Consider the following 227,166-nt stretch of genomic DNA (forward strand, 5'->3'; position numbering starts at 1 on the left):
GCTCCCCGACCTGGGCTCGAACCAGGGACCTACGGATTAACAGTCCGGCGCTCTACCGACTGAGCTATCGGGGAATACAGCCCTCAAGTATAGCCCGAAACCTCGGGCCGCCTACGCTCCTAGAGGGTGACGTCCAGCGCGAGGCGCCAGGTGCGCGGGGCCAGCGGGTACAGGTAGGCATGGCCGAACTGGAACGGCGCCTCCTTCCAGGCCCGCGTGTCGGCCACGTTGTCGAGGCCGGCGCGCCACACCCAGCGTGTCTGGCCGCGCGTCGCCGCATAGCGCAGACCCAGGTCGAGCCGTGTCCAGCCGTCGGTGGCGATGCGGTTGTCGGCCAGCACCTGCCGCGGACCCTCGTGGCTGGCAAAGGCCAGCAGCGCCAGACCCGGCTGCGCGGCCAGGTTCCAGGCCGCCTGCAGCTTCAGGCTGCGCGCCGGCACGTTGGTGGGTTCCAGGCCGTTGCGCGTCGCATCCGCGCTGCCCTCGCGCCGCGCCTGCAGCGCCATCGCGCTGCCGCGCAGGCTGAGCGCACCGGCCCGCCACTCGGCCTCGAGTTCGACGCCACGGTGCCGCGCCGCCCCGTCGGCCCGCCGCGTGCAGGGCTGGGTGTCGCTGCAGTCGTCGGTGGGCAGCCCAGTGGCCGTGCGCACGTCGCTCCACACTGGGCGGCGGATGTCGAACAGGGCCAGCTGCCACTGCAGCGCCGCGCCGCGGTGCTTCAGGCCCGCCTCGATCTGCCGGCTCTTCAGCGCCAGCAGCGCCTGCCCGGCGTTGCTGTAGCGCGTGCGGTTCGGGGCCACCTCGCTCTCGATGCCCTGCCCGCTGCTCAGGTAGGCCATCAGTGCCGGCGTGGCCTGCCAGGCCAGCGCCAACCAGGGCGTGCTGAACGACTGCCCGTAGGCGGTGGCGCGGCTGCCGTCGGTGCGCACGCTCTTGCGCTCGATGCGCGAGTGGCGCAGGCCGGCCCACAGCTGCCACGCCTGGCCGAGCTCGACGCGATCCTGCAGCCGCCATTCCAGGCTGCGCTCGTCGCGCTGGGTGTTTTCGTCGGTCAGCGTGGGGTCGGGCGGAACCACCGCCGTGCCGTCGACGCGACCCATGCCGGCGTAGTTGAAGGCCTGGCGCTCAAAGCGCGCCTCGTGCCGCGTGGCCAGCACACCCGCGCTCCAGCGGTGGCGCAGGCCCAGCAGATGGTGGCGGCCGGCGAGCAGCAGGTCGGCGGCGGTGGTGGTGCGCCGCTCGCCCTCGCTGCGGAAGTCGTAGAGGTCGAACGTGCCGTCGCTGCAGTAGCGGTCGTACACGCCCTGGGCATCGCAGCCGTAGGGAAAGGCGATGCGGTCGTCGGTGCGCAGCTGCTGACGCATCGCGTGCGCCACCAGCTCGGTCTCGCGGCCCAGCGCCTGCGTGAGCCGCACCGAGCCCGTGCCACCCTCGAAGACCACCGGCAGCGTCCACGGCTGGTTGTTCAGGTTCAGGCGCGGGTCGATGGTCTCGGCATCCGGCAGGCGGCCCCCAAGCAGGCTGAAGCCCGGCGTGCTGGGCTGGCTCTGGCGGTTCTGCTCCACCTCCAGCTCGAGCCGCGTGCCTGCCGAGGCGGCCCACTCGCCGGCCAGTGCCAGCAGGTGGCTGCTGCCGCGGCTGTTGCGCGTGGCCGGATCGAGCCGAGTGCCCTGGGCGTTGAGCCGCCAGGCCAGCGCGCCTTCGCGCCGCGACACATCGGCCTCCAGCGCCAAGGTGCCCGGTTGCACCCACTCGATGCCGCCGCGCGTCAGCGCAGCGGCCGTCGGCCGCTTGACGACCAGGTTCAGCAGCCCGCCCGGCGCGCTGGTGCCCGCCTGGATGCCGCTGGTGCCCTTGAGCAGCTCCAGCGCCGACTTGTTGGCCGTGGGCAGCACTGTCTCGGCATTCACCGGCAGGCCGTCGCGGCGGAAGTTGTAGCGGTTGTCGAGCGTGAAGCCGCGGACCGCCACCTGGCCCCAGTAGCCCGGGGCGTTGTAGGCGTCGGTGATGCCGGCGTCCAGCCGCGTGATGTCGGCCAGGCTGGCGATGCCGGCGTCCTGCAGCTGCGTAGCGGTGATGACGGTGGCCGAGAACGGCGATCGCGCCAGCGGCACGTCGCCGAAGCCGGCGACGCCGGCACTGTTGGCGGCGGCGTTGCCGGTGATCGTGATCGTGGGGATGGGCTGCGCCAGCACGGGGCCGGCACACAGGGCCGCGGTGGCGGCGGCGAGTGCGGTGGTCTTGAAGATGCTCATCGTGTTTCCCGGCCTTGCTCGGATCGAGGCAGGTGGGCAAACACGGGTGGCCACGCATGCACGCGCGCCCATCGAGCCTGCTTCCCTGCGCGAGGATTACCTCAATCAGGTTCAAAGGGACTTTCTCAGTCGGCCCCGGCCGCTTGCACGGCCAGGGCCAACACCCCCAGCGGATGGCTGCATGCGCTGCAGCCGGGCGTCAGTCTATTCGAAGCGGGCCTCGTGGACCGCAGCAGCTTCAGTCGAACACGGGCGATTCCACGCCCAGCACCTTGTGCAGCTTCGGGCTGGTGGTGGTGTACTGCAGCAGGACGCGCTTCTCGGGGAAGACGATCGGGCTGGCGCCAAAGGCGGCCAGCGCGGCCTCGTGGAAGCCCGAGAGGATGAGCTTCTTCTTGCCCGGGTAGGTGTTGATGTCGCCCACGGCAAAGATGCCCGGCGTGCTCGTCTCGAACTTCTCGGTGTCGACCGTGATCTGCTTGCGCTCGAGATCCAGGCCCCACTCGGCGATGGGCCCCAGCTTCGGGCTCAGGCCGAAGAACACCAGCAGCAGGTCCAGCGGGATCGTCCGCGTGACGCCGTCGCCGCCCGTCACCTTGATCTGCGTGAGCCGGCCGTCGGCCTCTTCATAACCCGTGACCTGGCCGACGACGAACTGCATCTCGTAGGCCTCGCACAGCTCGCGCATCTTGGCCACGCTGGCCGGCGCGGCCCGGAAGCCGTCGCGGCGGTGGATCAGGATGACGCTCTCGGCCTTGTTCGGGCCTTCCTGCACGAAGTTCAGCGCCCAGTCGAGCGCGGAGTCGCCGCCGCCGACGATGACCAGGTTCTTGCCCGCGAACTGCGCCGGGTTGCGCACGCGGTAGTGCAGTTGCGTGCCGTCGAACTTTTCGAGGCCGTCGACCTTGAGCGTGCGCGGCTGGAAGCTGCCCACGCCACCGGCGATGAACACGGTCTTGGTGAGGAACTGCGTGCCCTTGCTCGTGGCGACGAAGAAGCGGCCGTCGGCTTGCTTCTCCACCTGCGTGACCTCCTGGCCCAGGTGGAAGGTCGCGCCGAAGGGCTCGATCTGCTTGAGCAGGTTGTCGGTGAGCTCCTTGCCGGTGCACACGGGCACGGCCGGGATGTCGTAGATGGGCTTGTCGGGGTAGAGCTCGATGCACTGGCCGCCGGGGTAGGCCAGGCTGTCGATGATGTGGGCCTTGATCTCCAGCAGGCCGAGCTCGAAAACCTGGAACAGGCCCACCGGGCCGGCGCCGACGATGACGGCGTCGGTCTGGATGGGTTCGGGTGTCATGCAGCGGGCGTCAGCGGGCGAGTTGGTCGAGCTTGTCCGTGCGGTCCTTCCACTCGTCGGCGTCGGGCAGCGGGGCCTTGCGCTTGGTGATGCTGGGCCACTTGCGCGACAGGTCGGCGTTGAGCTTGATGAAGGCGAGCTGGTCCGACGGCACGTCTTCCTCGGGCAGGATCGCGTTCACCGGGCATTCCGGGATGCACACCGCGCAGTCGATGCACTCGTCGGGGTCGATGACGAGCATGTTGGGCCCTTCGCGGAAGCAGTCCACGGGGCAGACATCGACGCAGTCGGTGTACTTGCAGCGGATGCACGATTCGAGGACGACGTGGGTCATGGAGCAGCTCGTTGTTGCACGGGCGCCGCGCAGGCCCGGCGCGGGGCCTGTGGGCGCGGCGAAGGTGGGGCGATTCTAGGCCGCCAGGGGCGCGGCCCCGGCTGGTGACGCATCCGCTTCGGCGGCGGGCCGACGTGCCCGCGCCACGACAGGGGCGCCATCCACGTTCGCCACGACAGGGGCGCCATCCACGTTCGCCACGACAGGGGCGCCATCGCCCGGCGCCACGGCCGTGGCGCCAACGCCCACCGTCACCACGGCCGGACGGCCGGCGTGCAGCACCGAGGCGGCGGCCAGCGTGTCGAGCCGGTGCTCGCTGGCGACGGCATCGGCGCAGCCGGCGCGCGACACCACCTGCACCGCGGTGCCCGCCGCCCAGCCGGCGGCCAGCAGCCGCCGCGCCAGCACGCCGAGCTGGCGGCCGGCCATGTAGAACACCTCGGTGTCGGCGTGCGCGGCGCCTGCGGCCAGGCCGGCGTCGGCCGTCATCGCCGTGGCCAGGCTGACGCTGCGGCCCCGGCCCCGGCGCGTGAGCGGGCGCTGCGTCTGAGCCGCCGCGGCCAGCGCGGCCGTGACGCCGGGCACCACTTCGCTCGGGATGCCGGCGGCGGCCAGCGCGGCGAGCTCCTCCTCAAGCCGGCCGAAAACGCTGGGGTCGCCGCCCTTGAGCCGCACGACCACGCGGTGGCGCCGAGCCAGCCGCACCAGCAACGCGTCGATCGCGGCCTGCCCGGTCGCACATCCGAACCCGCGCTTGCCGACGTCGATCCAGCGCGCCTGCGGCGCGTGGCTGCGCAGTGCGGGGTCGGTGAGGGCGTCGAAGAGCACCACCTCGGCCTCGGCCAGGCGGGCCGCGCCACGCAGCGTGATGAGATCGGCCGCGCCCGGGCCGGCGCCGATGAAGACCACCCGCCCCGCCATCACGCGCCCTCCGCGTACGCCTCGCGCACCAGCAGCGCGCCGCTGGTGCGATGGCTGGCGGGGTCGACGACGATCAGCGCGCCGCCCACGCGGCTGGCGGCATAGGGCAGCAGCGGCAGGGGCTGCTGCAGCTCGAACTCGACCTCGCCGATGTCGTTGACGGCCAGCGCGTCGGCGGGCTGCGCCGCCAGCGTGGCGATGTCGACGCGGTGCCGGACCGCGCTCAGCCGCGCGGGCACCCAGCGGTGGCCGTGGCGCAGCAGGTACTTGCGACCGGTTTGCGTGGGCTCGGTGTCGAGCCAGGCCAGCGTGGCGCGCAGGCGGCGCGCCGCGGGCACGCTGCCGGATGGGCCGCCGGGTGCGAGCAGCCAGTCGCCGCGCGAGACGTCGAGCATGCGGTCCAGCACCACGCCGGCCGAGCGGCCCGCGCCGACGTTGGCCCGCTCGCCGTCCAGCCCCAGCAAGGTCTGCACGCGCGCGCGCTCGCCGCCGGGGAACAGCTGCACGGTGTCGCCCACGGCCAGCGCGCCCCGCGCGACCCGGCCCCACAGCACGCGCGGCTGCTCGCCGACGCCTTCTCCGTGGCGGACCACGGCCTGCACCGGCAGCGCCAGCGGCGCCTGCTCCGGCTCGTGCGCACTGGGCAGGCCCTCGAGCAGCTCCAGCAGCGCCGGGCCGTCGTACCACGGCGCGGGTGTGCGCCGCGCGACGTTGTCACCGCGCAGGGCCGACACCGGCACGATGCCGGCCAGCGGCAGCGCCGCCGCCTGCGCGAACCGCCGCAGTGCCGCCGCCACGCGCCCGAAGGCGCGGCCGGCGTCAGGCACGGCGTCGATCTTGTTGACGGCGAACACCAGGTGCTCCACGCGCAGCAGCTGCGCCAGCAAGGCGTGGCGCCGCGTCTGCGGCAGCAGCGCCAGCTCGCCGGCACCCGTGGTGTCGAGCTTGGTCAGGTCCACCAGCACCACCACTGCGTCGCTGCCGGCCGCGGCCGTGACCATGTTGCGCGTGTACTGCTCGTGGCCCGGGGCGTCGGCGATGATGAACTTGCGTGCCGGCGTGGCGAAGTAGCGCCAGGCCACGTCGATGGTGATGCCCTGCTCGCGCTCGGCCTCCAGCCCGTCGGTGAGCAGACTCAGGTCGGGGGCGTCGGCACCCGCGGCGGCGGCGCGGGCCTGCAGCTCGCCGAGCTGGTCGGCCAGGATGGCGCGGCTGTCCAGCAGCAAGCGGCCGATCAGCGTGCTCTTGCCGTCGTCGACGCTGCCGGCCGTCAGGAAGCGCAGCGCCGCCTGCGGAGCCGGCAAGGGGCCCGCCAGGGCCTGGTGCTCGGGCTGCGTGATCGCGTTCATCAGAAGTAGCCTTCCTTCTTGCGCCGCTCCATCGCGGCGTCGTTGGCGCGGTCGTCCATGCGCGTGGCGCCGCGCTCGCTGAGCGTGACGGTCAGCGTCTCGGCCACCACGTCGGCGGCGTCGGCGGCGCGGCTTTCCACCGGGCAGGTGCAGGTCATGTCGCCCACGGTCCGAAAGCGCACGGCCAGCCGCTCGACCGCCTCGCCCGCGCCCGGCGGCGTGACGGGTGTCACCGGCACCAGCAGTCCCTTGCGGCGCACCACCGCGCGCTCGTGGCGGTAGTAGAGGGGCGGCAGCGCGATGCGCTCGCGGGCGATGTACTGCCAGACATCGAGCTCGGTCCAGTTGCTGATCGGGAACACGCGGAAGTGCTCGCCCGGGCGGTGCCGCGTGTTGAACAGCGTCCACAGTTCCGGGCGCTGCTCCTTGGGCTGCCATTGGCCGAAGGCGTCGCGGTGGCTGAAGATGCGCTCCTTGGCGCGCGCCTTTTCCTCGTCGCGCCGGGCGCCGCCGATCAGCGCGTCGAAGCGGTGCGCTTCGATGGCCTCGAGCAGCGTCACGCTCTGGTGGCCATTGCGGCTTTCGAGTGGGCTCGCCAGGCGCACGGTGCCGCGGGCGATGCTGTCGTCGAGGTGGGCCACGACGAGCCGGTCGCCGCCTTCGGCCACGAGCTCGTCGCGGAAGGCGATGACCTCGGGGAAGTTGTGGCCCGTGTCCACGTGCAGCAGCGGCAGCGGCAGCCGGCCTTCGAAGCCGCCGGCCGCGTTGCGCCGCTTGAAGGCCTTGAGCGCCAGGTGGCGCACGACGCAGCTGTCCTTGCCGGCCGAGAACAGCAGCGCCGGCCGCTCGAACGAGGCCACCACCTCGCGCAGGATGTAGACGGCCTCTTCTTCCAGCGCGTCGAGAGGCCCGTCGGCCCGTTGCGGGGCGTGCGTGGGCAGGGCCAGGCTCGTGTTCATGGCGTCGACTCGGTGATGGGGCTGGACAGGGGCAGGGCGCTCAAGGGCAGGGCGCTCACGTGCAGCCCGCACTCTTTGGCGGACGCCTGCTCCCACCACCAGCGGCCGGCGCGGACGTCTTCGCCCACGGCGACGGCCCGCGTGCAGGGCTCGCAGCCGATGCTGGGGAAAAAGCGGTCGTGCAGCGGGTTGTAGGGCACGCCGTGCTGCCCGACGTAGTGCCAGACGTCGGCCAGGGACCAGTCGGCCAGCGGGCTGAACTTGGCGCGGCCGGCGTCATCCGGCGCCTCGAACGGCACCTCGGCGCGGGCCTCGCTCTGCTCACGGCGCAGGCCCGTCACCCAGGCGCTGCGGCCCTGCAGCAGGCGGCCCAGCGGCTCGAGCTTGCGCAGCGCGCAGCAGGCACGGCGGCGTTCGACGCTCTCGCGCATGGCCAGCTCACCGTGCTCGCGCACGAAATGCAGCACGGCCTGGGCTGCGGGCCGGAAACGCTCGATGCGGATGCCGTAATGGCGCTCGGCCGCTTCGGCGGTGGCCAGCGTCTCGGCGTGCAGCGCGCCCGTGTCCAGGGTGGCCACGGCGATGGGCAAGCCGTGGCGGGCGATCAGGTCGGTGATGACCATGTCTTCCACGCCCAGGCTGCTGGCCTGCACGATGCGGCCGGCGTGCGCCGCGGCGGCATCGGCCAGGCGGCGCTGCGCGGCGGCCACGCGCCCGCTGAAGCCCGGGGTGGCGCGGGCGTGGCGCTCGACCGCCGCGTGGGCGGCGGCCTGGGTGGCGGTGCTCATCGGGCGGCTCCGGCCGGCGCACGCTCGGGCGGCGCGGTCTGGTAGTGCGTGCTGAAGTAGCCCAGGGCGCGCTCGGCGGTCTCCTGGCGCTGGTCGGCGCGCAGCTGCACGGCGTCAAAGCCGCAGCGGCGCAGCAGCGGCAGCATGTCGGCCAGCACCTCGCCGGTGGCGCGGATCTCGCCGGCAAAGCGCACGCGGGCGCGCAGCAGCACGGCCTGGCTGTAGGCGCGCCCGTCGGTCCATTTGGGAAAGTGCAGCGCCACGGCGGCGTGGCCGCGGATCTCGTCGGCGCGCGCCAGCACGTCGGCGTCGTTGGGCAGGGCCAGCGCGCCGGTGGCGGCGTCGGTGTCGGCGGGGATGAACTGCATGGGGGCTCCCAGGTGCGGCCTCAGGCCACGGCCGTGCTGCGGCGCACGGCGTCGGCGGCGGTGCGGAACGGCGCTGGGCCCAGCCGCGTGGCGGTGTCGACGAAGTGCTCGCCCCGGTGCCGATCGCGCAGGTAGGTCTCGATCACGGCTTCCACCGCGTCGGCCACCTCGTCGGCCGCGAAGCTCGGGCCGATCACCTTGCCCGCGCGCGGCGCGCCCGACAGCCGCGTGCCGTCGCTGCCGCCCACCGTGAGCTGGTACCACTCGCTGCCGTCCTTGTCGACGCCCAGGATGCCGATGTGGCCGCTGTGGTGGTGGCCGCAGCTGTTGATGCAGCCGCTGATGTGCAGGTCGATGTCGCCGATGTCGTGCAGGCGGTCGAGGTCGTCGAAGCGCTCGCTGATGGCCGCGGCCACCGGGATGGAGCGCGCGTTGGCCAGCGCGCACAGGTCGCCACCCGGGCAGGCGATGAGGTCGGTGAGCAGCCCGATGTTGGGCGTGGCAAAGCCGCCCTCGCGCGCCGCCACCCACAGCGCGCGCAGCGCGTGCGCCGGCACCCAGGGCAGCAGCAGGTTCTGGTCGTGCGTGAAACGCAGCTCACCCGCGCTGAAGCGCTCGGCCAGTGCGGCGGCGCCGTCCATCTGCTCGGCCGTCACGTCGCCCGGCGGCAGGCCCGCGCGCTTGAGCGACAGCGTGACGGCGCAAAAGCCCTCCAGCCGGTGTGCGTGCACGTTGCGCTGCAGCCAGCGGTCGAAGGCCGGCAGCGGGTCGTGCGGCGGCTCGGGCTGCGCATGGGGTTGGGGCACGGGCAGCGCCGGCACCGTGAAGCCGGCCGCCACGCGGTCGAGCTCGGCCTGCGCCAGCCGCGGCGTGGCCGGGTCGGCGGCCAGCGCGGCGTACTCGCGGTTGACCTCGTCCACGAAGCGCGGGCCTTCGGCGCGCACGAGGATCTTGATGCGCGCCTTGTACAGGTTGTCGCGCCGGCCGTGCAGGTTGTAGACGCGCACGATGGCCTCGAGGTAGACGAGGATGTCCTGCCAGGGCACGAAGGCGGCCAGCTCGGTGGCGATGACGGGCGTGCGCCCCATGCCGCCGCCCACCGCGACGCGGAAGCCCACCTCGCCCGCGGCGTTTTTCACCAGCGCCAGGCCGATGTCGTGCCAGGCGGTGGCGGCGCGGTCTTCCTGCGCGCCGTGGATGGCGATCTTGAACTTGCGCGGCAGAAAGGCGAACTCCGGGTGCAGCGTGCTCCACTGGCGCAGCAGCTCGGCATAGGGGCGCGGGTCCACCGCTTCGTCGGGTGCGATGCCGGCCAGCGCGTCGGTCGTGATGTTGCGGATGCAGTTGCCGCTGGTCTGGATGCCGTGCATGTCGACCTCGGCCAGCAGGTCCATCACCTCGGCGCTGCGTTCCAGCGGGATCCAGTTGAACTGCAGGTTCTGGCGCGTGGTGACGTGCCCGAAGCCGCCGCGCTGCGTGGGCAGGCCGCTTTCGTCCACGAATTCCTGCCGATCGAACTCGCGCGCAATGCGCGCCAGCTGCCGCAGCTGCCGCGCCGAGACCTCGCCGTAGGGCACGGCCACGCGCAGCATGGGTGCATGGCGCTGCACGTACCAGCCGTTTTGCAGCCGCAGCGGGCGGAACTCGTCGGCCGAGAGCTCGCCGGCCAGGTGGCGCTGGAGCTGGTCGCGGTACTGCGCGGCGCGGGCGCGCACGAACTGGCGGTCGAAGTCGGTGTAGCGGTACATGGGGGATGCCTGTCGCGGCGTCAGGCCGGGGTGGGCCGCCGGGGCGGCGTGACGCGACTCTAGGAAGTCGCCTTCATTTCTGGAAATACATCCTTGAAATCTTTTTATGTCTAAAGGAGCATAAAGAAGACGGGCAGGGCGGCTTCCTAGAATGGCGCCCATGCAGCGACGCGCACTCCTCGGCACCGCCTTGCTGGCGCTTGCCGGGTGCCAGACCGTGCCGGCACCGGCTCCGCCGGCCGCCCCGCCGGCCGCGCCTGCGCCAGTGCCCGGGCCGTTGCCCGCGCCGTTGCCCGGGCCCTTGCCCGCAGCGCCAGCGCCAGCGCCAGCGCCGCTGAGGCCTCCCCGCCTGGGCCTGGCGCTGGGCGGGGGTGCCGCGCGCGGGTTCGCGCACATCGGCGTCATCCAGGTGCTCGAGGAAGCCGGGATCCGCCCCGACCTCGTCGTCGGCACCTCGGCCGGCAGCCTGGTGGCGGCGCTGTACGCGCACGGCAAGACCGGCACCGAGCTGGCCGCCATGGCGCTGACCATGGACGAGGCGGCCATCACCGACTGGGGTTTCCCGAGCCGTGGGCTCATCCGCGGCGAGGCGCTGGCGCGCTACGTGCGAGAGCAGACCGGCGGCCTGCCGATCGAGCAGATGAAGCTGCCCCTGGGCATCGTCGCCACCGATCTGGACAGCGGCGCGGGCGTGCTGTTCCGCCGCGGCGACACCGGCACCGCGGTGCGTGCGTCCAGCTCGGTGCCGGCAGTCTTTCAGCCGGTGAAGATCGGCGAGCGCGAATACGTGGATGGCGGCCTGGTCTCGCCCGTGCCGGTGCGCTACGCCCGCGAGATGGGCGCCGAGATGGTGATCGGCGTCGACATCTCGACCCCGCCCGACGGCGCCGCCACCGACGGCACGATGCGGCTGCTGCTGCAGACCTTCGCCATCATGGGCAAGAGCATCAACCGCTACGAGCTGCGCGAGGCCGACGTCGTGCTGCGGCCGGCGCTGGTGGGCGTGGGCAGCGCCGACTTCACCGCCCGCGTGCGCGCCATCCGCGCCGGCCGCGAGACGGCGCAGGCGCAGCTCGGCGAGATCCGGCGCAAGCTGCAGCAACTGGCCCGGCCCGCGGCGGGCTGAGCGGTTCGACAACCCGGCGCGCGCCCTCGGGTGAGGGCGGGCGCAGGGCGGTGTCAAGCAGATTGGACATGGATTCACCCCGGACCGTGCAGAACGAGGTGCGCTCAGGATGGGCGATGAGGCAGTCCTCGACGTTGAGCACCTCGAACTCGTCGTGCTGCGCGACCTCTTGAGGGACGCCGGCACGAACTTGGCCCAGGAGCCGGTAGGAGAAGAACTTCTTGGTCGGCGCAATGCGGCCGTCCGTGCGCTCCAGGTAGCCCACGTCCGCGAGCTGGCCGACTAGGGCGAAGACGCCCGCTGCCGACTTCAGGCCGACGACCTCTGCGAGATTGGACAGTGCCGGGAACGCCTTGTTGCGGCGCCAGTGCGACCGCAGGGCGTTGAGGTAGCGAAGGTCGAGGGCAGCGGCTTCCATGAGGGGTGTCTAACGCGTGTTCGATGAAAAAACTGTAGGAATATCCTGTACGGCGCATAAGTGCATATGAGAGAACGGTTTCTCCTGGAGGCGTAATGCGCAAATAGACATGCGCAAACGGCGCTGAACCGGCCAAGCCTTGCGCTCGCTCGTTACCTTGTGTATCGTGGACCGCAATACAAAGCGGGTTTCGCCGATGTCTGTGACCAAAACCGTGTCGATGAGCTTTCGGTTCTCACCGAAGTTCAAGGCTCAGCTGGAAGCAGCGGCCCAGCGAGAGAACCGCAGTCTCACGAACACCCTTGAAGCCCTGTTGGACGCCTACTGCCGGCAGAACGGGCTGCAAGTGACCGTCAAACAGAACAACGAAGTCGCCCAGGGAGCCGCCGTTGCAGGAACCAAGTAGCCGCGTCATTGACCTGCTCACGTACATCGAGCAGGTCGAAAAGCTCAAGACCAAGCCAGCCTTCTCCATCCCGAGCGAGTACTTCGCAGCGCACCAGCATGAGATGCAGGGGCTGCCAGAGGTGCGATTCAACGTTCAAGCCGATGGGGACGACGTTTGGCTGCGAGTTCCTCGGCTTCAGGAGATTGCCCCGCCGCCGTTGGGCGACCGCTTGGCGCCGTGGGTCACCCTGCCCAAGAGTCCCGACAAGATGCCCGAGCTCAAGGGCGAGGTGGTGCTGTACGAGGGCAAGAAAGAGGTCGGCCGCGAACAACTGGCACAGCATCCTGAAATCAAGGAAATCTTCGAGTGGTACGTCGAGTTCCATTGGCAGCCCTGGGCGGCTGCTGAGCGGCCGCGCCGCAAAGCGATTGCTCGCTACAACCAGCTCTTCTCGCTGCAGCAGGCCATCGCTTCCGAGGGCGCGGAGACCCCGCTCGAACTGGTCTGGGGCATCGGCTACGCCACCTGGAAGAAGGAGGGGTTCGCTACCCCGCTGAAGCACCCGCTCCTTGTTCAGTCCTGCGAAATCACTCTGAACGAGAAGACGTTCGAGCTCGAAGTACGCCCTCGCGATGTCGAGCCGCGTCTTGAGGCAGACACCTATGCAGAGATGGAGCTCGCGGGCGTCCGCCAGCTCGAAGCGTTCTGGAAGAGTTCGCTGGCGACCGGCGCCCACCGCCTGAACCCGTTCGAGCCTGCCACCTTCGAGGGGGCTCTCAAGGCCGCTGTGGGGCACCTCGACCCGACCGGTGCCTATGAGGAGCGAACGGACGACTTCTCCCTTCCGAACCCCACCGACAAGCTGATGATTACCAGCACGTGGGTGCTGTTCGGACGCAAGCGGTCCGGCGACATCTTTCTGGAGGACATCCGTCGACTCAAGAAGACGGTTGAGGCCGCCGACGACCTCCCTGGGGTCATCCGCAGCTTTGTCGAGCATGGCGACTCCACGGTTCGGATTCGCCCGGAGCAACCGTTCCGAGGACTGTCCTCCAGTGACACCCCGAGCGGCGCGCATGAGCTGTACTTCCCGATGCCCTACAACGATGAGCAAGTCGCCATCGTTCAGAAACTGGCGAGCAACGATGGCGTCGTGGTCCAAGGGCCTCCGGGAACGGGCAAGACCCACACGATTGCGAACGTCATCTGCCACTACCTGGCGCAGGGAAAGCGCGTTCTGGTCACTGCCAAGGGAGAGTCTGCACTGGCGGTGCTCCAAGAAAAGCTTCCCGAGCGCATCCGTCCTCTGAGCGTCTCGCTGCTCTCTGACGAGCGAGACGGCATGAAGCAGTTTGAGCACGCCATTCAGACGATTGCAGCCAGCGTCGCGGGCATCAATCCCGTGCGCGCGGAATCCGCCATCGCCGCGGCAGAGGCGAAGCTCAGTCAGATGCACGCCAAGATTTCGCACGTGGACCGCAAGGTCGCCGACCACGCCGGCCGGCACATGCGGACCTACTCGTTCCAGGGCAAAGAGGTCAGTCCGGAGGACATGGCCAAGCTCGTACTGAGCCAAGCGGACGAGCACACGTGGTTCGACGATGAGCCTCCCGCCACCGCGGATGGCAGCCTGCCGTTCTCGGGCGATGACATCGAGTTGCTTCGGGCTGCTCGGCAGAAGGTCAAGGCTGACCTGCGTTACGTCGGCTGCACCCTGCCCGCGCCAGAGGCGCTACCGAGCTGGGAGAGCCTGTTGGCGCTCCATCGCGACATCGTTCGCGCCAAGGCCATTGACGCCAGCGTCGGGCTTGGAGATGTGTACTGCCTTGTCGACTCGCGGCTGGAGACGTTCGAGGCAGCGCAGCGCCTCGTGACCTTTCTGGACGAACGTGCGGAGTTGGCTGCCAAGCTGGGGGCTCAGCGCGGCCTCGATGCCTTGCGCGACCGGCTGACTGACATGCAGGCGCAAGACCCTCTTCTCTTGAGCCTCTTGGAGCTGTGCAAAGAGATTCAGGCGCTGGAGCTCAAGCGGAAGGAAGCCGTTCCTCGTGCCGTGGTTCTTCCGCCCGATGCCGAGCTGGATGAGGACTACCTGGAGGCCATAGCGCGGTTGGTTGAAGGAAAGAGTGCCTTCAAGCTGCCGTTTGGTAAGGGTGCTGCCCGCCAGCTTGTGGGTGCTACGACGGTCACAGGAGTGGCACCGGCTTCGACGGAGGCATGGGTCCATGTCCGCGAGGCCGTTGAATGGCGTCAGGCATCCCGCAAGGCCCTTGCGCGCTGGAGTGCAGTGGCCCAAGAGTTCGGCTTGAAGGCTGCCCGTGATGCGTCGGAGCAAAGCTTCCGCGTCACGAGTCAGTTCACAGGACTGGTGCAGGACGCGCATCGATTGGTATTCGAGTTCGACGCGGAATTGCATCCCCAGTGCGCGTCGGTCTTCGGCAAGGTAACCGCTGACCGGCTGTGGAATGACGGCGAAGCGTTCGTTGCCAACGCGTCGAAAAGCCTTCACGCCCACCTCGAGATGGGTCGACTGGGGTACGCACTGCGGCGTGTCCAGGATGTTTTTCAGGCCCTTGAAGGCCACAGCGGCGACATCGTGGAGGGCTTGCGCACCTTCCTGACCAAGTCGTTGGGACAGCGGGGCACAGATGAGGCGAAGCTGGAGGACGGGTGGCAGGCTCTCCGCGTTGAACTGACGCGGCTGAACGGACTGCTCCCTTCCCTCAAAGACATCGAGCACATCTGGTCTGTCATCAAGGATGCGGGGGCGCCGAAGTGGGCGCAGCGCATTCGCACCCAACCGGCCGGCGAAGACCTCGACGTCGTTTTGCCGAATGCTTGGCTGGAGGCATGGAACTGGCGTCAGGCCATGATGTTTCTGGACCGTATCGATGGCCACCACCACATGCGAGAGCTGTTCGAGGAGCGCCGGACGCTGACCAAGGCATTGGCGGCCACCTACCAAGATCTGGTCGCCGAGAAGACGTGGCTGGGTGTCTTCAAGAACTCACCGGACAGCGTTCGGCAGGCGCTTCAGGCCTACCTGAACGCGGTGCAGGCTATGGGCGCCGGCACTGGTGTACGCGCGGTTCGGCATCGCAAGACCGCCCGAGACGCCATGCAGCGCGCCTACCAGGCGGTGCCGTGCTGGGTGCTGCCGCAGTGGCGCGTGTCGGAAACGATTCCGCCCGAGGTCGGCCTGTTCGACCTCGTGGTCATCGACGAAGCCTCGCAATCGGACATCTGGGCCCTGCCGGCCTTGCTCCGAGGGAAGAAGCTCTTGGTGGTGGGCGACCACAAGCAGGTTTCTCCCTCGGCCGTTGGCACTGCAGAGGAACGCATTCGTGAACTGACGAACCGCTTCCTCCAGAACCAGCCGCACGGCTCGGAAATGACGCCGGACAAGTCCATCTACGACCTGGCGCGCGTTGTCTTTGCAGGGCACTCGGTGATGCTCAAGGAGCACTTCCGCTGCGTCCCGGCCATCATCGAGTTCTCGAATCGCGAGTTCTATGAGAACGACATTCGGCCGCTTCGTGTGCCCAAGGCCAATGAGCGCCTGGACCCGCCGTTGGTCGATGTTTACGTGAAGGGCGGCTACCGGAGGGGCGACGTCAACCCGGGCGAGGCGACGGCCATCGTGGATGAGATTGAGGCCATCCTTGAGGACCCGCAATTCGAGGGCCGCTCCATCGGGGTCGTTACCTTGCTTGGGACAACTCAGGCCGCTCACATCCACGAACTGGTCAACGAGCGCATTTCTCCGGCAGACCGCGTTGCTCGCAAGATTGCCATCGGTCCACCGCCGGTCTTCCAAGGGCGCGAACGCGACATCATGCTGGTGTCGATGGTCTTGGGGCCGGGCGACCGCGCGGCAGCCAATCGAGCCGACATGCACCAGCGGTTCAACGTGGCGCTGTCGCGAGCCAGGGACCGCATGTACCTGTTCCGCTCCGTCACCGAGGGAGAGTTCCGCGATGACTCATTGAACGGGCGACTCCTTCAGCACTTCAAGCAGCCATTCCGCCAAGACGTCAAGAAGGTCCAAGCGCTGCGTGAGCGTTGCCAATCCGGCTTCGAGCTGGAGGTGTTCGACGAGCTCACCAAGGCGGGCTTTCGCGTTGAGCCTCAAGTCGCCAGCGGCGGCTACTTCATTGACTTCGTCGTCGAGGGAAGCGATGGCAGGCGCTTGGCTATCGAGTGCGACGGCGACCGCTTCCACGGGCCGGGACAGTGGCAAGACGACATGGCCCGCCAGCGCGTACTGGAGCGCGCGGGCTGGACCTTCTGGCGCTGCTTTGCGTCTAGCTTTGTCCGCAGGCGCAAAGAGGTGCTGCAGGACTTGTTCGGAACCTTGGAGCGGCTGGGTATCGAGCCACTTGGCGCGGAGTCTGTCGACAACACCATGTGGGTCCACTACAAGGAAGTTGACCCCTTCAAGGTCGACGTTCAGTTGCAGTCGGAAGCGGCCTGACCATGACGCGCCCCCTGATGCAACGAGGCATCGACCAACTCGAAGCTCTGTTCAAGGTCTCCAAAGGGGACCTCGTTTGGCTGCGCCAGCTAGAGGATGAGCTGAAGCAGCGACAGGTGCCGCGGGCGGTGGCATTGCTTGAGAAGGTCCAGGCAGCAATGGCGACGCTCAATTCGCAAGCGCCGAAGGTAAGCAGCGCACCTCCCGCACCAAGGGAGACTGGTCCTGCTGCGCAGCCTGACCTGTGGGAGCGACCTGACGTGCCAGCGCCAGTTGTTCCGCTGGCAGTAGCTCCCAAACCTCCGCCTCCACCGGTGTCCGTGGCGCCACGGCCCGCGCCATCTCCGCCTGCAGCGGCGCCGCAACCTGCTCCGCAGCCGATGCCAGCAATGTCGATGGAGGAGGCCTGCAAGGTGTTGGCCGTGACGCTGGCGACACCGTGGCAGGAGGTTGAGAGCGCCCGCCGCAAGCTGGTGGACATCTCGCATCAAGAACGACTGGCAGCGGTGCCGTCAGAGCGTAAGGACCAGATGAGGTTTGTGGCCAAGCGGGCGAATGCTGCTTATCTGGTGCTGAGTGCGAGCAAGTTGCGCTAGCCAATCGGCTAAACCACCGCACTAGACCGCACTGAACCCGCCCGTAGAGACGGCCCTCAGGGCTTGCGGATGTAGACGATGATGATTTGGCAACGCTGTATCGGCCTGCTGGCCTGTGCCCTCGGGGTGCAGCTCTCGGCTTGGGCGCAATCGACACCCACGCTCGATGAAGGTCTGCACGAGCGCGTGGAAATGCTCCGGCTGCCTGGGCTGCTTCCGCTGTCGCTGGAAACCACATTCTTCGTCCCCGACGGGCCCGGACCCTTTCCCGTGGTGATCATCAACCATGGCAAGTCCCTGGGCGACCCACGCTTTCAGGCCCGCGCTCGGCCCATCCATGCGGTGCGGTACTTCATGCAGCGCGGCTATGCGGTGGTGGCGCCGATGCGCCGGGGCTTTTCCAAGTCGAGCGGCATGTACGTGGGCGCCGGTTGCAACATCGAGAGCAATGGCCGGGTGCAGGCTGACGATGTGCGCGCCGTGCTCGACCATGTGGTGCGCCAGCCCTGGGCCGACACCCAGCGCATCCTGATGGTCGGGCAGTCGCACGGCGGCTGGACCACCTTGGCCTTCGGCACGCAGCCTTATCCCGGTTTGCGTGGTCTGGTGAACTTTGCCGGTGGCCTGCGCCAGGAACAATGCCCGAACTGGGAGGCCGGATTGGCACAGGCGGCTGCTGCCTATGGCAAGGAGACCAAGCTGCCTTCTCTCTGGCTTTACGGCGACAACGACAGTTACTTCAGCCCCGCCGTGTTCCGGCCCATGCATGAACGTTATGTGCAGGCCGGTGGTCAGGCCACCCTGGCGGCCTACGGAGCATTCGGTGCCGATGCCCATGCCCTGTTTGCGTCGGCGGCCGGCGTGCGCATCTGGCATCCCTTGCTCAACGACTTCTTGCGCGGCCTGGGGCTGCCCAGCGAGCCCCAGCCCGGTTTTGAACGCTACGCACCGCCCGCGACCATGCCCTCACCGCCGCCTTCTGGGTATGCCGCGCTGGAAGACGCCTCGCGCTTGCCCCATGTTCGGGACACCGGTCGCGCGGGCTATCAGGCATTTCTGGCGTCCATCCTGCCCCGGGCCTACGCCGTCGCGCCCTCTGGCGCCTGGGGATGGGCTTCAGGCGGTGCGGATCCGCTGCGGCGCGCCCTGGACAACTGCAACAAGTCCGGTCAAGGTGCTTGCCGGCTCTATGCCGTTGACGAGGCGGTGGTCTGGCCCGCGCCGCAGTGAGGCCCCCGTGCGCCCACCTTGCATGACACCCCCGAGCACGCCCTCTTGAGCGAGCACATGGCCCGCTTCCTGGCCCGCGAGCTTGAAGAGCGACTCACCTCTGCGCAAGCAGCCTTTCTCGCAGCCAACTTCAGAGTACAAGACACTTACAACGCCACATTTGGCGGCTTCAATGCAGTCGTTTGGCAATTCAAGACGGGCTCTGAGCAGGCTCTGGCGGCGAACCCCGGCGATGCGGGCAAGGTGTCTGTCGCGATGCGCGGCACGCAATTGCCGGACCCTGTGACCAGCGTCCGGCCAAAGAAAAAGCCCCGCCTCGGCGGGGCTTGCGGCTCGAAAAGGACGCCGAAGGTGGGGATCAGGCGGCGCGGCGGGCCTTGGGCGTGGCGGCCTTCGTGGCCGTGACGGCGGTGGCCGTCATGGCGGTGAAGTTGGCCTCGGCCACTTCGGCGGCCTGCTTGGCGGCCTTGTGGGCGCTTTCGTAGGCGTTGTTGGCGGCGGCCACGGCCGACTTCACCAGCGCCACGGCGCTTTCGGTGCCGGCAGGCGCGTTCTTCACGGCGGTGTCGACCAGCGCCAGCATCTTCTTCTGGCTGTCGGCCATCTGGGCCTCGGCCGTCTTGGTGAACTCGGCGCCCGTGCCGGCCAGGATCTCGTAGAGGTGGCGGCTGTAGGCAGCGGCCTTTTCGGCGGCCGGTTGCATCAGGCCGGCCTGCAGCGCCAGCAGTTCCTGCGGGTCCTTCACCGACATTGCGGAGTAGGTGGTCTCGGCGGCTTCGGTCAGGCTGGTCTTGGCGACCTGCAGGTTCAGCTCGACGAGCTTCTCCATGCCTTCGAAGGCCTTGGTGGTGAGGCCGAACAGGGTTTCGACGGTGGCCTTCTGGGCGGCCAGCAACTGCTCGGGGGTGTAGGGCGTGGACATGGTTGATCTCCAGGAGGTCAGGGGTTGAACGAAGGTGGAGCCAGCTTGCCGCGTCGCCGGCGCCGGGGTCCCGGTGGGCCGATGCTGCGCTGCAACATGAAGCAGAGTATAGGGTTCTCCCGGGATCGATCAAGCGGTTTTTGTTGCGCCGCAACATTCTAGGGATGGCTTCCTAGAATCCGCCGCCGTGCGCGCCTTCCATTCCGACACCTTCGTGCTGCCCCTGCCGCCGGGGCACCCCTTCCCGATGACGAAGTACCGCCTGCTGCGCGACGCCGCGCAGGCCACGATGCCGGGCGTCCGCGTGGACGAGGCGCCGCCGGCCAGCGACGGCGAGCTGGCCCTGGCGCACGACCCGGCCTGGATCGACGCCGTCGTGCAGGGCACGACCTCGGCCGCGCAGCAGCGCGAGATCGGTTTTCCGTGGAGCGAGCGCATGGTCGAGCGCGCCCGGCGTTCGGTGGGGGCCAGCATCGCCGCCGCGCGCACGGCCCTTTTCGGCGACGCGGACGGCCCCGAGGGCGTGGCCGCCAACCTGGCCGGCGGCACGCACCACGCCTATGCGCACAAGGGCTCGGGCTACTGCGTGTTCAACGACGTGGCGGTGGCGGCGCGGCTGATGCAGGCCGAGTGGCACCGCGCGCAGCGCGCGCTGCTGCGCGTGATCGTGATTGATCTCGACGTGCACCAGGGCAACGGCACGGCCCACATCTTCCGCGACGACGACACCGTGTTCACGCTGTCGCTGCACGGCGCGAAGAACTTCCCCTTCCGCAAGGAGGCCGGCGACCTGGATGTCGATCTGCCCGATGGCTGCACCGACGAACCCTACCTGGCTGCGCTCGATGCCGCGCTGGCCACGGCCTTCGAGTGCACCGCGGCCGCGCCGCCCGGCCTGGCCTTCTATCTGGCCGGCGCCGACCCCCACGAGGACGACCGCCTGGGGCGCCTGAAGCTCAGCAGCGAGGGCCTGGCCGAGCGCGACCGGCGCGTGCTGCGGGCGTTGCGCGAGCGCGGCATCCCGGTGGCGCTGTCGATGGCCGGCGGCTACGGGCGCGAGCTGCTCACCACCGTGGCCGTGCAGCGCCGCACGCTGGAGCTGGCGCTGCAGTCCTGGCAGTCCTGGCAGGCCACGCGCCGGGCCGCGGCATGACGGGCGTCCGCCCCCAGCCGCAGGGCCGCGAGGCCTTCGCGCACTTCGCACCGATCGCCACCCGGTGGATGGACAACGACGTCTACGGCCACCTGAACAACGTCGTCCACTACAGCCTGTTCGACACCGCGGTGAACCGCCTGCTCATCGAGGCCGGCGCGCTGGACATCCAGGCTGGCGGCGTGATCGGCCTCGTGGTGCACACGCAGTGCCACTACTTCGAGAGCCTGGCCTTCCCGCAGGTGGTGACGGCCGGCATCCGCGTCGAGCAGCTCGGCCGCTCCAGCGTGCGTTACGGCCTGGGCCTGTTCGGCGACGCCGCGCCGCTGGCCGCCGCCATCGGGCAGTTCACCCACGTCTATGTCGACCGCGCCACGCGCCGGCCCGTGCCGCTGCCCGAGCGGCTGCGCGCGGTGCTCGAACCCCTCGTCCGTCCTGCGTCTTCCGACTGAAACCCGCCGCATGAAGCCCACGCCCGACACACTCGCCGCCGTCGACCACGCCATCACCAGCCGCCATTCGATCCGCGCCTTTCTGCCCACGCCGGTGCCGCGCGAGACGATCGAGCAGATCCTGGCCGTGGCCGCGCGCGCGCCCAGCGGCACCAACACCCAGCCCTGGCAGGTGCACGTGCTCATGGGCGAGGCCAAGGCCGCGCTGTCGCGCGACATCCGCGCCGCCTACGACGACCCGGCCGAGCGCGCCCGCCACACCGAGCCCTACGCCTACTACCCCACCGAGTGGGTCAGCCCCTACATCGACCGGCGGCGCAAGGTGGGCTGGGACCTCTACGGCCTGCTCGGCATCGCCAAGACCGACAAGGCGCGCATGCACGAGCAGCACGCGCGCAACTACGATTTCTTCGGCGCCCCGGTGGGCCTGATGTTCACGATCGACCGCGTGATGCAGCAGGGCTCATGGCTGGACTACGGCATGTTCCTGCAGAGCGTCATGGTGGCCGCCCGCGCCCGTGGCCTGGACACCTGCCCGCAGGCGGCGTTCACGCAGTTCCACCGCCTCATCGCGCGCCACCTGGGCCTGGCTGAGGGGCAAACCGTGGTGTGCGGCATGTCGCTGGGCTGGGCCGACGCGGCAGCGGTGGAGAACACGCTGGTCACCGAGCGCGAGCCGGTGGCCGGATTTGCCCGCTTCCTGGGCTGACGAGACACAAGGATCTTCCCGATGAACAAGCCCGCCGTGCTGGTGGCCCGCGCCGTGTTCCCCGAAACGCTGGCCCGCCTGGCGCAGCATTTCGAGGTCGAGGCCAACGAGGACGACACGGTCTACACGCGGGCGCAGCTCATCGGGCGGCTGCAGGGCAAGGCTGGCGCCTTCACCACCGGCAGCGAGCGCATCGATGCCGAGGTGCTGGCCGCCTGCCCGGGCCTGCGCGTGGTGGCCAACATGGCGGTGGGCTACAACAACTTCGACGTGCCGGCCTGCACGGCGGCCGGCGTGCTGTGCACCAACACGCCCGATGTGCTCACGGAGACCACGGCCGACTTCGGCTTTGCGCTGATGATGGCCGCGGCGCGCCGCATGGCCGAGGGCGAGCACTTCCTGCGCCGCGGCGAGTGGACGAAGTGGCGCTACGACATGTTCACCGGCTCCGACGTGCACGGCGCCACCCTGGGCATCCTGGGCATGGGCCGCATCGGGCAGGCCATCGCGCGGCGCGGCGCCCTGGGCTTCGGCATGCAGGTGATCTATCACAACCGCAGCCGGCTGAGCCCGGAGCAGGAGGCGCCGCTGGGCGCGCGCCACGTCGACAAGGCCACGCTGCTGCGCGAGGCCGACCACCTGGTGCTGGTGCTGCCGTACTCGCCGGCCGCGCACCACGCCATCGGCGCCGCCGAGCTGGCGCTGATGAAACCCTCCGCCACGCTCACCAACGTGGCGCGCGGCGGCATCGTCGACGACGCGGCGCTGGCCGTGGCGCTGCGCGAGCACCGCATCGCCGCCGCGGCGCTCGACGTGTTCGAGGGCGAGCCCGCCGTGCACCCCGAGCTGCTGAAGGTGCCGAACGTGGTGCTCACACCCCACATCGCCAGCGCCACCGTGGCCACGCGCCGCGCGATGGCCGAGCTGGCGGCCGACAACCTGATCGCGGCGCTCACGGGCGGCGCGGTGAAGACGCCGATCAACCCCGAGGTCCTGCCGCGTCGCTGAGCGCGGCGGGCTGAGACAATCGGCCCCATGCCCGAACCTCTGCTGTGGGCCGCGCTGGCCCTGCTGGCGCTGAACCTCGCCCTGCTGCTGGCGCTGCTGCTGCGCCGTCCGCCCGACAACGCCGGCCCGGAGCTCGCGCGGCTGGAGCGCGCGCTGCGCGACGAGCTCGGCCGCCAGGGGCAGGGCACCCGCGGCGATCTCGCCAGCTTCCAGCAGATGGTGCTGGCGGCCAGCGGCGACGCGCTGCGCACGCAGAACGAGCAGATCGACGGCTTCCGCGTGCAGCTGGGGCTGATGCAGCAGGCGCTGGAGGCCGCGCTGCGGCGCTTTGCCGATTCGCAGGCCGAACAGCTGCAGAAGCTCTCCGAGGCCAACGAGCGCCGCATTGCCGAGGTGCGCCACGCCGTGGAGCAGCGACTCCTGGCGCTGCAGGACGGCAACGAGAAGAAGCTCGACCAGATGCGCGCCACGGTCGACGAGAAGCTGCACGCCACGCTCGAGCAGCGTCTGGGCGAGAGCTTCAAGCAGGTGGCCGACCGCCTGGAGCAGGTGCACAAGGGCCTGGGCGAGATGCAGGGCCTGGCGCGCGATGTGGGTTCGCTCAGCCGCGTGCTCAGCAACGTCAAGACGCGCGGCATCTTCGGCGAGACCCAGCTGGCCGGGCTGCTGGAGCAGGTCTTCACGCCCGAGCAGTACGCCGCCAACGTGGCCACGGTGCCGGGCAGCAGCGAGCGTGTGGAGTTCGCGGTGCGGCTGCCGGGCCGCAGCCCGGCCGGCGGCGACGAGGCCCCGCTGTGGCTGCCCATCGACGCCAAGTTCCCGCGCGAAGACTACGAGCGGCTGCTCGACGCGCAGGAACGCGCCGATGCACCCGCCGCCGAGTCTGCCGCGCGCGCCATCGAGGCGCGGCTGCGCGCCGAGGCCCGCAGCATCCGCGAGAAGTACGTGGCGCCGCCGCACACCACCGACTTCGGCATCCTCTTCGTGCCCACCGAGGGCCTGTATGCCGAGGCGCTGCGCCGCCCGGGCCTGTTCGAGGCCCTGCAGCGCGAGCACAAGGTGGTGCTCACCGGGCCCACCACGCTGCTGGCCACCCTGACCAGCCTGCAGATGGGCTTTCGCACGCTGGCGCTGGAGAAGCGCTCGGCCGAGGTCTGGCAGGTGCTGGGCGCCGTCAAGACCGAGTTCGGCAAGTTCGGCGAGGTGCTGGCCAAGACGAAGAAGAAGCTCGACGAGGCCGCCAGCACCATCGACGCCGCCAGCGTGCGCACGCGGGCGATGGAGCGGCGGCTGCGCGGCGTGGAATCGCTGCCCGAGCCGCGCGTGGCCGAGCTGCTGCCCGGCCTCGAAGACGACGCGGCCGCCGAGCCGCGCCCCGATGCCTGAGCCCGCCACGGGCGTGCCGGCGCGCACGCTGCTGGCCTTGGTGGTGGGCCAGCTCGGCATTCACGCCGCGATGGCCGGGTTGCGTCTGGCAGCACCGCTGCAGGCGCTGCGAGAGGGCTACAGCGCCTGGGCCGTGGGCTTGCTGCTGGCGCTGTTCGCGGGTGCGGCCGTGCTCAGCGCCTTGCGCGCCGGGCGGCTGGCCGACCGCCACGGCTATCACCGGCCCATGAAGCTGGCCGTGGCCGTGACGGTGGCCGGCATGCTGTGTGCGCTGGGCTCCACCTGGGCGCCCGAGGGCTGGCGCTTTGCGCTGCTGTGCCTGGCCGCCGCCGGCACGGGCATGGGCACCAACACCGGCATGCTCACCATTCAGCGCACAGCCGGCCACACCGCGGGCTCGGCCACCGAGCGGGTGCGCATCTTCAGCTGGCTGGGCGTGGCGCCGTCGTTCAGCAACGTCGTCGGCCCGGTGGCGGCAGGGCTGATGATCGACTGGGGCGGGTTCGTTGCCGCCTACGCGCTGCTGCTGGCGCTGCCGGTCATCACACTGGTGTCGGCGCGGCTGGTGCCTCGGCAGGCCCCCTGGGGCGTGGCCGAGGCTGAGCAGCGCGCCGCCTGGGACCTGCTGCGGCTGCCGGCCTTCCGCCGCCTGCTGTGGGTGAACGGCCTGCTGGCCATGTGCTGGGACGTGCACACCTTCGCGGTGCCGGTGCTCGGGCACGAGCGGGGCTTCAGCGCCGGCACGATCGGCCTCATCCTGGGCGCCTTCACCTTGTCGGTGACGCTGGTGCGCCTGGCCATCCCGCTGCTTGCGCACCGCCTGCACGAGGCCACCGTGGTGCGCAGCGCCATGGTGGGCTGCGGCCTCGTCTTTGCGCTGTACCCGCTGGCGCCGTCACCGCTGTGGATGGGCGTGTGCGCCGTGCTGCTGGGGCTGGCGCTGGGCAGCGTGCAGCCGATGGTGATGTCGCTGCTTCACGACGTGACGCCGGGCGCGCGCCATGGCGAGGCGCTGGCCTTGCGGTCCATGGTGATCAACGCCTCAAGCACGGCGCTGCCTCTGTTGTTCGGAGCCAGCGGCGCGCTGGTGGGGGCTGCCGCGTTGTTCTGGGCCGCGGGCGGCGCGGTGGGAGCCGGCTCGTGGCTGGCGCGGCGGCTGCAGCCGGGTTAGGCGCGTGCGCGGCAGCAATCCAGCGCCACGCGCCTAGAAGCGCATGCCGGCCGGCGCGGGCTGCGCGCCTGCCGGCCGATCGTCGTGACACGGGCCTGGGCCGATGCGGGCGGCCGGTCGGTGTCGGTGACGCTGCCGTCGGGTGCGACGACCTTGCACTGAGCCTGCGCCTTGGCCACGACCAGCAGCAAGGCGGCCATCAGGGCTGCGTGACGGCGGGCGGGTCGGTTCATCGGCGCTCCATGCGACAGGGATGCGCAATCTAGCGCGTCCCGTGCGCAAGGCCGGAAGCAGCGTGTGTCCGGGCCCGGGCGCGTGACGAAGCGCACGCCCAGGGCGTGCTCAGGCGTCCGCCAACCCCTGGTGTCGCAGCATCGCGTCGATCTGCGGGTCGCGGCCGCGGAAAGCGCGGAAGCTCTCGATCGCGGGTCTGCTGCCACCGACCTCGAGGATGTGCTCGAGGAAGCGGCGCCCGGTGCCGGGGTCAAACACGCCGGCTTCCTCGAAGGCCGCGTAGGCATCCGACGACAGCAGTTCTGCCCAGGCGTAGCCGTAATAGCCGGCCGCATAGCCGCCGTCGAACAGGTGCGTGAAGGTGTGCGGGTAACGCACCCACTCGGGTGCGCGCACCGGTTGCACCTCGGCGTTGACCTCGGCGGCCACGCGCTGCGCCTGGCCGGCCACGGAGGGCTCGCTGTGCAGCCGCATGTCGAAGAGCCCGAATTCACACTGCCGCAGCAGCTGCAGCCCGCTCTGGAAGTGGCGCGCCGCCAGCATGCGCTCGTAAAGCACGCGCGGCAGCGGTTGGCCGGTGTCGACATGGGCCGTGAGCTTCTGCAGCACGTCCCACTCCCAGCAGAAGTTCTCCATGAACTGGCTGGGCAGCTCGACGGCGTCGTGCTCGACGCCGCTGATGCCGGCCACCGCGAGTTCATCGACCTGCGTGAGCATGTGGTGCAGGCCGTGGCCGAACTCGTGGAACAGGGTGACGACGTCGTCGTGGCTCAGCAGCGCGGGCTTGCCGCCCACCGGCGGCGCGAAGTTGCACACCAGGTGCGCCACCGGCAGCTGCATGGCGCCCTCGGGACGCCTCCAGCGGCCGCGGCAGTCGTTCATCCAGGCGCCCTGCTGCTTGCCGGCGCGGGCATGGAGGTCGAGGTAGAAGCCGGCGATCACCTGGCCACCGCGCTCCAGCGTGTGGTAGCGGGCGCTGTCGTGCCACACCGGCGCGTCGGCCTGGCGGATCCGCACGTCGAACAGGGTCTCGATCAGGCCGAACAAGCCCCTCAGCACCGTGGGTTCGGTGAAGAACTGCCGCACCTCCTCGGAACTGAAGGCGTAGCGCGCCTGCTTCAGCTGCTCGCTGGCGTAGGCGCGATCCCACGGCTCGAGCTGCGGCAGCCCGAGCGCGGCGCTGGCGAAGGTGCGCAGCTCTGCAAGCTCCTTCTCGGCGAACGGGCGCGCGCGGGAGGCCAGGTCACGCACGAAGCCCAGCACCTCGGCCGGCGAGCGCGCCATCCGGGTGACGAGCGCCGCCTCGGCGTAGGCCGGGTAGCCCAGCAGGGCCGCCTCCTCGTGCCGCAGCTGAAGCAGCTCGTGGATCAGCGCGGTGTTGTCGTGCGCCGGGTCGCCGAACTCGCTGGCCCTCGTCATGTAGGCGCGGTAGAGCGTCTCGCGAATGGGCCGGTGGCGCGCGTGCATCATCACCGGCAGGTAGCAGGGCAGCTTCAGCGTCAGGCGGCAGCCCTCGACGCCGGCCGCGGCGGCGGCTTCGCGGGCGGCCTGCGTCACGTCGGCCGGCACGCCGTCGAGCTGCGCCTCGGGCACGTCAAGGTGCCAGGCGTCGGTGGCGTCGAGCACGTGCTCGCCGAAGCGCTGCGACAACTCCCCGGTGCGGTCCTGGATGGCGGCATGGCGCTCGCGGGCCGCGCCCTGCAGCTCGGCGCCGCCCAGCACGAAGGCGCGCAGCGCGTCGTCCAGCGCTTTGCGCCGCGCCGGGCTCAGCTGCGCGTACTGCCCGGCCTTGACCGCCTTGTACTTGGCGTACAGCCGCGCGTCGGCGCCCAGCCGGGTGGAGAACTCGATCACCCTGGGCAGGTTCTCGGTGTGCGCGGCCCGCAGTTCGGGCGTGTCCACCACGCTCTGCAGGTGCGACACGTGGCCCCAGGCCACAGTGAGGCGCTCGACGTTGACGTCGAGCACGGCTGCCAGGGCATCCCAGTCGTCCGGCACCTCGGGGCCGACGGCCCGCTCGAGGGCTGCCTCGGCGTCGACCAGCAGGCGGTCGAGAGCCGGCGTCACGTGTTCGGGGCGCATGGCTGCGAAATCGGGCGCACCGTGCCGGGCCAGCAGCGGGTTGTTGACGGACTCCATCGTCGCTCCCTTCGGGGTATTCAGGCGGCCGCCTCGACGGCCTGCAAGGTGTTGGCCAGCAGCATCGTGATCGTCATCGGACCCACGCCGCCCGGCACCGGCGTGATGAAGCCGCCGGGGCCGAGCGCCTCGCGGACGGGACCGAAATCGACGTCGCCACAGAGCTTGCCGGCCCCGGGCTCGCCGTCGGGAATGCGGTTGATTCCGACGTCGATGACGGTGGCGCCCGGCTTGACCATGCCGGCCGTGAGCGTGTGGCGCCGCCCGGTGGCGACGACCACGACGTCGGCCAGGCGGGTGTGCAAGGCCAGGTCGGCCGTGCCGCTGTGGCAGACGGTGACGGTGGCCCCGGCCTGCAGCAGCAGCAGGGCCATCGGCTTGCCGACGGTGTTGCTGCGGCCGACGACCACCGCATGTCTGCCGCGCAAGGCCATCCCCGTGCTCTCGATGAGCTTCATGCAGCCCCAGGGCGTGGCCGGGCGCAGCCCGGGAAGCCCGGTCAGCAGCCGACCGGCAGCGTGCACCGAGAAGCCGTCGACATCCTTCGTGGGTTCGATGGCCTCAATGACCTGCAGCGCGTCGAGCGGCGGCGGCAGCGGCATCTGCACCAGGATGCCGTGTATCCGTGGGTCGGCGTTGAGCGCCGCGACGCGGGCCAGCAGAGCAGCCTGCGTCAGGCTGGCGGGGTACTGCTCGAGCACCGAGCGGAAGCCGGCGTCGGCGCAGGCCTGGACCTTGTTGCGCACGTAGATGGCGCTGGCGGCGTCGTCGCCCACCAGAATGACGGCGAGGCCGGGTTGGCGGCCTGCGGCCGTCAGCACGGCGGCTCGCGCGGCGATCTCGGCCCGCAGCCGGTCAGACAGGGCCTTGCCGTCGATCAGGGTGGCGGGCATGGTGCAGTCCCAAACAAAAAGGGCCGCTCAGCGCGGCCCCGGGGGCAGGCCGGGTGGTCAGGCTTTGCTCTGCGCGCCCAGCGCAATCTTCAACAGATCGGCCACGGTGTTGGCGTTGAGCTTTTCCATGATGTTGGCGCGGTGCGCCTCCACCGTCTTGATGCTGATGCCGAGGTCGTCGGCGATCTGCTTGTTCAGTCGTCCCGCGACGATGCGTTCGAGCACCTGGGCCTCGCGCGTGGTCAGGCGCGACAACAGGGCGTCGCGGCTGGCCTGCTCCTGGTGCTGGCTGAACGCGGTGCGCGCCTGCTCCAGCATGCGCTCCACCAGGCCGAGCAACTCGTCTTCCCTGAAGGGCTTTTCGATGAAGTCCATCGCCCCCTTCTTCATGGTTGTGACCGCCATGGGCACATCGCCATGGCCGGTGATGAACACGATGGGCAGCGGGCTTCGGCGCTCAATCAGGCGGTCCTGCAACTCCAGGCCGCTGGCGCCTTCCATGCGGATATCGGCGATCAGGCAGGCCACCTCGCGCGGGTCGAAGCGAGACAGGAAGGACTCGGCCGAGTCGAAGCACTTCACGCGGTAGTCCTTGCCCTCCAGCAACCACTGCAGGGAGTCGCGCACCGCCTCGTCATCGTCCACGACGTACACGGTGCCTTTCTTGGGGATCAGGCTCATGGGGGAAGGCTGGTCTTGGGAGTGGTGACGGGCGGCTCAGAGGCCAGTCGTCGCGGGAGTCTGGGCCCCCTGCAAGGTGTCGGGCCCGGCGCTGTGGGCGTCGCCTTTCGGGTGAAGCTCCACGGGCAGCGTGAACGAAAACCTACAGCCGACGATCTGAGGACCATTGTAGAGGTTCTGCGCCCGCATCCGTCCGCGGTGCGACTCGACGATGCTGCGGCAAAGGCTCAGGCCGATCCCCAGACCTTCCTTTTTGGTGGAGAAGAAGGCCTCGTACAGGCGGTCGATCACCACCTCCTGAATGCCGGGGCCCATGTCGGTGACGCTGAACTCGATGACGCCGCCTTCTTCAGCGTTGTGCTTGGGCACCACGCGCAACTCGATGTGCCGGCGGCTGCCGGGCAACTGCGCATTGTCGATGGCCTCGGCAGCGTTCTTCAGCAGGTTCATCAGCACCTGCTCGATGAGTATCGGGTCCACCAGGAGGTCGGGCAGGCGCTGCGCCACATAGGTATGGATGGCGACATTGCGGCGCTTGAGCTCGATGCCGGCGAGCTCGACCGCGTCTTCGACGATCTCACGCGCCTGCGCGGGCTGTCGCTGCGGTTCACTCTTCTTCACGAAGGCGCGGATGCGGTGGATGACCTGCCCGGCCCGCTCGGCCTGCCGTGCCGTCTTCTGCAGCGCTGCGATGAGGTCTTCCGGGCTGATGGATTCGGCCTTCACGCGCGAGACCATGCCGTTGCAGTAGTTGGTGATCGCGGTGAGCGGCTGGTTCAGTTCATGCGCTACAGAGCTGGCCATCTCACCCATGGTCATCAGCCGGCTCGTCACCTGGGCCTTCTCGGCCTGAGCGGCGGCTTGCTCCTCGGCGCGGCGGCGTGCCGTCACGTCGGTGGCGATCAGCATCTGCGCCAGGCGGCCGTCTGTCCATTGCAGGTAGCGGGCGCGTACGTCGAACCACTTGCCCACAGCGTCGACATACACCTCGCGCGGGCTGGCGCCGCCCGTGAGTTCCTGCGTCGGCAGGCCGGACAGGTTGTCCACCGGGTCGTCGCCGTCAGGCTGGAACCCGGCGTCGCCGGCGTTGCCGGCCATCGTCTGGTGGCCGCGCGCGTCGGCACCGAACCAGAGGCGGTAGCTGCGGTTGGTGAACAGCAGCTCGCCCTGCTGCACCGACAGCACGCTCACGCTGGCATCCAGGCCTTCGAGCACCGTGGTGAAGCGTTCGTGGCTGGCCGAGAGCTGGTCGCGGATCCGCTTGGCCTCGGTGATGTTGGTCATGCTGGTCATCCAGCCGGTCTGCTGACCCTTGGGGTCGATCAAGGGGCTCACGTACATGCGTGCGTCGAACACGCTGCCGTCCTTGCGCATGACCTTCAGTTCGATGCCGGCGCTGGGGCTGCGGCCCTGCAGCTCCAGCTGCAGGAGCCGCATGTGCTCGTCGTGCCGATCCGGCAGCCAGTAGGGGAAGGGCGGCAGCCGGCCCACCAGCTCGGCCGGCGAGAAGCCGGTCATCTGGCTGAAGGCGGCATTGACGTAGGTGATGCGGCCCTGCATGTCCATCGCGCGCATGCCGGTGGGCATGGAGTTCTCCATCGCGCGGCGGAAGTTCGTCTCCTGGACCAGCGCACCCTGGATCTGGCTGCGACGGCGCATGTGGCGCCAGGTGCCCAGCAGCATCCAAACCGTCAGCACCGACAGTGCCACCACCATCCAGAACAGCGTGTTGTGCACGAGACCGATGCTGGTGCGCCAGCCCTGGCCGCGCAGCACCAGGCCGTTGAAGGCCGGCGTCAACGGCGCCACGCTGACGATGGGCGCACGGGTACCTTCCTGCCCGGGCATGGGCGTGACGGTGGCGGCGAGTTGACGGTCTTGCTCGTTGACGATGGCGATCACGTGGCGCTGCGCGACGTCGGCCGGCACGAAGTGGCGCAGCAGCGCCTCCAGCGAGTACTCGGCCACCAGCACGCCCCCGAAGGGGCTTCGGTCCATCAGCGGCACGTGGAGCTGAAAGACCTGGAACCCCGAGACGTCGGCGAAGGCGCGCGAGTAGACCGGCACCCGCGTGTCGCGCGCGGCGAGGAAAGTGGTCTCCGCCTCGCTGAGGTCGCCGTCCTTCGGCAAGGCCGGCGCGGGCGCCTGGCCTCCCGGGCCGCTGGGGTAGTTGAATGCGAGGTGGCTGCTGCGCGGCACGCGGCGTGCGTCGACCCAGGTCAGGTGCGTGATCTCGGGCCGCTCGCGGGCGAACGCCTCCGCCATCGCCGCAAACTCCTCCGCCGCATGCGGTCGGCTCACCATGTCGCGCGCCATGCGGATCAAGGCTTCCTGGTTCTGGATGAGACGCAAGCCCATCTGCTGCTGCGTCAGCTCGGTGTCGCGCTTGACCGACTCGACCTCGCGATCGATCTCCTCGTTGCGCAGATACCAGAACGCGGAAATGATGGCCGCCAAGAACAGCAGCACCGACAGCAAGGGTCCGAGTGTGGCGTAACGGTCCTGGCGGGCTGGCGATTGTCGTCGCCACCACTGCCCGAACAGGCGCTTGGCCTGAGGAAGAGAGCTTGGCAGCGGCTCCGGGCGGACTTCGGACATTGGCCGATTATCCCGAGTGCCCGGTTCCGGCGAGGGTGGTTCGGCTGGCAGGATCTCCGGCTCGGGTCGCGTATTTCACATTACGGCATGCGGCGGCACTATTTGAAATCATGGGCCGCTATGACACACTTCCGACCGCCGTTCCGACACCCACGAAGCAGGAGACACGCATGTCCGCAATGCCGCAGTCCACGCCGGGCCTGGCTGCCAACGATACCGACGCCCAGGAAACCCGCGAGTGGCTCGACGCCCTGTCCGCAGTCATCCAGGCCGAAGGTCCCGAACGCGCCCACTTCCTCCTGGAGCAGCTGCTGGAGCAGTCGCGCCAGAGCGGCATCGACATGCCGTTTTCCGCCAACACCGGCTACGTCAACACCATCGAGCCGGCTGATGAGGAACACAGCCCCGGCAACCTGGAGCTCGAAGGCCGTCTGCGGGCCTACATGCGCTGGAACGCCATGGCCATGGTGGTCAAGGCCAACCGTCTGAACCCCGCCGACGGCGGCGACCTCGGCGGCCACATCAGCAGCTTCGCCAGCCTGGCTCACATGTTCGCGGCCGGTTTCAACCATTTCTGGCATGCCGACGACACCGACAGCGGCGGCACCCACGGTGGCGACCTTCTCTATATCCAGGGCCACAGTGCGCCGGGCATCTACGCCCGAGCCTTTCTGGAAGGCCGGCTGACCGAGGAGCAGCTGCTCCACTTCCGCCAGGAGGTGGGCGGCAAGGGCATCAGCAGCTACCCGCACCCCAAGCTGATGCCGGAGTTCTGGCAGTTCCCCACCGTGAGCATGGGCCTGGGGCCGCTGATGGCCATCTACCAGGCGCGATTTCTGAAGTACCTGCACGCGCGCGGCATCGCGGATACGAGCCAGCGCAAGGTGTGGGTGTTCTGCGGCGACGGCGAGATGGACGAGCCCGAGAGCCTGGGCGCCATCGGCCTGGCGGCGCGCGAAAAGCTCGACAACCTGGTCTTCGTCATCAACTGCAACCTGCAGCGGCTGGACGGGCCCGTGCGCGGCAACGGCAAGATCATCCAGGAGCTCGAAGGCGAGTTCCGCGGCTCGGGCTGGAACGTGCTCAAGCTGATCTGGGGCAGCAACTGGGATCCGCTGCTGGCGCGCGACAAGGACGGCGCGCTGCGCAAGATCATGCTCGACACGCTCGACGGCGACTACCAGGCCTTCAAGGCCAATGACGGTGCCTTCGTGCGCAAGAACTTCTTCGGCCGCGACCCGCGCACGCTGGAGATGGTGGCCAAGATGAGCGACGCCGACATCTGGAACCTGCGCCGCGGCGGGCATGACGCCGGCAAGGTGTACGCCGCCTTTCACCGCGCCCACCACAACCACACGGGCCAGCCGACGCTGCTGCTCATCAAGACCGTCAAGGGCTGGGGCATGGGCAAGGCCGGCGAGGGCAAGAACACCGCCCACCAGGCCAAGAAGCTGACCGACGAGGACATCAGGTACTTCCGCGACCGCTTCAACATCCCCGTCCCGGATGCCGAGCTGCCGAAGATCCCGTTCTACAAGCCGGCCGAGGACACGCCGGAGATGAGGTACCTGCACGAACGGCGCAAGGCCCTGGGCGGCTACCTGCCCAAGCGCCGGCCCAAGAGCACCGAGAGTTTCACGGTGCCCTCACTCGACACCTTCAAGAGCGTGCTCGAGCCGACGGCCGAGGGCCGCGAGATCAGCACCACGCAGGCCTACGTGCGCTTCCTCACCCAGCTGCTGCGCGACCAGGCCCTGGGCCCGCGTGTCGTGCCCATCCTGGTGGACGAGGCGCGCACCTTCGGCATGGAGGGCCTGTTCCGCCAGATCGGCATCTACAACCCCGAGGGGCAGAGGTACACGCCGGTCGACAAGGACCAGGTGATGTACTACCGCGAGGCAAAAAACGGGCAGATCCTGCAGGAGGGCATCAACGAGGCCGGCGGCATGAGCAGCTGGATCGCCGCGGCGACCAGCTACAGCACCAACAACCGCATCATGGTGCCGTTCTACATCTACTACTCGATGTTCGGCTTCCAGCGCATCGGCGACCTGGCCTGGGCGGCGGGCGACATGCAGGCGCGCGGTTTCCTGCTCGGCGGCACCAGCGGCCGCACCACGCTCAACGGCGAGGGCCTGCAGCACGAGGACGGCCACAGCCACATCCTGGCCGGCACCATCCCCAACTGCGTGAGCTACGACCCCACCTTCGCGCATGAGGTGGCCGTGATCCTGCACCACGGCTTGAAGCGCATGGTGGAGAAGCAGGACAACGTCTTCTTCTACCTGACGCTGCTCAACGAGAACTACCCCATGCCGGGCCTGGTGGCCGGCACCGAGGAGCAGATCCTCAAGGGCATGTACCTGCTGCAGGAGGGCGCGAAGAAGACACCGCGCGTCAACCTGCTGGGCAGCGGCACCATCCTGCGCGAGAGCATCGCCGCGAAGGCGCTGCTCGAGGCCGACTGGGGCGTGGCCGCCAACGTGTGGAGCTGCCCGAGTTTCAACGAGCTCACGCGCGACGGTCAGGACTGCGAGCGCTGGAACCTGCTGCACCCCACCGAGGAGACGCGCGTGCCTTTCGTGACGCAGCAGCTCGGCGGCCATGCCGGCCCAGTGGTCGCCAGCACCGACTACATGAAGGCCTACGCCGAGCAGATCCGCGCCTTCATCCCCAAGGGCCGCACCTACAAGGTGTTGGGCACCGATGGCTTCGGCCGCAGCGACTTCCGCAGCAAGCTGCGCGAGCACTTCGAGGTGAACCGCCACTACATCGTGGTGGCCGCGCTCAAGGCGCTGGCCGACGAGGGCACGGTGCCGGTCGCCAAGGTGGCCGAGGCCATCCGCAGGTACGGGATCGACGCCGACAAGGCGAACCCGCGGGTCGCCTGATCACAGCAACGAATCGGAGACGGAAAACATGGCGTCGATCGACGTGAAGGTGCCCGACATCGGTGATTTCGCCGAGGTTGCGGTGATCGAGGTGATGGTGAAGGTGGGCGACGCCGTGAAGGCCGAGCAGAGCCTGATCACGGTGGAGAGCGACAAGGCTTCGATGGAGATCCCGTCGTCGCATGCCGGCGTGGTGAAGTCGCTGAAGGTGGCGGTGGGCGACAAGGTGGCCATGGGCTCGGTGATCGTGGAGCTGGAGGTTGCCGCCTCCGGTCGGGCTGAGCCTGTGGAGGGCCCCCACTCCGTTCGGACTGAGCCTGTCGGAGCCCCTGCCTCCGTTCGGGCTGAGCTTGTCGAAGCCCCTGTCTCCGTTCGGGCTGAGCTTGTCGAAGCCCCCAAGAGCCCTTCGACAAGCTCAGGGCGAACGGAGGTGGCGAGCCCTTCGACAAGCTCAGGGCGAACGGAGGTGACCAGCCCTTCGACAAGCTCAGGGCGAACGGAGGTGGCGAGCCCTTCGACAAGCTCAGGGCGAACGGAGGCCCACGCCGTGCCGGCGCATCAGCCCAACACGGCCCCCAGCGCATCGCTGCCGCATGCCTCACCCAGCATCCGCCGGCTGGCCCGCGAACTCGGCGTGCCGTTGGCTGAAGTGAAGGGCAGCGGTCCCAAAGGCCGCATCACGCAGACCGACGTTCAGGGCTTCGTCAAGGCCGTGATGGCCGGCGACGCGCAGACTGCCGCGCAGAAGTCCAAGGCCCCGGCCGCCGCGCCGGCCGCGGCTGGCGGCGCCTTCCCGGGCCTGCTGCCCTGGCCCAACGTCGACTTCGCCAAGTTCGGCACCGTGGAGCGCAAGGAGCTCTCGCGCATCAAGAAGATCAGCGGCGCCAACCTGCATCGCAACTGGGTCGTCATTCCGCACGTCACGAACCACGACGACGCCGACATCACCGATCTCGAAGCCTTCCGCGTGCAGCTGAACAAGGAGAACGAGAAGTCGGGCGCGAAAGTCACCATGCTGGCCTTCCTGATCAAGGCCAGCGTGGCAGCGCTGAAGAAGTTCCCGGAGTTCAACGCCTCGCTCGACGGCGACACCCTGGTGCTGAAGAAGTACTTCCACATCGGCTTTGCCGCCGACACGCCCAACGGTCTGGTGGTGCCCGTGATCAAGGACGCTGACCAAAAGGGCATCCTGCAGATCAGCAGCGAGATGAGCGCCCTGGCCGGCAAGGCGCGCGAGGGCAAACTGAGCCCGGCCGACATGAGTGGTGGCTGCTTCAGCATCAGCAGCCTGGGCGGCATCGGCGGGCGCTACTTCACGCCCATCATCAACGCGCCCGAGGTCGCCATCCTGGGCGTGTGCCGCAGCACGACCGAGCCCCGCTGGGACGGCAAGGCCTTCCAGCCACGCCTGATCCTGCCGCTGAGCCTGAGCTGGGACCACCGCGTGATCGACGGCGCCGCCGCGGCGCGCTTCAACGCCTACCTGGGCGCCATCCTGGCGGACTTCCGCCGGGTGCTTGTTTAAGGAGCCCGCGATGCCCCTCATCGACATCGCCGTGCCCGACATCGGCGACTTCAAGGACCTCGCCGTCATCGAGCTGCTCGTCAAGCCCGGTGACGCCGTCAAGGCCGAGCAGAGCCTGCTGACCGTGGAAAGCGACAAGGCCTCGATGGAGATCCCCTCGTCGGCCGCGGGCGTGGTGAAGGAAATCAAGGTCGCCGTGGGGGACAAGGTCAACCAGGGGAGCGTGATCGTGGTGCTGGACGCGGCTCACCCCAACACCGTTCGCGCTGAGCCTGTCGAAGCGCCCACGGGGGCTTCGACAAGCTCAGCCCGAACGGAGCTTGGTGCCGGGGCTTCGACAAGCTCAGCCCGAACGGAGCTTGGTGCCGGTGCTTCGACAAGCTCAGCCCGAACGGAGCTTGGTGCCGGGGCTTCGACAAGCTCAGCCCGAACGGAGCTTGGTGCCCCAACGGACATGGCGGCCGACCTCGAGTGCGAGCTGCTCGTGCTCGGCGCCGGCCCCGGCGGCTATTCGGCGGCTTTTCGCGGCGCCGACCTTGGCCTCAAGACGGTGCTCGTCGAGCGCTTCCCTACGCTGGGCGGCGTGTGCCTGAACGTGGGCTGCATCCCCAGCAAGGCGCTGCTGCACGTGGCCGCGGTGATGGACGAGGTGAAGCACTTCGCCGACCTCGGCATCGCCTTCGAGCCGCCCAAGGTCGATCTCGGCAAGCTGCTCGCGCACAAGAACAAGGTCGTGGGCAAGCTCACCGGCGGCCTGGCGGCCATGGCCAAGATGCGCAAGGTGACGGTGCTGCAGGGCAGCGGCGAGTTCGCCGATGCGCACCACCTGAAGGTCAGCGCCGCCGACGGCAAGACGCAGATCATCCGTTTTGCCAAAGCCATCATCGCCGCCGGCTCCGAGGCGGTGAAGCTGCCCTTCCTGCCGGCCGACGAGCGCATCGTCACCAGCACCGGCGCGCTGCAGCTGCGCCAGCAGCCCAAGAGCATGCTCGTCATCGGCGGCGGCATCATCGGCCTGGAGATGGGCACCGTCTACAGCACGCTGGGCGCCCGGCTCGACGTGGTGGAGATGATGGACGGCCTGATGCAGGGCGCCGACCGCGATCTCGTGAAGGTCTGGCAGAAGATGAACGCGCACCGCTTCGAGCGGCTGATGCTGAAGACCAAGACCGTGGGCGCCGAGGCCAGGCCCGAGGGCATCCGCGTGATGTTCGAGGGCCTGGACGGCAGCAGGAGCGAAGGCCTGTACGACCTGGTCCTGCAGGCCGTGGGCCGCACGCCCAATGGCAAGAAGCTCGCGGCCGACAAGGCCGGGGTCATCGTCGGCGATCGCGGCTACATCCCGGTGGATGCGCAGATGCGCACCAACGTGCCGCACATCTTTGCCATCGGCGACATCGTCGGCCAGCCCATGCTGGCGCACAAGGCCGTTCACGAGGCCCATGTGGCCGCCGAGGTGGCCGCCGGGGACGAGAAGGCGCAGTTCGACGCCCGCGTCATCCCCAGCGTGGCCTACACCGACCCCGAGGTCGCCTGGGTGGGCCTGACGGAAGACGAAGCCAAGGCCCAGGGCATCAAGGTGAAAAAGGGCCTCTTCCCCTGGAGCGCCAGCGGCCGCGCCATCGCCAACGGCCGCGACGAGGGCTACACCAAGCTCTTGTTCGATGACTCGCCCGAGGCCCACAGCCACGGCCGCATCCTCGGCGGCGGCATCGTCGGCACGCATGCGGGCGACATGATCGGCGAGGTGGCCCTGGCCATCGAGATGGGCGCCGACATGGTGGACATCGGCAAGACCATCCATCCGCACCCCACTCTGGGCGAGAGCATCGGCATGGCCGCCGAGGTGGCGCACGGCAGCTGCACCGACCTGCCGCCTGTGCGACGCTGACCGGAGCGCTCAACGGCGCCGCGGCGCCGAGGAGCGCGCCCCGGCCAGGATCATCGGCTGGCGGGCCGAAAGCCGAGGATCACAGGCTCTCAGCGCCCGTAGAGCCTGCACATCTCGGCCAGCCGCCCCGCATGCCAAGGCTGCACCTGCTCCCACTGGAAACGCCAGCGCCACCAGCCGCTTTCCTGCCCGGGATAGTTCATGCGGCACTCGGTGGGCAGGGCCAGCACGTCCTGCATCGGATGCACGGCGGTGTCGGCCACGCTGGCCATGGCGGCGCGGATCAGCGTCCAGGGCATGTCGTGGCCGTCGGTGGCCAGGTACCCGCGCGCGTAGCGACGTTCGTGGTCTCTGGCGGTGGCCCACCAGCCGGCCACGGTGTCGTTGTCGTGCGTGCCGGTGTAGACCACGGTGTCCGGTTCGTGGTTGTGAGGCAGGAAACGGTCTGTCGCGTCACCACCGAAGGCGAACTGCAGGATGCGCATGCCCGGCAGGCCGAAGGTCTTGCGCAGCGCGTCCACCTCGGGCGTGATCACGCCCAGGTCCTCGGCGATGATCGGCATGGGGCCGAGTGCTTTGTTGATGGCCGCGAACAAGGCCTCGCCCGGCCCTGGCAGCCAGCGGCCGTTGACCGCCGTGCGCTCGTTCGCCGGGATCTCCCAATGGCCGGCAAAGCCGCGGAAGTGGTCGATGCGGACGATGTCCACCAGTTCGAAGCTGCGGCGGATGCGCTCCACCCACCATGAGTAACCGTCCTTGGCGTGCTCGCTCCAGCGGTACAGCGGGTTGCCCCAGCGCTGGCCCGTGGCGCTGAAGAAGTCCGGCGGCACGCCAGCCACCACCGTGGGCCGCCTGGCGGCATCGAGCTCGAACAGATGCGGGTTCGCCCACACCTCGGCCGAAAGATGGGCGATGAAGATGGGCGTATCGCCGATGATTCGCACCCCCCGATCATTGGCATAGGCGCGCAGCTTCATCCACTGGCGGAAAAAGCGCCACTGCGCGAATTCCCAGAAGTGGATGCGCTCGGCACACGCCACGCGAGCCGCGGCCAGTGCGGCGGGTTCGCGATCGCGCAGCGGGGCGTCCCAGGTGTGCCAGTCGGTCCAGGCCAGGCGCTCGCACAGGCTCATGAACAGGCTGAAGTCAGGCAGCCAGCTCGCCTGCTCGGTGCGGAAGCGCTCGAAGTCCTCGCGCTGCGCCGCGGTGCCGGCGGCGGCGCAACGCAACGCCGCCTTGTGCAGGCGCTCCATCCGGAAGGGGTGGACATGCGCGTAATCCACCGCATCGGCGGCCAGGCCAGGCCCGGGTTGCAGGTCGGCGGTGTCGAGCCAGCCTTGCTGATGCAACTCGGCCAGGTCGACCAGCAGCACATTGCCGGCAAAGGCCGAGTTGCTCATGTAGGGCGAGTTGCCCGGGCCGATGCCGGCCAGCGGCAGCAGCTGCCAAAGCTTCTGGCCGCCGGTCACCAGCCAATCGACGAAGTGGCGGGCCTCGGGGCCGAAATCGCCGCTGCCGTGCGGCCCGGGCAGGGAGGTGGGGTGCAGCAGAACACCGCTGGCGCGGGGGAATCTCATGGAGGCAGTCTCCGTCGGGTCAAGGCGCCGAGTCACGCAGCAGCACCACGCTGCGGGCGGGCAATTCGCAGTCCTGCCCGCCCGCCCGCACCCAGCCGCTGCGGCCGTCAGTCATCGTGCTGTCGAGCTCGCAGGCCCAATGGCCCGGGGGCAGCCGAAAACTGGCGTCCGTGTCGCGGCCGTTGATGAGCAGCAAGAGCGGTGCGGCACCGCGCCCGGGCGCGCCGATCCAGGCGCCCAGGATGCGCGACATGCGGTTGTTCCAGTGCTCTGGCGTCATGGGCTCGCCGGTCCGTCGCAGCCAGGCCAGGTCGGTCCGGCCCTTGGCATCGGGCAGGCCGGTATACCAGCGCGGCGCCATCGGCAACAAGCGCTTGCGCAACGAGATGACGTGGGCCGTGTAGGCCAGCAGATCCCCGTCGGCCGAGGCCCAGGCGATCCAGGTGCTGGGGTTGTCCTGGCAGTAGGGGTTGTTGTTGCCACCCTGGCTGTGACCGAGTTCGTCGCCCGCAGCCAGCATGGGCGTGCCCTGGCTCAACAGCAGGCTGGCCAGCAGCGCGCGCTGCAGCCGCGCGCGGCGGGCCAGCACCTCGGGGTCGGACGTGGGGCCCTCGGACCCGCAGTTCCAGCTGAGGTTGTGTCCGTGGCCGTCCCGGTTGCCCTCGCCGTTGGCCTCGTTGTGGCGCAGGTCGTAGCTCACCAGGTCGGCCAGGGTGAAGCCGTCGTGGCTGACGATGTAGTTCACGCTCTCCAGCGGCGGGCGCTGGCGCGGCTGGAACACGTCGGAGCTGCCGGCCAGGCGCAGGGCGAACTCGCCCCGCGTGCAGTCACCGCCCAGCCAGAAGGCCCGCGCGGTGTCGCGGAAGCGGTCGTTCCACTCCTGCCAGCCGCGTGGGAACTGGCCCATCTGATAGCCGCCCGGGCCCAGGTCCCAGGGCTCGGCAATCAGGCGCAGGCCTTGCAGCACGGGGTCCTGCAGCACGGCCTTGAAGAACGGGCCTTCGCGCTCGAAGCCGTGGTCGCCACGGCCCAGCACCGGGGCCAGGTCGAAACGGAAGCCGTCGACGCCGTAGTGCTGCACCCAGTGGCGCAGGCTGTCCATGACCATCTGCAGCATGCGCGGGTGGCGGATGTCCAGCGTGTTGCCGCAACCCGTCCAGTTCTCGTGGTGCTGCCTCGCGTGCCCCTGCAGGCGATAGCAGCTGGCGTTGTCCAGACCGCGCCAGGCCAGCGTCGGACCGCGCTCGTCGCCCTCGGGGGTGTGGTTGTAGACCACGTCGAGCAGCACCTCGATGCCAGCCTCGTGCAGCCGCCGCACCATCGTGCGGAACTCCTCGCGCACACCGGCGCCGCTGCTCGCCGCGGCGTAGCGCGGCTCGGGGCAGAAAAAGCCCAGGGTGTTGTAGCCCCAGTAGTTGACGAGCCCGCGCGCGGCCAGATGGGCTTCGTCCAGGTGCTGTTGCACCGGGAGCAGGCACACGGTGGTCACGCCCAGGCGCTGCAGGTGGGCGATGGCAGCGTCGTGCGCCAGGCCGGCGTAGGTGCCTCGCAGCGCCTCGGGCACGCCGGGCAGCTGTTTGGTGAAGCCGCGCACATGCAGCTCATAGATCAGCGTGTCGACGCCGGGCGGCCTGCGCAGCCGTGCCACGCCGGGCTCGGGCGCCACGACGCGGGCCTTGAAGGCCATGGGGCCGTTGTCGCGCGTGTCCGGGTGCTGCGGGTAGGCACTGTCGGCGCCGAAGTGCGGGCCCGCCCAGTCGAAGCCGCCGGGCGGGGCCACGATCTCACGCGCCCAGGGATCGAGCAGCAGCTTGTTGGGGTTGAATCGGTGGCCGCGGTCGGGCCGCCAGGGCCCGTGCGCGCGCAGGCCGTAGACGAGCCCGGCACCGGCCCCGGCCAGGTGGACGTGAAAGACATCGCCGCTGCGACCGGGCAGCGGCAGGCGCTGCAACTCGGTGCGGCCCGCGGCGTCGTACAGGCACAGCTCCACACGGGCCCCGTGCTGCGAGAACACGGCGAAATTCACGCCCTCTTCGTCGACGGAGGCGCCCAGCGGCCAGGCGCGGCCCGGTTGCAGTGCCGTCCCGGCGTTGGCGTCGCGGTGCGCCAAGTCCATGTCAGCGCACGAGCTCCATGAACACCGTTGCCAGCGGCGGCAGGTTCAGCACCACGCTGTGCGCCTGGCCGTGGCTGGGCACCGGCTCGGAGGTGCACTCGCCCAGCGGCGTGCCGACGTCGCTGCCGCCGTAGTGTCGGCTGTCGGTGTTGAGCCGCTCGACCCAGCGGCCGACCGCGGGCACGCCGCAGCGCAGGGCGTGGTGCACCACCGGCGCGAAGTTGCACACCACCAGCATCTGCTCGCCGCCCCGACCATGCCGCACGAAGGCCAGCAGGCTGCGGCGCGCCTCGTCGTGGGCCACCCACTCAAAGCCCGCAGGGCCGAAGTCCTGCGTGTACAGCGCAGGGCTGCTGCGGTAGAGGTGGTTGAGGTCGCGCACCAGGCGTTGCACCCCGGCGTGACGATCGTCCTGAAGCTGGTGCCAGTCCAGACTGGCGTCGTGGTTCCACTCGCGGCCCTGGGCGAACTCGCCGCCCATGAACAGCAGCTTCTTGCCCGGGTGCCCCCACAGGAAGCCGTAGTAGGCGCGCAGGTTGGCGAACTGCTGCCAGGCGTCGCCCGGCATGCGCGCCAGCAGGCTGCCCTTGCCGTGGACCACCTCGTCGTGGCTGAGCGGCAGCACGAAGTTCTCGGTGAAGGCATACACCAGGCCGAAGGTCATCTCGCCATGGTGGTAGGGCCGGTGGATGGGATCGCGGCCCATGTACTGCAGCGTGTCGTGCATCCAGCCCATGTTCCACTTGTAGTGGAAGCCCAGGCCGCCGGCATAGGTGGGGCGGCTCACGCCGGGGAAGGCGGTGCTCTCCTCGGCCAGGGTCACGGCCTGCGGGCACTCGCTGCCGATGACCTCGTTCACGCGCTGGAGCAGCGCGATCGCCTCGAGGTTCTCGCGCCCGCCGTGGACGTTGGGCACCCACTCGCCGGCCTTGCGGCTGTAGTCGCGGTACAGCATGGAGGCCACGGCGTCCACGCGCAGGCCGTCCACGCCGAAGCGCTCGACCCAGTACAGCGCATTGCCGACCAGGAAGTTGCGCACCTCCGAGCGGCCGAAGTTGTAGATGAGGGTGTTCCAGTCGTTGTGGAAGCCCTCGCGGGGGTCGGCGTACTCGAACAGGGCCGTGCCGTCGAAGCGGCTCAACCCATGCGTGTCGGTCGGGAAGTGCGCCGGCACCCAGTCGAGGATCACACCCAGGCCCGCCGCATGCGCGCGCTCGATGAAGCGCTGCAGCCCCTGCGGCGGGCCGAAGCGCGCCGTGGGCGCGTACAGGCCCAGCGTCTGGTAGCCCCAGCTGCCATCGAAGGGGTGCTCGCTGATGGGCAGCAGTTCCAGGTGCGTGAAGCCCATGTCCTGCGTGTAGGGCAGCAGCTCGTCCGCGAGCTCGTCCCAGCTGAGCCATCGGTTGCCTTCCTCGGGCTTGCGGCGCCAGGAGCCCAGGTGCACTTCGTAGATGCTGACCGGCGCGTCCAGCGCGTTGGCGGCCTGGCGCCCCGGCGCGGGCGGCAACACCGGCGGCAGCGGCGCCACGATGCTGGCGGTGGCGGGGCGCATCTCGGCGGCGCGTGCGTAGGGGTCGGCTTTCTGGGGCAGCAGCTGGCCATCGCGGTCGAGCAGCTCGAACTTGTAGGCCGCGCCCAGGCCCACGCCCGGCAGGAACAGCTCCCAGACACCACACTCGCGGCGCAGGCGCATGGGGTGGCGGCGGCCATCCCAGTGGTTGAAGTCGCCGACCACGCTCACGCGGATGGCGTTGGGCGCCCACACGGCAAAGGCCGTGCCGGGCACGCCGTCCATGCTGCGCGGATACGCGCCCAGCACCTCGAAGGGGCGCCGGTGCGTGCCTTCGCCCAACAGCCAGACGTCCATCTCGCCCAGCACGGTGCCGAAGCGGTAGGGGTCTTCGATCACGGTCTCCCCGCCACCGTCCCAGCGCAGCCGCAGCTGGTAGGGGCCGCGCGCGGCGGTCTCGCCCTCGAAGAGATCGTGCAGGCCCTCGGCGTCGCGCCGCTGCAGCGGCCAGGCGTGGGGGCCAGCGACGACCGTCACCGCCACCGCATGAGGCGCAAACACACGCACCCAGATGGCGCCATCGCCGCGCGGGTGCGGGCCCAGCACCGCAAACGGGTCGCCGTGGCGGCCCTCGCAGACGGCGCGCGCCTCGGCCTTGTCGAGCTTCATCGGGTGCGTGGTGTGGTCAACCCTTGGCCGGGATGCCCCAGACCTCGCGAGCGTACTCGCGGATGGTGCGGTCCGACGAGAAGAAGCCCATGCCGGCCACGTTGCGGATGGCCTTGCGCGCCCAGGCCTCGGGCTGCTCGTAGAGCGTGTCGACGCGCGCCTGCGCGGCCACGTAGCTGTCGAAGTCGGCCAGCAGCATGTAGGGGTCGCCGCCCCAGAGCAGCGAATCCACCAGGCCGCGGTAGCGACCCGGTTCGTCTTCGCTGAAGGCGCCCGCGGCGATGGCGTCGAGCACCGCCTTCAGGCGCGGGTTGGCCTCGTAGACGCGGAAGGGCTGCCAGCCTTGGGACTTGTGCTGCGCCACCTCGGCCGTGGACAGGCCGAAGATGAAGATGTTGTCGTCGCCCACCTGCTGGCGGATCTCGATGTTGGCGCCATCGTCGGTGCCGATGGTGAGCGCACCGTTGAGCGCCAGCTTCATGTTGCCCGTGCCCGAGGCCTCGGTGCCGGCGGTGGAGATCTGCTCCGACAAATCGGCCGCGGGCATGATGAGCTCGGCCACCGAGACGCCATAGTTGGGCACGAACACCAGCTTCAGCCGGCCGGCCACCACCGGGTCGTCGTTGACCACGCCGCCCACGTCGTGGATGAGCCGGATGATGCTCTTGGCCGCGTGGTAGGCGCTCGCGGCCTTGCCGGCGAAGATCACCGTGCGCGGCGTCCAGTGGGTCGTGGGGTCGGCCAGCATGGCCTGGTAGCGCGCCACCACCTGCAGCACGTTCAGAAGCTGGCGCTTGTACTCGTGGATGCGCTTGACCTGCACGTCGAACAGGCTGGCGGGGTCCACCACGATGCCGGTGCTGGTGCGGATGTGCTCGGCCAGCCGCCGCTTGTTGGCTTGTTTGACGGCCATGAAGGCCTGGCGGAAGTCGGCGCGCCCGGCGTGCGGCTCCAGGCGCTTGAGCTGGTCGAGATCGAGCCGCCAGCCGTGGCCGATGGTGCTGTCCACCAGCGAGGCCAGGCCGCCGTTGGCCTGGGCCAGCCAGCGGCGGGGGGTCACGCCGTTGGTCATGTTGGTGAAGCGCTCGGGCCACATGGCCGCGAAGCCCGAGAAGATGGTCTTCACCAGCAGATCGGAGTGCAGCGCCGAGACGCCGTTGGTCTTGTGGCTGCCCACCACCGCGAGATGCGCCATCCGCACGCGGCGCTCGCCGCGCTCGTCGATGAGCGAGAGCTCGCGCAGGAACCCGTTGTCGCCCGGGCGGTGCGCGGCGGCCTCGGCCAGGAACTCGGCGTTGATGCGGAAGATGATCTCCAGGTGCCGCGGCAGCACCTGCTGCATCAGCGCCACGGGCCACGTTTCCAGCGCCTCGGGCATCAGCGTGTGGTTGGTGTAGCTGAACACCTTGCGCGTGATGGCCCAGGCGGCGATCCAGCCAAAACCGTGTTCGTCGACCAGCAGGCGCATCAGCTCCGCAACCCCGATGGCCGGGTGGGTGTCGTTCAGGTGGATGGCGACCTTGTCCGACAGGTTGGTGAGCCGCCCGTGCTCCGCCAGATGCCGCGCCAGGATGTCCTGGATGCTGGCGCTGGTGAAGAAGTACTCCTGACGCAAGCGCAACTCGCGGCCGGCGGGCGTGCTGTCGTTGGGGTAGAGCACCCAGGAGATGTTCTCGTAGGCGTTCTTGAACTCGGCCGCGCGGGCGTAATCGCCGCTGTTGAAGGCGTGCAGGTCGATCTGGCTGGGTGCCACGGCCTTCCAGAGGCGCAGCGTGCTCACGCGCTCGGTGCCGTGGCCGGGCACGACCATGTCGTAGGCCTTGGCGTTGACCTCGCCGGCATGCCGCCAGGTCGGCACGAGGCTGGGGTCGGCCGCCGGCTCCACCCAGCCGCCGAAACGCACCCGGTAGGCGACGTTGCCGCGCGGGAACTCCCAGGGCGTGCCGTCTTCGAGCCAGGGGTCGGGTGATTCGATCTGGCGCCCGCCCTGGATGTGCTGCTTGAACATGCCGAACTCGTAGCGGATGCCGTAGCCGATGCTCGGCAGCTCCACGGTGGCCATGCTGTCCAGGAAGCAGGCGGCCAGCCGGCCCAGGCCACCGTTGCCCAGGGCGGCATCGGCTTCGGTGCTGGCCAGGTCTTCAAGGCTGGCGGCGTGGGCGCGGGCGGCGCCGCCCATCTCGCCCTTCAGATCAAGCGCGGCCAGCGCGTTGCTGAGCGTGCGGCCGATCAGGAACTCCATCGACAGGTAGTACACGCGGCGTGCCTTGGCCGCGCGGTCGGCGGATTCAGCGGCCACCCAACGTCGGGACAACTGCTCTCGCGCCACCTGCGCCACGGCGTGCATGATCTCGCTCGGGCTGGCCTGGCCGGGCAGGGTGCCCACGGTGTGCAGCAAATGGCGCTCGACGGCTGCGGCGCTGTGGTCGACGGCGGCCAGGGCCGAAGGGCTGGCGGCCGCGGTCGAGGTGGTCTTGGGGTCGGACATCGTCGGGGCGGCGCAAGGTTTGCTTGCGTCGTGCTGGGGCGGGTTGTCGGTGCAGGGAGTGTCCCGAACGGGGCGGCCAGCGTCAACCCAAACCGAGGCCGTGCTTTGTAGTCTGGCTACATGTTCACGCCTTTGTCTTGGGCGCTGCTCTGCGGGTGAATTGCACAAAGTTGTCTGTTGACAAGTATCTAGACCACATTTTTCGTAAACTGATTCAATGAACCAAGCGATCTGCGCCTGTCGATTCGGTGCTGCTTGCCCGGTTTGGGGCTTGTAGTTTTGCTGCATCGTGTGCGCGCCGGGTTGCACCAGGAGACAGCATGAAACCGATCGATGTGGCGGCGAGCTTCGACCTGCCGCGCCGGGCCGTGGCCCTGGTGCTGGCCGGTGGGCGCGGCAGCCGGCTGAAGAACCTGACCGATTCGCGGGCCAAGCCGGCGGTGTACTTCGGCGGCAAGTTCCGCATCGTCGACTTCGCGCTCAGCAACTGCATGAACAGCGGCATCCGCCGCATCGGCGTGATCACGCAGTACAAGTCGCACAGCCTGCTGCGCCACCTGCAGCGCGGCTGGGCCTTCTTGAAGAGCGAGATGAACGAGTTCGTCGACCTGCTGCCCGCGCAGCAGCGCGTCGACGAAGAAAGCTGGTACCGCGGCACGGCCGACGCCGTCTACCAGAACCAGGACATCCTGGCCGCCTACCGCGCCGAGTACGTGGTGGTGCTGGCCGGCGACCACATCTACAAGCAGAACTACGCGCTGATGCTGGCCGACCACGTGGCGCTGCACCGCGAACTCGGCAGCGAGTGCACCGTGGCCTGCGTGGAGGTGAGCCGCGACGAGGCCCGTGCCTTCGGCGTGATGGCCGTCGACAAGAGCCGCCGCATCACCGACTTCGTCGAGAAGCCGCCCGAGCCGCCCGAGCTGCCCGGCAAACCCGGCCGCAGCCTGGCCAGCATGGGCATCTACATCTTCAACGCGCGCTTTCTGTACCGCGAGCTCGAGCGCGACATGGCCGACCCGAACTCCAGCCACGACTTCGGCAAGGACATCATCCCGCGTGCGGTCAAGGCGGGCGTGGCGGCGGCGCATCCTTTCGATCTGTCCTGCGTGGGCCGCCGCACCGGCTTCGAGCCCTACTGGCGCGATGTCGGCACCATCGACGCCTACTGGGACGCCAACATCGACCTCACCGCCACCGACCCGCTGCTCAACCTCTACGACACGCACTGGCCGATCTGGACCTACCAGCCGCAGCTGCCGCCGGCCAAGTTCGTGCACAACCAGGACGACCGCCGCGGGATGGCCATCGAGAGCCTGGTGTCGGGCGGCTGCATCGTCAGCGGCAGCGTGTTGCGCTCGGTGCTGTTTTCCGACGTGCGCGTGCATTCGCACGCGCTGGTCAGCTGGAGCGTGCTGCTCCCGGGCGTGGAGGTGGGCCGCCAAGCCCGCCTGAAGCGCTGCGTCATCGACCGCGACTGTGTCATCCCCGACGGCCTGGTGATCGGCGAGGACGCCGAGGCCGACGCCCAGCGCTTCTACCGCACCGACAGCGGCATCACGCTCGTGACGCGCGAGATGCTGCGCGCGCTCGGATGACGGCGGGCGCGGAGCCGGCGGCGGCGCCGCTGCGCGTGCTGCACGTGGCGGCCGAGCTTTTCCCGCTCGTCAAGACGGGTGGCCTGGCCGACGTGGTGGCGGCGCTGCCGGTGGCGCAGGCCCAGCAGGGCGCCGACGTGCGGCTGCTCCTGCCCGGCTACCCCGCGGTGATGGACAGCGTGCGCAGCACCCGCGTGGTCATCGACGTCGGCGCTTGTTTTGGCGCCCTGCGCGTGCGGCTGCTGCTCGGGCGCATGCCCGGCACGGCGCTGCCGACCTACGTGATCGACGCCCCGTACCTGTACCGGCGCGGCGGCGGCCCCTACCAGGCGCCGGATGGCCAGGAGTGGCCCGACAACCTGCAGCGCTTCGCCTTGCTGGGCTGGGCGGCCGCGCACCTGGCCGCCGACGATGCCGACCCGGCCTGGCAGCCCGACATCGTGCATGCCCACGACTGGCACGCAGCCATGGCCTGTGCCTTCATGGCCGAGCACCTGCCCACGCCGGCCGCCAGCGTCTTCACGGTGCACAACCTGGCGTTCCAGGGGCTGTTCCCGATGCACGACTGGCCGCTGCTGGGCCTGGCCTCGCGGCTGATGTCACCCGCGGGGCTGGAGTACCACGGCCAGATCAGCTTCATGAAGGCGGGCCTGAAGTTCGCCGACCGCATCACCACCGTCAGCCCCCGCTACGCCCACGAGATCGCCACGCACGAATTCGGCTGCGGGCTCGAAGGCGTGATCCGCGGCCGCGGTGCGGCGGTCAGCGGCATTCTCAACGGCATCGACGACGCGGTCTGGAATCCGGACACCGACGCCGCCATCGCCGAGCGCTACGACGCCGAGCGCCTGGGCGGCAAGGCGGCCTGCAAGCGCGCGTTGCAGGCCGAGCTGGGCCTTGCGGCCGACGAGTCGGCGCTGCTGATGGTGGTGGTGAGCCGCCTCACCGCGCAAAAGGGCATGGACCTTCTGCTGGCCGCGCTGCCCGAGCTGCTGGCGCAGGGCGTGCCGCACGGTGTGCAGTTGGCAGTGCAGGGCACTGGCGACCCGGCGCTGGAGGCCGCGTTCCGCACGGCCGAGCTGGCGCACCCGGGCCGCCTGCAGGTGCACGTGGGCTACGACGAGGCACGCGCCCACCGGCTGGTGGCCGGGGCCGACGTGATCGCCGTGCCCTCGCGCTTTGAGCCTTGCGGCCTGACGCAGCTGTACGGACTGCGCTACGGCACGCTGCCCCTGGTGCGCCGCGTGGGCGGGCTGGCCGACACCGTGATCGACGCCGACGACGCCGCGCAGGCCGAGGGGCGGGCGACCGGCTTCGTCTTCGACGCCGCCACGCCGCGGGCGCTGTTGCAGGCCGTGTGGCGTGCCCGCACGCTGTGGCAGCGGCGCGGCGCCTGGCAGCGCCTGATGCGGCAGGGCATGGGCCAGGATCTGTCGTGGCAGCAGCCGGCGCGCGAGTACCTGCAGCTGTACCGCACGGCGCGGGCCGCCAAGCCTGCCTGACCGGGCGCAGGCCGCGGCAGCGTGCCGGCCGGACCGCCTAGAATGCGCGCCGCCCGGACAGGTGGATGAGCGGTTTAAGTCGCACGCCTGGAAAGCGTGTGAGGGTTAACAGCCCTCCGCGGGTTCGAATCCCGCCCTGTCCGCCAAGGGGCTCGCGGCCGCATCGCGGGCGCCGGTCGGCAGGGCCTTGGAACACCCTGGTTAACCCGGCCTCTTGTGTCGAAGGTTCACCCGCACCATCGTGGTTGGGATGCACGCGTCGTGGGTGCCGATGGTCGGACCGCGTGCCGGGAGTGGGTGATGGGTTTGACGAGCCTGGCACGGCGGTGCGTCTGGGGGGTGTTCTGGATAGGGCTGCTGGCCGCTGGCACGGGGGTCGCGCTGGCGCAAGGCGCTCAAGGGCAGGTCACGCGGGCCACGTCCCCGCAGCCGGTGCCCGCCACACCCCAGCCCGGCGCTGGGGTCGCCCCGGCCCCCAAGCCTGTGCTGCGACCGGCCGCCAAGCCTGCCGAGCCCGGACCGTCTAGAGCGGCGTCGCGCGCAGTCTCGCCCACGCCAGCTGCCAAGGAGGCCGCAGCCCGATCCGGCCGGGGTTGGCGCCAGGGCGGCATCCCGGCCTGGGTGGTGGCGCCTCCGGGTGCCGACCGCAGCCTGGTGCCCGCGCCGGCCGCTGGAGCCCGGCGCGATCACCTCGTGGATGTCCAGGTCGACCACACCGGCGAGCAGCCGCAGACCTTCGTGCGCGTCCGCAGCTCGGCGCTAGACGCCGCGGCCCTGGGCTCGGTGTCCCAGTGGCCGCTGAGCTTCAACCCGGCGTTCCAGCGTCTCGTGGTGCATCACGCCCATGTGTGGCGCGACGGCGTGCGCAGCGATCGCCTGGCCGAGGCCCGCATCGAGCCCATGCGGCGCGAGACCGGCCTGGAGCAACTGGTGCTCAACGGTGTCGAAACGCTCCTGTTGGTGTTGAGCGACGTGCGCGTCGGCGACGCGGTCGAGGTGGCCTACACGGTCGAGGGTGAGAACCCGATCTTCGAAGGCCGCATCGCCGGCGGCATGCGCCTGGCCTACGACACCCCGATGGATGTCCTGCATCACCGGTGGCGCGTCCCGGCGTCGCGTGTCATGCGCACCAAGGGTCTGGCAACGACGCTGGAGCCCGAGCGCTCGGTCGAGGGCGCCGTGCAGGTGCTGCGGATGGTGCGCCAGCAGGTGCCGGCCCTGGTGGCCGAGCAGGGCGTGCCGCCATGGGTGAAGGTCTTTCCCGCGATCGACATCAGCGAGTGGAGTTCCTGGGCCGAGGTCGACGCCTGGGCTCAGCGCTTGTTCGCCCCGGCGCAGCCGGTCCCGGCGGCCGTGGTCGAACGCGCGCAGGCCTTCCGCGCCAGCGGCCTGGCGGGTGCTGCGCTGGTGTCCGAGGTGTTGCGTTTCGTTCAGGATGAGATCCGCTACCTCAGCGTGAGCCTGGGTGAGAGTTCACACCGCCCCAAGCCACCCGAGCGAACGCTGGCCGAGCGCTTGGGCGACTGCAAGGACAAGGTCATGCTGCTGAACGCGCTGCTGCGCGAGCTGGGTTTCGATCCGCGGCCGGCGCTGGTGTCCATGCAGCGCAACAAGGGCATTCGCGACTACCTGCCCAGCCACGACGTCTTCGACCACGTGATCACGCGGCTCGAGCTGGATGGCCGCACCTGGTGGCTGGACGCCACCCTGCAGGGCCAGGGCCTCGAGCTGGCCAGCCGCGGACAATGGAGCTATGGAGCCGCGCTCGTGGTCGGCGACGGGGCGGCGCTGGTGGACGTGCCGCGCCCGGGTGCCGCAGGCAGCCGCCTGCAGTTCGAGCAGCGCTGGGATCTGTCGACCCCCGGCGCGCCGGTACGCATGCAGTTCGAGATGCGTGCCCACGGCCTGTTGGCCGAGCGCTGGCGGGCCGGTCAGTCGCAGGGCGGGCGCGAGGCGCTGGCGCGCGACCTGGCCGCCGCGTATGCCCGCGTGCTGCCGGCGCTGCGCGCGCAGGGTGAAGCGGTCGTCGAGGACGACCGCCACAACAACGTCTTCGTGTTCCGACAGCTCTTCGAGTTGCCCGAGTTGGGCCAGTACGCCCGCGGGGCCATTGACGCCGAGTTCGGTGCGCTCGAGCTGCTGGACACGCTCGTCGGGCCGCCGGAGACCACGCGCCAGTGGCCGGTGCTGGTGGACACGCCGCGCGTGGTCGACAGCCGCATCGTCGTCACCGGACCTCTGCCGTTCCCGGCCCAGGCGCCCGAGGCCCTCGAGGTCGTCGATCGCCAGTTCCGCTTCACGGCCCGGCTGGAGTACGGCGGCCCGACGGCCACCTTCGTGCGGCGTTACGAGCAGCGCGACGACCAGGTGCCGCCAGCCGAGCTGGCCGCGTGGCGCGACAAGGTGCTCAAGGCGCGCAACGCGAGCTTCGGCCGCCTGCGCCTGCCGCTGGTGGACATGAAGGTGACCCGGCCGCTGCTTGAGGCCACCGAGCGGCGTGTCCGGTCGTCACGCGACTGGCGCGACGACCAGCTCGGCACGATCCAGTTGCGCCAGGAGTTCTCGCGGCTGTTCGACACCCAAGCGCTGGCGCGCGTGGCACCGGGCAGCGTGCTCGCGGCCCGCGTGCTGGCCGACCGCGCATCGACGCTCAATCTTCTGGGCCTGCATGAGGCCGCCGCCGCCGACGCTGGAGCCGCGCTGCAGGTGCTGCCGGAAGACCCCGAGGCGCTCGACGCGATGGCCGTTGCGCTGCTGGGCCAGGGCCGCGCCGAGCAGGCGCTGGCCACCTTTGCGCGCATCACGCCGGCAGCGCGCCCCGCCACGGTCGCGGGCTGGATGGGGTCGCTGCACTTCCTGCTCGGCCGGGCCGAAGCGGCCGAGCCGCTGCTGCGCGAAGCCGTGGCGGGCGGCAGTGGCGAGGGGCGGGAGTTCTCGATGATCTGGCTGTACCTGGCTGCTGAGCGCGCCGGCGGGCGCGGCCGCGCGGTGGTCGATGAGCATGTGGACGGCACCGACCCCGCCAAGATCACGGGCGCGCTGCTGCGCTACCTGGTCGGCCGCATCGACCGCGATACCCTGTTGCGCCAGGCCGGCGAGAACAAGGCCCTGGCCCGCCTGAACCTGGCGGAGGCTCACTTCTACATCGGCCAGCGGCTGCTGCTTCAGGGCCAGCGCGAGGAAGCGCTGCGCGCCTTCCAGCGCGTGGTCGACACCCAGGCCACGCCGTACCGCGAGTGGGCCTTCGCGCAGCTGGAACTGCGGCGCGCCGGGGCCGCGCGCTGAGGAGATCGCGGCGGCGCCGGAGCCTGCCCCTCAGGGCCAGGCATCACGCACCAACCACCGCATGCTTGCGCAGCCACTCGATGAGCACGAAGTCCAGCGCCCGGGCGTGCGTGCTCTCCAGCACCACCGGCGGCGCGCAACCGGCCTCGTAGGCCTCGCGCCAGCGCAGCGCGCACACGCACCAGCGGTCACCCGGCTTCAGACCCGGGAAGCGGTGCTCGGGCCGCGGCGTGATGAGGTCGTTGCCACGCTCCATCTGGAAGTTCAGGAAGCCCACCGTCACCTTGGCGCAGATCACGTGGCTGCCGTGATCTTGCGCGTCGGTGTGGCAGCAGCCGTCACGGTACCAGCCGGTCAGCGGGTCGTAGCCGCAGGGCAGCAGCGCGGTGCCCAGCACATTGAGGGCCCGGTCGCGTCGGGTCTCGGCCATGGCTCACTTGCCGGGGGCCGACCCGCCCTTGCCCAACAGCGACATCGCCGTCCCGATCAGCGCCGACACCTCGGTCATGTTGCCCGGCACGATCATCGTGTTGTTGGTGCGCGCGAGGTTGGCATAGGCATCCACCGCCTTCTCGGCCACCTTCAGCTGCACCGCCTGCTCACCGCCGGGCTCCTGGATGGCAGCGGCGATCTTGCGAATGGCCTCGGCCGTGGCCTCGGCCACCGCGCTGATCGCCGCGGCCTCGCCTTGGGCGTTGTTGATCTCGGCCTGCTTCTCGCCCTCGGAGCGGGCGATGAAGGCCTCGCGCTCGCCGGTGGCGATGTTGATCTGCTCCTGGCGACGGCCCTCGGAGGCCGCGATCAGCGCGCGTTTCTCGCGCTCGGCCGTGATCTGCGCCTGCATCGAACGCAGGATCTCGGCCGGCGGGGTGAGGTCCTTGATCTCGTAGCGCAGCACCTTCACGCCCCAGTTCATGGCCGCCTCGTCGAGCGAGCTCACGACACTGGCGTTGATGAGGTCGCGCTCCTCGAAGGTCTTGTCGAGCTCCATCTTGCCGATCACGCTGCGCAGCGTCGTCTGCGCCAACTGCGAGATGGCCACCAGATAGTCGCTGCTGCCATAGCTGGCGCGCATCGGGTCCGTCACCTGGAAATACAGGATGCCGTCGACCTGCAGCTGCGTGTTGTCGCGCGTGATGCACACCTGGCTGGGCACGTCCAGAGGCACCTCCTTGAGCGAATGCTTGTAGGCCACGCGCTCGACGAAGGGGATGACGAACTTCAGGCCCGGTGTCAGCGTGCGGTCGTACTTGCCCAGCCGCTCGACGACCCAGGCGTTCTGCTGCGGCACGATCTTGAAGGTGCGGACGATGAAGATCACCGCGATGACGGCGACGATGAGTGCGATTTCCATGGTTCGGGCCTGAAGAAGGTGGAGGAGGGGTCAGCGTGCCGGCGCCGGCTGCACGAGCAACTCGCTGCCGTGCACGGCGACGATCACGTGTTCTCCGGCGGCCGGTGTGCCGCTGCCGCCGAAACGCACCGACCACATCGCGCCCCGGTAGCTGACGCGCGCCGAGCCGTCGGCCTGCCACGCGGGCACCTGCAGCCGCTGGCCGATATCGAGGTTGACGTCGCGGTTGGCCTCGGCCGGCGCGCTGCGCGGTGCACGGGCACGCCGCAGGTGCCACACCGCCGTGGCGCCCGACGACAGCGCCGCGGCAATGGCCACCTGCGCCGCGCCCGGCAGGCCGGCATGGGCGGCCAGCGCGCCGGCTGCGGCACCCAACGCCACCATCAAGAGGTAGAAGGTGCCGGTGGCCAGCTCGGCGGCCACGAGGGCGCCGGCCAGCAGCCACCAGAGGGTCGGGCTCGACAAGTCCATAGGTCAGAACTCTCCTGGAGAAGCAGTGTAGGCGTGGTGTCACGGAGGCGGCGCCCTCGGCCCCTACACTGCGCGGCCTTGCCGCGGTCTTGCGGCCGCGCCTTCACACGAGAACCTGCCGCCGCCATGCTGCGATTTCGATTCCCCATTGTGATCATCGACGAAGACTACCGGTCCGAGAACACCTCTGGACTCGGTATCCGCGCGCTGGCCGAGGCCATTCAGAAGGAGGGCTTCGAGGTGCTGGGCGCCACCAGCTACGGCGACCTGAGTCAGTTCGCGCAGCAGCAAAGCCGCGCCAGCGCCTTCATCCTGAGCATCGACGACAACGAGTTCACGCCGGGCCCCGAGCTCGACCCGGCGGTGCTGAACCTGCGCAAGTTCATCGAGGAGATCCGCTGGAAGAACGCCGACATCCCGATCTACGTCTACGGCGAGACGCGCACCAGCCAGCACCTGCCCAACGATGTGCTGCGTGAGCTGCACGGCTTCATCCACATGTTCGAGGACACGCCGGAGTTCGTGGCCCGGCACATCATCCGCGAGGCCAAGAGCTACCTCGACGGTCTGGCGCCGCCGTTCTTCAAGGCGCTGATGGACTACGCCCAAGACGGCTCCTACAGCTGGCACTGCCCGGGCCACAGCGGCGGCGTGGCCTTCCTGAAGAGCCCGGTGGGCCAGATGTTCCACCAGTTCTTTGGCGAGAACATGCTGCGCGCCGATGTCTGCAACGCGGTGGAGGAACTGGGCCAGCTGCTCGACCACACCGGCCCGGTGGCGGCGTCTGAGCGCAACGCGGCGCGCATCTTCAACGCCGACCACTGCTTTTTCGTCACCAACGGCACCAGCACCAGCAACAAGATGGTGTGGCACCACTGCGTGGCGCCGGGCGACGTGGTGGTGGTGGACCGCAACTGCCACAAGAGCATCCTCCACAGCATCATCATGACGGGCGCCGTGCCGGTGTTCCTGACGCCCACGCGCAACCACTACGGGATCATCGGCCCCATCCCCAAGAGCGAGTTCAGCCCCGAGACCATCCGCGCCAAGATCGCCGCGCACCCGCTGCTGCAGGACCGCGACCCGGCCACGGTGCAGCCCAAGATCGTCACGCTCACGCAGAGCACCTACGACGGCGTGCTCTACAACACCGAAGACATCAAGCACAGCCTCGACGGCTTCGTGGACACGCTGCACTTCGACGAGGCCTGGCTGCCGCACGCGGCCTTCCACCCGTTCTACGGCAGCTTCCACGCCATGGGCAAGAAGCGCGCGCGGCCGAAGAAGGCGGTGGTGTACGCCACGCAGAGCACGCACAAACTGCTGGCCGGCCTGAGCCAGGCCAGCCAGGTGCTGGTGCAGGACTCGCAGGAGGTCAAGCTCGACCGCCACCTCTTCAACGAGGCTTACCTGATGCACACCAGCACCAGCCCGCAGTACGCCATCATCGCCAGCTGCGATGTGGCCGCGGCGATGATGGAGCCGCCCGGCGGCACCGCGCTGGTGGAGGAGAGCATCGCCGAGGCGCTGGATTTCCGGCGCGCCATGCGCAAGGTCGACGCCGAGTTCGGCAAGGACTGGTGGTTCCAGGTCTGGGGCCCGGAGCAGCTGGCCGAGGAGGGCATCGGCCGCAGCGCCGACTGGATGCTGCACGCCGACGAGGACTGGCACGGCTTCGGCCCGCTGGCCGAGGGCTTCAACCTGCTGGATCCCATCAAGAGCACCGTGATCACGCCGGGCCTGGGCGTGGACGGGCGCTTCGCCGCCACCGGCATCCCGGCGTCCATCGTCACCAAGTTTCTGGCCGAGCACGGGGTGGTGGTCGAGAAGACGGGGCTGTACTCGTTTTTCATCATGTTCACCATCGGCATCACCAAGGGCCGCTGGAACACGCTGGTGACGGCGCTGCAGCAGTTCAAGGACGACTACGACCGCAACGCGCCGCTGTGGCGCATCCTGCCGGAGTTCTGTGCCGCCCACCCGCGCTACGAGCGCATGGGCCTGCGCGACCTCTGCCAGGCCATCCACGAGGCCTACGCGCAGGGCGACATCGCGCGCCTCACGACCGAGGTCTACCTGTCCGACCTGCAGCCCGCGATGACGCCCTCGGAGGCTTACGCGCACATTGCGCACCGGCGCACCGAGCGCGTGGCCATCGATGATCTGGAGGGCCGCGTCACCACCGCGCTGCTGACGCCCTATCCGCCGGGCATTCCGCTGCTGGTGCCGGGCGAGCGCTTCAACCGGCGCATCGTCGACTACCTGCGCTTCACGCGGCAGTTCAACGCGCAGTTCCCGGGCTTCGCAACCGACGTGCACGGCCTGGTGGCCGAAGAGGGCGCGGGCGGCGAGCGGCGCTACTACGTCGATTGCGTGCGCGGCTGAGGCCGCGTCGCAGGGCCTGGGGCCCTCGTCAGCCGACGGCCTCGGGCGGCAGGCCCATCACCTTGGCGAAACCGCCGTCGACGTAGGTGATCTCGGCGGTGATGCCACTGGCCAGGTCCGACAGCAGGAAGGCGGCGGCCTTGCCGACGTCGTCGATCGTCACATTCCGGCCCAGCGGTGCCTGCGCGCCCACCACCTCGAGCATCTTGCCGAAGCCCTTGATGCCGCTGGCCGCCAGCGTCTTGATGGGACCAGCGCTGATGGCATTGGCGCGGATGCCCCGCGGGCCCAGGCTGGCCGCCAGGTAGCGCACGCTGGCCTCGAGGCTGGCCTTGGCCAGACCCATGGTGTTGTACGCCGGCACGGCACGCTCCGCGCCCAGATAGCTGAGCGTGAGCACGGCGCCGCCCTGGCGAAGCATCGGCAGCGCCGCCTTGGCCATGGCCGGAAAGCTGTAGGCCGAGATGTCGTGCGCGATGCGAAAGCCCTCGCGGCTCAGGCCCTCGAGAAAGTCGCCCGCGATGGCTTCGCGAGGGGCATAGCCGATGGAGTGCACGAAGCCGTCGAACTGCGGCCAGTGCGTGGCCAGGTCGGCAAACATCCGTGCGATCTGGGCGTCGTCGGCGACATCGCAGTCAAAAACGAGCGCGCTGTCGAACTCGCGAGCGAAATCGGTGATGCGCTCCTTGAAGCGCTCGCCCACGTAGCTGAAGGCCAGCTCGGCGCCCTGCGCCCGGCAGGCGCGTGCGATGCCGTAGGCGATGGAGCGGTTGGACAGCACGCCCGTGATCAGAAAGCGCTTGCCGGCGAGTATGCCCATGGAGTCTCCGTCTTCGCGTTGCAGGGGCGGGCCGGGTGGCCGCCCCGTGGGGCGCGGATTCTGGCATGCAGGGCGCATGCCAGGCCCCGGCCGTTGCCTGGGGCCTTGTTCACGGCTATACTCCGGCCTTTCCGGGTGTTTGTGCGCAAACATCGGTGCGAAAGCACAGGCTGCGTGGGCGGGGAACTTTCCAGCCCATTTTTTTTGCTCGATCGGCACCGGGGTTCCGGCACGGCGCGTCAGCGTGTGCAGCGGGGCCCGGGTGAGGGATCTTGGCGGCGCGCCCGGCGGATGGCGCAGCGCCGACATGCTGCGGGAGCAGCGGATCGGGATCCTCGGGTTTGAAGGCAGGCGGAACTCCTCGCAAGGCGCGAACCGGTACGGGCAAGTCCCCGACGCCCCGGCGCAGCGGCATCGCCCCTGGTGGCGGCCGGCGTGGTGGGCCTCTGGGCGCACGGCCGGGCGCATCGCCGGCCGGGCTGCCGGGGCTGCGTGCCGAGACAACCGCCGATGCGCCGCCGCGCCAGGGCTGGCAGACGGCCATCGCCACCACCGTGCAGGGTCTGGGCTATGACCTCGTCGATGTCGAGCGCGCCGGGCGCGGTCTGCTGCGCGTGACCATCGACCGCCTCCCCGGCCGCCTCTACGGCCCCCCGGGGGCGCCCGACACCGGCACGTTCATCACCGTCGATGACTGCGAGGCCGTGACGCGGCAGCTGCAGTACGTGCTCGAGGTCGAAGGCCTCGAGTACGCCCGGCTGGAGGTGTCGTCGCCGGGCCTGGACCGCCCGCTGCGCCACGAGGCCGACTACCGACGCTTTGCCGGACTGGCGGCGAAGATCACGCTGCGCGACCCCTTCGAGGGGCGCAAGCATTGGGAAGGCGTCCTGGGCCTGGGCGAGGCCGATGGCGCATTCACACTGACGCTCAAGCAGGGCACGGCGGAGCGGCAGCTCGGCTTCGTGCTCGCCGAGGTGCGCGAGGCGCGCCTGGTGCCGGTGGTTGACTTCAAGGGCCGCAAGGCCCGCCCGCCGGCCGACCTGGATTCCGAACCCACGAACGAGAGCGCCGCCGGGCCCGCCCTGGCCACCGCGCCCGCGACGACGAAAGGCTGAAGGACCGATGAACCGCGAATTGCTGATGCTGGTGGACGCGATCTCTCGCGAGAAGACTGTGGACCGCGACGTCGTCTTCGGCGCGGTGGAGGCCGCGCTGGCTTCCGCCACCAAGAAGCTGCACGGCGGCGAGGTCGACATCCGCGTGGCGGTAGACCGTGACACGGGCGACTACGAGACCTTCCGCCGTTGGCTCGTCGTGCCCGACTCTGCCGGCCTGCAGAACCCGGATGCCGAGGAATTGCTGTCCGAGGCGCTCGACCGCATCCCCGATATCGAAGAGGGCGACTACATCGAGGAGGCCGTCGATTCGGTGCCCATCGGCCGCATTGGCGCGCAGGCGGCCAAGCAGGTGATCCTGCAGAAGATCCGCGATGCCGAGCGCGAGCAGCTGATGTCCGACTACCTCAGCCGCGGCGAGAAGATCATGGTCGGCGCGGTCAAGCGGCTGGACAAGGGCGATCTCATCGTCGAAAGCGGCCGCGTCGAGGGCCGCCTGAAGCGCAGCGAAATGATCCCGAAGGAGAACCTGCGCTCGGGCGATCGCGTCCGCGCCGTGATCCTGGGCGTCGATCCCACTCAGCGCGGCCCGCAGATCATGCTCTCGCGCTCGAGCCCGGAGCTGATGAAGGAGCTGTTCGCGCAGGAGGTGCCCGAAATCGAGCAGGGCCTGCTCGAGATCAAGAGCTGCGCGCGCGACCCCGGCAGCCGGGCCAAGATCGCCGTGGTCAGCCACGACCGCCGCGTCGACCCCATCGGCACCTGCGTGGGTGTGCGTGGCTCGCGCGTCAACGCCGTCACCAACGAGCTGGCCGGCGAGCGCGTGGATATCGTGCTGTGGTCCGACGACCCCGCGCAGTTCGTCATCGGCGCCTTGGCCCCGGCCAACGTGGTGAGCATCGTCGTCGACGAGGAGCGCCATGCGATGGACGTGGTGGTCGACGAAGAGAACCTGGCCATCGCCATCGGCCGCGGCGGCCAGAACGTGCGCCTGGCGTCCGACCTGACCGGCTGGCGCATCAACATCATGACGGCCGAGGAGTCGCAGGCCAAGCAGGCCGAGGAGTCCGGCTCGGTGCGCAAGCTCTTCGTCGAGAAACTCGACGTCGACGAGGAGGTGGCCGACATCCTCATCGAGGAAGGCTTCAGCAGCCTCGAAGAGGTGGCCTACGTGCCACTGCAGGAGATGCTCGAGATCGAGGCCTTCGACGAGGACACGGTGCACGAGCTGCGCAAGCGCGCCAAGGATGCGCTGCTGACGATGGAGATCGCGCGCGAGGAGCAGGTCGAGGAGGTCTCGCAAGACCTGCGCGACCTTGAACTCGACGGCAAGGGCCTGACGCCCGAACTCATCGCCAAGCTGGCCGAGGGCGGCATCCACACGCGCGACGACCTGGCCGACCTGGCCGTCGACGAACTGACCGACATGACCGGCATCGGCGGGGAGCCTGCCAAGTCACTGATCATGAAGGCGCGCGAGCATTGGTTCAACGCCTGAGCGCACGTCGCTGCGCCCCGCTGAACCGCCCCCCGCCTGCCGCAAGCCATACCCGAGGAAAACCCACCCATGGCCGTGACCACCGTCGCACAGCTCGCCCAGCAGCTCAACCGTCAGCCGGCGGCCTTGCTTGAGCAGCTGCAGTCGGCTGGCGTGAGCAAGCAGTCTCTTGACGACTCGATCACCGAGTCCGACAAGGAGCAGCTGCTCGAGTTCCTGCGTCAGGCGCACGGCACGTCCGGCACCGAGCGCAAGAAGATCACCATCGTCAAGAAGACCTCGACCGAGATCAAGCAGGCCGACGCCAGCGGCCGTGCGCGCACGATCCAGGTCGAGGTGCGCAAGAAGCGCACCTTCGTCAAGCGCGACGACGCGCCCGCGGCGGACGAAGCGGCCGGCCCAAGTGCCGAGGAGCTCGATCTGCAGCGCCGAGAAGAAGAGGCCCGCGCTCAGGCCGAGGCCATCCGCCTGCAGGAAGAAGAGCTCGCCGAAGCCCGGCGCCGCCGCGAAGAGCAGGAACGCCTGGCGCGCGAGGCCGCCGAGGCGGCGGCTGCCGAAGCCGTGGCCAAGGCCGCTGCCGAGACCGCTGCAGCCGCCGAGGCCGCCGCACGGGCCGCCGAGGCCGCCGCGGCGCGCGCAGCGGCTGGCGAGGCCCCTGAACCGGTCGCTGTCGCCAAGGCCCCCGAACCCGCCCCGGCCGAGCCGGTGAAGGCCCCGGAGCCGCCCAAGCCCGTGCTGCGCGTGGTCAAGGCGGCCGACAAGGCCGCCGAAGACGCCGCCAAGCAGGTTGATCTCGAGCGCCGCCGCAAGGCCGCCGAAGAAGAGGCGCGCAAGATCCGTGAAATGATGAACCGGCCCAAGCAGGTTCTCGTGGCCAAGAAGCCCGAGGAGCCGAAGCCGGCCGAGACGCCCAAGGAAGCCATCAAGGGCACCATCCACAAACCCGCGGCCAAGCCGGGGGCGCCGGGCGCCGCCGCCACGTCAGCGGCCAAGCCCGGCGAGAAGAAGCAGGTCAAGAGCGAGAAGCTCAGTTCCAGCTGGGCCGACGACGCCGCCAAGAAGCGCGCAGCGCTCAAGACGCGCGGCGATTCCTCCGGCGGCCGCGCCGGCTGGCGCGCGCCGCGTGGCGGCGCCCGCCGCGGCGAGCGCGACGAGGGTGGTTACGCGCCCGAGCAGCAGGCGGCCGTGGTGCAGGAGGTGCATGTGCCCGAGACGATCTCGGTGGCCGACCTCGCCCACAAGATGGCGGTCAAGGCCAGCGAGGTGATCAAGCAGCTCATGAAGCTCGGGCAAATGGTCACGATCAACCAGCAGCTCGACCAGGAGACGGCGATGATCGTCGTCGAGGAGATGGGCCACAAGGCAATGGCCGCCAAGCTCGACGACCCCGAGGCCTTCACCGAGGAAGAAGCGGCGCTGCACGAGTCCGAGGCGTTGCCGCGGCCGCCGGTGGTCACCGTGATGGGTCACGTCGATCACGGCAAGACCTCGCTGCTCGACCACATCCGCCGAGCGAGGGTGGCGGCCGGCGAAGCCGGTGGGATCACGCAGCACATCGGCGCCTACCACGTCGAGACGCCGCGGGGCGTGATCACCTTCCTGGATACCCCGGGCCACGCCGCCTTCACGGCGATGCGTGCGCGCGGCGCCAAGGCCACCGACATCGTCATCCTCGTGGTGGCGGCCGACGATGGGGTGATGCCGCAGACGAAGGAGGCCATCAGCCACGCCAAGGCGGCGGGTGTGCCCATCGTGGTGGCCATGAACAAGATCGACAAGCCCGACGCCAACGTCGAGCGCGTGAAGAGCGAGCTGGTGGCCGAGGGCGTGGTGCCCGAGGACTTCGGCGGCGATTCGCCCTTCGTGCCGGTATCGGCCAAGGTCGGCACCGGCATCGACAGCCTGCTCGAGCAGGTGCTGCTGCAAGCCGAGATCCTGGAGCTCAAGGCGCCGACCGACGCGGCGGCCAAGGGCATCGTCATCGAGGCCAAGCTCGACAAGGGCCGCGGCCCGGTGGCCACGGTGCTGGTGCAGAGCGGCACGCTCAGGAAGGGCGATGTGGTGTTGGCGGGCTCCAGCTACGGCCGCGTGCGGGCGATGCTGGACGAAGACGGGCACGCCGCGGACGCCGCCGGGCCGTCGATGCCGGTGGAGATCCAGGGCCTGACCGAGGTGCCGCAGGCCGGCGACGAGTTCATGGTGCTGGCCGACGAGCGCCGCGCGCGTGAGATCGCCACCTTCCGCCAGGGCAAGTACCGCGAGGTCACGCTCAACAAGCGCCAGGCTGCCAAGCTCGAAGGCATGTTCGAGAACATGGGCGAGGGCCAGGCCCAGACCCTGGCGCTCATCGTCAAGGCCGACGTCCAGGGCTCGCAGGAGGCGCTGGCGCAGAGCCTGCTCAAGCTCAGCACGCCCGAGGTGCGGGTTCAGATCGTGCACGCGGCGGTCGGCGGCATCACCGAGAGCGACATCAACCTGGCCATCGCGTCCAAGGCCGTGGTCATCGGCTTCAACGTGCGCGCCGATTCCGGTGCGCGCAAGCTGGCCGAGGGCAACGGTGTCGACGTCCGCTACTACAACATCATCTACGACGCGGTTGACGAGGTGAAGTTGGCAATGGGCGGCATGCTGGCGCCCGAGCAGCGCGAAGAGGTCATCGGCACGGCCGAGATCCGCACGGTGTTCGTGGCCAGCAAGATCGGCACGGTGGCGGGCTCGATGGTCACGGCGGGCATCGTGAAGCGCGACTGCCGCTTCCGCCTGCTGCGCGACAACGTGGTCATCTACACCGGCGAGGTGGAAGGTGTCCGCCGCTTCAAGGACGACGTGCGCGAGGTCAAGGAAGGCTTCGAGTGCGGCATCAAGCTGAAGAACGTCACCGACATCAAGGAAGGCGACCAGCTGGAGTTCTTCGAGGTCAAGGAGGTCGCGCGCACGCTGTGAGGCGGGCGCCGACGCTGCGATCCAGCAGTCAGCCCCGCCCGCGAGGCGGGGCTGATTCATTTGGAGCACCACGATGCGACACAAGAAGGCCACCCCCAACCGCAGCTTCCGCGTCGCCGACCAGATCCAGCGCGACGTGGCCGGGCTCATCCGCGAGCTGAAGGATCCGCGCATCGGCCTGGTCACGATCAACAGCGTCGAGGTCTCGCCCGACTACGCCCACGCCAAGGTGTTCTTTTCGGTGCTGATCAGCGATGCAGCCGAGTGCGAGAAGGCGCTGAACGAGGCTGCCGGCTTCCTGCGCAACGGCCTGTTCAAGCGGCTGCAGATCCACACCGTGCCGACGTTGCATTTCCAGTTCGACAAGACCACCGAACGCGCGGCGGATCTCTCGGCGCTGATCGCGCGCGCCAATGCCATACGCGCAAAGGACGACTGAGTTGAACGTTCCGGCCCCGGCCCGCGCCCCGCGCCGCCCGCTGCATGGCGTGCTGCTGCTCGACAAGCCCCTGGGCTGGAGCAGCAACGATGCCTTGCAGAAGGTGAAGGGCATGCTGCGCGCCGAGAAGGCCGGCCACACGGGCACGCTCGATCCGCTGGCCAGCGGCCTGCTGCCGCTGTGCTTCGGCGCCGCCACCAAGTTCAGCCAGGCCAGCCTGGACGCCGACAAGCGCTACACGGCCACGCTCAGGCTGGGCGAGCGCACGAGCACCGGCGACCGCGAGGGCGAGGTCGTGCAGAGCCGCCCCGTGGCCGTGGAACGCGCCGCCATCGAAACCGCCTGTGCGCGCTACACCGGCACGATCGAGCAACTGCCTCCCATGCACAGCGCCCTCAAGCACGAAGGCCGCAAGCTCTACGACCTGGCCCGCGCGGGCATCGAGGTCGAGCGCACGCCGCGACGGGTGACGATTCATGCCCTCGACATCGTGCGCTGGCAGAGTGACGAACTCGTGATCGACGTGCGTTGCAGCAAGGGCACCTACATCCGCACGCTGGCCGAAGACATCGGCGAAGCGCTGGGCTGCGGTGCCCACCTGGCCACGCTGCGCCGCACCGGCAGCGGCGCGCTCGATGTCGCCGACGCCGTCACCATCGATGCCCTGCAAGCCCTGGAGCCGGCCGCGCGAGAGGCGCTGCTGCGCCCGCCGCAGGTGCTGCTCGGCGAAACGCCCGAGGTCCGCCTGCCGGCCGACGAAGCGGGCCGCTTCCTCACCGGGCTGCGCCGCCGCGTGGCGCTGGCCGATGCCCCGGCCGTCAAGGTGTTCGGCCCCGGCCCCCGCGACCCCGGCGCCTTCCTCGGCACCGCCCACATCACCGCTGGCGAGTTGATCCCCGACCGCCTGCTCAGCCCCCTTGAAGTGCAAGGCTGCACCCCATGACCACACAAGCCGCCATCCGCAACATCGCCATCATCGCCCACGTCGACCACGGCAAGACCACGCTGGTCGACCAGCTCCTGCGCCAGAGCGGCACCTTCCGCGAAAACGAGAAGGTCGCCGAGCGCGTGATGGACAGCAACGACATCGAGCGCGAGCGCGGCATCACCATCCTGGCCAAGAACTGCGCCGTGCAGTGGCAGGGCACGCACATCAACATCGTCGACACGCCGGGCCATGCCGACTTCGGCGGCGAGGTCGAGCGCGCGCTGAGCATGGTCGACGGCGTGGTGCTGCTGATCGACGCGCAAGAGGGCCCGATGCCGCAGACGCGCTTCGTCACCAAGAAAGCGCTCGCCCTCGGCCTGAAGCCCATCGTGGTGGTCAACAAGGTCGACAAGCCCGGCTCGCGGCCCGACTACGTGATCAACGCCGCCTTCGAGCTGTTCGACAAGCTCGGCGCCAACGACGAGCAGCTGGATTTCCCCGTGGTCTACGCCAGCGGCCTCAATGGCTGGGCCGCGCTCGCCGAGGGCGAGGCCGGCCAGGCCTGGGGCAACGACATGGCGCCGCTCTTTGACACCGTGCTCAAGCACGTGCCGCCGCACCAGGGCGACCCGACCGCGCCGCTGCAGCTGCAGATCAGCTCGCTGGACTACTCCACCTACGTTGGCCGCATCGGCGTGGGCCGCGTGAACGCCGGCACGGTGCGGCCGGGCCTGGACGTGCTGGTGTGCGAGGGCGAGGACGGGCCGCGCCGCAAGGGTCGCATCAACCAGGTGCTCACCTTCGAGGGCCTGGAGCGCCGCCAGGCCGACAGCGCCGGCCCCGGTGACATCGTGCTCATCAACGGCATCGAGGACATCGGCATCGGCGAGACCGTCACCAGTCCCGACACGCCCGCGCCGCGGCCCATGCTGAAAGTGGACGAGCCGACGCTGACGATGAACTTCTGCGTCAACACCAGCCCCCTGGCCGGCCGCGAGGGCAAGTTCGTCACCAGCCGCCAGATCTGGGACCGGCTGCAGAAGGAGCTGCTCTCCAACGTGGCGCTGCGTGTCAAGGAAAGTGGCGAGGACGGCATCTTCGAGGTCTCGGGCCGCGGCGAGCTGCACCTCACGATCCTGCTGGAGAACATGCGCCGCGAGGGCTACGAGCTGGCCGTGAGCAAGCCGCGCGTGGTGTTCCATGATGTCGGCGGCGAACGCCACGAGCCCATCGAGCTGCTCACCGTGGACGTGGAAGACCAGCACCAGGGCGGCGTCATGCAGGCCCTGGGCGAGCGCAAGGGCGAGCTCGCCAACATGGAGACCGACGGCCGCGGCCGTGTGCGCCTGGAGTACCGCATCCCGGCGCGCGGGCTCATCGGCTTTTCCAACGAGTTCATGAACCTCACGCGCGGCACCGGGCTCATCAGCAACATCTTCGACGGCTATGAGGCCTACAAGGGCGAGATCGCCAGCCGCAAGAACGGCGTGCTGATCAGCATGGACGACGGTGAGATCTTCACCTACGCCCTGGGCAAGCTCGACGATCGCGGCCGCATGTTCGTGAAGGCGGGCGATCCGGTCTACGAGGGCATGATCGTGGGCGTGCACAACCGCGACAACGACCTCGTCGTCAACGCCACGCGGACCAAGCAGCTCACCAACTTCCGCGTCAGCGGCAAGGAAGACGCGATCAAGGTCACGCCGCCCATCGACCTGACGCTGGAGTACGGCGTCGAGTTCATCGAGGACGACGAGCTGGTGGAGATCACGCCCAAGAGCGTGCGGCTGCGCAAGCGCTTCCTGAAGGAGCACGAGCGCAAGCGGGCCAGCCGCGAGACCTGAAGCGCCATGACACGCGGGCAGGCCCTGGCCACGATGGTGGCCGTGACGCTGATGTGGAGCATCGCAGGCGTGGTCTCGCGCTGGCTCGACGGGGCGCCCGTTGGAAGCTACGGCTTCGAGATCACCTTCTGGCGCAGCGCCTTCAACGCGCTGGCGCTCGTGGTGCTGCTGCTGGTGCTGCGCGGGCCGGCCCGGCTGTGGGCCACGCTGCGCGGCGGCGGGCGGGCGCTGTGGCTGTCGGGCGTGTGCTGGAGCGTGATGTTCACGGCCTTCATGGTGGCGCTCACGCTCACCTCGGTGGCCAATGTGCTGGTGACGATGGCGCTGGGGCCGCTGTTCACCGCGCTGCTGTCCCGCGCCGCACTCGGCCACCGGCTGGAGCCCCGCACCTGGGTGGCCATCGCGCTGGCCGGCGCGGGCATCGCCTGGATGCACGGCTCGGGCGTGCAGGGCGGCGATGCGAAGCAATGGCTGGGCACGCTGGTGGCGCTGGCGGTGCCGATAGCCGGCGCCATCAACTGGACGCTGCTTCAGCACCTGAAGACACGCGCCGCCAGCGGCGCCGAGGCCGGGGACATGCTGCCCGCCGTGCTGCTGGGCGCCCTCATCTCGGCGGCCGTGATGCTGCCGCTGGCCTGGCCGCTGCAGGCCACGCCGCACGATGTGGGCTGGCTGGCCTTGCTGGGCGTGGTGCAGCTGGCCATCCCCTGCCTGCTGGCGGTGGCTGCGGCGCGGGTGCTGTCGGGGCCCGAGATCTCGCTGCTCGCGCTGCTCGAGGTGGTCTTCGGCGTGGCCTGGGCCTGGCTGGGTGCCGGCGAGACGCCCTCGGTCGCGGTGCTCGGCGGCGGCGCGCTGGTGCTGCTGGCGCTGGCGGGCAACGAGCTGCTGGCGCTGCGGCGCGCCCGCGCGGCCGTCGACTGAGTCTGCGTTTCAGGGCAAGCCCGGTCCGATGGCCCCGGACGCCGGACTAGCATCGCCCGCACGGCGCCCCCCCCATGAGGCGCCATGGAGACCAGGCGATGAAGCAGCTCTCGGGGCTCGACGCGACCTTCCTCTACCTCGAGACGCCCGAGATGCCCATGCACGTGGGCGCGCTGCACCTGTTCGAGCTGCCGCCGGGCACGCGCAGCAAGTTCGTGACGCGCCTGCGCGAGCACCTGGCCTCGCGGCTGCCGATCACGCCGGTGCTGCGGCGGCGGCTGTGGTGGATGCCGCTGAACATGGCCAACCCGGCCTGGGTCGATGCCGAACCCGATCTCAAGCAGCACATCGTCGAGATCCGGCTGCCCAAGGTGGCCGGCCGCGCCGCCGGGATGCGCGAGCTGGAGGCGCAGGTCTCGGCGCTGCACCCCGTGCTGCTGGACCGCAGCCGCCCGCTGTGGAAGTTCCACGTCTTCGAGGGCCTGGCGCCCGGGCCGAATGGCGAAAAGCGCGTGGCCCTGTACACGCAGCTGCACCACGCCGCCGTCGATGGCCAGGCCGCCGTGGCGCTGGCCAATGCCCTGCTGGACACCACGGCCGAGCCGCGGGCCATCGACGTCAAGCCCTCGGGCCGGAAGCGCACCTTCGAGCTCGACATGACCGAGATGCTGCGCGGCGTGCTGGGCCTGCAGGCGCAGAAGGTGGCGGCCATTGTGAAGAACCTGCCCGACACCGTGGGCACGCTGAAGGACGCCACCGTGCAGGCCCTGGGCAGCAGCAGCCTGCTGGGCGGCAAGGGCGGCTCGCCCGGCAACCTGACGCTGGCCCCACGCACGCCCATGAACGTGTCGGTGACGCGTGAGCGTGCCTTCGCGACCGTGACGCTGCCGATGCACGAGCTGCGCGCTTTGGGTCGCGTGCATGGCGCCACCGTCAACGACATGGTGCTGGCGGTGTGCAGCGGCGCCCTGCGGCGCTACCTGGCGCGCCACCGCCAGCTGCCCAAGAAGAGCCTGGTGGCCGCAGTGCCGATCTCGCTGCGCGAGAAGGGCGACACCACGGCGGACAACCAAGCCAGCATGAGCCTCATCAGCCTGGGCACGCACATCGCCGATGCGGGCCAGCGCCTCGCGCACATCAAGGCTGCATCGGGCGCGATGAAGTCGACCATGGGCAGCCTGAAGAGGATCCTGCCGACCGACTTTCCGTCGCTGGGCGTGCCCTGGCTGATGGAGGCTGCCGCTTCGCTGTACGGCAAGGCCAGGGTGGCTGACCGCATCCCGCAGGTGGCCAACGTCGTCATCAGCAACGTGCCCGGGCCGCCGGTGGCCCTGTACATGGCCGGCGCGCGCATGCTCACCAATTACCCCGCCAGCATCGTGGTGCACGGCATGGCGCTGAACATCACCGTGCAGAGCTACGAGCACTCGCTGGACTTCGGCCTCATGGCCGATGGCGCCGCCATGCCCGACGTGCGCGAGCTGGCCGAGGCCATCCGCGTGGCCTTCGACGACCTGCGGGTGCTGCCGCAGCCCGGAGAGCCGGGCCACGAAGACACCGCCGACGCGGGCACCGTGCTGCGTGCCGCCAGGCGCGCAGCGGGGAGCGCAGCCGGCAGCGCGGGCCGCCGGATGGGCCACCTGCTGACCGACGCCGTCAAGGGGGTGGTCACGGGTGCGGTCCAGGCCGCTGTCTCGCAGGCGACAAAGCCTGCTCGCAAACCCCGGCCCGCCACCCCGGCCAAGGCGGCAACGCGACGCTGACAATGCACGCATGGCCGCCAGACGCACCAAGCCCGTCCCCGACCCCTTCGCCCCGCTCGACGCCGAGGAGCTGGTGGCCGCTCCCGGCCCCTGGCAGCTGATTCTCGAGGCGCGGGCGCCCTGGGAGCTGGCGGCGCTGCTGGCGGCCACGCCCTGGTTGAACCAGCTGCCGCACGGCGACGGCCACCCGGTGATCGTGTTCCCGGGGCTGGGCGCTTCCGACGGGAGCACGCTGCCGCTGCGGCAGTTCCTGCGCCAGCGCGGCTACACGCCTTACGCCTGGCAGCAGGGCTTCAACTTCGGGCCTCGCCACGGCGTGCTCGACGCCGCACGGGCCCGGGTGCGCCACGTGGCCGAACGCCACGGCGAGGCCGTCAGCCTGGTGGGCTGGAGCCTCGGCGGCATCTACGCCCGCGAGATCGCCAAGGAGCAGCCCGACATCGCGCGCTGCGTCGTCACCTTGGGCTCGCCCTTTGCCGGCCACCCGCGCGCCACCAACGCCTGGCGCTTCTACGAGCTCGTCAGCGGCCAGGCCGTGCACTCCGACGCGGAGCTGCTCGCGCAGATCCGCCGCCCGCCCGCCTGCCCCACCACCAGCATCTACAGCCGCAGCGACGGCATCGTGGCCTGGCAATGCAGCCTCAACGAGGCGGCGCCGCACACGGAGAACATCGAGGTGCATGCCAGCCACGTCGGCATGGGCATGAACCCGCTGGCGCTGTACGTGGTGGCCGACCGCCTGGCGCAGCGCGTGGGGGCGTGGCAGCCCTTCGACGTGCAGGGCGCGCGGCGCTGGTTCTACAAGACCACGCACCGGTCGCCGCTGCAGGCGTCGCACTGATGCGGCTGGTGGCGGCCAACGGCACGGCGCTGGAGGTCGACGACCAGGGCCCGCCCAGCGCCGAGCCCATGCTGCTGGTGATGGGCCTGGGCATGCAGCTGGTGGCCTGGCCCGACGAGCTGGTGCAAGGGCTGCTGGCCCAGGGCCTGCGCGTCATCCGCTTCGACAACCGCGACGCCGGGCTCAGCCAGGGCTTCGACGAACTCGGCAAACCCAACCTCGCCGCCGCCGGGCTGCGCCACCTGCTGCACTTGCCCGTGAATGTGCCGTACACGCTGGCCGACATGGCCGCCGACACGGTGGGCCTGATCGATGCGCTGGGCCTGGAACGTGTGCACCTGGTCGGCGCCTCGATGGGCGGCATGATCGCGCAGCACGTCGCGGCCCGGCACCCGCAGCGCGTGGCCAGCCTCGGCCTGATCATGACGACCAGCGGCGCGCGCCACCTGCCGCAGCCGGGCTGGGAGATTCGTGGCTTGCTCATGCAGCGGCCCGACGGCCACGACGCCGAGGCCGTGGTGGCCCACCTCGAGCGCCTGCTGCGCGTGATCGGATCGCCCGGCTACCCGCCCGATCCGGAGCGGCAGCGTCAGCGCCTGCGCGCCACGGTGGCCCGTGCCTGGCGCCCGGCGGGCACTGCGCGCCAGTTGGCCGCGGTGGTGGCCGACGGCGACCGGCGTGCGCTGTTGCCGCTGATTGCCGCGCCCACGGTGGTCGTTCACGGCAATGCCGACCCGCTGGTGCCCGTGGAGGCCGGTCGTGAGCTGGCCCGGCTGATTGCCGGGGCCGAAACCGACTTCATCGCCGGCATGGGCCATGACCTGCCGCTGCCGCTGATGCCGCGGCTGGCCGATCGGATCGCGACCAACGCGCGTCGCGCCTGAAGCGCGCCTCGGGCGGCATCGAAGCGGGGTTTGCGGGCGGTCAGTCCGCCGCCACCTCGCGGCGCGCATGATCGCGCGCATGAGCATCCGCCACCTCGACGCCCTCTTCGACCCCCACTCCGTGGCCCTCATCGGCGCCAGCGACAGGCCGGGCAGCGTCGGCGCCACCGTCTGGCGCAACCTGCGCAGCGCCGGCTTCGAGGGCCCGTGCTGGCCTGTCAACCCGCGGCGCGACACCGTGGGTGGCGAACACGCCTACGCCCGCGTCGCGGCGCTGCCGTCGGCGCCCGAGCTGGCCGTCGTGTGCGTGCCGCCGGCGGCGGTGCCGGGCGTGATCGCCGAGCTGGGCGAGCGCGGCACCCGCGCTGCCGTCGTGCTGACGGCGGGCCTGTCGCGGCAGCAGCAGCAGGCCATGCTCGACGCCGCCCGGCCCCACCTGCTGCGCATCCTGGGCCCCAACGGCCTGGGACTGATCGCGCCGCACGCACGGCTGAACGCCAGCTTTGCCCACGTCGGCGTGCCCGCGGGCGGGCTGGCCTTCGTGTCCCAGTCGGGTGCGCTGGTCACGGCCATGCTCGACTGGGCGCAGGGCCGCGGCATCGGCTTCTCGCACTGCGTGAGCCTGGGCGAGCACGCCGACGTCGATTTCGCCGACCTGCTGGACTGGCTGGCCAGCGACGCGCGCACGCAGGCCATCCTGCTCTACATCGAGAGCATCGAGGGCGCGCGCAAATTCATGAGCGCGGCGCGCGCGGCAGCCCGCAACAAGCCCGTGCTGGTGGTCAAGGCCGGCCGCAGCCCGCAAGGCGCCGCCGCGGCCCGCAGCCACACCGGCGCACTGGCGGCCAGCGACCTGGTGTTCGACGCCGCCATCCGCCGCGCCGGCATGCTGCGGGTGGACACGCTGCAGCGGCTGTTCGACGCCGCAGAGACCCTGGCCCACGCCCGCGCCGCCCCGGCAGCCGCCGAGTCGCCGCGCACGCTGATGATCGTCACCAACGGTGGCGGGGCCGGCGTGATGGCGGCCGACGCCGCCGCGGCCGCCGGTGTGCCCCTGGCCGAACTGACGCCCGGGTTGCGCGCCACGCTCGACGCCGTGCTGCCGCCGAACTGGAGCCGCGCCAACCCGGTGGACATCATCGGCGACGCACCTGCGGCACGCTACGCGGCGGCGCTGCAGGCGCTGCTGGAGCAGCCGCCCGGGTGTGCGGTGGGCGCGGTGCTGTTCATGCACGCGCCGACCGCCATCGTGCCCGCATCCGACATTGCCGAGGCGCTGCTGCCGCTGGTGGCGCGCCACCCGGGCCGCGTGCTCGCGGGCTGGCTGGGCGAGGCGGCCGTGCGGGGCGCGCGCCAGGCCTTCCAGGCCTCGGGCGTGCCCTGCTACGCCACGCCCGAGGCCGCCGTGGCCGCCTTTGCCCAGTTGCAGACCTACCGCGACAACCAGGCCGCGCTGACCGAGTGCCCGCCGCTGGGCGGGCCGGTGGCGGTGGACACCGCCCAGGTGGCCGCCGTGGTGCGGCAGGCGCTGGGGCAGGGCCGCGAGTGGCTGACCGAGCCCGAGGCCAAGTCCTTGCTCGCGGCCTGCGGCGTGCCCGTGGTCGGCACGCGGGTGGTGGCGCCTGAGCCGGCCGCCGCCGTGGCCGCGGCTCGCGAGCTGGGCCTGCCGGTGGTGCTGAAGATCCTGTCGCCGCAGATCACGCACAAGAGCGACGTCGGCGGCGTGGCCCTGCACCTGGAGACCGAGGCCGCCGTGGAGCAGGCCGCCCGCGCCATGCTGGAACGCGTGCAACGGCTGCAGCCGGGTGCCACCGTCGAGGGCTACACCGTGCAGGCTATGGTGCGGCGGCCGCGGGCTCTGGAGCTCATCGTCGGCGCCAGCCTCGACCCGCTGTTCGGCCCCGTCATCCTGTTCGGGCACGGCGGCACGGCCGTGGAGGTGCTGGCCGACCGCGCCCTGGGCTTGCCGCCGTTGAACCCGCCGCTGGCCGCGCTGATGATCCGGCGCACGCGCGTGGCGCGGCTGCTTGCGGGCTGGCGCGACGTGCCCGCGGCCGACATCGCGGCGGTGGAGCGCGTGCTCGTGGCCGTCTCGGAGCTGATGGCCGCCGAGCCGCGCATCACCGAGCTCGACATCAACCCCCTGCTGGCCGATGCGGATGGCGTGATCGCGCTCGACGCCCGCGTGCGCGTCAGCGCCGCGGCGCCGGGGGGCGCGGCCCGATTCGCCATCCGGCCCTATCCGGCGCAGCAGGTGCAACGCCACCGCTGGCAGGGCCGCGAGCTCACCATCCGCCCCATCCGCCCCGAGGACGAGCCGCAGCATCTGAGTTTTCTGGAGCGGCTGTCGCCCGAAGACATCCGCATGCGCGTCTTCTACAGCCGCCGCACGCTGCCGCGCACCGAGCTGGCGCGGCTGGTGCAGATCGACTACGAGCGCGAGATGGCCTTCGTGGCCACTGTCGTGGGCGAAGGCGGCACCGAAGAGACGCTGGGCACCGCCCGCGCCGCCTGCGACCCCGACAACGACTGCGCCGAGTTCGGCGTCATCGTGCGCAGCGACGTCAAGGGCCAGGGCCTGGGCCGCTTGCTGATGGAGGCGCTCATCGCCCACTTGCGCCAGCGCGGCACGCAGCGCCTGGTGGGCGAGGTGCTGACCGAAAACCGCGGCATGCGCATGCTGTGCCAACGCCTGGGCTTTGCCGAGAAGCCCGACGGCGACGTGGTGTGCATGAGCCTGGCGCTGCGGCCGGGCTGAGGCTCAGCCCTTCTCGCGCGTCAGGCGCTCCGCGAACGAGATGCCGATGGCCGAGAGCACGAAGGTGAAATGGATCACCGCGACCAGCGTGACGATCTGGATGTTTTCGAGGGTGAGGTCGCCGCTGAGGTAGGTCTTCAGCGCGTGCACGCCCGAGATCGAGATGATCGCGAAGGCCAGCTTGAGCTTGAGGTTGTAGGTGTTGACGTGGTCGAGCCAGTCGGGCTTTTTCATGTCCTTGCTGTCGAAGTGCCCGGTGGTCACGAACAGCGACACGCCGGCCAGCGCCACCACCCACACCAGCTGCGCCACCATGGTCATGTCGACCAGCTCGAGCACCTTGATGATGAGCTCGATCTTCTCGAGCTTGCCGAACAGCAGCGTCTGCATCAGCTTGAAGGTCTCGAACAGGAACTTGCCCAGGATGCCCATGATGATGGCCACCAGCCCGGCGTAGAAGAACAGCATCATGAAGCGCATGCCGTACAGCAGCGAGCCGACACTGGAGAGGATCTTTTCCATCAGCTTCCTTGGTTGTCGGTGCGCGTTCAGCCGCGCGCCCGATCGGCAGCGACACGCCGCCCTTGTTCACGCCGCCGCCGCTCGCGCCAGATCAGCACCGCCCAGCCCCAGTAGACCACCCCATAGGCGGCCACGCCCAGCACCAGGCCCGCCAGCGGGAAACCGGCCAGCAGGGCCGGCCCCCACGAGGTGATCTGCTCCCACAGCGCGCCGGGCCAGGACAGCGGATCGCTCCAGACCCACTCCACCGGTGTCGGCGCGACCGTGCCGGGGGTGGCCCTGGGCACGACGAAGGAACCCAGCCAGGCCGACAGCGCCCAGATCGGCGCCATCGTGAACGGGTTCGTCAGCCAGGTGGCCGCGGCGGCGGCGGCCACGTTGGCGCGCAGCGCCACGGCGGCAAGCATGGCCGCCGGCATCTGCAGCGGCAACGGGAACACGCCGATGCCGATGCCCAGGGCCACGCCGAGCGCCACGCTGTGGCGATGCAGCACCCACAGCCGCGGGTGCTCACGCAGGTAGTGGCCCAGCCAGGCGAAACCACGGGTTTCTTCGAGCGTTTGGGCGGTGGGCAGCCAGCGGCGGAGGCGCTTCTTGAATTCGGGCATGGGGCGGTGCGGGCGACACCGATTGTCAGTCAACCCGGCCCACCCTGCCGCCGGGTTGCTCAAGGCTTGGCGGGCCTTGCTTCCGGGGAGTCGTCGGGAGGCGGCGCGAACAGCGGCCTGCCACGGCGCTCGCGCCAGTCACCCAGCAGCAGGAGCATCGGCGCAGCGACGAACACCGATGTGCAGGCCGCGATGACGATCCCGACCGCCATCGGGATGGCAAAGCTCGCAACCGCCGAGCCGCCCCAGACGGCCAGCGGCAGGATGGCCAGGAACGCCGTCACCGAGGTGTACAGGCTGCGCGTGAGCGTCTGGTTGATGGACTTGTCGATCACCTCGCGCAGGCTGCGGTTGCGCCGGCTCTGCAGGTTCTCGCGCATGCGGTCGTACACCACGACCTTGTCGTTCACCGAGTAGCCCACCAGCGTGAGCAGCGCCGCGATGGCGGTGAGGCTGAAGTCGAGCCGGGTCCACGCGAACACGCCGAGCGTGAGCACCACGTCCAGCAACAGCGTGGCGATGGCGCCCACGGCGAACGGCCACTCGAAGCGCACCCAGATGTAGACGAGCATCGCCAGCGTCGCCAGCACCATGGCCATCAGGCCGGCCCGCGTGAGCTCGCCGCTGACCTTGGGGCCAACCACCTCGCTGCGTTCGAAGTTCGCCTCGGGGTCGATGGCGCGCATCGCGGCCTTCAGCTTCTCGACAGCCTGGGTCTGCGCCACTTCGCCGCCGGCTTGCCGCTCCACGCGCACAAGCAGGCGGTCGCCTTCGCCCATGGTTTGCAGCGCGACTTCGCCGAGGCCGAGCTGGTCGAGCCCGGCGCGGAAGCGGGACAGGTCGTCGGGCTGCGTGACCGCCACCTCCATCTGGATGCCGCCGCGGAAGTCGATGCCGAAGTTCAGCCCCGGCTTGGCCAGGGACGTCACAGAGGCCAGCGCCAGCACCGCCGACACCAGCATCGTCGCCACGCCCAGCCGCATGAAGCCCACGTTCGTGCCGTCGGGCACGGGCCTGAAACCGAAAAGCGGCCGGATCTCCAGCGTCTTGAGCTTGCGCCGCCGGGCGATCGACAGCATCGCCACCTTCACCACCGAGACCGCGGTGAACATCGAGATCAGGATGCCCAGCGCCATGGTGATGGCGAATCCCCTCACCGGCCCGGAACCGAACGAGAACAGCAGCACCGTGGCGATCAGGGCCGTGACGTTGCTGTCCATCACGGTGGCGTAGGCGCGGCGGAATCCCGAATCGATGGCCGTCAGCGCCGCCTTGCCCTTGAGAGTCTCCTCGCGGATCCGTTCATTGATGAGCACGTTGGCGTCCACCGCCAGCCCGATGCCGAGCACGATGCCCGCGATGCCGGGCAGCGTGAGCGTGGCTCCGAGCATGCTCATGCCGGCGATGGTGAGCACCACGTTGATGGCCAGGGCGGCGTTGGCCAGCAAGCCCCAGCCGCCATAGAGCACCACCATGAAGGCGAACACGAACACGAAGGCGCCGATGCCCGCGAGGATGCCCTTGCGGATGACGTCGCTGCCCAGGTCGGCGCCCACGTTGCGTTCCTCGATCACCGTCAGTTTGGCCGGCAGCGCGCCGGCCCGCAGCAACGCAGCCAGGGTGCCGGCCTCCTGTACGGTGAAGCCGCCGGAGATCTGTCCCGCGCCGCCGGTGATGGGCTCGCGGATGACCGGCGCGCTGAGCACCTTGTCGTCGAGCACGATCGCGAACGGACGGCCGACGTTGGCCTCGGTGATCGCGGCGAAGGCGCGCGCGCCTGCGCGGTCGAAGCGGAAGTTGACGATCGGTTCGCGGGTCTGCGTATCGAATCCCGCGCTGGCGTCGACCAGCCGGTCGCCCGAGAGCACAACGCGTCGGTTGATGGGGTAGGACTGGCCCTCGGCGTCCTGCATCGGGCGCACGCCCTCGGGGCTGGCTGCTTCTCCGAGCAGGTGGAAGCTCATCTTCGCGGTCGAACCCAGCAGCGCGCGCAGCTGCGCAGGGTCCTGCAGGCCGGGCAACTGCACCAGGATGCGGTTGGGCCCGACCCGCTGGATGGTGGGCTCGGACACGCCAACCTGGTCGACGCGCTTGCGGATGACCTCCAGGCTCTGTTCCACCGCACGGTCGATGGCGATCTTCCGGCCCTCTTCGGTGAAGGTGAGCCCGAGGCCGCTTGAGCCCTGGGGGCGTACGTCGAGGTCGGGGCGACCCGATGGGCCGGGCCTGACGAGGCTGTCCAGCTGGTCTTGCGCGCGCGTCAGGTCGGACGGGTCGCGCAGTTCGACGCTCAGGCCTTGCTGGTGGATGTTCAGGGCACGGATCGGCAGCGAGGCCTCGCGCAGGACACGACGCGTGTCGTCGGCCAGCGATCGCGCGCGGTCGTCGAGCAAGGCTGCGCCATCGACCTCGAGCACCAGGTGCGAGCCACCGCGCAGATCGAGTCCCAGGGCTAAGGGGCGGTCGGGCAGGAAGGCCGGCCAGCGTTCCAGCACGGAAGAAGGCAGCACGTTCGGCAGGGCGAACAGCAAGCCGCAGAGGATGATGGCCAGGTAACTGGCCACCCGGTAAGGGGAGTTCTTCATGGACGAAACCGGAAGGGCGAGCACCGGGCGCTGCCTGGTACTCGCCAACTGACGTTGAGAGCGGGTGGCGCGCCAGTGGCACGCCGACGTCAGGCCTCGGAGGGAGGGCCCCGGCAACCCGACGAACGCGGGCAGGCCCGGTAGATCCCGGGATCAGGAGCGGGCGCCGTGCCGGCGTCATCGCTGGCCGGCGGAGGTCTCGTGTCGCTGGGTGGCGGTGCTGCGCTGGGTGTATCGGTCCCGCCGGGGGCGGGCTGCCAGGCCTGGGCTAGCCAGTCCGTCTGCGACACCGCCAGGTCGCGGCGCAAACCCCGCAGCGTTGCCACACAGCCCGTGGGCCGCTGCAGCGCGAGCTGGCCAGCTTCGAGGGCTCCGACGAGTGCACCATCGGCGGGCGCCGGTGACGCCGTCGCCGGCCTGCTGGCAAGCGCCAATCCCAGGCCCAGAACGACCGTGATCCAAAGCGCACGAAACCAGCTCATGCCGCGGATTCTCCAGCAGGCCAGGGCCCGACCATCCTGCGCCTGGACGAAGAGTCCCCGAGCCTGCCGCATTTCGGCCAGGCAAGCCTGTCATCAGACGGACCCGCACTCCCGCTTTCAGGGACCGGCATCCGGAAGCTGAGTGCTGCCCGGACCAGTCGTCTCGGGCAGCACCTCCATCTCCATAAGGTCAAGGGACCGGGGCATCCACGGCACCACGGCGGGTCTTCCACAGCGAGAACAGCACACCGCCCGCCAGCAGGCCCGCCGTCACCGACAGGCTCAGCGCGGCCGGCACCTTGCCGTCGAACAGCCAGTCACCCAGGAAGATCTTGGCGCCGATGAAGATGAGCACGATGGACAACGCGTACTTCAGGTAGTGGAAGCGGTGCACCACGGCGGCCAGCGCGAAGTACAGCGCGCGCAGGCCCAGGATGGCGAAGATGTTGCTCGTGTAGACGATGAAGGCGTCGGGTGTGATGGCGAAGATGGCCGGCACGGAGTCGATCGCGAACACCAGGTCGGCGATCTCCACCAGCACGAGGCACAGGAAGAGGGGTGTGGCCCAAAGCACGACCTTGCCGGTCTTGGGGTCGGGCTGGCGGACCCAGAAGCGCTGGCCATGCAGCTGCTCGGTCACGCGCAGGCGCTTGCGCAGGAACTTCAGCACCGGGTTGTTCTCGATGTCCGGCTTGCTGTCCATCATCACGATCATCTTGATGCCGGTGGCAATCAGGATGACGGCGAAGATGTACATGACCCACGAGAACTCCGCCACCAGCGCGGCGCCCAGGCCGATCATGATGGCGCGCAGCACGATCACGCCCAGGATGCCCCAGAACAGCACGCGGTGCTGGTACTCGCGCGGCACTGCGAAGTACGTGAAGATCATCGAGATGATGAACACGTTGTCCAGGGCCAGTGTCTTCTCCACCAGATAGCCGGTGATGTACAGCTGCACGGCCGTCCAGGCGCGTTCGCCGGCCGAGGCGGCCTCGGCGATCTGTGGGTCGATCGAGCTGGTGCCGGAGTAGGTGTGGTAGATCCAGTACACGGCGCCGGCCCAGGCCAGGCCCAGGCCGATGTACAGCGCCGACATGTTCAGGCTCTCGCGCACGCCGATCTCGTGCACCTCGCGGTTCATGATGCCGAGGTCGAAGGCCAGGATGGCCAGGACAACGGCGATGAACGCCAGCCATATCCAGGCCGGCATGCCCAGCCAGAGGGTGAAGAGAAATTCCATGGGGAAGCGGCCTTTCAGGGCCGCGCGAGGGCGGCGAAGCGCGAATCATCGGCAGTGCGACGCTGCGGTCCAAGCAGGGCTTGTGTGACACTGACTTCGGTTTTTCCGAACCCAGCAGCTGGAGGGGTCTTGGTGGATCAGATCAGTTACCGCCATCTGCACTACTTTTGGGTGGTGGCCAAGGAAGGCGGGTTCGCGCGCGCGGCGGCGCGGCTGGACATGGCGGTGCAGACCGTCAGCGCGCAGGTGCGCGAGCTCGAGCGTGCGCTGGGCCACCAGCTGCTCAAGCCCACGGGGCGCTGCGTCGTGCTCACCGAAGCGGGCGAGGCCGCGTTCGCCCGCGCCGAGGACATCTTCCGCATCGGCCAGGCGCTGCCCGCGGCCGTGCGCGACGCCGCCAGCCTGCGCACGGTGCGGCTGGCCGTGGGGTTGTCGGACGGCATCTCGAAGCTCGCCGCGCACGCCTTGCTCGGGCCGGTGCTGTCCACGCCCCACCTGCGGCTGCTGTGCCACGACGGAGAGTTCGAGCACCTGCAGGCCGAGCTGGCGATGCACCACCTGGACCTGGTGCTCGCCGGTCAGCCCGCGCCACCCAACCCGACGCTGCGCTTGTCGAGCGAGCGGCTGGCCTCGGCCCCGGTGGACTGGTACGGCCCCGCCTCGCTGCTGCGGCGCGTCGACGCCCGGCACTTTCCGGACTGCCTGGCCGAGCTGCCGGTGCTGCTGCCCACCGCCCACGCGGCCTTGCGCGGCGCGATCGAGCGCTGGTTCGACCAGCACGGCCTGCAGCCGCGTGTGACCGGCGAGTTCGAAGACAGCGCGCTCATGGCGGTGTTCGCGGCGCAAGGACTGGGCGTGTTTCCGGTCAGCCGCCTGGGGATGCAAGACCTGCGTTTGCTGCGCGACCTGCGGCTGCTCGGCCGCAGCGACGAGGTGCGCGAAGACATTTACGCCATCCGGTCCCGACGCGGCTTGCACCACCCGTTGGTGCGCCGGGTCGTCGAGGCTGCGGGCTGAGAGCGCGAACGTCTTTCGCGCCGGCCCGCTCGTCCTTGCACAGGCCCGCCGCAGCCCGAGCCCATTGTGGGCTTGACGCCCGGATCGGGGGTCTTTGGACGCGTCGCCCGGGCACGCCCGAACAAACTCGCGCGCTCTTGGGATGCGGGTGCTGGCAGAGCCCATGCACCCACCGACGTTGCATGATCCGGCGTCCGGCGCCACCGGCGGAGACCAGCGGTCGCCCTGCAGCAGAACCACACGGGATGGCCCGCCGGGCCTCCCGGCCATCGGCCCTCGGGCCGTCATTTCCACAGCCCCAGCGATGACCGAATCGACAGCCTCCGACACCGCCCGCGGCACCACCGAGCCCTTGCCCGTGCCGCCGCCACAGCCGCTGCGCAACCCCCTGCGCACGCGCGCCGACTGGGAGCGCCAGCGCCAGGCCTGCCTGGCCGACCCCGGTGCCTTCCACGGGGCCATCGCCGCACGCGAGATCCACTGGTGGGTGCCCGCCGGGGCCGACCCCGCCATCGGCGCGGGCGGCGCCTGGCTCACGTTCGACGAGGCCGGCGGCACCTGGCGCGGCTGGTGCGCCGCCAGCGCCGGGCCGGTGGCCACCGCGCTGGGTGAGGGCTTCATGCCCTGGGCGCGCGCCTTCGACGACACACAGCCGCCGCACTGGCGCTGGTTCAGCGGCGGCTGCACCAACGCCGGCTTCAACGAGGTCGACCGCCACGTGCTGGCCGGCCACGGCGACGAAGACGCCGTCATCTACGAAGGGGACCGCTGGGACATGGCTGCCGACGGCGGCCGCGGCGCGCCGCTGGAAAGCGAACGCATCAGCCGCCGCCGCCTGCTGCTGGAGACGGCCAAGTGCGCCGTGGCGCTGCGTGCCTTGGGCCTGAAGCCCGGCGACCGCATCGCGCTGAACCTGCCCAACATCCCGCAGCAGCTCTACTGGACCGAGGCCGCCAAGCGGCTGGGCATCGTCTACACGCCGGTGTTCGGCGGCTTCTCCGACAAGACCCTGTCCGACCGCATCCACGACGCCGGTGCCCAGGTGGTGATCACCGCCGACGGCGGCTACCGCATGGCGCAGGTGGTGCCCTACAAGACCGCCTACACCGACCCCGCGCTCGACAACTTCGTGCCGCTGGCCACCGCCCGCGCCGTGGTGGCGGCGCGGCTGCCGACGCTGACCCTGAGCCCGGCGCAGTCGCAGCGCCTGCTGGCTGTGCTGGACGAAGCCCTGGCCGGCGAGGTGACGCTGCTGCGCGGCGACGTGATGCGCGGCGTGGGCCGCGCGCTGGCCGAGCTGGGCCGCGCCGGCCTGGCCGCCGAGGCCGCAGGGCAGGTGCGCGTGGCGCTGGCCGAGGCCCTGGTGCACACACCGCCGCGCGTGCAGACGGTGGTGGTGGTGCGCCACACGGCGCAGCCCGATCTGGTGTGGCGCCCCGAGCGCGACCGCTGGGCCCACGAGCTGACCGACGCCGCGCTCGCCCCGCTGCTGCAGGCCGCGGGCGTGGCCAACGAGGCCGCCATGCTGGCCTTGCCCGCGGCCGAGCTGGTGCGCGCGGTGTGGGCCGTGGTGCCGCCGCTGAAGCTGGATGCCGAGGTGCCGCTCTTCTTCATCTACACCAGCGGCTCCACCGGCAAGCCCAAGGGCGTGGTGCACGTGCACGGCGGCTACACCGCGGGCGTGGCGCACACCATGAAGGTGGCCTTCGACGCCCGCCCCGGCGAGGTGATGTACGTCGTGGCCGACCCCGGCTGGATCACCGGCCAGAGCTACATGATCAGCGCCGCGCTCACCACGCGCGTGACCAGCGTCATGACCGAGGGCGCGCCGGTGTTCCCGCACGCCGGGCGCTTCGCATCGATCATCGAGCGCTACCGCGTGGCCATCTTCAAGGCCGGCGTCACCTTCCTGAAGACGGTGATGACCGACCCGCAGAACGCCCAGGACGTGCAGCGCCACGACATGCGCTCGCTGCGCGTGGCCACCTTCTGCGCCGAGCCCACGAGCCCGGCGGTGCAGCAGTTCGGCATGGGGCTGATGACGCCCTGGTACATCAACAGCTACTGGGCCACCGAGCACGGCGGCATCGCCTGGACGCACTTCTACGGCAACGGCGACTTCCCCCTGCGCGCCGACGCCCACACCTACCCGCTGCCGTGGATCGTGGGCGACGTGCGGATTGAAGACGCCACGGCGCCGGCACCCGCGGCGCTGCCGTTCGCCCCGTTCGCCCGTGCGGCAGGCGAGGGCGGCGCCCCCTGGCGCGAGGCCGCCGCAGGCGAGAAGGGCGAGATCGTCATCGCCGCCCCGTACCCCTACCTGGCGCGCACGGTGTGGGGCGATGCGGAAGGCTTCCGCCTCGAGCCCGCGGGCGCCCATGGCGTGGGCCTGCGCGTGGTGCCCGCCTGGCGCGGCGACGGCGAGCGCTGGCGCAAGACCTACTGGACGCGCTGGCAGGGCGCCTGGGCCTACACGCAGGGCGACTTCGCGGTGCGCCACGCCGACGGCGGCTATTCGCTGCACGGCCGCAGCGACGACGTCATCAACGTCAGCGGCCACCGCATCGGCACCGAAGAGATCGAAGGCGCCATCCTGCGCGACAAGACGCTGGACCCGGATTCGCCCGTGGGCAACGTCATCGTGGTGGGCGCGCCGCACCGCGAGAAGGGGCTCACGCCGCTGGCCTTCGTCAAGCCCGCCGCCGGCCGCCGCCTGAGCCAGGACGACCGCCGCCGCCTGGCCGACCTCGTGCGCCAGGAAAAGGGCGCCGTCGCCGTGCCCGGCGACTTCATCGAGGTGACGCAGTTCCCCGAAACACGCAGCGGCAAATACATGCGCCGCATGGTGCGCGCGCTGGTGGAAGACTTGCCCGTGGGCGACGCGACGACGCTGAAGAACCCGGAGTCCATCGAGGAGCTGGCGCGCGCCATCGGCGCCTGGAAGCGCGCGCAGCAGCTGGCCGACGAGCAGCAGCTCTTCGAGCGCCACCGCTACTTCCGCATCCAGGTCAACGCGATCGCGCCGGGGCGCCGCGTGGCGACCGTGTTCGTCACCAACCCGCCGGTGAACGCACTCAACGAGCGCGCGCTCGACGAGCTCAACCTCGTGGTCGACCACCTGGCGCGGCGCGACGACATGGCCGGCGTGGTGTTCACCGGCGACGGCGGCAGCTTCATCGCCGGGGCCGACATCCGGCAGCTGCTGGAAGAGGTGCGCCACATCGAGCAGGCGCGTGTGCTGCCCCACAACGCGCAGCTCGCCTTCAGCCGCATCGAGGCCATGGCCGCGGCCGGCAAGCCCTGCATCGCCGCCATCAATGGCGTGGCCCTGGGCGGTGGCCTGGAGTTCGCGCTGGCCTGCCACTGGCGCATCGCCGAGCCGGTGGCGCGTTTCGGGCAGCCCGAGATCCGCCTGCGCCTGCTGCCCGGCTACGGCGGCACGCAGCGCCTGCCGCGGCTGCTGCACGCCCGCCGCGGCGCCGCGGGGCTGGTGGATGCGCTGGAGCTGGTGCTGGGCGGGCGTTCGGTGGATGCCGCCACGGCGGCGCAGATGGGCCTGGTGGACGAGCTGGCGCAGGGCGCCGACGACGCGCTTTCGCTGGCACACCAGCGGCTGCGCGAGTTTGTGCGGCACGGCGAAGACTCACCGCTCGGCCGCGCCCTGGCCGCGCGCCGCGCGATGACAGCGCAGTGGGCGCAGCCGCTGCCCGGCCTGCCGGCGGTGCTGGATGCCGCGCTGGCCGACCCCCACCTGCGCAGGGTGCAGGCGCAGCTGGCCTGGGCCGGCCGCGGCACGGCGCGCGACCGTGCGCTCGACGCGCTGGCCACCGGCCTGCGCGAGGGCCTGGCCGCCGGCCTGGCGCGCGAGGCCGAACTGTTTGCGCAGGCCATCGTCGACCCCGAGGGGGGCAAGACCGGCATCGCCGAGTTCATGGACAAGCGCAGCCCGCCGCTGCCCATGCGCCGCGGCGGCGTGCGCCGGCCGGCGCGCGAGCCGGGTCTGGTGGATGAGCTCGTGGCCCAGGGCCAGCTGCTGCCGCTGGGGGCGCCTTTCTTCCCGGGCGTGACGCCGCTGCCGGCCTGGCAGCTTGGCTTTGGCGTCGAACGCGATCCCGACACCGGCGCGCCGCGTTTCGGCCCGCCGCTGGCCAGCGAGGTCGAGCTGCTGTTCCCGGTGCCGCGGCCCGGCCCCAACGAGGCCGTGGTCTACGTGCTGGCGTCTGAAGTGAACTTCAACGACATCTGGGCACTCACCGGCATCCCCGTCTCGGCCTTCGACGGCCACGAGGAAGACATCCAGATCACCGGCAGCGGCGGCGTGGCCTTGGTGGCCGCACTCGGCAGCGAGGCCCGCCGCGAAGGCCGGCTGAAGGTGGGCGACCTCGTTTCCATCTACTCGGGCCAGACCGAGCTGCTCTCGCCGCAGGCCGGGCGCGACCCCATGTTCGCGGCTTTTCGCATCCAGGGCTACGAGAGCGAGACCGGCAGCCACGCGCAGTTCTTGCTCGTGCAGGCGCCGCAGCTGCACCCGGTGCCGGCCGACCTGACGCTGGAGCAGGCCGGCGCCTACACGCTGAACCTGGGCACCGTGAACCGCGCGCTGTTCACCACGCTGCAGGTGCGGCCGGGGCAGACGCTGTTCGTCGAAGGCGCGGCCACCGGCACGGGCCTGGATGCGCTGAAGACCGCCGTGCGCGCCGGGCTGAGCGTGACGGGCGGCGTGTCGAGCGCGGAGCGCGCCGCGGCCGTCGTGCGCGAAGGCGCGGTCGGCGCGCTCGACCGCCGTTCACCAGGCTTTGCAGCGCTGTACACGCCAGTGCCCGAAGGCGAAGAGGCCACCCGTGCCTGGGAGGCTGCCGGCGAGCCGCTGCTGGCGGCCTACCGCGCACTCAATGGCGGGCGCCTGGCCGACTGCGTGGTGTCGCATGCCGGTGAGACGGCGTTTGCGCGCAGCTTCCAGCTGCTGGCCAAGGGCGGCGCGCTGGCCTTCTACGGCGCCAGCTCGGGCTATCACTTCAGCTTCGTGGGCAAGGCCGGCCACGCCACGCCCGAGGCCATGCTGGCCCAGGCGCAGGCCCAGGCGGGCGAGTCGGTGCTGCTGTACTACGGCATCGACGGCCCGGCCCTGCTGGACGCCACCGGCCTGGCCATGCTCGAGGCCCTGCGCGCGATGGGCGCGCGCACGGTGGTGGCCTGCGCCAGCGACGCGCAGCGCGAGTTCGTGCAGTCGCTGGGCTTCGAAGACGCGCTGGCCGGCGTCGTCTCGCTCGAAGAAGTGCAGCGCCGCGCCGGCCTCGCCTTCCACTGGCCCCGCAGCATGCCGCGCCTGCCCGACGCCCGGGGCGACACCGAGGCCTTCAAGCAGGCCGTGCGCGACTTCCAGGAGAAGACGCTCAAACCTTTCGGCAACGCCGTGGGCGCCGCGCTGCGCAGCCCCGACAACCCGCGCGGCGCGCCCGATCTCGTCATCGAGCGCGCCGGGCACGATGCGCTGGGCGTGTCGACGGCGCTGGTGAAGCCCTACACCGGCCGCGTCGTCTACTTCGAGAGCCTGGCGCACCGCCGCTACAGCTTCTACGCGCCGCAGGTGTGGACGCGGCAGCGCCGCATCCTCATGCCGACGGCCCACATCCTGGGCACGCACCTGTGCAACGCCTTTGAAGTGACGCGCATGAACGACCGCATCGCCGCCGGGCTGCTGGCGGTGACCGAACCGACCGTGGTGCCCTGGGCGCAGCTGCCGCAGGCCCACCAGGCCATGTGGGACAACGCCCACGCCGGTGCCACCTACCTCGTCAACCACGCGCTGCCGGCCCTGGGCCTGCGCGGGCGCGATGCGCTGCTGGAGCGCTGGGCGGCGGGCGAGCGGGCAACTCCTTGAGCAAACCGAGACCCTCGGCCCGCGCTCGAGAAGGCGTTTCCGTCGCCAAGAGGCCGAACGCGACAATCTCTGGCGTCCTCAATCCAGCGCCAGCGCCATCCTTGGCCACAGCGCCCTTTCGGCTGCTCGGCGAAACGCCCCGACGTGGCCGATGTCCCGCATGCCGACATCGCCGGGCGAGAGCACTTGCACGACCGCTGGGGCATGGGGCATGGCCGCCAGCAGCTTGCGCGTGCACGCCTCGGTCATCGTGTCGTCGTCGGTGAAGCTGAAGGCCTGGATCGGGAAGCGGGCCGACCGCAGGCTGTCCCGCACCAGCTCGGGCTGCGCACCCCATGCGAAATCGGGGTGACGGCACCAGCGCATCCACTGGCGGGCTGCGGGTCCCGGCAGATCGCTGACCATCCGTAGACGCCGCCCCGGAAAGTACCCCAGCAGCGGCGTGAGCAGCGGCCCGGCCAGGTGCAGCATCAGCGGCGCCAAGCGCCGACTGGGTGCGGCCCAATCGCGCCAGTAGCCCGATCCCGCGGCCACCGAAACCGCCACGCGCAGGCGAGCCTGCGCAGCCGCCTCCGTCATCGCGGCGTGGTGCATGCCCAGGCTGTGGCCGATCAGCGCGATCGGCCGGCCACCGGCGCGGTCTGACAGGGCGTGTACGGCAGCAGAGAAGTCCTGCCGGGCCCAGGTCAGCATGTCGGCGTCCAGCCCACGCAGCGAGCGCATCCCGGGTGGGCGAGACAAGCCCATGCCTCGCAAATCAAAAGTCATCACGCGGTACCCCCGGGCGGCCAGCCAAGTGGCGAAGGGCGCGTAGAAGCGCTGGGGGATTCCCAGGCCGCCAGCCACCAGCACCGCGTCGTAGCTCAGACCCGCAGGCTCGAACATGCGGGCTTGAAGCGCCGTGCCGTCGCGGGCTGTCAAGATCCAGGGCGTTCCCGCCGCCTCGTTCTGGTTCACTGCGGTAACCCGCGCTGAAGAAAGCCTTCCTGTGTCAGCACTGCGCGGATCGCCGCCAGCATCGCCGTGGGCGCTGCGGCCGCCTGACGGGCTCGAAAGAGCGCAGCTGCATCGCCAACCCGCACGAATGCGTCGAATGCTCGCTCGGCCTGTGCCCGCTCCTGCCGAGTCGATGCCTCTGCGCTCCCGTTGCGTGGCCCCGGGGGCCGCAAATGCCGCAACGCCGGCAGCTGCCGTTCGCACCGGCAGGCCGCCTTTTCGCTCACCAGCCCGCACTGGCCGCGCGTGAAGTCGGCCAGCCGCGCACGGCTACGGGACAGCCTCTTTCGGTAGGCAGCGGGCGTGACCCCCACCACTTCGGCGGCCACGGTTGACGGCAGATCGAACACCGTGTCGAGCACGTAGACCAGCCGGTCTTCGCGGTCCAGCGCCATCAGCATGTTCTGCGTGCAGGACAGCGCCAGCTCGCGCGCCTCGAGCTTGTCCTGGGGCGTCAGCGCAAAGGGCCCGCCTTGGGCGTGGGTCAATCGCTCGGACAAGGCGAGCCCGGCCCCCAGTTTCTCGGCAAGGGCGTCCAGCGACAGCACCGGCGCCTCGGCAGCCGAGGTACGCGCCGTGATCAGGTGGTTGTGCGCCACGCGCCACACCCAGGTGGTGAAGGCTGCCTCGCCCCGAAAACCGCCCAGGTTCGTGACGATCTTGAGCAGGATCTCCTGCGTGGCGTCGGCGGCGTCGTCGCGGTGCCCCAGCACACGCAACGCCAGGTTGAACACCCCGGGCTGCAGCGAAGTCAGCAGCCGGTCGAGCGCGGCCAGATCGCCCTGCTGAGCGGCTGCCAGGGTCTCGGGCGACGGTGCGGTGATCTTCATGGCAGTGACTCAGAGCCCGGGCACGGCAGGCTGGTTGGCGGCGAGTTTGCTTGGGGTGAGGATGGCCGTGTCGAACCACTCCAGGGTCGCGTCGGTGCCGTAGGTCGCTCGGACGCGCTCCTTCCAGGCAGCATTGAACCATTGCTCGGCTGCGGCCTGGTCCTTCCAGAGGTAGATGCCGCCAAACCGGCCGTCTTCGGTGATGATGAAATACTTTCGCAACAGGCCCGGCACGGCACGGTAGGTGGGGATGGCGGCCTGGAATTCCTGCACCAGCCGGGCCTTGCCGATGCCGGCGGGTGTCGGGATGGTGACCAGGGTCGAGACGCTGGCGCCGTCCATTTGCGCCGGTGTTCCGCCGGGCGTGTTGTCGATGGCCACCGGCACTTCGTAGAACCGCACCTGGCCTTTGGCGCCGCGTTCCTTCTCGACGCGTTCGAACCACGCGGGGTTGAACCAGGCGCGCGCGCTGGCCAGGTCCTTCCAAAGGTACAGCCCGCCGTAGTGACCGTCGGCCTGGGCGATGGCGTAGGCCTTGAACGACAGCCCGGGGATGGAGTCGTAAGTCGGGGCGGTCTCGCGCATCCGGCGCCACACCAGCATCTTGGGCGCGTACCACGGGGTGGGCACCTTCACGATTGCAGCCACGGCCGAGGTGGTTGCATAGCCTTCGCCGCCCTGGGCCTGGGCCGACGCAGCGGGTACGAGCAGCGCGGCGCCGGTGCTCAGGGATGCCAGCAGGCGCAGTGGACCTCGGCGGCGGGTGAGCTCGCGTGGGCTTGTCGACATGGCGTGTCCTCGGGTGGTCACGCGGGCAGGATCGTCCGCGTTGATTCCTTGGACAGGAAATCCGACACCGCTGTGACCGGCGCGGCCACGACCCGCAGATCCTGGCGTCAGCGTCGAGGGGATCTCACAGGACCACAGCATCAACACCGATCAGCAGTTGGGGCAACGGCCTCGTGTTGCGGATCATGAAGCCCATGGCCAAGACAGCAGGGGTGGTCGGAGGCTCTCCCGGTTCGGGAAACGGTCAAGCCAGGCCGCTGAAGTCCTCGCCGCGAAAGAAGTGGCCACCGATGAAGCCCGTGCCAAGCCCATAGGCGATGCCCCCATCGACGCCTTCCGGCCAGCCACTGACTTTGGCTCTGCCAGGGGCCAGAGCCACCGCCCGCGTTCCCAGGAATCTCGCCTGGCCAGAACTGTCGGCGCGGACTTGACTGAGGATCGCTCGGCCGAAGCCGACCGCGGCACGAGCCCGCCGGGCCAGGCAACAGAGCTGGAGAGCCACGGCGCGCCGGGTGGCTCCGCACAGAGCACGGTGCGAGAACTCTCCAGGCAACCACAGCCGCCCATCAAGAGTGGCATCGTCGATCGCTTATCGAGAGTCGCCATCGCTCTGGCTCAAGTTTCTGAGGCTCTGCGACGAAAACACATGGAATCTCAACCCTTGGATCTCGGACGCAAGCCCCATGAAACTCTCGACCTTGACCATCGGCCGTCGACTTCAGCTCGGCTTCGGCATCATCCTGGCGATCCTTGCCGCAGTGGCTGGCACTGCGATGTTGAGAGTGGGAGCCATCGAGGCGGCCCTGAAGTCCAACAGCCAGGAACACACCCACATTCAGCGCTACGCCATCAATTTCCGCGGATCGGCGCATGACCGCGCCATTGCCGCACGCGACTACGTGCTGGCCGCCTCCGCAGAATTGCGGCAGAAAGAAGCGGCCACCATCGACGCGTTGGCCAAGTTCTATGCCGATTCGGCCCAGCCGCTGGAAAAGTTGATCGGCCAGTCTGCAGACGGTGCCGAGCTCCAGCGGCTGTATGGCGCCATCAAGGAGATCGAGAGCGAGTCGGTCGCCACCACCAAGGCCTTGATCGCCGCCGTTGACCAGGGTGACGCCGCAACCGCCCAGACACTCTTGTGGTCCAAAGCGAAACCGCAGTACGAGCAATGGCTGGCGTCGATCAACAAGCTGATCGACTTTGAAGAGGCGAAAGTCCAGACCCACAACAAGATCGCGCTTGAAGAGGCTGCCGGCTTTCGTGCCGTCATGCTGACGGCATTGGCGCTGGCCCTGGGTTGCGGCATCGGCATGGCCTGGGTCATCTCTCGCAGCATCGTCTCGCAGCTGGGTGCCGAGCCGGCTGCCCTGGGCGAAGCGGCCCACCGCGTTGCCGCAGGCGACCTGAGCAGCGTGCCTGGCGCGGCTCAGGCTCCGGCCGGCAGCGTGCTGGCGTCCCTGGGCGCGATGCAGGAAGCCCTGGCACGCGTCGTCGGCCAGGTGCGCCAGGCCTCCGAGTCGATCGCTACGGGCTCGACCGAGATCGCCAATGGCAACTCGGACCTGTCCCAACGCACGGAGTTGCAGGCGGGCAACCTGCAGCAGACCGCGGCCACCATGGAGCAACTGGGCACCACGGTTCGCAACAACGCCGACAGTGCCAAGCAGGCGAATCAGCTGGCGCAGAGCGCCTCAGCCGTGGCGGCGCAAGGCGGGGAAGTGGTGGGCAAGGTGGTCACCACGATGCAGGGCATCAACGACAGCAGCCGCAAGATTGGCGACATCATCAGCGTCATCGACGGCATTGCCTTCCAGACCAACATCCTGGCCCTGAACGCGGCGGTCGAGGCCGCACGGGCCGGTGAGCAAGGTCGCGGCTTTGCCGTCGTGGCGTCCGAAGTGCGCAGCCTGGCCCAACGCAGCGCCGAGGCAGCCAAGGAGATCAAGACCCTCATCGGCCGCAGCGTCGAGCAGGTGGAGCAAGGCACGGTGCTGGTCGACCAGGCGGGCAAGACGATGGGGGAGATCGTGGGTTCGATCCAGCGCGTCAGCGGCATCGTCGCTGAGATCACCTCGGCCACGGTCGAGCAAAGCTCTGGCGTCCGGCAAGTCGGCGAGGCCGTCAGCCAGATGGACCAGGCCACGCAGCAGAACGCCGCGCTCGTGGAGGAGAGCGCCGCCGCCGCCGAAAGCCTGAGGGGCCAGGCACAGCAACTGGTGCAGGCCGTCGCGGTGTTCAAGCTGTCCCATGAATCGCATGCGGGTGCAGCCTACGCAGCACAGCCGGCAGCCAACGCGCCCAGCGGCGAGCGCCGCGGCCCTCACCGGGCCACGAACGTCACCCGTCCGGCGTTCGAGGCAAGACCGGCTGCGGCATCGGCGCCGGCCGGCGAGCCGAGCAAGGGGGCCTGCGCCCCGGAAAAAACGGGCACCGACGACTGGGCGTCGTTCTGAGCTCGGCCCGCCTGATCACAACCGATCCCGGCACCCCAAGGAGTCCGAAGTGACCTCGGTCCTCGACGAACAGAAGGTCGTGACACCTGGCCCGACGCCGGCGGTTACGGCATCCACCACAGCGGCTGAACGTGCGGCAGCGATGCCCAACGAGTTCCTGAGCTTTCGGCTTGGCGGTGAAGAGTACGGCATCGACATCCTGCGCGTGCAGGAGATCCGCAGCTACGAATCGCCCACGCGCATTGCCAATGCGCCCCACTTCATCAAGGGTGTGGTGAACCTGCGCGGTGTGATCGTGCCCATAGTCGATCTGCGCCTCAAGCTTGCCTGCGAGACGGCCGAGTACACCGACTTCACCGTCGTCATCGTGTTGAACCTGCTTGGACGGGTGATGGGCGTGGTGGTTGATTCGGTGTCCGACGTCTTGGCGCTGGGCGCGGACAGCATCAGACCTGCGCCTCAGATGACCACGTCGGTGGATGCCGGCTGCATCATGGGCATGGGCTGCGTCAGAACTGGCGATGTCGAGCGCATGCTGATCCTGACCGACATCGAATCGCTGCTGGGGAACACCTAATGGGGGCCGCCGGACGCCAAGCATCACTGATCACTCGCTGAGTTCCGTGCTTGGCCGCCGACGCCAACGCGCTCAGTCGATCGACTCCCGGCGACGGCGACGACTCCCCATGAGCCCCGGCGCCGCAATGCCACCAACAACTGCAGCCACGAAGGCCCAGCGACCGAGAGCTACCCCAAGCGGCACGCCACACTCGGCACAGCGCAAGCTGATCGGTTTCGAGGTCTCGCAGAATCGTCGGCGGCAGGGCACTTTGTGCGGCGGGACGCTACAGTCGTGCACGGTCCCAGCCTTCAGGCCCGGACAGCCGCTGGCAGGGAGGGCCGCATGTCAGAGATCTGGATCGAGGATTTTCACGACCCAGCCGATGGCGAAGACTGGCTTCCGGCGTTCAATCGCGCGCAGGCCGCCCACGGCAGCTTCGCCACGGATACGGCGCTGGCCCAGGCCGCACCGTTCTATGCCTTCCGGGGATTCACGCTGCGCTTCGGGCCGCGCAGCGATCGCTTCTCCGGGCCGATCGAGCTGCGTTGCCCGATGGCGCTGGTGGGCAGCGGGGGCCTGTCCAGCTACGCGGGCAGCATCCTGATGTTTCCCAAAGGCGTGCGCGGCATCATCGTGCACGGGGCCAACACCATCCGTCACGCCAAATCTGCAGGCGTTGGTGGAGGACCAGGATGCCCAAGCGCTGTTCGACCGCCTGACGCAGTACCACGCCAGCCTTCTGGCCGAGTCACGGCTGATCGCCGCCGAGGTCGACCGGCAACTGCTCGCTGCCGGGCAAGAGCCGGCCGCAGAACACCTGTGCGCCGTGATGTTCGACAACCCCTATGGCGCAGGCGGGAATGTGCTCATGAACGTGTATGCCGAATCCAACGGCCCCGGCGCCGGTGAAGTGCACCAGGTCGGCCAGGTCAACCTGTGCCTCAACAGCCCCGCGATCAGCAATGGCAGCGAGGCCATGGGTTTTTCCACCCAGGACTTCAAGGCCAGCATCGATGGCGGCGTGCTGGCCGCCACCAGCGGGCTTGAGGCCTCCGGGCCCATCAGCGCCTCCGGGCCCATCAGCAGCGAGGCGGACATCCGCAGCGGAGCCGACATCCATGCAGCGGGTGATCTGGCGGGCGGCAGCCTGGCGCTGCGCGCGCTGTCGGGCCATGGGCCCGAGGTTCGCATCACGGCCGGCGGGCTGCCCCGCGGGCCCCAGGCGCCGCGTGCCGCCGTGGGCGACATCGTGCTCAACACCGATCCCCGCATCGGCCAGCCCATCGGCTGGGTGATGACGGCGCAAGGCTGGGCGCGTTTTGGCCCGATCAGCCGGGAGACGCGGGTGATCTGATCCACGCGGTGCGGGCCAAGACCGCATCGCCCGCGCGGCCCCTGCCGCTGCCGAGTACCCGACACGAGACGCCCCTTGACTGCCCCCTTCGCGCATCCCTGGCGCCTGTCCGTCGCCCCGATGATGGACTGGACGGATCGCCATTGCCGCGTGCTGCACCGGCTCATCACCCGCCACACGCGGCTGTACACCGAGATGGTGACCACGGGTGCGCTGCTGCACGGCGACGTGCCGCGCCACCTGGACTACAGCGAGGCCGAGCACCCGGTGGCGCTGCAGCTCGGCGGCAGCGAGCCCGAAGACCTGGCCGCTTGCGCCAGGCTGGCCGAGCGCTGGGGCTACGACGAGGTCAACCTCAACTGCGGCTGCCCGAGCGAGCGCGTGCAGCGGGGCGCCTTCGGGGCCTGCCTGATGGCGGAGCCCGTGCTCGTGGCCGATGGCGTGGCCGCGATGCGCGAGGCCTGCACGCTGCCGGTGACGGTGAAACACCGCATCGGCATCGACCGCGGCGATAGCTACGACGTCGTGCGCGATTTTGTCGGCACCGTGCACCGGCGCGGCGGCTGCACAGTGTTCATCGTGCACGCGCGCAATGCCTGGCTGCAAGGCCTGAGCCCCAAGGAGAACCGCGAGATCCCGCCCCTGCGCTACGAACGGGTGCACCGTCTCAAGCGCGACTTCCCGGCGCTCACCATCGCGATCAACGGCGGGCTGACCAACGACGAGGCGCTGGCCGAACAGCTGCAGCATGTCGACGGCGCCATGGTCGGCCGCCACGCCTACCACGAGCCCTGGGCGATGGCCGGCTGGGACACGCGCTTTCTGGGCGCCTCCGCGCCCGCCGTCGGCACGCGCGAGGCTGTGGAAGAGGCCTTTGTGGCCTACATGGAAGGCCTGGCCGGGCAGGGCACGCCCTGGTCGCATGCCAGCCGCCACCTGCTGGGCCTGTACAACGGCCAGCCCGGCGCGCGGCGCTGGCGCCAGGTGTGGAGCGACCACCGCCTCAAGGGCGAGCGCCCGAGCACCGTGATGCGCCTGGCCCGCGAAGCCATGGCCGCACGGGCGCTGGCCTAACATCGCCGGCATGAGCGAACCGTCTTCTCCCGCGCCCGTGCTGGGCATCATCGGCGGCAGCGGCCTGTACGACCTGCCGGGCCTCGTCGACACCCGCTGGGTCGAGGTCGACACGCCCTGGGGCGCACCGTCCGACGCCATCTTCCGTGGCCGGCTGGTCACCGAGGCCGGCAGCGCCGAGCTGGCCTTTCTGCCACGCCACGGCCGCGGGCACCGCATCCCGCCGTCCGAGGTGAACTACCGCGCCAACGTGGCCGCGCTCAAGAGCCTGGGCGTGACCGACATCCTGTCGCTCTCGGCCGTGGGGAGCTTGCGCGCCGACCTCCCGCCGGGCAGCTTTGTGATCGTCGACCAGTTCATCGACCGCACCGCGCAGCGCCCGAGCAGCTTCTTCGGCCGCGGGCTCGTGGCCCATGTCTCGATGGCCGACCCGGTGTGCCCGCGTCTGGGCGACCCTGTCGGGCGTGCGCTGCAGCGCCAGGGCGTGCGCCACGTGCGCGGCGGCACCTACCTGTGCATCGAGGGGCCGCAGTTCAGCACCCGCGCCGAGAGCGCGCTGTACCGGTCGTGGAACTGCAGCGTCATCGGCATGACCAACCTGCCCGAGGCCAAGCTCGCGCGCGAGGCCGAGATCTGCTATGCCAGCGTCGGCATGGTCACCGACTTCGACTGCTGGCACCCGGCGCACGACGCGGTGACGGTGGACGCGGTGATCCAGGTGCTGCTGGCCAATGCCGGTGCCGCGCGCACCCTGGTGGCCGGCCTGGCGCACGATGTGACGCACGACCCCGAGGCCGCCGCCTGCCCCTGCCGCACAGCGCTGGAGCACGCGCTGATCACCGCACCCGAGGCGCGCGACCCGGCGATGGTGAACATGCTCTCGGGCATCGCCGGCCGCGTGCTGGGCCGTGCAGCCTGAGCCCGGCGTGACCATGCCCGGCGGCTACTCCCCGGCCACGCTGCGCCCCCTGGCCGTGGCCCCCGGCGGCGACGCCGTGGTGGTGATCGACCAGCGCCTCTTGCCGCACCGCCTGGCCTTCGAGACCCTGGCCACGCCCGAGGCCGTGCACCACGCCATCCGCGAGATGGTGGTGCGCGGCGCACCGCTCATCGGCGCCACCGCCGCCTATGGCCTGGCGCTGGCCTTGCGTGCCGATGCGGGCGACGCCGCACTCGAGGCCCAGACCACGTGGCTGAAGGCCGCGCGCCCCACGGCCGTGAACCTGGCCTGGGCGCTGGACCGCGTGGCGCAGCACGTGCGGGCGCTGCCGGTGGCCGCACGCGCCGCAGCCGCCTGGGCGCTGGCCGGCGCCATCGCCGACGAGGACGTGGCGGTCAACCGCCGCATCGGCGAGCACGGCCTGCCGCTGCTGCGCGACATCGCGGCACGCCGGGGCGTGGGCCCAGGCCGCCCGCTGAACGTGCTCACGCACTGCAACGCCGGCTGGCTGGCCACCGTGGGCTGGGGCACGGCCACCTCGCCCCTCTACCAGGCCCATGCCGCGGGCCTGCCGCTGCACGTGTGGGTGGACGAGACACGCCCGCGCAACCAGGGCGCCGGCCTCACGGCCTGGGAGCTGGGCCAAGCCGGCGTGCCGCACACACTGGTGGCCGACAACGCGGGCGGCCATCTGATGCAGCACGGGCAGGTGGACCTCGTCATCGTCGGCTGCGACCGCGTCACCGCACGCGGCGACGTCTGCAACAAGATCGGCACCTACCTCAAGGCGCTGGCGGCGCACGACAACGGCGTGCCCTTCTTCGTGGCCATGCCCACCTCGACGCTCGATCTGGCCGTGGCCGACGGCCTGGGCGAGATCCCCATCGAGGAGCGGCGCGCCCGAGAAGTCACGCACCTGGCGGGCCGCACCGCGGCGGGCGAGGTGGTGGAGGTGGCCATCGCCCCCGAGGGCACGCCCGCCGCCAACCCTGCGTTCGATGTGACGCCGGCCCGGCTGGTGTCGGCTTTGGTCACCGAGCGCGGGGTGGTGCCTGCCGCCGAGGCAGCGCTGCGGGCGTTGATGGCCACATGAACACAGCCCCATGAGCGCCGACGAGGCCCGCCGCGCAGAGCTGGTGGCCACCGTGCGCCGGCTCGATGCGCACGGTCTCAACCGCGGCAGCACCGGCAACGCCAGCGTGCGCGACGCGGCGGGGCAGGGCGTGTGGATCACGCCCACCGGCATGGGCGCCGAGGTCGAGCCGGACGATCTGGTGTGGCTCTCGCTCGATGGGGCGCAGGTGCGCGGGCGCTGGCAGCCCAGCAGCGAGTGGCACTTTCACCTGGCGGCACACCGCGCGCGGCCCGGCCGCCAGGCCGTGCTGCACACCCACAGCCCGCACGCCACGGCGCTGGCCTGCCTGCGGCGGCCGTTGCCGCCCTTCCACTACATGGTGGCCATCGCCGGTGGCCACGAAGTGCCGCTGGTGCCCTACCACCTGTTCGGCACCGAGGCGCTGTCGCAGGGCGTGGGCGCGGCCCTGGCCGAGGTGGATGCCTGCCTGCTGGCCAACCACGGCCTCATCGCGGCCGGCAGCAGCCTGGCACAGGCCGAGAAGGTGCTGACGGAGATCGAGGCGCTGTGCGGCGTCTACCTGCAGGCCATGGCCGTGGGTGAGCCCGCGCTGCTCAGCCCCGCCGACATGGCCGAGGTGCAGGAGCGCTTCCGAGACTACGGCCGCGCGCGGCGGTCGTGAGCCATCGGTGGCCGCACGGTCAGCCGATCTCGGGTCCACCCGCCCGGCCGAATCAAGTATGCCAAGCAGGGACTTTTTCTCGGGCTCATGTTGCCCCGGTTGTGGACGATATGGACTCCGTGATGGACGCGATCCCGAGCAGATGGGCCTGAGCGCGCTGAGGTCCGCATCCCATCCCCCATGAACACCCGATCAACATCAAACCGCCCCTTTTGTGAAGTGAATCGGAACATGACACTGATCAAGTCGATTGGCCTCACCGGCCGCTTGTACACCGCCGTCGCGTTGGTCATCGTCGGCCTCGTGGCCTCTTCGGTCTACACGGCCCAGCAGCTCGGCCAGATCGACGCCGGCACGGAGCGCGCCGAGCGCGTGCTGGTGCCGCAGCTCGATCGCATGGCCGACGTCGAACTGGCCATCACCCGCAGCTCGCTCCAGGTGCGCCACGCCATGTTGGCGCGCACGCCCGAAGAGCGGGCCGCAACCCTGGCCAGCATCGGCCAGCTCAAGTCCAACATCGACGCGCTGATGGCCGAGTTCGAGAAGAACTTGTCCACCGATGCGGGCCGCAAGCGCATCGGTGGCTTGAAGGCCGCCATGGCGAACTTCTGGACGGTGGGCGGCGAGAACATCGGCTTGATCAAGGCAGGCGACACCGCCGGGGCCTTCGCCTTCCTGGTGGACAAGACCATCCCTGCGCGCGACGCGCTGCTTACCCAGATCTCCGAGACGGTCAACTACCAGGAAGACACCCTGCGTTCCCAGATCGCCGCGGTGCGAGGGCCGGCCACGAGCACGCGCAACGGCGTCATCGCAATGGGCATCGCCATCTCCCTGGGCCTGATGTTGCTGGCCTGGACCGTGGGCAACCAGCTGCGGGGCCGGGTGCGCGAGGCGCGGGAAACCGCCGAACGGGTTCGTGATGGCGACTTCGCCCGAGCGGTGGTCGACCCCAGACGCGACGAGTTCTCGCCCCTCATCGCAGCCTTGGGCGAGATGCAGACCTCGCTGACCCGCGTGGTGGTCGAGGTGCGTGCCAATGCCGAGAACGTGGCCACGGCCAGCGCGCAGATCGCCCAGGGCAACAAGGACCTGAGCCACCGCACGGAGCAGCAGGCCAGTTCGCTGCAGCAGACCGCCGCCACGATGGAAGAGCTGGGCACGACGGTGCGCCAGAACGCCGACAACGCCCAGCAGGCCAACCAGCTGGCGCGCGCCGCCTCGGGCGTGGCGGTCAAGGGCGGCGAAGTCGTGGGTCAGGTGGTCGAGACCATGAAGGGCATCAGCGACAGCTCGCGTCGCATTGCCGACATCATCGGCACCATCGATGGCATCGCTTTCCAGACCAACATCCTGGCGCTGAATGCCGCGGTGGAAGCGGCGCGTGCCGGCGAGCAAGGTCGCGGGTTTGCCGTCGTGGCCAGCGAAGTCCGCAGCCTGGCGCAGCGCAGCGCCGAGGCGGCCAAGGAGATCAAGAGTCTGATCGGTGCCAGCGTGGAGCGTGTCGAGGAAGGCACTGCCCTGGTCGGCAAGGCCGGGCAGACCATGGACGAGGTGGTGAGTTCGATCCGTCGCGTGACCGACATCGTCGGTGAGATCAGCTCGGCTTCGGTGGAGCAGAGCAGCGGCGTCGGCCAAGTGGGTCAGGCCGTGACCCAGATGGACCAGGCCACGCAGCAGAACGCCGCGCTGGTGGAACAGAGCGCCGCCGCCGCGGAGAGCCTGAAGACCCAGGCCGATACCCTGGTGCGGACGGTGAGCGTGTTCAAGCTCGCGCACGGCCCGCAGGCCACAGCCACGCCGACAGCCGCCGCCCCGCAGGATGGCCACAGCATCGGGCGTCGCAGCCCGGTTCGGGCCACCCATGTGACGCGACCCGAATTCGGCAAGAAGGCGGCGGCACCGCTCCCTGCGGCGCCGCCGGCCAAGGCGCCCGAGGCGGCACAGGCAGCCGAATCAGCGCCGCAGAAGACCGGCACCGACGACGAGTGGGCGAGCTTCTGATCGCCGCAGCCCGGTCTTGAGCCGTCGCCCGCGACGCCGGGTTGGTGGGCGACAAGCCATCGACGCAGCGCGGGCGGGGCTCCTCAGCCTTTCATGCCCCCTTCGCCTCGCCGAGCGACTCCGGCACGAAGCGCAGCTCGGCCAGCCGTTCCAGCTCGGGCAGGGCGTCCATTCCCAGCGCGGCGCCCGGGGTGAGGAGCCCTGCGGGCGCGGCGTCCTGGCGCAGCAGGGTGCGCGCGCAGGCCACGATGACGCGGCTGGTGGCGCCGTAGCCGGGGTCGCGCCGGCCGATCACGCGCAGCGCATGGCGCTGGCCGTCGGCGCCCAGACCGCTGACGTGGATCTCGTAGCGGCCGGCCTCGCGCGCGGCCGGCGACGGGCCTTTGCCGGGGCCGGGCAACACCAGGTGCCGCAGCAGCGCGCGGCCGGGCCGCGAAGCCAGCAGCCGGTCTTGCAGACGCTGCTGGCGGACGACGCCGCGCGCGCGCAACTCGCCTTCCAGGCCGGCGCCGCAGGCGATGCGCTCGTCGTACACGAAGCCCTCGCCCCAGCGGTGGCCCAGCAGCGCGTTGGTGCGGTGCACGTTCTTGGTGTTGATGGCCGCCATCACGAAGGGCGCGCTCCACTGGCCGAGGTCGTCGTCGTAGCTCACCTCGGCCGTCGAGGGCTGCGGCGGGCCCTGGAAGTCGGGCACCAGCGCAAACGGGTTGGCCATGTCGCGCGCCGCCTGCGGGTCGCGCGCCGTGGCCGCCAGCGTGGCCAGCAGGCTGGCCGCGGTGCCGCCGGAGTAGCCCCCCTTCATCACCAGCACGCGCGACTTCACCGCGCCCAGCGCCTGGCCCGTGCGCGAGCGCGCCAGGTACTGAAGCGCCAGGACGCCCAGATCGAAAGGCACGGAGTCGAAGCCGCAGGAGAACACGATGCGGGCGCCGCTGGCGCGCGCCGCAGCGTCATGTCGGCGGATCATTGCGGCCATCCAGGCCGGCTCGCCGCAGAGGTCGTGGTAGTGGGTGCAGGCGGCGATGCAGGCCCGCAACAGCGCCTCGCCGCCCAACTGATACGGCCCGACGGTGCTGATGACGGCCCGCGTGCGCAGCGCCAGGCGCAGCAGGGCGGCCGGGTCGCCTGCATCGGCCTCGATCAGCGGGTGGTCTCGGGCCAGTCCCAGCGCCGCGGCCAAGGCGCGCAGCTTGCCGCCGCTGCGCCCGGCCAGCGCCCAGCGCAAGCCGTCGCCGCCGCCGTGCAGGGCCATCACCTCGGCCACCAGACGGCCCGTGTAGCCCGTGGCGCCAAACACCACGAGATCCAGTTCGCGTTGATTCATGTGTTGGCCTTGTCTGGCCAGGTGGCCAGCAGCAGCCCCGCCAGTCCCAGCCCGAAGGCCAGCACGTGGACGGCGCCGAAAGATTCGCCCAGCACACCGATGCCCACCAGCGCGGCGCTCACCGGCAGCATCACCGTGAAGACCCCGGCGCGCGACGAGGGCACGTGCCGCAGCCCCTGCATCCACAGCCACACCGTCACCATGCTGGCAGCCACGGCGTAGAACACCAACAGCCCCCAGGTGGGCCCGGTGACGGCGCCGAAGTCGAAGGACAAGGCCTGCCACAGCCCGAAGGGCGTGACCAGCGCCAGCCCCCACAGGTTGATCAGCGCACTGATGCGCCGCGCCGGCACGCGGCCGCTGAGCCGCTTGCCGATGACGACGTAGCTGGCCTCGCAGACCACCGCCGCGAGCAGCAGTGCATAGCCCCATGGCGAGGCGGCAGACGCAGTGCCGGCGCCGCCCTCGCCAACCCGGGCCAGCGCCAGCAGGCCGATGCCCAGCGCCGCGCAACCGATGGCGCCGGCCACGCGCGGCGTGATGCGCTCGCCCAGGAACAGCCACGACATCAGCGCCACTGTCGCCGGGATGGCGGCCATGGTCACTCCAGCGGCCAGTGCGGAACTCAGCGCCACGCCATAAAGCATGCAGATGCTGAAGAGGAAGTTGCCGAGGAAGCTCTCCCAGAACAACAGCACGCGGTCGGGGCGCGACAGCGCCGGCTCGCCCGGGCGCCGCCGCACCCAGTGCGCCATGGCCACGGCGGCGATGCCGAAGCGCAGCCAGGCCAGCAGCAGCACCGGGAACACGGCCACCAGCAGCTTGCTCAGGCCCACGTAGCTGCCCACCAGCGCCATGCTGGCGGCGAGGCTGGCGTAGGCCCAGGCCGGTGGGTGCGAAGTCACTGCGGCGGCGTCAGAACGCGGTGGCGTGGCGCTCGCGTTCCCAGTCCGACACGTGGCTGCGCCAGGCCTGGGACTCGGCGCGCTTGAGCGCCACGAACTCGCGCAGCAGCGCCGGGCCGAGCGTGGCCGTCACCACGGCATCGGCTTCGAGTGCATCCAGCGCTTCGTCCAGCAGCGCGGGCAGGCGCGGCAGTTCGGGGTGCGGCACTTCGGAGAGGTCGTGCGTGCAGGCCGGTCCGGGGTCGAGGCGGCGGGCGAGGCCGTCCAGGCCGGCGTCGATGAGCGTCGCGCAGGCCAGGTAGACGTTGGCCGAGGCATCAGGCACGCGCCACTCGAAGCGCCCGGGCAGCGTGCGCACCGGGGCCGTTCGGTTGTTGGGGCCGTGGGCCACGACGGCCGGCGACCAGGTGGTGCCGCTGATCGACGCCGTGGCCCCAAGCCGCTTGTACGAGTTGACGGTGGGCGCGGCCAGCGCGGTGAGTGCGCGCGCGTGGGCCAGCACGCCGCCGATGAAGTGGCGCAGAGCGGCCTCGTCGGCCGGTGTGGCCGCGCCTCGCCACAGCGAGACATGGAAGTGCAGCCCGCTGCCCGGCTGACCTTCGAAGGGCTTGGGCATCATCGAGAACAGGCGCCCGTGGCGTTCGGCCAGCGCCTGCGCGGCCAGCTTGAACAGCATCAGCCGGTCGCAGCTGGCCAGCGCCTCGGCATGGCGCCAGTTCAGCTCGTACTGGCCGTGCGCGTCTTCGTGGTCGATCTGCTGCACCTCGAAGCCGCAGGCCTCGAGCGCGGCTCGCAGTTCGTGCAGCAAGGGCCAGGGCCGCTGCAGCGAGGCGAGGTCGTAGCTGGGCTTGGACAGCCGGTCGTGGTCGTCGGCCGCCACGATGCGGCCGGCAGCATCGCGCTTGAGCAGGAAGAACTCGGGTTCGATGCCCAACTGCATCGACAAGCCCGCGGCGCGCAGCCGCGCCAGTGCGCGGTGCAGCACCTGGCGCGGACAGGCCTCGAAGGGCTGGCCATCGACAAAGCCGTCGCCCACGATGCGCGCCACGCCGGGCAGCCAGGGCAGGGGCTGGATGGTGGCGGCATCGCCGCGTGCGCAGTACTCGGCGCGCGGGCCCGTGCGCGGCAGGCCAGTGCCCCAGATGGACGGGCCGGCGAAGCCGGCGCCCGTGGCCAGCAGTTCGGGCAGTTGAGCCAGCGGCACCAGCTTGCCCTTGGCAGTGCCGTGCACGTCGGCAAACTGCACCAGAAGCGTGTGGATGCCGGCGGCCGCAAGGCGTGTCTGCAGGGCTTCGACAGGCTCAGCCCGAACGGCGGGATCGATCATGCCGGGTCGATGCGGATCCAGGTGGTCTTGAGCTCGGTCACCTTGTCGAAGGCGTGCAAGCTCTTGTCGCGGCCGTTGCCGCTTTGCTTGACGCCACCGAAGGGGACGGTGATGTCGTCCTCGTCGTACTGGTTCACGTGCACGGTGCCGGCGCGCAGCGCGCGCGCCACGCGGTGGGCGCGGCTGAGCTTGTCGCTCCAGACGCTGGCCTGCAGCCCGTAGGCGCTGGCGTTGGCGATGGCCACGGCCTCGGCCTCGGTCCTGAACGTGAGGATGCCCATGACGGGGCCGAAGATCTCCTCGCGCGCAATGGTCATGCTGTTGACGACGCCGTCGAAGACCGTGGGCTCCACGAAGAAGCCGCCCGTGTCCTCGCGCACGCGGCGGCCACCGGTGACGAGGCGCGCACCTTCGCTCTTGCCGGCTTCGATGTAGCGCAGCACGGTGCTCATCTGCGGCTCGTCGACGAGGGCGCCGAGCACGGTGCCGGGGTCGAGCGGGTGGCCGGGCGCGTACTGCGGCGCCTCGGCGGCGACGATCTCGGTGAAGCGCTGAGCGATGCGCTCGTGCACCAGCACGCGCGAAGGCGCGTTGCAGCTCTCGCCCTGGTTGAAGAACAGGCTGGCGGCCACGGTCTTGGCGGCGCGCTCGACGTCGGCGAAGTCGTCGAACACCACGAAGGCGCTCTTGCCGCCGAGCTCGTTGAACACGCGCTTGAGGTTGCTGCGGCCGGCGTACTCCAGCATGCGGCGGCCGGTGCGCGTGCTGCCCGTAAAGCCGAGTGCATCCACGTCCAGGTGCAGCGCCAGCGCCTCGCCGGCCTCGGGGCCGTAGCCGGGCACGACGTTGAACACGCCCGGCGGCAGCCCGGCCTCCACGGCGAGTTCGGCCAGGCGCAGCGCCGTGAGCGGGCTCTTCTCGCTGGGCTTGAGCACCACCGAGTTGCCGGCCGCCAACGCAGGCCCCAGCTTCCAGGCGGCCATGATCATGGGGTAGTTCCAGGGCACGATGGCGCCCACCACCCCCACCGGCTCGCGCGTGATCAGGGCCAGCGCCGAAGCCGGCGTGGGTGCGATCTCGTCGTAGACCTTGTCCACGGCCTCGGCGTACCAGGCGATGGTGCGTGCGGTGCTGGGCACATCGACCGTGAGCGAATACTGGATGGGCTTGCCCATGTCCAGCGTCTCCAGCAGCGCGAGCTCGTCGCGGGCGCCGAGGATCTTGTCGGCAAAACGCTGCAGGACCTTCTTGCGCGCCGCCGGGGGCTTGCCGCACCAGCGGCGGTCTTCGAAGGCGGCGCGGGCGCTGGCCACGGCGGCGTCCACGTCGGCTGCCGCGCCGCGCGCCACCGATGCCAACACGCGACCGTCGATGGGGCTCAGGCAGGCAAAGGTCTCGCCGCTGACGGCCGTGCGACGCTGGCCGTCGATGACGGCGCGGCCGTCGATGGCCAGCGCGGCGGCGCGCGCCGCCCAGTCGACGGCAGCCATCAGAAGCTCACGACCACCGAAGCGCCGAGCAGCGTGTTGCTCTTGTAGTAGCGGCTGCTCTTGGTGTCGTAGAAGACCGGCTGGCTGGCACCGTCCTGGCGCAGCTCGAACTTGACGACGGTGTTCTCGTCGTAGAGGTAGTTCATGCCCAGCGTGAGCGCCCAGCGGTTGCTGCCCACGCTCTCGCTCTTGGCGTAGTTGCCGTCGGCGTCGAGGCCCCGGCCGATGCCGTTGATGCCGTCGTCAAAGCTGTAGCCGAGCAGGCCGCCGCCGTTTTTCTTGTTGTTGATGTAGTCGGCACGCAGCACGCCTTCCAGACGCGGCGTGACCTTGTAGGCCACCGTGCTTGACAGACCCCACCAGCGCGCGTCGCGCAACTGGCCGTCGCTGTTGTAGATGGCGGCACGCTTCTGCTGGCCGAAGCTGACCTGGCCGTACAGGCTCCAGTCGCCGCGCGTGAAGTAGGCGTCGACCTCGAAGAGGTTGGCCATGGTGTTCTTGCCGGCGCCCGGGAAAGGCGTGTCCTCGAAAATCGCATCGCCGGTGTCCGGGTCGGTCTCCCCGGTGTCGACGCTGTAGGTGCCGTCGGCCGCGAAGTTGGGGATCTTCCCGTGCACCCCGCTGAAGCCGAAGCCCGAGAACTCGCCCTTGGAGTAGTCAACCCGGTAGATGATGACCGGCGAGTTGTTGCCTGGGCTCTGGCGTGCGCTGTTGAAGTTGGCCAGGCCGACGCGGCTCCACCACTTGCCGCGCGTCACGTCGAGCACGGCACCGGTGTAGTTCGTGGGCGCCGTGAAATCGAAGAGCAGGTTGTGCGTGATCAGCTTGTTGCCGGCCGGCAGCGTGATCTCGTAGCCCGTCCAGTCGGGGATCTGGCCCAGCCACAGGCGGGTCTGCAGGTCGGACAGCGGCAGCGACACCGAGGCCTCGTGCACGATGGATCGGCTGTTGGCCACCGCACCGGTGCCGCGCTCGGGCGCCAGGGTCAGCTTCCACTTCGTGCCGCCTTCGGTCTCTTTCTCGAAGTCGATGACGGCCATGCCGAAGTAGCCGTTGTCGTAGGTGTAGCGCGCGTCGCCGTTGTTCAGGAAGACGAAGGTGCGGTCATTCTGGCGGCGGTTGACGATGTAGGTGGGATCGATCTGGCCGCTGATCTTCAGGCCCTTGAAGCCCTGGTCGGTGAAGTTGTCCTGCAACGCCTCGGTCTTGACGGCGATGCGGCTGACCTCGCGCGCCTGCTCCGGCGTCATGCCCCACTCGCCCGGTTTGGGCGCGGCCGGCTGGGCGCGCGCCTGCCGCTCCAGCTGCTCCACGCGCTCGCGCAGCGCCTTGATCTCCTGCAGCAGCGCGTCCTGGCCCTGCGCGGCCGCGGGCAGTGCGGTGGTGACGAGGGCGGCGGCGGCAATGGCGCGGAGCGCGGTGTTCGGGGCAGGGCAGGTCATGGGTTCTCCTCGGCCGGTTGTGGGTTCTCGATCAGGGCTCAGCCGCGGGTGGCGGCGGCCATCTCCTGCTGGCGGCGGCGTTCGCCGCGCGCAATGAGGTAGCTCGCGAGCACCACGCCCACGGCCACCACGACCACGGTCACCGTGGCCACGGCGTTGACGCTGGGATTGAGCCCCAGCCTCGCGCGCGAAAAGATCACCAGCGGCATCGTCGTCGAGCCGGGGCCCGAGAGGAAGGCCGACAGCACGACGTCGTCGAGGCTGAGCGTGAAGGTCAGCAGCCAGGCCGAGACCAGGCTCTGCGCGATCATGGGCAGCGTGACCAGCCAGAACACCTGGTGCGGCTTCGCACCCAGGTCCATGGCGGCTTCTTCGAGCTGGGGGTTGAGGTCTTGCAGCCGGGCCTGCACCACCACGGTGGCGTAGGCCATGCCCAGCAGCAGGTGCCCGAGCCAGATGGTGAACAGGCCGCGCTCGGGAAAGCCCAGCGCGCGCTGCACGCTGACCATCATGAGCAGCAGGCTCAGGCCCACCACCACCTCGGGCATCACCAACGGGGCGCTGACCATGCCGGAGAACAGCGTGCGTCCCTTGAAACGCTTGTACTTGACGAGGGCAAAAGCCGCCAGCGTGCCCAGCACCACCGAGCCGCAGGCCGTGAGCAGCGCGATCTTGAGACTCAGCCACAGGCCGGAGAGCATCTCCTGGTCGCGCAGCAGGGCCTCGTACCACTTGAGCGTGAAACCGCGCCAGACGTTGGGGATGGGCGAGTCGTTGAACGAGAAGACGATCAGCGCAACGATCGGCAGGTACAGGAACAGAAAGCCCGCAGACAGCCAGCCCCGGCTGAACCAGCGGTTGAAGTCGGCGGCCCTCATGGTGTGCTCACCGCTGCTCGGCCGCCTCGGCCTGGTATTTGTTGAAGATCGCCAGCGGCACGATGATCAGCAGGATCATCACCACGGCCACGCTCGAGGCCATCGGCCAGTCGTTGTTGCTGAAGAACTCGTCCCAGAGCACGCGGCCGATCATCAGCGTCTCGGGGCCGCCGAGCAGCTCGGGGATCACGAACTCGCCGATGCACGGAATGAACACCAGCATGCTGCCGGCGATGATGCCGGCCTTGGACAGCGGCACGGTGATCTTCCAGAACGCCGTCCACGGGGTGGCGCCGAGGTCGGCCGCGGCCTCCAGCAGGCGCAGATCCATCTTCGCGAGGCTGGCGTACAGCGGCAGGATCATGAAGGGCAGATAGGTGTAGGTCATGCCCAGCACGAGCGAAAACGGCGTGTGCATGAGGTTGCCGGGCGCGCTGATCATGCCCAGGGCGTACAGCACCCGGTCCAGGCCGAGGCCGACGACGAGCTCGGCCACCCAGCCGCCGTCGGTGAGCAGCCCGCGCCAGGCGTACACGCGCAGCAGGAAGCTCGTCCAGAAGGGCAGCATCACCAGCATCAGCAGCGCCGGCTGCACCGTGCTCTTGGCGCGCGCCATGAAGTAGGCGAAGGGGTAGCCGATGAACAGGCACAGCAGCGTGGTCGCCCCGGCGTATTGCAGGCTGTTGAGATAGGTCTGCCAGTACAGCGGATCGGCGGCGATGAACTGGTAGCTGCCGAACTTCAGCGAGACCGTCAACACGCCCTCGGACCAGGTGAGGATGTCCTTGAACGTGACGGTCTCCATCTCGGAGACGCTGATCTTGCCGACGATGAAGAACGGCGCCATGAAGAACAGCAGCAGGAACAGGAAGGGCAGCGCGATGACGAGCCCACGCCCACCAAAGGTGCTGATCACCAGGCGCTGGAAGGCGTTCATCGGCGCCGCACCCATGCCAGGTTCACTGCGTGAGCACCACGTGGGCCGAGCGCGACCAGTGCGCCCAGACCGTGTCGCCCCAGGTGTAGTCGTCGTCGCGGTGGCGCTGCGTGTTGGCCAGGCTCACCTTGAGCAAGGCACCGCTGCCCAGCTGCACGTGGAACACGGTGTAGCTGCCGAAGTAGGACATCTCCTTGATCGTGCCCCGGGCCGTGTTGTAGGGGTCGGGCTGGCCGTCGGGCCCCAGCGGCTGATGGCGCGAGAGGTGGATCTTCTCGGGCCGCAGCGCCACCGTCACCGCCATGCCTTGCGTGCCGGTGATGCCGTGTCCCACGTAGTGCCGGCAGTCGGCGTTGCCCACCACGCAGTGGTCGGCCTCGTCTTCGTCGAGCGTGCCGGCCATGAGGTTGACGTTGCCGATGAAGTCGGCCACGAAGCGCGTGGCCGGCGTTTCGTAAAGATCGCCCGGCGCGCCCACCTGCAGGAAGCGTCCCTCGCTCATGATGGCGATGCGGCAGGCCATGGTCATGGCCTCTTCCTGGTCGTGCGTCACCATCACGCAGGTCACGCCCACGCTTTCGATGATGTTGACGAGCTCGATCTGCGTCTGCTCGCGCAGTTTCTTGTCGAGTGCGCCCAGCGGCTCGTCGAGCAACAGCAGGCGCGGCTGCTTGGCCAGGCTGCGCGCCAGTGCCACGCGCTGCTGCTGGCCGCCCGAGAGCTGGTGCGGCTTGCGCTTGGCGAACTTGGAAAGCTGCACCAGCTTGAGCATGGCCTCCACGCGCTCGGCCACTGTGTCGGACGGCAGACCCTCGCGCCGGAGGCCGAACGCGATGTTGTCCCAGACCGTGAGGTGCGGAAACAGCGCATAGCTCTGGAACATCATGTTCATCGGCCGCTGGTAGGGCGGCAGGCCGGCCAGGTCTTGCCCCTCCAGCACGATGCGGCCCGAGGTCGGCTGCTCGAAGCCGGCCAGCATGCGCAGCAGCGTGCTCTTGCCGCAGCCCGATGAGCCCAGCAACGCGAAGATCTCGCCCTTGGCGATGTCCAGGCTGACCTGGTTGACGGCCTTGAAGCCGTTGAAGTCCTTGACGACGTCCTGGATCTGCAGGAACGCCGGCTTCTCGGTGCTTGGGTTCATGGGTGCGGGCGCGGACGTCGCCGGGCCGCCGCAAGGCGGCCGCCGGCCCCCTCGCGGGGTGGCGAAGGCGCGCAGCGACAAACCCCGGGGCTCACGGTTAGAGACCAGTCTTGAACGAGGTGAAGGTGCGTGTCATCAGGCGCCGCAGGTCGTTGTTGATGGCGTCGGGCGGCACCATCTTCGACATGTCTTGCGGGCTGAGGAACACCGTGGGGTTGTTGGCCACCTCGGGCTTGATGTGGCGCCGGCTCTCGGCGTTGGGGTTGGCGTAGAGCACCTTGTTGGCGATAGCGGCGTGCACCTCGGGGCGCAGGATGTAGTTGATGAACTTGTGCGCGTTGCCCGGCCTTGGTGCATCGGCCGGGATCACCATGACATCAAAGAACAGCAGGCCACCGGTGCGGGGGATCAGCGTCTGGATGTTCTGGCCGGTCTTGCCGTCGATGGCGCGCTGGCGCGCCTGGCCGATGTCGCCGCTCCAGCCCAGGGCCACGCAGATGCTGCCGCTGGCCATGTCGTTGATGTAGCCCGAGCTGCTGAACAGCGTGACGTGCGGGCGCACGCTGCGCAGCAGTTGCGCGGCGGCGGCGTAGTCCGAGGGGTTCTTGCTGAACGACGGCCGGCCCAGGTAGTGCAGGGCGGCGGGCACCACCTCGGTGGCGCTGTCGAGGAAGCTCACGCCGCAGCTCTTGAGGCGGCTCACGTACTCGGGCTTGAACACCAGGTCCCAGGCGTTGTCGGGCATGGGCAGGTTGCCCAGGGCCGCCTTGACCTTGTCGACGTTGATGCCCACCGTGGTGTAGCCCCACAGCCAGTTGACCATGAAGTTGTTGCCCGGGTCCATGCGCGCCAACTGGGACTGCACGGCGGGGTCGAGGTTCTTCAGATTGGGCAGCAGGCTCTTGTCGAGCTGGCGCAGCAGGCCGCCGTCCATCTGCAGCTTGGCCCAGTGGGAGCTCGGGATGACGATGTCGTAGCCCGTCTTGCCCGCCACCAGCTTGGCGTGGACGATCTCGTTGTTGTCGAAGTTGTCGTAGCGCACCCGGATGCCGGTCTCGCGCTCGAAGTTGCGGATCGTGTCCTCGGCGATGTAGTCGGACCAGTTGTAGATGTTGAGGACCTTTTCCTCTTCCTGGGCCTGGGCCGGCAGCACGGCCGCGCAGGCCGCGGCGAGGGTGGCGATCAGGGCGAACTTCGTCTTCATGCGGTCATCCTCCGGACGGTAAGATCAGTCTAGCAATCAGCGGGCCCAGCCCTGCCCCCGGGCTTCCGCCAACGTCAGATCGAGGCAACGACGGATCAGCGCCACCATCTCGTCGATCTGCGCACGCGTGATCACCAGGGGCGGGGCAATGATCATGCGGTCGCCGACGGCACGCATGATCAGGCCCTCGCGGAAGCAATGGCCTCGGCACACCATGCCGATCTGGACCTCGTCGGGAAAGGCCACGCCGGTGGCCTTGTCCTTGACGAGCAGCAAAGCCCCCATCAGCCCGCAGGTCTCGGCGTCGCCCACCAGCGGGTGCTCGGCCAGTTCGCGGTACCGCGCGGCAAGGTAGGGCCCGACGTCGTCGTGCACGTGCTCCACCAGCCGCTGCTCGCGGATGAGCGCGATGTTGGCCAAGGCCACGGCGCAGGCCACCGGGTGGCCGCTGTAGGTGTAGCCGTGATTGAACTCGCCGCCGCGCTCGATGAGCGCCTCGGCCACCCGGCTGCCCACCAGCACGCCGCCCAGCGGGATGTAGCCGCTGGTCACGCCCTTGGCGAAGGTCATGAGGTCGGGCCGGAATCCCAGGGTCTCGCTGCCGAACCAGCGGCCGGTGCGGCCGAAGCCGCAGATGACCTCGTCGCTCACGAGCAGGATGCCGTGCTTGCGGCAGATGCGCTCGATCTCGGGCCAGTAGGTGGCCGGCGGGATGATCACGCCGCCGGCACCCTGCACGGGCTCGCCGATGAAGGCCGCGACCTTGTGCGCGCCGATGGCCTCGATGCGCTCTTCGAGCCAGCGCGCGGCCTGCAGGCCGAACGCATCTCGGCTGAGCCCCTGCGGGCGGCCGTGTGCCCACCAGTAAGGCTGCTCGATGTGCTCGATGCCCGGGATCGGCAACCCGCCCTGTGCGTGCATGCCGGCCATGCCGCCCAGCGAGGCGCCGGCCATCGTGCTGCCATGGTAGGCGTTGTGGCGGCTGATGATGACCGTGCGCTCGGGCTGCCCCATCACGTCCCAGTAGCGGCGCACCATGCGCACCACGGTGTCGTTGCCCTCGCTGCCGCTGCCACTGAAGAACACGTGCTGGAAGCCGGGTGCGACCTCGGCCAGCACCTCGGCCAGCTGGATGGCCGGGGGCGTGGCCGTCTGGAAGAAGGCGTTGTAGAAGGGCAGCTGCTTGAGCTGTGCCGTGGCCGCGTCCACCAGCGCCTGCTGGCCGTAGCCCACGTTCACGCACCACAGGCCGCTCATGGCGTCGAGGATCTTGTGCCCGTCGCTGTCCCAGAGGTAGATGTTGTCGGCGCGCTCGATGATCCGCGAGCCCTTGCGGGCCAGGCCCTTGAAGTCGGTGAAGGGGTGGAGGAAGTGCGCCGCGTCGGCGGCCTGCCAGTCCTGCGTGTTGCGTGGAGTGTGGGGTTGCATGGCGGGCCTTTCAGACGTGAAGGAGCAGGTGCTCCCGCTCCCAAGGCGAGATCACCTTCATGAACTCGGCGTACTCGATCTCCTTGACCTCGGTGTAGACGGTCACGAACTCGCGGCCCAGCACGGCGGCGAGATCGGCTTCTTCGCGCAGCAGCATCAGCGCCTCGCCCAGGCTGCGTGGCAGCTGGAAGTCGCCGAGGTAGGCGTCGCCCTTGCACTCGGGCGCCGGCTCGATCTGGTTGACGATGCCGAGGTAGCCGCAAGCCAGCGTGGCGGCCAGGGCCACGTAGGGGTTGGCATCGGCGCCGATGACGCGGTTTTCCACGCGCCGGGCCGCCGCGCCCGCCACCGGGCTGCGGATGCCCACGGTGCGGTTGTCGGTGCCCCACTGGATGTTGATGGGTGCGGCGTTGCTGCGCACGAGGCGCCGGTAGCTGTTGACGTAGGGCGCGAAGAGGGCCATGGCCGCCGGGATGTACTTCTGCAGCCCGCCGATGTACCAGTAGAACTCCTTGCTGGCCGTGAAGTCGGGGTTGCTGAAGATGTTCTCGCCGGTGGCTTTGCTCACCACGCTCTGGTGGATGTGCATGGCGCTGCCGGGCTCGCCGGCGATGGGCTTGGCCATGAAGGTGGCGAACATGTTGTGACGCAGCGCCGCCTCGCGCACCGTGCGCTTGAAGAGGAACACCTCGTCGGCCAGGCCCAGTGGGTGGGCGTGGAAGAAGTTGATCTCCATCTGCCCGGCGCCCACCTCGTGGATCAGCGTGTCCACGTTGAGCTCCATCTTCTCGCAGTAGGCGTAGACGTCCTCGAACAGCGGGTCGAACTCGTTGACGGCGTCGATGCTGTAGGCCTGGCGGCTGGTCTCGCTGCGGCCGCTGCGGCCCACGGGCGGCTTCAGCGGCACGTCGGGATCGGTGTTGCGGGCGACCAGGTAGAACTCGAGCTCGGGCGCCACCACCGGCGCCCATCCTTGTGCGTCGTAGAGGTCGCACACGTGGCGCAGCACGCTGCGTGGGGCGAAGGGCACCAGCGAGCCTTCACGGTCGTAGCAGTCGTGGATGACCTGCGCGGTGGGGTCGGTGGCCCAGGGCACGATGCGCACCGTGCTCGGGTCGGGGCGCAGGTGCATGTCGCGGTCGGTGGGCTTGATGACGTCGTAGTACGGACCCTCTTCGGGGAACTCGCCCGTCACGCCCATGGCCACCACCGCCTCGGGCAGGCGCATGCCGCGGTCTTCGGTGAACTTCTGGCGCGGCAGGATCTTGCCGCGGGCCACGCCGGTGAGGTCGGGCACGAGGCATTCGATCTCGGTGACGCGGTTCTGGTCGAGCCACTGTTCGAGCTCGGCGAACGTGAAATGGGGTTTGGACGACATGGGGCACCTGGTGGTCGGCGGCGCCGCGGGGCCCAGTGGCGCGGCAGGGGTTCAGCGGGCCAGGGTGGGCTCGCCGCGAGGCAAGGGGCCGCGCACGCGGTCGCGGTACATGTGCACGGCGTCGCCAAAGGCACGCAGGATGCGCATGGACTGCGGGTTGCCGGCGGCCTGCCACTCGGGGTGCCATTGCACGCACAGGTTGAAGCCGGGCGCGCCCGGCTGCGTGAACGCCTCGACGAAGCCGTCGGGGGCCCGCGCTTCAACGCGCAGGCCCGGGGCCAGGCGATTCACGCCCTGGCCATGGATGGAGTTGACGGTGAAGCGGCGCTCGGGCAGCAGGCGCGCGAGCAGGCCGCCGGGTTCCACGGCCACGTCGTGGGCGGGCGCGTAGACCTCCTCGACCGTCTGGGCCTTCGCCACGCGCGCTGGCGCCGCGGTGGTCGGCCAAGCCCGGCACCTCCTGAACGGCCTGGTGCAAAGTGCCGCCGAGCGCCACGTTCACTTCCTGCGCGCCACGGCAGATGGCCAGCAGCGGCAGGCCGCGCGCCAGGGCCAGGCGCGCCAGCGGCAGGGTCCAGGCATCGCGCTCGGGGTCCAGCGGCAGGCTTTCGTCGTGGACGTCCTCGCCGAAGTGCGTGGGGTGCACGTTGCTGGGCGAGCCCGTGAGCAGCAGGCCGTGCACCTGGTCGAGCAGGCCCGGCAGCTGCGCTTCGTCGAAAGGCGGCGCGATGAGCGGCAGCGCCCCGGCCAGCCGCACGGCATCGACGTACTTGCGGCCCACCGTGTGCGAGGGGTGGCCGGCCAGCACCTTGTTGCAGCTGCTGACCAGCACCAGGGGCGGCGACAGATCGGGGTTGCGGGACGGCATCGCGGATCCTTCAGCCGAGCATATCGCGCAGCCGGTACCAGGCCATGCCCAGAACGAGCGCAGGGGTGCGCAGCCAGGCGCCACCCGGAAAGGGCCGGTGCTGGAGCCGCGCGAAGACATCGAAGCGCGAGCTGTCGCCGCCCATGGCCTCGGCCACCAGGCGCCCGGCCAGGCCCGTGAGCGCCAGGCCATGGCCGCTGAAGCCTTGCAGGTAGTACACGTTGGCGGGGCCGCCCGGCGTGGCCGGCGGCAGGCGGCCGAAGTCGGGCGCGCGGTTCATCGAGATGTCGACGAAGCCGCCCCAGGCATACGCCACCTTCGCGCCTGCGAGCTGGGGAAAGGTGTGCACCATGCGCGCACGCAGCGACTCGGCCAGCCGTGCCGGCGTGACGGTGCTGTAGCTCACGCGGCCGCCGTAGAGCATGCGGTCATCGGGCGTGGTGCGGAAGTAGTCGAGGACGAAGTTGGTGTCGCAGACGGCGCTGCGGTCGGGGATGAGCGCGTCGGCCGTGGCGCGCGGCAGCACCTCGGTGCAGGCGATGTAGGTGCCGACAGGCATGACCCGGGGTGCGAGCGCAGGCGCCAGCGGAGGCGCCACGCCGTGCAGGTAGACGTTGCCGGCCAGCAGCACCTGGCGGGCCTGCAGCGTGCCCGCGCCCTGTGCGCTGGCGGTGCGCAGCACGGGGCGTTCGCCCGGCACCAGGGCGGTGGCCTGCGTGCCCTCGTGCAGGCGCACGCCGGCCCGGGCAGCGGCGGCGGCCAGGCCGCGTGTGTACTTCAGCGGGTGCAGGTGGCCCGAGCGCGGGTCGTGCACGCCGCCGCAGTAGCGCGGGCTGGCGATCCAGCGGCCCATGTCGGCGGCGGCGATGCGCGTCAGGGCGTAGCCGTAGACGCTGTCGAGCCGATCGGCCTGCGCGTGCAGCGTCGCGGCCTTGCGCGGCGTGGTGGCCACGCCCAGGTAGCCGTCCTGCCAGTCGCAGGCGATGCCGTGCTCGGCGATGCGCGCGCGCAGCAGGTCCAGGGCCTCGATGGACATGGCCCACACACGGCGGGCTTCGTCCAGGCCCAGCTGCTGCTCGATCGTGTCCTGGTCGCAGGCCAGGCCGTGGATGGCCTGGCCGCCGTTGCGACCGCTGGCGCCGAAGCCGATCTCGCGCGCCTCGATCAGAACGACATCGAAGCCCCGCGCGCGCAGATCCAGCGCCGCGCTCAGGCCCGCGAGGCCGCCGCCCACCACGGCCACGTCGCAGCGGGCTTCGCCGAGCAGCGGCGCAAAGGCCGCAGCCTGCGGCGCCGTGGCCGCGTAGTACGAGTTGCGCGTGAGGGCCTGGTCGGTGTCCAGCAAAGGCATGCGGCGGGGCTGCAGTCCTGTGGCGGAGGCTCGTCAGGCAGCGCGGCGCAGCGCCGCGCGGAGGGTCTCGATGAGGCGATCGACGTGCGCGCGCTCGATGATCAGCGGCGGCGACAAGGCGATGGTGTCGCCGGTGGTGCGGATGAGCAGGCCCTGCGCCCAGCAGTCGAGGAAGACCGAGAACGCGCGCTTGGTGGGCTCGCCCGCGATGCCCTGCAGCTCGATGCCGCCCACGAGGCCGAAGTTGCGCACGTCGATGACGTGTGGCTCACCCTTGAGCGAGTGCACGCCCGCGGCGAAGTAACCGGCAATGTCGCCCGTCACGGGGTTCGCGCGCGTGAGCAGCGACTCCTCGGCGTAGGTGTCCAGCGTGCCGATGCCCGCCGCGCAGGCCAGCGGGTGGCCCGAGTAGGTGTAGCCGTGCGGGAACTCGATCAGGTGCTCGGCGCCCACCATGAACGCGTCGTGAATCTCGTTCTTCACGATCACCGCGCCCATGGGCACGGCGCCGTTGGTCAGGCCCTTGGCGCAGGTGATCATGTCCGGCGTCACGCCGAAGGTCTGCGCCGCGAAGGCCTTGCCGGTGCGGCCGAATCCCGTGATGACCTCATCGAAGATGAGCAGGATGCCGTGCTTCGTGCAGATCTCGCGCAGCTTCTGCAGGTAGCCGGCCGGCGGAATGAGCACGCCCGTGCTGCCGGCGATGGGCTCCACGATCACCGCCGCGATGTTGCTCGCGTCGTGCAGCGCCACGAGCTTTTCCAGGTCGTCGGCGAACTCGGCGCCGTGCGCGGGCTGGCCCGGGCTGAAGGCGTTGCGCGCGAGGTCGTGCGTGTGGCGGATGTGGTCGGTGCCGGCCACGGCCAGGCCAAAGGTCTTGCGGTTGCCGATCATCCCGCCCACCGAGATGCCGCCGAAATTGACGCCGTGGTAGCCGCGATCACGGCCGAGCAGGCGGGTTCGCGTGCCTTCGCCGCGCACGCGGTGGTAGGCCAGCGCCATCTTGAGCGCCGAATCCACCGCCTCGCTGCCGCTGTTGGCGAAGAACACCTTGCCCATGCCGGCCGGCGCCAAGGCGGCCACGCGCTCGGCCAGCTCGAAGGCCTTGGGGTGGCCCATCTGGAAGGGCGGTGCGAAGTCCATCTCGGCGGCCTGGGCCTGGATGGCGGCGGTGATGCGCGGCCGGTTGTGACCGGCGTTCACGCACCACAGGCCGGCCACGGCATCGAGCACCTCGCGGCCCTGCACGTCCCAGTAGTGCATGCCGCTGGCGCGGGCCAGCAGGCGCGGCGCCTTCTTGAACTGGCGGTTGGCCGTGAAGGGCATCCAGTGGGCCCCCATGGCCGGGGGCAGCTGGCTGCCCACGGCTTCGGCGGCTTGCATCAGGGCGGGGTCGAGGGCTTTGTTCATGGCGGGGCCTGCAAAGAAGGCGTGCGGAATCGCCTGGGCAGTCTAGCCAGCCGCGCACACAATGTGCTTGCCAAGCTGGACCGGGGCTACCCTGAGCGGCACAATCGGCTGCTGCGCCACAGCCGCCTCACGCAAGAAAATGCTGACCCCCAGCCCCGCCGTGCAACTGGATGCCATCGACACGGCCATCCTGGCCGCGCTGCAGCGCGAGGGCCGGATCTCCAACCAGGCCCTGGCGCAGCAGGTGCACCTGAGCCCCAGCGCCTGCCTGCGGCGCGTGAAGGCGCTGGAGGATGCCGGCGTGATTGCCGGCTATGTGGCGCTGCTCAACCCACGCGCCATCGGCCGGCCGGGCACCAGCTTCACCATCATCAACCTCGAAAGCACCCAGCCGGTCGTGCGCCAGGCCTTCGAGCAGGCCGTGGCCGACACGCCGGAGATCCTGGACTGCCACTACGTGGCCGGCGCCAACGACTACCTGGTGCGCTTCACCTACCGCGACGCCGAAGACCTGGAGCGCTTCCACGCCGAGGTGCTGGCGCGGCTGCCCGGCGTGGTGCGCAGCAACTCGATGCTGGTGCTGCGCACCGTCAAGCGCACGACCGCGCTGCCGCTGCCGGCTTGAGCGCCGGGGTGGTCAGCTTGCCTGCATGGCACCCATGGGGTGGCGTGCGAGCTGACCGCACAAGAAGGTCCAGACGAAATGCGCCGCCGCCTGGCTGGTGAGTTCGGCATGGTCGTAGGGGGGCGCCACCTCGACGCAGTCCATGCCCACGAAGGGCAGGTCGGCCAGCTCCTCCAGCAGCGTCAGCACCTGCGCGGTGGCCAGGCCCCCGGGTTCGGGCGTGCCGGTGCCGGGCGCGAAGGCCGGGTCCAGGCAGTCGATGTCCAGGCTCAGGTACAGCGGCGGATGCCCATGCTCGGCCAGGCGGCTGCGGATGGCCTTAAGCACCGGGGCCAGCTGGGCTGGCGAGGCCAGGCCGCGCAGCTCGCGCGCCGTGACGATCTGTCCGCCTCGTTCGCGCACGTACTCGCGCGCGGCACGCTCGCCGGCCGAGCGGATGCCGATCTGCGTGAAGCAGGCATCGACCACCAGACCCTCCTGCATCGCTTCGTAGACCCAGGTGCCGTGGCCGCTGGGCTCGCCGAAGTGGTCGGTCCAGGTGTCGCAGTGGGCATCGAAGTGGATCACGGCCAGCGGCCGGCCGAGCTGGCGGCGGTACTCGCGCAACAGCGGCAGCGTGATCGAGTGATCGCCACCCAGCCACAGCATGCGGTGGCGCGCGATCAGACCTGCGGCCTCACGCTGCAGCACCTCGCGCATGCGCTCCAGGCCGGTGTTGGGCAGGCGCAGGTCACCGGCGTCGCCCAGCCAGGGCTGCGGCGCGAGCTCGAACACAGGGTGCGTGCCGTCGCACAGCATGTGGCTGGCCTCGCGGATGGCGCGCGGCCCCATGCGCGCGCCGCTGCGGTTGGTGGTGGAGCCGTCCCAGGCCACCCCGGCCACGGCCCAGGGCGTGTCGTCGGCCGGCGGGCCGACTTTGAGGAAGCGGCTGTCGGAGCGGTAGGCAAAGTCGGACATCGGGCGCTCATCGGTTCAGGGTTGGAGGCAGCGCCGCGCAGCGGGCACTCTCGCGGCCGATCATAGGCAGCCTGCGGCTCCGTCCCGCCATGAAGCCCGTCGAGCTTGTGCAGCACCGGCCCCGTTTCGCTTGCTGAATTCTCTATCTCACGATGCGAAAAGTGGCATGCTGCGCCGCCGCATTGGCATCGCACATCGGAAAGCGCCATTCCATCATGCGGCACGGCGTCTGCAAGTTCTTGATTCGCATGAATTTTCAATCATGTCTTTTGTAAGACATAAGTTGTTTGACGTGGCTCGGCCTGCGCCACACTGGGCCCCAGCTGCCGGAACCACCGGCCCGATCTCCCCACCACCCTGGAGCCCCGCCATGAGCCGACCGACCCGCCACCAACAGATCGATGCCCTCGAGACCGACTGGGCGCAGAACCCGCGCTGGAAGGGCATCAAGCGCGGCTACACGGCCGCCGACGTGGTGCGGCTGCGCGGCAGCCTCCCCATCGAGCACACGCTGGCCCAGCGCGGCGCCGAGAAGCTGTGGAACCTGATCAACAGCGAGCCCTTCGTCAACAGCCTGGGCGCGCTCACGGGCAACCAGGCCATGCAGCAGGTCAAGGCCGGCCTCAAGGCCATCTACCTGAGCGGCTGGCAGGTGGCGGGTGACGCCAACAGCAACGGCGAGATGTACCCCGACCAGAGCTTGTACGCCGTGGACTCGGTGCCCAAGGTCGTGAAGCGCATCAACGCCACCTTCAAGCGCGCCGACGAGATCCAGTGGAGCGAAGGCAAGAACGACATCGACTACTTCGCGCCCATCGTGGCCGATGCCGAGGCCGGCTTCGGCGGCGTGCTCAACGCCTTCGAGCTGATGAAGGCCCTGATCGACGCGGGCGCTGCCGGCGTGCACTTCGAAGACCAGCTCGCGGCGGCCAAGAAGTGCGGCCACATGGGCGGCAAGGTGCTGGTGCCCACCCGCGAGGCCGTGGCCAAGCTCGTGGCGGCCCGCCTGGCGGCCGACACCATGGGCGTGCCCACCATCCTGCTGGCGCGCACCGACGCCGAGGCAGGGGACCTGGTCACCAGCGACGTCGATGACAACGACCGACCCTTCTGCACCGGCGAGCGCACGGTGGAAGGTTTTTTCCGCACGCGCAACGGCCTGGATCAGGCCATCAGCCGCGGCCTGGCCTACGCGCCGTATGCCGACCTGATCTGGTGCGAGACGGGCAAGCCGGACCTGGCCTTCGCCAAGGCCTTTGCCGACGCGATCCACGCCAAGTTCCCGGGCAAGCTGCTGGCCTACAACTGCAGTCCGTCGTTCAACTGGAAGAAAAACCTCGACGACGCCACGATCGCCAAGTTCCAGCGCGAGCTCGGCGCGATGGGCTACAAGTTCCAGTTCATCACGCTGGCCGGCTTCCACAGCCTGAACTACGGCATGTTTGACCTCGCCTACGGCTACGCGCGCCACAACATGAGCGCCTTCGTCGAGCTGCAGGAGAAGGAGTTCGCCGCGGCCGAGCGCGGCTTCACCGCGGTGAAGCACCAGCGCGAGGTGGGCACGGGCTACTTCGACGCCGTGACGACCACCATCGAGAAAGAGGCCTCCACAGCCGCCCTGAAGGGCTCGACCGAAGACGAACAATTCCTAGACGGCACGCATCACTGAGCCCGGACGTGAGCCGCCGGAAGGCGGCGAACGCCTGGCGAAGGACTGCCGGCGATTTCACGCCGGCAGGCATGGGCCCGGACGTGAGCCGCCGGAAGGCGGCGAACGCCTGGCGAAGGACTGCCGGCGATTTCACGCCGGCAGGCATGGGCCCGGACGTGAGCCGCCGGAAGGCGGCGAACGCCAGGCGAAGCACTGCCGGCCATGATGCTGGCCATCCAGGCCGAGGTGCCCAAGCTGCAGGGCCGCGTGATGCAGGCGCTGGAGCGCCTGGCGGCCGAGGGCATCCAGGTGCAGCCGCCGGCCCCGCGCTGAAGCGCCCGACCGGCCAGGCGTCAGTCGGCCCAGGCGCCGCGCCGACGCCAGGCCCACAGCGCCGCAAACAGGGCCGCCGAAGCCACCAGCACGCCGGCCAGCAGCGGCCGGCCCAGGTTGGCGAAAGCGGCGCCGAAGTCGTGCAAGGCCCAGCCGGGCAGCGCCTTCAGCGTCTCTTGCGGCAGGACGTTAGGACCGGTCGCGAGATCGTCGCCAGCGGCTCCCAGCAGCGAATGGGCCGACATCTGCAGCATCGCGCCCAAGGTGTTGGCGAACACCGGCTCGCCGAACACCCGCTCCAGGCCCTGGCTCAGCAGGATGAGCGCGATGCACAGCAACGGCAACCCCCAGCGCTTGAAGTAGGCGTTCGACAACATGGCGGCCAGCACCAGCGGCAGCAACCACAGCAGCGCCATGGGCACGCCGGCCACCGCGCGCAGCAGCAGCGCAGCCAGGGCCGGCAGGATCTCGCGCCAGGGCAGCGCGAACCACTCGCCCAGGCCCACGACGCGGCCCACCGTGACCATAGACACCGGAATCGCCACCAGCGAGCCCACCACCAGCGCCGCGGCCGGCACAAGCAGCAGGTGCACGAGGATCGGCGCCAGCAGGCTCTCGGCATGGCCGCTGGGCAGCGACAGCCAGAACTCGACCGAGCGGTCGCCGTGGTCGCGCCGGGGCGAATTCAGCGCGATGAACAGCGAGGTGACGCCGAGCAGCAGCAACACCGCGGCCGTGGAGATGACGAAGGTGAGCAGGGTCAGGACAACCGAGAGGTCACGCGGAATCTGCGCCCTCATGTCGTCGTCGAGCTGGATGGTGCCCAGGCTCAGGAGCAGCAGCGACACGGCCAGCGGCACCAGCACCAGCATGGCCCAGGCGAAGCGGTGCTGCAGCCACTCGCGCAGCATCAGGGGCAGGAGGTTGTTCATGGTCGGGCTCCGGGGAGGCAGGTGTCAGAAGTGCTGGCGGTCGAGTTCGGGCTTGCGCGTGAGCGCCACGAACAGGTCGACCAGGCTCGGGCGGATGCGGCGGCCCAGGGCCTGCACCGAGGGTGGCGGCTCGCCGTCGAACAGCGCCGCTGCACCGCCCTGCACGCGGTAGCGCAGCAGCGGGTGCGCGGCGGCCATCTCCTCGGCCACGGCCGGGTCATGGCCGAGCGCCACGAAGCGGCGGTCGACCTCCTCCAGGCTGATCGACAGCACCAGCCTGCCTTCGTTGAGCATCAGCACATCGGACAGCAGGGACTCGACCTCCTCGACCTGGTGCGTGCTGACGAGCACGCTGCGCTCGCCGTCGCACCACTCGTCGATGAGCATCTCGTAGAAGGCCTTGCGCGACAGCACGTCCAGGCCCAGCGTGGGCTCGTCCAGGATCATCAGCCGCGCGTCGATGCTGGCCACCAGGGCCAGGTGGGCCTGGGCCACCATGCCCTTGGACAGCGTCTTGACCTTGTCGTTCAGCCCCACGCTCGTGCGCGCCAGCAGGGCCCTGGCGCGCTCGGCCGAGAAGCGCGGGTGCAGGCGTGCCATCAGCCTGATCAGCTCGCTCACCCGTGCCCAACGCGGCAGGATGGCCACATCCGGGATGTAGCAGGCACTCTGCAACAGCGCCACGCGGTCGCGCTGCGGATGCAGGCCCAGCACGCTGAGCTCGCCCTCGGGCGCCGCCAGGCCCACCATCGCCTTCATCAGCGTGGTCTTGCCGGCGCCGTTGTGGCCGAGCAGGCCGACCACGCGGCCCTTGGGGATGGTGAAACTGACGTCGTCGACGGCCGCCTTGCGGCCATAGCGGATGCTCAGGTGGCGGGCCGAGACCAGCGTGTCGCCGGGGTTGGTGGCCGGGGTGGGGGTCGTCATGCCCGCTTCTCCTGGTGGATGGCTTGTTCGGTGTCGGTGTCCCAGTCGAGCTGCTGCGCGGCGATGCCCAGCCGGCGGAGTTTGGCGCGCAGACGCGGCCATTCCTCGGCCAGGAAGCGCTGGCGTTCGGCCAGGCGGAGGCGGTCGCGCGCACCGGCCATCACGAACAGGCCCAGGCCGCGGCGGCCTTCCAGCAGCCCGGCGTCGGCCAGCGCCTGCAGCGCGCGGCTCACCGTCAGCGGGTTCAGAAGGTGCTGGCCGGCCAGGGCGCGCACCGAGGGCATCGCCTCGCCCTCGGGCGGCTCGCCGTCCAGCAGCCGGGCCGCGAGCAGGTCGGCCAGCTGCTGGTAGATGGGTTGTCGTTCGTCCCAGTTGGTCATCGGGGCCCTCCGTGCCGCGTCGCCAGGGCGGCGCCGGGTGCAGTGTGTTGCTGATGTAGCACACCATATCAGCCCCACCAGGTGCACGGCCCCGGCGTTGCGATGGGCCGGGGCCAGGGCACGACAGACTGCGGACGGCGCGGATGCGCCGCAGCCCGGACGGCGGCGCCCGTATGCTCCGCGCCCGATGACGCTGAACCTGCTGACGCCGACCATGGCCGGGCTGCTCGACCGCATCCGCCGCGCGCGCCGGCCGCCGCTGCACGCGCTGGGCGTGGCGGAGGCCCGCGCCGCTTACGAGGCGGGCGCCGAGGTGCTGGACCTGCCGCGCACGCCACTGGCCGACGTGACCGCGCTCACCCTGGCCGGCCGCCCCGCGCGCCGTTACGCCCCCGAGGCACGGCCGCTGCCGGCGCTGCTGTACCTGCACGGCGGCGGCTTCGTCATCGGCAGCCTGGAAACGCACGACAGCCTGTGCCGGCAGCTGGCCCTGCGCAGCGGCTGCGCCGTGGTGTCGCTGGACTACCGACTGGCCCCCGAGCACCCATTCCCGGCTGCGGTGGACGACACCTGGGCGGCACTGCAGGCGCTGCTGGAGCAGCCCGCCGCGGCCGGCATCGAGCGCCTCGTGGCCGTGGGCGGCGACAGCGCGGGCGGCACCCTGGCCGCCGTGGCCGCGCTGCACGCGCGCGACCGCGGCTGGCCGCTGGCGCTGCAGCTGCTCATCACGCCCGGCACCACAGCGCACGCGGACACCGCGTCGCACAAGCTCTTCGCCGAGGGCTTCCTGCTCGACGCCGCCACCATCGCGTGGATGTTCGACCACACGATCCCGCAGGCCCACCGCCGCGACTGGCGCTTTGCGCCGCTGGAGGCCGAGGTCGACGGCGTGGCGCCGGCCTGCGTCATCCTGGCCGAGTGCGACCCGCTGGTCGACGAAGGCCTGGCCTACGCCGACCGGCTGCGTGCCGCCGGTGTGCCGGTGCAGCTGGAGCTGCTGCGCGGCGTCACGCACGACTTCATCAAGATGGGCCGCGCGCTGCGCGAGGCCCAAGACGCCCTGGCCGCCGCCGCGGCCGCCCTGAAGGAGGCCGCCCAACGATGAAACGAGCCGATTTCCGCTACCGCGAGCCGCTGCGCGTGCGCTGGGCCGAGGTCGATCTGCAGAAGATCGTCTTCAACGGCCACTACCTGATGTACGTCGACACCGCCGTGGCCGGCTACTGGCGCGCGCTCGCGCTGCCCTACCACGAGACCATGGAGCGTCTGCAGGGCGACCTGTACGTGCGCAAGGCCACGCTCGAGTACGAAGGCTCGGCGCGCTACGACGAGCGGCTGGAGGTCGGCATCCGCTGCACGCGCATCGGCAACTCGTCGATGGGCTTCGTGGCCGGGGTGTTCCGCGGCGAGCAGCGGCTGGTGCACGGCGAGCTGGTCTACGTCTTCGCCGACCCGCACACCCAGACCAGCCGCCCGGTGCCGCACGAGCTGCGCGACTGGCTGCAGGCCTTCGAGGCCGGTGAGCCGATGGTGCAGGTGGCGCTGGGCGACTGGGCCGCGCAGCAGGCCGAGGCGCTGACGTTGCGCCACGCCGTGTTCGCCCAGGAGCAGGGCATCCCGGCCGGGTTGATGGCCGACGAGGCCGACGCCGGGGCGCTGCACGCGCTGGCGCGCAACCGCGCCGGGCGCGCGGTGGGCAGCGGGCGGCTGGTGGTGCAGGCCGACGGCCACGGGAAGATCGGCCGCATGGCGGTGGACGCCACCGTGCGCGGCGCGGGCGTGGGCGGCGCGCTGCTGCAGGCGCTGGTGGGCGCGGCGCGCGGGCGCGGACTGCCCGGGCTGGTGCTGCACGCACAGGCCACGGCCGAGGGCTTCTACCGCCGCGCCGGCTGGCGGCCCGAGGGCCCCGTGTTCGAGGAGGCCGGCGTGCCGCACCAGGCGATGACGCTGGCGCTCTAGCGCCGCAGGGCCGCTCAGCGCGCCAGCGACTCGAAGACCTCGACCTGCCGCGGACCGCGGCACCAGGGCGTTGCCGCCTGCGTGCCCCGCGCCACGATGACAGCCTGCAGCCCGGGGGCGATGCCGCCCTCGTGGGCGTAGGTTTCCATCAGTGTGGCGTGGGCGGCGCCGTCCTCGTCGGCCCGCAGGTACAGGCGGGCGGTGAGGCCCGGCCACTCGGCCTGGAGCTGCTGCTGGAACTGCTGCATCGCCCGGCGCGCCGCGCCCAGGTCTTGCGGCTCAAGGCGCCAGTACACGAAGAGCTCGCGCACCGCGGCGCTCACTCGGCCAGCGTGGGCAGGGCGTAGGGCAGGGGGGCGGGCGTGAGCAGCGGGCCGTCGGCCGTGCCCAGGTGCAGCGTGCCGCCCTCGAGCGCCGCGAGCTTGAGCTCGGCCAGCGCCACGGGGCCGAGGCCGGGCAGATCGCCGGCCAGCGCCACCAGGCCGGCGGGCTGGCCGGGGTCTGCGCTGTGCACGATCTCCTGTCCGGGCGTCATGGCCACCGGGCCCGTCAGCAGCTGGCCGCGGCGCTTGAGCGTGCCGCGGTACTGGCTGCGCGCCACCACTTCCTGACCGGGGTAGCAGCCTTTCTGGAAGTTCACGCCGCCCACCAGTTCGAGGTTCACCATCTGCGGCACGAACTGCTCCACGGTACCGGCGACGATGCGCGGCACGCCGCTGGCGGCCTCCAGGCCTTGCCAGGTGGCGGCGACCAGCGCCGCGCCGATGGGTGCAGCGCCGCCAAACTGCAGCGCGCGCGGCACCGGGCGGCCTTGCACCAAGGCCGGCGGCAATGCGATGCACACGCCGTCGCCGGCCGGCTGCACCGCCCAGGGTTCGGCGGCTGGTGCCGCATCGCCCGCCAGGCCCCAGGCCGGGCACTCGGCGCTGGCATCGTCGAGCGTGCACTGGGCGCGCAGCACGAACATGCGCAGCCGCTTGAGTGTGGCCGGCAGCAGGTCGGCACTGCACGCCAGCATCACGGTGTCGGCGTCGGGCGCCCACATCACGAAGCTCGCCAGCATCCGGCCCTTGGCCGTGCAGTAGCCCGCCAGCCGCGCCGTGCCGGGCGCGAGCTGGGTCACATCCTGCGTGAGCTGGCCGTGCAGGAAGCGGCGTGCGTCGGCACCGCGGGCGCGGATCAGGCCCCAGTCGGGCAGCGGCAGCACGCCGTGGAGGGCGGTTTCGGCAGGGGTCGGCAACATGGCGCTGATTATCATGAGCGGCTCATGGCGTCTCGGTCTTCGTGGTCTCGCATCGGACTGGCATTGGTGCTGGTACCTCTGCTGGCCCTGGCCGGCGCCGCGGCGGCCGCCTGGTGGTGGCTGGACCGCCCGCTGCGACTGACCACGCCGTCGGTGGAGCTGTCCATCGAGCCGGGCGACAACCCGCGCGAGGTGGCCACGGCCTGGGTGGGCGCGGGCGTGCAGACCTCGCCATGGCTGCTGTACGAGTGGTTCCGCTGGTCGGGGCAGGCACGGCGCATCCGCGCCGGCAGCTACGAGGTGCGCGAGGGCGTCACGCCGCGCAGCCTGCTCAGCAAGCTGGTGCAGGGCGACGAGCTGCTCGAGCGCGTGCGCTTCATCGAGGGCTGGACACTGCGGCAGCTGCGTGCCGAACTGGCCCGAGCGCCGCACCTCAAGCCCACCACCGACCGCCTGAGCGACGCCGAGCTGATGGCCGCCGTCGGCAGCCCCGGGGTGCCGGCCGAGGGCCGCTTTTTCCCCGACACCTACGTCTACAGCCGCGGCGTCAGCGACCTCACCGTGCTCAAGCGCGCTCACCGCGCGATGCAACAGCAGTTGGCCGGGGCCTGGGCGCAGCGCGCACCCGACACGCCGCTGAAGAGCGCCGACGAGGCGCTGATCCTCGCCTCCATCGTCGAGAAGGAAACCGGCCTGGAAGCCGACCGCGGGCAGATCGCCGGTGTGTTCAGCAACCGGCTGCGCATCGGCATGATGTTGCAGACCGACCCCACGGTGATCTACGGCCTGGGCGAACGCTTCGACGGCAACCTGCGCCGCCGCGATCTCGAAACCGACGGCCCCTTCAACACCTACACCCGGGGCGGCCTGCCGCCGACACCCATCGCGCTGCCGGGCCTGGCCTCGCTGCGCGCCGCGGTGCGGCCCGAGCCGACGCGCGCGCTCTACTTCGTGGCCAAAGGCGACGGCCGCAGCGCCTTCAGCGAAAACCTCGCCGACCATAATCGCGCGGTGGCCCGCTATCAGCTGAACCGCCGATGACCGGCGGCTTGTTCATCACCGTCGAAGGCATCGACGGCGCGGGCAAGAGCACGCACATCGAGTCGCTGCGCACGTGGTTCGAGCGCCGCGGCCGCGAGGTGGTGGTCACCCGCGAGCCCGGCGGCACCGAGCTGGCCGAGGCCCTGCGCGAGCTGGTGCTGCACCGCCCGATGGACGCGCTGACCGAGGCGCTGCTGGTGTTTGCCGCGCGGCGCGATCACCTCGTGGGCCGCATCGAGCCGGCGCTGGCGCGCGGCGCGGTGGTCATTGGCGACCGTTACACGGACGCCAGTTTCGCCTACCAGGGAGGCGGCCGCGGCTTCAGCCTCGAGGTGCTGGGTACGCTGGAGGGATGGGTGCAGCAGGGCCGGCAGCCGCAGCTCACGCTGTGGTTCGACCTGCCGGCCGCCGAGGCCGCGCGCCGTCGTGGCGCGGTGCGCGCGCCCGACCGTTTCGAGTCGCAGGACGTCGCCTTCTTCGAGCGCGTGATCGCCGGTTACGCCGCCCGCGAGGCGGCGATGCCGCAGCGCTTTGCGCGCATCGACGCCCGCGCCGAACCGGCGGCGGTGTGGCGGCAGGTCGAGGCGGTCCTGCAGCGGCGGTTTGGCGCGCATGACGCTTGAAGCCGTGCTGATCGGCGACGACGGCGCGCTGCCCTTGCCCTGGCTGGCCGAGCCCTTGGCCGCCGCGCTGGCCCACCAGCGTGGCCATGCGCTGATGCTGCATGGGGCCGCCGGCACGGGCGTGCTGCCGTTCGCCATGGCGCTGGCGCAGTCTTGGCTGTGCGAGGCATCGGACGGCCGGCGCCCCGCCTGCGGCCGTTGCGGCAGTTGCAGGCTGGTGCAGGGCCACGTGCACCCCGACCTGATGCTGCTGATGCCCGAGCAGCAGCGGCGCGATCTCGACTGGCCGCTCCCGGGCGACAAGACCGATTCCGACAGCAGCAGGAAGCCGAGCCGGCAGATCCGCGTCGACGAAGTGCGGCTGCTCATCGACTGGGTGTTCAAGACCTCGGCGCGCGGGCGCGGCAAGGTGGCCGTGCTCACGCCGGGCGAGACGCTCAACCTGCAGTCGGCCAACGCCCTGCTGAAGACCCTGGAGGAGCCGCCGGACGGCACCCGCATCGTCATCACCACCCCCGACCCGGCCCGCCTGCTGCCGACGGTGCGCAGCCGCTGCCAGGTGCTGCGCCTGGCCGAGCCCACGGGGCCGGTGGCGCTGGAATGGCTGACCAGCCGCGGCGTGGCCGAGCCCGCGGTGCTGCTGGCCGCGGCCTCGGGCCGGCCGCTGGACGCACGGGCGCTGCACGAAGCCGGCTTGCCCGCCGAGGCCTGGCGGCGGCTGCCGCGGGCGCTGGCGCGCGGGGAAGGGCGCCTGGTTCAGGGCTGGACGCTGCCGGCTTTGCTGGATGTGCTGCAGAAGCTCTGCCACGACGCGATGGCCGTGGCCGGCGGCGCGGCGCCGCGCTACTTTCCGGCCGGCTCGGTGCCGGGCGGGGCCTCGCCGGCCCTGCTGCGGGACTGGTCGCTGGCGCTGCAGCGCCTGGCGCGCCACGCCGCCCATCCCTGGAACGAAGGCGTCATGACCGACGCCCTGGTGGCCGCCGCCGCGCGCGCCCTGCGGCCGCCGCCACAGCGGTCGGCAGGAGCCCGGAACACGGGCTTGGATACACTGCCCGGATGAACGACCGGACCCCGACGCGCGCCGGCCTGCTCGGCCCTCCGGTGGTGCCGGGCGGCGCGGGATCACTGCGGCCCAGCGTGATCCAGCTGGTGATCCGCGAGAAGGGTGCGCTCTACGCGGCCTACATCCCGCTCTTCACGGAAGGCGGCCTGTTCGTGCCCACCACCCGCGATTACCGCCTGGGCGAGGACATCTACCTGCTGCTGTCGCTGCCCGATGACCCGCAGCGTTTCCCGGTGGCCGGCAAGGTGGCCTGGGTGACGCCGGCCAACGCAGCGGGCGGGCGGACGCAGGGCGTGGGCGTGCGTTTCCCCAATGACGACAAATCGCGCCAGCTCAAGGTCCAGATCGAGGAGATCCTGGGGACCTCGGTGCAGTCGCAGAAGCCGACGCAGACGATCTGACCGCGCCGGCCCCGCGCCCAGGCCTGCCCCGATGTTCGTCGACTCCCACTGCCACCTCAGCTTTCCCGGACTGCACGAGCGCATCGCCGACGTGCGGCACGAGATGGCGCTTGCGGGTGTGGACCGCGCCATCTGCATCTGCACCACGATGGAGGAGTTCGACACCGTGCATGCGTTGGCGCGCGAGCACGCCGAGTTCTGGTGCACGGCCGGCGTGCACCCCGACAACGAAGGCGTGCGCGAGCCCACGGTCGCCGAGCTGGTGACGCTGGCCGCAAGGCCGCGCGTGGTGGCCATCGGCGAGACCGGGCTCGACTACCACCGGCTCAATGGCCGCAGCGTGGCTGACATGGCCTGGCAGCGGGACCGTTTCGCCGTGCACATCGAAGCCGCCCGCGGCACCGGGCTGCCCCTCGTGGTGCATACACGTTCCGCCAGCGACGACACCCTGGCGATGCTGCGCAGCGTAGGGGCGGGCAGGGTGAGCGGTGTCTTCCATTGCTTCACCGAAACCGCCGAGGTGGCGCGCGCGGCGCTCGACCTCGGCTTCTACATCTCCTTTTCGGGCATCCTGAGCTTCCGCAACGCCCAGGAGCTGCGCGAAGTCGCGCGCTGGGTGCCGCTGGAGCGCTGCCTGATCGAGACCGACAGCCCTTATCTGGCCCCGGTGCCGCACCGCGGCAAGCCCAACCAACCCGCCTACGTGCCGCACGTGGCGGCGCAGCTGGCGGCGGTCAAGGGCTTGCCGATCGAGACGGTCGCCGCCGCCACCAGCCGCAACTGCGAAGCGCTTTTCGCGCGGCTCGGCCCCGCGCCGGAGACCACGCCATGATGAGATTCTGCTTGAAGATCGTGGTCTATTTCCTTGTCGCTGCAGCGATTTTTCCTGCAGTCGCACAAGACGATGTGGCCTTGTTCCGAGCCGTCAACGTCGACGACGAGCGTGGTGTGCAGCGCTGGCTGGCCGCTGGCGGCGACCCCAACCGCCCCGATGCCCGGGGCCAGACGCCGCTCATCCTTGCGATGCGCGACGAGTCGTTCAAGGTGGCGGCCGTGCTGCTGGACCACCCGGCCACGCGCTTGGACGCCACCAATGCCGCGGGCGAGACGGCGCTCATGATGGCGGCGCTCAAGGGCCACCTGAGCTGGGTGCAAGGCCTGGCTGCGCGCGGGGCCGCGGTCAACCGCGAAGGCTGGACGCCGCTGCACTATGCCGCCAGCGGCGCTGGCGTCGACGTGCTGCGCTGGTTGATCGAGCAGGGCGCGGCCCTCGACGCGCCAGCGCCCAACCGCAGCACGCCGCTGATGATGGCCGCGCGCTACGGTGCCAGCGAATCGGTAGAGCTGCTGCTGGCCCGTGGTGCCGACACCCGGCTGCGCAACGATCGTGGTCTGGCGGCGGCGGACTTCGCGCGGGGCGCCGGCCGCGACGCGCTGGCGGACCGTCTCGAAGCGCTGGCCGGACGGACGACGTCACCACCGCCCGGGCCGCGTTGATGGCGCTCCGGCGACCTGCCATGTTGGCATCGTGGATCGCTGTGTGTCGGAAGTCGTCTGACACGCTGGATCGTCCCTGGCCGTCTTTGCAGCCCCGGGTTCGACGCGTACAGTGACGCGCAGTGCCATCCCGGCACGCCTCGGAGATTCCCATGTCGCAAACGGCCCAGGCCCGCAACCCGTTCCTGTTGATGGTCAGCCCCGAGGTCGTGCTCGCGGCGGTCGAGAAGTCCGAACGTCTTGGTCAGCTCAATCGGCAACTGTGCCGTCCTTTGGATCGACCGACGCCCAGCACGAGCGCGCGTCCGTCCGTGCTCGACGATGAGGCCGACGACGACGAGGTGGGTGACCCGAGCTGAGCCGGGCGCATGAGGCCACGGGGTGCTTCGGCACCCTCTTGAACTTACATATATAGAGCACGATGTGTATTATGTTGCATGAAGGCAGGATGCAAGGAAAAACAGTGCTCGGCCTGTGGGAACCCACGCAGGCCCCGTGATGCCCGACTCCATTCGGCCGCAGACTGCGCGACGTAAAACGGCCACTATTCCCGAGCTCACCCGATGCCCAACACCCGCACCGCCAACGCCGTTCGCCTGGAGTTCTCGCCGGATTCCCTGGTGCATGCCAACCTGTCGGGCGCCGCGTTCACCGGCGACTGGCTGTGGGTGGCCGGCGACGAGGCCTGTGGCCTCGACCGGCTGCGCCGGCTCGAGCCCGTCGGGCGCGAGACCCTGCGCTTTGGTGAAGTGCAAGACTTTCCGCTGGCCGGACTGCTCGATCTGCCCGGCGCCCCCGACGAAGAGGCCGATCTGGAAGGCATGGCCGTGGCCGACGGGTTTCTGTGGGTGGTGGGCTCGCATGGCCTCAAGCGCAAGAACGCCAAGCCCGACCGCGACCACGCCGACAACGCCCGACGCCTGGCCAAGCTGGCGCTCGACGGCAACCGGCGGCTGCTGGCCTGTCTGCCCATCGAGCCCGATGCCCAGGGCGCGCCGGTCCTCGTGCGCCAGGCCCGTGATGGCCGCCGCGCCCTGCGCCTGAAGGGGGACGCGCAGGCCAACCTGCTGACCCGCGCGCTGGCCGACGATCCGCACTTCGGCCCCTACATGGCCATCCCCGGCAAGGACAACGGCTTCGACATCGAAGGCCTCGCAGTGGACGGCCACCGCCTGCTGCTCGGGCTGCGCGGCCCGGTGCTGCGCGGCTGGTCGGCGCTGGTGGAGATCGCCGTCGAGGCCCGCGGCGACCACCTCCGGCTGGCGCCGCTGGACGACACCGGCACGCTGATCCGCAAGCACTTCCTTCAGCTCGACGGCATGGGCGTGCGCGACCTGCACTTCTCGGGCGACGACCTCTACATCCTCGCCGGCCCCACGATGGTGCTCAACGGCGACATCCGCGTGTTCAAGTGGTCGGGTGCCCGGCCGCTGCTGGCGGCCAACCGCGAGCCGGTGCGCTTCGAAGCGGCGCTGTCCGAATCCGTGGCCCTGCCGCACGGCCGGGGCAGCAACCGCGCCGAGGCCCTGTGCGACCTGCCCCCGGCGCTGTCACGCGGCAAGCCCAGCTGGCTGGTGCTCTACGACGCGCCGGGTGCCAACCGCAAGGACGGCGAGTACACCGTCTTCGGCGATCTGTTGCGCCACGACTGAACCCATCCGTACACCACGCAGAGCGTCAGATGAGGGCGCCACCGGTCGTCGACCCGGCCTCGCCGCTGCTGTTCGTCATCAACGCGGCCTCGGGCAGCCGCGGCGTCGAGGCCAAGCTCGAGGCCATCACGACGGTGCTGCAGGCGGCCGGCCGGACCGGTGAGCTGCTGCCCAGCGCGCCGTCGGCGCTGGCCGGCGTGGCGCAGCAGGCGGCGGCCCGGGCGCGTGAGAGCCGCGGCGCGGTGATGGCCGTCGGCGGCGACGGCACGCTCAACACGGTGGCCGGCGCGGCGCACGCCGCGGGCTGCGCCATGGGCGTGGTGCCGCAGGGCACCTTCAACTATTTCGCGCGCACGCATGGCATCCCCGTCGACCCGGCGGCCGCCGTGCGGCAGCTGCTGCAGGCGGCTCCGGTGGCGGTGCAGGTGGCCGGCATCAACGACCGCGTGTTTCTTGTCAACGCCAGCTTTGGCCTGTACCCCGAGTTGCTGCAGGACCGCGAGGCCTTCAAGGCCCGTTTTGGCCGCAACCGCCTGGTGGCCCTCGTCGCAGCCGGCGCGACGCTGTTGCGCGCGCAGCGCCGGCTGCGCCTGCACATTGAGCTGGGCGACGCGTCGCGCGACGTGCAGACGCTCACCCTCTTCATCGGCAACAACCGGCTGCAGCTGCAGCAGTTCGGCGCCGAGCCGCAGGACACGGTGGCAGGCACACCCGGCGACGGCAGCATGGCCGCGCTGATGCTGCGCCCCATCGGCACGCCGTCGATGATCAGGCTGCTGCTGCACGGGGCGATGGGCCGGCTGGCCGAGGCTGCCGGCGTCGAGGCCTTCGAGTTCCAGCACATGGTGGTGCGGCCGCGCCTCGCGCCCGGCCATCGCGACATCACCGTGGCCTTCGACGGCGAGGTTGCGCGCCTGCGCACCCCCGTCGACATCCGCGTGCTGCCCGAGCCGCTGTACCTGCTGAAGCCAGCGCCCGAGGCCACGCATGGAGGCGCGCCGTGACGCTGCTGCTGCAGATCTCCGACCCGCACTTCGGCACCGAACAGCCCGCCGTGGTGGACGCGCTGGTGGCGCTGGCCGCGCAGCAGCGGCCCGGCGTGGTGGTGCTGTCGGGCGACATCACACAGCGTGCGCGGCCGGCGCAGTTCCGCGCCGCACGGGCCTTCGTCGACCGGCTGGGCGCGCCGGTGCTGGCCGTCCCCGGCAACCACGACATCGCGCTGTTCGACCTCTGGTCGCGCCTCACCCGGCCCTATGCCCGGTACGGCGCCGTGTTCGGCGCTGATCTCGAGCCGGTGCACGAGACGCCCGAGCTGCTGCTGCTGGGCGTCAACACCACCCGCCCCTGGCGCCACAAACAGGGCGAGGTCTCGGCGGCGCAGGTCGAGCGCGTCGCACGGCGGCTGGCCGCGTCCGATGCCCGCCAGCTGCGCGTGGTGGTGGTGCACCAGCCGGCGGCCGTCACGCTGCCGCGCGACCAGCGCCACCGCCTGCGCGGCCACGCCGAGGCCTGCCGGGCCTGGGCGGCCGCAGGGGCAGACGTACTGATGGGCGGGCACATCCACCTGCCCTTCACGCTGCCCTTGCCGGGCCTGGCGCGGCGGCTGTGTGTGGTGCAGGCCGGCACGGCGGTGTCGTCGCGCGTGCGGCCGGAGGCGCCCAACTCGGTGAACCTGCTGCGCTGGGAGCCCGCCGCCGCCGCGCCGGTGTGCCAGGTCGAGCGCTGGGACTATGCGCACCGCGAGGGCGCGTTCCGTCGCGTCGAAGCCACTCCACTGCTGCCATCGCGGCCGGCGGCGTGAAGCGGCCTCAGAGCCTGAGAGTGTGAGAGGCAATCCAATGCACCCGCGCATTGGATTGCCTCTCACACTCTGAGCGGGGTCACAATCGACGGCCCTGCCTGCGCCGCCCGCTGCCCATGACGCCTGCCGCCCTGCCCTTCGTCCTCCCCGCCGAGAACGAGACGCTGGAGGCCGCCCGCGCGCGCAACGTGCGCGACGCGCTGGCCGAAGACCTGGGCCGCGGCGACTGGACGGCGCTGCTCGTGCCCGCCGGCCGCCGCGTGCAGGCCCGTGTGACGGCCAAGGAAGGCACCGTGCTCTGCGGCCAGGCCTGGTTCGAGGACTGCCTGCGCGCGCTCGACGGCCATGCCTGCGTGCAGTGGCGGGCCGGCGAAGGGGCCACCGTCACGCCCGACACGCTGGTTTGCGAGATCGAGGCCGACGCGCGGGCGCTGCTCAGCGCAGAACGCTCGGCGCTGAACTTCCTGCAGCTGCTGTCGGCCACCGCCACGGCCACGCGGCGCTTTGTGGATGCCATCGCCGGTGCCAGCCCCAACCCGCGCGGCTGCGCGGTGCTCGACACGCGCAAGACGCTGCCCGGCCTGCGCCAGGCGCAGAAGTACGCGGTGCGCGTGGGCGGCGGACAGAACCAGCGCCTGGCGCTGTGGCACGGCATCCTCATCAAGGAGAACCACATCGCCGCGGCCGGCGGCATCGGCGCGGCACTGCGCACGGCCGCAGCGCTGGGCAGCGCGGTGCCGGTGCAGATCGAGGTCGAGTCGCTGGCCGAGCTTGACGAGGCCCTGGCGGCTGGCGCCACCAGCGTGCTGATCGACGACTTCACGCTGGAGCAGATGCGCGAGGCGGTGGCGCGCACCGGAGGGCGCGCGCTGCTGGAGGTGTCCGGCGGCGTGGATCTGGCCGCCATCCGCGCCATCGCCGCCACCGGCGTCGACCGCATCTCGGTGGGCAAGCTGACGAAGGACGTGCAGGCCGTCGACCTCTCGCTGCGCGTGCTCGGCTGAAGGCGCGAGCCGCGCCCGCGCGATCAGCCGTACTGCGCTGCCGCCAGCGCGAGCCGTTGCTTCGCCGCCTGCACCAGCGAAGCCGGCGCCACCACGCGCACCTGCTCGCCCTGGCGCAGCACGTCCATCACCAGCTCGGTGGCGTCCAGGTAGGGCAGGCGCAGCTCGTAGCCGCCATCGGCCAGCCAGCGGCCCTGCTGCTGCGGATGCCACTCCTCGCGGCTGGCCCAGCGTGCCGCGGTGGCGTCGAAGTGCAGCGTGGCCCACTGGCGGCGGCCACCGGCGTCGATGCCGTAGCCGGCGTCCATCTCGGCCTCCACGGTGGCCAGCGGCCGCTCGAGCGCTGCGGCCTCGACAAGCCCGGCCGACTCGATGGCGTCGAGTGCAAAGCGGCGCAGCGCGTCGCTGCGGTGGCACCAGGCATCCAGATACCAGGTGTTGCGGTAGTGCACCAGTCGCTGCGGCGAGACCTCGCGATCGCCGCGCTCGCCACACGTGCGCGTGAGGTAGTTCAGGTGCAGGCGCCGCCGCTGCAGCAGCGCCGCCGCCACGCGCTCGAAGAAGCGGCTGGGCACCGGCCGCCGCCAGGCGGTGACGATGCGGATGCGCGACGACAGCGTGTCGGCCTCCGCCAGGCCCTCGCCGCGCGCCAGCAGGTGGCGGATGCGGTCCAGCAGCGGCTGCAGGTGGCGGCCGAGCATGCGGTCGCTGTCCAGGGGGCAACAGCTGCCGCGCTGTCAGCAGCGAGTACAACTCGCCCTCGCTGAACCACAGCCTCGGCAGCTCGTGCCGGCCGCCGGCCTGCGTGTCCTTGCCGAAGCGATAGCCCTTGGTGTCGCGGTCGTATTCGATGGGCGCACCCAGGCGGCTGCGCAGGTACGCCAGGTCACGCTTGAGCGTGGCCCGCGACACCTCCAGATCCTCCCGCAGCGTCGCGAAGCTCACGCTGCCGCGGGTCGCGGATCAGCGCCTCGATGCGGTAGAGCCGCTCGGTCTGGTTCGCCATGGTCGTTCGGGCGCCGCGTTCAGCTCAGGCCGAGCACGCGCCCCTCGTCGTCGAGGTCGATGCGCTCGGCCGACGGCACCTTGGGCAGGCCGGGCATGGTCATGATGTCGCCGCAGATCATCACCACGAACCCGGCGCCGGCCGCGAGCCGCACCTCGCGCAGCTCGACCCCGTGTCCCGAGGGAGCGCCTCGGCGCGCGGGGTCGGTGGAGAAGCTGTACTGGGTCTTGGCCACGCAGATCGGCAGGGCACCGTGGCCGGCATCCTGCAACGCCTGCACCTGGCGGCGCACGGCCGGCGGCGCGGTGATGTCGCCAGCGCCGTACACGCGCGTGGCCACGGCACGCAGCTTGTCCCACAGCGGCTCGTCGTCGGCGTAGGCAAAGCGCAGCGCGGGGGGCGCACCGGCCAGGTGCACCACCTCGTGGGCCAGCGGCGCGGCGCCGCGGCCGCCCTCGGCCCAGTGGCGGCAGGTGTGCACGGCCACGCCCAAGGCGCCGATGCGCTCGCGCAGCAGCGCGTGCTCGGCCTCGGTGTCGCTGCCGAAGTGGTTGACGGCCACCACCACCGGCAGGCCGAAGACCTCACGCAGGTTGTGCAGGTGGCGCTCCAGGTTGGCCATGCCGCGGCCCAGCGCATCGAGGTTCTCGCGGTTCAGATCGGGCAGCTCCACGCCGCCGTGGAACTTGAGCGCGCGCACGGTGGCCACCAGCACCGCGCAGGCCGGGCGCAGGCCCGACAGCCGGCACTTGATGTCGACGAACTTCTCGGCGCCCAGGTCGGCACCGAAGCCGGCCTCGGTGACGACGTAGTCGGCCAGGCGCAGCGCCGTGCGCGTGGCCAGCACCGAGTTGCAGCCGTGCGCGATGTTGGCAAACGGCCCACCGTGCACCAGGGCCAGGTTGTGCTCCAGCGTCTGCACGAGGTTGGGCGCGAGCGCGTCCTTCAGCAGCACGGCCATCGCGCCCACCACGCCGAGATCGGCGGCGGTGACGGGGTGGCGGTCGCGCGTCTCGGCCACCACGATGCGCGCCAGCCGCGCCTTCAGGTCGGCCACCGAGGTGGCCAGGCACAGGATGGCCATCACCTCGCTGGCCACGACGATGTCGAAACCGTCCTCGCGCACGTAGCCGTTGGCCGGCCCGCCCTGCCCCACGGTGATGTGACGCAGCGCGCGGTCGTTCATGTCCATCACGCGCTTCCAGTGCACCCGGCGGGTGTCGATGCCCAGCGCGTTGCCGTGGTGCACGTGGTTGTCCAGCGCGGCGGCGAGCAGGTTGTGCGCGGCGGCGATGGCGTGGAAGTCGCCGTTGAAGTGGAGGTTGATGTCCTCCATGGGCACCACCTGCGCGTGACCGCCCCCGGTGGCGCCACCCTTGAGCCCGAACACGGGGCCCAGCGAGGGCTCGCGCAGCGCGATCAGCGCGTTCTTGCCGATGTGGTTGAGGGCGTCGCCCAGGCCCACGGTGGTGGTGGTCTTGCCCTCGCCGGCCGGCGTGGGGCTGATGGCCGTCACCAGCACCAGGCGGCCCTCGGGGCGGCCTTCGAGCGAGCGCACAAAGGGCATCGACAGCTTGGCGCGGTGGTGGCCGTGGGGCAGCACGTGCTCGGCGGCAATGCCCAGCCGCTGCCGAGCGAGATCGACCACGGGCCGCAGCTGCGCGCGCCGCGCGATGGCGATGTCGGCGTTGGGGTCTTCGGCGCTCCTGGGCGTGCTCAAGATGGTCGTCTCCTCGGGCGCGCATTGTGGGGGCAGCGCCGCCAGGACACGCCCGCCACCCCTTGCCGGCCATGTTGCCGGCGCGCCGCTCCTTCCCCTGCCCTGGGTGTCAGCCCCTCAGCGGCGCCCGCCGGTTGACCGGACACAACGCCGGACTCGAGCACAAAACGTTGCTCGCGCAACGGGGATTCGAAGTTCAGCATGGTTGCAAGGCGTTCAGTGACATCTCAGGCGCCCTTGAACACGGGCGCGCGCTTTTGCATCATCGCCATCACACCTTCGCGCACGTCCTGCGTCTTGAGCAGTCCCATCAGGCGTGGCATCAAGGCGGCCAAGGCTGCGGCTTCGCCTTCTCGCTGGGCCTGGTGCGCCGATTCGAGCAAGGCTTGCACGCCCAGCGGCGCGGCTTTGGCAACACTTTGGGCCATAGCCAACGCGCGCTCCTGCAATTGCGACGGGGGCAGCACTTCGCTGACCAGGCGCATGCGCAAGGCTTCGGCGGCCGAGAACTCTTCACCCGTGAGCATGTAGCGCATGGCATCGCTCCAGCCTGCGGCCCGGGGGAATCTGACCGAAGTTCCGCCCGATGGCGTAATGCCCCTGAGCACTTCGGTCTGCGAAAACCGCGTGCCTTCGGCAGCCAACGCGATGTCGGCCGCGAGCATCAAGTCCAACCCCGCGGTGAAGCAGACCCCTTGCACCGCCGCGATCAGCGGTTTGCGCCGTAAAGGGCCGCTGGTGGCAAACGGGTCGAGGCCGTCATCGGGGTAGCTCAGTTCGCCGCCGGCCAACTTCGGCGCCAGCTCCATCAGGTCCAAACCCGCCGAGAAGTGCTCACCATGCGCAAACACCAGCGCGCAGCGCAGCGCGGGATCGCGTTCGTACTCGCCCAGCGCGCTGGCGAGTTCCGACAGCATTCGGGAGTCGAACGCATTGCGCTTGGCAACCCTGTTTAGGCCGATCAGAAAAACACCCTCTCGGCGTTCGAGGGTCACGGACGTTGCGTCGTTGCTCATTGAATAGCTCCCAAGAAACGAAAATGAACCTCGCTCATGACCAACTGCCTTCCAGTACCGGTGAGTCAGCCTGCCAGACCTGGATCTGCTGCGCGCTTTCGTGCAGACGCACCTCGCATGGCAGCGGCGCCGGCTTCAGAAACTTCACGTCGATGGATTGCGGCGGTCGTCCGTGGGCGCGCTCCAGCTCTGCGGCCAGCCGCCCCACCGTGTGCATGCCGTGCATGATGGGTCGCTTGAAGCCCAGCAAGCGCGCGGACCAGCGCCACAAGTGAATCGGATTGGAGTCGCCCGAGAGCTTCGCGTAGCGTCGGCCTGCGTCTTCGGCAAGCGCATAGTGCGCAAACACGGGGCCTACAACCGGCGAGGGCGGTTCGTCCTTCTTGCCGCTGCTGCGCCGCCCTCGCAGAGCCAGGTATCGGCTGCTGCACGAAGCGAAAACTCGTCCATGTTGGACGAATTGAACCTGAAAGGTCAGGAAGTGCGCCCCAGACGCGCTGGGCGGATCGGGCTGCACGTGCAGTTCGATTTCACATGGCAGGCGCCTGTCGAACGCTGTGGCACCACCACCGATCCAGCGCATTTCGTTGGCGACGTGAACCATACCCACCACCGGATAGGGAAACTCGCTGGCAAGCATCACACCCACGTGTGCACGCTGGGCCAGGAGATAGAGGTAAGTCAGCGGGACCGTATCGGCGTGGAAGCCCAGCGCTTTGCGGTAATCGGCCAAGTGCGCCTCAGGGATCGGCGGCACTTCGTATCGCTTGCGACCGGTGTCGACCTGGCCACGAGCCTTGCGGCGCAGTGTCGCAAGTGCACGAAGCAGAGTGCCAAGACCGCGCATGACGGGAAGCGGTGGTGCAGATGCGGTGAGGTGAGGGTTTGCCAAGATCACCGTTCCAGCTTCGGCTGTGCAAGCACAGGCTCTTGACTGCGGTAACGATCGAAATTGGGTTTGGCCAGCGCCACCATCATGGCCACCCCGGTGTACAGGCCAACAAGATGGGTGATCTCGATCAGCGTGGCCTCATCGAAGTGCATGCGCGCCGCGTCGAACTCTTCATCCGAGACTTCGCGGCGCGACACCAGCGCGTCGACCAAACGGATGGCGGCCAGCTCGGCTGCGGACCAATCGACCGCATTGGGTGCGGTTTGTCTGATGTCGTCGATCAGGGCCGGCGTTAGTCCCATGCGTTCTGAAATCGTCTGCACATGGAGGTTGAACTCGTAGTGGCAGCGATTGGCGACGCAGGTGCGCAGAAGCACCAGCTCGCGCAAGCGCGGAGCCAGGTTTCGCAGATCCATCAGGCCGGTGGGCCCGATCAATCCGTTGTCCACCATGAAGGCCCACAGCTTGGCATGGCGAGCGGTCGTCAGGTACAGCTGGGGCGGCGGAAGGCCCGTCGGGATCAGTTTGGCCATGCGCTGCGCGTCGATGCCTTCCAACGGCGTTGTCAACGGGGCGATTCGAGGCAGTTTCAATGGACACTCCAAAGACGTGAAATCCGAGTCAGAGAGCTCGACCGACCATCATTTGGACGACTTCGCACGGATGAATGGGCGGGAATTGAATGGATGTGACGACCATAGATGGGGTAAAGAGACAAAACAAGATCACCAATCGTGCACAAACCGCCTACATGAAGGAACCAATCCCCGATGAATTGTCTGCGCCGGTACTCCCCCAGTGCACTTCGAGGCCTTGGCTGGGCTGGATGCCAATGCGCTGGAACTGTTCGCCCGCGTTGATCAAGCCGGCAGCTTTGCTCGGGCGGCGCGCAAACTTGGGCAAACGCGGGCCGCAATGAGCCGGCACGTAGCAGCCATGGGGGCACTGGCCGCCCAACCCCTGCTTGCGCGAATGACGCGCTCACTGGGGCTCACGGAGGCGGGTCGACGCCTGGCGCAGGACACGAAGGCGGTTCTGGACGCTGCGGAAACAGCCCGGGGCATCCTGCGGGCCACCCGGGCTGGCCTGGCGGGTCGGTTGCGCATCACCGCCGGACCCCGCATTGGCCGCAACTTGCTGGTTCCCGTTCTGGCCGAGTTCCAGCAACTTCATCCCGGCGTGCGTCATGAGCTGCTGTTCACCGCCCGGCTGGTGGACCTGTTGCGCGAAGGAGTCGATGTCGCCATTCGCATCAGCCGGAATCCACCTCAAGACTGGATCGCGCAGCCGGTGCTGCCACTTCGCATCAGTGCCACGTCTGAGGATGTCCTTGATCATGCGTATGTCCACTCGTTGCTGCGGCGTCGGCGCTCCGGCCAATAGGCCGTGACGCTGTGTTGCCGCGGTGGTTCATGCGCCACACCCGCATCGGCCACTTGACAGGACAGCGACTGCCTTCAGGCGGCTGCCAATCGTCCGCCGGTCACGTCGCCGAAATGCACGGTCACGTTCCCGAATTCGGCGGTCACGATGCCGAAACGGGCGGTCGCGCTCCTCTGAAATACGCACCAACCACCGTGCCGGATCTCCCCGGTGATGGTGGCGTTGATGGTGAGCGGGCCGGTGCCGGTGTCCACCAGGTGCAACTGCAAGCGACGCAGGTCCTCGGCGGTGGCGGTGTGCGTCGAGCGGCTGAGGAAGGTGGAGAGCTTGCGCACGGCGCGGATGCAGCCGTCCTGCGTGTTCAGCGACTGCAGAGGGGGGCGCACGGCCCGGTCGACCCTGGGTCGTCCAGACTGGCGCTTTTCCCCGCTTCGCCAGACACTCGGCCCGGCCCGTGTTCAAGCCCGGGCTCCCCTGGCGACGCAGCCTATCAGCCCATCGACACGCAACGAAGAGGAGTCTCCCCATGCAGCTCAAGTCCACGACCGGTCCTTACCTGCTGATGGCAGGCGGCGGCGCCGTGCTCATCCTCGCCCTGATCAGCTTTCAGCTGCCGATGTTCGCCGCCGCGGCGGCCCTCATCGGCCTGGGATTCTGGAGTCTGCGCAAGTTCGACACCCGCTGGCTGAGCGGCACCTATCTGCTCTGCGCGGCAGGTGGCCTGCTGCTGATCGCGGGGCTCATCAGCTTCAAGATGCCGATGCTCGTGGCGGGCGCAGCCCTCATCGGCCTGGGTGTGTGGACGCTTCGCATCGTCTCGGTGCCAGCGACCTTGGGGCCCTATCTGCTGTGGGCCGGCGCTGCCGCGCTGCTGGCGGCGGGCTATGCAAGCGCAACGGCGTTCCTGTTCTTCGTCGCTGCGGCGTTTGCCGGCCTCGGCGGGTACGCGTGGATGCACGAGCAGGAGCGCCGCTGATCGGCGTGCCATCTCTGCACGCCGATCAGCGGGCATCGTGCTGAGCAAGGAAAAAGCACCCGGGCTTGTGACCTGGGTGCTTGATTCTTCAGGCTATTCACGGGGTCAACCTTCCTGGGCCTGTGTCGATGCGCCTTTGGACTGCGGATTCCACCGTCCCATTGGAGTCGCGCGTCTGCGTGTGGCTGCCTTCACGGCCACTGTGCCACCGCGCCATGCCAATCGCTTCGCGCTTTCGCGCTCGATCTCCGCACGCAGGGCTTCCTGGAGCAGGGCGGTTCGGTCCAGCGGGCCGGCAAGTTGGCGGGCCTTTTCCAGCAGTTCGCCGTCGAGACTGATGGCGGTTCGCAGGAGGGGCGCGCTGGAAGCCGCTGATCGCCTTGCGCGATGTTCTTGGCTTGAGCAGGCTTGCAGTACGCGCCAGCCTTGGCCTGCCGTTGTCGTCACAGCCCGCCGGCTATTGTGGCGGGTCGCGATGAGAGCGGGCTTGAAGGGCCGACTCAGTATGATCTCAACGTCACGCGTTGAGATGGCGAAACTCGCAGCCATGGGCGATGATTCAACGGCCCGTTAGGGTTTGGGGTGATCTCATTGATGAACAGTCTGCCGGATGCGACCCAAAAGCTCGTTATTGGATTGGGAGTTGTGCTCGCAACGCTCCATGCTGCGCCATCCTGGGCGGGTAATGCGCCAGTCGTCATACGACCCACGCTCGTGGCCCGCGCGCCGGCCACGGAACGAGACACGATCATGGCATTTTATGTCAGCGCCAAGAGCGTGTCGGACAAGCCCCTGCAGGATTTCAGGCTTGACTTCGTCGTCCAGGACCACTTTGTTGACTTAGTGGATGTGGGCGTTGCGTACACTGGGGATTGGCGGCGAGGTGCACAGGAGAACACAGATCCTTTCAGTGACCTCCTCATTGAGCGCCACCCGGCTCGGCCGCAAGTGCGAACGAGCCCAAAGACGCTAAGCCGTGCGGTGTGTGGCGTGGGCGCGCTTCGAGAGGCCGATCTGGCTCGCTGCGTCTTCTATATTCGCCCGCATCCCGATAAATTGACTAACTTGCGTTTTGCTGTGATTGCCCGCTCGGGCAACCAGCGCCTGGCGAGCTACGTGTTTGACCAAGCAGTGAGCAGGAGGCTGCCAGACGGGTTGAGTGAGGTCAATCCATGGGGCAGTATTGCGCTGAATAACTACTTGCATTACACAAACCACAAGATCTGGGCCCGGGATTGTAGGCAATACCAAAGGAATGGGTGGACCAAAGAGTATGGTGATTGCTTCAGGGAGGCTCAACGGCGGGAGCCGGTAATGAGCTTTCAGTACAATGTAGGCGGCAAGTACTCTAACTTCTGTCCTGATGTTGGGCGACTCTGTAGCGAGCGCTGAAAGGCTTTCTTTCTGGTCCCTGAATCCGTGACCTCGACCCGGACGCCCGAGTTCGACACCAACTGCCGCAAGTGATTGATCCATATAGGCCAGGCCTTGTAAACTGCCACCCCAGCAGCGGCATCTGGGCGTCGATGGTCGGCTTCTTGACGTTTAGCGCGGCCAGGGCTGCGGCCTGGCGTGGTTGAACGGTGGAGACGCCGTGGATAGGGGCGCTGCGGTCCATGGTGACCGTGTGCCGCTGGATGCGACGCAAGTCCGCCAAGGCTGCCTCCGGCGACAACTCGCTGCCGGCGAGCTTCAGGCGCTGGCGCATCACGCGGTACAGGATCAAGGCCATGAAGCAGATGCTCGCATGGGCCCTGATGCGCTCGGGCAGCCGGTGGAAGACCGGCGCGATCTCGATCTCCGACTTCAGCACCTTGAAGCCGCGTTCGATGTCGGCCTGCGACTTGTAGCGGCGCACCACCTCGTTCGTGGTCATGTCGCGGACATTGGTGATCAGCATCAGCTTGCCGTCCATGCGCTGCGCCCGGGCCAGCGCGGCATCGTCGATCTCGTAGGCGAACAGGTCGGACTTCAGATCGACCTGGAGCACCCGAGTTCGACACCAAAAGCCGAGTTCGAGCGATTTTCTCGCCCCGGCGCCAATGTAATCAACAAGTTAGCGCTGCAGCGCCAGTTTTTCTGTAGTGGCACGCCATGCGTGCGAGGTGTGTTGGCATGCAACAGGGAGGTAGCTACACTCTCGCCATGTTCATCAAGCTCACCCGGTCCGGCGAACGCACCTACGCGCAACTGGTCGAGTCGTTCCGCGATGAACACGGCAAGCCGCGCCAGCGCACGGTAGCCACTCTGGGCCGCATCGACGAGCGCGGCGGTCAGGTCGACTCGCTTCTGGATGGCCTGTTGCGAGCCAAGGGGCGCCCAGTTGCCACGGGCGGCGACCTCCAGGTGCGCTTCGAGTCGGCCCTGTGCCTGGGCGATGTCTGGGCCCTCGATGCGCTGTGGCATGAGCTGGGCTTCAATGCCCTGGGGGCGGTGTTCCGGCGCGCCCGCTTCACCACCGCCGTCGAGCAGGCGATCCGGGTGATGGCCTTCAACCGGCTTAGCGATCCGGAGTCCAAGCTGGGTGTGCTGCGCTGGCTGCAGACGGTGAGCATGCCGGGCATCGACGTGGCCAAGCTGAGCCACCAGCATCTGCTGCGCAGCATGGATGCGCTGATGGACCACCAGCAGGCCGTGGATGACTGCGTGGCGCAGCTGCTGCGGCCGCTCATCGACGAAGACCTCTCGGTGGTCTTCTACGACCTGACGACCATCCGCGCCGAGGGCCACAGCCAGCAAGACGGCGACGTGCGGCACTTCGGCATGTCCAAGGAAGGCGTCATCGCCCGCCAGTTCATGCTGGGCGTGGTGCAGACGGCCGACGGTATGCCGATCTACCACGAGGTCTTCGACGGCAATACGGCCGAGGCGCCGACGCTGGAGCCCACGCTCAAGAAGGTGCTGGCGCGCTACCCGCACATCCGCCGCCTGGTCGTGGTGGCCGACCGCGGGCTGCTCTCGCTGGACAACATCGAGGCGCTGACCAAGCTCCACGTGGCGGGGGATCGGCCACTGGAATTCATCCTGGCGGTGCCAGGGCGGCGCTATGGGGAGTTCGTCGATCTCTTGGCGCCGATGAGTGCACGCATGGCCCAGGCCACCGACGAAGTCGTCGAGGAGGCGCAGTGGCAGGGCCACCGACTGGTGGTCGCCCACAACCCCGTGCGTGCGACGGAGCAGACCCAGGAGCGGCTGGCGAGGATCCACGCATTGGAAGAGCGCGCAGCGCAATGGGCCAGCAAGCTCGATGCGCAGGACGCCGGCCAGGTACACCGCGGCCGCAAGCTCTCGGATTCCGGCGCCAAGGCGCGTTTGTTCCACGAGGTCAGCGACGCGCATCTGGCGCGCATCATCCGGGTCGATCTGAAGTCCGACCTGTTCGCCTACGAGATCGACGATGCCGCGCTGGCCCGGGCGCAGCTCATGGACGGCAAGCTGATGCTGATCACCAATGTCCGCGACATGACCGCGAACGAGGTGGTGCGCCGCTACAAGTCGCTGGCCGACATCGAACGCGGCTTCAAGGTGCTGAAGTCGGAGATCGAGATCGCGCCGGTCTTCCACCGGCTGCCCGAGCGCATCAGGGCCCATGCGAGCATCTGCTTCATGGCCTTGATCCTGTACCGCGTGATGCGCCAGCGCCTGAAGCTCGCCGGCAGCGAGTTGTCGCCGGAGGCAGCCTTGGCGGACTTGCGTCGCATCCAGCGGCACACGGTCACCATTGACCGCAGCGCCCCTATCCACGGCGTCTCCACCGTTCAACCACGCCAGGCCGCAGCCCTGGCCGCGCTCAACGTCAAGAAGCCGACCATCGACGCCCAGATGCCGCTGCTGTAGTGGCATTTTCCAAGGCCTGGCCTATATGGATCAAGCACTTACAGCGGTTAGTGTCGAACTCGGGGGAGCAACCCTCGGTCGGCCACCACGACCAGGCGGCGGATGTGCGGGAGCGCGCCAGCACCTTCTTGAGCGTGGGCTCCAGCGTCGGCGCCTCGGCCGTATTGCCGTCGAAGACCTCGCGATGGATCGGCATACCGTTGGCCGTCTGCACCACGCCCAGCATGAACTGGCGGGCGATGACGCCTTCCTTGGACATGCCGAAGTGCCGCACGTCGCCGTCTTGCTGGCTGTGGCCCTCGGCGCGGAGGGTCGTCAGGTCGTAGAAGACCACCGAGAGGTCTTCGTCGATGAGCGGGCGCAGCAGCTGCTGGTGGCTCTGCTTGGCCAGGTCGATGCCCGGCATGCTCACCGTCTGCAGCCAGCGCAGCACACCCAGCTTGGACTCCGGATCGCTAAGCCGGTTGAAGGCCATCACCCGGATCGCCTGCTCGACGGCGGTGGTGAAGCGGGCGCGCCGGAACACCGCCCCCAGGGCATTGAAGCCCAGCTCATGCCACAGCGCATCGAGGGCCCAGACATCCCCCAGGCACGGGCCGACTCGAAGCGCACCTGGAGGTCGCCGCCCGTGGCAACTGGGCGCCCCTTGGCTCGCAACAGGCCATCCGGTAGCGAGTCGACCTGACCGCCGCGCTCGTCGATGCGGCCCAGAGTGACCACCGTGCGCTGACGCGGCTTGCCGTGTTCATCGCGGAACGACTCGACCAGTTGCGCGTAGGTGCGTTCGCCGGACCGGGTCAGCTTGATGAACATGGCGGGGGTGTAGCCGCCTCCCTGTTGCATGCCAATACCCTCGCACGCATGGCGTGCCACTACGGAAGAACTGGCGCTGCAGCGCTAACTTGGTGATTGCCTCGGCGCCGGGGCGAGGAAATCGCTCGAACTCGGCTTTTGGTGTCGAACTCGGGGTCGCCCGAGCGGCTGCCGGCCAACACGTGTGTGTGTCGCTGGCGCACGGCGCGCGCTGGCTGGCCGCCGCCGCCGGTTTGCTGGTGCGGCGGCTCGACGCCATCGAGGGCCTGGGCGGCATCGATGTGCTGTGCAGCGACAAGACGGGCACACTCACCGTCGGCACCATGGGCCTGCACAGCGCCCTGGACGCCGGCGGGCAACCCGGCGACGATGTCCTGCGGTGGGCCCGACTGAAGGGCCCGACTGAACGCCGCGTTCGAAACCGGGATCGGCAACCCTATGGGCCGCACCATCGTCGCTGCCGGCGCCGCCGCAGGCCAGATGATGACGGGTTGGCGCGAGGTGCACCAGATCCCCTGAGGCTGCGCGCGGCGGCGCCTCACCGTGGTGGTGGCCCCTTCGATCGTGCCGGGGCTGCACCGGATCATCGCCGGTGACAGCCGGCCGATGGCCGCCCATCCGGCCACGCAGGTGGGTCTGGACGCCCGTGCGCTGCTCACGGGTGCACAGATCGCGGTGCTGCGCGGTGAGGCGCCATGGCACCTGGCGTCGCGCACCGACTGCTTCGTCGAGGTCGGCCCAGCGCAGAAGGAGCGCAGCGTGAGATCAAGCGACGGCCCGGGAGCGCGCCCCAGGCGTGCCGACACAGGACACCCCGTGCCAGAACCCGCAGCGCCGACCGCGCCTTCCGCACCGAGAGCATCGCTGCCCGCCAAAGTGCTGCCGCTGATTCCGATGCGCAACGTGGTGCTGCTCCCGCACGTGCTGGCACCCGTGGCCGTGGGGCCACCGCGATCGCTGGCGGCGCTGCGGCATGCCGCGGACGCAGGCTCGCCCGTTGCCCTGGTGGCCTGGCCGTTTGGGCGCACGCCTGACGGTAGGCATCGCCACGGCGCAGTTGCTGAGGAGGCTCAACGCGCGGGCAAGGGCCCGGATGGGTGCTCGTGAGCGCTGCTCAAGGTCTGCGGCGTGCAGCCGAAAACACGGTGGTCAGCGCACCCGGCGGCCGTTCGGGGGGCGCCTTTCGGCAACCGCGCACAGGACTTCCGACATGCAGACGACTCTGATCCACAAGACTTTGGTCGGCCTCACGGGGGTCGCGCTTGCCGCTGCGGCCCACGCTGCCCGGCCCCTGGCCACCGACGACACCGGCGTGCTCGACAAGGGCAGCTGCGAGATCGAGGCCGTGCTCTCGCGCGACAAGGCCGACAGCGCGACCACAACGGGCCGGAGTCTGCAGCTGGGTTGTGGCGTCGGGGCCAGTGTGCAAGTGGCGCTGGCCGTCGACCAGGCCAAGGAAGACGGTGCGCGGGTGCGCGGCACCACGGCCGCAGGCAAGGTGTCACTCGTGCCGGGTGATGACGCCAGTTGGTCCGTGAGCGGGTCTGTGCGGTGGATCCATGAGCAGGGCCAGGGCCGCGAACACGCCAGCACCGCGGTGAGCCTGCTGCACACGCGGAGCCTGAACCCCCAGTGGCTGCTGCACGCCAACCTGGGACACGAAAGCGACGCACTGGAACGACGCGGCGCCACGACCTGGGGCCTGGCCCTGGAACACGGCGGCTGGGGCCCCGTGGCCCTGATGGGCGAGCTGACCGGTGACGACCGCGCCGCGCCCAGCTGGAACTTCGGCCTGCGCTGGACGGCTGTGCCCGAGAAATGGGTGCTCGACATCGCCTACGGACAACAGATGAGTGGCGGGCGACCGAAGGCCTTGTCGCTTGGCGTGAAGCTGGCGTTCTAGGCCGGAGGAAATCGTCATGAAGACCACTGCGTTTCTGGACCGCTTCTCTCTCAGACGGCTGCTGCGGGGTGCGATGGTGTCGGCCCTGCTGGGGGCACTCTGCCTCGGTGGAGTCAGCGTCTACGAAAGCCAGCGCGGCAAGGTGTTGGCTGCGGACCTGGCGCGCGACGTGCGCATGTCCCGGGCAGCGGGCATGGTGGACATGATGCACGACGCCCTGCGCTCGGATGCGCTGTCCGCGATGCTGGCCGGCCCGCAAGCCGAAGCCAGCGAGGCCGCGGCGATCCGCAAGGACGTCGTCGAAAACGGCAACACGCTGGCCGAGCAGCTGGAGATCCTGCGCACGGAGGGCGGCGGCGATCTGGGCCAGGCAGGCATGGCCGCCATTGAGAAGGCCACTGCATACCGAACGGCGTCCAAGGCCCTGGTTGAGGCGGCCCTGACCGACACCGGCAAGGCGCAAAGCCTGCGTCCGGCGTTCGAACGGACGTTTGATGAGCTCGAAACCGAACTCGAAGCGATGTCGGCGGCCATCGAAGAAGCGGCCAACCAGCGGGCCAGCAGCGTCGACGGGCTCTTCGGGCAGGCGATCACGGCCACTGGCACGGCCCTTCTGCTGGCCCTGCTGGGGCTGGGTGCACTGTGGACGGTCAGCCAGCATCTCATGCGCGCCCTTACCCGGGGCCTCGATGTCGCCAAGGCCGTGGCGCAGGGCGACCTGAGCAGCCGCCTCACTGTCAACGGCAGCAATGAGGCGGCCCAGTTGCTGGGCGCCCTTGCGCACATGAACGATCGGCTTCGCGAGATCGTCAGGTCGGTTCGCCACAACAGCGATGGCGTGGCCACCGCCAGCGCGCAGATCGCCAGCGGCAACGCCGATCTGAGCCAGCGGACCGAACGGCAGGCCAGCACGCTGCAACAGACCGCCGCGTCGATGGAGGAGCTGGGCGGCACCGTGAAGACCAGCGCTGACAGCGCTCGCCAGGCCAACCAGCTGGCCATGAACGCCAGCGCCGTGGCCGTCGACGGTGGCGAGGTGGTGAGCCAGGTTGTCGAGACCATGCGAGGCATCAACGACAGCAGCAAGAAGATCGCCGACATCACCAGCGTCATCGACGGCATCGCTTTCCAGACCAACATCCTGGCGCTGAACGCTGCGGTCGAGGCCGCGCGGGCCGGCGAGCAGGGCCGCGGCTTTGCTGTGGTCGCCAGCGAGGTGCGCAGCCTGGCGCAGCGCAGTTCCGAGGCCGCCAAGCAGATCAAGGGCCTGATCACGGCCAGTGTGGCGCGCGTGGAGCAGGGCAGCGTGCTGGTGGACCGCGCCGGCAACACCATGACCGAGGTGGTGACGTCCATCAAGCGGGTGACCGACATCATGGGCGAGATCAGCGCCGCCAGCAGCGAGCAGAGTGCCGGCGTCAGCCAGATCGTCGGGGCGGTCAGCCAGATCGATCAGGCGACGCAGCAGAACGCCGCGCTGGTCGAGGAGAGCGCGGCGGCTGCCGAAAGCCTGAAACAGCAGGCCACCCGGCTGGTGTCCGCGGTGGCGGTCTTCAAGCTGGGCAGCGAGGCGCACGACCCCGGTCTGAGCCCGGTGAGCGCGGCGGTCTAGCCGCAGGCGTACTCAGGGATTCAGCCGCGCCAGCTCGCCCAGCCAGGCCGGCCAGAACAGGCCGCCTCGTTCACGCCCCAGGCGCACGATCACCGTCTGTGTCGCTGGTGCGATGTAGATGTATTGCCCGCGCAGGCCTTCGGCATAGAAGTCGTCGCCGGGCTCGGCGGTGAGGGCATCGGGCCAGGCCGACGTGCCGGGGAGGCGGGCCGCCGCTTGCTGACCGGCCTCCGTCTGCGCCGATGAGAGCGCGCGCCGCCACTGCCAGGCATAGAAGGCCTGGAGGCGGCTGGCCGGTCTTTCAAGATTGCGGCGGGCCGCTGCGTCGACGCCGGGCCGCTGCTGGACGGCCGTGCTCTGCCGCAGCCACTCAGCGTCAACGAGCTGGGCACCGTTGGCAGCGCGCCCACCGTTCAACACCAGCTGGCCCAGGCGCAGGTAGTCCACCGCACGGGCGTTGAGGCAGCAGAAGGCACGCGCCACACCGGCGGCGCGGCTGTCCAGGCTCCAGCTGGCGTCGAACTCGGCGCCCATCGGTTGCCAAAGGCGGTGCTGCAGATAAGCCGCCAGGGATGTGCCCACCGCACGTTCCAGCGCCATGCCCAGCAGTTGCGTGTCGCCGCTCTGGTAGGAGTAGGCTTGGTCGGGCGGCGTCTTGATGCGCAAACGGGCCACTTCGGCCTTCAGGTCGGGGGCAAGGTAGAAGCGCGCCGCCTGCGACCAAGGCACGTTGTAGCTTTCCTGGAAGTCGATGCCGCTGCGCATGAGCAGCAGGTGGCGCAAGGTGATCTGGCCGAAGCGAGCATCCTGGACCAGCAGCTCGGGCAGGTAGCGGGTGACGGGGTCGTCCACGCCTTGGATGTGGCCCTCGGCGATGGCCACGCCGATAAGCAGCGACACCACCGACTTGGCCACTGAGAAAGAGCTGCCCAGGGTGTCGCGGTTGAACCCGTTGAAGTACTCCTCGTGCACCAGCACACCACGGCGCAACACCAGCAGCGCCACGGTATCGCGCTCGGCAAGCTGGGCTGCAGCCGCCTCAGCCGACAAGCCGCCGGGCCATCGCAGCACCACCGGTGCACCCGGGGGTGTGCCGGGCAAGGTCGATGGCACGGGTGCGCGCGCGACAGGCGCATTGTCGAAGTGCCGGTGGTCCGTGATCTCGGCCTTGCCCTGGACCACCATCCACAGGGGCAGCGTGCTGCAGCCGTACAGGCCGAACAGGCTGGCGCACAGGAAGCCGGTCAGCAGGCCGGCCCGGGCGAAAGGGTGCCGAGGCATCAGTTCCATCGCCCTGCCATGGTCTGCACCCGGTGCGAATGATCGAGGGAGGACCGCATCGGGCGCTTCACCCGGTCTGGACTCGCGTGCACCGTGGGAGGAAACACGCTGGCGGAGTCGGAGGGATTCGAACCCTCGATGCAGGTTTTGCCCACATACTCCCTTAGCAGGGGAGCACCTTCGGCCACTCGGTCACGACTCCGGCGAAGTGGCGCGCATTCTAGCCGCAGAACACGCGCCCATCGGCTGCGCTCAGGCAGCGGCCTGCTCCAGCCCGAAGGCCTTGTGCAGCGCGCGCACGGCGAGCTCCATGTACTTTTCGTCGATCACCACGCTGGTCTTGATCTCGCTGGTGGTGATCATCTGGATGTTGATGCCCTCCTCCGAGAGCGTTCGGAACATCGTCGCCGCCACGCCAACGTGGCTCTTCATGCCGATGCCGACGATGCTGACCTTGCAGATCCTGGCGTCGCCGCGCACCTCTGCCGCGCCCACGGCGGGCAGCACGGTGGTCTTGAGCACGTCAAGCGCGCGCGCGTAGTCGTTGCGGTGGACCGTGAAGCTGAAGTCGGTGCGCCCGTCGTGGCTCACGTTCTGGATGATGACGTCGACGTCGATGTTGGCCTCGGCCACCGGGCCCAGCAGTGCATAGGCGATGCCCGGTTTGTCGGGCACGCCGATGACGGAGATCTTGGCCTCGTCGCGGTTGAACGCGATGCCGGCCACCACGGCTTGTTCCATCTTCTCGTCTTCCTCGAAAGTGATGAGCGTGCCCGAGCGGGCCTCTTCGTCGATCGGGATGTCCCAGGGCGTGAAGCTGGACAGCACGCGTGTGGGCACGCGGTACTTGCCGGCAAACTCCACCGAGCGGATCTGCAGCACCTTGCTGCCCTGGCTGGCCAGCTCGAGCATCTCCTCGAAGCTGATGGTGGCCAGGCGCCGCGCCTCGGGCACGATGCGCGGGTCGGTGGTGTAGACGCCGTCGACGTCGGTGTAGATCAGGCACTCGGTGGCCTTCATCGCCGCGGCCACGGCCACCGCGCTGGTGTCGCTGCCGCCACGGCCCAGTGTGGTGACCCTGCCCTGGTCGTCGATGCCCTGGAAGCCGGTGATCACCACCACCTTGCCGGCGGCCAGATCTGCGCGAACGCGGCTGTCGTCGATGTGCGTGATGCGCGCCTTGGAGTAGGCGCTGTCGGTGCGGATCGGCACCTGCCAGCCACCGTAGCTCACGGCCTGCAGGCCCTGGGCCTGGAGGGCCAGCGCCAGCAGCCCGACGCTGACCTGCTCGCCGGTGGCGGCCACGGCGTCGAGCTCGCGCAGGGCCTCGGGGGTGCCGGCGTTGGGCATCAGTTCCTTGGCCAGACCGAGCAGCCGGTTGGTCTCGCCACTCATGGCTGAGGGCACGACGACGATCTGGTGGCCGGCGCGCACCCACTTGGCGACGCGCTGCGCGACGCTGCGGATGCGTTCGGTGGAACCCATGCTGGTGCCACCGTACTTGTGAACGATCAATGCCATGGCTGGCGCTGCAGGGTCGTTGGGAAGGAGGTCGCCGACGCGGACGCCAAACGCGGCGCCTTCAAGGCAAGGCTTGGGATTCTAGGTCGCGCGCTGACGATGCCCAGTCGCGCCAGCCGCCAGGTGCACCGTCAGCTCGCCGCCACGGCGGCACACGGTGGCGCCCGGGGCGGGCCAGCGCGCCGGGGCCACACCGGCCGCAGCTTCGGCCAGCAGGCGCTCCACCAGCGTCTGCGGCGCGCCCTGCCCCAGGCACTGCTGCAGCCAGGCGCGCAGCAGGTTCGCGCGGCGAGCCGGGCTCAGCGCGCGCCAGGGTGCCAGTCGCAAGACCTCGCCGTAAAGCACGCCCGAGGCGTCGGCAGTGGCCACCTCGTCGGCCAAGGCCTGCGCCGCCTGGGCGTGGCGCGCCGCCATCGTCAACACCGTGTCCACCTGCGGGAAGGCGGCCTGCAAGGCCGGCCACACGGCCTGGCGCAAGCGGCTGCGGGCATAGCGCGGGTCGGCATTGCTGGCGTCGTCCACCACCCGCAGGCGGTGCCGGCGCACATAGGCCTCGATGGCCCCGCGGGGCTGGTCGAGCCAGGGCCGCGCGAAAGTGACGCCGTCGCGCTGCGCCTGCCGTGGCATCGCGCTCAGGCCCGCGTTGCCGGCGCCGCGCAGGGCCTGAAGCAGCCAGGTCTCGGCTTGGTCGCGCCGGTGTTGGGCCAGCAGCACGAGACCACAGCCAGCCGCCTTCGCCATCCGCGCCAGCGCGGCGTAGCGGCCCTGACGAGCCCAGGCCTCCACGCTGTCGCCCTTGGCCGGCGCGCCTTGCAGCCGTTCGGTCGCGTAGCGAGCGCCCCAGCGCCGCGCCTGGCGCGCCACCTGCGCCTGCCAGGCATCGGCCTCGGGCATCAGCCCGTGGTGCACGTGCAAGGCCCAGACCTCAACGCCCGCCTGGCCGGCCTGCGCCAGCGTGCAGTGCAGCAGCGCGGTGGAATCGGGGCCGCCGCTGGTGGCCACGGCCACACGCGGCGGCCCGGCCACGTCAGTGGTCCTTGCTGTCGGTGTACCGGCCGTAGGCGCGCAGCCGCTCGTAGCGGCGGTTGAGCAGGTCCTTGGGCTTGAGATCGCTCACCTGGCGCAAGGCATCGGCCAGCGCGCGCTTGAGCTGGGCCGACATCCAGGGCAGATCGCGGTGCGCGCCGCCCACGGGCTCGCTGACGATCTTGTCCACCAGGCCCAGGGCCTTGAGGCGGTGCGCGGTGATGCCCAGGGCCTCCGCGGCCTCGGATGCCCGCTCGGCCGTCTTCCACAGGATGCTGGCGCAGCCCTCAGGCGAAATCACCGAGTAAACGCTGTACTGCAGCATCAGCACCTGATCGGCGACGCTGATGGCCAGCGCACCGCCGGAGCCGCCCTCGCCGATGATGGTGCTGATGATGGGCACCTCGAGCTGCGCCATCTCGAAGATGTTGCGGCCGATGGCCTCGGACTGTCCGCGCTCTTCGGCGCCGATGCCGGGGTAGGCGCCGGGCGTGTCGACGAAGGTGAAGACCGGCAGGCCGAACTTCTGTGCCAGGTGCATCAGGCGCAGCGCCTTGCGGTAGCCCTCGGGCCGGCTCATGCCGAAGTTGCGCAGCGTGCGCTCCTTCGTGTCACGGCCCTTCTGGTGGCCCACCACCATGCAGGGCAGGCCGTTGAAGCGCGCCAGACCGCCGACGATGGACAGGTCATCGGCGTAGTGGCGGTCGCCGTGCAACTCGTGGAAGTCGGTGAAGACCTCGTTCACGTAGTCCAGCGTGTAGGGCCGCTGCGGATGGCGCGCGATCAGCGTCACCTGCCAGGGCGTGAGGTTGGCGAAGATGTCGCGCGTGAGCTGCTGGCTCTTTTCGCTCAGGCGCTCGATCTCGTCGGAAATGTCCACCGCCGACTCGGTCTGCACGTAACGCAGTTCCTCGATCTTGCCTTCGAGCTCGGCGATCGGGTTCTCGAACTCCAGGAAATGTCGTTTGCTCATGGCTCGGCGGCTCGTCGCGTTGTCAGTACTCCACGGGGAGCGGGTCCAGGCTGCGCCAAATGTACCAAGTCGCCACCGAGCGGTAAGGTGCCCAGGCCTCGGCCACCTCGCGCGCGTCGGCGCGCGAAACGGGCTCGCCGCTGAAGTAGCTCAGGCTGATGCCCTTGAGCAGCCCGAGGTCGTCCAGCGGCAGCACATCGGGCCGCATCAAGTGGAAGATGAGGAACATCTCGGCCGTCCAGCGGCCGATGCCACGGATGGCCTCGAGCTCGGCGACGATGGCCTCGTCGTCCATCGCGCCCCAGTGCGCCGGCTTGGCCCGGCCGTCGGCGAAATGCCGGGCCAGATCCTGCAGATACTCGCACTTGCGCGCCGACAGCCCGGCTTCGCGCATCGCGGGCGTGGCGATGGCCAGCACGGCCTTGGGCGCCAGCCGGTGCGGCGCACCGCCCACGGCGGCAGCAAACCGGTCCCAGACCGACTGCGCGGCCTTCACGCTGATCTGCTGGCCGACGATGCTGCGCGCCAGCGTCGTGAAGGCGTCGCCACGGCTGGCCAGGCGGGCCTCGCCGAACTGCGGGATCAGCTTCTTGAGGACGCGGTCTCGGCGCGACAAATGCCTGCACGCGTCGTCCCAGTAGACCGGAGAGCCGGCCGGCGGCTCCGGCGCGGCACGCGACGGGGCCATCAGGCGCGGACCCAGGTCGTGCCTTGCGGCGAGTCCTTCAGCAGCACGCCCTGCTCGGCGAGCTGTTGGCGGATGCGGTCAGCCTCGGCGAAGTCGCGGGCCTGCTTGGCCGCGGCACGCGCAGCGATGCGCTGCGCGACCCAGGCTTCGTCGATGCCCACGGCGCCGCCCTGCAGCCACTGCCGCGGCGGCTGCTCAAGCAGGCCGAGCACGCCCCCGAGAGACCGCAGCAGCGCCGCGTCGGCCTTCTCGCCGCGGTTGACGCTGCCCACCAGCTCGAACAACACGGCAAGGGCGCCGGCGGTGTTGAAGTCGTCGTCCATCGCGGCCTTGAAAGTGGCGGCGCGGGGTTCGGTCCAGTCGATCGCCGCCAATGGCGGCGGGCTGCCCGCGGCGTCCAGCGCGGTGTACAGGCGGCGCAGTGCGCTGCGCGCTTCTTCAAGCACGGTGTCGCTGAAATTGAACGGGCTGCGGTAGTGCGTGCGCAGCATGAACAGGCGCAGACTCTCGCCGTCGACCGACTTCAGCACGTCGGCAATGGTGAAGAAGTTGTGCAGCGACTTCGACATCTTCGTGTCGTCGACGTTGAGAAAACCGTTGTGCATCCAGGTGCGCACGAACTCGCGCGCGCCGGCACCCTCACTCTGCGCGATCTCGTTTTCGTGGTGCGGGAACACCAGGTCCAGACCGCCACCGTGGATGTCGAAGGGTGCACCCAGCAGCGCCTCGCCCATGGCCGAGCACTCGATGGCCCAGCCGGGGCGGCCGCGGCCGAAGGGGCTGTCCCAGATGGCGTCCTCCGGCTCGGTGGGCTTGGCCGCCTTCCACAGCACGAAGTCCAGCGGGTCTTCCTTGGCGGCGGTGGTGGCCACGCGCTCGCCGGCGCGCAGCTCATCCAGGCTCTTGCCGCTGAGCTTGCCGTAGCCCGGCTGCTTGCGCACCGCGAAGTTCACGTCGCCGGCGTCATCGCCAGCCCTGGCGCGGTAGGCCAGGCCGTTGCGCTCAAGGCGGCCGATCATCGACAGCATCTGCGGCACGTACGCCGTCGCACGCGGCTCGTGCGTCGGCCGCAGCAGCTTCAGCGCGTCGAAGTCGGCGTGCATCAGCGCAGTCATCTCGTCGGTCAGCGCGCGGATCGTGCTGCCGCGCTCGACCGCGCGCCGGATGATCTTGTCGTCGATGTCGGTGATGTTGCGGACGTAGGTCACGCGCCAGCCGCTGGTCCGAAGCCAGCGCACCACCGTGTCGAAAGACATCGCCATCCGGGCATGGCCCAGGTGGCAGCGGTCGTAGACCGTGATGCCGCAGACATACATTCGCACATGGCCGGGTTCGATGGGCTCGAAGCGCTCGAGCCGGCGCGTCAGCGTGTTGTGGATGTGCAGCGTCATCGCGGAAGGGCGGGTTTCAGAGGCGCCAAGGGGGCCGGCGGGGGCCCCCTAGAATGGATTTTTCAGTATAGCGGCACCCCCTTGCCCGTTGCCCCCCGTGTCCCAGCCTAACGCCCCGTCTCAGGCCACTGCCCGCGTCCGTTGCGCGCGCCTGGCCCGGCGGGTCGGCGTGGCGGCGTGGCTGATGTGCACGGGCGTGCTGGCCGCGGCCTCCCTGCCCGACGAAGTGAACACCCTTTTGGCGGCTGGCCGCGCCGCCGAGGCGCTGCAACGCATCGAGCAAGCGCTGTTGGTGAGCCCGCGCGAAGCGCAGACCCGCTTCGTGCACGGCGTGGTGCTGATGGAGCTGCGGCGCGACGCCGAGGCCGCCGAGCTCTTCACGCGCATCGCGCAGGAGTTCCCCGAACTGCCCGAGCCCTTCAACAACCTCGGCCTGCTGCACGCCCGCGCCGGCCGGCTGGATGCGGCGCGCGTGGCGCTCGAGGCCGCGCTGCGCAACGACCCAGGCCACCGCGCCGCCCGCGCCAACCTGGCGGAGGTGCACCTGATGCTGGCCGTGGCCAACTGGGAGCAGCTCGGCACCACTGCGCCGCTGGAGCCCCGATTGGCGCGCCGCCTGCAAGCCGTGCGCGAGCTGCTGGTACCGGCAGCCCGGTAGACTGCGCGCCGCTTTCGCCACTCACCAGCGGCCCCGCCGCGCCGACCGATGAACGCACTGCTTCGCCCCCTGCTGGCTGCCAGCCTCGTGCTGGCCACGCTGACCGCGCCCTTGTCTGCCTGGGCGCTGAAGGTGCGGCTGGCCACCTCGGCCGGCGACATCGTCATCGAGCTCGATGCCGCCAAGGCGCCGGGCACGGTGGCCAACTTCATGTCTTACGTGCGCGCCGGCCACTACGACGGCACGGTGTTCCACCGCGTCATCGACGGCTTCATGATCCAGGGCGGCGGCATGGATGCGCGCCTGCGCGAGAAGCCCACCAAGGCGCCGATCAAGCTCGAGGCTGGCAACGGCCTGAGCAACGTGCGCGGCACGCTGGCGATGGCGCGCACCAACAACCCCGACTCGGCCACGGCGCAGTTCTTCATCAACGTCGTCGACAACCCGCGGCTGGACAGCTTCGGCGGCGGCTACGCCGTGTTCGGCCGCGTCATCGAGGGCATGGACGTGGTCGACCGCATCCGGGCCGTGCCGACGCAGGCGCAGGGCATGCACCAGAACGTACCGAACACGCCGATCACCATCAACAAGACTTCCGTGGAGAAGTGACATGACCAAGACCGTGCAGATGGACACCAGCGCAGGCACCCTGCGCATCGAGCTCGACGACGTGGCCGCGCCCTTGTCGACCGCCAACTTCCTGGCCTACGTCAAGGCCGGCCACTACGACGGCACCGTGTTCCACCGCGTCATCAAGGGCTTCATGCTCCAGGGCGGCGGCTTCGAACCCGGCATGAAGCAGAAGGGCACGCTCGCGCCCATCCGCAACGAGGCCTCCAACGGCCTGAAGAACAAGCACTACACGCTGGCGATGGCGCGCACCTCCGATCCGCACTCGGCCACGGCGCAGTTCTTCATCAACACCACCGACAACGGCTTCCTCGACTTCAAGAGCGAAAGCGCCCAGGGCTGGGGCTACGCCGTCTTCGGCAAGGTCGTCGCCGGCATGGACGTGGTCGACACCATCGAGAAGGTGCGCACCGGACGCAAGGGCTTCCACGACGACGTGCCGCTGGAAGACGTGCTCATCACCAGCGCCGCCGAGATCGTCTGATGGCGGGGCGCGGCGTGCCGACCGCGCCCGCGGCGACCGTGAGACCCGCCGGGTTGCCGGCCTTCTTCGAGATGGCAGCCCCTGAGGGCTGGCAGGCTGTCGACTTCATTTCCGACCTGCACCTGGACGAGGCCCTGCCACGCACCACCGAGGCCTGGATGGCGCACCTTCGCCATACACGGGCGGACTGCGTGGTCATGCTGGGCGACATCTTCGAACTGTGGGTGGGCGACGAGCAGGTCGACCGTCCCTTCGAGGCGAGCTGTGTGGCTGCCATGGCCGACGCGGCCAGCCACCGCGAGCTGGCCTTCATGGTGGGCAACCGCGACTTCCTGGCAGGCCCGCGGCTGTGGCGCGAGGCCGGGCTGCGCGCCCTGCCCGACCCCACGGTGCTTGATGCCTGGGGCCAGCGCGTACTGCTCACGCACGGCGACGCGCTGTGCCTCGACGACCGGCCATACCAGGCTTTTCGGACCGAAGTGCGCGGCGAGGCCTGGCGCAAGGCCTTCCTGGCGCGCCCGCTGGCGGACAGGCTGGCCATGGCGGCCGAGATCCGCCAGGCCAGCCGCACGCGCCGACAGTTCGACGGCAGCAGCCTGGCCGACGTCGACCCTGCCGAAGCGGTGAAGTGGATGCACGCGATGGGCACCCGCGAGATGGTGCACGGCCACACCCACCGCCCGGGCAGCCACGCGCTGGCGCCCGGATTCAAGCGCCACGTGCTCAGCGACTGGGACCTGGACACCGCCGGCCGGGCCGAGGTGCTGCGCCTGACGCGTGACGGCTTCGAGCGCGTGGCGCCGGCACGCGCGACCTGATTGCCCCGCTCCGATGCTCGGAAGGCTCTGGCAGGACTGGCGCAGCGCCCGCGACGAGGCGGCCGTGCGCCGTCGCGCCATCCCCGACGATCTGTGGAAGCGCACCCTGGTCCGCTACCCCTTCCTGCAGCGACGTGACCCTGCCGACGCGGCCGAACTGCGCCGGCTGACGAGCCTGTTTCTCGACCGCAAGGAGTTTGTCTGCACCGGTAGCCTGCAGCTCACGAATGCGCTTGCGGTGGCGATCGCGGCGCAGGCAGCGCTGCCGGTGCTGCGCTTGGGCATCGAGCGCTATGACGGCTTTGTGGGCCTCGTGGTGCACCCCGAGCCCGTGGTGGCCAGGCGGGAGCACGCCGACGACGACGGCGTCGTCCACGCCTACGAAGAACCGCTGGCCGGCGAAGCGATGGCAGGCGGCCCCGTGATGCTGGTCTGGCCGGACGTGCGCCGCGCCGGCCAGAGCGCCCCTCAGGGCTACAACGTCGTCATCCACGAGTTTGCGCACGTGCTCGACATGGCCGACGGGCTGGCCGACGGTGTGCCGCTGCTGCCACCGAGCATCGACCGCGGCGGGTGGTGCGCGATGCTCGACCGCGAGTACCAGACCTTCGCGGCCCGCGTGGAGCGCGAGGAAGACACCGCGCTGGACCCCTACGCAGCCAGCGCCGTCGAGGAGTTCTTCGCCGTGGCAAGCGAAAGCTTTTTTGTCGATCCAGCGCGCATGCGGGCCGAGCATGCGGCGCTTTACGGGCAGTTCAGAAACTTCTACCGGCAGGATCCGGCGTCGGACCTGCCTGCGAGAGTTCTGGCCCGGCCCTGAGCGGACCGGGCAGGTTCACACCGTCGTCGGCTCCGTCTTGGGCTTGTCGCTCTTGCGGGGCGGCTGGATGTCGAGCAGCACCTCGCCCTGGTCGTCGAGGTCGACCGAGAGGCGGCCTCCGTCAACGAGGCGGCCGAACAGCAACTCATCGGCCAGCGCGCGGCGTATCGTGTCCTGGATGAGCCGCTGCATCGGCCGCGCACCCATCAGCGGGTCAAAGCCCCTCTTGGCGAGGTGCCTGCGCAGCGCATCGCTGAAGGTGACCTCGACCTTCTTCTCGGCGAGCTGGCTCTCCAGCTGCAGCAGGAACTTGTCCACCACGCGCAGGATGATCTCTTCGTCGAGTGAGCGGAAGTTCACGATGGCGTCCAGCCGATTGCGGAACTCGGGCGTGAACAACCGCTTGATGTCACCCATCTCGTCGCCCTGCTCGCGCTTGGTCGTGAAGCCGATGGTCGACTTGTTCATCGTCTCCGCGCCCGCGTTCGTGGTCATGATGATGATCACGTTGCGGAAGTCGGCCTTGCGCCCGTTGTTGTCGGTCAGCGTACCGTGGTCCATGACCTGCAGCAGCACATTGAAGACGTCGGGGTGCGCCTTCTCGATCTCATCGAGCAGCAGCACGGCGTGCGGCTTCTTGGTGATGGCCTCGGTGAGCAGTCCGCCCTGGTCGAAACCCACATAGCCCGGGGGCGCGCCGATCAGGCGGCTCACGGCGTGGCGCTCCATGTACTCGCTCATGTCGAAGCGGATCAGGTCGATGCCCAGGACGTAGGCCAGCTGTTTGGCGACCTCGGTCTTGCCCACTCCCGTGGGGCCGCTGAAGAGAAAGCTGCCGATGGGCTTGTCGGGCTTGCCCAGGCCACTGCGCGCCATCTTGATGGCGGCGGCCAGCGCATCGATGGCCGGATCCTGGCCGAAGACCACGCTCTTCAAGTCGCGATCCAGGCTCTTGAGCTTGCTGCGATCGTCGGAGTTGACGCTCTGCGGCGGGATGCGCGCAATCTTGGCGACGATCTCCTCGACCTCATTGCGGGTGATCGTCTTTTTGCGCTTGGCCGCCGGCAAGATGCGCTGCGCCGCACCGGCCTCGTCGATCACATCGATGGCCTTGTCAGGCAGGTGGCGGTCGTTGATGTACTTGGCCGACAGCTCGGCCGCAGCCTGCAGCGCACCGGCGGCGTACTTGACACTGTGGTGCTCCTCGAAGCGGCTCTTCAGACCCTTGAGGATCTCCACCGTCTGCTCCACCGTGGGCTCGATGACGTCGACCTTCTGAAAGCGCCGCGACAGCGCCGCGTCCTTCTCGAAGATGCCTCGGTACTCGGTGAAGGTGGTGGCGCCGATGCACTTCATGGCGCCGCTGCTGAGCGCGGGCTTGAGCAGGTTGCTGGCGTCGAGCGTGCCGCCGCTGGCCGCGCCTGCGCCGATGAGGGTATGGATCTCATCGATGAACAGCACTGCGTTGGCGTGCTCCTTCAGCTGCTTGAGCACGCCCTTCAGGCGCTGCTCGAAGTCGCCGCGGTACTTGGTGCCGGCCAGCAGAGCGCCCATGTCGAGCGCGTAGACGGTGGCGTCGGCCAGCACCTCGGGCACGGCGCCCTGGGTGATGCGCCAGGCCAGGCCCTCGGCTATCGCCGTCTTGCCCACGCCGGCTTCGCCCACCAGCAGCGGGTTGTTCTTGCGCCGACGGCACAGCACCTGGATCACGCGTTCGACCTCGTGCTCGCGGCCGATCAGCGGGTCGATTTTGCCATCGCGGGCGAGCTGGTTGAGATTCTGCGTGAACTGCTCCAACGGCGAGCCCTTGGTGTCGGCGCCGCCACCGGCCTCTTCCTTCTCGCCCTCGGGACCGCCGCTGTCGTTGCTCTTGGCCGGCTCCGGTGGATCGCTCTTCTTGATGCCGTGAGCGATGAAGTTCACGACATCCAGCCTCGTGACGCCTTGCTGATGCAGGTAATAGACCGCGTGGCTGTCCTTCTCGCCGAAGATGGCCACCAGCACATTGGCGCCAGTGACCTCCTTCTTGCCGCTGCCCGTGCTTTGAACGTGCATGATGGCGCGCTGGATGACGCGCTGGAAGCCCAGCGTCGGCTGCGTGTCCACCTCTTCCGTGCCGCCGACCGTCGGCGTGTTCTCGCGGATGAAGGTCGACAGGCTCTTGCGCAGGTCTTCGATGTTGGCCGCGCAGGCCCGCAGGACTTCGGCGGCCGAGGGATTGTCGAGCAGCGCCATCAGCAGATGCTCGACGGTGATGAACTCATGCCGCTGCTGGCGCGCCTCGACGAAGGCCATGTGCAGGCTGACTTCAAGCTCTTGGGCGATCATGCGGCCTCCATAATGCATTGCAGGGGGTGCCCTTCACGGCGTGCCGCCGTGAGCACCAGCTCGACCTTGGTCGCAGCGACATCCTTGGGATACACACCACAGATACCACGGCCTTCGCGGTGGATGAGCAGCATGATGTGGGTGGCGGTGTCGATGTCGCGGTGGAAAAACCGCTGCAACACCATGACGACGAACTCCATCGGCGTGTAGTCGTCATTGAGCATCACCACCTGGTACGGAGCCGGTGGCTTCGTGCGCACGGCCTTGCGCTCGGCCACCACCACGCCATCCGGATCGCGCGGGGGCGCGGCAGGCCGTGGCGGGGGAGACGGAGGGGTTTCCTCGGGCATGGCTGATTCTATCGACAGCCCTCTCCGTTGCACGTGCGAGGATGGCCGGGTTTGCCGCGCATTCGTTGCACCCGGTCAGACCGGCGACAGGCTTCAGCCCTTCTCTTGTCAACCCAGCATGTCACCCAACTGTGTTGATGACGGTTGACACTCGAAGCCGCGATGCCCAGAATCTCCGCCAGGTACAGACTTGCTCTGAAGGGGGCCTGCATGGCGATCGGCATAGTCAAGTGGTTCAACGATGCCAAGGGCTTCGGCTTCATCGAGCCCGAGGGGGGCGGTGCCGATGTGTTCGCGCATTTCTCGGCCGTGCAGATGGACGGCTTCCGCACCCTCAAGCAAGGCAGTCAAGTCAGCTACGACCTTGTGCAGGGGCCGAAGGGAGACCTGGCCCAGAACATCAAGGCCGTCGAGGTGGCTGATGCGGGCCTCAGGACGGATGCCTCGGCGGCTCGTCACGGTGCGGAGCCGCAGACTGCGGCCTCGCGACGCTGACGAAGCGCCACCGGCCCGTGCCGCAGACGCTCAGGCTGCTGCGCCCCGCAGACGCAGCAGCCGCATGGCGTTGTCCTTCAGGATCAGCGGCTTGACCTTGTCCTTGAAGCCGGCCTCGTCGAAGTCCTTCATCCAGCGCTCGGGTGTGATCAGCGGGTAGTCGCTGCCGAACAGCATGCGGTCCTTCAGCAGCGTGTTGGCGTATTGCACCAGCTGCGGCGGAAAGTACTTCGGGCTCCAGCCTGACAGATCGATCCAGATGTTGGGTTTGTGCAGCGCCAGGCTCAGCGCCTCGTCCTGCCAGGGCCAGCTCGGGTGGGCGATGACGATCTCGATGTCCGGGAAGGCGATCGCCACGTCTTCCAGCAGCATCGGGTTGCTGTTCTGCAGGCGCAGTCCGCCGCCGCAACGCATACCGCTGCCGATGCCGCTGTGGCCACTGTGGAAGATCGCCGGCAGCTTGTACTCGGCGATCACCTCATACAGCGGCCAGGCCATGCGGTCGTAGGGCAGGAAGCCCTGCACTGTCGGGTGGAACTTGAAGCCCCTGACGCCGTGCTCCTCGATCAGGCGGCGCGCCTCGCGGGCGCCCATCTTGCCTTTGTGAGGGTCGATGCTGCCGAAGCAGATCATCATGTCCGCGTTGGCCTTTGCGGCCTCGGCGATCTCCTCGTTGGGAATGCGCCGCCGGCCGAGCTGGCTCTCGCTGTCCACCGTGAACATGACCAAGCCGATCCTGCGCTCGCGGTAGTAGGCCACCGTCTCGGCGATGGTGGGCCGGCGGTTGCTTCCGAAGTACTTGTCGGCCGCGCGGTCGTACTCCTCGCCGTAGTTGTCAAAGGGGTTCCAGCAGGACACCTCGGCATGCGTGTGCACGTCGATGGCGATGAGGTCGTCGGTCTTCATCGCGCCAGTCTACGACCGCCGGGACGGTTCAGCCTCGCGGCGGCGGCATGTTGCAGCGGCTGGACACCCAGGTGCAGCCTTCGCGGGCCATTGGCGGCACGCTCCAGCAGTCAGCCCGAAGTCAAGAGCCGTTACGCTATGGCGTCGCGCGCGTTCGCCGCCCTTGCGGAGCCGTCGTCAGATCGCCGCTTCGTCCGTCTCGCCGGTGCGGATGCGCACCACCTGATCCACCGCCGTGACGAAGATCTTGCCGTCGCCGATCTTGCCCGTCTTGGCGGCCTTGATGATGGCCTCGATGCAGCGGTCGACGTCGGCTTCCTTGACCACGACCTCGACCTTCACCTTGGGCAGGAAGTCCACCACGTACTCCGCGCCGCGGTAGAGCTCGGTGTGGCCCTTCTGCCGGCCGAAGCCCTTGACCTCGGTGACCGTGAGGCCGGACACGCCCACATCGCCCAGCGCCTCGCGCACCTCTTCGAGCTTGAAGGGCTTGATGATGGCCGTGATCTGCTTCATGACGACTCCGGAGGCATGGATGGAACTGCCGATGATTTAAGCACGGAACCTCGAGGTGATGGGATAGCGCCAGTCCCTCCCGAAACCGCGGTGGGTGATGCGGATGCCCACGGGGGCCTGGCGCCGCTTGTACTCGTTCAGCTTGATCAGCCTCGTGACGCGCTCGACGTCGGCGCGGGCATGGCCGCCGGCCACGATCTCCTCGATCGAGCGGTCTTCTTCCATGTACTGCGCCAGGATGTCGTCGAGCACCTCGTAGGGTGGCAGGCTGTCCTGGTCGGTCTGGTCGGGCCGCAGTTCGGCCGAGGGTGCGCGCGTGATGATGCGCTCCGGGATCACCGGGCCCACGCTGCCATCGGCGCGGCGCGCGGGCTGGCGGTTCTTCCACTCGGCCAGGCGGTACACGAGGGTCTTGGCCACGTCCTTGATGACGGCGAAGCCGCCGGCCATGTCGCCGTACAACGTGCAGTAGCCGGTCGCCATCTCGCTCTTGTTGCCGGTGGTCAGCACGATGGCACCGGTCTTGTTGCTCAGCGCCATCAGCAGCGTGCCGCGGATGCGCGCCTGCAGGTTCTCCTCCGCCGTGTCTTCGGCCAGGCCGGCGAACTGCGGCGCCAGGCTCGCGCGGAAGGCGTCGAACATGGGCTCGATGGCGATCTCGTCGTAGCGCACGCCCAGCCGCGCGGCCATGTCGCGGGCGTCCAGCCAGGAGATGTCGGCCGTGTAGCGACTGGGCATCATCACCGCACGCACCTTGTCGGCGCCGAGTGCATCGACCGCCACGGCCAGCACCAGGGCTGAATCGATGCCCCCCGACAGGCCGATGATGGCGCCGGGGAATCCGTTCTTGCCGAGGTAGTCGCGCACGCCCAGCACCAGGGCCTGCCAGACCTGGGCCTCGGGCTCGGGCAGCGGCGCCACCGGGCCAGCCACCGTGCCATTGGGCGCGATGTCGGCCAGCAGCAGCGCCGGCTCAAAACTGGCGGCGCGCGCGCCGATCTGCCCATGCGCGTCGAGCACGAACGAGGCGCCGTCAAAGACCACCTCGTCCTGCCCGCCGACGAGGTGCGAAAACAGCAGCGGGCAACCCGTGGCGCGCGAGCGCTCGGCCATGCGCTCCTCGCGCTCGCCGGCCTTCCCCAGGTGGAAGGGACTGGCGTTGAGCACGCACAGCAGTTCGGCGCCGGCCCCGCGCGCAGCACGGCCGGGCTCGTCGAACCAGGCGTCCTCGCAGATCAGCACGCCGAAGCGGCAACCGCCGGCCTCAAAGACCAGCGGCGGCAGGCCGGCGTCGCGCCCGCTGGCGAAGTAGCGGCGCTCGTCGAACACCTGATAGTTGGGCAGTTCACGCTTGGCGTAAGTGCCGGCCACCCGCCCGCCCTGCAGCACCGAAGCGGCGTTGTATCGCTCGGCCACGGCCAACGAGCGCGTGCGCCAGCCGCCGCGCTCGTTGGCCGCCTGGGGGTGACCGACGATGACGCAGAGGCCGCCGCAGTCGGCCAGCCGCTCGGCCAGCGCCTGGAGGACGCGCGCACTCTCGGCCAGGAAGGCCGGGCGCAGCAACAGGTCCTCGGGCGGGTAGCCGGTCAGCGCCAGCTCGGGCGTCAACACCAGGGCGGCGCCCTGGGCGTGGGCAGCTCGCGCGGCGGCCTCGATCAGTCTTGCGTTACCGTCCAGATCGCCGACCGTCGCGTTGATCTGGGCCAGCGCCACCCGCACTGGGGGTCGGGCCGGATCGACGGTGGACGCTGGGATGGACATGTCGATTGACCTCGGGAGTCTCGTGCACGATTATCGCGTCCGGGTCTGCGACGACCCGACATCGCTCGACGGCGCGTCCTGGAACGCGCTGCTGGCGGCGCAGCCGCAACCCACGCCCTTTCTGCGGCATGAGTACCTCGCGGCGCTGCATGCCAGCGGCAGCGCGGCGCCGGACACCGGATGGTCGCCATGCTTTGTGCTTCTGGAGCGAGGCCACGACTTGCACGCGGCCGTGGCGCTTTACGCCAAGACGCACAGCTACGGCGAGTACGTGTTCGACTGGGCCTGGGCCGAGGCCTACGCCCGCCACGGCCTGCGCTACTACCCCAAGCTGCTGGGCGCGGTGCCGTTCACCCCTGTGCCTGGCACGAGGCTGCTGGCGCGCGACGCTTCGGCGCGCGCGGCACTGGTGCAGTCGCTGCGCCAGCTGCTGGCGGCGAATCCGCGGCTGTCGTCGGCGCACCTGCTGTTCGTGGACGACACCGACCGCGCCGCGCTGAAGGCCGACGGCTGGATGCTGCGCCGGGGCGTCCAGTTCCATTGGGAGCAAGACGCCACCGATCCGGCACCCGACTTCGCGGCGCTTCTGGCGCGCCTGCAGCGCGACAAGCGCAAGAAGATCCAGCAGGACCGTCGCCGCGTCGCCGAGCAGGGCGTGGTCTTCGGCGCCCATGAGGGCACGGCCATCACGCCTGCGCTGTGGGACTTCTTCCACCACTGCTACGCACTCACCTATGCCGCGCACCACAGCACGCCTTACCTCACCCGTGGCTTCTTCGCGCGCATGGCGGCGACGATGCCGGAGCACTGGCTGATGTTCGTGGCCCAACGCGAGGGCATCCCGATCGCGGCATCGCTGGTCGCCATAGACCGCCCGCGCCGCACCGCCTGGGGCCGCTACTGGGGCGCCACCGAGGCCGTGAGCTGCCTGCACTTCGAGGCCTGCTACTACCAGCCGCTGGCCTGGTGCCTGGCCGAGGGCTTCGAGCGCTTCGAGGGTGGCGCACAGGGCGCGCACAAGATGGCCCGTGGCCTGCTGCCGGTGGCCACGCACTCGGCACACTGGTTGCGTGACGAGCGCTTTGCCGGCGCGGTGGCCGACTTCCTGGAGCGCGAGGGTGACGGCGTGGCCGCCTACGTCGACGAGTTGCGCGAGCGCAACCCGTTCAAGGCGACACCGCCGGGCACCGCCTGAGGCGCCGTCAGGCGGCGTGGCTGCGCGCGTAGTGGGCGATGCCGGCCGACACCTCGGCCTTGGCGGCCTCGGGGCCTTCCCAGCCGAGCACCTTGACCCACTTGCCGGGCTCGAGATCCTTGTAGTGCTCGAAAAAGTGCTGGATGGTCCGCAGCCGCATCGGGTTGAGGTCCTCGGGCTTCTGCCACTGCGTGTAGATCGACAGGATCTTGTCGATGGGCACGGCCAGCAGCTTGTTGTCGCCGCCGGCCTCGTCGTCCATCTTCAGCATGCCCAGCGGGCGGCAGGTGACCACCACGCCCGGGATCAGCGGCACGGGCGTGATCACCAGCACATCCACCGGGTCGCCATCGTCGGCCAGCGTGTTGGGGATGTAGCCGTAGTTGCACGGGTAGTGCATCGCCGTGCTCATGAAGCGGTCAACGAACAACGCGCCGGACTCGTGGTCGACCTCGTACTTGATCGGGTCGCCGTTCATCGGGATCTCGATGATCACGTTGAACTGGTCAGGGGCCTTGGGGCCGGGAGTCACGTTGTGCAGGCTCATGGTGCGTTGTGTGAAGGGTGGGAAACCGCTGGCCTAGGCCAAACCCTGAGATTCTAGGTGTCGCCCTTGCCGACCCCTGACGGCGGCCGACCGCCGGCCCGCGCCCCTTGGCAAACCCGGGAATGAGGCTGCCGGCCCGCGCGCTAGCATGCCCCCGCTCTTTCTGAGGCCGAACGGTACCGGCATATCGACACGGGCCGTCGGCTTGCAGAGACCGACCACCAACACATAGAGACGAGAAGAAGGAGACCGTTCCATGTCGACCCAGATGGCGCTCTACGTGGCGCTGGCGTGCGGACTGGCCGCCGTCGTGTACGGGTTCTGGCAACGCAGCTGGATCCTGTCGCAGGACGCCGGCAACGCGCGCATGCAAGAAATCAGCGGCGCCATCCAGCAAGGCGCCGCGGCCTACCTGGCCCGCCAGTACAAGACCATCGCCATCGTCGGCGTGGTGCTCTTCGTGCTGATCCTGCTTGCGCCGGGACTGGGCTGGAAGACGGCCGCCGGCTTCCTGCTCGGTGCGGTGCTGTCGGGCGCCTGCGGCTTCATCGGCATGAACATCTCGGTGCGCGCCAACGTGCGCACGGCCCAGGCGGCCACGCGCGGCATCGGGCCGGCGCTGGACGTGGCCTTCAAGGGCGGCGCCATCACCGGCATGCTGGTGGTGGGCCTGGGCCTGATCGGCGTGGTGCTGTTCTTCTGGTGGGTGGCCGGCACGGCCGCACCCACCGAGGGCACGCTGTCGGCGCTGCTCAAGCCGCTGCTGGGCGTGGCCTTCGGCTCCAGCCTGATCAGCATCTTCGCGCGGCTGGGCGGCGGCATCTTCACCAAGGGTGCCGACGTCGGCGCCGACCTGGTGGGCAAGGTGGAGGCCGGCATCCCGGAAGACGACCCGCGCAACCCGGCCGTGATCGCCGACAACGTGGGCGACAACGTCGGCGACTGCGCCGGCATGGCCGCCGACCTGTTCGAGACCTATGTCGTGACGCTGATCGCCACCATGGCGCTGGCCTCGGTGGTGGTGGCCGGCACGGCCGCGATGGCCGGCGTCACCTACCCGCTGGTGCTGGGCGGCGTGTCGATCATCGCGTCGATCATCGGCTGCTTCTTCGTCAAGGCCAAGCCGGGCATGATCAACGTGATGCCGGCCCTGTACAAGGGCCTGGCGGTGTCGGGCGTGCTCAGCCTGATCGCGTTCTACTTTGTCACCACGGCCATGTTCCCGCAGGCCATCACGGTGGGCGGCAAGCAGGTCGGCGCGATGAGCCTGTGGCTGTGCTGCCTGGTGGGCCTGGTGCTCACGGCGGCGATGGTCTGGATCACCGAGTACTACACCGGCACGCAGTACAAGCCGGTGCAGCACGTGGCGCAGGCCAGCACCACGGGCCACGGCACGAACATCATTGCCGGCCTGGGGGTGAGCATGAAGAGCACGGCCTGGCCGGTGATCTTCGTCTGCATCTCGATCTACGCCGCCTATGCGCTGGCGGGCCTGTACGGCATTGCCATCGCGGCCACCAGCATGCTCAGCATGGCCGGCATCGTGGTGGCGCTCGACGCCTACGGTCCCATCACCGACAACGCCGGTGGCATTGCCGAAATGGCCGAGCTGCCCAGCAGCGTGCGCGACATCACCGACCCGCTCGACGCCGTGGGCAACACCACCAAGGCTGTGACCAAGGGCTACGCCATCGGCTCGGCCGGCCTCGCCGCGCTGGTGCTGTTTGCCGACTACACGCACGCGCTCGAGTCGCGCGGCATGCACGTCACCTTCGACCTGAGCAACCACGAGGTGATCGTGGGCCTGTTCATCGGTGGCCTGATCCCCTTCCTCTTCGCGGCCATGGCGATGGAAGCCGTGGGCCGCGCTGCCGGCAGTGTGGTGGTGGAGGTGCGGCGACAGTTTTCTGACGGGCAGATCATGGCCGGCAAGCGCAAGCCCGACTACAGCGCGGCCGTGGACATGCTCACCACCGCGGCGATCAAGGAGATGATGATCCCGTCGCTGCTGCCGGTGGTCGTGCCCATCGTCGTGGGCCTGCTGCTCGGCCCGGCCGCGCTCGGCGGCCTGCTGATGGGCACCATCGTCACGGGTCTGTTCGTCGCCATCAGCATGTGCACCGGCGGCGGCGCCTGGGACAACGCCAAGAAGCTGATCGAAGAAGGCTTCACCGACGCCAACGGCGTGCTGCACAAGAAAGGCGGCGACACGCACAAGGCCGCCGTCACGGGGGACACGGTGGGCGATCCGTACAAGGACACCGCCGGCCCCGCCGTGAACCCACTGATCAAGATCATCAACCTGGTGGCGCTGCTGATCGTGCCGCTGCTGCCGATGAGCGCAGCCACCAAGCCGCCGGCCAGCCACGCGGCGCCGGCCGCCGTGACGGTGCCGGCCGCGGCGCAGCCGGCGGCCATGACGGCGGCCCCGACCGCCTCGCCAGCGGCTTCGAAGTAGGCCTGCCCGCACCCGCACGGCCCGCCGGCGGCTGACGGCGGGCCTTTTTTCTGGCTGGAAGCGTCGGCCATGAGCCTCTACCCCCACCTGCTGGCCCCGCTTGACCTGGGCTTCACCACCCTGCCCAACCGCGTGCTCATGGGCAGCATGCACACGGGCCTGGAGGACGGCCGCAAACACTTCACCGCGATGGCCGCGTACTTTGCCGAGCGCGCACGCGGCGGCGTGGGGCTGATGGTGACCGGGGGCTTCGCGCCCAACATCGAGGGCTGGGCCAAGCCCTTCGCCGGCATGCTGGCCACGCACGGCGCGGCGCGGCGCCACCGCGAGGTGACCGACGCCGTGCACGCCGAGGGCGGAAAGATCGCGCTGCAGATCCTGCACACCGGCCGCTACGGCTACCACCCGCTGTGCGTGGCGCCCTCGCGCATCCAGAGCCCGATCTCGCCCTTCACGCCGCGCGATCTGTCGGCGCGCGGCATCGAACGTCAGATCCGCGCCTTCGTGCGCTGCGCCGCGCTGGCGCGCGAGGCCGGGTACGACGGCATCGAGGTGATGGGCAGCGAGGGCTACTTCATCAACCAGTTCCTCGTCGCGCACACCAACCACCGCCGCGACGGCTGGGGCGGCAGCTACGCCAACCGCATGCGGCTGGCGCTGGAGATCGTGCAGCGCGTTCGCGAGGCCGTGGGCCCGGACTTCATCCTCATCTACCGCCTCTCGATGCTCGACCTGATCCCCGACGGCAGCAGCTGGGACGAGGCGGTGCAGCTCGGCGAGGCCGTGGTGAAGGCCGGCGCCACCGTCCTCAACACCGGCATCGGCTGGCACGAGGCGCGCGTGCCCACCATCGCCACCAGCGTGCCGCGCGGCGCCTTCGCCTGGGTGACGCGGCTGATGCGCGACGCGCTGCGCGCCCGCGGCGTGACGGCGCCCCTGGTGACCAGCAACCGCATCAACACGCCCGAGGTGGCCGAGCAGGTCCTGGCCGACGGCAGCGCCGACCTGGTAAGCCTGGCGCGACCGCTGCTTGCCGACGCCGACTTCGTGGCCAAGGCGCGCGAGGGCCGCGCGCAGGACATCAACACCTGCATCGCCTGCAACCAGGCCTGTCTGGACCACGCCTTCCAGAACAAGATCGCCAGCTGCCTCGTCAACCCCCGCGCCGCGCGCGAGACCGAGCTGGTGCTGCGCCCGGCGCTGCGGCGCAGGCGGTTTGCCGTGGTGGGCGCCGGGCCGGCGGGGCTTGCCGCGGCCACGGCGCTGGCCGAGCGCGGGCACGAGGTTGACCTGTACGAGGCCAGCGGCCGCATCGGCGGCCAGTTCAACATGGCCTGCCGCATCCCGGGCAAGGAGGAGTTCAGCGAAACGCTGCGCTACTTCGGCCGCCGGCTCGAGGCCACGGGCGTGCGCTTGCACCTGAACACGCGCGCCACCGCTGAGGTGCTGGCCGCGTCGCGGCCAGACGGCGTGATCGTGGCCACCGGCGTGACGCCACGCAACCCGCGCATCCCCACCGACGAGGGCGCGCCGGTGCTGAGCTATGTCGACGTGCTGCTGCACGGCGCACCGGTGGGCGAGCGCGTGGCCATCGTCGGCGCGGGCGGCATCGGCTTCGACGTGGCAGAATTCCTGGTCACGCCGTCGGGCCACTCGCCGACGCTGGACCTGTCGGCCTGGCTGGCCGAGTGGGGCGTGGCCAACCCGGTCGAGGTGAGAGGTGGCGTCGTGCCGCCGCGGCCCGCGCCCCCGGCCAGGCAGGTGACGCTGCTGCAGCGCAAGGCCGGCAAGCTGGGCAAGGGGTTGGGCAAAACCACCGGGTGGATCCATCGCGCGACGCTGCAGATGAAGCGCGTGGAGATGATCGGCGGCGTCAACTACGAGCGCATCACGCGCGGCGGCCTCTTCGTCACCTACGGCGAAGGCCGCAAGGACGGCCAGGTCATCGAGTGCGACACCGTGGTGCTGTGCGCCGGCCAGGAGCCCCTGCGCGAGCTGCACGCGCCGCTGGTGGCGGCGGGTCTGGCGGTGCACCTGATCGGCGGCGCCGACGAGGCCACCGAGCTCGACGCCAAGCGCGCCATCGACCAGGGAACGCGCTTGGCCGCGGTGCTGTGAGCGGGGCGAGCCGAAAGCCCGCGCAGACAGCAAAAAGCCCGGCACCTTTCGGTACCGGGCTCGCGCTGATCAATGGTCGGGGTGGCGGGATTCGAACTCGCGACCCCTTGCACCCCATGCAAGTGCGCTACCAGGCTGCGCTACACCCCGACTAAGCTTGAGAGTATAGCCCGCAGTCGGGGACCGACCGGTCAGACGCTGAGCAGTTCGCGGATCGACAACAGTTCGTTGCGAAGCGCGCCCAGATCGGCTTCGCTGACCAGCGGTTGGAGCGGGCCCTGCAAGGCAGGGACCGGCAGCGTGGCGCGATCGACAGGAGAATGCATCAGCGGCATCGCGGCGGCGCCCTCCATGAACGAAGCCGCCGGCAGCACGACGAGGTCGTCGTCCAGGTCGTCAAAGTCGGGCAGCGGTGCGCCCGCCCGCAGCGGCAGCACATCAGCAAGCCGGTTGCGCGCACCACTGATCGTGAAGCCCTCGTCATAGAGCAACTCGCGGATGCGACGGATCAGCAGCACTTCGTGGTGCTGGTAGTAGCGCCTGTTGCCGCGGCGCTTCATGGGCTTGAGTTGCGTGAACTCCTGCTCCCAGTAGCGCAGCACGTAGGGCTTGACCCCGCACAGGTCGCTGACCTCACCGATCGTGAAGTAGCGCTTGGCCGGAATGGCGGGAAGCTGGTTCTCCACTGATATCAATGGGATCGGTGGCAAAACCTCGATTCTACTCGAAGTCTCCCTCCGGCGGCGTATCGCCTTGCACGATCGACTTCAACTTGTGGCTGGCATGGAAAGTGACGACGTTGCGGGCCTTGATCGGGATGCTCTCGCCGGTGCGCGGGTTGCGGCCCGGGCGCGGCGCCTTGCGACGGATGCTGAAGTTGCCGAAGCCCGAGAGCTTGACGTCTCGGCCGTCGACCAGAGTGCCATGGACGATGTCGAAGAAGGCCTCGACCATGTCCTTGCTCTCGCGCTTGTTCAGGCCCAGGCGGTCGAACAGCAGCTCGGCCAGCTCGGCCTTGGTGAGCGTGGGCGTCTCGAGGGATGGCAGGATCACTCGGCCCGGGGCGGCGCCGTGGTTGTCTGGCGCGTCCGGGCTGTCGTCGCGGGTAGTCATGTGGGGTGATCCTCAGGAACGCAGGCGGGCACCGAACGTGGCCGTCGCGCGGGAGACTGCGGCCTGCACCGCGGCATCGATGCGATCGTCGGTCAGGGTCTGGTCGAAGTCCAGCAGTTCCAGCCGGATGGCGAGGCTGCGTTCGTCCTCCGCCAGGCCGGACTCGGCCGCTCCGCGCAAGGGCTTCCACACGTCGAACAGAGTCGCATTGCGGATCAGTCCGGCCGGATCGGCGCGCAGCACGGCCACGATCGCGTCGTGGGCCACGCCGTCGCGCACCACCAATGCCACGTCGCGCGACACCGGCTGCTGCCGCGAGATGGCCGCGAACACCGGCACCTCGCGCGCCAGCACGGCATCCAGCTCAAGCTCGAACAACAGCGGTGACAGCGGCAGATCGTAGGCCTGGCGCCAGCGCGGGTGCAGCTCGCCCACGTGACCGACGACTCGGTCGCCCAGCCGCACGGCGGCGCAGCGGCCCGGGTGCAGCGCCGGGTGCGACGCCGGCTCGAAGTGCGGCGCCACGGGTGCGAGCAGCGCCTCGATCTCGCCCTTGATGTCGAAGAAGTCGGCCCCGCGCTCGGCGCTGCCCCACTGCGCCGGCACGGCCGGCCCGTAGGCCAGCGCGGCCAAGCGCATCGGCTGTTCGACTCCGGCCACGGCCAGCGGGCCGTCGGCGGAGGCCCGGTCCTTGCGGTAGACGCGGCCGATCTCGAAGAGGCGCGCCCTCGTGAGCTTGCGTGCCAGGTTCTGGCGCAGCATCTGAACCAGGCTGCCCACGAGACTGGAGCGCATCACGGCCAAGGGCGCAGCGATAGGGTTGAGCACGCGGATTGGGTCATCGTTGCCGGAAAGCTCTCGCTCCCAGCGCTCTTCCACGAACGAGAAGCCGATGGTCTCCTGGTAACCCAGGCTGGCCAGAGCGTGGCGCACTTCGTGCGCCGAACGGCGGCCTTCCCGGCGAACGCGCGCCTGCGTGGGTGCCACTGTGGGCGTGGCGGGCAGCTTGTCATAGCCGACGACGCGGGCCACTTCCTCGATCAAGTCTTCCTCGATCGCGATGTCGAAGCGCCAGCTCGGTGGCGTCACGGTGAGCCTTCCCTCGGCCTCGGTGAAGGCCAGGGCCAGACGGCGGAAGACGTCAGCGCACTGCGCCTGCGTCACTGGCATGCCGATGACCTTGGCCGCTCGGGCCACGCGCAGCGTCACCACCCGCCGCTCCGGCAGCGCGAGCGTCTGGTCGTTGATCGGGCCCGCCACGGTGTCCGGCGAGCCGCAGATGTCGAGGACCAGCTGCGTGATGCGCTCGATGTGCTCCACCGTGAGCGCGGGGTCCACGCCACGCTCGAAGCGGTGGCCGGCGTCGGTGCTGAAGCTGTAGCGTCGCGAGCGGCCCTGCACCGCCTCGGGCCACCAGAACGCGGCCTCGACGTAGATGTTCGTTGTGGCGTCGCCCACGGCGGTGGCGTCGCCGCCCATGATGCCCGCGAGCGACTCGACGGCGTGGTCGTCGGCAATGACGCCGACCTTCTCGTCCAGTTCCACCGTGTTGCCGTTGAGCAGCTTGAGCTGCTCGCCCGACCGCCCCCAGCGCACGACGAGGCCGCTGTGGATCTTGTCGAGGTCGAAGATGTGCGAGGGGCGGCCGAACTCGAACATCACGTAGTTCGAGATGTCCACCAGCGCGCTCACGCTGCGTTGGCCGCAGCGGGCGAGTCGCTCCACCATCCACGCGGGTGTCCTGGCCTGCGGGTTCACGCCCAGCACCACGCGGCCCGAGAAGCGGCCGCAGAGGTCCGGCGCCTCCACGCGCACGGGCAGCCTGCGGTCGGTGCGCGGCGCCACGGGCGGGAACGACGGCGTCTTCAGCGGCGAACCGGTGAGCGCGGCCACCTCGCGCGCCACGCCGAACACGCTCAGGCCGTGCGCCAGGTTGGGCGTCAGCTTGAGTGTGAAGACCGTGTCGTCGAGCTTCAGGTGCTCGCGCAGGTTCGTGCCCACCGGGGCGTCGGCGGCCAGTTCGAGCAGGCCGCCGTGGTCCTCCGACAGCTTGAGTTCACGCGCCGAGCACAGCATGCCGAAGCTATCGACGCCGCGCAGCTTGCCGACGCCGATCTTGAACGGCCTGCCGTCCTCGCCCGGGGGCAGCTCGGCGCCCACCACCGCCAGCGGCACCTTGATGCCGGCCCGCGCGTTGGGCGCGCCGCAGACGATCTGCAGCGGACCGTCCTTCGAGTAGGCGCCAGCGGCCACCTTGCACACGCGCAGGCGGTCGGCCTGGGGGTGCTGCTCGGCGGACAGGATCTCGGCCACGACGATGCCGACAAAGGGCGGCGCCACGGGCCGGAGCTCCTCGACCTCCATGCCGGACATGGTGAGCAGGTCAGCCAGCGCCTGCGTGGACAGCGGCGGGTCGCAGAACTCGCGCAGCCAGGACTCGGGGAATTGCATCTTGGGACTCGGACTCTGGATTCGGTGCGGGATTTCAGCGGAACTGCGTCAGGAAGCGCAGGTCGCCGTCGAACATCAGGCGCAGGTCGTCGATGCCATAGCGCAGCATGGCGAAGCGGTCGGCACCGATGCCGAAGGCAAAGCCGATGTGTTGCTCGGGGTCGAGGCCGAAATTGCGCACGACGTTCGGGTGCACCTGGCCGGAGCCAGCCACCTCGAGCCACTTGCCGGCCAATGGGCCGCTGCCGAAGCGGATGTCGATCTCGGCGCTGGGCTCGGTGAACGGGAAGAAGCTCGGCCGGAAGCGGACGTCGAAGTCCTCGGTCTCGAAGAATTCGCGCACCAGCGTGGCGAAGGTGACCTTCAGGTCCTTGAAGCTCACGTTCTCACCCAGCCACAGGCCCTCGATCTGGTGGAACATGGGCGAGTGCGTGGCGTCGCTGTCGACACGGTAGACGCGGCCGGGGGCGATCACGCGCACCTCGGGCATGGTGATCTTTCCAGCATGACGCGCGGCATGGGCACGGGCATACCGCACCTGCATCGGGCTCGTGTGCGGGCGCAGGTTCAGCCAGCGTCCTTCGGCGTCCTTCAACTCCACGTAGAACGTGTCCTGCATCGAGCGCGCCGGGTGGTTCTCGGGGTTGTTCAGCGCCGTGAAGCTCATCCAGTCGGTCTCGATCTCGGGGCCTTCGGCGACATCGAAGCCCATGCTCGAGAAGATCGCCTCGATGCGCTCGATCGTGCGACTCACCGGGTGCAGGCCGCCGGTGCCGCGGGTGCGGCCGGGCAAGCTCACGTCCAGGGCCTCGGCGCGCAGCTGCGCCTCGAGCTCGGCCTGCGCCAGGCGCTCACGCGCGGCGGTCAGCAGGGCCTCCACCTGCTGCTTGGACTGGTTGATCTCCGCGCCGCGGGCCTTCTTGGCCTCGGGCGGCAGCGCGGCCAGGCCCTTGAGCAACTCGGTGAGGCTGCCGCCCTTGCCGAGGAAGCGCGCCTTGGCGTTTTCGAGCTCGGCCGCAGTGGGAGCGGTGTCGAACGCGGTGCGGGCCTGCTGGACGAGCGAGTCGAGGTCGTTCATGAGCAAGATGGAACGGGCGAGAAAAAAGGCCGCCCCCCGAAGGTGACGGCCTTGGATGCAAGAGCTCGGGACGAGGGCCGCCGCCGGAGCGGCAAGCCGTCCCGGAACATCAAGCGAGCTGGGCCTTCACCTTCTCGACGATGCTCTTGAAGCCCGCCGGGTCGTGGATGGCCATGTCGGACAGGACCTTGCGGTCGATGTCGATCTGCGCCTTCTTCAGGCCGGCCATGAACTTGCTGTACGTGACGCCCAGTTCACGGCTCGCGGCGTTGATGCGCGCGATCCAGAGCTGGCGGAACACCCGCTTGCGGGTGCGGCGGTCACGGTAGGCGTACTGGCCCGCCTTCATCACCGCCTGCTTGGCGATGCGGAAGACGTTCTTGCGGCGGCCGCGGAAACCCTTGGCCAGGGCCAGGATCTTCTTGTGGCGGGCGTGGGCGATGACACCACGTTTGACGCGAGGCATGGGTGTGCTCCTTCGTGTTCAGTGGTGCTTGCTCAGAGGCCGGCGAACGGCAGCATCTGCGCCATGTGGCCCATGTTCGTCTCGTGGACGTTCACAGCGCCGCGGAGTTGCCGCTTGCGGGTGGTGCTCTTCTTGGTGAGGATGTGGCGCTTGAAAGCCTGGCCCCGCTTGACGGTGCCACCCGGACGAACGCGGAAGCGCTTCTTCGCGCCGCTCTTGGTCTTCATCTTGGGCATGTGCATGCTCCTTCTTTGATTGCTGCTGCAGGCGGCCCCGGATGACCCGGAACACTTGTCGGCCTGCAGCCGCTTCTTTTCGGGCACCGGGTCGACCAGACCCCATGCCCGAATCTTTCGCCGTCGCCCTACTTCCGTCTGGGCGCCAGCACCATGATCATCTGCCGGCCTTCGAGCTTGGGCATGTGCTCGACCATCGCCACGTCGGAGAGCTCGTCGCGGATGCGTTCCAGCATGCGCATGCCGATCTCCTGGTGGGTGATCTCCCGGCCCCGGAAGCGCAGCGTCACCTTGCCTTTGTCACCGTCTTCGGCGATGAAGCGGCGCAGGTTGCGCATCTTGATCGCGTAGTCGCCGTCGTCGGTGCCGGGGCGGAACTTCACTTCCTTGATCTCGATGACCTTCTGCTTGGCCTTGGCCTCGGCCGCCTTCTTCTGCTCCTGATACTTGAACTTGCCGTAGTCCATCAACCGGCACACGGGTGGATCGGCGGTGGCGGCGATCTCGACAAGGTCGACGTCCAATTCCCCGGCCATGCGCAACGCTTCCATCAGCGGAACGATGCCCAGCGGCTCGTTCTCGACCCCGTTCAGGCGCACCTGCGGCGCCATGATCTCCCGGTTCAGACGGTGCTTGCGCTCCGCGTTGGGCACGCGGCGATCCATGAAGGTAGCGATGGTTCCAGCTCCTGTGGCAACCCGAAGGCGGTGCGGGCCACGTCAAAAATCAAAGCGCGCCACAAGGCAGCCTCAGACCTTGGCAACGATGTCGGCGAGCAGCCTCTCGGCAAAACTCGTCAGCGGCATCGTGCCCAGATCTCGGTTACCCCGGGCGCGCACGGCAACGGTCCCGTCCGCCTTCTCCTTGTCGCCAACGACGAGGATGTACGGGACCTTCTGCAACGAATGCTCACGGATTTTATAGCCGATCTTGTCGGCGCGCAAATCGGCCTGAGCCCTAACTCCTTGTTTTTGCAGCGATTTCACCACTTCCGATGCATAGTCGGCCGTCGGTTCGCTGATCGAGGCCACCACCACCTGCACCGGCGCCAGCCAGGCGGGCAGCGCGCCGGCGTGCTGTTCGATCAGGATGCCGATGAAACGCTCCAGGCTGCCGACGATGGCGCGGTGCAGCATCACCGGGTGGCGCCGGCTGGAGTCCTCGGCCACGTACTCGGCGCCCAGGCGCTCGGCCATGGAGAAGTCGACCTGCATCGTGCCGCACTGCCAGGGGCGGCCGATGGCGTCCTTCAGCGTGTACTCGATCTTGGGACCGTAGAAGGCGCCGTCGCCCGGGGCGATGACAAACTCGCAGCCGCTGGCGCGCAGGCTCTCCATCAACGCGTGCTCGGCCTTGTCCCAGATGGCATCCGAGCCGATGCGCGCCTCGGGGCGCGTGGCCACCTTGTAGATGATGTCCGTGAAGCCGAAGTCCCTGTACACCTGCTGCAGCAGCGCCGTGTAGGGCACGCACTCGGCCAGGATCATGTCTTCGGTGCAGAAGATGTGGCCGTCGTCCTGCGTGAAGCCGCGCACCCGCATGATGCCGTGCAGGCCGCCCGTGGGCTCGTTTCGGTGGCACTGACCGAACTCGCCGTAGCGCAGCGGCAGGTCGCGGTAGCTCTTGATGCCCTGCTTGAAGATCAGGATGTGCCCGGGGCAGTTCATCGGCTTGAGCGCGTAGTCGCGCTTCTCCGACTCCGTCGTGAACATGTTGTCGCGGTACTTGTCCCAGTGGCCCGTCTTCTCCCAGAGGGCCTTGTCGAGGATCTGCGGGCCCTTGACCTCCTGGTAGCCGTTGTCGCGGTAGACGCGGCGCATGGTCTGCTCCACCTCCTGCCACACCGTCCAGCCCTTGGGGTGCCAGAACACCGTGCCGGGGCTGTGCTCGTCGAGGTGGAACAGGTCGAGCTCGCGGCCCAGGCGGCGGTGGTCGCGCTTCTCGGCCTCTTCCAGCATGCGCAGGTAGCCCTGCAGCTCGTCTTTCGTGGCCCAGGCCGTGCCGTAGATGCGCTGCAGCTGCTCGTTGGCCTGGTCGCCGCGCCAGTAGGCGCCGGCCACTTTCATGAGCTTGAAGTGCTTCAGGCGGCCCGTGCTGGGCACGTGCGGGCCGCGGCACAGGTCTTCGAAGCCGCCTTCGCGGTACAGGCTCACCTCCTCGCCGGCCGGGATGCTGCCGATGATCTCGGCCTTGTAGACCTCGCCCTGCGCCTTGAAGTGCGCGATGGCGTCGTCGCGCGGCAGCACGCGTCGCACCACGGGCTCGTTCTTCGCGGCGAGCTCGCCCATGCGCTTTTCGATCGCGGCCAGGTCTTCCGGCGTGAAGGGGCGCTTGTAGGCGAAGTCGTAATAGAAGCCGTTCTCGATGACCGGGCCGATCGTCACCTGCGCCTCGGGGAACAGCTCCTTCACCGCGTAGGCCAGCAGGTGCGCCGTGCTGTGGCGGATGATCTCCAGGCCGTCGGCGTCCTTGTCCGTGACGATGGCCAGTTGCGCGTCGGCCTCGATGCGGTGGCTGAGGTCGACGACACGGCCATCCACCTTGGCCGCAAGCGCGGCCTTGGCCAGGCCCGGGCCGATGCTGGCAGCCACCTCGCCCACCGTGAGGGGGCCGGGGTACTCGCGGCGGGCGCCGTCGGGGAGCGTGATCTGGATCATGGGGTGTCCTTGAAGGGCATGAAAAAAGCGCGGGGGTGCCGCGCTTTGTTCGATGGGGAGGAGATGTTCGGACGTGCGCGGGACACCCGGCTAGCAGCCGGTGGCGGTGAAGCTCGTAGTCCGCGGTGTCATAACCGTCGTGCCTTTCCTTGCCCTTGTTGCGTGGAGACCGGATCACATTGTAGGCAGCTTTGCCCTCAGCAGGGCATCGACAGGCTCAGCCCGAACGAAGCATGTCACGGCAGCGGCTCGACCTCGACACCCTGCCCCGGCCGGCCGCCGCGCGCGACCCATTCCGCGAACTCGTCGGCCAGTCGCTGCGACTCGGCGTAGGCCCCGCGCCACATGGCCTGGCGGCCGGCCTCGTCGTCGCCCCAGTTCTTGAAGTCGCGGCGGTCGGGCAGCTTGCCGCCGGGCAGCGCCGCGATCCACTCGTCGCGCGGTGCCATCACCACCACGCGCGACAGCGCGGCCGTGGCGGCGTGGCGGCGTTTCCAGGGCTTGTCGAGCCAGCCCGGCACCACGTGCGGGCCGAAGTGGGGGTAAAGCACCACGCCGTCGTCGAAGCCGCGGTAGTCGAGATGCAGGTGGTAGTCGGTGATGCCGCCGTCCCAGTAGGTGCCGCTCGGGCCGCCAGGCACATCGCGCACGGCCTCGAGCACGAAGGGGATGGTGCAGCTGGCCAGCACGGCCGCCGTGAGGTTGTGTGTCGTCAACGCCACTTGGCGGGTAGGGAAGTCGGTCAGCGCCAGGGGCAGCGACTCGCGCGCATCCGCGAAAACGATGCGCTCCAGCCAGCCGCCCAAGGCGCGCCGGTGCAGCGCGTTGGCGGCGAAGGCCGCCGCCCAGCCCAGCGGCTGGCGCACGCGCCCGGCGTGGTGCAACAGCCCGCGGCCGCGACTGGTAAACACGTGCAGGCGGTAACGCGGGTGCGACAGCACTTCGGCTGCCTGTGTCCCCAAGCGCTCCTCGAGGCGTCGGCTGAAGTGCTCGGTGACGACAGCCGCCGTGGGCATGCGCCCTGGCGCGTGCGGGTAGCTCTGGGTGATGTAGTCCTCGGCCAACTGGGCCAGCGCCGCGTCGGCTCCGCCCTCGGTGCGCCGGCAGGCGGCGGCCATGCGCCAGGCGCCGATGCTGGCGCCCAGAAGATGCACGGTCTGCGCGCTCTGCGGCAGCCAGTGGCCGAAGATGAAGCGGTCCAGCGGCAGCAGCGTGATGCCCTTGGCGCCACCGGCCGCAGCTGGAACGGCGCGCACATCGGCCGCACCCAGGCCGCGCTCGGCCAGGTGCGCCCGCGCCTGCGGGCCGGCCAGCACGCGCAGTGCCTTCATCTCACGGCCGACCCTGCAGCTTGGCGAAGGCGGCGGCCATGGCGCCGCCGGCCGCCGGTTCGGGTGTGCGGCCCCGGGGCTGCTCGCCGCGGCCGGCCGGGTGGAAACGGTTGTCGGCGGCTCCGCCGGGGCGCGCCGCGTCCCCAGGCGCGTCGAGCTTCATCGTCAGTGCGATGCGCTTGCGGGCGAGGTCCACCTCCAGCACGCGCACCCGCACCACCTGCCCGGCGCGCACCACCTCGCGCGCATCGGCCACGAACTTGTTCGCCAGCTGGCTCACGTGCACCAGGCCGTCCTGGTGCACGCCCAGGTCGATGAAGGCGCCGAACTGCGCGACGTTGCTGACGGTGCCCTCCAGCATCATGCCCGGCTGCAGGTCCTTGATGTCGGAGACACCCTCGTTGAAGCGCGCCACCACGAAATCGGGGCGCGGGTCACGGCCAGGCTTCTCGAGCTCGGCAACGATGTCCTTGACGGTGATGGCGCCAAAGCGCTCGTCAGCAAAGGCCTCGGGGCGCAGCGTCTTGAGCACGTCGGCATTGCCCATCAGCGCCTGCACGGGGCACTTCACCTGGCTCAGCATCTTTTCCACCACCTGGTAGGTTTCCGGGTGCACGCCGGTCATGTCCAGCGGGTTGTCGCCGTCGCGGATGCGCAAGAAGCCGGCGGCCTGCTCGAAGGTCTTCGGCCCCAAGCCCGCCACCTCCAGCAGCTGGCGGCGGTTGACAAACGCGCCGTGCGCGTCCCGCCAGCGGACGATGCTGGCAGCGACGGCCGGGCTGAGGCCCGAGACGCGGGCCAGCAGCGGCGCGCTTGCGGTGTTGAGGTCCACGCCCACCTTGTTGACGCAATCCTCGACCACGGCCTCGAGCGTGCGCGCCAGGCCCGCCTGGTTGACGTCGTGCTGGTACTGGCCCACGCCGATGCTCTTGGGGTCGATCTTCACGAGCTCGGCCAGCGGGTCCTGCAGGCGCCTTGCGATGCTCACCGCGCCGCGCAGGCTCACGTCGAGCTCGGACAGTTCCTTGCTCGCATACTCGCTTGCGCTGTAGACCGAGGCGCCGGCCTCGCTGACCACCACCTTCTGGATCTGCATGTCGGGCGCGAGCTTGGCGATGCGCGCGATGAGGTCGGCGGCGAGCCTGTCGGTCTCGCGACTGGCGGTGCCGTTGCCGATGGCGATGAGGTTCACGCCGTGCGCAGCCACCAGCCGGCCCAGGCTGTGCAGGCTGCCCTCCCAGTCGCAGCGGGGCTCGTGTGGGTAGACGGTGTCGGTGGCCAGCACCTTGCCGGTGCTGCTCACCACGGCCACCTTCACGCCGGTGCGGATGCCGGGGTCCAGGCCCATCACCACCTTCTTGCCGGCGGGGGCGGCCAGCAGCAGGTCGCGCAGGTTGTCGGCGAAGACCTTGATGGCCACGGCCTCGGCCTCCTCACGCAGGCGGCCGAAGAGGTCGCGCTCCAGGCTCAGGCTGAGCTTGACCTTCCAGGCCCAGGCGACGCACTTGCGGATCAGGTCGTCGGCACGGCGACCCGCATGGCTCCAGCCCAGGTGGCGGGCGATCCGGCCCTCCGCCAGGCCGGGCTTGCCAGGCAACAACTCCTCGTCGAGCACCAGCTTCGCGTCCAGCCACTCCAGCTTGCGGCCCCGGAACACTGCCAGCGCACGGTGGCTGGGCACGGTGCGGATGGGCTCGGCGTAGTCGAAGTAATCGCGGAACTTCGTGGCATCGGCGTGGTGGCCGTCCTTGCCCTCGACCAGCCTGCTCTGGAACAGGCCTTCGCTCCAGAGCCAGTCGCGCAGCGTGCCGATGAGCGCGGCGTCTTCGGCCCAGCGCTCCGAGAGGATGTCGCGGACGCCGTCGAGCACGGCCGGCGCGTCGGCAAAGCCGCCCTCGGCGTTGATGAAGGCCGCGGCCTCGGCCAGTGGCTCCCGCGTGGGGTCGGTGAACAGCTGCTCGGCCAGCGGCTCCAAGCCCGCCTCGCGGGCGATCATGCCCTTGGTGCGGCGCTTGGGCTTGTAGGGCAGGTAGACGTCCTCCAGCTCCTGCTTGGTGTGCGCGGCCTCGATGGCGGCGCGCAACTCGGCCGACAGCTTGCCCTGCTCGTCGATGCTCCTGAGCACCGCGGCGCGGCGCTCGGCCAGCTCGCGCAGGTACACGATGCGCACCTCCAGTTCGCGCAGCTGGATGTCGTCGAGGCCGTCGGTGGCCTCCTTGCGGTAGCGGGCGATGAAGGGGACGGTGGCGCCGCCGTCGAGCAGTTCGATGGCGGTGGTCACTTGCGCCGGCCGGACCTTGAGTTCGGCGGCAATCTGCAGGGCAATCGGGTGCAAGGGAACAGGGGTCGAAAACACGAAGCCGCGCAGTGTACGGGGGGCTTCGGCAGGCCCGTCCTGAGCTTGTCGAAGGGCTCAGCCCGCACGGATCGGGCCCAGCCAGGCCGCGGCGCCCGCGCCCGCCGCACGGCCGGTGGCGAAGCTGGCCGTGAGCAGATAGCCCCCGGTGGGCGCCTCCCAATCCAGCATCTCACCGGCGCAGAACACCCCCGGCTTCGCCTTCAGCATGAGTCGCTGGTCGAGCGCCTCGAAGGCCACGCCGCCGGCGCTGCTGATGGCCTCGTCGATGGGCCGTGGCGCCGTTGCGGTCAGGGGCAGCGCCTTCACGAGCTGAGCCAGCCGCGCGACATCCTGCCGTGCCGCGGGCTCGCGGCGCATCACCACCTCCCACAGCAGCGCCGCCTTGGCCGCGCCCAGATTGAGTCGCGACTGCAGGTGCGAGCCCAGCGAGCGGCTGCCGCGCGGGTGTGCCAGCTCGCGCGCCACCCAGGCGGCGTCGCGGTCGGGCAGCAGGTCGAGCCGGAAGCTGGCACGGCCGTCACGCGCGATCGCATCACGCAGCCACGCCGAGGCGGCGTAGACCAGGCTGCCTTCCAAGCCGCCGTCCGTGATCACCATCTCGCCCACCTGCTCGAAGCCCTCGAACGACAGGCGCACGCCCTTCAACGGCGCGCCGGCGTGCTCGCGCTGCAGCTTCTCGCTCCAGCCGATGTCGAAGCCGCAGTTGCTGGGCACCAGCGGCGCCAGCGCCACGCCAGCGTCGCGCAGCCAGGGCCACCAGGCGCCGTCGGAGCCCAACCGCCTCCAGCTGGCGCCGCCCAGGGCCAGCACGGTGGCACGCGGCTTCAGTCTGCGCGGGCCCTGCGGCGTGTCGAAGCGCAGCGCGCCCTCGGCGCCCCAGCCCTGCCATCGGTGGCGCATGTGGAACTGCACGCCCTGCCCGCGCAGCCGGTGCAGCCACGTGCGCAGCAACGGTGCGGCCTTCAGGTCACACGGGAAGACACGGCCGCTGCTGCCGACGAAGGTCTCCACGCCCAGCGCCGCGGCCCAGTCGCGCAGCGCCTGCGCCGGGAGGGCCTCGAGTGCGGCCTGCAGCGCCGGCGGCCGCGCGCCGTAGCGTGTGACGAAGCGCTCCCACGGCTCGCCATGGGTAAGGTTGAGCCCACCCTTGCCCGCGAGCAGGAACTTCCGCCCGGCCGAGGGCATGCCGTCGAACACGTGCACGGCGTGGCCGCGGGCGGCCAGGGTTTCAGCCGCCATCAGGCCGGCAGGGCCGGCGCCGACGACGGCGACATCGATGGAAGGCGCTTGCATGGCGGCGCGACTGTACGGCGCCTGTGCAGCCGCGGCCGCCACCACAATGCGGGCCGATGGATTCGACGTTCGTGGTCGTGATTGCCGGCGCGGTGGCAGCCGGCTTCGTTCAGGGGCTCTCGGGCTTTGCCTTTGGGCTTGTGGCCACCTCGATCTGGGCGTGGTGGCTGCCGCCGCTGATGGTGGCGCCGCTGTCGGTGTTCGGCGCGCTCGTGGGGCAGCTCATCGCCGCTGCCACTGTTCGGCGTGGCATGCACTGGCACCGGCTGTGGCCGCTGCTGGCGGGTGGCCTCACCGGGATCCCGCTGGGCCTGTTGCTGCTGCCGCGGCTCGATACGCCCAGCTTTCAGCTCGGCATCGGCCTGCTGCTGGCGCTTTGGTGCCCGGTGATGCTGTTTTCGGGTCGCATCCCGCGGCTGCAGCGAGGAGGCCGCGTTGCCGATGGCGCGGCAGGGCTGCTGGGCGGCCTCACGGGTGCAGTGGCGGGTTTCGCGGGGCCCATCCCCACGCTGTGGGCCACGCTGCGCGGCTGGGAACGCGACACACTGCGCAGCGTGGTCCAGAACTTCAACCTCGCGATGCTCGTCGTCACGCTGTCGGCCTACGCGGTCAGCGGCCTCGTCACACGCGAGATGTGGCCGTTGCTGCCCTGGGTGGCCGGCGCCGTGCTCCTGCCCGTGCTGCTGGGTGCGCGCCTGTACGCCGGAATCGGCACCAAGACCTTCCAGCGCGTGGTGCTGGCGCTGCTGGCGCTCTCGGGCGCGGCGCTGCTGCTGCGTGCGCTGCCACCGCTGTTGGCGCGGCTGGGCTGAAGCCCGCGCGTTTGCGCGGCTGATCGGGGCCGCTGCCTGCTTGGGGTGCTCCCGCGTCCAAGCTCCGACCGCTTTGGCCGCACTGGCGGAGTGCGCAACCGCCGCAAGCTCCGCGATCCTGAACGTCCCGCGAAGTGCGCGGCAGGAGCACATGCGGGGGAAGCCTGATCGCCGCCGCGCGCGGCAGGCTCAGCCCCCACGCAGCTGCCGCCGCAGCCCGGCCCCGATCTCCGGCCTCTCCACAAAGGGGTCCGTCGGGTTGCGCGGCGTCATGAGGTCCTCCAGCCGCACCTGCACGCCGCCCAGCGCGTGCGGGTGGCTGTAGATGTAGAAGCGGTTGGCGTCGCAAGCCTCGAACACCGACTGCACCACCTGCGCCGCCGAGACCTTGCCGCTGCCCACGGCCTTGTCGCTCATGGCCTGGGCGATGAGCTGGCTCTTGGTGGGCCGGGCCGTCGGCATGTCAGCCGGGCGGTTGCGGTGGCTGCGGCTGATGGCGGTGGGCACGAAGAACGGACAGAGTACGTGGGCGTGCACCTGGTCCGTCACCAGCGCCAGGTCCTGGTAGAGCGTCTCGCTCATCGACACCACGGCGTGCTTGCTGACGTTGTAGACGCCCATGTTGGGCGCGTTCAGCAGCCCGGCCATGCTGGCGGTGTTGACGATGTGGCCCTGCCAGGCGGGGTTCTTCGCGGCGGCGTCCAGCATGGCCGGCGTGAACACCCGCACGCCATGGGCCACGCCCAGGAGGTTGACGCCGATCACCCAGTCCCAGTCGGCCGCGGTGTGCTCCCAGATCAGCCCGCCCGCGCCCACGCCGGCGTTGTTGAACACGAAGGTGGGCACGCCGAAGCGGGTGAACGTGGCCTCGGCCAGCGCCTCCACCTCGGCGGCTTTGGAGACGTCGAGCCGGAACGGCAGCACCTCGGCACCCAGCGCCTCGACCTGCGCCTGCGCGGCGGCCAGCGCATCGGCCTGCACGTCGGCCATGACGATCTTGAGGCCGCGACGGGCGGCCAGCAGGCTGGCCTCGAAACCGAAGCCGCTGGCGGCGCCGGTGATGACGGCGATGCCGCCGGCTTGCAGGGTCATGTTCGCTCCTGTTCGTCCGTTTCGCGAGGCCGCAGCATCTCGCAGTGGGGGATGTTGTCTTCCAGATAGTCGGGGCCCGTGCGCACGAAGCCGAAGCCGCCGTAGAAGCGTTCGAGGTGCGACTGCGCGCTGATGCGGATGCCCTGCCCCGGCCAGGCCGCGGCGCAGCGCGCGACGCCCTCGGCCATCAGCATCCGGCCCAGGCCGGTGCCGCGGGTCTCGGGGCTCGTGATCACGCGGCCGATGGAGGGTTCGGCGTACTTCGCGCCGGGATCCACCACGCGCAGGTAGGCGTGCAGCAGGCCCGTCGCGTCGCGCCCCAGCAGGTGCCCGGCCTGGCGGTCGATGCCATCGGGGTCGAGGTAGGGGCCCTGCTCCAGCACGAACACGCGGCAGCGCAGCGCCAGGGCGTCGTAGAGGTTGTCCACGCCCAGGCCGGCGTAGCGGCTCCAGGTCCAGTTCAGAGCCATTGTCGCGGATTCGTCTGCAGCTTCTCAGACGAGCTTGACGACCTGCTTGCCGAAGTTGCGGCCCTTGAGCAGGCCCAGGAAGGCCTCGGGCGCGGCCTGCAGTCCCACGGCCACGCTTTCGCGGTACCTGATGCGGCCTTCGGCCACGCCGGCACCGAGTTCCTTCAGTGCCGCCGGCCACAGCTGCATGTGTTCGCTGACGATGAAGCCCTGAAGCTTGAGCCGCTGCGTCAGCAGCAGCCGCGCGTTGCTGATGGCCAGCGACTGGCCCTCGTAGCCCGAGATCAGCCCGCACAGCGCCACGCGGCCGAAGGCGTTCATGCGGCTGAGGATGACATCGAGGATCATCCCGCCGACGTTCTCGAAGTTGCCGTCGATGCCCTTGGGCGCTGCGGCGTCCAGGGCGGCAGCCAGCGACGCCGCGTCGCGGTGCGCGCGGTGGTCGATGCAGGCGTCGAAGCCGAGCTCGTCCACCACGTAGGCGCACTTGTCGGCCCCGCCCGCGATGCCCACCACGCGGCAGCCCTTGGCCTTGGCCAGCTGGCCCACCACGCCGCCCACGGCGCCGCTGGCGGCGCTGACGATCACGGTCTCGCCTTCCTTGGGTTCGATGATCATGTTCAGGCCCACCCAGGCGGTGACGCCGGGCATGCCCACGGCGCCCAGGTAGGCGCTCATCGGCACGCGCCGCGCATCCACCTTGCGCACCATGCCCGGCAGCCGAGCATCCAGCACGGCCTGCTCCTGCCAGCCGCCCATGCAGACCACGGCGTCGCCGGACGCGAAGCCCTCGTGACGCGACTCGGCCACCACGCCCACCGTGCCGCCCACCATGAGCTCGCCTATGCCCACCGGTGCGGCGTAACTCTTGGCGTCGTTCATGCGCATGCGCATGTACGGGTCCAGGCTCAGGTAGTGCACCTGCACGCGCACGTGGCCCTCGGGCACAGCGGGCGTTTCGGTGGTCTCAAGGCGGAAGTGCTCGAGGCCGGCCTCGCCATGGGGGCGGGCGGCCAGCACGATGCGGCGATGGGTGCTCATGACGGGGTGTCTCCGGTTGCGGGGTTGCGTTGCAGCGCCTTGGATGCCCGCCCCTTGGTGGGCAGCGCACGCAGGAATTTGAAGGTGCCGGTGGCGTGGGCGCAGAGCAGGTGGTCTTCGTCGTACACCTGGCCCTCGGTGAAGGCCATGGTTGTGGTGCGGTGCAGCAGGTGGCCCACGGCGCGCAGCCGACCTTCGGCGGCGCGCAGGAAGCTGGTCTTCATCTCGATGGTCACGACACCAGGTGCCGTCATGGGGTCGGCCGAGCCAGCGCTGCGCGCGGCGTGGGCCATGGCCACGTCCAGCAGCGTCATCAGTACGCCGCCGTGTGCCACCTCCCAGCTGTTGAGGTGGGCCTCGGCCAGATCCACCTGCAGCTCGGCCTTGCCGCCGCCGAAGTGCCAGAGCTCGAGACCCAGCGCCTCGACGAAAGGAATGCGCAGCGGAAAGGCCAGCGGACCCTGCCTCATGATCGCGCCCCGAAGCCCGACCCTCGCGCGGAACCGGCTCTGCCGGGCCGCTGCGAGAGCCCCCCCGGGGGATGGCGACCAAAGGGAGCCTGGGGGCTCATGTTCAGCCACCGTGGCAAGAGCTCACGCCACCGTCCACCGCCAGGATCTGCCCGGTGATGTGTTTGCCCGCCGCGCTGGCCAGCAGCAGCACGGCGCCCTTCAGGTCGTCGTCGTCGCCCAGACGCTTGAGCGGCGCGGCTTTGGCCAGAGTCTCGGCGCCGAAGGTGGCCAGCACGCCGGCCGTCATCTTGCTGGGGAAGAATCCCGGCGCCAGCGCGTTGACGGTGATGCCGTGCGCGCCCCACTCCGCAGCCAGCGTGCGGGTGAAGTTCACCGCCGCGCCCTTGCTCGTGCCGTAGGCGATGAACTTCACGTCCATGCTGCCGCCCAGGCCCGCGATGCTGGCGATGTTGACGATGCGCCCGCGCCGGTTGGGGATCATCCAGGCCTTGCCCACGGCCTGCGCGAACAGGAACAGGCTGCGGATGTTCAGGTTCATCACCTTGTCCCAGGCCTCGAGCGGGTAGTCCTCGGCCGGTGCGCCCCAGGTGGCGCCGGCGTTGTTGATGAGGATGTCGATGCGGCCCAGGCGCTGCATGGTCTCGCTCACGACGCGTTCCACGTCCTCGGGCTTGCTGGCGTCGGCGGCGATCCAGCGCGCGTCGATGCCGCGCGCGGCCAGGTCGGCGGTGGCTTCCTCAAGATCAGCCGCCTTGCGGCTGGTGAGCATGATCTTCGCGCCGGCCTCGCCCAGCGCCTCGGCCATCTGAAGGCCAAGGCCGCGCGAGCCGCCGGTGACGAGGGCCACCTGGCCGGTGAGGTCGAACAACTGTTGAACGGGCGTGCCCATGGCGGTGTCTCCGGTGCGGGGTGTCGAGAGGGAAATCAGGGGTCGCGCCGCGCTCGCACCGCCACCAGGGCCGCGCCCACGGTGGCAAGCGCGCCGCCGACGACAACAAGGCCCCAGCCCAGGCCGGGGGCGGTGCGCAGCAGGAACAGGCCGAGGCACAGCACCAGCAAGCCGCCGTAGATCAACACCCAGATCAGCTTGTCGAGCGTGTCGTTGCTCATGGTCGATGGGCCGGTGATCAGAACCACTCATCGCGCATGGTGCGCGCGGTGTCGTCCCGGCTGGCCACGACGGCCAGCCAGGCGTCGATCTTGGGCAGTTCGTGGGCGAAGAAGAAGCGCATCGCGGCCCGGGTGCCGGGCTCGCGCGCGTGGCCGCGCGCGGCCAGGGCGACGTCGAGCCACAGCCAGGCCAGCACGACGTGGCCGAAGGCCTGCAGGTAGGGCACGGCGTTGGCCAGCGCCTCCTCGGGCACGCCGGTGGCCCAGGCACTCTTGGTGGCCGCGCCCAGCTTCTGCAGCGCCGCGGCCAGCCGGTTGGCGGGCTCGGCCAGGCCCTCGGCCTGCCCGGCGCGCTCGATCGTGGCGCTGATGCGCGTGGCCAGCAGCTTCAGGCCCGCGCCGCCGTCCATCACCACCTTGCGGCTGAGCAGGTCCAGCGCCTGGATGCCGTGCGTTCCCTCGTGGATCATGTTCAGGCGGTTGTCGCGCCAGTGCTGCTCCACCGGGAAGTCGCGTGTGTAGCCGTAGCCGCCCAGCACCTGGATGGCCAGCGAGTTGGCCTCGAGGCACCACTCGCTGGGCCAGCTCTTGGCTATCGGCGTCAGCACTTCCAGCAGCAGCTTCGCCTGGGCCGCCGCGGCAGCATCGGCCGTGTGGGCATCGTCCACCAGGCGCGCGCAGTAGAGCTCCAGTGCCAGGCCGCCTTCGACGTAGGCCTTCTGCGCCAGCAACATGCGGCGCACATCGGCGTGCTGCACCAGCGTCACGGGCGGTTGGGCGGGGTCCTTGCCGGCACCGGTGACCGGGCGGCCCTGGGTGCGCTGGCGTGCGTAGTCCAGGCTGGCCTCGTAGCCCGCGTAGCCCAGCATCACGGCGCCCAGGCCGACACCGATGCGCGCCTCGTTCATCATGTGGAACATGCAGCGCAGGCCCTCGCCGGGCTGGCCCACGAGGTAGCCTACGGCGCCCGGCACCCCGCGCACCGGGAACCGGCCCTCGCCGAAGTTGAGCAGCGTGTTCGTGGTGCCGCGGTAGCCGAGCTTGTGGTTGAGGCCGGCCAGGGCCACGTCGTTGCGCTCGCCCGTGAGGCGCCCTTCGGCATCGACCAGCCGCTTGGGCACGATGAACAGCGAGATGCCGCGCGTGCCCGGCGGCAGGCTGCCGTCTTCGCTCGGGATCTTCGCCAGCACCAGATGCACGATGTTCTCGGTGAGCTCGTGCTCGCCGCCGCTGATCCACATCTTGTTGCCGCGCAGGCGGTAGCGCGGGCCCAACGGATCGGCGTCGAAGCTCTCGCCATCCGGCACGGCGCGCGTGGCCACGTCGCTCAACGAGGAGCCCGCCTGCGGCTCGCTCAGGCACATGGTGCCGAACCAGCGGCCGGCAAATTCGGCCTTCGCGAACACCTCGCGTTGCCGCGGGCTGCCGTGCGCCATCAGCAGGTTGGCATTGCCGCTGGTGAGCATGGCGTAGCCGCCCATGGCCACGCTGGCCTTGCTGAAGAAGGCGTTGGCCGCCATTTCCACCACGCAGGGCAGCTGCAGGCCACCCAACTCGTAGTCCTGCGCGGCGGCGAGCATGCCGCTGTCGACGTACGCCGCCACGGCGGCGTGCGTGGCCTCGGGCAGATGCACGCGGTCGCCCTCCGGGCCCGAAACGACCTGCGGTTCCTGCGTGTCGGCCAGCCGGTTGAAGGGCGCGAACTTCTCGCGCGCGATGCGCTCGCAGGTGTCGAGCACGGCGTCGAAGGTCTCGCGGGAGTGTTCTGCAAAGCGCGGGCGCTCGAGCAGCGAGCCGATGCGCAGCCAGTCGTGCAGCAGGAAGTCGACCGTGGATCGCATGGGGTTAGTCGTCCTTGGGTGGATCCAGGGGAACGAGGGCCATGGTCGCCGAGGCCTTCATCACCAGCGAGCGTGCGCCGTCACCGGCCTCGCCCCAGACCTCGGCCTCGGTGAAGCTCAGGCGCCGGCCGGCCTTCACCACCCAGGCCTCGCACAGCAGGCGCACACCGCGGCCCGGGCGCAGCTGGCTGGTCTTGAGCTCGGCCGTCAGTGCCCAGTGGCCGGAGGGCGCCAGCAGCTGCGCCGCAGCGCCCATGCAGTGGTCGGCCAGCGTGGCCATGACGCCGGCATGAACCTGCCCGGTGTGCTGCAGGAACCGCGGCTGCACGGCCAGTTCGGCGCTCAGCCGGCCTTCGCCCACCCGCGTGGGTTGCACACCCAGATCGCGCATGAACGGCGCGGCGGCGAAGAACCCGCGTACCTCGTCGAGCGTCATGCGGCCAGCCCGAAGTGGCGCAGGGCGGCCTGGGCGATCGGCCCGCCCCACTCCTGCACGAAGTGGCCGCCTTCGGCCACACGCAGCGGCGCCGGGCAGCCGCGGATCGCCGCGGCCAGGGCTTCCATCACCGGCGGGCCGAGCACCGGGTCGCGCTCGCCCACGGCCATGAAGCTGTGGCCCTGCCAGTGGCTGCGCCAGAAGGCCAGGGCCTCGCGCGAAAGCGCGGCCCCGGGGGCCTCGGCGCCGTCCGGCACGAGATTGGGGAAGGCGCGCAACGCGGCCTTGTGGGCTGCATCGGGAAACGGTGCGTCGTAGGCGACCGCCTCGGCTTCGGTCAGCTCGGGCTTGCCGCGGCGCAGCAGCCGGCCGACGGCCAGATCGGGCTGGCCGTTGCTGTAGGCGCGCCAGGCGCGGAAGCCCTCGCTCAGCTCGCCCGTGGCCAGCGTGGTGTTCATCACCAGCAGCCGGGTGTAGCGCTCGGGCGCGGCCATCGGCAGCGTCAGGCCGAGCAGGCCGCCCCAGTCCTGGCAGACCAGCATCACGTCGCGCAGGTCGAGTTCCTCCACGAGTGCCAGAAGCATGCCGCGGTGGAACTCGAAGCTGTGGACCTGCCCGTCGGCCGGCTTGTCGGATCGGCCGAATCCGATGAGATCCGGCACCACCACACGCAACCCGGCCTGCAGGAACACCGGGATCATGTGGCGGTAGAGGTAGCCCCAGGCCGGGTTGCCGTGCAGGCACAGGGCCACGGGCGCACCGGCAGCCGGACCTTCGTCGACCCGCGCCACGCGCCAGGGACCATGCTGGGTGTAGCGCGGCGCCCAGGGCCAGCCCGGCAAGGCGGCGAACCGCTCGTCGGGCGTGCGCAGCACGGTCATCGGGGCCTCAGATCACCTCGAAGATGCCCGCCGCGCCCATGCCCCCGCCCACGCACATGGTGATGCACACGCGCCGGGCGCCGCGGCGCTTGCCCTCGATGAGGGCGTGGCCCGTGAGGCGCTGACCGCTCACGCCGTACGGGTGACCCAGCGCGATGGCGCCTCCATTGACGTTGAGGCGGTCCATCGGGATGCCCAGGCGGTCGGCGCAGTACAGCACCTGCACCGCGAAGGCCTCGTTCAGCTCCCACAGGTCGATGTCGCCCACCGTGAGGCCCAGGCGCTTGAGCAGCTTGGGCACCGCGAACACGGGGCCGATGCCCATCTCGTCGGGCTCGCAGCCGGCCACGGCAAAGCCGAGGAAGCGGCCCAGGGGCTTGAGGCCTTTGTGCTGCGCATAGGCCTCGCTGACCACCACGCAGGCGCCGGCGCCGTCGGAGAACTGGCTGGCGTTGCCCGCCGTCACCACGCCGCCCGGCATGGCCGAGCGGATGCCCTGCACGGCCTCGTACGTCGTGCCCGGCCGCAGTCCCTCGTCGGCGCTGACGGTGAGCTCCTTGCTGCGCAGGCCCATGACCGCGTCGGCCACGCCGGCCGTGACCGTGACGGGCACGATCTCGTCCTTGAAGCGGCCTGCCTCCTGGGCGGCGCAGGCCCTCTGCTGGCTCTCGGCGCCGAAGCGGTCCATGCGCTCCTTGGCCACGTTGTAGCGCTTGGCCACCTGCTCAGCGGTCTGCAGCATGGGCCAGTAGATCTCGGGCTTGTGCGCCTGGAGCCAGCTGTCCTGGAACATGTGCATGTTCATCTCCTGCTGCACGCAGGAGATGCTCTCTACGCCACCGGCCACATACACATCGCCTTCGCCCGCGATGATGCGCTGCGCGGCCATCGCGATGGTCTGCAGGCCGCTGGAGCAGAAGCGGTTGACGGTGGCGCCGCTCACCGTGATGGGCAACCCGGCGCGCAGCGCGACCTGGCGCGCGATGTTCCAGCCGGTGGCGCCCTCGGGGTTGGCGCAGCCCATCAGCACGTCGTCCACCGCGCCGGGGTCGATGCCGGCGCGCTCGACGGCGGCCTTGACGGCAAAGCCGCCGAGCGTGGCGCCATGCGTCATGTTGAAGGCGCCCTTCCAGCTCTTGGCCAGGGGCGTGCGGGCGGTCGAGACGATGACGGCAGAGGTCATGGGGTGGCTCCTCGTTCGTACTTGATCAGGTAAAGCTCTTGCCTTCGGCGGCCAGCTTCGCCAGCAGCGGTGCGGGCGTCCAGAACCCGGCGTCGTCATGCGGGTTGGCGGCGAACCTCTTCATGGTCTGCACGACGTTGAAGAGGCCCTGGCTGTCGGCGTAGCACATGGGGCCGCCGCGGAACAGCGGGAAGCCGTAGCCGGTGAGGTAGACCATGTCGATGTCGCTGGCCTTGCTGGCGATGCCTTCCTCGAGGATCTTGGCCGCCTCGTTGACGAGCGAGTAGACGAGCCGGTGCACGATCTCGTCGTCGGAGATCCTGCGCGGCGTGATGCCGAGCGTCTTGCGGTGCTCTTCGATCATCTTCACGACCGCGTCCGACGGGACGGCGTCGCGCTTGCCCGGCACGTAGTCGTACCAGCCCGCGCCCGTCTTCTGGCCAAAGCGGCCCATCTCGCACAGCAGGTCGGCCGTTTTGCTGTAGCGCATGTGCGGCTTCTCGACGTAGCGGCGCTTGCGGATGGCCCAGCCGATGTCGTTGCCCGCCAGGTCGCCCATGCGGAAGGGGCCCATCGCGAAGCCGAACTTTTCGACCGCGCGGTCCACCTGGGCCGGCGTGCAGCCTTCTTCGAGCAGGAAGCCGGCCTGCCGGCTGTACTGCTCGATCATGCGGTTGCCGATGAAGCCGTCGCAGACGCCGCTCACCACCGCCGTCTTGCGGATCTTCTTGGCGACGGCCATCACCGTGGCCAGCACGTCCTTGGCCGTCTTCGCGCCGCGCACCACCTCAAGCAGCTTCATCACGTTGGCCGGGCTGAAGAAGTGCATGCCGACCACGTCCTGCGGGCGCTTGGTGAAGGCCGCGATGGCGTCGACGTCGAGCGTGCTGGTGTTGCTGGCCAGAATGGCGCCGGGCTTGCACACCTCGTCCAGGGTCTTGAAGACACCCTCCTTCACGCCCATCTCCTCAAACACGGCCTCGATCACGAGGTCGGCGTCGGCGATGTCGGCGTAGCTCAGCGTGGTGCTCAGGAGCGCCATGCGGGCGTCGTACTTGTCTGCCTTGAGCTTGCCTTTCTTGACCTGGGCCTCGTAGTTCTTGCGGATGGTGGCGACGCCGCGGTCCAGCGCTTCCTGCTTGGTCTCGAGGATGGTCACCGGGATGCCGGCGTTGAGGAAGTTCATGCTGATGCCGCCACCCATGGTGCCGGCGCCGATGACGGCCACCTTGGCGATGGCGCGCTGCGGGGTGTCTTCGGGCACGTCGGGGATCTTGCTGGCGGCGCGCTCGCCGAAGAAGGCGTGGCGCAGCGCCTTGCACTCGGGCGTCATCATCAGCGCGATGAAGGTCTCGCGCTCGTAGAGCAGCCCCAAGTCGAAGGGCTTCTTCAGCGCCTGCTCCACGGCGTCGACGCACTTCACCGGCGCGGGGAAGTTCTTCGCCATGCCCTTGACCATGTTGCGCGCGAACTGGAAGTACGCGTCGGGGTTCGAGTGGCTGACCTTGAGATCGCGCACGCGCACACGGGGTTCGTTCGCCTTGGCCGCGGCCAGCGCCACGGCCACGTCGAGCACGCTCTGGCCCGCGGGCACGATCTGCTCGAACAGCTTCTGGCCCGGCAGGCTGGCCAGCAGCTCGCTCTTGACCGGATCACCGCTGACGATGATGTTCAGCGCCGTCTCCACGCCCAGCACGCGCGGCAGGCGCTGCGTGCCGCCGGCACCGGGGATGAGGCCGATCTTCACCTCGGGCAGCGCCACGTCCACGCCGGCCGCGGCCACGCGCCAGTGGCAGCCGAGCGCGAGCTCCAGCCCGCCGCCCATGCAGGTGCCGTTGATGGCGGCCACCACCGGCTTCGGACAGTCTTCCAGCAGCTTGATCAGGCTCAGCAGATTGGGTTCGGCGATGGCCTTGGGGCTGCCGAACTCCTTGATGTCCGCTCCGCCCGAGTAGGCCTTGCCCGCACCGGTGATGACGATGGCCACGATGGCGGGGTCGGCCACCGCCTGCTCGATGCCGGCGGCCACACCAGCGCGTGTGTCGTAGCCCAGGCCGTTGACCGGCGGGTTGTCGAGCGTGATGACGGCGACGTTGCCGCGGGTCTCGTAGCGGGCAGCCATGGGGCCTCCTTCAGCGGGACAAAAGTGAACGATCGTTCGATTCTAGGATCGCGCGGTGACGAGGCGATGTCCCGGCCGCGACGGCTGGCGGCTCAGACCTCCAGCCACTCCTTGCGGACGTAGGCATTGGCGCGCAGTTCGGCCGGCGTGCCCTCGAACACGATCTGGCCGTGGCCCATGACGAGGCAGCGGTCGGCCACCTCCAGCGCGATGGTGAGTTTCTGCTCGACCAGCAGCACACTGATGCCGCGCCGCTTGAGCTCACGCAGATACTCCGCCACCAGTTCGACGATCTTGGGCGCCAGACCCTCGGTGGGCTCGTCGATCATGATGAGCGCGGGGTCGCCCATCAGGGTGCGGCACAGCGTGAGCATCTGCTGCTCGCCGCCTGAGAGCACACCGGCCTCGGTGAACTGACGCTCCTTCAGGCGCGGGAACAGCCGGTACATGTCGTCGAAGGTCCAGCGCGGGTTTTTCTGGCCGCTCTTCTGGCCGAGCATCAGGTTCTGGTGCACGGTGAGCGTGGGAAAGATGTCGCGGTTCTCGGGCACGTAGCCAAGGCCGGTGTGCGCGATCTCGAAGGCCTTCAGGCCCTGCAGCTCGCGGCCCTTGAACTGCACCGAGCCCTGCAGGTCCACCAGGCCCATCACGGCCTTGACGGTGGTGCTGCGGCCACTGCCGTTGCGCCCGAGCAGAGCCACGATCTCGCCCTCGCGCACCTCGAAATTCACGCCGTGCAGGACGTGACTCTTGCCGTAGAAAGCGTGCAGTTTGTCGACGTTCAGCATCAGTGAGCCCCTGCGGCCTGCTGGTCGGCCAGCACGCTGCCCAGGTAGGCCTCCTGCACCCGCTCGTTGGCGCGCACACGCTCGGGCGTGTCGAAGGCGATGACCTCTCCGTACACCAGCACTGCGATCTTGTCGGCCAGGCCAAAGACCACGCCCATGTCGTGCTCCACCGTCAGCAGCGTCTTGCCCACCGTGATCTCGCGGATGAGGTTGACGAAACGCGCCGTTTCGCTCTTGCTCATGCCGGCCGTGGGTTCGTCGAGCAGGATCACCTGTGCGCCGCCAGCGATGGTGATGCCGATCTCCAGCGCGCGCTGCTCGGCGTAGGTCAGGTTCATGGCCTGGACGTCGCGCCGCTTGTGGAGCTTGATCATCTCCATGACCTCCTCGGCGCGGTCGTTGGCATCATGCGCGTCGGCCAGGAAGCGCCAGAACGAGTACCGGTATCCGAGGCTCCACAGCACGGCACAGCGCAGGTTCTCGAACACCGTCAGGCGCGTGAAGAGGTTGCTCACCTGGAAACTGCGGGCCAGCCCCATGCGGTTGATCTCGTAGGGCTTGAGGCCGTCGATCTTGCGCCCCTGCAGCAGGATGTCACCGCTGGTGCTGCCGAAGCGACCGCTGATCAGGTTGAACAGCGTGCTCTTGCCCGCGCCGTTGGGGCCGATGATGGCCACGCGCTCGCCGGGGCGCACTTGCAGGCTGGCCCCGCGGATGATCTCGGTCTTGCCGAAGCTCTTGCGCACGTCGCGCAGTTCGAGGGCGAACTCGGTCACAGGGCAGCCTCCCGGCGCTTCACTTCCTTCTCGATCCACTCCTGGATCGCGTCCCACTCGCGAACGAAATGCCGTCGCGTGAACTCGAAAAGCAAGACACCCACCGCCAGCACGAATGCGGCCCCGAACCAGCTGTCCACGCTCTTGGCGTTGAGCGTGGCGCCCATGAAGCTGATCTCGGGCCCCAGCGCCTGATTGAGCTGCAGGTGGTAGATCATCTCGATCATCGCGCCCGAGCCGGCCACCACGACCAGGCCCGTGCCGGCCAGCGCCAGATAGCTGCCGAGCAGCGGCCGCAGTTTGCCGAAGGCGGCCACGCGCAGGTTCATCATGATCAGGCTGGAGATGCCGCCGGGCGCGTACATCACCATGAAGGTGAAGATCAGGCCCAGCCACAGCAGCCAGGCCAGCGTCAGCTCCGACAGCAGCACCAGGGCCAGCACCATCAGCACCGCACCGATGATGGGGCCGAAGAAGAACACCGCGCCGCCCAGGAAGGTGAACAGCAGCAGCGCCCCGGAGCGCGCGGCGTTGACGACCTCGGCGGTGACGATCTCGAAGTTCAGCGCCGCCAGTCCGCCCGAGATACCCATGAAGAAGCCGCTGGCAATGAAGGCCGTGTATCGCACGTACTGCGTGTTGTAGCCGACGAACTCGACACGCTCAGGGTTGTCGCGAACGGCGTTGAGCATGCGGCCCAGCGGCGTGCGCGTGAACGCGAACATGGCCACCGTGCACACGAAGGTGTAGATGGCGATCAGGTAGTACAGCTGGATCTGCGGCCCGAAGGTGATGCCGAGGAACTTCTCGCCGGCGACCCGGTTGCCGCTGATGCCGCCCTCGCCACCAAAGAATCCAGGGAACATCAGCGACATCGCCCACACCAGCTCGCCGACGCCGAGCGTGATCATCGCGAACGGCGTGCCCGCCTTCTTGGTCGTCACCCAGCCCAGCAGCACCGCAAACAGCATGCCGAAGAAACCGGCCACCAGCGGGATCAGGCTCACTGGCACGGCCAGCTTGCCGGCGGAAACCAGGTTCAGCGTGTGGATCGCGAAGAACGAGCCCAGGCCGGAGTAGACGGCGTGGCCGAAGCTGAGCATTCCGCCTTGCCCCAGCAGCATGTTGAAAGCCAGGCAGCCGATGATGGCGATGCCCATCTGCGACAGCATGGTGTGCGACAGGCTGCTCGTCCACAGCAGCGGAGCCACGCAGAGGATCAACGCATAGACGCCCCAGACGATCCAGCGCCCGACGTTCCAGGGCCGGAAGCGGTAGTGGGGACGGCCCTCGTGCAGGTGCGCCATCGCCTCAACCCTCCCGAGTGCCGAACAGGCCCTTGGGCCGGAAGATCAGGATCAGCACCAGCAGCAGGAAGGGCAGGATGGCCGCGATCTGGCTGATCTTGACGCTCCACACCGCGTATCCGAAGGTGTCGGGGGTGACGGCCATGCCGACGGCTTTCAGGCCGTCGGCGATGCTGCGGTCGCTGCCCACTGCAAAGCTCTCGATCACGCCGAGGCCGACGCTGGCGACGAAGGCGCCGGCCAGCGAACCCATGCCGCCGATGACGATCACCGCGAACACGACCGCACCGACCGCCAGCGCCATCGATGGCTCGGTGACGCGCAGGGCGCCGCCGATCACGCCGGCCAGCGCCGCCAGCGCCGTGCCGCCGCCGAAGACGAGCATGAACACCCGCGGGACGTTGTGACCGAGCGATTCGACGGCCTCGGGGTGCGTCAGCGCCGCGGTGATGACCAGGCCGAGCCGGGTGCGCGTCAGCACCAGCCAAACGGCGATGAGCATCAGCACCGCCACCGCCATGCCGAAGGCGCGGAAGGCCGGGAACGTGGTGCAGATGGCACCGGCGACGCTGGCGCAGAGCGGCGGCTTGTCGCCCCAGGCGACCGACAGGGAGTCGGGCAGGTCGACGATCGTGAACAGCGGCCCGCGCAGGCTTTCCGGCGGCAGGAAATTCAGCGCCTGGCGGCCCCAGACCAGCTGCACGAGCTCGAGGATGATGTAGCTCAGGCCGAAGGTGATCAGCAGTTCCGGCACATGCCCGAACTTGTGCACCCGGCGCAGCGCGTAGCGCTCGAACAGCGCCCCGAGCACGCCGACGACGGGCGGCGCGATCAGCAACCCCCACCAGAAGCCGACGGCCTGGGTGATGGTGTAGGCGACGTAGGCGCCGAGCATGTAGAAGCTCGCGTGCGCGAAGTTCAGCACGCCCATCATGCTGAAGATCAGCGTCAGCCCGGAGGCCAGCATGAACAGCAGCAGGCCTACTGACAAGCCGTTGAGCAATGAGATCAGGAAGTAGCTGGCGTCCATCTTGTCGAGGGCATCGGGCGCGCCGCGGTCGCTGGTAAAGCAAGCGCGGCGCCCGAGGGCGCCGCGCCAGTCGGCTCAGTCGCGGGGGGACATCAGGGCCGCTTCATCTGGCAAGAGGTCGGCGTCGCGGCCACGAAGGAAGGAATCTCCTTGACGGGCTGGAAGTTCCAGCCGGTGTTCTCGACGCTGTAGGGGTTCTTCGCGTCGGCCTTGCGCCACTCGGTGATGAACAGCGGCTGCAGCAACTGGTGGTCGGCACGGCGCATTTCGACCTCACCCGCGAAGCCCCTGAACTTCAGGCCGCTCATGGCCGCCGCCACCTTCACCGGATCGGTGGACTTGGCCCGGGTGATGCCCTCGATCAGCATCGCGATCCCGTTGTACGTGGCATAGGTGTAGTAGTCGTCGTTGAAGCGCTTCTTGAAATCGTCCTGCATGCGCTTGATGGGGTCGGGCAGGCTGTTGTGGCCGTAGGCCACGACCCGAACCGGGCCACCCACGCCCGCGGCCAGCGCGGTGGGGGTGCCGCTGACACCCGCGTAGTAGGTGTAGAAGGCCGCGTTCAGGCCGGCGTCCTTGGCCGCCTTGACCAGCAGCGTCAGGTCCTGGCCCCAGTTGCCGGTGACGATGCTGTCGGCGCCGCTGGCCTTGATCTTGGCGACGAAGGGCGCGAAGTCCTTCACCTGGCCCAGCGGGTGCAGGTCTTCGCCGACGATCTTCACGTCGGGGCGCTTGCGCGCCATGATTTCCTTGAAGTAGCGGTTGACCTGCTGGCCGTGCGCGTAGTTCTGGCTGATGAGGTACACGTTCTTGACGCTCGGCACCTCCTTCATGTAGCTGGTGAGCGCCTCCATCTTCTGGGAGGTGTCGGCGTCGAGCCGGAAGTGCCAGTAGGAGCAGCGCTCGTTGGTGAGCGCCGGGTCGACCGCGGCGTAGTTCAGGAACACCACTTCCTTGCCCGGGTTGCGCTCGTTGTGCTTCTGAACGGCGTCGAGGATGGCCGCGGCGGCACCCGAGCCGTTGCCCTGCGTGACGTAGCGGATGCCCTGGTCGATGGCCGCCTTCAGCGTGTTCAGGCTTTCCTGCGGGGAGCCCTTGTTGTCGAACGGCACGATCTCGAACTTGACGCCCGCGCTGTTCTTCTTGCTGAGTTCCTCGGCCGTGAACTGCCAGCTCTTCAGCTGGTTCTGGCCGACGTTGGCGAACGGGCCCGACAACGGGTCCATGAAGGCGATCTTGACGGTCTGGCCGGCTTGCGCGAACACCAGACCCGTGCTGAGCAGGGCGGTGGCGGCCACCGAGGCACCGAACAGGCGGCGCTTGAAGAGCAGGGGCATGACGAGTCTCCTTGGGGGATCTTGAGGGTCGCGGGACGGGGCGGAAGGTACCGGAAGCGGAAGGCCCTGCTCCTCAGGACGTTCCCGCAGTGCTGTCGCCGACGGGACAACACGCCCGGACCACGGGTATCGCTCGCGCACCACAATCCGGACCTCGCAGCGGCTGCCGCCAGCTTATCCCCGCCATGAGCCACCCCCACGACCACGACGACCCGCGCTACCCCGTCAGCAAGCCCGACGCCGAGTGGCGCGCCCAGCTCGATCCGATGCAGTACCAGGTGACGCGCCACGCCGCCACCGAGCGCGCCTTCACCGGCCGCTATTGGGATCATTGGGAGGACGGCCAGTACCGCTGCGTGGGCTGCGGCGCCGTGCTGTTCGAGAGCGACACCAAGTTCGACGCGGGTTGCGGCTGGCCGAGCTACCACACGGCAGCCTCCGCCGAGGTGATCGAGCGCGTCGTCGACCGCAGCCACGGCATGGTGCGCGTCGAGGTGCGCTGCCGCGCTTGCGGCTCGCACCTGGGCCACGTGTTCCCCGACGGTCCCGAGCCGACCGGAGAGCGCTACTGCATCAACTCTGCTGCCATCGACTTCGCGCCGCCCGATGACGGGGAAACCCGGCTGTGACGGCCGATGAGCTCGGCGCAAGGCTGCGCGTGGCCCTGGCCCCGGAACGGCTCGAGGTCACCGATGACAGCCACCTGCACGCCGGCCATGCCGGTGCCCGAGAAGGCCGGCACTTCAGCGTGCACATCACCTGCGCGCGCTTTGCCGGCTTGTCACGGGTGGCGCGTCACCGTCTCGTTTATGATGCCCTCGGCCCTTTGTCGAGTCAGGGCATCCATGCCCTGGCCCTGGACACGCGGGCCCCGTGCGAAGCCTGAGTTTCGCGCCCTCGCTGCGATCGCACGCGGCGTCCCACCTGTTGCAACCCCCCGCCCCATGCAGCCAAAACCCATCGCCGTCGGCGCGCTCTTGCTCGCCGTCCTCCTGCCCGCCTCTAGCCCGGCGTGGTCGCAGAACATCGCCATCGTCAATGGCAAGCCGGTGCCCAAGGCGCGCATGGAGACGCTGTTGCTGCAGGCCTCACGCAGCGGTCAGGCCGTGACCCCCGAGATGGAGAAGCAGGCCCGCGACCAGCTGGTGCTGCGCGAGATCTTCGCCCAAGAGGCCGAGAGGCGCGGCATCGGCGCCAGCCGCGAGTTCCGGGCGCAGATGGAGCTGGCTCGCCAGAGCCTGCTGGTCCGCGAGTTGTTCGAAGACCACAAGCGCAAGAACCCGGTCTCCGACGCCGCCGCCAAGGCCGAGTACGACAGGTTCAAGGCCCAGGCCACCGGCACCGAGTACCGTGCTCGCCACATCCTGGTGGAGCAGGAGGCTGAGGCCAAGGCCCTGATCGTGCAGATCAAGGCCGGCGCCAGCTTCGAGGAACTGGCCAAGAAGCACAGCAAGGATCCCGGCTCCGGCGCCAATGGCGGCGACCTCGACTTCGCAAAGCCCGACAGCTTTGTGCCCGAATTCGGCCAGGCCATGGCCCGCCTGCAGCGTGGCCAGCTGACCGAGACGCCGGTGAAGACGCAGTTCGGCTGGCACATCATTCGCCTCGACGACACCCGCGAGGCGGCGTTCCCTGCCTTCGAGGAGGTCAAGGACCAGATCAAGCAGCGGCTCGAGCAGATGCAGACACAGACCCTGCAGGACGACCTGCGCAAGCGCGCCAAGACGGACTACAAGTTCGACTGATCGCGTTCAGGGCAACAGCACCGTCGAGCCCGTCGTCTGGCGCGCTTCGAGTTCGCGGTGGGCGTTTGCAGCCTCGGCCAGCGGGTAGCGCTGGTCGATGCGGATCTTCACGGCACCGCTGCCGACCACCGCGAACAGGTCGTCGGCCATGGCCTGCGTGGCCTCGCGCGTGGCGATGTGCGTGAACAGGGTCTGCCGCGTCACATAGATCGAGCCCTTGGGCCCCAGGATGCCGGGCGAAAACGGCGGCACCGGACCGCTGGCGTTGCCGAAGCTCGCCATCAGGCCAAACGGCTGGAGGCAGTCCAGGCTGCCCTCCCAGGTGTCTTTGCCCACGGAGTCGTACACCACCTTCACCCCGCGGCCGCCGGTGATGGCCTTGACCCGGGCCACGAAGTCCTCGCGCCGGTAGTCGATCATGTGGGCGGCGCCGTGGGCCAGCGCCAGCTCGCACTTGGCCGCACTGCCGGCCGTGCCGATGAGCTGCAAGCCCAGCGCCCGGGCCCACTGGCAGGCGATCAGGCCCACGCCCCCGGCCGCAGCGTGGAACAGCACGAAGTCGCCGGGGTCCAGGCCCTGCACGGGCTTGACGCGCTTGAGCAGGTATTGCGCCGTCAAGCCCTTGAGCATCATCCCCGCCGCGGTGTCGAAGGCAATACCGTCGGGCAGCCGGACCACGTTCTTCGCCGGCATCACCCGTGCTTCGCTGTAGCTGCCTGGCGGGTTGCTGGCGTAAGCGGCACGGTCGCCGGGACGAAGGTGCGTGACCCCCTCGCCCACGGCCTCGACCACTCCGGCAGCCTCCATGCCCAGCGTCAGCGGCAAGGCGTTGGGGTACAGGCCGGTGCGCTGGTAGACGTCGATGAAGTTGAGGCCGCTGGCGTGGTGGCGGATGCGGATCTCGCCCGCGCCTGGCGCGCCCACGGGCAGCTCGACGAGGTGCATCTGCTCGGGGCCGCCGAAGGCGGTGATCTGGATGGCGCGGGGCATGATGGATGTCTCCTTGGCTTCTGACCTTTGTGGCCTGCCTTCGAGGTTACGACAAGCGCAGCGCCCGACACGGGTGCCGGGCCATGACATCCCGTGGCACCATCGTCCGGGCCGATGAAGCGCCTCGCCCCCGCCCCCAACCTTGCGCTGGCCACGCTGTGGGCCGACATGCTCGGTAGCGCCGGCTACCCCTGCCGCGTGATGCGCGCCAACGCGTGTTCCATCGCTGGCGAGATCCCGCCTGACCAGAGCCTGCCGGAGATCTGGGTACTCGACGATCCCCTGCACGCGCAGGCCTTGCGGGAACTGACGGCGCTGCAACACGCGCCTGCCCGCCATTGGGCTTGCCCGGGCTGCCACGAGATCATCGACGGCCCCTTCGAGCTGTGCTGGAACTGTGGCGCGCCCATGCCGGCGCTGCCCATCGACCCAGCATGACGCTGACGCCGCGCCTGGCACTGCTGATGACGCTGCCGCCGTTGCTGTGGGCCGGCAATGCCGTCGTCGGCCGGCTGCTCGCCGGCGAAGTGCCGCCGCTGACACTGAACCTCCTGCGATGGCTGCTGACGGCGCTGATCCTGCTGCCGCTGGCCTGGCGCGCGCTGCGGCCCTGGCGCGCCATCCGCGAACGCGCCGGTTATCTGTTCCTCGTCGGCCTGTTGGGCGTGGGCGCCTTCAACTCGCTGCAGTACCTGGCGCTGGTGAGCTCCAGCCCGATCAACGTCACGCTGGTGGCCGCGAGCATGCCGGTGTGGATGCTGGCCGTGGGCGCGCTGGCCTACGGCGAACGGCCGACACGGCGGCAGCTGGCCGGCGCCGCGCTCGGCCTGGCGGGGGTGGTGTTGGTGATCGGCCGCGGCTCCTGGCAATCGCTCCTGGCGGTGCGCTTTGTGCCGGGCGACCTGTTCATCCTCGTGGCGGTCATCGGCTGGGCCTTCTACAGCTGGCTGCTGGCGAGGCCGCCGGCGCACCTGCAGGGCGCGAACCGCCCGCCCTGGGACTGGGCAGGCTTCCTCCTGGTGCAGACGCTGTTCGGGCTGCTGGCGGCGTCTTTGTTCACGGCCGGCGAGCAGGCGCTGGGCGCCGCGCCCATACGCTGGAGCTGGGGCGTGGCGCTTGCTCTGCTGTACGTGTCGCTGGGCGCCAGCATCGTGGCCTACCGCTGCTGGGGCCTGGGCGTGGCCGAGGGCGGCCCGGCGCTGGCGGCGTTCTTCAACAACCTGACGCCGCTGTTCGCCGCGCTGCTGTCAACACTGGTGCTGGGCGAAGCGCCGCAGGCCTACCACGCGGCGGCCTTCGTGCTCATCGTGGGTGGCATCGGCGTGAGCCTTCGGCGGCGCCAGCTGGCCTGAGCGGACCTGGGCGTCGCTGCTTGGAGCCGCAGCCGGCGCGCTGATCCGCCGGACCTGCCGTGGGCTGGGCAAAACCCTGCACCGGAGGGCGTTCAAAGAGTACCCGGGTACGCCCCGCCGTCGAGCAGGATGTTCTGGCCGGTGATGTAGCCCGCATGCACGCTGCACAGGAAAGCGCAAACCGCACCGAACTCGGCCGGCGTGCCGAAGCGGCGGGTCGGGTTGAGCGCGCGTCGTTCGTCCATCACCGCCTCGATGGGCTTCCCGACCTTGGCGGCCGCGCCAGCCATGGTGCTGCGCAGTCGGTCGGTCTCGAACGGGCCGGGCAGCAGCGCGTTGATCGTTACGTTGCGGCTGGCGATGCCCGGCTGCCGCGCCAGCCCGGCCACAAAGCCGGTGAGCCCGCTGCGCGCGCCGTTGCTCAGGCCGAGGATGTCGATCGGCGCCTTCACCGCCGCCGAGGTGATGTTGACGATGCGGCCGTAGCCGCGCCCGGCCATGCCGTCGACCGTGGCCTTGATCAGCTCGATGGGCGTCAGCATGTTGGCGTCCAGTGCCTTGAGCCAGGCCTCGCGGTCCCAGTCGCGGAAGTCGCCGGGCGGCGGGCCGCCGGCGTTGTTGACGAGGATGTCCACCTGCGGCGCCGCCGCCAGCGCGGCGGCCCGGCCCTCGGGCGTGGCGATGTCGCCGGCCACCGTGCGCACGCTCACGCCCAGGAAACGCTCGCGCATTTGCGCGGCCGTGGCCTCCAGCGCCTCGGCGCCGCGCGCGGTGATCACAAGGTTCACGCCTTCGGCCGCCAGCGCCTCGGCGCAGCCGCGGCCCAGGCCCTTGCTGGCGGCGCACACCAATGCCCAGCAGCCCTTGATGCCCATGTCCATGTGCGGTGTCCTTCGTGGGGATTGGAGGGTTCAGCGCGCCCGCGCCAGCAGCGCCACGCCGGCGAGCACGAGCACGGTGCCGGCGGCGATCCAGGTGTTGAACGGCTCGCCGAGCAGCCACACGCCCATCAGCAGCGTCGACAGCGGGCCGATCATGCCGGTCTGCGCCGTCAGCGTGGCGCCGATGCGCTCGATGGCCAGCATCACCATGATCACCGGCGCACAGGTGCAGGCCAGCGCGTTGAGCACACTCAGCCACAACACCGGTGTCGCCACCTCGGCCACCGCGAGTGGCCGCAGCACGAGGAACTGCGCGATGCACAGCAGCGCCGCGATGCTGGTGGCCCAGCCGGTGAGCCGCAGCGCACCGAGCCGGGCCACGTGCTCGCCGCTGAACACCAGGTAGACGGCATAGCTGATGGCGCCGCCGAACACCAGCGCCGCGCCGATGAGCGTGTCGATGCCGCTGAAGCGCACCTCGTGGCCAAAGACCAGCAGCACGCCGGCGTAGCTGACGGCCAGCGCCAGCAATTGCCGCGCCGTGACACGGTGGCCAAAAAACAGCGCACCGAAGCCCAGCACCAGCGTCGGCGTGAGGTACAGGATCAGCCGCTCCAGGCTGGCGCTGATGTACTGCAGGCCCAGAAAGTCGAGGAAGCTCGCGAGGTAGTAACCGCTGAAGCCCAGGCCGGCCACCAGCATCAGATCGCGCCGCGACAAGGGCGGCTTGCCACGCCCGGCCCACCAGGCCAGCGCCACGAAGAGCGGCAGCGAGAACAGCATCCTGTACATCAGCAGCGTGACCGCGTCGACGCCGTGGCGGTAGGCCAGCTTCACGATGATGGCCTTGCCACTGAAGGCGATGGCGCCGGCCGCGGCCAGCGCCAGGCCGGCCCAGGGCAGTGCCGGCGCCGTCATGCGGCGCGATCGCGGGGTGAGCGGCGCTCGAAGCACCACTCGCGCTCGAATTCCCGCCAGCCCAGCGAGCGGTACAGCTGGATCGCCACGTCGTCGGGGTCGGCCACCATGATCACTTCGGCGGCCTGCCAGGCCTGCAGCGCGTGCCGGCCCACGCCGTGCACGAGCGCGCGCGCCAGGCCACGTCGGCGCCAGTCGGGGTGCGTGGCCACACGCTGGAATCGCGCGGCGCCGCCGCCAGCAGCAGCAGGTTGCCCCAGGAGAAGCTCGGGTTCGACGGCGTGCGCACGACAAGGCAGTCGTCGTGCGGCCCGACGACGCCGGCCACGCCGTGCATCGTGAAGTCGGGGCGCCAGCCCGGGCGCACGAGCGGGCGTGGCGGAATGCTTCACAAGCTCTCAGTAGCCCGCGGCCTGGCCATCGCGGCGAGGGTCGCTGGCGGCGGCATAACCGCGCTCGGCGGCGTCGCCCTCGCCTTCGTCGAGGCGCCAGATGAACTGGCCGGCGCCGTAATCTTGATAGCTGTCGCTGAAGGCCTCGATGCGGTGGCCGCGTTCGGCCAGTCCCTGCGCCGTCGCGGGCGCAAAGCCGGGCTCGACGTTGACGGCGCCGCCAAAGCAGCGCCAGCGCGGCGCGTCGCACGCGGCCTGCGGGTTCTGGTGGTGGTCGAGCATGCGCACGGTGGTCTGCATGTGCACCTGCGGCTGCATGTCGCCACCCATGATGCCGAAGCTCATCACCGGCTTGCCCTGCCTGGTGAGGAACGCGGGAATGATTGTGTGGAACGGCCGCTTCCCCGGCCCGACCACGTTGTCGCGGCTCTCGTCGAGCGTGAAGCCGTGGCCGCGGTTCTGCAGGCTCAGGCCGTAGCCCGGCACGACGACGCCGCTGCCGAAGCCCATGTAGTTGCTCTGGATGAAGCTGACCATCATGCCGCTCGAGTCGGCCGCCGTCAGGTAGATGGTGCCGCCGGTGGGGCCGTGGCCAGGGCCGAAGTCCTGCGCACGCTTTGGGTCGATGAGCCGGGCGCGCGCGGCCAGGTAGGCCGGGTCGAGCATCTGCGCAGGCGTCAGGCGCATGGCGCGCGGCTCGGCCACATAGCGGTACACGTCGGCAAAGGCCAGCTTCATGGCCTCGATCTGCAGGTGCTGGCTGTCGGTGCCGTCGACCTTGAGCGAGGCGATGTCGAAGTGCTGCAGGATGCCGAGCGCGATCTGCGCCGCGATGCCCTGGCCGTTGGGCGGGATCTCGTGCAACGTGTAGCCGCGGTAATCTTGCGCGAGCGGGGTCACCCACTCCGGCGCGTAGGCGGCGAAGTCGGCCGCGGTCATCGCACCACCATGGGCTCGAGCGTGGGCCTCGGCGGCGGCGGCCACCTCGCCGCGGTAGAAGGCCTCGCCCTTGGTCTGGCCGATGAGGCGCAGCGTCTTCGCGGCGTCGGGCAAGCGGAACAGCTCGCTCACGTGCGGCGCACGACCGTGCGGGAGGAAGGTCTCGGCAAAGCCGGGTTGCGAGGTCAGCTCGGGCAGGTTGGCGGCGTTGGTCCACTTCTGCTGCACGATGACCGGCACCGCATAGCCGCGCTCGGCCACCTCGATGGCGGGTTGCAGGAGGTCTTCGAACGGCAGCCTGCCGAAGCGCCGGTTCAGGGCCACCCAGCCGGCCACGGCACCGGGCACGGTCACGCTGTCCCAGCCGCGCTTGGCCGGAGCCTTGACGTCCGTGCCGTACTTGCGGTGGAAGTACTCCGGCGTCCAGGCCTGCGGCGCGCAGCCACTGGCATTCAGGCCGTGCAGCTGCGCGCCGTCCCAGAGGATGCAGAAGGCGTCGGAACCCAGGCCGTTGCTGCAGGGTTCGACGATGGTCATTACCGCCGCGGTGGCAATGGCCGCGTCGACCGCATTGCCGCCGGCCTGCAGCATGCGCAGGCCGGCCTGGGCCGCCAGCGGGTGCGAGGTGCTGACGACGTTGCGGGCAAACAAGGGGCTGCGCTGGCTGGCATAGCCGGCGCTCCAGTCGAAGGTGTGGGGCATGGTGAGGTGCTCGGTGCCGGCGCAGAAAACGCGCTTCTCGCGCGCATCGTAGCGGGGCTACAGATCCGGCGGCGCCACCCGGCCATCGGCCACGAAGCGGCTGAGCTTCGGCGGCTCGGGGCCCAGGTGGAAGGCCAGGCGCTGCCCACGCAGGTCGGCGTCGAAGGCGGTGAAGCGCTCGAGCCGTCGCTGGTGCTCGAGCCAGTTCTCGTCGACGAAGACCTCGATGCAGCGGCCAGGCTGGGCGACGTCGTGGAACAGCCCCCAGCTGAGCGCGCCTTGGCGCAGGCGGGCGCGGCGCGTGCGCTCCATGACGGCCGCAAACTCGGCCGTTCGTGCCGGGTCGATGCGGTACTCCACCGTCACCATCACCGGGCCGGCGTCGTCGTCCACCGGCATCGCGGGCTCGGGCGCGGCAACTGCCGGCGCGGGGCTGAAGTCGGGTGCGACCTCGCCCACGATGCTGGTGCGGCGCAGCGCCGCCGCCACCAGCACGGCAAAGGCCGAGGCCGCCAGCACGGCACCGTTGACACCCGCGAACGCGGCCACCTGACCCCACAGCAGCGCACCGGCCGCCGAGCCGCCCATCAGCGCCATCTGGTAGATGCTCATGCCACGTGCCCGCACCCAGTCGGGCATGGTGCTCTGGGCGGCCAGCGTCAGCGAGTTGGCCACCGAGATCCAGGCCATGCCCGCCACCACCATGGCCGGCAGTGCCACCCAGACCTCGGGCACGGTGACGATGAGCGCCGAGGCCGCCGCGTGCACCAGCGTGCCCGCCACCACGAACTGGTTGGGCGTGTAACGCTCGCGCCAGCGCGGGAAGTACAGCGCGGCAATGACCGCGCCGAGCCCCAGGCACGACAGCATCACCGTGAAGAACCCGGCGCCGCCCCCGTGCAGTCCCTGCGCCACCAGCGGCAAGAGCGCCACCAGCGCCGTGCTCTGCAGGAAAAACAGGAACACGCGCAGCAGGATGAGCTTGAGCCGCGGCGCCTGCATCGCGTAGTTGATGCCCACGCGCATGGCGCCGACAAAGCGCTCGCCGGGCAGCGCACTGGCGCGCGGTGCGCCCTTCCAGCGCAAGATCATCCAGAAGGCGAACAGCGCCAGCAGCGCGTTGAGCACGAACACCGCGGCCGGGCTCACCGCTGCCAACAGCGCGCCGGCCAGCACCGGGCCGATCACGCGTGACAGGTTCATCGCGATGCCGTTGAGCGCCAGCGCCTGCGGAAACTGCGCCCGGCTCACCACCGTGGGCACGATGGCCGCGAACACCGGCCAGCGCATGGCCATGCCCACGCCGTTGAGGAAGGTCAGCGCCAGCAGCCAGCCGGCGGTGAGCCGGCCGCTCAGCGACATCGCGGCCAGCACCAGCGCCACGACGCACACCCACAGCTGCGTGAACGCGAACCAGCGACGGCGGTCCACGATGTCGGCCAGCGCCCCGCTGGGCAAGCCGAGCAGGAACACCGGCAGTGTCGACGCCGTCTGCACCAGCGCCACCATCACGGGGCTGGTGGTCAGCGACGTCATCAGCCAGGCGGCCGCGACGTCGTTCATCCACATCGTGAGGTTGGCCGCCAGCCAGGCGGCCCACAAGCCCCGAAAGACCGGGCTCTCGAGCGGCTGCAGCGCGGCAGGCAGGCTCACTGGACTACCCTCCGTGCTGCGCACTGCGGGATGAGCGCTTGGGAGCGGCCCGGCGCGCTCATGCCGTCAAGCGGCCAAAGGCCGCGCAGGCGCCATCAAGCGGCCGCGGTGGACGGGCTGTGCCCGGCCGCTCGGGGCGCCCCCCTGGGGGGGAGCGCCGAAGGCGCTTCGGGGGGGGCCTCAATCGGGGTCCTGGAAGGCCTGCTCGCGTTGCTTCTTGATGCCGGGAAGCATGACGATCACGATGAGAAGCACCGAGGCGATCAGCAGCCCCGCCGACAGCGGCCGGCTCAGGAAGGTGGTCCAGTCGCCCCGGCTCAGCAGCAGCGCCCGCCGCAGGTTCTCTTCCATCATGGGCCCGAGGATGAAGCCCAGCAGCAGCGGCGCCGGCTCGCAGCCCAGGCGGTAGAACACCACGCCGACCACGCCAAAGGCTGCCGCCATGAAGATGTCGAAGTTGTTGTTGTTGAGCGTGTACAGGCCGATGCAGCAGAAGCTGAGGATGGCCGGATAGAGAAAGCGGTAGGGCACCGTCAGCAGCTTGATCCAGATGCCGATGAGCGGCAGGTTCAGGATGATCAGCATGAGGTTGCCGATCCACATGCTGGCGATCAGGCCCCAGAAGAGATCGGGGTTGCTCGTCATCACCTGCGGGCCGGGCTGGATGCCCTTGATCGTCATCGCGCCCACCATCAACGCCATCACCGGGTTGGGCGGGATGCCCAAGGTGAGCATGGGCACGAAGCTGGTCTGAGCACCGGCGTTGTTGGCGCTCTCGGGGCCGGCCACACCGCGGATGTTGCCCTGGCCGAAGGGCACCTCGCCCTCACGGCCTTTGGTCTTTTTCTCGAGCGTGTAGGCCGCGAAGCTGGCCAGCAGCGCGCCACCACCCGGCAGCACACCCAGGATCGAGCCCAGTGCCGTTCCGCGCAGCACGGCCGGGTAGGCGTCAAGGAAGTCGCGCTTGGTGGGCCACAAGCCCTTGACGTCCTTCGTGAAGACCTCGCGGTGCTCGGCCGGCCGACCCAGGTTGAGGATGATCTCGCCGAAGCCGAACACGCCCATGGCGATGGCCACGAAGCCGATCCCGTCGGTGAGCTCTGGGATGTCGAAGCTGTAGCGCGGCACACCTGAGATGACGTCGGTGTTGATCTGCCCGATGAGCAGGCCGAAGAGGATCATGGCGATGGCCTTGATCAGCGAGCCCGAGGCCAGCACCACCGCGCCGATGAGGCCCAGCACCATGAGGCTGAAGTACTCGGCCGGGCCGAACTTGAAGGCCAGTTCGGTGAGCGGCGGCGCAAAGGCCGCCAGCACCAGCGTGGCCACCGTGCCGGCGAAGAAGCTGCCCAGGCCGGCAGCCGCGAGCGCCGCGCCGGCCCGGCCCTTGCGGGCCATCTGGTAACCGTCGAGCGCCGTCACCACCGAGGCGCTTTCACCCGGCACATTGATGAGGATGGCGGTGGTGGAACCGCCGTACTGGGCGCCGTAATAGATGCCGGCCAGCATGATCAGCGCCGGGGTGGCGTCGAGCGCGTAGATGCTGGGCAGCAGCATCGCGATGGTGGCCACCGGGCCCAGGCCCGGCAGCACGCCGATCAGCGTGCCGAGAACGGCACCGCCGAATGCATAGAGGATGTTCTGCAGCGTGAACGCGACGCTGAAGCCGAGCGCGAGATTGTTGAGCAGTTCCATGCGCGGCTTTCAGGTCAGGCCAGGAAGGTGGGCCACAGCGGGATCGACAGGTTCAGGCCCTTGCTGAACACCAGCCAGCAGCCGAGCGTCAGCACCACAGCGTTGATCACCACCTCCTTGATGCGGAACTCACCGCTGGCCAGGCTGGCCACGCCGATGAGCACAGGCAGCGTGATGATCAGGCCCAGGCGAGGCAGCAACAGCCCGAATATGAGCACCGCACTCAGGATGAGGAGCCAGGGCTTCCAGGGCCAGGGTTCGATCTTGTCGCCGCCGCGCACTTCGAGCGTCAGGGCCTTGAACAGCACGATCAGCCCCAGCAGCGCCAGAAGGATGCCCAGACCAAACGGGAAATAGGCCGGCCCGGGCCGAGCCGCCGAGCCGAAGCTGTAATTGGTGGCGCCCCAGGCAAAGCCCAGGCCGATGACGATGAACATCAGTCCGGACCAGAAGTCCTTCTCGCTCTTGATCTTCAAGCCCTCGTCTCCCGCAGGTGGTTGGGCGCGGTCTCCACGCCGCCAACGCGGGATTCTAGGAAGCGCACCCCGGCGCCCCGCTGTGGTTTCCACGTAAGGGCAGCGGCTCCGCTGCCACGGCCGCGGTGAGCCCCACGGGGCAGGGCCGGATCATCCGCGGCCACTGGCGCGCCGCCAGCTTGAGCCGCCCGAAGCGCTGCTCGGCCAGGGCCGCTCGCGCCAGCAGTTCGGCCCGCGCCGGCAGCCGCGCACCCCGCGTGGCCACGACCACGCTGTTGCCCTGGCGGGTGGGGCGCAGGCTCCAGGTGTGCGCGGGGCCGAACGCGGCGGCGATGCGGCCCAGGCTGTCGCCAAAGCTCGCGTCGCGGCCGAACAGGTTGACCGCCATCGCACCGCCCGGCTCAAGCACGCGGTGGCACGCGGCGTAGAACTCGGCGCCGTCGAGCACCGGCGCTGCGGCCTCGTGGTCGTAGAGATCGACGAAGAGCAACCGCACGCATCGTTCCGGGGCCTGGGCCAGCCAGTCGGCGGCATCGCCCAGGACCACCTCCGCTTCGCGCGGCAGGTGGAAGTGGCGCTGGTTGGCGGCGATCACCTGCGGGTTGATCTCCACCACCGTGGTGGCCATCTTCAGCTGCTGGGCCGTGAAGCGGGTCAGCGCGCCCGCGCCCAGGCCCAGCTGCACCGCCGCACCGTCGGCCGGGCCGTCGGGCGGCAGCCACAGCAACGCCGCGAGCATGCGCTGCACGTAGTCGATCTCCACCACCTGTGGCGCACGGATGCGCATGCCGCCCTGGATCCAGGGCGTGTCCAGGTGCAGGTAGCGCACGCCGTCTTCCTCGGACAGGGTCACGCCGGCCAGGGTCTGCGGGGGGCGCTTGGGCTGCGTGCTGTCCAAGAGCTATCCCAGGCGCGCGCAGTGGTCGGACACTGCCGGATGCAGCGGCGCTGCGGCCTGCAGGCCCGCCAGCCGCGGCAAGGCCGCCGCCGTGTTGGCCACGGTGGCCGCCGCCAGCTCGCCCAGGGGCAAGCCTCGCAGCCGGGCGAGCACCGCACCGATGCGCGGCAGCTCGGCCGGCTCGTTGCGGCCCTGGGGCGCACCCGCCGAACGCTCAGCCGCCGAGCGGTACAGCCAGCAGGGGGGAATGTCGGGCGCGTCGGTCTCCAGCACCAAGGCCTGCAGAGGCAGCGTCGAGGCGAGATGGCGGATCTGGCGCGCCGGCTCGAAGCTGAGCGTGCCGCCGAAGCCCAGCCGGAAGCCGCGCTCGACAAAGCGCTGCGCCTGCTGCGCACTGCCGTTGAAGGCATGGGCAACGCCGCCCGACACGTTGATGCGGTTCAAGCCCGCCAGCAAGGCATCAGCCGAGCGGCGCACATGCAGGATCACCGGCAGGCCGGCGTCGCGGGCCAGGCGCAGTTGCGCCAGGTAGAAGCGGTGCTGGCGCTCGGGGTCCGGCGCGGGCACGGCGTGGTCCAGGCCGATCTCGCCCACGGCCACCAGGTGCGGGTCGTTGCGGTGGCGGTGCAAGGCCTCGGCCAGCCGGTCCAGGTCGCCATCGGCAGCGCGGTCGGTCCACAACGGGTGGATGCCCAGGGCATAGCCCAGGCCGTGGGCGCGCGCCAGCGCCACGACCGCCGCAAAGTGGTCGGCGGCCACCGCCGGCAGCACCAGCATGGTGACGCCTGCGGCGCGGGCGCGGCGCAACACGTCGGCGCGGTCGGCGTCGAACTCAGGGGCATCGAGATGACAGTGGGAATCGGTCCACATGAGCGCCGATGATGCCGCGTCGGCGTCAGGGCCGACGCAGAGGCGCTGCACACCGTGTTTTTCCGTGTTAGGGTGAACAAGAATGCCGACTTGCAGGAGCATGTCTCGCCCATGAACAAGGCCCCGCTGACCAGCCGCTCGCCGCGACGCCCGGCTGTCGCTCCGTCAGCAGGCGCGGGCACCGCTGTGGCCCCTGGCGCCACGCCACCCTTGCCGGCTGACGGCGAGGACGCAAGGCTGCCGGCCGCCCGGCCGACGCTGCCGGTCACCGGCCATCCGGCGCTGTGGGCGGTGGCAGGCACCGCGCTGGCAGCGGCCCTGGTGTTCGGCGCCCTGCACCTCGGGTCTGGCCAGCGCCCCGTGACGCAGGACGACATCGACCGCGCCGTGCGCGAGAGCCTGGAGAAGGCGCCCCTGCCCTCGCAGGCCACCAAGGCCTACCAGGCCATCCTGCCCTCGGTGGTGCGCGTGACGGGCCTGATGAGCGAGGACGACGACGGCGAGGAGAACCCCGAGAAGCGTGCGATGGATCGCAGCCTGGGCACCGGCGTGGTCATCATCGACAACGGCACCATCCTCACCAACTTGCACGTGGTGTGGGGCAGCAAGAAGATCCGCGTGCGCTTTGCGGGCGGCCACGAGAGCGAGGCCGTGCTGGTGGGCGCGCGGCCTGAACACGACCTCGCCGTGCTCAGGGCGCTGGACCTGCCCGACGACCTGCAGGCCGCCACCATGCGTTCCACCGCCGACCTGCAGCCGGGGGACCACGTCATCGCCGTTGGCCACCCTTTTGGCATCGGTCCCAGCGTCAGCCACGGCGTGGTCAGCGGCCTCAAGCGCGAGTTCCGCAGCGAGGCCGGCGAGCGCACGCTGAGCAACCTGATCCAGTTCGACGCCGCCGCCAACCCAGGCAACAGCGGCGGGCCGCTGGTCACCATGGACGGGCAGGTGGTGGGCATCGTCACCGCCATCCTCAACCCCAGCGAGCAACGCACCTTCATCGGCATCGGTTTTGCGGTGCCCATCGAGAACGCGGCCCAGGCGGCAGGCATGCCGCCTTTCTAGGACATTCACGGCGGGCATGCCGCCCTTCTGACACCCTTCACCGAGACACTTCATGCAGGAACAAGCCCAGGCCACCGCCGCGCTGATGGAGCGCATCCTCTACGAGGTCAAGCGCGTCGTCGTCGGCCAGGACCGCTTCCTCGAGCGCGTGATGGTGGCGCTGCTCGCCCAGGGCCACCTGCTGGTCGAGGGCGTGCCGGGGCTGGCCAAGACGCTCACCGTCAAGACGCTGGCGCGCACGATCCGCGGCAGCTTCAAGCGCATCCAGTTCACGCCCGACCTCGTGCCCGCCGACCTGGTGGGCACGCGCATCTTCAACCAGAAGTCCGGCGAGTTCGGCACCAGCCTGGGCCCGGTGTTCGCCAACCTGCTGCTGGCCGACGAGATCAACCGCGCGCCGGCCAAGGTGCAGAGCGCGCTGCTCGAGGTGATGCAGGAGCGCCAGGTCACCATCGCGGGCGAAACGCACAAGGTGCCCGACCCCTTCGTGGTGATGGCCACGCAGAACCCGATCGAGACCGAGGGCACCTACCCGCTGCCCGAGGCGCAGGTGGACCGCTTCATGATGAAGGTGCTGGTCGACTACCCCAGCGAGGAGGAGGAGTTCGTCATCGCCGAGCGCGTGACGGGTCAGCCCGTGGACATCGGCCCCGTCACCGACACGCACGCGCTGGCGGCACTGCAGCGCGAGTGCCGCGCCGTCTACTGCGACCCGGCGCTGATGCAGTACGCCGTCAGGCTGGTGGGCGCCACGCGCAACCCCGCCCGTTACGACCTGCCCGACGCCGCGAAGTACATCACCTACGGCGCCAGCCCGCGCGCCACCATCGGGCTGGTCGAGGGCGGCAAGGCGCTGGCGCTGATGCGCGGCCGCCGCTACGTGCTGCCGGAGGACATCACCGACCTCGTGCACGACGTGCTGCGCCACCGCGTGGTGCTGAGCTACGAGGCGCTGGCCGAGGGCATCACGGCCGACGACCTGATCGGGAACGTGCTCAGGAAGGTGACGGCGCCGGACAAGCCGCTCACGCACCCGCAGTCCTGAACGAGCCTCGCCATGACCGCCCTGGCCCCCGACGCCGACGCCCTGCTCCGCCAGCTGGAGTGGACGGTGATCCGCCGCCTGGACGGCCTGCTGCAGGGCGACTACCGCACGCTCTTCCGCGGCGGCGGCGTCGACCTGGCCGACCTGCGCGAGTACCAGCTGCACGACGACGTGCGCCACATCGACTGGAACGTCACGGCGCGGCTGCAGACGCCCTATGTGCGCCAGTTTCTCGAAGACCGCGACCTGACCGCCTGGTTCCTGCTCGACCTGTCGGGCAGCGTCGACTTCGGAAGCGGCGACGTCACCAAGCTGGCGGTCTCCAGCGGCTTCGTGGCGACGCTGGCGCGCGTGATCACGCGCCACGGCAACCGTGCCGGCGCGGTGCTGTACGGCCAGCGCGTCGACACCGTGCTGCCGCCGCGCGCCAGCCGCGCCCACGTGCTGGAGCTGCTGGCCCGCATGCGCATGCCGCGCGCCCGAGCCGCGCCGGGCCCGCGGCCGGCCGGCACGCAGCTGGCCGAGTTGCTGCGGATGGCCGACGGGGTGATGACGCGGCGCTCGCTGGTGTTCGTGGTGTCGGACTTCATCTCGGCGCCGGGCTGGGCGGATGCGCTGGCGCGCCTGGCGCGCCGCCACGAGATCGTGGCTGTGCGCCTGTGGGACCCCATGGAGATGGCGCTGCCCGATGTCGGCCTCGTGACGGTGGAAGACGCCGAGACCGGCGAGCAACTGTTCATCGACGCCGCCGACCCGGCTTTTCGCGAGCGCTACGCGGCCATCGCCGAGCAGCAGGAGACCGAGCTGTTCGATGCACTCGGGCGCTCGGGTGCCGATGTCATCGAGCTCGCCACCGACGACGATCTGCTGCAGTCCCTGCTGCGCCTGTCGGACCTGCGCCGGCTGCGCGCGCGCCAGGGTGCGCCGCGCCGCGGCCCGGTCACCCTGCAGCGCGCCCGTCCGGCTGCGGCGCGCGCGGCCGCCGCCTGAACCACGCTGACCGACGAGCCTGCCATGTCCTTCATCTGGCCCTCGATGCTGTGGCTGCTGGTGCTGCTGCCGCTGCTGGCGCTGCTCTACGCTTGGCTGCTGCGCAGAAAACGCAAAACCACGGTGCGCCTGGCGAGCGTGCAGGTGGCGAAGCTGGCCATGGGCCGGGGGCCCGGCTGGCGCCGCCACGTGCCGCCGGCGCTGCTGCTGCTGGCCGTGGCAGCGGGCCTGCTGGCCGTGGCGCGGCCCACGGCCACGATCACGCTGCCGCTGGCCGAGCGCACCATCATCCTGGCCATGGACGTCTCGGGCAGCATGCGTGCCGAGGACGTCAAGCCCAACCGCCTGGTGGCCAGCCAGGAGGCAGCCAAGGCCTTCGTGCACGGCCTGCCGCGCGAGGTGAAGGTGGGCGTGGTGTCGTTTGCAGGCACCGCGGCGGTGGTGCAGGCCCCCACCATGAGCCGCGACGACGTGCTGGCGGCCATCGACCGCTTCCAGCTGCAGCGCGGCACGGCCACCGGCAGCGGCATCGTCCTCAGCCTGGCGACCCTGTTCCCCGACCACGGCATCGAGATCCAGCACGTCACCGGGCAGCGCAACTTCCCCGGCAGCAACAACGACATCCGCAAGCCCGACGCCCCGGCGTTCAAGCCGGTGCCGCCGGGCTCGTACAACTCCGCGGCGATCATCATGCTGACCGACGGCCAGCGCACCACCGGCCCCGATCCGCTGGAGGCCGCGAAGATGGCCGCCGAGCGCGGTGTGCGCGTCTACACCGTGGGCATTGGCACCACCAGCGGCGAGACCATCGGCTTCGAGGGATGGAGCATGCGCGTGCGGCTGGATGAAGAGACGCTCAAGAACGTGAGCGTGCTCACCCACGGCGAGTACTTCTACGCTGGCACGGCCGACGACCTGAAGAAGGTCTACGAGAGCCTGAGCGCGCGCATGGTGGTCGAGCGCAAGGAGACGGAGATCAGCGCCCTGTTCGCGGCGCTGAGCGTGCTGCTGAGCGTGGTGGCGGCGGGGCTCTCGGTGCTGTGGTTCGGGCGGGTGGCGTAGCGGGGCTGGCTGTCGGCTTGCGGTCCTTGGCAGTCGTCGCGCCAACCCCGCCCGGGCTGAGCCCTTCGTCAAGTTCAGGACAGGCCTGTCGAAGCCCTCCTCTCCGTTCGGGCTGAGCCCGTTGAAGCCCTCCCCTCCGTTCGGGCTGAGCCCTCCCCTCCGTTCGGGCTGAGCCCTTCGTCAAGCTCAGGACAGGCCTGTCGAAGCCCCGCACCCGCAGCTCCGCGCCATCGCGGCAGGCGGTGCCCCTGGCCGGCGCTGGGATGGAGCGGTCGGCCCTGCGGGCCGACTCCCCTCCGCTGCTCACCTTGAGGGCGCACGGCAAAACTCGCTGCGTTCGCTTCGCTCACTGCGCTCAGACAGTTGCCGTGAGTCAGTCTACGAAGCGCGCTGCGCGCGCCGCCCTCAAGTCTGCGCTGCTCGGCACCCCATAACAGCGCCGGCCAGGGGCACCGCCTGCCGCTCAAGCATCACCGTGGCGTTCGAACCGGAAACGAACACCACCGCGGTGGTTGCAAAGGGCTGTGCGGGTGGGGGCGGGGCTTCGACAGGCCTGTCCTGAGCTTGACGAAGGGCTCAGCCCGAGAGGGGTTGGAGCGACAACTGCCAAGGGCCGTCAGCTGTCAGACGCTCAGGGCAGCACCCGCAGCACCTCGCCGTGGCTGCCGTCGGTCAGCACGTACACGAAGCCGTCCGGCCCCTGCCGCACATCGCGGATGCGCTTGCCCAGGCTTTCCAGCAGGCGCGTCTCGCCCGTGACGCGCTCGCCATCCAGCGTCAGCAACACCAGTGCCTGCGCGCGCAGCGTGCCCATCAGCAGGTGGCCCTTCCAGGCCGGATAGCGGTCGCTGGTCACGAACACCAGGCCCGAGGGCGCGATGGACGTGGGCACCCAGTGGCGCAGCGGCTGCTCGTAGCCCGGCTTGGGGCCTTCCTCGCCGATGCGCGTGCCCAGGCCGTAATTGCGGCCGTAGGTGACCAGCGGCCAGCCGTAATTGAGACCCGCGCGCACCAGGTTGACCTCGTCGCCACCCTGCGGCCCGTGTTCCACCGCCCACAGCGCGCCCGTGCCCGGGTGGAGCGCCGCGCCCTGGATGTTGCGATGGCCGAGGCTGAAGACCTCGGGGGCCGCACCACTGCGGCCCACGAAGGGATTGTCGGCCGGGGCCCTGCCGTCGGCATCGATGCGGATGACCTTGCCGAGATGGTTGGCGGTGTTCTGCGCCTCGTCCTTGCCACCAAAACGGTCGCCCAGCCCCACCAGCAGGTGGCCGCCGCGATCGAAGACGATGCGGCTGCCGCAGTGGTGGCGCGAATTCATCTTGGGCCGCTGGCTGAAGATGGTGCGCACGTCTTCGAGGCGCTCGCTGCCCGGCGCGCCGACCAGCCGCGCCCGGCCCACGGCCGTGCCGTTGCCGCCCTCGCCCGGCTCGGCAAAGGTGAAGAAGATGCGCTGGTTGCTGGCAAAGGCCGGGTCGGCCACCACGTCGAGCAGGCCGCACTGGCCACCCACGCTGACGGACGGCAGGCCCGCCAGGGGGTAGTCGTACTTTTCATGCAGATTGGTGCGCTTTGGCTTGAAGCCCAGCATCCATGCGGGTTCCCGGCGGGCGCCACCCCCGCAAGATGAGCGCCTGACTGGGTTGACGGCGGCCACAGCGGTACAGTGACCGCCCCCCTACCGCTGCCCACTGCCATGCCCGTCTTCGCCCTGCGCTTCGTCGGCCAGGAGGCCTTGCCGCCTCGCCTGAGTGAGTTCGACCGGGAGCAGTTCTTCACGCTCACGTCGGCGGACGTTGCAGCCATCCGGGAGCAGTTCCGCAGCGACCACCGCCTCCCCGCTGCGCTGATGCTTATGTTCATGCGCGTTGCCGGTCGACCGCTCGACGGCTTCAACGTGCTGCCCCGAAACCTCCTACGGCACACCGCCCAAGTCCTGGCCGTCTCGCCGCCGTCCATCGCCAGCCTGCGGTCGATCTACAAGCGCCGGCAGACCCTTTCCAAGCACCAGCTCTGGGCCAAGACCCACCTGGGCCTGCGTGAACTTGAAGTCGACGACGAAGCCGCGCTGACCGCGGCCCTGCTGGCCCAAGCTGCAGACGTGTCCCACGCCGATGACCTGGTCCAGTCGGCCAGCCACTGGCTGTTCACGCGGCGCATCCTGATCCCAGGAGCGCGCCGCCTGCAGGACTGGGCTCGTGACGCATTTGCAGCTGTGGAGGCGCAGATCCTCGGCGCGGTCAATGCCGCCGTACCACCGGCAGCGGCGCAGAAAGTGATCGACGCTTCGTACAGCGCTCGGCCGGGTACCGACACGACGCACCTGGAGTGGCTCAAGACGCCATCCAAGCGTCACGGCCCGAGCACCCTTGCCGAAACCGTCGACAAGGTCCGCTACCTCAAGGAGCTCGGTGCACACGACTGGAATCTGAGCGCCGTGTCGCTGGCCAAGCAGCAGGCCTATGCCCGTCAGGTCCAGGCCAGGCGCCCAGTGAAGACGCGGGAGATCAAGCCAACGCGCCGGCTGATCGAGTTGGTCTGCTTCCTGCGGGTGACGCTGCTCGAACTCACCGATGTCGCCCTCTTGCAGACCAGCCGGCGCAGCCAGCAACTGTTCCGCGAGGCAGCGGACAAGGCCCAGTCAAACCGTGTGCGTGGCACGACGGGCCTGATCCAGCAGGCGGCCAAGGCAAGATCGGTTCTGCACGACGAATCCAAGACCTGGCAGGCGCGAGTCCTCGAAGCCAGAGAGCTGCTCACCGAACTCGGCGATGCGGCCAGCGGCAGCTTTGTGTCCCTCGTTCGCAAGGCGTTGGCCGAGGACAGTCAGCGCGTGCGCGCCTGCCTGGTCGTGCTGAAGGACTTGGACTTCGGCGGCCGCGCCGGGGATCCGGGTTACGAGCAGTGGAAGGCCTGGTCGGAGCTGCATCGCCAGGGCGTGACCGAACTCAAGGACGGGGTGCCCTTGCCGGATGTGGGCGCAGCTTGGCACGGCTTGGTCCGCGACCTTGACCCGCGATCAGGGCTTCGTGCTTTCGAGGCCTGCACGATGCTGTCGATGCGCAAGAGTCTGCGCCGGGGCAGCGTCTGGCTGGACCACTCGCTGAGTTTTCGGGAGCGGGACCAGATGCTCATCCCACCGGCGGAATGGGCATCGCAGCGGGACGAGCAGATCGAGTTGCTGGGCATGCCCAAGTCCGCGGCCGACTTTCTTGAGCCGTTGCTGGCGAACCTGATGGCCGGCATGTCGGCGGTGGCAGAGGCCCAGCAGCGCGGAAAGATCGAGATCGGGGCAGACGGCATGCTCCATCTGCCGGCGATCACGGCAGCGCCAGATCAAGCCGAGCCGGTCCGCACGCGCGAAACCATCTACAACCTCATCGGAAGCGTGCAGTTCCCGGACATGCTGATGGAGATGGATGCCGCCACTGGCTACAGCGAAGCGCTGCTTGGGCACCGCGCCCAGTCGTCGGGCGAGCTCGTGGCCCTGTACGGCGCGCTTTTGGCGCACGGCACCGATGCGGATGCCAAGGGCGTGGCATCCATGATCTCCGGCCTGGAGCCCTCGCAGGTCACGGTGGCCATGCGTGCGCTGGAAGGCAGCGGCCGCCTGCGCCGGGCCAATGAGCGCGTGGCCGAGTTCCAGAGCCGGACCCCTATCGCGGCGCTCTGGGGCGACGGCGATAAGGCATCGGCCGACATGATGTCGCTGGACGTGTCGCGCCACCTCTGGAACGCCCGTGTGGACCCACGCCGGCGCACCTATGCCGCAGGGCTGTACACCCACGTGCGCGACCGGTGGGGCATCGTCTACGACCAACCCATCGTGCTCAACGAACGACAGGCCGGCGTCGCCATCGAGGGCATCGAGCAGCACAACAACGCTGCCGACAAGATTCGAATCTCGCTGCTTGCGGTCGACACCCACGGCTACACGAATCCGGCGATGGCCATCGCGAAGCTGCTGGGCTTTGATCTGTGCCCCCGCCTGCGGGATCTGGCCGAACGAAAGCTCTACCTGCCTCGTGGATTCACCGTGCCCGATGGCTTGGAAGTCGTCACCGTCCGGCGCGTGTCTTTGGCCGCCATCGAGCGCGGTTGGGATGAATTGCTGCGCCTGGCGGCGTCGATCCGCTCGGGACGAGTCTCCGCCACGCTGGCATTGCAGCGCTTCGGGTCGGCCGCCCAGGGGGATCCGCTGCACCGAGCTGCGGAGCACCTGGGCCGACTGCTGCGAACCGTGTTCCTGTGCGACTACATCGCCATCGAGGACTTCCGCCGCGAGATCCATACCTTGCTGAACCGGGGCGAGTCGGTACACCAGTTGCAGCGCGCCGTGTACTCGGGCAAGGTGGCGCCCGAACGTGGCCGGCGGCGTGAAGAGATGAAGGCGATCTCTGGCTCGCACGCGCTGCTGACGAACATCGTGCTTGCATGGAACACTGCCCGGATGCACGAGGTGGTCGAGAGGCTCAAGCGAGACGGGATCCCAGTCGAAGACGAATGGCTGCGCCGCATCGGCCCGGCGCACTTCTCGCACATCAACTTCCGCGGCACGATGAGGTTCGGCGTCGAGAAGTTCGCCGCGGCGCTGATCCAGCGCGTGCCGGGCCAGGCAACTCGCTCTGCTTCGTGACGAGACCCGCTCCCGCACACATTGAGCTGGAAGAAGGTCAGCCGGCGGAGTTGACAACAGTTGTCAAACCACCCAAGATGCCCGCATGAGCCGACAAACCATGAGTTTTGCCTTGCCCGAGTCGATGCGCGAGTACATCGACAACCGGGTCGCCGCCGGCAACTATGGCAACACCAGCGAGTACATCCGCGACTTGGTCCGGCGCGACCAGGAAGAGCAGGCCAAGAAGAGGCTTCGTGATCTGATCGAAGAAGGACTGGCATCCGGGCCCGGCCGTCGTCGCACCAAGGCGGACGAGAAGGAACTGCTGGCGATCGCTCGCGGCGAGATCGATTGAAGCCGGCGGTTCTGCGCCCGCAGGCGCTGCGCGATCAGCAGGGCGAAGTCCGGTATCACCGCAAGAAGGGCGGCAGCCGCGTGGCGGTGAAGCTGGCCAACGCCACCAACGCGGCGCTTGACCAGATCGAACTCGACCCTGGGATCGGCTCACCGACGCTCGGAAAGCTCCTGGGCATACCAGGGCTTCGAACCTGGCGGGTGGCGAAGTTCCCGCTGCTCTGGTGCTACTTCGAACGCGGAGATCACCTGGATGTGGTCCGGTTGCTGGGCGAGCGCCAGGTGTGGGCGCCGGTGCGAACGTGTTGAGTTCTGGCCGGTTTCGAAATGCTGAGGGGATCGCGGAGGGAGTGGCGTGATGCCGGCGCTGACGCGGCACGCAGTGGATGCCGGCGTGCTTCAGATCTCGGCGTGTGACTGGCCGCGGTAGCTCTTGCCTTCGATCACGACGGTCTCGACGTGGTGCAGCAGCCTGTCCAGGAGTGCCGAGGCCAGGGTCGCGTCGTTGTTGAAGATCCCGGCCCATTGCTTGTACGGGCGATTCGTTGTCAACAGCGTGGTGCCGCGCTCGTAGCGGTGGCTGATGATCTGGAACAGGCAGTCGGCGCCGAACTTGTCGATGGGCAGGTAGCCCAGCTCGTCGATGCACAGCACCTCGGGCTTGACGTAGGCTGCCAGCGCCCGCTTGAGGCCGCCGGCGGCCTGCGCGGTGGCCAGCGTGTTGATGATGTCGATGGCGCCGGTGAACAGCACCGAGTGCCCGCGCTGGCACGCTGCATAGCCCAGGGCCGTCATCAAGTGGCTCTTGCCCAGGCCGACGCCGGAGATGAACACCACGTTGGCGTGCCGGGCCACGAAGTCCAGGTGGAACAGGTTCTGTATCTGCGGCCGGTTGATCTTGGTGGGCCAGTTCCAGTCGAACTTGTCGATGGTCTTGAGCACGGGGAAGCGGGCCTGGCGGATGCAGCGCTGCACGCGTCGGTCCTCGCGCTGGGCGGCCTCGCCGTTGAGCAGCTCGGCGAAGTAGGCCAAGTGCGACCACTGCTTGTCGGCGGCGGCCTTGGCCAGTGGCTGGTAGTTCTCGCGCATGAACGGCAGGTTCAGCGCGGTGAGCTTGGCCTGCGCGGACAGGGCATCGGGGTGGGCGTGGCGTGCTCGCATGGTTGTCGCTCCTTCACTCACGGTCGTAGATGGACAGGTCGGGCGCGGGGATCTCGATGTCGAGCAGGTCGGCACTGCGGGTGAGCTGCAGGGCGGCGGGCTCGGCCCCGATGCGCCGGCGCGCGGCCAGGATGTGGGCGATGTACTCGGCGCTGAAGGCCTGCAGCTCCAGACCGTCGTCGATGGCGCGCTCGACGGCCTCGCGGCCGTGCATCTCGGCCAGGGCGAGGATCTGGCGCAGGTGCACCCGGGCGTTCACACGCCGGGCCTCCAGGCCCTCGCGGTAGGCTTGGGCGCGCGGCGACAGGGCCAGGAACTGCACCAGCAGGCGTTGCTCGCGGGCGCTCTTGCGCTGCTGGGCGAGTTGCTGGGCGTGCTCGGCAAGCTCGAAGTCCTTGTTGCGCTGCATGCTTCGCGCGTGGAGCGCGACGAGTTGGTCGTGGGCATAGATGCACAAGCGGTCGGCCCAGGCCTTCAGGGTCAGGCGTTGACCCACATGGCGCGAGGGCACGGAGTAGGTGTTGGAGTCCAGCGCGACGCGGAACTGCTTGTTGACGCTTGCCGTGCGCACGCGTGCGAGGTCGAACCCGACGGGGTTGAGCCGCTTGAGGCGGGCGCGCTCTTCCTCGAACATGTCCACGGGTCGGCGCTGGGTGGCGCCGTGCACGCGCACGTCGGCCACCGTGTCCACCCACAGCTGCGCGGCGGGCTGCACGGCGCTGAAGTCGATGAACTCCTGGCCGGCCAGGAAGTTCTTCTTCACGTAACCCACGCCGTTCTCCACGCGTCCCTTCTCCCAACCCGAAGCCACGTTGCAGGGGGTGATCTGGAAGCCCCAATGGCGCGAGAAGTCGAGGTACTTGGGGTTGAACACCGGCGCCTCACCGACCAGGCGCTTGAGCACGGCGGACTTCAGGTTGTCGACCATCAGCCGCGCGGGCACTGAACCGAAGGCGGCGAAGGCGTTCTCGTGGCAGGCCAGGAAGAACTCCATCTCCTGCGACACGGTGAACTCCAGGTACATGCGCCGGCTGTAGCACAGCACCATCACGAAGAAGCTCAGGCGCCGGCGCGTGTTGCCCACGGCGACGGTGCCGAACTCACCCCAGTCGAGCTGCGCGCACTCGCCCGGCTCGAAGTCCAGCTTGAGGAAGGCCGGCCGCTGTCGCGGGCGGATGCGGTGCACGTAGTCCTTGACGATGGTGATGCCGCCGCCGTAGCCGGCCTCGAGCAGCCGCTGGTAGATCTGCTGGGCGCTGTACGGGTGGGCGTCGAGCCAGCGCACGATCTGGCCCTTGAAGGCGTCGAGCTTGCTGGCGCGCAGCACGGCCTTGCGCGCTCGGAACTGTTCGGCCTGCGCCCACCGGGCGACGGTGCGTACATCCAGGCCCAGCGCTCGCGCGGTCTGCGCCACCGTGAGTTGCTGGCGCACCAGGTGGTCACGGATGCGGCAGTAGGTCTCGTAGTCAACCACGGCGCGCTCGAGCCTGCTGCAGCAGCGCGGCCAGGCTCACGGGCTGGCCGCCGGTGTTGGCCCCGGCAACGCCCGGTGGACGCGGCGCCGGGCGCTGCGCCGCCACGGTCCCCGGCAGGGCCAGCACCTGGTACAGCGGCGAGCGATAGGCGATGAGATCCAGCTCGATGAGCTGCTGGCGTGCCGCGGCGAACTG

The 227,166-nt window shown here is 69.7% G+C and carries 193 protein-coding genes, 4 tRNA genes, 5 pseudogenes and 1 riboswitch (1 of these 203 only partly in view); of the genes and pseudogenes, 86 read left to right on the forward strand and 116 right to left on the reverse strand.

Annotated elements, in window-relative coordinates; translation table 11 throughout:
- Position 1: 1 nt before the first annotated feature.
- From KA711_10080 to KA711_10125, 10 genes are all read right to left on the reverse strand, one after another.
- Positions 2 to 74: transfer RNA gene (locus tag KA711_10080), tRNA-Asn, on the reverse strand.
- A gap of 45 nt (positions 75 to 119) precedes the next feature.
- Positions 120 to 2,255: a TonB-dependent receptor gene (locus tag KA711_10085; GenBank protein MCM0609324.1), complete on the reverse strand. Its 2,136-nt coding sequence runs from the start codon at positions 2,253 to 2,255 to the stop codon at positions 120 to 122.
- A gap of 65 nt (positions 2,256 to 2,320) precedes the next feature.
- Positions 2,321 to 2,433: riboswitch (TPP riboswitch) on the reverse strand.
- 60 nt (positions 2,434 to 2,493) lie between these two features.
- A complete protein-coding gene (locus tag KA711_10090) occupies positions 2,494 to 3,552 on the reverse strand; it encodes an NAD(P)/FAD-dependent oxidoreductase (protein MCM0609325.1) in 1,059 nt (352 codons plus the stop codon).
- A gap of 10 nt (positions 3,553 to 3,562) precedes the next feature.
- Positions 3,563 to 3,886, reverse strand: coding sequence for a ferredoxin family protein (locus tag KA711_10095; protein ID MCM0609326.1), 324 nt, complete (start codon positions 3,884 to 3,886; stop codon positions 3,563 to 3,565).
- 75 nt (positions 3,887 to 3,961) lie between these two features.
- The gene (cobA, locus tag KA711_10100) at positions 3,962 to 4,807 is read right to left on the reverse strand and encodes a uroporphyrinogen-III C-methyltransferase (GenBank protein MCM0609327.1); all 846 of its coding nucleotides are present in this window, start codon (positions 4,805 to 4,807) and stop codon (positions 3,962 to 3,964) included.
- Entirely contained in the window at positions 4,807 to 6,156 is a 1,350-nt protein-coding gene (locus tag KA711_10105; protein MCM0609328.1) for a sulfate adenylyltransferase, read from the reverse strand. Before KA711_10105 ends, cobA begins: the two co-directional genes overlap by 1 nt.
- Positions 6,156 to 7,115, reverse strand: coding sequence for a sulfate adenylyltransferase subunit CysD (gene cysD / locus KA711_10110; protein ID MCM0609329.1), 960 nt, complete (start codon positions 7,113 to 7,115; stop codon positions 6,156 to 6,158). The genes KA711_10105 and cysD overlap by 1 nt, the downstream gene beginning before the upstream one ends.
- Positions 7,112 to 7,903, reverse strand: a complete 792-nt coding sequence (locus KA711_10115; protein ID MCM0609330.1) for a phosphoadenylyl-sulfate reductase — start codon at positions 7,901 to 7,903, stop codon at positions 7,112 to 7,114. Before KA711_10115 ends, cysD begins: the two co-directional genes overlap by 4 nt.
- On the reverse strand, positions 7,900 to 8,271 hold the full coding sequence (locus KA711_10120; protein ID MCM0609331.1) for a DUF934 domain-containing protein: 372 nt from the start codon (positions 8,269 to 8,271) through the stop codon (positions 7,900 to 7,902). Before KA711_10120 ends, KA711_10115 begins: the two co-directional genes overlap by 4 nt.
- Before the next feature lie 20 nt (positions 8,272 to 8,291).
- Positions 8,292 to 10,019: a nitrite/sulfite reductase gene (locus KA711_10125; protein ID MCM0609332.1), complete on the reverse strand. Its 1,728-nt coding sequence runs from the start codon at positions 10,017 to 10,019 to the stop codon at positions 8,292 to 8,294.
- Between the two features lie 160 nt (positions 10,020 to 10,179).
- Between KA711_10125 and KA711_10130 the strand changes: the two genes are divergently transcribed.
- Entirely contained in the window at positions 10,180 to 11,145 is a 966-nt protein-coding gene (locus tag KA711_10130) for a patatin-like phospholipase family protein (protein MCM0609333.1), read from the forward strand.
- On the opposite strand, the gene KA711_10135 is transcribed toward KA711_10130, so the two are convergent.
- Positions 11,039 to 11,563, reverse strand: a complete 525-nt coding sequence (locus KA711_10135) for a LexA family transcriptional regulator (protein ID MCM0609334.1) — start codon at positions 11,561 to 11,563, stop codon at positions 11,039 to 11,041. The genes KA711_10130 and KA711_10135 overlap by 107 nt on opposite strands.
- Before the next feature lie 220 nt (positions 11,564 to 11,783).
- On the opposite strand from KA711_10135, the gene KA711_10140 reads away from it, so the two are divergent.
- From KA711_10140 to KA711_10160, 5 genes are all read left to right on the forward strand, one after another.
- The gene (locus tag KA711_10140; protein MCM0609335.1) at positions 11,784 to 11,969 is read left to right on the forward strand and encodes a hypothetical protein; all 186 of its coding nucleotides are present in this window, start codon (positions 11,784 to 11,786) and stop codon (positions 11,967 to 11,969) included.
- A complete protein-coding gene (locus KA711_10145) occupies positions 11,953 to 16,425 on the forward strand; it encodes an AAA family ATPase (protein ID MCM0609336.1) in 4,473 nt (1,490 codons plus the stop codon). Before KA711_10140 ends, KA711_10145 begins: the two co-directional genes overlap by 17 nt.
- A gap of 2 nt (positions 16,426 to 16,427) precedes the next feature.
- Positions 16,428 to 17,021: a hypothetical protein gene (locus KA711_10150; protein MCM0609337.1), complete on the forward strand. Its 594-nt coding sequence runs from the start codon at positions 16,428 to 16,430 to the stop codon at positions 17,019 to 17,021.
- A gap of 108 nt (positions 17,022 to 17,129) precedes the next feature.
- A complete protein-coding gene (locus KA711_10155; GenBank protein ID MCM0609338.1) occupies positions 17,130 to 18,251 on the forward strand; it encodes an alpha/beta hydrolase in 1,122 nt (373 codons plus the stop codon).
- Between the two features lie 57 nt (positions 18,252 to 18,308).
- On the forward strand, positions 18,309 to 18,656 hold the full coding sequence (locus tag KA711_10160; protein MCM0609339.1) for a hypothetical protein: 348 nt from the start codon (positions 18,309 to 18,311) through the stop codon (positions 18,654 to 18,656).
- On the opposite strand, the gene KA711_10165 is transcribed toward KA711_10160, so the two are convergent.
- Entirely contained in the window at positions 18,610 to 19,173 is a 564-nt protein-coding gene (locus KA711_10165; GenBank protein ID MCM0609340.1) for a phasin family protein, read from the reverse strand. The genes KA711_10160 and KA711_10165 overlap by 47 nt on opposite strands.
- 187 nt (positions 19,174 to 19,360) lie before the next feature.
- On the opposite strand from KA711_10165, the gene KA711_10170 reads away from it, so the two are divergent.
- Genes KA711_10170 through KA711_10195 form a run of 6 tightly spaced genes read left to right on the forward strand, consistent with a single transcriptional unit; the run spans position 19,361 to position 25,052 of the window.
- Positions 19,361 to 20,326 carry a histone deacetylase gene (locus tag KA711_10170; protein ID MCM0609341.1) on the forward strand — a complete coding sequence of 322 codons (966 nt, stop codon included), beginning with the start codon at positions 19,361 to 19,363 and terminating at the stop codon, positions 20,324 to 20,326.
- Positions 20,323 to 20,778: an acyl-CoA thioesterase gene (locus KA711_10175; protein MCM0609342.1), complete on the forward strand. Its 456-nt coding sequence runs from the start codon at positions 20,323 to 20,325 to the stop codon at positions 20,776 to 20,778. The genes KA711_10170 and KA711_10175 overlap by 4 nt, the downstream gene beginning before the upstream one ends.
- A 10-nt stretch (positions 20,779 to 20,788) precedes the next feature.
- Entirely contained in the window at positions 20,789 to 21,487 is a 699-nt protein-coding gene (locus KA711_10180) for a nitroreductase (protein MCM0609343.1), read from the forward strand.
- 21 nt (positions 21,488 to 21,508) lie between these two features.
- Positions 21,509 to 22,495, forward strand: coding sequence for a D-glycerate dehydrogenase (locus KA711_10185; GenBank protein MCM0609344.1), 987 nt, complete (start codon positions 21,509 to 21,511; stop codon positions 22,493 to 22,495).
- Positions 22,496 to 22,522: 27 nt separating this feature from the next.
- Complete coding sequence (gene rmuC / locus KA711_10190) at positions 22,523 to 23,881, forward strand: DNA recombination protein RmuC (GenBank protein MCM0609345.1); 1,359 nt, start codon at positions 22,523 to 22,525, stop codon at positions 23,879 to 23,881.
- Positions 23,874 to 25,052, forward strand: a complete 1,179-nt coding sequence (locus tag KA711_10195) for an MFS transporter (protein ID MCM0609346.1) — start codon at positions 23,874 to 23,876, stop codon at positions 25,050 to 25,052. Before rmuC ends, KA711_10195 begins: the two co-directional genes overlap by 8 nt.
- Here the strand turns inward: KA711_10195 and KA711_10200 are convergent.
- The 5 genes from KA711_10200 to KA711_10220 all read right to left on the reverse strand — a co-directional run bounded on the left by KA711_10200 (position 25,049) and on the right by KA711_10220 (position 31,597).
- Positions 25,049 to 25,285, reverse strand: coding sequence for a hypothetical protein (locus KA711_10200; protein MCM0609347.1), 237 nt, complete (start codon positions 25,283 to 25,285; stop codon positions 25,049 to 25,051). The genes KA711_10195 and KA711_10200 overlap by 4 nt on opposite strands.
- Positions 25,286 to 25,394: 109 nt before the next feature.
- Positions 25,395 to 27,425: a M3 family metallopeptidase gene (locus tag KA711_10205; protein ID MCM0609348.1), complete on the reverse strand. Its 2,031-nt coding sequence runs from the start codon at positions 27,423 to 27,425 to the stop codon at positions 25,395 to 25,397.
- Positions 27,426 to 27,445: 20 nt separating this feature from the next.
- Positions 27,446 to 28,318 carry a bifunctional methylenetetrahydrofolate dehydrogenase/methenyltetrahydrofolate cyclohydrolase gene (locus KA711_10210; GenBank protein MCM0609349.1) on the reverse strand — a complete coding sequence of 291 codons (873 nt, stop codon included), beginning with the start codon at positions 28,316 to 28,318 and terminating at the stop codon, positions 27,446 to 27,448.
- A gap of 57 nt (positions 28,319 to 28,375) precedes the next feature.
- On the reverse strand, positions 28,376 to 28,999 hold the full coding sequence (locus tag KA711_10215; protein MCM0609350.1) for a response regulator transcription factor: 624 nt from the start codon (positions 28,997 to 28,999) through the stop codon (positions 28,376 to 28,378).
- Positions 29,000 to 29,035: 36 nt separating this feature from the next.
- Complete coding sequence (locus tag KA711_10220; GenBank protein ID MCM0609351.1) at positions 29,036 to 31,597, reverse strand: PAS domain S-box protein; 2,562 nt, start codon at positions 31,595 to 31,597, stop codon at positions 29,036 to 29,038.
- A 170-nt stretch (positions 31,598 to 31,767) separates the two neighbouring features.
- Here KA711_10220 and aceE point away from each other — a divergent pair, with 170 nt between their 5' ends.
- Genes aceE through lpdA form a run of 3 tightly spaced genes read left to right on the forward strand, consistent with a single transcriptional unit; the run spans position 31,768 to position 37,904 of the window.
- Positions 31,768 to 34,488, forward strand: a complete 2,721-nt coding sequence (aceE, locus tag KA711_10225) for a pyruvate dehydrogenase (acetyl-transferring), homodimeric type (protein MCM0609352.1) — start codon at positions 31,768 to 31,770, stop codon at positions 34,486 to 34,488.
- Between the two features lie 28 nt (positions 34,489 to 34,516).
- A complete protein-coding gene (locus KA711_10230) occupies positions 34,517 to 36,013 on the forward strand; it encodes a dihydrolipoyllysine-residue acetyltransferase (GenBank protein ID MCM0609353.1) in 1,497 nt (498 codons plus the stop codon).
- Between the two features lie 10 nt (positions 36,014 to 36,023).
- Positions 36,024 to 37,904 carry a dihydrolipoyl dehydrogenase gene (lpdA, locus tag KA711_10235; GenBank protein MCM0609354.1) on the forward strand — a complete coding sequence of 627 codons (1,881 nt, stop codon included), beginning with the start codon at positions 36,024 to 36,026 and terminating at the stop codon, positions 37,902 to 37,904.
- A gap of 89 nt (positions 37,905 to 37,993) precedes the next feature.
- Here lpdA and malQ read toward each other — a convergent pair whose 3' ends face one another.
- The 4 genes from malQ to KA711_10255 are packed head-to-tail and all read right to left on the reverse strand — an operon-like array spanning position 37,994 to position 46,264.
- Entirely contained in the window at positions 37,994 to 39,481 is a 1,488-nt protein-coding gene (gene malQ, locus KA711_10240) for a 4-alpha-glucanotransferase (GenBank protein ID MCM0609355.1), read from the reverse strand.
- Between the two features lie 19 nt (positions 39,482 to 39,500).
- Positions 39,501 to 41,597, reverse strand: a complete 2,097-nt coding sequence (glgX, locus tag KA711_10245; GenBank protein ID MCM0609356.1) for a glycogen debranching protein GlgX — start codon at positions 41,595 to 41,597, stop codon at positions 39,501 to 39,503.
- A gap of 1 nt (position 41,598) precedes the next feature.
- Complete coding sequence (gene glgB, locus KA711_10250; protein MCM0609357.1) at positions 41,599 to 43,776, reverse strand: 1,4-alpha-glucan branching protein GlgB; 2,178 nt, start codon at positions 43,774 to 43,776, stop codon at positions 41,599 to 41,601.
- A 16-nt stretch (positions 43,777 to 43,792) separates the two neighbouring features.
- Entirely contained in the window at positions 43,793 to 46,264 is a 2,472-nt protein-coding gene (locus KA711_10255) for a glycogen/starch/alpha-glucan phosphorylase (protein ID MCM0609358.1), read from the reverse strand.
- A gap of 320 nt (positions 46,265 to 46,584) precedes the next feature.
- Here KA711_10255 and glgC point away from each other — a divergent pair, with 320 nt between their 5' ends.
- The 4 genes from glgC (at position 46,585) to KA711_10275 (ending at position 52,649) form a co-directional block, all read left to right on the forward strand.
- Positions 46,585 to 47,862: a glucose-1-phosphate adenylyltransferase gene (gene glgC, locus KA711_10260; GenBank protein MCM0609359.1), complete on the forward strand. Its 1,278-nt coding sequence runs from the start codon at positions 46,585 to 46,587 to the stop codon at positions 47,860 to 47,862.
- A 29-nt stretch (positions 47,863 to 47,891) separates the two neighbouring features.
- Positions 47,892 to 49,364 (forward strand): glycogen synthase GlgA, encoded by a 1,473-nt coding sequence (glgA, locus tag KA711_10265; protein MCM0609360.1) that lies wholly within the window; start codon positions 47,892 to 47,894, stop codon positions 49,362 to 49,364.
- 55 nt (positions 49,365 to 49,419) lie between these two features.
- A tRNA-Ser gene (locus KA711_10270) sits at positions 49,420 to 49,510 on the forward strand.
- Positions 49,511 to 49,664: 154 nt separating this feature from the next.
- Positions 49,665 to 52,649 carry a DUF3857 domain-containing protein gene (locus tag KA711_10275; protein MCM0609361.1) on the forward strand — a complete coding sequence of 995 codons (2,985 nt, stop codon included), beginning with the start codon at positions 49,665 to 49,667 and terminating at the stop codon, positions 52,647 to 52,649.
- Between the two features lie 43 nt (positions 52,650 to 52,692).
- Here the strand turns inward: KA711_10275 and KA711_10280 are convergent, their stop codons facing one another.
- From KA711_10280 to KA711_10290, 3 genes are read right to left on the reverse strand one after another with little or no spacing between them, the layout of a single operon-like run.
- A complete protein-coding gene (locus KA711_10280) occupies positions 52,693 to 53,079 on the reverse strand; it encodes a DUF2237 domain-containing protein (protein MCM0609362.1) in 387 nt (128 codons plus the stop codon).
- 3 nt (positions 53,080 to 53,082) lie between these two features.
- Positions 53,083 to 54,003: an SPFH/Band 7/PHB domain protein gene (locus KA711_10285; protein MCM0609363.1), complete on the reverse strand. Its 921-nt coding sequence runs from the start codon at positions 54,001 to 54,003 to the stop codon at positions 53,083 to 53,085.
- 30 nt (positions 54,004 to 54,033) lie between these two features.
- Positions 54,034 to 54,468 carry an NfeD family protein gene (locus KA711_10290; protein ID MCM0609364.1) on the reverse strand — a complete coding sequence of 145 codons (435 nt, stop codon included), beginning with the start codon at positions 54,466 to 54,468 and terminating at the stop codon, positions 54,034 to 54,036.
- A 132-nt stretch (positions 54,469 to 54,600) separates the two neighbouring features.
- Between KA711_10290 and KA711_10295 the strand changes: the two genes are divergently transcribed.
- Positions 54,601 to 56,859: an arginine/lysine/ornithine decarboxylase gene (locus KA711_10295; protein ID MCM0609365.1), complete on the forward strand. Its 2,259-nt coding sequence runs from the start codon at positions 54,601 to 54,603 to the stop codon at positions 56,857 to 56,859.
- A gap of 28 nt (positions 56,860 to 56,887) precedes the next feature.
- Here KA711_10295 and fabI read toward each other — a convergent pair whose 3' ends face one another.
- Complete coding sequence (gene fabI / locus KA711_10300) at positions 56,888 to 57,679, reverse strand: enoyl-ACP reductase FabI (protein ID MCM0609366.1); 792 nt, start codon at positions 57,677 to 57,679, stop codon at positions 56,888 to 56,890.
- A 542-nt stretch (positions 57,680 to 58,221) separates the two neighbouring features.
- On the opposite strand from fabI, the gene rimP reads away from it, so the two are divergent.
- The 11 genes from rimP to KA711_10355 all read left to right on the forward strand — a co-directional run bounded on the left by rimP (position 58,222) and on the right by KA711_10355 (position 73,613).
- The gene (gene rimP / locus KA711_10305; GenBank protein ID MCM0609367.1) at positions 58,222 to 58,794 is read left to right on the forward strand and encodes a ribosome maturation factor RimP; all 573 of its coding nucleotides are present in this window, start codon (positions 58,222 to 58,224) and stop codon (positions 58,792 to 58,794) included.
- Positions 58,795 to 58,801: 7 nt separating this feature from the next.
- Positions 58,802 to 60,292 carry a transcription termination/antitermination protein NusA gene (gene nusA / locus KA711_10310; protein ID MCM0609368.1) on the forward strand — a complete coding sequence of 497 codons (1,491 nt, stop codon included), beginning with the start codon at positions 58,802 to 58,804 and terminating at the stop codon, positions 60,290 to 60,292.
- Between the two features lie 69 nt (positions 60,293 to 60,361).
- A complete protein-coding gene (gene infB / locus KA711_10315; GenBank protein ID MCM0609369.1) occupies positions 60,362 to 63,235 on the forward strand; it encodes a translation initiation factor IF-2 in 2,874 nt (957 codons plus the stop codon).
- A 73-nt stretch (positions 63,236 to 63,308) separates the two neighbouring features.
- On the forward strand, positions 63,309 to 63,674 hold the full coding sequence (gene rbfA / locus KA711_10320) for a 30S ribosome-binding factor RbfA (GenBank protein MCM0609370.1): 366 nt from the start codon (positions 63,309 to 63,311) through the stop codon (positions 63,672 to 63,674).
- The gene (truB, locus tag KA711_10325; protein ID MCM0609371.1) at positions 63,649 to 64,617 is read left to right on the forward strand and encodes a tRNA pseudouridine(55) synthase TruB; all 969 of its coding nucleotides are present in this window, start codon (positions 63,649 to 63,651) and stop codon (positions 64,615 to 64,617) included. The genes rbfA and truB overlap by 26 nt, the downstream gene beginning before the upstream one ends.
- Entirely contained in the window at positions 64,614 to 66,446 is a 1,833-nt protein-coding gene (gene typA / locus KA711_10330; GenBank protein ID MCM0609372.1) for a translational GTPase TypA, read from the forward strand. Before truB ends, typA begins: the two co-directional genes overlap by 4 nt.
- A gap of 6 nt (positions 66,447 to 66,452) precedes the next feature.
- Positions 66,453 to 67,367, forward strand: a complete 915-nt coding sequence (locus KA711_10335; GenBank protein ID MCM0609373.1) for a DMT family transporter — start codon at positions 66,453 to 66,455, stop codon at positions 67,365 to 67,367.
- A 98-nt stretch (positions 67,368 to 67,465) separates the two neighbouring features.
- Complete coding sequence (locus KA711_10340) at positions 67,466 to 69,130, forward strand: wax ester/triacylglycerol synthase family O-acyltransferase (protein MCM0609374.1); 1,665 nt, start codon at positions 67,466 to 67,468, stop codon at positions 69,128 to 69,130.
- Between the two features lie 70 nt (positions 69,131 to 69,200).
- Positions 69,201 to 69,971 carry an alpha/beta hydrolase gene (locus KA711_10345; GenBank protein MCM0609375.1) on the forward strand — a complete coding sequence of 257 codons (771 nt, stop codon included), beginning with the start codon at positions 69,201 to 69,203 and terminating at the stop codon, positions 69,969 to 69,971.
- Positions 69,971 to 70,855, forward strand: a complete 885-nt coding sequence (locus tag KA711_10350) for an alpha/beta fold hydrolase (protein MCM0609376.1) — start codon at positions 69,971 to 69,973, stop codon at positions 70,853 to 70,855. Before KA711_10345 ends, KA711_10350 begins: the two co-directional genes overlap by 1 nt.
- A 79-nt stretch (positions 70,856 to 70,934) precedes the next feature.
- Positions 70,935 to 73,613 carry a bifunctional acetate--CoA ligase family protein/GNAT family N-acetyltransferase gene (locus KA711_10355; GenBank protein MCM0609377.1) on the forward strand — a complete coding sequence of 893 codons (2,679 nt, stop codon included), beginning with the start codon at positions 70,935 to 70,937 and terminating at the stop codon, positions 73,611 to 73,613.
- A 3-nt stretch (positions 73,614 to 73,616) separates the two neighbouring features.
- Here the strand turns inward: KA711_10355 and KA711_10360 are convergent, their stop codons facing one another.
- From KA711_10360 to KA711_10375, 4 genes are all read right to left on the reverse strand, one after another.
- On the reverse strand, positions 73,617 to 74,135 hold the full coding sequence (locus tag KA711_10360; protein ID MCM0609378.1) for a YqhA family protein: 519 nt from the start codon (positions 74,133 to 74,135) through the stop codon (positions 73,617 to 73,619).
- A gap of 26 nt (positions 74,136 to 74,161) precedes the next feature.
- On the reverse strand, positions 74,162 to 74,743 hold the full coding sequence (locus KA711_10365) for a DUF2062 domain-containing protein (GenBank protein ID MCM0609379.1): 582 nt from the start codon (positions 74,741 to 74,743) through the stop codon (positions 74,162 to 74,164).
- Positions 74,744 to 74,802: 59 nt separating this feature from the next.
- Complete coding sequence (gene secD / locus KA711_10370) at positions 74,803 to 77,328, reverse strand: protein translocase subunit SecD (GenBank protein ID MCM0609380.1); 2,526 nt, start codon at positions 77,326 to 77,328, stop codon at positions 74,803 to 74,805.
- Between the two features lie 672 nt (positions 77,329 to 78,000).
- Positions 78,001 to 79,053 (reverse strand): TerC family protein, encoded by a 1,053-nt coding sequence (locus KA711_10375; GenBank protein ID MCM0609381.1) that lies wholly within the window; start codon positions 79,051 to 79,053, stop codon positions 78,001 to 78,003.
- A 90-nt stretch (positions 79,054 to 79,143) separates the two neighbouring features.
- Between KA711_10375 and KA711_10380 the strand changes: the two genes are divergently transcribed.
- Together KA711_10380 and KA711_10385 are read left to right on the forward strand one after the other, a co-directional pair.
- Entirely contained in the window at positions 79,144 to 80,070 is a 927-nt protein-coding gene (locus KA711_10380) for a LysR family transcriptional regulator (GenBank protein ID MCM0609382.1), read from the forward strand.
- Between the two features lie 304 nt (positions 80,071 to 80,374).
- Positions 80,375 to 85,951: an AMP-binding protein gene (locus tag KA711_10385; GenBank protein MCM0609383.1), complete on the forward strand. Its 5,577-nt coding sequence runs from the start codon at positions 80,375 to 80,377 to the stop codon at positions 85,949 to 85,951.
- Positions 85,952 to 86,029: 78 nt separating this feature from the next.
- Here the strand turns inward: KA711_10385 and KA711_10390 are convergent, their stop codons facing one another.
- Genes KA711_10390 through KA711_10400 form a run of 3 tightly spaced genes read right to left on the reverse strand, consistent with a single transcriptional unit; the run spans position 86,030 to position 88,566 of the window.
- Positions 86,030 to 86,872 (reverse strand): alpha/beta fold hydrolase, encoded by an 843-nt coding sequence (locus tag KA711_10390; GenBank protein ID MCM0609384.1) that lies wholly within the window; start codon positions 86,870 to 86,872, stop codon positions 86,030 to 86,032.
- 32 nt (positions 86,873 to 86,904) lie between these two features.
- Complete coding sequence (locus KA711_10395) at positions 86,905 to 87,777, reverse strand: RNA polymerase sigma factor (protein MCM0609385.1); 873 nt, start codon at positions 87,775 to 87,777, stop codon at positions 86,905 to 86,907.
- A 9-nt stretch (positions 87,778 to 87,786) separates the two neighbouring features.
- Positions 87,787 to 88,566 (reverse strand): hypothetical protein, encoded by a 780-nt coding sequence (locus KA711_10400; GenBank protein MCM0609386.1) that lies wholly within the window; start codon positions 88,564 to 88,566, stop codon positions 87,787 to 87,789.
- Positions 88,567 to 89,249: 683 nt separating this feature from the next.
- Here KA711_10400 and KA711_10405 point away from each other — a divergent pair.
- Together KA711_10405 and KA711_10410 are read left to right on the forward strand one after the other, a co-directional pair.
- A complete protein-coding gene (locus tag KA711_10405; GenBank protein MCM0609387.1) occupies positions 89,250 to 91,019 on the forward strand; it encodes an MCP four helix bundle domain-containing protein in 1,770 nt (589 codons plus the stop codon).
- A gap of 142 nt (positions 91,020 to 91,161) precedes the next feature.
- Positions 91,162 to 91,596 (forward strand): chemotaxis protein CheW, encoded by a 435-nt coding sequence (locus KA711_10410; protein ID MCM0609388.1) that lies wholly within the window; start codon positions 91,162 to 91,164, stop codon positions 91,594 to 91,596.
- 330 nt (positions 91,597 to 91,926) lie between these two features.
- Here the strand turns inward: KA711_10410 and KA711_10415 are convergent, their stop codons facing one another.
- A complete protein-coding gene (locus KA711_10415; protein MCM0609389.1) occupies positions 91,927 to 92,220 on the reverse strand; it encodes a hypothetical protein in 294 nt (97 codons plus the stop codon).
- A gap of 37 nt (positions 92,221 to 92,257) precedes the next feature.
- Between KA711_10415 and KA711_10420 the strand changes: the two genes are divergently transcribed.
- The 6 genes from KA711_10420 (at position 92,258) to KA711_10445 (ending at position 98,710) form a co-directional block, all read left to right on the forward strand.
- A complete protein-coding gene (locus tag KA711_10420; GenBank protein ID MCM0609390.1) occupies positions 92,258 to 92,935 on the forward strand; it encodes a hypothetical protein in 678 nt (225 codons plus the stop codon).
- Between the two features lie 120 nt (positions 92,936 to 93,055).
- Entirely contained in the window at positions 93,056 to 94,009 is a 954-nt protein-coding gene (gene dusA / locus KA711_10425; protein MCM0609391.1) for a tRNA dihydrouridine(20/20a) synthase DusA, read from the forward strand.
- 10 nt (positions 94,010 to 94,019) lie between these two features.
- Positions 94,020 to 94,928: an S-methyl-5'-thioadenosine phosphorylase gene (locus KA711_10430; protein MCM0609392.1), complete on the forward strand. Its 909-nt coding sequence runs from the start codon at positions 94,020 to 94,022 to the stop codon at positions 94,926 to 94,928.
- A gap of 13 nt (positions 94,929 to 94,941) precedes the next feature.
- On the forward strand, positions 94,942 to 96,042 hold the full coding sequence (mtnA, locus tag KA711_10435) for an S-methyl-5-thioribose-1-phosphate isomerase (GenBank protein ID MCM0609393.1): 1,101 nt from the start codon (positions 94,942 to 94,944) through the stop codon (positions 96,040 to 96,042).
- 10 nt (positions 96,043 to 96,052) lie between these two features.
- Entirely contained in the window at positions 96,053 to 96,706 is a 654-nt protein-coding gene (locus KA711_10440; protein MCM0609394.1) for a class II aldolase/adducin family protein, read from the forward strand.
- 231 nt (positions 96,707 to 96,937) lie between these two features.
- Positions 96,938 to 98,710, forward strand: coding sequence for an MCP four helix bundle domain-containing protein (locus KA711_10445; GenBank protein ID MCM0609395.1), 1,773 nt, complete (start codon positions 96,938 to 96,940; stop codon positions 98,708 to 98,710).
- A gap of 91 nt (positions 98,711 to 98,801) precedes the next feature.
- Here the strand turns inward: KA711_10445 and KA711_10450 are convergent, their stop codons facing one another.
- The 14 genes and pseudogenes from KA711_10450 to KA711_10515 form a co-directional block, all read right to left on the reverse strand.
- Positions 98,802 to 100,034 (reverse strand): saccharopine dehydrogenase NADP-binding domain-containing protein, encoded by a 1,233-nt coding sequence (locus tag KA711_10450; GenBank protein ID MCM0609396.1) that lies wholly within the window; start codon positions 100,032 to 100,034, stop codon positions 98,802 to 98,804.
- Entirely contained in the window at positions 100,031 to 100,939 is a 909-nt protein-coding gene (locus KA711_10455; GenBank protein ID MCM0609397.1) for a DMT family transporter, read from the reverse strand. The genes KA711_10450 and KA711_10455 overlap by 4 nt, the downstream gene beginning before the upstream one ends.
- 10 nt (positions 100,940 to 100,949) lie before the next feature.
- Complete coding sequence (locus tag KA711_10460; GenBank protein MCM0609398.1) at positions 100,950 to 102,266, reverse strand: type III glutamate--ammonia ligase; 1,317 nt, start codon at positions 102,264 to 102,266, stop codon at positions 100,950 to 100,952.
- Complete coding sequence (locus KA711_10465; GenBank protein MCM0609399.1) at positions 102,263 to 103,756, reverse strand: aldehyde dehydrogenase; 1,494 nt, start codon at positions 103,754 to 103,756, stop codon at positions 102,263 to 102,265. The genes KA711_10460 and KA711_10465 overlap by 4 nt, the downstream gene beginning before the upstream one ends.
- Positions 103,756 to 105,198 (reverse strand): DUF3138 family protein, encoded by a 1,443-nt coding sequence (locus KA711_10470; GenBank protein ID MCM0609400.1) that lies wholly within the window; start codon positions 105,196 to 105,198, stop codon positions 103,756 to 103,758. The genes KA711_10465 and KA711_10470 overlap by 1 nt, the downstream gene beginning before the upstream one ends.
- Positions 105,199 to 105,236: 38 nt before the next feature.
- Positions 105,237 to 106,076: an ABC transporter permease subunit gene (locus KA711_10475; GenBank protein MCM0609401.1), complete on the reverse strand. Its 840-nt coding sequence runs from the start codon at positions 106,074 to 106,076 to the stop codon at positions 105,237 to 105,239.
- A gap of 7 nt (positions 106,077 to 106,083) precedes the next feature.
- Positions 106,084 to 107,013: an ABC transporter permease subunit gene (locus KA711_10480; protein ID MCM0609402.1), complete on the reverse strand. Its 930-nt coding sequence runs from the start codon at positions 107,011 to 107,013 to the stop codon at positions 106,084 to 106,086.
- Positions 107,014 to 107,035: 22 nt separating this feature from the next.
- A complete protein-coding gene (gene potA / locus KA711_10485; protein MCM0609403.1) occupies positions 107,036 to 108,154 on the reverse strand; it encodes a polyamine ABC transporter ATP-binding protein in 1,119 nt (372 codons plus the stop codon).
- Positions 108,155 to 108,251: 97 nt separating this feature from the next.
- Positions 108,252 to 109,358 (reverse strand): polyamine ABC transporter substrate-binding protein, encoded by a 1,107-nt coding sequence (locus KA711_10490; GenBank protein MCM0609404.1) that lies wholly within the window; start codon positions 109,356 to 109,358, stop codon positions 108,252 to 108,254.
- Between the two features lie 36 nt (positions 109,359 to 109,394).
- Entirely contained in the window at positions 109,395 to 110,786 is a 1,392-nt protein-coding gene (locus KA711_10495) for an aspartate aminotransferase family protein (GenBank protein ID MCM0609405.1), read from the reverse strand.
- 10 nt (positions 110,787 to 110,796) lie between these two features.
- Complete coding sequence (locus KA711_10500) at positions 110,797 to 112,164, reverse strand: glutamine synthetase (protein ID MCM0609406.1); 1,368 nt, start codon at positions 112,162 to 112,164, stop codon at positions 110,797 to 110,799.
- Positions 112,165 to 112,215: 51 nt separating this feature from the next.
- Positions 112,216 to 113,032: pseudogene (locus tag KA711_10505) on the reverse strand (gamma-glutamyl-gamma-aminobutyrate hydrolase family protein).
- Positions 113,033 to 113,042: 10 nt separating this feature from the next.
- Positions 113,043 to 114,383, reverse strand: coding sequence for an FAD-binding oxidoreductase (locus KA711_10510; GenBank protein MCM0609407.1), 1,341 nt, complete (start codon positions 114,381 to 114,383; stop codon positions 113,043 to 113,045).
- A gap of 33 nt (positions 114,384 to 114,416) precedes the next feature.
- Positions 114,417 to 115,793: an aspartate aminotransferase family protein gene (locus KA711_10515; GenBank protein ID MCM0609408.1), complete on the reverse strand. Its 1,377-nt coding sequence runs from the start codon at positions 115,791 to 115,793 to the stop codon at positions 114,417 to 114,419.
- Between the two features lie 139 nt (positions 115,794 to 115,932).
- Between KA711_10515 and KA711_10520 the strand changes: the two genes are divergently transcribed.
- Positions 115,933 to 116,418 carry an Lrp/AsnC family transcriptional regulator gene (locus tag KA711_10520; GenBank protein MCM0609409.1) on the forward strand — a complete coding sequence of 162 codons (486 nt, stop codon included), beginning with the start codon at positions 115,933 to 115,935 and terminating at the stop codon, positions 116,416 to 116,418.
- A gap of 12 nt (positions 116,419 to 116,430) precedes the next feature.
- Here KA711_10520 and speB read toward each other — a convergent pair whose 3' ends face one another.
- Positions 116,431 to 117,375, reverse strand: a complete 945-nt coding sequence (gene speB / locus KA711_10525) for an agmatinase (GenBank protein ID MCM0609410.1) — start codon at positions 117,373 to 117,375, stop codon at positions 116,431 to 116,433.
- 370 nt (positions 117,376 to 117,745) lie between these two features.
- On the opposite strand from speB, the gene aceA reads away from it, so the two are divergent.
- Positions 117,746 to 119,044, forward strand: coding sequence for an isocitrate lyase (aceA, locus tag KA711_10530; GenBank protein MCM0609411.1), 1,299 nt, complete (start codon positions 117,746 to 117,748; stop codon positions 119,042 to 119,044).
- Positions 119,045 to 119,379: 335 nt separating this feature from the next.
- On the opposite strand, the gene KA711_10535 is transcribed toward aceA, so the two are convergent.
- The 3 genes from KA711_10535 to KA711_10545 are packed head-to-tail and all read right to left on the reverse strand — an operon-like array spanning position 119,380 to position 121,598.
- The gene (locus tag KA711_10535; protein ID MCM0609412.1) at positions 119,380 to 120,291 is read right to left on the reverse strand and encodes a hypothetical protein; all 912 of its coding nucleotides are present in this window, start codon (positions 120,289 to 120,291) and stop codon (positions 119,380 to 119,382) included.
- Between the two features lie 24 nt (positions 120,292 to 120,315).
- Entirely contained in the window at positions 120,316 to 121,218 is a 903-nt protein-coding gene (locus tag KA711_10540) for an ABC transporter ATP-binding protein (GenBank protein ID MCM0609413.1), read from the reverse strand.
- On the reverse strand, positions 121,215 to 121,598 hold the full coding sequence (locus tag KA711_10545) for a GntR family transcriptional regulator (GenBank protein MCM0609414.1): 384 nt from the start codon (positions 121,596 to 121,598) through the stop codon (positions 121,215 to 121,217). The genes KA711_10540 and KA711_10545 overlap by 4 nt, the downstream gene beginning before the upstream one ends.
- Before the next feature lie 214 nt (positions 121,599 to 121,812).
- Here KA711_10545 and KA711_10550 point away from each other — a divergent pair, with 214 nt between their 5' ends.
- Together KA711_10550 and KA711_10555 are read left to right on the forward strand one after the other, a co-directional pair.
- Positions 121,813 to 122,703, forward strand: coding sequence for an alpha/beta hydrolase (locus KA711_10550; GenBank protein MCM0609415.1), 891 nt, complete (start codon positions 121,813 to 121,815; stop codon positions 122,701 to 122,703).
- Positions 122,700 to 123,557 (forward strand): YbgC/FadM family acyl-CoA thioesterase, encoded by an 858-nt coding sequence (locus tag KA711_10555; GenBank protein MCM0609416.1) that lies wholly within the window; start codon positions 122,700 to 122,702, stop codon positions 123,555 to 123,557. The genes KA711_10550 and KA711_10555 overlap by 4 nt, the downstream gene beginning before the upstream one ends.
- A 14-nt stretch (positions 123,558 to 123,571) precedes the next feature.
- Here KA711_10555 and KA711_10560 read toward each other — a convergent pair whose 3' ends face one another.
- Complete coding sequence (locus tag KA711_10560; protein ID MCM0609417.1) at positions 123,572 to 123,880, reverse strand: DUF4936 family protein; 309 nt, start codon at positions 123,878 to 123,880, stop codon at positions 123,572 to 123,574.
- Positions 123,877 to 124,800, reverse strand: a complete 924-nt coding sequence (locus KA711_10565; protein ID MCM0609418.1) for a folate-binding protein YgfZ — start codon at positions 124,798 to 124,800, stop codon at positions 123,877 to 123,879. Before KA711_10565 ends, KA711_10560 begins: the two co-directional genes overlap by 4 nt.
- A gap of 24 nt (positions 124,801 to 124,824) precedes the next feature.
- Here KA711_10565 and mltG point away from each other — a divergent pair, with 24 nt between their 5' ends.
- From mltG to KA711_10620, 11 genes are all read left to right on the forward strand, one after another.
- On the forward strand, positions 124,825 to 125,841 hold the full coding sequence (gene mltG, locus KA711_10570; protein ID MCM0609419.1) for an endolytic transglycosylase MltG: 1,017 nt from the start codon (positions 124,825 to 124,827) through the stop codon (positions 125,839 to 125,841).
- The gene (locus KA711_10575) at positions 125,838 to 126,464 is read left to right on the forward strand and encodes a dTMP kinase (protein ID MCM0609420.1); all 627 of its coding nucleotides are present in this window, start codon (positions 125,838 to 125,840) and stop codon (positions 126,462 to 126,464) included. Before mltG ends, KA711_10575 begins: the two co-directional genes overlap by 4 nt.
- A complete protein-coding gene (locus KA711_10580) occupies positions 126,454 to 127,524 on the forward strand; it encodes a DNA polymerase III subunit delta' (protein MCM0609421.1) in 1,071 nt (356 codons plus the stop codon). The genes KA711_10575 and KA711_10580 overlap by 11 nt, the downstream gene beginning before the upstream one ends.
- Positions 127,521 to 127,928 carry a PilZ domain-containing protein gene (locus tag KA711_10585; protein MCM0609422.1) on the forward strand — a complete coding sequence of 136 codons (408 nt, stop codon included), beginning with the start codon at positions 127,521 to 127,523 and terminating at the stop codon, positions 127,926 to 127,928. Before KA711_10580 ends, KA711_10585 begins: the two co-directional genes overlap by 4 nt.
- A 31-nt stretch (positions 127,929 to 127,959) precedes the next feature.
- Entirely contained in the window at positions 127,960 to 128,760 is an 801-nt protein-coding gene (locus KA711_10590; GenBank protein MCM0609423.1) for a TatD family hydrolase, read from the forward strand.
- Positions 128,757 to 129,425 (forward strand): ankyrin repeat domain-containing protein, encoded by a 669-nt coding sequence (locus KA711_10595; protein ID MCM0609424.1) that lies wholly within the window; start codon positions 128,757 to 128,759, stop codon positions 129,423 to 129,425. The genes KA711_10590 and KA711_10595 overlap by 4 nt, the downstream gene beginning before the upstream one ends.
- A gap of 152 nt (positions 129,426 to 129,577) precedes the next feature.
- Entirely contained in the window at positions 129,578 to 129,784 is a 207-nt protein-coding gene (locus KA711_10600) for a hypothetical protein (protein ID MCM0609425.1), read from the forward strand.
- A gap of 204 nt (positions 129,785 to 129,988) precedes the next feature.
- The gene (locus KA711_10605; GenBank protein ID MCM0609426.1) at positions 129,989 to 131,077 is read left to right on the forward strand and encodes a DUF3616 domain-containing protein; all 1,089 of its coding nucleotides are present in this window, start codon (positions 129,989 to 129,991) and stop codon (positions 131,075 to 131,077) included.
- 29 nt (positions 131,078 to 131,106) lie between these two features.
- Positions 131,107 to 132,081, forward strand: a complete 975-nt coding sequence (locus tag KA711_10610) for a diacylglycerol kinase (GenBank protein MCM0609427.1) — start codon at positions 131,107 to 131,109, stop codon at positions 132,079 to 132,081.
- Complete coding sequence (locus KA711_10615) at positions 132,078 to 132,881, forward strand: metallophosphoesterase (GenBank protein MCM0609428.1); 804 nt, start codon at positions 132,078 to 132,080, stop codon at positions 132,879 to 132,881. Before KA711_10610 ends, KA711_10615 begins: the two co-directional genes overlap by 4 nt.
- Before the next feature lie 116 nt (positions 132,882 to 132,997).
- Positions 132,998 to 133,885: a carboxylating nicotinate-nucleotide diphosphorylase gene (locus KA711_10620; GenBank protein MCM0609429.1), complete on the forward strand. Its 888-nt coding sequence runs from the start codon at positions 132,998 to 133,000 to the stop codon at positions 133,883 to 133,885.
- 23 nt (positions 133,886 to 133,908) lie between these two features.
- Here the strand turns inward: KA711_10620 and KA711_10625 are convergent.
- The 5 genes and pseudogenes from KA711_10625 to KA711_10645 form a co-directional block, all read right to left on the reverse strand.
- Positions 133,909 to 134,891: pseudogene (locus tag KA711_10625) on the reverse strand (WYL domain-containing protein).
- A 19-nt stretch (positions 134,892 to 134,910) separates the two neighbouring features.
- Positions 134,911 to 136,611 (reverse strand): formate--tetrahydrofolate ligase, encoded by a 1,701-nt coding sequence (locus KA711_10630; protein ID MCM0609430.1) that lies wholly within the window; start codon positions 136,609 to 136,611, stop codon positions 134,911 to 134,913.
- Positions 136,612 to 136,838: 227 nt separating this feature from the next.
- The gene (locus KA711_10635) at positions 136,839 to 137,627 is read right to left on the reverse strand and encodes a crotonase/enoyl-CoA hydratase family protein (protein MCM0609431.1); all 789 of its coding nucleotides are present in this window, start codon (positions 137,625 to 137,627) and stop codon (positions 136,839 to 136,841) included.
- Between the two features lie 34 nt (positions 137,628 to 137,661).
- Positions 137,662 to 138,519 (reverse strand): hypothetical protein, encoded by an 858-nt coding sequence (locus tag KA711_10640; protein MCM0609432.1) that lies wholly within the window; start codon positions 138,517 to 138,519, stop codon positions 137,662 to 137,664.
- Positions 138,520 to 138,521: 2 nt separating this feature from the next.
- Positions 138,522 to 139,088, reverse strand: coding sequence for a carboxymuconolactone decarboxylase family protein (locus tag KA711_10645; GenBank protein MCM0609433.1), 567 nt, complete (start codon positions 139,086 to 139,088; stop codon positions 138,522 to 138,524).
- Between the two features lie 229 nt (positions 139,089 to 139,317).
- On the opposite strand from KA711_10645, the gene KA711_10650 reads away from it, so the two are divergent.
- A complete protein-coding gene (locus KA711_10650; protein MCM0609434.1) occupies positions 139,318 to 139,902 on the forward strand; it encodes a LysR family transcriptional regulator in 585 nt (194 codons plus the stop codon).
- Positions 139,903 to 140,108: 206 nt separating this feature from the next.
- On the opposite strand, the pseudogene KA711_10655 reads toward KA711_10650, so the two are convergent.
- Positions 140,109 to 140,246: pseudogene (locus tag KA711_10655) on the reverse strand (integrase).
- Positions 140,247 to 140,428: 182 nt separating this feature from the next.
- On the opposite strand from KA711_10655, the gene KA711_10660 reads away from it, so the two are divergent.
- Together KA711_10660 and KA711_10665 are read left to right on the forward strand one after the other, a co-directional pair.
- Positions 140,429 to 140,878 carry a hypothetical protein gene (locus KA711_10660; protein ID MCM0609435.1) on the forward strand — a complete coding sequence of 150 codons (450 nt, stop codon included), beginning with the start codon at positions 140,429 to 140,431 and terminating at the stop codon, positions 140,876 to 140,878.
- Positions 140,879 to 141,472: 594 nt separating this feature from the next.
- Complete coding sequence (locus KA711_10665) at positions 141,473 to 142,270, forward strand: hypothetical protein (GenBank protein ID MCM0609436.1); 798 nt, start codon at positions 141,473 to 141,475, stop codon at positions 142,268 to 142,270.
- 112 nt (positions 142,271 to 142,382) lie between these two features.
- Here the strand turns inward: KA711_10665 and KA711_10670 are convergent.
- A pseudogene (locus tag KA711_10670) lies at positions 142,383 to 142,871 on the reverse strand (IS1634 family transposase).
- A gap of 152 nt (positions 142,872 to 143,023) precedes the next feature.
- Between KA711_10670 and KA711_10675 the strand changes: the two are divergent.
- Positions 143,024 to 144,715 carry an IS1634 family transposase gene (locus tag KA711_10675; GenBank protein ID MCM0609437.1) on the forward strand — a complete coding sequence of 564 codons (1,692 nt, stop codon included), beginning with the start codon at positions 143,024 to 143,026 and terminating at the stop codon, positions 144,713 to 144,715.
- Between the two features lie 65 nt (positions 144,716 to 144,780).
- Here the strand turns inward: KA711_10675 and KA711_10680 are convergent.
- A pseudogene (locus KA711_10680) lies at positions 144,781 to 145,528 on the reverse strand (IS1634 family transposase).
- A 188-nt stretch (positions 145,529 to 145,716) separates the two neighbouring features.
- Between KA711_10680 and KA711_10685 the strand changes: the two are divergent.
- From KA711_10685 to KA711_10700, 4 genes are all read left to right on the forward strand, one after another.
- The gene (locus KA711_10685; protein MCM0609438.1) at positions 145,717 to 146,124 is read left to right on the forward strand and encodes a hypothetical protein; all 408 of its coding nucleotides are present in this window, start codon (positions 145,717 to 145,719) and stop codon (positions 146,122 to 146,124) included.
- A 10-nt stretch (positions 146,125 to 146,134) separates the two neighbouring features.
- Positions 146,135 to 146,635: a hypothetical protein gene (locus KA711_10690; protein MCM0609439.1), complete on the forward strand. Its 501-nt coding sequence runs from the start codon at positions 146,135 to 146,137 to the stop codon at positions 146,633 to 146,635.
- A gap of 103 nt (positions 146,636 to 146,738) precedes the next feature.
- A complete protein-coding gene (locus tag KA711_10695; protein MCM0609440.1) occupies positions 146,739 to 147,431 on the forward strand; it encodes a hypothetical protein in 693 nt (230 codons plus the stop codon).
- Between the two features lie 73 nt (positions 147,432 to 147,504).
- On the forward strand, positions 147,505 to 149,043 hold the full coding sequence (locus KA711_10700; protein MCM0609441.1) for a HAMP domain-containing protein: 1,539 nt from the start codon (positions 147,505 to 147,507) through the stop codon (positions 149,041 to 149,043).
- A 12-nt stretch (positions 149,044 to 149,055) separates the two neighbouring features.
- Here the strand turns inward: KA711_10700 and KA711_10705 are convergent, their stop codons facing one another.
- The 7 genes from KA711_10705 to cysS all read right to left on the reverse strand — a co-directional run bounded on the left by KA711_10705 (position 149,056) and on the right by cysS (position 155,923).
- A complete protein-coding gene (locus KA711_10705; GenBank protein MCM0609442.1) occupies positions 149,056 to 150,333 on the reverse strand; it encodes a serine hydrolase in 1,278 nt (425 codons plus the stop codon).
- Positions 150,334 to 150,433: 100 nt separating this feature from the next.
- A tRNA-Ser gene (locus KA711_10710) sits at positions 150,434 to 150,526 on the reverse strand.
- A gap of 50 nt (positions 150,527 to 150,576) precedes the next feature.
- Positions 150,577 to 151,845, reverse strand: a complete 1,269-nt coding sequence (locus KA711_10715; protein ID MCM0609443.1) for an aspartate kinase — start codon at positions 151,843 to 151,845, stop codon at positions 150,577 to 150,579.
- Positions 151,846 to 151,926: 81 nt separating this feature from the next.
- The gene (tilS, locus tag KA711_10720; GenBank protein MCM0609444.1) at positions 151,927 to 152,853 is read right to left on the reverse strand and encodes a tRNA lysidine(34) synthetase TilS; all 927 of its coding nucleotides are present in this window, start codon (positions 152,851 to 152,853) and stop codon (positions 151,927 to 151,929) included.
- A gap of 19 nt (positions 152,854 to 152,872) precedes the next feature.
- Entirely contained in the window at positions 152,873 to 153,844 is a 972-nt protein-coding gene (locus KA711_10725; GenBank protein ID MCM0609445.1) for an acetyl-CoA carboxylase carboxyltransferase subunit alpha, read from the reverse strand.
- A gap of 22 nt (positions 153,845 to 153,866) precedes the next feature.
- On the reverse strand, positions 153,867 to 154,532 hold the full coding sequence (locus KA711_10730) for a DNA-3-methyladenine glycosylase 2 family protein (GenBank protein ID MCM0609446.1): 666 nt from the start codon (positions 154,530 to 154,532) through the stop codon (positions 153,867 to 153,869).
- Positions 154,532 to 155,923 (reverse strand): cysteine--tRNA ligase, encoded by a 1,392-nt coding sequence (cysS, locus tag KA711_10735; protein MCM0609447.1) that lies wholly within the window; start codon positions 155,921 to 155,923, stop codon positions 154,532 to 154,534. The genes KA711_10730 and cysS overlap by 1 nt, the downstream gene beginning before the upstream one ends.
- Positions 155,924 to 156,107: 184 nt before the next feature.
- On the opposite strand from cysS, the gene KA711_10740 reads away from it, so the two are divergent.
- Genes KA711_10740 through KA711_10760 form a run of 5 tightly spaced genes read left to right on the forward strand, consistent with a single transcriptional unit; the run spans position 156,108 to position 159,333 of the window.
- Positions 156,108 to 156,581, forward strand: coding sequence for a tetratricopeptide repeat protein (locus KA711_10740; protein ID MCM0609448.1), 474 nt, complete (start codon positions 156,108 to 156,110; stop codon positions 156,579 to 156,581).
- Between the two features lie 48 nt (positions 156,582 to 156,629).
- Positions 156,630 to 157,190 (forward strand): peptidyl-prolyl cis-trans isomerase, encoded by a 561-nt coding sequence (locus KA711_10745; protein ID MCM0609449.1) that lies wholly within the window; start codon positions 156,630 to 156,632, stop codon positions 157,188 to 157,190.
- A 1-nt stretch (position 157,191) separates the two neighbouring features.
- On the forward strand, positions 157,192 to 157,695 hold the full coding sequence (locus KA711_10750) for a peptidyl-prolyl cis-trans isomerase (GenBank protein ID MCM0609450.1): 504 nt from the start codon (positions 157,192 to 157,194) through the stop codon (positions 157,693 to 157,695).
- Positions 157,695 to 158,513: a UDP-2,3-diacylglucosamine diphosphatase gene (locus KA711_10755; GenBank protein MCM0609451.1), complete on the forward strand. Its 819-nt coding sequence runs from the start codon at positions 157,695 to 157,697 to the stop codon at positions 158,511 to 158,513. Before KA711_10750 ends, KA711_10755 begins: the two co-directional genes overlap by 1 nt.
- Positions 158,514 to 158,526: 13 nt before the next feature.
- The gene (locus KA711_10760) at positions 158,527 to 159,333 is read left to right on the forward strand and encodes a zinc-dependent peptidase (protein MCM0609452.1); all 807 of its coding nucleotides are present in this window, start codon (positions 158,527 to 158,529) and stop codon (positions 159,331 to 159,333) included.
- Between the two features lie 15 nt (positions 159,334 to 159,348).
- Here KA711_10760 and clpA read toward each other — a convergent pair whose 3' ends face one another.
- Positions 159,349 to 161,661, reverse strand: a complete 2,313-nt coding sequence (clpA, locus tag KA711_10765) for an ATP-dependent Clp protease ATP-binding subunit ClpA (GenBank protein ID MCM0609453.1) — start codon at positions 161,659 to 161,661, stop codon at positions 159,349 to 159,351.
- Positions 161,658 to 162,011, reverse strand: coding sequence for an ATP-dependent Clp protease adapter ClpS (gene clpS / locus KA711_10770; protein MCM0609454.1), 354 nt, complete (start codon positions 162,009 to 162,011; stop codon positions 161,658 to 161,660). The genes clpA and clpS overlap by 4 nt, the downstream gene beginning before the upstream one ends.
- 210 nt (positions 162,012 to 162,221) lie before the next feature.
- Here clpS and KA711_10775 point away from each other — a divergent pair, with 210 nt between their 5' ends.
- Positions 162,222 to 162,506: a cold shock domain-containing protein gene (locus KA711_10775; GenBank protein MCM0609455.1), complete on the forward strand. Its 285-nt coding sequence runs from the start codon at positions 162,222 to 162,224 to the stop codon at positions 162,504 to 162,506.
- A 30-nt stretch (positions 162,507 to 162,536) separates the two neighbouring features.
- Here the strand turns inward: KA711_10775 and KA711_10780 are convergent, their stop codons facing one another.
- From KA711_10780 to KA711_10790, 3 genes are all read right to left on the reverse strand, one after another.
- Entirely contained in the window at positions 162,537 to 163,412 is an 876-nt protein-coding gene (locus tag KA711_10780) for an amidohydrolase (GenBank protein MCM0609456.1), read from the reverse strand.
- Between the two features lie 177 nt (positions 163,413 to 163,589).
- On the reverse strand, positions 163,590 to 163,928 hold the full coding sequence (locus tag KA711_10785) for a P-II family nitrogen regulator (protein ID MCM0609457.1): 339 nt from the start codon (positions 163,926 to 163,928) through the stop codon (positions 163,590 to 163,592).
- Between the two features lie 36 nt (positions 163,929 to 163,964).
- The gene (locus KA711_10790) at positions 163,965 to 165,689 is read right to left on the reverse strand and encodes an NAD+ synthase (GenBank protein ID MCM0609458.1); all 1,725 of its coding nucleotides are present in this window, start codon (positions 165,687 to 165,689) and stop codon (positions 163,965 to 163,967) included.
- On the opposite strand from KA711_10790, the gene KA711_10795 reads away from it, so the two are divergent.
- Positions 165,688 to 166,884, forward strand: a complete 1,197-nt coding sequence (locus KA711_10795) for an N-acetyltransferase (GenBank protein MCM0609459.1) — start codon at positions 165,688 to 165,690, stop codon at positions 166,882 to 166,884. The two genes, KA711_10790 and KA711_10795, sit on opposite strands and share 2 nt — an antisense overlap.
- A gap of 7 nt (positions 166,885 to 166,891) precedes the next feature.
- Here the strand turns inward: KA711_10795 and ppa are convergent, their stop codons facing one another.
- Positions 166,892 to 167,431 carry an inorganic diphosphatase gene (ppa, locus tag KA711_10800; protein ID MCM0609460.1) on the reverse strand — a complete coding sequence of 180 codons (540 nt, stop codon included), beginning with the start codon at positions 167,429 to 167,431 and terminating at the stop codon, positions 166,892 to 166,894.
- 256 nt (positions 167,432 to 167,687) lie between these two features.
- On the opposite strand from ppa, the gene KA711_10805 reads away from it, so the two are divergent.
- Positions 167,688 to 169,889, forward strand: a complete 2,202-nt coding sequence (locus tag KA711_10805) for a sodium-translocating pyrophosphatase (protein ID MCM0609461.1) — start codon at positions 167,688 to 167,690, stop codon at positions 169,887 to 169,889.
- Between the two features lie 69 nt (positions 169,890 to 169,958).
- Positions 169,959 to 172,007 (forward strand): NADPH-dependent 2,4-dienoyl-CoA reductase, encoded by a 2,049-nt coding sequence (locus tag KA711_10810; GenBank protein MCM0609462.1) that lies wholly within the window; start codon positions 169,959 to 169,961, stop codon positions 172,005 to 172,007.
- Positions 172,008 to 172,080: 73 nt separating this feature from the next.
- On the opposite strand, the gene KA711_10815 is transcribed toward KA711_10810, so the two are convergent.
- The 12 genes from KA711_10815 to KA711_10870 form a co-directional block, all read right to left on the reverse strand.
- A tRNA-Pro gene (locus KA711_10815) sits at positions 172,081 to 172,157 on the reverse strand.
- 41 nt (positions 172,158 to 172,198) lie between these two features.
- Positions 172,199 to 172,693: a MerR family transcriptional regulator gene (locus KA711_10820; GenBank protein ID MCM0609463.1), complete on the reverse strand. Its 495-nt coding sequence runs from the start codon at positions 172,691 to 172,693 to the stop codon at positions 172,199 to 172,201.
- A gap of 34 nt (positions 172,694 to 172,727) precedes the next feature.
- Entirely contained in the window at positions 172,728 to 173,120 is a 393-nt protein-coding gene (locus tag KA711_10825; GenBank protein MCM0609464.1) for an integration host factor subunit alpha, read from the reverse strand.
- Between the two features lie 12 nt (positions 173,121 to 173,132).
- Positions 173,133 to 175,571 carry a phenylalanine--tRNA ligase subunit beta gene (locus KA711_10830; GenBank protein ID MCM0609465.1) on the reverse strand — a complete coding sequence of 813 codons (2,439 nt, stop codon included), beginning with the start codon at positions 175,569 to 175,571 and terminating at the stop codon, positions 173,133 to 173,135.
- Positions 175,572 to 175,605: 34 nt separating this feature from the next.
- On the reverse strand, positions 175,606 to 176,649 hold the full coding sequence (gene pheS / locus KA711_10835) for a phenylalanine--tRNA ligase subunit alpha (GenBank protein ID MCM0609466.1): 1,044 nt from the start codon (positions 176,647 to 176,649) through the stop codon (positions 175,606 to 175,608).
- Positions 176,650 to 176,758: 109 nt separating this feature from the next.
- Positions 176,759 to 177,115 (reverse strand): 50S ribosomal protein L20, encoded by a 357-nt coding sequence (gene rplT / locus KA711_10840; GenBank protein MCM0609467.1) that lies wholly within the window; start codon positions 177,113 to 177,115, stop codon positions 176,759 to 176,761.
- A 32-nt stretch (positions 177,116 to 177,147) separates the two neighbouring features.
- Positions 177,148 to 177,351 (reverse strand): 50S ribosomal protein L35, encoded by a 204-nt coding sequence (gene rpmI, locus KA711_10845; GenBank protein ID MCM0609468.1) that lies wholly within the window; start codon positions 177,349 to 177,351, stop codon positions 177,148 to 177,150.
- A 128-nt stretch (positions 177,352 to 177,479) separates the two neighbouring features.
- Complete coding sequence (gene infC, locus KA711_10850; GenBank protein ID MCM0609469.1) at positions 177,480 to 178,016, reverse strand: translation initiation factor IF-3; 537 nt, start codon at positions 178,014 to 178,016, stop codon at positions 177,480 to 177,482.
- 84 nt (positions 178,017 to 178,100) lie between these two features.
- On the reverse strand, positions 178,101 to 180,008 hold the full coding sequence (gene thrS, locus KA711_10855; protein ID MCM0609470.1) for a threonine--tRNA ligase: 1,908 nt from the start codon (positions 180,006 to 180,008) through the stop codon (positions 178,101 to 178,103).
- A 236-nt stretch (positions 180,009 to 180,244) separates the two neighbouring features.
- On the reverse strand, positions 180,245 to 181,339 hold the full coding sequence (locus KA711_10860) for a phospholipase (GenBank protein ID MCM0609471.1): 1,095 nt from the start codon (positions 181,337 to 181,339) through the stop codon (positions 180,245 to 180,247).
- A gap of 1 nt (position 181,340) precedes the next feature.
- Positions 181,341 to 183,674: an RNA-binding transcriptional accessory protein gene (locus KA711_10865; protein ID MCM0609472.1), complete on the reverse strand. Its 2,334-nt coding sequence runs from the start codon at positions 183,672 to 183,674 to the stop codon at positions 181,341 to 181,343.
- A 78-nt stretch (positions 183,675 to 183,752) separates the two neighbouring features.
- Positions 183,753 to 184,991, reverse strand: coding sequence for a TIGR03862 family flavoprotein (locus KA711_10870; GenBank protein ID MCM0609473.1), 1,239 nt, complete (start codon positions 184,989 to 184,991; stop codon positions 183,753 to 183,755).
- A 56-nt stretch (positions 184,992 to 185,047) separates the two neighbouring features.
- On the opposite strand from KA711_10870, the gene KA711_10875 reads away from it, so the two are divergent.
- Positions 185,048 to 185,803 (forward strand): sulfite exporter TauE/SafE family protein, encoded by a 756-nt coding sequence (locus KA711_10875; GenBank protein MCM0609474.1) that lies wholly within the window; start codon positions 185,048 to 185,050, stop codon positions 185,801 to 185,803.
- A gap of 189 nt (positions 185,804 to 185,992) precedes the next feature.
- Here the strand turns inward: KA711_10875 and KA711_10880 are convergent, their stop codons facing one another.
- From KA711_10880 to KA711_10955, 16 genes are all read right to left on the reverse strand, one after another.
- Positions 185,993 to 186,895 carry an SDR family oxidoreductase gene (locus KA711_10880; protein MCM0609475.1) on the reverse strand — a complete coding sequence of 301 codons (903 nt, stop codon included), beginning with the start codon at positions 186,893 to 186,895 and terminating at the stop codon, positions 185,993 to 185,995.
- A complete protein-coding gene (locus KA711_10885) occupies positions 186,892 to 187,365 on the reverse strand; it encodes a GNAT family N-acetyltransferase (protein MCM0609476.1) in 474 nt (157 codons plus the stop codon). The genes KA711_10880 and KA711_10885 overlap by 4 nt, the downstream gene beginning before the upstream one ends.
- Before the next feature lie 24 nt (positions 187,366 to 187,389).
- On the reverse strand, positions 187,390 to 188,406 hold the full coding sequence (locus tag KA711_10890) for an NADP-dependent oxidoreductase (protein MCM0609477.1): 1,017 nt from the start codon (positions 188,404 to 188,406) through the stop codon (positions 187,390 to 187,392).
- Positions 188,403 to 188,876 carry a PaaI family thioesterase gene (locus KA711_10895; GenBank protein MCM0609478.1) on the reverse strand — a complete coding sequence of 158 codons (474 nt, stop codon included), beginning with the start codon at positions 188,874 to 188,876 and terminating at the stop codon, positions 188,403 to 188,405. Before KA711_10895 ends, KA711_10890 begins: the two co-directional genes overlap by 4 nt.
- Before the next feature lie 103 nt (positions 188,877 to 188,979).
- Positions 188,980 to 189,768: an SDR family oxidoreductase gene (locus tag KA711_10900; protein MCM0609479.1), complete on the reverse strand. Its 789-nt coding sequence runs from the start codon at positions 189,766 to 189,768 to the stop codon at positions 188,980 to 188,982.
- A 35-nt stretch (positions 189,769 to 189,803) separates the two neighbouring features.
- A complete protein-coding gene (locus KA711_10905; protein MCM0609480.1) occupies positions 189,804 to 189,989 on the reverse strand; it encodes a hypothetical protein in 186 nt (61 codons plus the stop codon).
- A gap of 17 nt (positions 189,990 to 190,006) precedes the next feature.
- Positions 190,007 to 191,830: an acyl-CoA dehydrogenase gene (locus KA711_10910; GenBank protein MCM0609481.1), complete on the reverse strand. Its 1,824-nt coding sequence runs from the start codon at positions 191,828 to 191,830 to the stop codon at positions 190,007 to 190,009.
- A gap of 4 nt (positions 191,831 to 191,834) precedes the next feature.
- Positions 191,835 to 192,266: a PaaI family thioesterase gene (locus tag KA711_10915; GenBank protein MCM0609482.1), complete on the reverse strand. Its 432-nt coding sequence runs from the start codon at positions 192,264 to 192,266 to the stop codon at positions 191,835 to 191,837.
- On the reverse strand, positions 192,263 to 193,147 hold the full coding sequence (locus tag KA711_10920) for an alpha/beta fold hydrolase (GenBank protein ID MCM0609483.1): 885 nt from the start codon (positions 193,145 to 193,147) through the stop codon (positions 192,263 to 192,265). Before KA711_10920 ends, KA711_10915 begins: the two co-directional genes overlap by 4 nt.
- 7 nt (positions 193,148 to 193,154) lie before the next feature.
- Positions 193,155 to 194,330: an acetyl-CoA C-acyltransferase gene (locus KA711_10925; GenBank protein MCM0609484.1), complete on the reverse strand. Its 1,176-nt coding sequence runs from the start codon at positions 194,328 to 194,330 to the stop codon at positions 193,155 to 193,157.
- A 25-nt stretch (positions 194,331 to 194,355) separates the two neighbouring features.
- Positions 194,356 to 196,452: an enoyl-CoA hydratase/isomerase family protein gene (locus tag KA711_10930; protein MCM0609485.1), complete on the reverse strand. Its 2,097-nt coding sequence runs from the start codon at positions 196,450 to 196,452 to the stop codon at positions 194,356 to 194,358.
- A 92-nt stretch (positions 196,453 to 196,544) separates the two neighbouring features.
- The gene (locus KA711_10935; protein ID MCM0609486.1) at positions 196,545 to 197,240 is read right to left on the reverse strand and encodes an ABC transporter ATP-binding protein; all 696 of its coding nucleotides are present in this window, start codon (positions 197,238 to 197,240) and stop codon (positions 196,545 to 196,547) included.
- The gene (locus KA711_10940; GenBank protein ID MCM0609487.1) at positions 197,240 to 198,016 is read right to left on the reverse strand and encodes an ABC transporter ATP-binding protein; all 777 of its coding nucleotides are present in this window, start codon (positions 198,014 to 198,016) and stop codon (positions 197,240 to 197,242) included. The genes KA711_10935 and KA711_10940 overlap by 1 nt, the downstream gene beginning before the upstream one ends.
- Positions 198,013 to 199,323, reverse strand: a complete 1,311-nt coding sequence (locus KA711_10945; GenBank protein MCM0609488.1) for a branched-chain amino acid ABC transporter permease — start codon at positions 199,321 to 199,323, stop codon at positions 198,013 to 198,015. The genes KA711_10940 and KA711_10945 overlap by 4 nt, the downstream gene beginning before the upstream one ends.
- Before the next feature lie 4 nt (positions 199,324 to 199,327).
- A complete protein-coding gene (locus KA711_10950; GenBank protein MCM0609489.1) occupies positions 199,328 to 200,353 on the reverse strand; it encodes a branched-chain amino acid ABC transporter permease in 1,026 nt (341 codons plus the stop codon).
- 92 nt (positions 200,354 to 200,445) lie between these two features.
- A complete protein-coding gene (locus tag KA711_10955) occupies positions 200,446 to 201,690 on the reverse strand; it encodes a branched-chain amino acid ABC transporter substrate-binding protein (GenBank protein MCM0609490.1) in 1,245 nt (414 codons plus the stop codon).
- A 185-nt stretch (positions 201,691 to 201,875) separates the two neighbouring features.
- Here KA711_10955 and msrB point away from each other — a divergent pair, with 185 nt between their 5' ends.
- Genes msrB through KA711_10970 form a run of 3 tightly spaced genes read left to right on the forward strand, consistent with a single transcriptional unit; the run spans position 201,876 to position 203,435 of the window.
- Entirely contained in the window at positions 201,876 to 202,319 is a 444-nt protein-coding gene (gene msrB, locus KA711_10960) for a peptide-methionine (R)-S-oxide reductase MsrB (GenBank protein ID MCM0609491.1), read from the forward strand.
- On the forward strand, positions 202,316 to 202,576 hold the full coding sequence (locus KA711_10965) for a BolA family transcriptional regulator (protein ID MCM0609492.1): 261 nt from the start codon (positions 202,316 to 202,318) through the stop codon (positions 202,574 to 202,576). The genes msrB and KA711_10965 overlap by 4 nt, the downstream gene beginning before the upstream one ends.
- Positions 202,577 to 202,634: 58 nt before the next feature.
- On the forward strand, positions 202,635 to 203,435 hold the full coding sequence (locus KA711_10970) for a peptidylprolyl isomerase (protein ID MCM0609493.1): 801 nt from the start codon (positions 202,635 to 202,637) through the stop codon (positions 203,433 to 203,435).
- A 6-nt stretch (positions 203,436 to 203,441) separates the two neighbouring features.
- Here the strand turns inward: KA711_10970 and KA711_10975 are convergent, their stop codons facing one another.
- Positions 203,442 to 204,425, reverse strand: coding sequence for a quinone oxidoreductase (locus KA711_10975; GenBank protein MCM0609494.1), 984 nt, complete (start codon positions 204,423 to 204,425; stop codon positions 203,442 to 203,444).
- A 114-nt stretch (positions 204,426 to 204,539) separates the two neighbouring features.
- Here KA711_10975 and KA711_10980 point away from each other — a divergent pair, with 114 nt between their 5' ends.
- Positions 204,540 to 204,863: a DUF2007 domain-containing protein gene (locus KA711_10980; protein ID MCM0609495.1), complete on the forward strand. Its 324-nt coding sequence runs from the start codon at positions 204,540 to 204,542 to the stop codon at positions 204,861 to 204,863.
- Complete coding sequence (locus KA711_10985) at positions 204,860 to 205,777, forward strand: DMT family transporter (GenBank protein ID MCM0609496.1); 918 nt, start codon at positions 204,860 to 204,862, stop codon at positions 205,775 to 205,777. Before KA711_10980 ends, KA711_10985 begins: the two co-directional genes overlap by 4 nt.
- A gap of 92 nt (positions 205,778 to 205,869) precedes the next feature.
- Here KA711_10985 and KA711_10990 read toward each other — a convergent pair whose 3' ends face one another.
- The 9 genes from KA711_10990 to KA711_11030 all read right to left on the reverse strand — a co-directional run bounded on the left by KA711_10990 (position 205,870) and on the right by KA711_11030 (position 215,201).
- On the reverse strand, positions 205,870 to 206,658 hold the full coding sequence (locus KA711_10990) for an SDR family oxidoreductase (protein MCM0609497.1): 789 nt from the start codon (positions 206,656 to 206,658) through the stop codon (positions 205,870 to 205,872).
- Positions 206,659 to 206,688: 30 nt separating this feature from the next.
- Positions 206,689 to 207,576, reverse strand: a complete 888-nt coding sequence (locus tag KA711_10995) for a DMT family transporter (protein MCM0609498.1) — start codon at positions 207,574 to 207,576, stop codon at positions 206,689 to 206,691.
- Positions 207,573 to 207,788: a GNAT family N-acetyltransferase gene (locus KA711_11000; GenBank protein ID MCM0609499.1), complete on the reverse strand. Its 216-nt coding sequence runs from the start codon at positions 207,786 to 207,788 to the stop codon at positions 207,573 to 207,575. The genes KA711_10995 and KA711_11000 overlap by 4 nt, the downstream gene beginning before the upstream one ends.
- Before the next feature lie 186 nt (positions 207,789 to 207,974).
- A complete protein-coding gene (locus KA711_11005) occupies positions 207,975 to 209,609 on the reverse strand; it encodes a gamma-glutamyltransferase family protein (GenBank protein MCM0609500.1) in 1,635 nt (544 codons plus the stop codon).
- 57 nt (positions 209,610 to 209,666) lie between these two features.
- Entirely contained in the window at positions 209,667 to 211,262 is a 1,596-nt protein-coding gene (locus KA711_11010) for an MFS transporter (protein MCM0609501.1), read from the reverse strand.
- A 180-nt stretch (positions 211,263 to 211,442) separates the two neighbouring features.
- The gene (locus tag KA711_11015; protein MCM0609502.1) at positions 211,443 to 212,957 is read right to left on the reverse strand and encodes a tripartite tricarboxylate transporter permease; all 1,515 of its coding nucleotides are present in this window, start codon (positions 212,955 to 212,957) and stop codon (positions 211,443 to 211,445) included.
- Positions 212,958 to 212,971: 14 nt separating this feature from the next.
- Positions 212,972 to 213,433, reverse strand: a complete 462-nt coding sequence (locus tag KA711_11020) for a tripartite tricarboxylate transporter TctB family protein (protein MCM0609503.1) — start codon at positions 213,431 to 213,433, stop codon at positions 212,972 to 212,974.
- Between the two features lie 55 nt (positions 213,434 to 213,488).
- The gene (locus tag KA711_11025) at positions 213,489 to 214,220 is read right to left on the reverse strand and encodes a methyltransferase domain-containing protein (protein ID MCM0609504.1); all 732 of its coding nucleotides are present in this window, start codon (positions 214,218 to 214,220) and stop codon (positions 213,489 to 213,491) included.
- A gap of 114 nt (positions 214,221 to 214,334) precedes the next feature.
- Complete coding sequence (locus KA711_11030) at positions 214,335 to 215,201, reverse strand: TatD family hydrolase (protein ID MCM0609505.1); 867 nt, start codon at positions 215,199 to 215,201, stop codon at positions 214,335 to 214,337.
- Positions 215,202 to 215,312: 111 nt separating this feature from the next.
- Here KA711_11030 and KA711_11035 point away from each other — a divergent pair, with 111 nt between their 5' ends.
- The 4 genes from KA711_11035 (at position 215,313) to KA711_11050 (ending at position 219,363) form a co-directional block, all read left to right on the forward strand.
- On the forward strand, positions 215,313 to 216,266 hold the full coding sequence (locus KA711_11035; GenBank protein ID MCM0609506.1) for a trypsin-like peptidase domain-containing protein: 954 nt from the start codon (positions 215,313 to 215,315) through the stop codon (positions 216,264 to 216,266).
- 85 nt (positions 216,267 to 216,351) lie between these two features.
- Complete coding sequence (locus KA711_11040; GenBank protein ID MCM0609507.1) at positions 216,352 to 217,311, forward strand: AAA family ATPase; 960 nt, start codon at positions 216,352 to 216,354, stop codon at positions 217,309 to 217,311.
- Positions 217,312 to 217,323: 12 nt separating this feature from the next.
- Positions 217,324 to 218,301 carry a DUF58 domain-containing protein gene (locus KA711_11045; GenBank protein ID MCM0609508.1) on the forward strand — a complete coding sequence of 326 codons (978 nt, stop codon included), beginning with the start codon at positions 217,324 to 217,326 and terminating at the stop codon, positions 218,299 to 218,301.
- A 24-nt stretch (positions 218,302 to 218,325) separates the two neighbouring features.
- Positions 218,326 to 219,363, forward strand: a complete 1,038-nt coding sequence (locus tag KA711_11050; GenBank protein MCM0609509.1) for a VWA domain-containing protein — start codon at positions 218,326 to 218,328, stop codon at positions 219,361 to 219,363.
- Between the two features lie 631 nt (positions 219,364 to 219,994).
- Here the strand turns inward: KA711_11050 and KA711_11055 are convergent.
- Positions 219,995 to 220,954 carry a PQQ-dependent sugar dehydrogenase gene (locus KA711_11055; protein ID MCM0609510.1) on the reverse strand — a complete coding sequence of 320 codons (960 nt, stop codon included), beginning with the start codon at positions 220,952 to 220,954 and terminating at the stop codon, positions 219,995 to 219,997.
- Between the two features lie 105 nt (positions 220,955 to 221,059).
- On the opposite strand from KA711_11055, the gene KA711_11060 reads away from it, so the two are divergent.
- The 3 genes from KA711_11060 (at position 221,060) to KA711_11070 (ending at position 224,644) form a co-directional block, all read left to right on the forward strand.
- Complete coding sequence (locus tag KA711_11060; protein MCM0609511.1) at positions 221,060 to 223,999, forward strand: Tn3 family transposase; 2,940 nt, start codon at positions 221,060 to 221,062, stop codon at positions 223,997 to 223,999.
- A gap of 100 nt (positions 224,000 to 224,099) precedes the next feature.
- On the forward strand, positions 224,100 to 224,336 hold the full coding sequence (locus KA711_11065; GenBank protein MCM0609512.1) for a type II toxin-antitoxin system ParD family antitoxin: 237 nt from the start codon (positions 224,100 to 224,102) through the stop codon (positions 224,334 to 224,336).
- Positions 224,333 to 224,644: a type II toxin-antitoxin system RelE/ParE family toxin gene (locus KA711_11070; protein ID MCM0609513.1), complete on the forward strand. Its 312-nt coding sequence runs from the start codon at positions 224,333 to 224,335 to the stop codon at positions 224,642 to 224,644. Before KA711_11065 ends, KA711_11070 begins: the two co-directional genes overlap by 4 nt.
- Before the next feature lie 90 nt (positions 224,645 to 224,734).
- Here KA711_11070 and istB read toward each other — a convergent pair whose 3' ends face one another.
- The 3 genes in view from istB to KA711_11085 are tightly spaced (at most 13 nt apart) and all read right to left on the reverse strand, a layout consistent with a single transcriptional unit that may run on beyond the window.
- The gene (gene istB, locus KA711_11075; protein MCM0609514.1) at positions 224,735 to 225,496 is read right to left on the reverse strand and encodes an IS21-like element helper ATPase IstB; all 762 of its coding nucleotides are present in this window, start codon (positions 225,494 to 225,496) and stop codon (positions 224,735 to 224,737) included.
- Between the two features lie 13 nt (positions 225,497 to 225,509).
- The gene (istA, locus tag KA711_11080) at positions 225,510 to 226,970 is read right to left on the reverse strand and encodes an IS21 family transposase (GenBank protein MCM0609515.1); all 1,461 of its coding nucleotides are present in this window, start codon (positions 226,968 to 226,970) and stop codon (positions 225,510 to 225,512) included.
- Positions 226,963 to 227,166, reverse strand: the 3' portion of a protein-coding gene (locus KA711_11085; protein MCM0609516.1) for a hypothetical protein. It continues 219 nt past the right edge of the window; the window shows 204 of its 423 coding nt (coding positions 220–423); the start codon falls outside the window, past its right edge — the gene reads right to left on this strand; its stop codon occupies positions 226,963 to 226,965. The genes istA and KA711_11085 overlap by 8 nt, the downstream gene beginning before the upstream one ends.

Source organism: Ideonella sp. WA131b, assembly GCA_023657425.1.
Lineage (GTDB): Bacteria > Pseudomonadota > Gammaproteobacteria > Burkholderiales > Burkholderiaceae_C > Rubrivivax.

What these genes read in the sequence shown, in the direction of transcription:
- KA711_10140 (MCM0609335.1), top strand. Translation starts at nt 11,784, where the DNA reads ATGAGCTTTCGGTTCTCACCGAAGTTCAAGGCTCAGCTGGAAGCAGCG.
- KA711_10220 (MCM0609351.1), bottom strand. Translation starts at nt 31,597, where the DNA reads ATGTCCGAAGTCCGCCCGGAGCCGCTGCCAAGCTCTCTTCCTCAGGCC.
- KA711_10730 (MCM0609446.1), bottom strand. Translation starts at nt 154,532, where the DNA reads ATGGCCCCGTCGCGTGCCGCGCCGGAGCCGCCGGCCGGCTCTCCGGTC.
- KA711_10600 (MCM0609425.1), top strand. Translation starts at nt 129,578, where the DNA reads ATGTCGCAAACGGCCCAGGCCCGCAACCCGTTCCTGTTGATGGTCAGC.
- rmuC (MCM0609345.1), top strand. Translation starts at nt 22,523, where the DNA reads ATGCCCGAACCTCTGCTGTGGGCCGCGCTGGCCCTGCTGGCGCTGAAC.
- KA711_10365 (MCM0609379.1), bottom strand. Translation starts at nt 74,743, where the DNA reads ATGCCCGAATTCAAGAAGCGCCTCCGCCGCTGGCTGCCCACCGCCCAA.
- KA711_10870 (MCM0609473.1), bottom strand. Translation starts at nt 184,991, where the DNA reads ATGCAAGCGCCTTCCATCGATGTCGCCGTCGTCGGCGCCGGCCCTGCC.
- KA711_10790 (MCM0609458.1), bottom strand. Translation starts at nt 165,689, where the DNA reads ATGTCCATCCCAGCGTCCACCGTCGATCCGGCCCGACCCCCAGTGCGG.
- KA711_10495 (MCM0609405.1), bottom strand. Translation starts at nt 110,786, where the DNA reads ATGCAACCCCACACTCCACGCAACACGCAGGACTGGCAGGCCGCCGAC.
- KA711_10890 (MCM0609477.1), bottom strand. Translation starts at nt 188,406, where the DNA reads ATGAGCACCCATCGCCGCATCGTGCTGGCCGCCCGCCCCCATGGCGAG.
- KA711_10565 (MCM0609418.1), bottom strand. Translation starts at nt 124,800, where the DNA reads ATGTTGCCGACCCCTGCCGAAACCGCCCTCCACGGCGTGCTGCCGCTG.
- KA711_10995 (MCM0609498.1), bottom strand. Translation starts at nt 207,576, where the DNA reads ATGACGGCGCCGGCACTGCCCTGGGCCGGCCTGGCGCTGGCCGCGGCC.
- typA (MCM0609372.1), top strand. Translation starts at nt 64,614, where the DNA reads ATGACCACACAAGCCGCCATCCGCAACATCGCCATCATCGCCCACGTC.
- KA711_10210 (MCM0609349.1), bottom strand. Translation starts at nt 28,318, where the DNA reads ATGCCCGCCACCCTGATCGACGGCAAGGCCCTGTCTGACCGGCTGCGG.
- KA711_10095 (MCM0609326.1), bottom strand. Translation starts at nt 3,886, where the DNA reads ATGACCCACGTCGTCCTCGAATCGTGCATCCGCTGCAAGTACACCGAC.
- nusA (MCM0609368.1), top strand. Translation starts at nt 58,802, where the DNA reads ATGAACCGCGAATTGCTGATGCTGGTGGACGCGATCTCTCGCGAGAAG.
- KA711_10985 (MCM0609496.1), top strand. Translation starts at nt 204,860, where the DNA reads ATGACGCTGACGCCGCGCCTGGCACTGCTGATGACGCTGCCGCCGTTG.
- fabI (MCM0609366.1), bottom strand. Translation starts at nt 57,679, where the DNA reads ATGGGCATACTCGCCGGCAAGCGCTTTCTGATCACGGGCGTGCTGTCC.
- KA711_10285 (MCM0609363.1), bottom strand. Translation starts at nt 54,003, where the DNA reads ATGGAAATCGCACTCATCGTCGCCGTCATCGCGGTGATCTTCATCGTC.
- KA711_10205 (MCM0609348.1), bottom strand. Translation starts at nt 27,425, where the DNA reads ATGGAGTCCGTCAACAACCCGCTGCTGGCCCGGCACGGTGCGCCCGAT.
- KA711_10930 (MCM0609485.1), bottom strand. Translation starts at nt 196,452, where the DNA reads ATGGCTGCCCGCTACGAGACCCGCGGCAACGTCGCCGTCATCACGCTC.
- KA711_10915 (MCM0609482.1), bottom strand. Translation starts at nt 192,266, where the DNA reads ATGACGCTCGACGAGGTACGCGGGTTCTTCGCCGCCGCGCCGTTCATG.
- KA711_10910 (MCM0609481.1), bottom strand. Translation starts at nt 191,830, where the DNA reads ATGCGATCCACGGTCGACTTCCTGCTGCACGACTGGCTGCGCATCGGC.
- KA711_10375 (MCM0609381.1), bottom strand. Translation starts at nt 79,053, where the DNA reads ATGGAATTTCTCTTCACCCTCTGGCTGGGCATGCCGGCCTGGATATGG.
- KA711_10180 (MCM0609343.1), top strand. Translation starts at nt 20,789, where the DNA reads ATGAAGCCCACGCCCGACACACTCGCCGCCGTCGACCACGCCATCACC.
- KA711_11065 (MCM0609512.1), top strand. Translation starts at nt 224,100, where the DNA reads ATGAGTTTTGCCTTGCCCGAGTCGATGCGCGAGTACATCGACAACCGG.
- KA711_10920 (MCM0609483.1), bottom strand. Translation starts at nt 193,147, where the DNA reads ATGACCGTGCTGCGCACGCCCGACGAGCGGTTCGCCGCCTTGCCGGGC.
- KA711_10715 (MCM0609443.1), bottom strand. Translation starts at nt 151,845, where the DNA reads ATGGCATTGATCGTTCACAAGTACGGTGGCACCAGCATGGGTTCCACC.
- KA711_10700 (MCM0609441.1), top strand. Translation starts at nt 147,505, where the DNA reads ATGGTGTCGGCCCTGCTGGGGGCACTCTGCCTCGGTGGAGTCAGCGTC.
- mtnA (MCM0609393.1), top strand. Translation starts at nt 94,942, where the DNA reads ATGCCCGGCGGCTACTCCCCGGCCACGCTGCGCCCCCTGGCCGTGGCC.
- KA711_10825 (MCM0609464.1), bottom strand. Translation starts at nt 173,120, where the DNA reads ATGACTACCCGCGACGACAGCCCGGACGCGCCAGACAACCACGGCGCC.
- KA711_10215 (MCM0609350.1), bottom strand. Translation starts at nt 28,999, where the DNA reads ATGAGCCTGATCCCCAAGAAAGGCACCGTGTACGTCGTGGACGATGAC.
- cysD (MCM0609329.1), bottom strand. Translation starts at nt 7,115, where the DNA reads ATGAACACGAGCCTGGCCCTGCCCACGCACGCCCCGCAACGGGCCGAC.
- KA711_10785 (MCM0609457.1), bottom strand. Translation starts at nt 163,928, where the DNA reads ATGAAGCAGATCACGGCCATCATCAAGCCCTTCAAGCTCGAAGAGGTG.
- KA711_10465 (MCM0609399.1), bottom strand. Translation starts at nt 103,756, where the DNA reads ATGGCTGCCGTCGACTGGGCGGCGCGCGCCGCCGCGCTGGCCATCGAC.
- KA711_10445 (MCM0609395.1), top strand. Translation starts at nt 96,938, where the DNA reads ATGACACTGATCAAGTCGATTGGCCTCACCGGCCGCTTGTACACCGCC.
- KA711_10635 (MCM0609431.1), bottom strand. Translation starts at nt 137,627, where the DNA reads ATGAGCAACGACGCAACGTCCGTGACCCTCGAACGCCGAGAGGGTGTT.
- KA711_10690 (MCM0609439.1), top strand. Translation starts at nt 146,135, where the DNA reads ATGGCCGCCCATCCGGCCACGCAGGTGGGTCTGGACGCCCGTGCGCTG.
- KA711_11055 (MCM0609510.1), bottom strand. Translation starts at nt 220,954, where the DNA reads ATGCTGGGCTTCAAGCCAAAGCGCACCAATCTGCATGAAAAGTACGAC.
- KA711_10575 (MCM0609420.1), top strand. Translation starts at nt 125,838, where the DNA reads ATGACCGGCGGCTTGTTCATCACCGTCGAAGGCATCGACGGCGCGGGC.
- ppa (MCM0609460.1), bottom strand. Translation starts at nt 167,431, where the DNA reads ATGAGCCTGCACAACGTGACTCCCGGCCCCAAGGCCCCTGACCAGTTC.
- KA711_10355 (MCM0609377.1), top strand. Translation starts at nt 70,935, where the DNA reads ATGAGCATCCGCCACCTCGACGCCCTCTTCGACCCCCACTCCGTGGCC.
- KA711_10165 (MCM0609340.1), bottom strand. Translation starts at nt 19,173, where the DNA reads ATGTCCACGCCCTACACCCCCGAGCAGTTGCTGGCCGCCCAGAAGGCC.
- KA711_11045 (MCM0609508.1), top strand. Translation starts at nt 217,324, where the DNA reads ATGACCGCCCTGGCCCCCGACGCCGACGCCCTGCTCCGCCAGCTGGAG.
- KA711_10120 (MCM0609331.1), bottom strand. Translation starts at nt 8,271, where the DNA reads ATGCAGTTCATCCCCGCCGACACCGACGCCGCCACCGGCGCGCTGGCC.
- msrB (MCM0609491.1), top strand. Translation starts at nt 201,876, where the DNA reads ATGAGCCACCCCCACGACCACGACGACCCGCGCTACCCCGTCAGCAAG.
- KA711_10520 (MCM0609409.1), top strand. Translation starts at nt 115,933, where the DNA reads ATGCTGACCCCCAGCCCCGCCGTGCAACTGGATGCCATCGACACGGCC.
- KA711_11040 (MCM0609507.1), top strand. Translation starts at nt 216,352, where the DNA reads ATGGAGCGCATCCTCTACGAGGTCAAGCGCGTCGTCGTCGGCCAGGAC.
- truB (MCM0609371.1), top strand. Translation starts at nt 63,649, where the DNA reads ATGCCATACGCGCAAAGGACGACTGAGTTGAACGTTCCGGCCCCGGCC.
- KA711_10115 (MCM0609330.1), bottom strand. Translation starts at nt 7,903, where the DNA reads ATGAGCACCGCCACCCAGGCCGCCGCCCACGCGGCGGTCGAGCGCCAC.
- KA711_10590 (MCM0609423.1), top strand. Translation starts at nt 127,960, where the DNA reads ATGTTCGTCGACTCCCACTGCCACCTCAGCTTTCCCGGACTGCACGAG.
- dusA (MCM0609391.1), top strand. Translation starts at nt 93,056, where the DNA reads ATGATGGACTGGACGGATCGCCATTGCCGCGTGCTGCACCGGCTCATC.
- KA711_10125 (MCM0609332.1), bottom strand. Translation starts at nt 10,019, where the DNA reads ATGTACCGCTACACCGACTTCGACCGCCAGTTCGTGCGCGCCCGCGCC.
- mltG (MCM0609419.1), top strand. Translation starts at nt 124,825, where the DNA reads ATGGCGTCTCGGTCTTCGTGGTCTCGCATCGGACTGGCATTGGTGCTG.
- lpdA (MCM0609354.1), top strand. Translation starts at nt 36,024, where the DNA reads ATGCCCCTCATCGACATCGCCGTGCCCGACATCGGCGACTTCAAGGAC.
- KA711_10130 (MCM0609333.1), top strand. Translation starts at nt 10,180, where the DNA reads ATGCAGCGACGCGCACTCCTCGGCACCGCCTTGCTGGCGCTTGCCGGG.
- KA711_10105 (MCM0609328.1), bottom strand. Translation starts at nt 6,156, where the DNA reads ATGAACGCGATCACGCAGCCCGAGCACCAGGCCCTGGCGGGCCCCTTG.
- KA711_10395 (MCM0609385.1), bottom strand. Translation starts at nt 87,777, where the DNA reads ATGAAGATCACCGCACCGTCGCCCGAGACCCTGGCAGCCGCTCAGCAG.
- KA711_10595 (MCM0609424.1), top strand. Translation starts at nt 128,757, where the DNA reads ATGATGAGATTCTGCTTGAAGATCGTGGTCTATTTCCTTGTCGCTGCA.
- KA711_10745 (MCM0609449.1), top strand. Translation starts at nt 156,630, where the DNA reads ATGAACGCACTGCTTCGCCCCCTGCTGGCTGCCAGCCTCGTGCTGGCC.
- KA711_10900 (MCM0609479.1), bottom strand. Translation starts at nt 189,768, where the DNA reads ATGGGCACGCCCGTTCAACAGTTGTTCGACCTCACCGGCCAGGTGGCC.
- KA711_10955 (MCM0609490.1), bottom strand. Translation starts at nt 201,690, where the DNA reads ATGCCCCTGCTCTTCAAGCGCCGCCTGTTCGGTGCCTCGGTGGCCGCC.
- KA711_10775 (MCM0609455.1), top strand. Translation starts at nt 162,222, where the DNA reads ATGGCGATCGGCATAGTCAAGTGGTTCAACGATGCCAAGGGCTTCGGC.
- KA711_10480 (MCM0609402.1), bottom strand. Translation starts at nt 107,013, where the DNA reads ATGAACGCCTTCCAGCGCCTGGTGATCAGCACCTTTGGTGGGCGTGGG.
- KA711_11005 (MCM0609500.1), bottom strand. Translation starts at nt 209,609, where the DNA reads ATGCCCCACACCTTCGACTGGAGCGCCGGCTATGCCAGCCAGCGCAGC.
- KA711_10360 (MCM0609378.1), bottom strand. Translation starts at nt 74,135, where the DNA reads ATGGAAAAGATCCTCTCCAGTGTCGGCTCGCTGCTGTACGGCATGCGC.
- KA711_10230 (MCM0609353.1), top strand. Translation starts at nt 34,517, where the DNA reads ATGGCGTCGATCGACGTGAAGGTGCCCGACATCGGTGATTTCGCCGAG.
- cysS (MCM0609447.1), bottom strand. Translation starts at nt 155,923, where the DNA reads ATGACGCTGCACATCCACAACACGCTGACGCGCCGGCTCGAGCGCTTC.
- KA711_10660 (MCM0609435.1), top strand. Translation starts at nt 140,429, where the DNA reads ATGCAGCTCAAGTCCACGACCGGTCCTTACCTGCTGATGGCAGGCGGC.
- KA711_10450 (MCM0609396.1), bottom strand. Translation starts at nt 100,034, where the DNA reads ATGAATCAACGCGAACTGGATCTCGTGGTGTTTGGCGCCACGGGCTAC.
- KA711_10090 (MCM0609325.1), bottom strand. Translation starts at nt 3,552, where the DNA reads ATGACACCCGAACCCATCCAGACCGACGCCGTCATCGTCGGCGCCGGC.
- KA711_11050 (MCM0609509.1), top strand. Translation starts at nt 218,326, where the DNA reads ATGTCCTTCATCTGGCCCTCGATGCTGTGGCTGCTGGTGCTGCTGCCG.
- secD (MCM0609380.1), bottom strand. Translation starts at nt 77,328, where the DNA reads ATGAAGAACTCCCCTTACCGGGTGGCCAGTTACCTGGCCATCATCCTC.
- KA711_10830 (MCM0609465.1), bottom strand. Translation starts at nt 175,571, where the DNA reads ATGCAATTCCCCGAGTCCTGGCTGCGCGAGTTCTGCGACCCGCCGCTG.
- KA711_10990 (MCM0609497.1), bottom strand. Translation starts at nt 206,658, where the DNA reads ATGGACATGGGCATCAAGGGCTGCTGGGCATTGGTGTGCGCCGCCAGC.
- KA711_10280 (MCM0609362.1), bottom strand. Translation starts at nt 53,079, where the DNA reads ATGGCCGAGACCCGACGCGACCGGGCCCTCAATGTGCTGGGCACCGCG.
- KA711_10950 (MCM0609489.1), bottom strand. Translation starts at nt 200,353, where the DNA reads ATGGACGCCAGCTACTTCCTGATCTCATTGCTCAACGGCTTGTCAGTA.
- glgC (MCM0609359.1), top strand. Translation starts at nt 46,585, where the DNA reads ATGAAACCGATCGATGTGGCGGCGAGCTTCGACCTGCCGCGCCGGGCC.
- KA711_10895 (MCM0609478.1), bottom strand. Translation starts at nt 188,876, where the DNA reads ATGAGGCAGGGTCCGCTGGCCTTTCCGCTGCGCATTCCTTTCGTCGAG.
- rpmI (MCM0609468.1), bottom strand. Translation starts at nt 177,351, where the DNA reads ATGCCCAAGATGAAGACCAAGAGCGGCGCGAAGAAGCGCTTCCGCGTT.
- KA711_10275 (MCM0609361.1), top strand. Translation starts at nt 49,665, where the DNA reads ATGGGTTTGACGAGCCTGGCACGGCGGTGCGTCTGGGGGGTGTTCTGG.
- KA711_10340 (MCM0609374.1), top strand. Translation starts at nt 67,466, where the DNA reads ATGAAGCAGCTCTCGGGGCTCGACGCGACCTTCCTCTACCTCGAGACG.
- KA711_10750 (MCM0609450.1), top strand. Translation starts at nt 157,192, where the DNA reads ATGACCAAGACCGTGCAGATGGACACCAGCGCAGGCACCCTGCGCATC.
- KA711_10500 (MCM0609406.1), bottom strand. Translation starts at nt 112,164, where the DNA reads ATGTCGTCCAAACCCCATTTCACGTTCGCCGAGCTCGAACAGTGGCTC.
- clpA (MCM0609453.1), bottom strand. Translation starts at nt 161,661, where the DNA reads ATGATCGCCCAAGAGCTTGAAGTCAGCCTGCACATGGCCTTCGTCGAG.
- KA711_10475 (MCM0609401.1), bottom strand. Translation starts at nt 106,076, where the DNA reads ATGAGGGCCGCCGACTTCAACCGCTGGTTCAGCCGGGGCTGGCTGTCT.
- malQ (MCM0609355.1), bottom strand. Translation starts at nt 39,481, where the DNA reads ATGAGATTCCCCCGCGCCAGCGGTGTTCTGCTGCACCCCACCTCCCTG.
- thrS (MCM0609470.1), bottom strand. Translation starts at nt 180,008, where the DNA reads ATGATCCAGATCACGCTCCCCGACGGCGCCCGCCGCGAGTACCCCGGC.
- infC (MCM0609469.1), bottom strand. Translation starts at nt 178,016, where the DNA reads ATGGATCGCCGCGTGCCCAACGCGGAGCGCAAGCACCGTCTGAACCGG.
- KA711_10135 (MCM0609334.1), bottom strand. Translation starts at nt 11,563, where the DNA reads ATGGAAGCCGCTGCCCTCGACCTTCGCTACCTCAACGCCCTGCGGTCG.
- KA711_10510 (MCM0609407.1), bottom strand. Translation starts at nt 114,383, where the DNA reads ATGCCTTTGCTGGACACCGACCAGGCCCTCACGCGCAACTCGTACTAC.
- potA (MCM0609403.1), bottom strand. Translation starts at nt 108,154, where the DNA reads ATGAACCCAAGCACCGAGAAGCCGGCGTTCCTGCAGATCCAGGACGTC.
- KA711_11035 (MCM0609506.1), top strand. Translation starts at nt 215,313, where the DNA reads ATGAACAAGGCCCCGCTGACCAGCCGCTCGCCGCGACGCCCGGCTGTC.
- KA711_10185 (MCM0609344.1), top strand. Translation starts at nt 21,509, where the DNA reads ATGAACAAGCCCGCCGTGCTGGTGGCCCGCGCCGTGTTCCCCGAAACG.
- istB (MCM0609514.1), bottom strand. Translation starts at nt 225,496, where the DNA reads ATGCGAGCACGCCACGCCCACCCCGATGCCCTGTCCGCGCAGGCCAAG.
- KA711_10490 (MCM0609404.1), bottom strand. Translation starts at nt 109,358, where the DNA reads ATGAAGACGAAGTTCGCCCTGATCGCCACCCTCGCCGCGGCCTGCGCG.
- KA711_10585 (MCM0609422.1), top strand. Translation starts at nt 127,521, where the DNA reads ATGAACGACCGGACCCCGACGCGCGCCGGCCTGCTCGGCCCTCCGGTG.
- rplT (MCM0609467.1), bottom strand. Translation starts at nt 177,115, where the DNA reads ATGCCTCGCGTCAAACGTGGTGTCATCGCCCACGCCCGCCACAAGAAG.
- KA711_10885 (MCM0609476.1), bottom strand. Translation starts at nt 187,365, where the DNA reads ATGGCTCTGAACTGGACCTGGAGCCGCTACGCCGGCCTGGGCGTGGAC.
- pheS (MCM0609466.1), bottom strand. Translation starts at nt 176,649, where the DNA reads ATGAACGACCTCGACTCGCTCGTCCAGCAGGCCCGCACCGCGTTCGAC.
- KA711_10740 (MCM0609448.1), top strand. Translation starts at nt 156,108, where the DNA reads ATGTGCACGGGCGTGCTGGCCGCGGCCTCCCTGCCCGACGAAGTGAAC.
- KA711_10580 (MCM0609421.1), top strand. Translation starts at nt 126,454, where the DNA reads ATGACGCTTGAAGCCGTGCTGATCGGCGACGACGGCGCGCTGCCCTTG.
- KA711_10540 (MCM0609413.1), bottom strand. Translation starts at nt 121,218, where the DNA reads ATGACGACCCCCACCCCGGCCACCAACCCCGGCGACACGCTGGTCTCG.
- infB (MCM0609369.1), top strand. Translation starts at nt 60,362, where the DNA reads ATGGCCGTGACCACCGTCGCACAGCTCGCCCAGCAGCTCAACCGTCAG.
- KA711_10160 (MCM0609339.1), top strand. Translation starts at nt 18,309, where the DNA reads ATGGCCCGCTTCCTGGCCCGCGAGCTTGAAGAGCGACTCACCTCTGCG.
- KA711_10150 (MCM0609337.1), top strand. Translation starts at nt 16,428, where the DNA reads ATGACGCGCCCCCTGATGCAACGAGGCATCGACCAACTCGAAGCTCTG.
- KA711_10795 (MCM0609459.1), top strand. Translation starts at nt 165,688, where the DNA reads ATGTCGATTGACCTCGGGAGTCTCGTGCACGATTATCGCGTCCGGGTC.
- cobA (MCM0609327.1), bottom strand. Translation starts at nt 4,807, where the DNA reads ATGGCGGGGCGGGTGGTCTTCATCGGCGCCGGCCCGGGCGCGGCCGAT.
- KA711_10200 (MCM0609347.1), bottom strand. Translation starts at nt 25,285, where the DNA reads ATGAACCGACCCGCCCGCCGTCACGCAGCCCTGATGGCCGCCTTGCTG.
- aceA (MCM0609411.1), top strand. Translation starts at nt 117,746, where the DNA reads ATGAGCCGACCGACCCGCCACCAACAGATCGATGCCCTCGAGACCGAC.
- KA711_10620 (MCM0609429.1), top strand. Translation starts at nt 132,998, where the DNA reads ATGACGCCTGCCGCCCTGCCCTTCGTCCTCCCCGCCGAGAACGAGACG.
- KA711_11030 (MCM0609505.1), bottom strand. Translation starts at nt 215,201, where the DNA reads ATGTGGACCGATTCCCACTGTCATCTCGATGCCCCTGAGTTCGACGCC.
- glgB (MCM0609357.1), bottom strand. Translation starts at nt 43,776, where the DNA reads ATGAAGCTCGACAAGGCCGAGGCGCGCGCCGTCTGCGAGGGCCGCCAC.
- glgX (MCM0609356.1), bottom strand. Translation starts at nt 41,597, where the DNA reads ATGGACTTGGCGCACCGCGACGCCAACGCCGGGACGGCACTGCAACCG.
- KA711_10555 (MCM0609416.1), top strand. Translation starts at nt 122,700, where the DNA reads ATGAAACGAGCCGATTTCCGCTACCGCGAGCCGCTGCGCGTGCGCTGG.
- KA711_10810 (MCM0609462.1), top strand. Translation starts at nt 169,959, where the DNA reads ATGAGCCTCTACCCCCACCTGCTGGCCCCGCTTGACCTGGGCTTCACC.
- KA711_10610 (MCM0609427.1), top strand. Translation starts at nt 131,107, where the DNA reads ATGAGGGCGCCACCGGTCGTCGACCCGGCCTCGCCGCTGCTGTTCGTC.
- KA711_10405 (MCM0609387.1), top strand. Translation starts at nt 89,250, where the DNA reads ATGAAACTCTCGACCTTGACCATCGGCCGTCGACTTCAGCTCGGCTTC.
- KA711_11060 (MCM0609511.1), top strand. Translation starts at nt 221,060, where the DNA reads ATGCCCGTCTTCGCCCTGCGCTTCGTCGGCCAGGAGGCCTTGCCGCCT.
- KA711_10545 (MCM0609414.1), bottom strand. Translation starts at nt 121,598, where the DNA reads ATGACCAACTGGGACGAACGACAACCCATCTACCAGCAGCTGGCCGAC.
- KA711_10255 (MCM0609358.1), bottom strand. Translation starts at nt 46,264, where the DNA reads ATGTCCGACCCCAAGACCACCTCGACCGCGGCCGCCAGCCCTTCGGCC.
- KA711_10880 (MCM0609475.1), bottom strand. Translation starts at nt 186,895, where the DNA reads ATGACCCTGCAAGCCGGCGGCATCGCCGTCATCACCGGCGCCGCCAGC.
- KA711_10470 (MCM0609400.1), bottom strand. Translation starts at nt 105,198, where the DNA reads ATGACCTGCCCTGCCCCGAACACCGCGCTCCGCGCCATTGCCGCCGCC.
- KA711_10085 (MCM0609324.1), bottom strand. Translation starts at nt 2,255, where the DNA reads ATGAGCATCTTCAAGACCACCGCACTCGCCGCCGCCACCGCGGCCCTG.
- KA711_10980 (MCM0609495.1), top strand. Translation starts at nt 204,540, where the DNA reads ATGAAGCGCCTCGCCCCCGCCCCCAACCTTGCGCTGGCCACGCTGTGG.
- KA711_10925 (MCM0609484.1), bottom strand. Translation starts at nt 194,330, where the DNA reads ATGACCTCTGCCGTCATCGTCTCGACCGCCCGCACGCCCCTGGCCAAG.
- KA711_10335 (MCM0609373.1), top strand. Translation starts at nt 66,453, where the DNA reads ATGACACGCGGGCAGGCCCTGGCCACGATGGTGGCCGTGACGCTGATG.
- KA711_10970 (MCM0609493.1), top strand. Translation starts at nt 202,635, where the DNA reads ATGCAGCCAAAACCCATCGCCGTCGGCGCGCTCTTGCTCGCCGTCCTC.
- aceE (MCM0609352.1), top strand. Translation starts at nt 31,768, where the DNA reads ATGTCCGCAATGCCGCAGTCCACGCCGGGCCTGGCTGCCAACGATACC.
- KA711_10875 (MCM0609474.1), top strand. Translation starts at nt 185,048, where the DNA reads ATGGATTCGACGTTCGTGGTCGTGATTGCCGGCGCGGTGGCAGCCGGC.
- KA711_10860 (MCM0609471.1), bottom strand. Translation starts at nt 181,339, where the DNA reads ATGAAGGCACTGCGCGTGCTGGCCGGCCCGCAGGCGCGGGCGCACCTG.
- KA711_10430 (MCM0609392.1), top strand. Translation starts at nt 94,020, where the DNA reads ATGAGCGAACCGTCTTCTCCCGCGCCCGTGCTGGGCATCATCGGCGGC.
- KA711_10805 (MCM0609461.1), top strand. Translation starts at nt 167,688, where the DNA reads ATGTCGACCCAGATGGCGCTCTACGTGGCGCTGGCGTGCGGACTGGCC.
- KA711_10780 (MCM0609456.1), bottom strand. Translation starts at nt 163,412, where the DNA reads ATGAAGACCGACGACCTCATCGCCATCGACGTGCACACGCATGCCGAG.
- KA711_10410 (MCM0609388.1), top strand. Translation starts at nt 91,162, where the DNA reads ATGCCCAACGAGTTCCTGAGCTTTCGGCTTGGCGGTGAAGAGTACGGC.
- KA711_10515 (MCM0609408.1), bottom strand. Translation starts at nt 115,793, where the DNA reads ATGAACAAAGCCCTCGACCCCGCCCTGATGCAAGCCGCCGAAGCCGTG.
- KA711_10675 (MCM0609437.1), top strand. Translation starts at nt 143,024, where the DNA reads ATGTTCATCAAGCTCACCCGGTCCGGCGAACGCACCTACGCGCAACTG.
- KA711_10665 (MCM0609436.1), top strand. Translation starts at nt 141,473, where the DNA reads ATGAACAGTCTGCCGGATGCGACCCAAAAGCTCGTTATTGGATTGGGA.
- KA711_10350 (MCM0609376.1), top strand. Translation starts at nt 69,971, where the DNA reads ATGCGGCTGGTGGCGGCCAACGGCACGGCGCTGGAGGTCGACGACCAG.
- KA711_10760 (MCM0609452.1), top strand. Translation starts at nt 158,527, where the DNA reads ATGCTCGGAAGGCTCTGGCAGGACTGGCGCAGCGCCCGCGACGAGGCG.
- clpS (MCM0609454.1), bottom strand. Translation starts at nt 162,011, where the DNA reads ATGCCCGAGGAAACCCCTCCGTCTCCCCCGCCACGGCCTGCCGCGCCC.
- KA711_10175 (MCM0609342.1), top strand. Translation starts at nt 20,323, where the DNA reads ATGACGGGCGTCCGCCCCCAGCCGCAGGGCCGCGAGGCCTTCGCGCAC.
- KA711_10705 (MCM0609442.1), bottom strand. Translation starts at nt 150,333, where the DNA reads ATGGAACTGATGCCTCGGCACCCTTTCGCCCGGGCCGGCCTGCTGACC.
- KA711_11015 (MCM0609502.1), bottom strand. Translation starts at nt 212,957, where the DNA reads ATGGAACTGCTCAACAATCTCGCGCTCGGCTTCAGCGTCGCGTTCACG.
- KA711_10295 (MCM0609365.1), top strand. Translation starts at nt 54,601, where the DNA reads ATGCTGCGATTTCGATTCCCCATTGTGATCATCGACGAAGACTACCGG.
- KA711_10725 (MCM0609445.1), bottom strand. Translation starts at nt 153,844, where the DNA reads ATGAGCAAACGACATTTCCTGGAGTTCGAGAACCCGATCGCCGAGCTC.
- KA711_10385 (MCM0609383.1), top strand. Translation starts at nt 80,375, where the DNA reads ATGACCGAATCGACAGCCTCCGACACCGCCCGCGGCACCACCGAGCCC.
- KA711_10195 (MCM0609346.1), top strand. Translation starts at nt 23,874, where the DNA reads ATGCCTGAGCCCGCCACGGGCGTGCCGGCGCGCACGCTGCTGGCCTTG.
- KA711_10945 (MCM0609488.1), bottom strand. Translation starts at nt 199,323, where the DNA reads ATGGCGCACCTGCACGAGGGCCGTCCCCACTACCGCTTCCGGCCCTGG.
- KA711_10550 (MCM0609415.1), top strand. Translation starts at nt 121,813, where the DNA reads ATGGCCGGGCTGCTCGACCGCATCCGCCGCGCGCGCCGGCCGCCGCTG.
- KA711_10605 (MCM0609426.1), top strand. Translation starts at nt 129,989, where the DNA reads ATGCCCAACACCCGCACCGCCAACGCCGTTCGCCTGGAGTTCTCGCCG.
- KA711_10975 (MCM0609494.1), bottom strand. Translation starts at nt 204,425, where the DNA reads ATGCCCCGCGCCATCCAGATCACCGCCTTCGGCGGCCCCGAGCAGATG.
- KA711_10935 (MCM0609486.1), bottom strand. Translation starts at nt 197,240, where the DNA reads ATGCTGAACGTCGACAAACTGCACGCTTTCTACGGCAAGAGTCACGTC.
- KA711_10440 (MCM0609394.1), top strand. Translation starts at nt 96,053, where the DNA reads ATGAGCGCCGACGAGGCCCGCCGCGCAGAGCTGGTGGCCACCGTGCGC.
- rbfA (MCM0609370.1), top strand. Translation starts at nt 63,309, where the DNA reads ATGCGACACAAGAAGGCCACCCCCAACCGCAGCTTCCGCGTCGCCGAC.
- KA711_11025 (MCM0609504.1), bottom strand. Translation starts at nt 214,220, where the DNA reads ATGCGCATCCGTGCGCCACAGGTGGTGGAGATCGACTACGTGCAGCGC.
- KA711_10755 (MCM0609451.1), top strand. Translation starts at nt 157,695, where the DNA reads ATGGCGGGGCGCGGCGTGCCGACCGCGCCCGCGGCGACCGTGAGACCC.
- KA711_10460 (MCM0609398.1), bottom strand. Translation starts at nt 102,266, where the DNA reads ATGATCGATCCCGCCGTTCGGGCTGAGCCTGTCGAAGCCCTGCAGACA.
- KA711_10400 (MCM0609386.1), bottom strand. Translation starts at nt 88,566, where the DNA reads ATGTCGACAAGCCCACGCGAGCTCACCCGCCGCCGAGGTCCACTGCGC.
- KA711_10905 (MCM0609480.1), bottom strand. Translation starts at nt 189,989, where the DNA reads ATGAGCAACGACACGCTCGACAAGCTGATCTGGGTGTTGATCTACGGC.
- speB (MCM0609410.1), bottom strand. Translation starts at nt 117,375, where the DNA reads ATGTCCGACTTTGCCTACCGCTCCGACAGCCGCTTCCTCAAAGTCGGC.
- KA711_10695 (MCM0609440.1), top strand. Translation starts at nt 146,739, where the DNA reads ATGCAGACGACTCTGATCCACAAGACTTTGGTCGGCCTCACGGGGGTC.
- KA711_10535 (MCM0609412.1), bottom strand. Translation starts at nt 120,291, where the DNA reads ATGAACAACCTCCTGCCCCTGATGCTGCGCGAGTGGCTGCAGCACCGC.